We start from the raw sequence: 225,314 nt of genomic DNA on the forward strand, positions 1-225,314 counted from the left end.
CTGGAGATTCCCGGGTCCCCCTGCGGGCGCCCGAGAATGACGCGATTCACTGCCGGTCAGATTCCGCGGAACGTCCGCAGGATGGCCTCGTTGCCGGAAAGATCGGCCAGCACGGTCTCGCCGGCGATCGCCGTCTGCCCCTCGCCGACCAGCGGCACGACATGGGCAGGCAGATAGACGTCGACGCGCGAGCCGAAGCGGATGAGGCCGAAGCGCTCGCCGGTCGCCAGCACGTCGCCTTCCTTGACGAAGGGCACGATCCGCCGCGCGATCAATCCGGCGATCTGGACGACGGCGATGGTGCCGGCCTGCGTCTCGATCGCCAGCGCGTTGCGCTCGTTGTCATCGCTCGCCTTGTCGAGCTCGGCATTCAGGAAGAGGCCGGGCGTATAGGCCATCTTCAGGAGGCGGCCGGGCACGGGGCTGCGATTCACATGGCAGTCGAAGACGTTCATGAAGATCGAGACGCGGGTCATCGGCTCGGCCGGCAGGTCGAGTTCCGGCGGCGGCAGGGCCGTGGCGATCTGGCTGACGCGGCCGTCGGCCGGCGAAATCACCAGCCCTTCCCGCTGCGGCGTGATGCGGACGGGATCGCGGAAGAAATAGCAGATCCAGACGGTGATGATCGCGCCGATCCAGCCGAAGGGCGACCAGAGATTGGCGAGGATGATGGTCGCCACCAGCCCGATCGCGATGAAGACATAGCCCTCCTTGTGGATGGGCACGATCACCTTGCGGACGGAATCGACGAGGGACATGGAGAGTTCCGCTGTTCTTGGCGGCGCGAGGCACGCGGGAATGGGCTTGCCGCAGCGCTGGAAAGCCAGCGCGGGCGCTGCGCTGATTTAGGGCCTTCCCGCCGCGAGGGAAAGAGCGGAAGGCCGCGGCGCTCCGGCGCGGGCCCCTTCATCCCCGGAAAGACGAAATGCCGGGCGGCCCGGCATTCAATGCGCGGGGTGCCAGACCTGGTTGAAGCGCCGCGCCGCCTGCCAGGTCAGCCAGGCGAAGACGACGAGCAGGATGCCCTGCGCGATGGCGAAGGGCGGCTCGGAGCCGGTCGGAGCGAGCGCATGCAGCGCCGGCAGCTTGAGGAAGAGCTGAGCGACCAGGACGAACATCAGAAGATAGAAGGCGAGCACGGCCGTGATCGCATAGATCCGCCGCCACGCTCCTTCGAGCATCTTCGCGTAAAGCGCGACGCCCGCCACGACGATCAGCACCAGCGAGATCGCGCCGACGATATGCGACGGGAGGATGCCGCTGACCGGAAAGGCGAAGCCCGTCGCGCTCGTGGCAAAGGCGGTCGAGAGGAAGATTCCGGTCCAGCCGGGTTTGGTGTGGCCCTTCAACAACCCCGCCGTCACCGGGAAGCCGGCGACGATGGCGATCAGGCTCAACCAGGTATGAAAGCCAACCAGTGTCGTCGGATCGAACATGACAGCCCCCAAGCCGCTCGATGCTGCTTCCCGAGGCGCATCATGACCGAAACCGGCCCGCGACGCCACTCCGCGCCAATGTCATCGGGCCGATCGAAAGGCGAGCCTGCCGCGCCGGGCAGGCCCGAGCCGTCACTGCACCAGCGTGACCCTGACGCTCTCGCCTTCTTCCTGCGTCGCGCGTTGGAGGGTCGCCTTGGCCTCGTCGACCTCGCGCTGGCGGTTCCACATCGCAGCATAGACGCCGTCCGCCGCGAGCAGGTCGCGGTGATGGCCGCGCTCGACGATGACGCCCTTGTCGAGCACGATGATCTCGTCCGCATTGACCACCGTGGAGAGCCGGTGCGCGATGACCAGCGTGGTGCGCCCCTCGCTCACCCGGTCGAGCGCGTCCTGGATCTCCTTCTCGGTGAAGGAATCGAGCGCCGAGGTCGCCTCGTCGAGGACGAGCACCGGCGGCCCTTTCAGGATGGTGCGGGCGATGGCGACGCGCTGCTTCTCGCCGCCGGAGAGCTTGAGGCCGCGCTCGCCGACGGAGGTGGCGTACCCCTCCGGCAAGGTGCGGATGAAGCGATCGATCTGGGCGAGGCGGGCAGCGTCCTCGACCTCCTCCATCGTCGCCTCGGGGCGGCCGTAGCGGATGTTGTATTCGATGGTGTCGTTGAACAGCACCGTATCCTGCGGGACCATGCCGATGGCGGCACGCAGGCTCACCTGCTGGATATCGGCGATGGGCTGGCCGTCGATGAGGATACGACCCTTCTGCGGCTCGTAAAAACGGAAGAGCAGCCGCGAGATCGTCGACTTGCCGGCGCCGGACGGGCCGACGATGGCGACGGTGCGGCCGGGCGGAACCTTGAAGGAAATGCCGCGCAGGATCGGCCGTTCCGGCACATAGGCGAAATGCACGTTGTCGAAGACGACCTCGCCGGCCGGCACCTGCAACGGCAGCGCGCCCGGCTTGTCCTGGATTTCCGGATCGCGGCCGATGAGGGAGAACATCTCGGCGATGTCGAGCGTCGCCTGCTTGATCTCGCGATAGACGGTGCCCATGAAGTTCAGCGGCAGATAGAGCTGGATCAGCATGGAGTTGATCAGCACGAGATCGCCGACCGTGTTGGTGCCAGCCTGGAAGCCGCGCACTGCCATCAGCATCGACAGCGTCAGCCCGACGGCGAAGATCGTGGCCTGGCCGAAATTCAGCAAGGCGAGCGAGGTGTAGGACTTGATCGAGTTGCGCTCATAGCGCGCCATCGCCACGTCGTAGCGTGCGGTCTCACGCGCCTCGGCGCCGAAATACTTCACCGTCTCGTAGTTCAAGAGCGAGTCGATCGCCTTGGAATTGGCGTCGGTATCGGATTCGTTCATCGCCGAGCGGATGGCGATACGCCACTCGGTCGCCTTGATCGTGTAGGTCATGTAGGCGACGACCATCGTGACCAGCACCGCGACATAGCGCCAGTCGAACAGCGCGAGCAGCACGGCGATGATCAGCGCGACCTCGACGATGACCGGCACGAGCTGGTTGAGGCCGAGCCGGACCATCTCCTCGATGCCGTTGCGGCCCCGTTCCAGCACGCGCGTCAGCCCGCCCGTCTTGCGCTCGAGATGGAAGCGCAGCGAGAGATAATGCAGGTGCCCGAAGGTCTGGAGCGCCAGCGTGCGCACCGCATGCATGAAGACCGGGGCGAAGATCGCGTCGCGCATCTGCACGAAGGCCGAGGAGCCGACCCGCGCCAGACCGTAGAGCACCGTCAGCGCCAGCGGCGCGCCGACGAGCCAGGGCAGCCAGTTCTCGACGCTGGAATGGGTCTGGGCCAGCGCGTCGGTGATCCATTTGAAGCTGAAGGGCACGCCCATCAGGATCAGGCGCCCGATCAGCATCAGCCCGAAGGCCGCGACGACGCGCCCTCGCAGATCGGCCCTTTCCGCCGGCCAGAGATAGGGCCAGAGCGCACGGAAGGTGGCGATGAAGCCGGAGCCCGGCTTGATGACGACGGAACGAGCGAGGCTCGGCACCGGGGACGGCGCTGCGGGCACGGACATTTTCGAGCGATTCCAGTTTATGCGGCCCATATAGGCGCAATTCCGCGTCCATGCATGCAGCTTGTTGCAAGGGGGGCATTGCGCCTGGAGGCTGTTGCGAAACAGCAGAAGCGAGGCGCCCGCGTAAACTGGCGCCCCGGAGTTGCCTTGTTCTCGTCGAACGGAGAATGTCTCCTCGCGAAAGAGCGCTCAACGCTCTCAAATGGGGAGACATGACCATGGTATTCCGCAATCTTGCAGTGATCGGGCTGGGTTTAGGGGCTGCTCTCGGCCTCGCCCTGCCGGCCGCGGCGCAGGCCACGCGGCCTCATCCGCAGATCACCATCACCAATCAGCGCACAGTGTCCTTGAGCAATTTCGCGATCGCGACGGCGGGCGACCAGCCCCGGCTCGTGGCGAAGCTCGCCAAGCCGCTGGCGCCCGGCAAGAGCGTCGCGCTCAAGCTCAACAAGCCGCAGGGCTGCAGCTATACGGTGCAGGCGCAGTTCGACGACGAAGCCACGAGCGACGCCGACATGGATCTGTGCAAGGACCGCGTGATCCGTCTGACGGAGTGACCTCCCGGGGACCGTCATTCTCGGGCGAAGCGAAGTGCAGACCCGAGAATCTCCGGACGATGAGGTTCTAGAGCCTCCTCTCGTAAGAGATGCTCGGGTCAAGCCCGAGCATGACGGCGCAGGGCGTCACGCCGTCGCGCCGGCCCTGACCAGCTTGTAGGTGATCGAATCCACCAGCGCCTGGAACGAGGCGTCGATGATGTTCGCGCTGACGCCGACCGTGGTCCAGCGCTCGCCGGTTTCGTCGCCGGATTCGATCAGCACACGGGTGACGGCGTCCGTGCCGCCCTGGAAGACGCGGACCTTGTAATCCACCAGCCTGAGGCCGCCGATCAGCGACTGGTAGTGGCCGAGATCCTTGCGCAGCGCGAGATCGAGCGCGTTGACCGGTCCGAGCACGCTTTCGGCGACCGAGATCAGCACGTCGTCGCCGACCTTCACCTTGACGATCGCCTCGGAGAAGGTGACGAGCTCGCCCAGCGCGTTGTAGCGGCGCTCGACATTGGCCGTGAAGCGCTCGATCTCGAAATAGGCCGGGAGCTCGCCCAGAATGCGCTTGGCGAGCAGGAAGAAGGAGGCGTCGGCGCCCTCGAAGGCATAGCCCTGCGCCTCCTTGTCCTTGACCTCCTGCAGTACGCGGTTGAGCCGGGGATCGTCGCGGCCGAGCGTCAGGCCGATCCGTTCCAGCTCCGCCACGAGGTTCGATTTGCCACCCTGGTCGGAAATCAGCACCTTGCGGGTGTTGCCGACCGCCTCGGGCAGAACATGCTCATAGGTGCGCGGATCCTTCAGCACGGCGGAGGCGTGGATGCCGGCCTTGGTGGCGAAGGCCGAGGCGCCGACGAAGGGCGCGTGGCGGTTCGGCGCGCGGTTCAGCATCTCATCGAGGGCGCGGGAGACATGCGCGAGATCGGCGAGCTGGCTCTCGTCGACGCCGAGCGCGAAGCGCTCGCGATAGCGCTCCTTCAGCTTCAGCGCGCCGATCAGCGTGACGAGATTGGCATTGCCGCAGCGCTCGCCCAGCCCATTCAGCGTGCCCTGGATCTGGCGCACTCCGGCCTCGACCGCCGCCAGCGAATTGGCGACGGCACAGCCGCAATCGTCATGAGCATGGATGCCGAGATGGTCGCCCGGCACGACCTTGGCGACCTCGCGCACGATAGCCCCGATCTCGTCGGGCAGCGTGCCGCCATTGGTGTCGCAGAGCACGACCCAGCGGGCACCGGCCTCATAGGCCGCGCGCGCGCAGGCGAGCGCGTAATCGGGGTTGGCCTTGTAGCCGTCGAAGAAATGCTCGCAATCGAGCATCACCTCGCGGCCAGCGGCCCTCGCCGCCTCGACGCTCTCGCGGATACCGGCGAGGTTGTCCTCCAGCGAAATCTCGAGCGCGACATGGACATGGTAGTCCCAGGCCTTGGCGACGAAGACGATGGCGTCGGCCTTCGCCGCCAGCAGCGCGGCGATGCCGGGATCGTTGGCGGCCGAGCGCCCTGCCCGCTTGGTCATACCGAAGGCGGCGAATTTCGCCTGCTTCGTCGCCTTCTCCTCGAAGAAGGCGGTGTCGAGCGGGTTGGCGCCGGGATAGCCGCCCTCGACGTAATCGACGCCGAGCCGGTCGAGCAGGGCCGCGACGGCGCGCTTGTCGTCGAGCGAGAAGTCGACGCCGGTGGTCTGCGCGCCGTCGCGCAGCGTCGTGTCGAAGAGATGGATGCGGCAGCGTTCGGTGATCTGGCTCATCGCTCGCGCCTCAGCTTGAAGCGAACGACGCGCGGCACGACCATGGCCAGCATGACGAGCTTCATGGCGAGCGACAGCGAGCCGGCAGGACGGATCTTCGGGCTCATCGCTTCACCTCCCAGGTGGTCGTCGGCTCGCCGGTGGCGGGGTCCTTGCCGTCCTTGAGCGCGATGCCCATGGCGGCGAGCTCGTCGCGGATGCGATCGGATTCGGCGAAGTTTTTCGTGCGGCGGGCGTCGAGGCGAAGCTCGACGAGAGTTTCGACTTTTTCCACCGGCACCGCGTTGAGAACAGGCCTCTGAGAACGCCACTGCGGTAGCGAGTATTCAAACAGTCCTAGCAGCTTACCGTTGGCCAAGAACTGGCTTCCAGCGCGACCGTCACCGTCTCCCGCCTTCTTATAGAGCGACCTCATTTCCGTAAGAGCTTCGGACGTGTTCAGATCGTCCGAAAGCGCTTCGAGCATTGGTTTGCTCGTCAATGCGGGGCTGTAGTGAAATTGAGTGGCTAGCGCGTACCAGCGATCAAGTTCCTTCTCCGCCTCCTCCAGCGCCTTCACCGTCCAGTCGATCGGCTGGCGGTAATGCGTCTTCAGCATCGCGAGGCGCAGCACCTCGCCCGGCCATTTGCGGCCGCCGAAGGTTTCCGTCGCCAGCAGTTCGTTGATCGTGACGAAATTGCCGAGGGATTTCGACATCTTCTCGCCCTCGACCTGCAGGAAGCCGTTATGCATCCAGATATTGGCCATGCGCGGCGCACCCTCCCCGCCCCCGAAGGCGCAGCAGGACTGGGCGATCTCGTTCTCGTGGTGCGGGAAGACGAGGTCGATGCCGCCGCCATGGATGTCGAAGACGTTCTTCGCCGGATCGTCGCATGACAAGCCGCCACCGAAGGGCGCGAGCAGCTTCGCCATCGACATGGCCGAGCATTCGATGTGCCAGCCCGGGCGGCCGGGGCGGGTGATCCCCTCCGGCGCGCTGTTCGGCCAGAGCCAGCCGGGGTCGATACCCTCGCGGCTCGGCTTCCAGAGCACGAAATCCATCGGATCGCGCTTATAGGGCGCGACATCCACGCGCGCGCCGGCGACCATCTCGTCGAGCGAGCGGCGGGCGAGCGAGCCGTATTTCGGCGCCTTCGCCAGATGCGTCACCGCGGGGACGTGGAACAGCACATGCTCCTCGGCGACATAGGCGACGTCGCGCGCGATCAGCCGATGGATGATCGCCTGCATTTCCTCGATATGCTCGGTGGCGCGCGGCTCGCTCGTCGGGCGCAGATTGCCGAGCGCGTCGACATCATGATGGAACTGCGCCGTGGTGGTCGCGGTGACCTTCGCGATCGCCTCGTTCAGCGGCAAGCCGGGGAAGTCGCGCGCCGCACGGGCGTTGATCTTGTCGTCGACGTCGGTGAGGTTGCGGGCATAGGTGACGTGCTCGGGCCCATAGACGTGCCGCAGCAGCCGGTAGAGCACGTCGAAGACGATGACCGGGCGGGCATTGCCGATATGGGCGTAGTCGTAGACCGTCGGGCCGCAGACATACATGCGCACGTTCTGCGGATCGACCGGAGCGAAATCCTCCTTCGTCCGCGTCAGCGTGTTGTAGAACCTCAGGGTCGGCGACATCGGGGGCAAATCCTGGAACGAACGAAACGACAGAAGACAAGAAACAGCCTGGCCGCTGGCCGGGGCGCTTTTGTCTGTTCGTTTTCAGGACGAGGACGTGAGCAGCCGGCCAGCGAAAGCTAGCGGCAAATAATGCAAGGGCTGTTGATGGCGGCTCGCGTCATGGGAAAAGTGATTGCCTGTCCGCGCGCTTTCCGTCAAGAGGGCGCCCGACTTGCTGCGCCGCAACATCGCCGCCGCCATTCACGCAAATTTAACCGGCCGGAACCATCCTCCCGATTCTCGGGGTCTCCCGCCCGTCGCCCTCAGGAATCTCACCCCATGCGCCGCGCCGTGGCTTTCGTCGGACTGCTCGGGATCGCCGTCGCCGGCATCTCGCTCTCGATCATGCCGATGAGCCGCCCCGCCGCCGCCCCCAGCGAACAGCGCACCTTCCTGATTCCCGCCAGCGACGGCTACGGCGTTGCCGACTGCATCTCGACCCGGTCGGAATGCGGCAAGATCGTCGCCAATGCCTGGTGCGAATCGCAGGGCTTCGGCAAGGCCGTGGCCTTCGGCATCGCCGACCGTGCCGATTTCACCGGCACGGTGACCAAGCCGACCCCGGCGGCAGCCGCCGAGCAGCCGCTCAGCATCACCTGCGGCGAATAATCCCCTCGCCTACCGGATCCAGTCGCTGCATTTCGGCGCCTCGCCGGTATTGCCCCAGGGCATGATCGGCACGGTCGAGGTCGAATTCTGCGGCGAGCCGTCGATGAGCTTGTCCGAATAGACCAGATAGACCAGCACGTTGCGCTTGGCGTCGCAGCCGCGCACGATCTGCATCTTCTTCCAGATCAGCGAGCGGCGCTCGCGGAAGACGACATCGCCCTGCTCGGCCTTCTCCTTGAACTTGATCGGCCCGATCTGCCGGCAGGCCAGCGAAACCTCCGAGACCTCCTCGGCCACACCGAACATGCCCTTGACGCCGCCCTTCTCCGGCACGGTGTAGTGGCAGGCCACGCCCTCGACGAGCGGATCGTCGACGCCGTAGACGGCGAGCTTGTCGTCCGGCGTCAGCGCCTTCCAGACCGTCGATTTCTTGAAGATCAGGTCTTCCTGCGCCATGGCCGGCGCCACGAACGCCCCGGACAGAGCAACGGCCAACGCAGCCAGGATCCAACGACGAAGCAACATTCCCATTCTCCCGGCGCGTTTCGGTTCGGCGCCCGGCAGGATATGGGAAGCCCCGCGTCGGCGCACCAGAGTTCTGCAGCCGCCCCCACATCAAAGCAAAGGCGACCGATGCTACCCGAGCTGGAAAGCGAGAGATTGTTGCTGCGGCCGCGCCGGCTCGACGATCTCGATGCCATCGCCCGGATGAACGCCGATCCGCAGGTGATGCGCCATATCGCCTCGATCGACGACCCGGCGATGGGGCGGGATGCCGTCTCCGCGCGCAGCTTCACCCATGTCGCACGCGGCCTCGGCTATTGGTCGGTCTTCGCCAAGATCGATCCGGCAGATTTCACCGGCTATGTCGGGTTGATTCCCGATGGCGATGCCGTGGACGTCGCCCAGTTGAGCTATCGGTTCGACACGCGGCATTGGGGCAAGGGCTATGCCCGGGAAGCGGCCGCCTGCCTGCTGCGCCATGGTTTCGAGGCCCTCGCCCTGCCGGAGATCCTCATTACCACCCATCCGGAGAATGCGGCGTCGCTGCGGCTTGCAGCCCGGCTGGGTTTCGAGCCGGCACCGACCCGGGCCGAGCTCCTGATCGGCACGCCACCTGTGGTCGCGACCCGGCTGCGCCTCGGGCGTCCCGAGCGGCGTCAGGGCCCGGCCTCATAGCGTTTCAGCGCCTCGGTACGCCGGGCGATGACCTCCGCGCGGCAGGCCGGAAAATGCAGGACCTGCCCTTCCCGCCCGAAATCGCCATTGCCGTAGAACCTGCAGGATTTCTCCTTGAAGGCGTTCCAGGCGCGCTGCTCCTCGAGCAGGTCCTTCTTCGTGTTCGGCTCGCTCGCCCCGTAGAGCCGTTTCCAGGTCGCGTTGAGCTTGGCGTCCTCGCGCGCGACCCATTCGCCGCCGCAGGCGCCCCAGGCCGGATTGGTGCCATCCGAATCGTCGATGCAGCGCTTGTAGACCTCGTCGGCCGCTGCCGGGGATGCGAGAGCGGCGAGGACCGGCAGGAAGCGTAGCCAGCGCCGCATTGTCACGCCGCCAGCGGCTTGAAGACAAGATAGGCGGCAACCAGCGCGCCGATGATGCCGAGCGAGAAGAAGACCAGCTTCAGCCGCGTCATCCTGCTGGCGAAAGCGACATCGCCGGCCTCGACGCGGGGATATCTGTCGAGAAGACGGGCCACCGCCAGATTCTCGGCCACGTCACAGAGCCCGCCGAGGAGCCAGCCGCCGCCGCAGAGCGCCGCGACCCACCAGGGCTGCCCGCGCATCGCGAGCCCCGCGATCAGGATGGCTCCGACGATTGCGTAGACGAAGGCGAAGGCGACATCGGCGGGCAGCACCCGGTTGCGGTAGCGTGCTCGCGTCGTCTCGCCATAGAGCCCAAAGAGCTTCTCGACATCGGCGACATTGTAGCCGTTCCAGTCGCTCTCCAGCATGCGCGGCACGCCCTGACGGTTCGACCAGAAGCCGACGAGCCAGAACAGCACCACGACGAGAAGCGGCCCCCAGACGAAGAAGGCCAGCGGGATCGCTGTGGAATAGAGCGGCACGGGGTCGATCATGGCGTCTCGGCTCTCGCGGCGGGCGGTGTTTCGCGGCGCAGGTTATCCGGCGTCTTGCCCGCCAACAAGCTGGAGCTGCGGGCGGGCGTCAGAGCAGCTCTTCGGGTGGGGCGAGATCGAGGCGGCGCAATTCGACGCGGGTCTGCTGCGAATCGTAGCGCAGGAAATATTCGTCGAGCTGCGGCGGCGCGACGGCGGTGCCGGCCAGCATGGCATGAGCCTGGCCGCGATGATGGATCTGGTGCTGGAAGAGATGCGCCAGCAGATCGTCGACGCGCTCCTCGACCTGTCCGTGCTCGCCCCGGTCCGTCGTGACGGTGGTTGCGAGCATGTCGTCGCTCAAGCCGTCGCAGAAGGCGATCAGCCGCCGGTCTGCGGCGGCCTGGGCCGGGAGGAGCTGCGCCATGTCGAAGGGCCGGAAGCGCTCGAAGACCAGCCGGCCGAGGCCGCCGCGTTCGAGCGCGTCGATATAATAGAGATCGACCATCAGATTGTGGTTCAGCGTCTCGTGCAGCGAGGGAAAGAAGCTCGTCCGCTCCGCCTTGAAATCCGCATCGCTGAGTTGCGCGCAGGCCGTGATCAGCCGCCAGTTCGCCCAGGCGTTGTTATGGGCCATCTTGCGGCAATGGGCGGCGAGCGCCCCGCGCCGGCCGAAACCCGCCTCAGTCATGCGGCAGGACCTCCTGCTCGATGGCGCCGAAGATCGAATGGCCGTCGGCGTCCTTCATCTCGATGCGGACCGTATCGCCGAAACGCAGGAAGGACGTCTTCGGTTCGCCCTGGCGGAGCGTCTCGACCATGCGCTGCTCGGCGATGCAGGCATAGCCCACCCCGCCCTCGGCCACCGGCTTGCCCGGCCCGCCATCGGCATCGCGGTTCGAGACGGTGCCGGAGCCGATGATCGTGCCGGCCGAAAGCCGGCGCGTCGCCGCCGCATGGACGATCAGCGTACCGAAATCGAAGGTCATGTCGGTGCCGGCGTCCGGCCTGCCGAAGGGCGCGCCGTTGAGCTGGGCCAGGAGCGGACGATGCAGCTTACCGTCGCGCCAGGCCGAGCCGAGCGCGCCGGGCGTGACGGCGACCGGCGAGAAGGAGGTCGACGGCTTTGACTGAATGAATCCAAAGCCTTTCGCCAATTCGCTCGGAATCCGATTCCGCAGGCTCACGTCGTTTGCGAGCATGACGAGGCGGATGGCGGCGAGCGCCTGCTCGCGCGTCGCGCCCATCGGCACATCGCCCGTGATCACCGCGATCTCGGCCTCGAAGTCGATGCCGTCCTCCTCGCTGCGGGCGTGGATCGGCGCGCGCGGGGCGAGCGGCGCATCGCTCCCGCCCTGATACATCAGCGGGTCGGTCCAGAAATTGTCCGGCATGGCCGCGCCCCGCGCCTTCCGGGCGAGTTCGACGTGATTCACATAGGCCGAACCGTCGAGCCACTGGAAGGCGCGCGGCAGGGGCGCGGCGCAATCATGCTCGTGGAAACGGAAGGACGGCACCGAGCCGTGCTCCAGCCCCTCGGCGAGATCGGCGAGCCGGGGCGCGAAGCGCTCCCAATCGTCCAGCGCCGCCTGCAAGGTGGCGACGACCGGAAAGGCGTCGGTCGCACGCGTCAGGTCTGCGGAAACCACGACGAGGCGGCCTTCGCGGCCATGCGAGAGGGAGGCAAGCTTCATCTCTTTTCATTCCTTCCCGGACGCGCCAATAAAGACGCAACAAGCCTTGTGAACAGGCTCTGGGAGGAGACCATATGGAACGTCGCTCGTTTTTGAAAACGGGAGCGCTTGCCGCGGCTGCAACAGCCGTCGCCGCGCCCGCGATCGCGCAGTCCCAGCCTCAGGTGAAATGGCGGCTGACCTCGAGCTTCCCCAAATCGCTCGACACCATCTTCGGCACGGCGCAGCAATTCGCGAAATATGTCTCCGACGCTACCGACGGCCAATTCGAGATCCAGGTCTTCGCGCCGGGCGAGATCGTGCCCGGATTGCAGGCGCTCGACGCCGTCTCCTCCGGCACGGTCGAATGCGCGCATTCGCCGACCTACTACTACATCGGCAAGGACCCGACGCTGGGGCTCGGCACCGGCATCCCCTTCGGCCTCAACGCCCGCCAGCAGCATAGCTGGTGGTATTTCGGCGGCGGCGAGCAGATCGTGAACGGCGTGCTCGACCGCTTCAACGCCTATTCCATCCCCTGCGGCAACTCCGGCACCCAGATGGGCGGCTTCTTCCGCAACGAGCTCAAGGGCGTCGACGATCTCAAGGGGCTGAAATTCCGCATTGGCGGCATGGGCGGCGCCGTGCTGTCCAAGCTCGGCGTGGTGCCGACGCAGATCGCGCCGGGAGACGTCTATCCGGCGCTGGAGCGCGGCTCGATCGACGCGGCCGAGTTCGTCGGCCCCTATGACGACGAGAAGCTCGGCTTCATCCGCGTCGCCAAGTATTACTACTATCCCGGCTGGTGGGAGGGCGGCGCCATGCTGCATCTGATCATCGGCAAGGAGGCCTGGGCCAAGCTGCCGAAGCCCTATCAGGCCATCGTCCAGCACGCCTGCGAGGCGGCGAACAACTGGATGCTGGCGAAATACGACTATGTGAATCCGGGCGGCCTGCGCCGGCTCGTCGCGCAGGGCGCGCAGTTGCGGGCCTTCCCCCTGCCGGTCATGGAGGCAGCCCTGAAGGCGGCCGAGGAATACTACGCCGAAACCAGCGCCAAGAGCCCGGACTTCAAGAAGGGCTACGATTCGATGGTCGCCTTCCGCGGCGAGAACCTGCTCTGGTGGCAGATCGCGGAGCTCTCCTACGACTCGTTCATGAACCGGCTGAAGGCGCGCTGAGGCGCGCCGGCGCCATCCCCGCCCGTCGCCCGGAACGGATCAGCCGAAGCTGGTCCGCCTCGGCGGCCGGTGCTCCATCGCCTCGCGCAGATCGGCGCCGGCACGCCTGGGGCGGCGAGCGAGAAGGCGCTTAGCCAGTTTCGCCGCCTTGCGGCGCTGTTTGGCGATCTTGCGCGGGATCTCCTGCGCAAGCGCATCGACGCCATCCAGCGCTGGCCTTTCGGCGAGATGCGCACGGACCATGCCGAGGTCGATCGCATTGCCGAGCCGCGAGCGCAGGCGCTCCGCCGCCTTGGCCAGGCGTCCGAGCCGTGCCGGGTCGGCCGGCGCGAAGAAGCTGAGCTGATAGCTCAGATCGACGATCATGCTTCGCCACTCGTGCAGATGCTCCGCGTCCATCCGGCGCGGATCGCGGCGCGCCTGACGCCGTGCCAGCCGATAGCTGCGCCGGAAGGCCCGGACCAGAAAGTCGCCCGTCTCGTTCGACACGGACCAGCGCGCCATCTCGGCCGACAGGCGCCGGAGCTCGTCGCGGACGGCGTCTCCCTGCTCGGCCAGCAGCACCGCGGCTGCATCCTGTGCGTCGTCCTCGGAGGCATGGTCGGGACAGAGCGCACTGAGCACCTTGGCGACAACCGCCGTGTCACGGGCGATGCCGAAGCCGCGGCGCAAGCCGCCGACAGCCCCGCGGACCGCCTTCCCCTCCTCGGCCAGCTCGGCGGGAGCAAGCTTCAGCAACGCTCGCCACGCCTTCATCAGGCGGCGGAATTCATGAATCGTCCGTCCCGGATCCTCCTCCCGGCGATCGAGCACGGCCAGGGCACGGGCCGGAAACTCACGGCAGGAGCGCAGCCAGTGCCGGGCCCATCGCCGCGTCATCGACACCCTCGCATCCGGACCGGTTCTCGAGATGCTCGCCATGCTGACCTGTCTCGCGCGTTTCCCCAACGGCAACGTATCCGAGCGGCAGGCCGCAATTCTACCACGCCTCCGGCTCGGATCGCCGCGCGTTCGAGGCAGGAGCCGCGTTGCTCCTTCACCGGCGCGACCGACGCGGCCACCGCCACGCGACAGCATCGTCTTTCGACTGTATGGTTGTGGCCCTCTCCTGCTGATGGCAGCCGCACCGGCTCGCCGGCCTCTCCGGAACCAGCTACACAGCCGCCCATGTCAGAGAAAACCTCGCCCTCGCTCCAGGACCAGATGCTCCGGCTGGAGCGCTTCCTGCCCTATCGCCTGAATGTCGTCGGCACGCTGGGCGGCCGCGCGCTCGGCCGGATCTATGGCGAGCATTTCGGCATCGGCATCCCGGAATGGCGCGTGGTGGCGCAGCTCGGCGAGTTCGGCAAGCTGACCTCGCGCGACATCGGCGAGCTCGCCCAGATGCACAAGACCAAGGTCTCGCGCGCCGTCACCGAGCTGGAGAAGCGCGGCCTCGTCTCACGCGCCGAAAACCGGCAGGACCGGCGCGAATCCTTCGTGACCCTGACGCCGGCCGGCAAGCGGATCTACGACCAGATCGTGCCGCTGGCGCTCGGCTTCGAGGCGCGCTGGATCGAAGGCATCGCGCCGGAGGAAATCAAGGTGTTCGAGCGCGTGCTCTCGACCCTGACCGAGCGCGGCCGCCTGCTCGCCGGGAATTATCGCGAGGAAGACGGGTCGTAGGGGCATCCCGGACCCGTCACACATCGCGCCGTCATCCCGGACAAGCGGCGAAGCCGCGCAGATCCGGGATCCATGCCGGAACGCCTCCGGCAAGGGCTCAGGCATGGATCCCGGGTCTCCCTTCGGTCGCCCGGGATGACCAGCATAAAATCCAGGCCGAAAACCCTCAGAAATACCGCGCGAGATTGCGCTTGATCCGCTCCTGCGGGTTCTCGCCCGCCGGCGGATAGGCGAAAGCCTGGCCGGTGATCGTCTCATAGGCGCGGACATAGACCGCCGAGGTCTGGTCGATCAGCTCCTGCGGGATCGGCGGCAGCTCCTCCTTGTAGGGGTCGCAGCGCGCCACGACCCAGTTGCGCACGAAATCCTTGTCGAAGGATTCAGGCTTCCCGCCGCTGGCGAAGCGCTCGGGATAGCTTTCCGCAAACCAGTAGCGGCTCGAATCGGGCGTATGGATCTCGTCGGCGAGCAGGATGTTGCCGCCGGCGTCGGTGCCGAACTCGTATTTCGTGTCGGCCAGGATGAGGCCGCGCTCGCTCGCGAGCTTCTGGCCGCGGGCGAAGAGCGCGAGCGCATAGCCGGAGACGGTGTCCCATTGCTTCTGCGTCAGGAGGCCGCTCCCGACGATCTGGCCGGCCGAAAGCGGCTCGTCATGGCCGCCGTCGAAGGCCTTGCTGGTCGGGGTGATGATCGGCTCCGGCAGCGCCTCGTTGTCGCGCAAGCCGTCCGGCAGCGTCATGCCGTACATCTCGCGCCGGCCCTGCTTGTACATGGTCAGGATCGAGGTGCCGGTCGTGCCGGCGAGATAGCCGCGCACCACCATCTCGACCGGCAGGATGTCGAGGCGCCGGCCGACGACGACATTCGGGTCGGGATATTCGAGGACATGGTTCGGGCAGATGTCGGCGGTCTTCTCGAACCAGTAGCGCGCCGTCTGCGTCAGCACCTGCCCCTTCAGCGGGATCGAGGCGATGGCGCGGTCGAAGGCGGAGAGCCGGTCGGTCGAGATCAGGATACGGCGTCCATCCGGGAGATCGTAATTCTCGCGGACCTTGCCGCGATAATAGTTCGGCAGCTCCGGGATGACGGCTTCGTGAAGCGGCAGGAATTCGGACATGAGCGGCGCTGGCCTCGCGACGAAAGGAGCTGCCGACGCCGCAATCGCAGCGCCAGCCCCGCGCTTCTAGTCGAAGCGCGCGTTTTCCACCACCTGTCCGGCGCCCTTCGCCGCGGATTGCTGCGCGCGCCCGGATGTGGCATGCGAAAGCCGCGTCACCTCGGCCGACTCGGCGTCGGGAGACGCGGGGGCTCCATAGTTCCGTCGCGTTTGGCGGGTGTTGTTGGCAGGAGTTTGTGGCCCGACGGCCTGCTCCGACAGTGGATGACGTGACCCGACCTGCGATGATGCTGCGACTTTCCAGACGCTTCGGCATGGCCCTGCTGGCGCTGGCGGCTTTGAGCGGGACGGCAACCGCCCAGTCACCGTCCTGCGACGCATGGCGCGCCGAGCTCCAGAGCCTCCAGGGCCGCAGCGGCGGCGATCCGCGCGCGGCGCAGGCCGCCCAGCGCGTCGGAGCGCAGCTCGGCCAGTTGAGCGGCCAGTACCGCGCCATGGGGTGCGAGCGCGGCGGCGGCTTCCTGTTCTTCGGCGGCCAGGCTCCGCCGCAATGCGGCGGCATCCGCGCGCAGATGGGCCAGTTGCAGGCGCAGTACGAGGCGCTCCAGCAACGGGCGCAGGGCGGCGCGCTCGAGCAGCGGCGCGCCCAGCTCGCGGCCGCGATCAGCAACAATTGCGGCGCGCGCCCGCGCGGCTTCTTCGACACGATCTTCGGGCGCGACCCGGGTCCCGGCCCCGGCGGCGTCGACTCGACCATCCCCGAGCTCGACCCCGAGCAGCCGGTGATCGAGCCGGAAAAGCCGCGCCTCGGCGGCGCCCAGACCGTCTGCGTGCGCAGCTGCGACGGCTATTTCTTCCCGCTCGCCAACAATAACGGCAATGCCGACGAGATGTGCCAGGCGCTCTGCCCCGGCAGCGAGACCACGGCCTTCGGCATGAGCGCGGGCGGCGACATCCAGAACGCAGCCTCGCGCTCGACCGGCCAGCCCTATTCGTCCCTGCCGAACGCCGGCAAATACACCCGCTCCTTCGATGCGACCTGCACCTGCCGCGGCCAGGGCCAGAGCTGGTCGGAGGCGCTGAAGAACGCCGAATACCTGCTCGACAAGCGCAAGGGCGACGTCATCGTCACCGAGCAGCGCGCGGCCGAGCTCTCGCGGCCGAAGCCCGATCCCAAGCGGCGCGGCGCGCCCGAAGCGGTGAAGCCGACCCCGGCCTCGCTCCCGGATGCGCCGGACGAGAAGCCGATGCCGTCGGAGAACTCCCCGACCTCCGGCACCGAATCGGCCGGCGTCGGCCCCGACATCGTCGACGAGAAGACGCTCGACAAGCGCGACGGGCTGAAGAGCGAGTCGCGCAGCGTCACCGGCGAGCGCCGCACGGTGCGCATTGTGGCGCCGAACCTCGCGCCCAATCTGAGCCCGCAACTGGTCAAGCCCTGATCCACATAAGTTCCATGCGCGGACGACAAATCGCGCAGCCGGGTATCGTCATGCTCGGCGCTGGACGCATGGGCGAGACCGTCGCATAAAGGCCGGACCTTGCCGCCCCTTCGGGAGGCCGCCAGACCGCATTCCGGCCCGTATCCCCGCGGAGCCCTGCCTTCTGACGCTCCCACCAGCTTCAGAGGGCTTTCATGCCGGACGCCAGCGCGACACCACCGCATCACCCGCACCCGATCGAGCTCAGCGACGCCCGGCGCAGGATCAAGGCGATCTTCATCGGCTCCGTCGGCAATCTCGTCGAGTGGTATGATTTCTACGCCTATACCGCCTTCGCGCTGTATTTCGCGCCGCATTTCTTCCCCTCGACCGACCCGGTGGTGCAGCAGCTCAACGCCGCGACGCTCTTTGCGGCAGGCTTCATCGTGCGACCTGTCGGCGGCTGGCTGTTCGGTCATCTCGCGGACCGCTATGGCCGACGCCTGTCGCTGATGCTCTCGGTGGTGATGATGTGCTTCGGCTCGCTGATCATCGCCTTCACCCCGACCTATCAGACGATCGGCTTCGCCGCGCCTGCCCTGCTCGCCCTCGCCCGCATCATCGAGGGCCTCAGCCTCGGCGGCGAATACGGGGCGAGCGCGACCTATCTCACCGAGATCGCCGACCCCGAGCATCGCGGCTTCTATTCGAGCTTCCAGTATGTGACGCTGATCGGCGGCCAGCTCACCGCCATCCTGGTGCTGCTGCTGCTCCAGAATGTCTTCCTGACGCATGAGCAGCTCGTCGCCTGGGGCTGGCGCATCCCCTTCATCATCGGCGCCGTCCTCGCTGTCACCGCCATGTTCATGCGGCGGCATATGCAGGAGACCGAGGCCTTCGAAGCCGCCAAGGGCACGATGAAGCGCGAAAGCTCGCTGCGTGGCCTGTTGAAATATCCGCGCGAGGTCGCGATCGTGGTCGGCCTCACCGCCGGCGGCACCGCCGCCTTCTACACCTTCACCACCTATATGCAGACCTTCGTGAAGCAGACGGTCGGCCTCTCCGACATCGTCACCACCTATGTCATCGCCGGCTCTCTGATCTTCGCGGCGATCCTGCAGCCCGTCTATGGTGCGATCTCCGACCGGATCGGCCGCAAGCCGGTGCTGATGTTCTTCGGCATCGCCGGCACGCTGCTCACCGTGCCGATCTTGACCACGCTTTCCGGCACGAAATCCCCCTGGATCGCGTTCCTGCTGATCTGCGGCGCCTGGATCTTCACCGCCGGCTACACCTCGATCAACGCGGTGGTGAAGGCCGAGCTGTTCCCGACCTCGGTGCGCGCCACCGGCGTCGCCGTGCCCTATGCGCTGACCGTCTCGATCTTCGGCGGCACGGCGCCGGCCATCGCCCTGTTCTTCAAGCAGCAGGGCCACGAGCAGTGGTTCTACTACTATCTCGCCGGCATCATCTTCCTCTCGTTCCTGGTCTACGCGCTGATGCGCGACACCAAGCACGCCTCGGCGATGCACCGGCACGAGTGAGGGGGCGGCTCTCTGCCGTCATGGTCGGGCCTGACCCGATCATCTCGGAAACCAGCGCCTATCCTGAACGAGATTCTCGGGTCCGCTGACGCGGCCCGAGAATGACGGCGGTATATCAGGCGCTCTCGCCGGCCAGCCGCTTCAGCGCCTTCTCCCGCCCGACCAGCGGCAAGAGGGCTGCCAGTTCCGGCCCATGGTCAAGGCCGGTCAGCGCCTGGCGCAGCGGCATGAACAGCCCCTTGCCCTTCGCCCCCGTCGCTGCCGCGACGGCCTGGGTCCAGCTCTTCCAGCTCGTGCCGTCGAAAGGCTCCGGCGGCAGCAGCGCGGCCGCCTTCGCCGCGAATGCCGGATCGGCGATGACGGGCGTGATTGCCCCCGCCACGACCTGCCACCAGAGCTTCGCCTCGTCGAGTTTCGTCAGGTTGCCGCGCACGGCCAGCCAGAACGGCTCCCCGCCAGCGACGCCGATGGCCGCGAGCCGATCGGCGACCGCCGCGAAGGGCATCTGATGCAGCGTGCCGGCGCTCAGCGCCTCGAGCTCGTGCTCGTCGAACTTGGCCGGAGCGCGCGAGACATGGGCCAACTCGACGAGACCGGCGAGTTCGTCGAGGCTCGCAACGGGACGCACCGCGTCGGAGGTCCCGACCAGCACGGCCAGCGCCGCGACGGCCAGCGCCTCGACGCCGGAGTCGCGCAAGCCCCGCAGCGAGAGATGGCCGAGGCGCTTCGAAAGCCCCTCTCCGCTCGCCGTGGTCAGCAGGTTGTGGTGGCCGAAGACCGGCAAGCTCGCGCCCAGCGCCTCGAAGATCTGCGCCTGAACCGCCGTGTTGGTGACGTGGTCCTCACCGCGGATGACATGGCTCACGCCGGTCTCGATATCGTCGACGACGGAGGGCAGCGTGTAGAGATAGCTGCCGTCCTCGCGCACCAGAACCGGATCGGAGAGCGAGGCGCAGTCGACATGGGAGGGGCCGCGCACGAGGTCGTCCCAGGCCACCTCGCGCGCCCCCAGCAGGAAGCGCCAATGGGGCTTGCGCCCTTCCGCCTCGAAGGCCGCCTTCTGCTCCGCGGTGAGCTTCAGCGCGGCACGGTCGTAGATCGGCGGCAGGCCGCGGGCGAGCTGGCGCTTGCGGCGGCGGTCGAGCTCGTCGGGCGTCTCGTAGCAGGCATAGAGCCGCCCAGCGGCGCGCAGGCGCTCCGCCGCCGCGTCATAGATCGCCAGGCGCTGCGACTGCCAGATGACCTGATCGGGCACGATGCCGAGCCAGCCGAGATCCTCGGCGATGGCTTCGGCATATTCCGGTTTCGAGCGCGCGATGTCGGTGTCGTCGTAGCGCAGCAGGAAGCGGCCGTGATGGCGGCGGGCGAACAGCCAGTTGAACAGCGCCGGCCGGGCGTTTCCGATATGCAGATAGCCGGTGGGCGACGGCGCGAAGCGGACCAGAGACGTTGTCATGACGCGGCTTATGGCGCTTTTGGCCCCGGGCGACAATCGCTCGTCTGATAAGGCGCCTGCAACCTTAGGCTGTTAACCCGTTATTAGGGTTACCAAGGCATGAATCGCTCCCAGGCAGGGCAGAACGGAGCCAGACCGTACCGCTGCCGGGGAGATCAGGATGCGCCTCCGTTCCGTCACGCGCGTGGTCGGTTCCTTTGCACTTGCCGCGGGACTCGGCGCGCCGGCCTTCGCGGCCGATTATCCGGTGCTGCGCGGCTCGCAGATCGAGGACATGCCGCAGGCGCCGTCGCTCTCGGGCGGCTCCTATAATTGGTCAGGTTTCTATTTCGGTGGCTTCGGCGGCTTGTCTCAAACGCGTTTCCGCACCGACAAGGGCGTTCTGGACATCGCCAGAGGCGCATTCAACGGTGCTTCGGTCCTGAACGAACTCGACCCGGGCCAGCTCGTCCTGTCATCGGCCCGCACCGATCGTGGTTCGACCTTCGGCGCCTTCGTCGGTTATAATTTCGCATTCGGCGATGCGATCATCGGCTTCGAGGCGGAATATTCCCGCGTCGATCAGTCGACATCCGCCTCCACCCTGGAGGCGCGGCTCCTGAGTTCCGGTGCCATGGCCATCGCATCCGTCCAGGATGCCCGATTGAACGACTACTTCAATGCCCGCATTCGCCTGGGCTACGCCTATGGCATGTGGATGCCGTATTTCACCGCCGGCGCCGCGGTCGGGCGCTTCGATACCAACGTGGCCGTCGCCGCCGATTGGGCGAATAGCAGCGGAGCCAGCTACTATGGCTGGCCACGCGTGCTCGGCGGAGCGAAGAAGGATGTCTGGGGCTACGGCTACTCGGTCGGCGGCGGTCTCGAAGCCGCCTTGACTGAGAATCTCCTTGTCCGCGGCGAGTATCTGTTCAGCAGCTTCAATGACGTCGAAGGCGTGACGGTCAATGTCAACACCGCGCGCGTCGGTGCCGCCATCAAGTTCTGACGGCATCCTCCTGCCGCAACGAAAAAGGCCGGGACATCAGTCCCGGCCTTTTCCATTTCGTCTGACGGAGAAGCGGCCTATTCGGCCGCCTCGACCTCGGGACGCGCCCGCCCGGCCCGCTCGCGCTTGACCAGCTCGGCGACGAGGAAGGCCAATTCCAGCGCCTGCTCGGCATTGAGGCGGGGATCGCAGACCGTGTGGTAGCGGTCGTTGAGATCGGCGTCGGTCATGCCGCGCGCACCACCGGTGCATTCGGTGACGTTCTTGCCGGTCATCTCCAGATGCAGGCCGCCGGCATGGCTGCCCTCGGCCTGATGGACGGCGAAGAAGTTCTTCACCTCGGTCATGATCAGGTCGAAGGGCCGCGTCTTGTAGCCGCTCGCCGCCTTGACCGTGTTGCCGTGCATCGGGTCGCAGGACCAGACGACATTGCGCCCTTCCCGCTTGGTGGCGCGCACCAGCGCGGGCAGGTTGTCGAAGACCTTGTCGGCGCCGAAGCGGCCGATCAGCGTCAGCCGGCCCGGCTGGTTCTGCGGATCGAGCACTTCGATCAGCTTGAGCAGGCCGTCGACCGTGGTCGAGGGGCCGCATTTCAGCCCGATCGGGTTCTTGATGCCGCGGAAGAACTCGACATGGGCGTGGTCGAGCTGGCGCGTGCGGTCGCCGATCCAGACCATGTGGCCGGAGGTGTCGTACCACTCGCCGGTCGTCGAGTCGGTACGGGTCATCGCCTGCTCGTAGCCGAGCAGCAGCGCCTCGTGGCTGGTGTAGAAGTCGGTCGTGCGCATCTCCGGATGGGTCTCCGGGTCGATGCCGATGGCGCGCATGAAGTCGAGCGCCTCGGTGATGCGCTCGGCCACCTCCTGGTAGCGATGCGAGGACGGGCTGTCCTTGACGAAGCCGAGCATCCAGCGATGCGCGTTGTCGAGATTGGCGTAGCCGCCCGTCGCGAAGGCGCGGATCAGGTTCAGCGTCGCGGCCGACTGCCTGTAGGCCTCGAGCTGGCGGCGCGGATCGGGGATGCGCGCCTCTTCCGTGAAGGCAATGTCATTGACGATGTCGCCCTTGTAGCTGGGAAGCTCGACATCGCCGATCTTCTCGTTCGGCGCCGAGCGCGGCTTGGCGAACTGCCCGGCGATGCGCCCGACCTTCACCACCGGCGAGCCGCCGGCAAAGGTCAGCACCACCGCCATCTGCAGGAACAGCCGGAAGAAGTCGCGGATGTTGTCGGCCGAGTGCTCGGCGAAGCTCTCGGCGCAGTCACCGCCCTGAAGAAGGAAGGCCTCGCCGGCCGCGACCTTGCCCAACGCCCGTTTGAGCTTGCGCGCCTCGCCTGCAAAAACGAGCGGCGGAAAGCCGGCGAGCTGCTGCTCGACCGCCTTCAAGGCTGCCTGGTCCGGATAATCCGGAATCTGCTGGGCGGGCTTGGCCCTCCAGCTCTCTGGCGTCCACCGCTCGGACATGGGACTACGTGCTCCTGACTTTGGGATCGCGCATCGTTAACCTCTTGGTAGCGCGAAGGGGCGGCTATACACCCAAGCTCGCGGAATGGCCATCGTCTGGCGGCAGCCCCTGCAGCGGGCTGCCCGGCCCATCGTCACACGCGATCGAAAAGCCGATTCCCCGCAACGGGATAGCAACGCCGGTTGCCATGCTGATTCAGGCGCTTCACAGGCTGATTCAACCGTAGCCGCGGAAACTCGACTGACAGTGCTGTCCCAGAAACGCGCGTCATCCCGGACGGAGCGAAGCGGAGATCCGGGATCCATCGTCGAGCGCTGCGCCTTTCGATGGATCCCGGGACAGGCCCGGGATGACGACGTGGTTCCGCGAGACGATCGATAACCCTACCCCGCCCGCGGCGTGCGCATCGTCACCAGTTCCTCGGCGGCGCTGGGATGCAGCGCGACGGTGCGGTCGAAATCCGCCTTGGTCGCGCCCATCGTGACTGCGATGGCGGTTGCCTGGATGATCTCGCCGGCATCGTGGCCGAGGATGTGGACGCCCAGCATCTTGTCGGTCTTCGCGTCGACGACGAGCTTCATGTAGATGCGCTCGTGCCGGCCGGAGATCGTCGCCTTCATCGGGCGGAAATTGGATTCGAAGACGCGCAATTCGTAGCCGGCGGCGAGAGCCTGCTCCTCGCTGAGACCGACCGTGCCAACCTCAGGCGTGGTGAAGACGGCCGAGGCGATGATCCCGTGATCGACCGTCCAGGGCTTGTTGCCGAAAACCGTGTCGGCAAAGGCATGGCCCTCGCGGATCGCGACCGGGGTCAGGTTCACCCGGTTGGTGACGTCGCCGACCGCGTGGATCGACGGCACGCTGCTGGTCGAGGCGGCATCGACGACGACCTCGCCGAGCGGTCCGAGCTCGGCTCCGACCTTCTCCAGCCCGAGCCCCTTCGTGTTGGGACGGCGCCCGGTCGCGACCAGAACGACATCGGCCTCGATCGGCGCGCCCGTCGCGCAATGGGCGCGGCGGCTGCCGTCCGGCAGTTCCTCGATGCGCTCGACGGTGCAACCGAGCCGGAAGGTGATGCCGGCCTCCTTCAGCGCGTCGCGCAGGCGGGTGCGGATGTCCTCGTCGAAGCCGCGCAGGATGTTGTCGCCCCGGTGCAGGAGCGTCACCGCGACGCCGAGCCGGGCGAAGAGGCTGGCGAATTCGAGCGCGATATAGCCGCCGCCGACGACGAGCATGCGCTTCGGCAGCACCGGCAGGTGGAAGACCTCGTTGGAGGAGATGCCGAGCTCACCGCCGGGGATCGGCGGGTCGAAGGAGGGCCAGCCACCGGTCGCGACGAGGATGTGGCGGGCGCGGACGAGCTGCCCGCTCTTCTGCAGGCGGACCTCATGCGGTCCCTCGATGACGGCCCGCTCCTCGCGGATTTCGGCCTTCGCGCCCTCGAGCCCCTTGCGATAGAGCCCGGACAGACGCGTGACCTCGTTGGCCACGGCATCGCGCAGCGTCGGCCAGTCGAAGGACGGCTTTGCGGGAAGCGTCCAGCCGAAGCCGGCCGCGTCCTCAAAATCCTCGGTGAAGCGGCTGGCATAGACGAAGAGCTTCTTCGGCACGCAGCCGCGGATGACGCAGGTGCCGCCGATCCGGTCCTCCTCCGCGATCATCACGCGGGCGCCATGGCCCGCCGCGATGCGCGCCGCACGCGTGCCGCCGGAGCCGGCCCCGATGACGAAGAGATCGACGTCGTACTCAGCCATGGTCTTCTCCTTGTCGCGCGGCCGCGCCCGGACCGAACCAGAGGATCCCGGCTCCCAGAACGGCGATCCACCAGCCTTGCCAGGCACCGTGCCCGACGACCGAAATCGCAAAGGCAGCGGCGAAGAGCGCGAGGCGTGGCGCCATCTCCCGCGCCGGCAGCCGGCGCAATCGCGCCAGCAGAAGCAGGCCTGCCGCAAGCAGAATGCCCGCCCCGATCGCTCCGGTCTCGACCCATGCCTGCAGCGGCATGTCGTGAGGGTGCCCCACGCCCAGGAGCAGCCTATGCTCCGGCGCCACCTCGGCCGCCACCGGGTGCCGGTCCATGCTGGCCGAGGTGCCGAAGCCGGCGCCGGCGATCGGCCGTGCCCGCACCACCTCGCCGAAACTCTGCCAGATATCGATACGAGCCTGCCCGGTCATGACAGCGAAACGGTTCAGGATCACCGAGGGTAGCCAGTTATGGGCGGCAAGGCCGAGCACTGGCGCCATCGCCATGGTCAGGACGAGCCCGATCGCGGCGGCCGTTAGCATCAGGCGCGGCCAGTAGGCCGACGCGACCCAGCAGACGAGGCAGACCGCGACGCCGAGCCGCGCCGAAGCGCTCTCCGAGCGCAGCGCCAATGCGGCCACGGTCAGTCCGAGCAGGACTGCCAGGATCCGGTCGGAGCGGCGCGCGGCCGGCATATGCCAGAGACCATGGATCGTGGGCACGGCGAGCACCAGCGCCGTGATGGCGGGGCGATTGAAGACGAAGCTCATCAGCTTTCCGATGCCGAGCTCGGCCCGTTGCGACAGCCCGGAGGCGAGCTCGACCATGGCCAGCAGACTGGCGAGGATGATCGCGACGGCAAGCGCGCGCAGCCATGCGGGCTGCGGCCTGAACCGGCCCGAAGCCGCAATCGCGAGCGCGAAGACCGCCGGCAGCACAAGCTCCGCCCAGGCCCGCAAGGAGGCCGCCGGCCTGTGGCTCCACAGGATCGAGAGAAGGGCCCAGGCGAGGAAGGCGGCCAGCGCCAGCCCCAGCGGGGTCGCGAGCAGGCTCCGCAAGCGCGCGACGACTTCGCCCGCCCGGCCCGCCGCGACAGCAGCGGCGACGAAGGTCATGGCGCCGAGGCCGAGCATCAGCGGCGCGGAGCGATTGGCGAGCCACATCGCCAGCGGCATCAGCACCATCAGCACCGAGCCGGCCGCCACGAGACGGGTGGAGAGAAGCGAGGAAGTCGAGACGGCTTCCTGGCCGACTGGAAGGCGGGGCTGGCTCATGGGCTGCGATTACGCGATCGGGCCGATCTTCGCCAGAGGCGTGGTTGCAAGCCCCGCCTTTGCCTTCCGCTGACACGGCGCCTGCAACGAAAGACGTAGAACTTCGGAAAACCTGCCGGTTCGACCCGGAATCATATCATCCGATTATGTAATCAGGCGTAATTGACGCCCAGCGCGGCATGGTGCCACAGGGCAAAGGCAACCCTAAAAAACTCGCGGCAAAGCCGCACAGCGGAGGAAATCCATGCTGACATCGGTCCTCAAGCGCGGCGCCCTCGCGGCCGTGGCCCTCGCGGCGCTCTCGACGGCAGCCTTCGCCCAGGTGAGCGAGCTCAAGATCATGGCTCCGGCAGCTCCCGGCGGCGGCTGGGACGGCACCGCGCGCTCGATGCAGCAGGCGCTGACCGCGGCCGGCATCGTCAAGAGCGTGCAGGTCAACAACGTCACCGGCGCCGGCGGCACCATCGGCCTCTCCCAGCTCATCGGCGCGAAGGGCGACGGCCATCAGCTGATGGTCAACGGCTTCGTCATGGTCGGCGCGATCCTCCTCAACAAGTCGCCGGTCAATCTGACGCAGGTGACGCCGATCGCCCGCCTCACCGCCGAGGCTGAGGTCATCGTCGTGCCGACGGAGTCGCCGCTCAAGAGCGCCAAGGACCTGGCCGAGCGCCTGAAGGCCGACCCGGCCAAGGTGACCTGGGCCGGCGGCTCGGCCGGCGGCACCGACCACATCCTCGCCGCGCTGTTCGCGCAGGCGGTCGGAGCGGACGCCAAGAAGATCAACTACATCCCGTTCTCGGGCGGCGGCGAGGCCCTGGCGGCCATGCTCGGCGGGCGCGTCACCGCCGGCGTCTCCGGCTATGGCGAGTTCGAGGGCCAGATCAAAGCCGGCAAGCTGCGCGTGCTCGCGGTCTCGTCGGGCAAGCGCCTCGAAAACGCGCCGGACGCCCCGACCCTCAAGGAACAGGGCATCGAGCTCGAGCTGCTGAACTGGCGCTCCGTCGTCGCTCCTCCCGGCCTCTCGGCCGAGCAGACCAAGGCTCTGACCGACACGGTCGAGAAGATGGTCAAGTCGAAGGAGTGGCAGGAGATCCTCAAGGCCCGCGGCTGGGACGATTCCTTCCTGGCCGGCGCCGCCTTCGACAGCTTCCTGAAGGGCGAGATCGAGCGCGTCTCCAAGGTGATGACCGAAGTCGGGCTGGTGAAGTAAACCGACCGGCACCGTCGATATCTCGGGGGGCCGGGCAACCGGCCCCTTTCTCAACGCCAGAAGCGCCTCCAACTCTTCTCCCGTCGCCTTGTCGCCGCGCGAACCGGAGCCGCTTCGCCCCACAATGCGCGAAGGCGCCAGCCTCCATCAGGGGAACGCCATGACGAACGAGACCCGCACGCAAGGCGCCGACAAGCCGGCCCTGATCGTGGGCGTGCTGCTGCTGATCGTCGCCGCCCTGATCGGCTATGACGCCTCGCAGCAGACCATCACGTCGAATTACGGCGTCGGCCCCACCGCCATGCCCTATGTCGTGGCTGCCGGATTGACCATTCTCGGGCTGGCGCATTTCGTCGTCGCCTTCCGCGAAGGGCTGCCGAAGCCCGATGCTGCCGACGGTACGGCCCTGCTCTGGATCGCGGGCGGGCTCATCTTCCTGATCGCCTGCATCGGGCTCGGCGGCGGCTTCGTCATCGCCATCGCGGTCGTCTTCGCCTGCACGGCGCGCGGCATGGGGCGGCGGGCGCTTGCCGTCGATGCCGCGATCGGCTTCGTGCTCGGCCTCGCGATCTTCCTCGTCTTCGCCAAGGTCCTGACGCTGATTTTGCCGGCGGGACCGCTCGAACAACTCTTCCTCTGAGGCGGGCCGGATACGATGGAAACGCTGCTTTCGCTTCTCCACGGCTTCACGGTCGCGCTCGAACCCTCGAAGCTGCTGTTCTGCCTGATCGGCGTCTTTCTCGGCACCGCGGTCGGCGTGCTGCCCGGCATCGGCCCGGCCCTGACGGTCGCGCTCCTGCTGCCGGTCACCTTCAAGCTTGACCCCGCCGGCTCGCTCATCATGTTCGCCGGCATCTATTACGGCGGCATGTATGGCGGCTCGACCACCGCGATCCTGCTCAATGCGCCGGGCGAGAGCGCCTCGCTGGCCACCGCGCTCGAAGGCTCGAAGATGGCCAAGGCGGGGCGCGGCGGCCCGGCGCTGGCGACGTCCGCCATCGGCTCCTTCGTCGCCGGCCTGATCGCGACGATCGGCCTCGCCTTCCTGGCGCCGTGGCTGGTCGAGGTCGCGGTGAAATTCGGTCCCTGGGACTATTTCGCGCTGATGATCGTCGCCTTCGTCACGGTCTCGGCGACCTTCGGCGACTCGCCGCTGCGCGGGCTGACCAGCCTGTTCATCGGCATCGCGCTCGGCCTCATCGGCATCGACAAGCTGACCGGGCAGGCCCGCCTGACCTTCGGCGTGCCGGAGCTGCTCAATGGCGTCGAGGTGACCACGCTCGCCGTCGGCCTGTTTGCGGTGGGCGAGGCCTTCTACGTCGCCTCCAAGCGCTCCCACGCTCCGGAGGAGATCATCCCGATCAAGGGCTCGCTCTGGATGACCAAGCAGGACTGGAAGCGCTCCTGGGCGCCGTGGTTGCGAGGCACCGCCTTCGGCTTCCCGATCGGCGCCCTGCCCGCCGGCGGCGCGGAGGTCCCGACCTTCCTCAGCTATTCGACCGAGAAGCGGCTCTGCAAATATCCCGACGAGTTCGGCAAGGGCGCGATCGAGGGCGTCGCGGGGCCGGAAGCCGCCAACAACGCCTCCGCCGCCGGCACGCTGGTGCCGCTCTTGACGCTCGGCCTGCCGACCTCGGCGACGGCCGCGATCATGCTCGCCGGCTTCCAGCAATATGGACTCAATCCCGGCCCGCTGCTCTTCGCCGAAAAGCCGGACCTGGTCTGGGGCCTGATCGCCTCGCTGTTCATCGCCAACGTCATGCTGGTGATCCTGAACCTGCCCCTGATCGGGCTCTGGGTCAGGCTGCTGGCGATCCCGCAGCCCTGGCTCTATGCCGGCATCGTCGTCTTCGCGACGATGGGCACGCTCGCGGTCAACGGCTCGCCGGTCGAGCTCGCCATGCTCTTCATCTTCGGCTTCATCGGCTATCTGATGCGCCGCTACGACTATCCGGTTGCGCCGATGGTGGTCGGGCTCATCCTCGGGCCGATGGCGGAGCAGCAATTGCGACGCGCCCTGCAGATCAGCCTCGGCGACCCGATGATCCTGCTGGAGAACCCGATCTCGGCGACGCTGCTCGGCATCGCCGCGCTCGCCCTGATCGCACCCTTCGCGATGAAGGGGCTGAACCGGTTCAAGGCCTCGGAGGACTGACCAGGCCGAGCCTGAACAGGCTCTCCCCGGTCGCGACCAGCGCTTCCGCCGCCGGTCGCGGCTGCCAGCCGAGCATGGCGATCGCCTTGGCACTCGTCGCGGTCTTCTTCCGTCCGAGCTCGGGCGTCGCAGCCTGACGCGCCGTCGCGCTGAAGCGGGCGACGAGGCGCACCAGCCAGTTCGGCAGCACGACGGTCGAGACGCGGTCTGCGCGCTGGCCGAGCCCCGCCTTCAGCGCCTCCGCGATGGCCCGCATCGTCATGAAGTCGCCGGCCGTGGCCAGGAAGCGCTCGCCGGCGGCGGCAGGGTCGGTCATCGCGCGCAGATGCAGCTCGGCGACATCGCGCACATCGACCACGCCGAACATGAGCTGCGGCACCGCGCGGAGCTTGCCCTCGAGCATGGTCCGGATCAGCACGATCGAGGCCGAGAGATCCGGCCCGAGCAGCGGGCCGAAGATGCCGACCGGGTTGACGACGGCGAGTTCCAGCCCCTGCCCTTCGCCGTCGACGAAATCCCAGGCGGCCTTCTCGGCCAGCGTCTTCGATTTCGGATAGGCGGCGAGCCCCGGTGCGGCGGGATCGGTCCAGTCGCGCTCGTCATAGGGGCGGTCGAGCGGGCGCCCATAGCCGATCGCGGCGAAGGACGAGGTCAGGACCACGCGCTTGATACCGGCGCGATGCGCGGCGCGCAGCACGCGCAGGGTGCCCTCGCGGGCCGGCCGGATCAGCTCGTCCTCGTCGGGGGGCGCCGCCGTCAGAAGCGGCGAAGCGACATGCAGCACATGGGAGCAGCCCGCGACGGCCGCGTCCCAGCCCGCATCGGCCGTCAGATCGGCAATCGCGACCTGAAGCCGCCCGTCGAGCTCGGCCCCCGTAGCGGCCAGGGTGGCCCGCAGGCCGGCCTCGCGCGCCGGCGAGCGCAGGGTCGTGCGGACATCGTAGCCGGCCTTCAGCAGAGCGAGGATGCAATGGCCGGCGAGAAAGCCGGAGCCGCCTGTCACGAGAACGGTCTGGCGGGTCATGCCGAGGCTTTCCATCGCAGGGAGGAAGGGCGGTCAAACACGCTGCGCTTCGCAGTCATGCAGGGACATAAACCCTCCGCCATCGAAGAAAAAAGGCCGGCGGATAATCCACCGGCCTTTCCGAATTCCTTGCAGTGCGGAGCCGCACCGCACGGCCGCGTCAGAGCGTATGACCGCGCTTGCGCATCTCCTGCGAGAAGCGGTCGAACAGGTAGTTGCTGGTCTGGACGCTCCAGGGCTCGAGCTCCTTGAAAAGCGCCTGCATCGCCTCGGAGCGCAGGCTAGTGTAGCGCTTGCCGACATCCGAGGTGAAGAAAGCCGAAACCGCCTTGAGATCGGCCTCGGTCATCTTGCTGGCGAAGATCGCGGCGGCGGTCTTCGTCATCTCCTCGGCGCGCCTGTCGGCCTCCGGCTTCAGCTCGGCGACGACAGCTTTCATGTCGTTGGCCATTTCCGGCCGGGTCGAGACGAGCTGCTGTGCGCTGGCCTCGAACTCCTTGTAGATATTGTCGATGTTCTGCGTGACGCCGGTCAGGGTCATGACCTCGCGGGCCGCCTGCAGATGGCTCGGCGCCAATGAGGGCGCCTGGGCGAAGGCGGGAGCGGCGCAGATGAGCGCCAGGCCCAGAAGCGCGCTGGCGAGAGAGTGGCGGATCATACGTTCAAAACCCCTTCGTCGTTGAGGAGCCGACCGGAGCCCGGCTGCGCCTCCGGACCCGCGGCCCGATCTCGTTCGCGCGTTCCTTAGCGTGGATCGCGCCGGAATGGAATCACTCGATCCGGCCGAGCAGCTTCAGCCCCTCAGCGCCAGCCAGGATGGCCCCCGTCGCGAGGCCGATGAACAGGCCGTGCTCGACCACGCCCGGAACCGTGTTGAGAGCCTGAGCCAATAATTCCGGCTGATCGATGGCGCCGAGATGGGCGTCGAGGATGAAATGGCCGCCATCGGTCAGGAGCGTGCTTCCATCCGGGCGCAGGCGCAGCTTCAGTTCTCCGGCCGCGCCGGACGCCGCGATCGCGGTCGCGACCGCCCGCCGCGTCGCCTCCAGCCCGAAGGGCACGACCTCGATCGGCAGGGGAAAGCGGCCGAGCCGCGGCACGAGCTTGCCGTCATCGGCGATGACGATCATCCGCACTGAAGCCGCCGCGACGATCTTCTCGCGCAGCAGCGCCGCACCTCCACCCTTGATCAGGCGCAGTTGCGGATCGACCTCGTCGGCACCGTCGACCGTCAGGTCGAGTTCGGGCGTCTCGTCGAGGGTCGACATCGGGATGTTCAGGGAGAGGGCCTGGGCCTGCGTCGCCTCCGAGGTCGCGACGCAGATGACGTCGAGCCCCTCGGCCACGCGCCGGCCGAGCAGGTCGACGAAATGCTTGGCGGTCGAGCCCGTTCCGAGCCCCAGCCGCATGCCGGGCCGCACCAGGTCGAGCGCGCGGGCGGCGGCCTGCTTCTTCAGTTCGTCGGCGTTCATCGTCCTGCCCGGGCGTCGGTTTGAGCGAGTGGTTGATTTGAGAAGGTCAGACCCATCCGCAACGGATGACGGCGCCCTCCTGCCGCGCCGGAGCGCGAGAGTCCAGCCCTTTAAAGTCCAGCCTTGCGGCCCGCCACTGCGCTATTTCGCCTGGGGCGTGCACACCGTCTTGTCGTCGAAGACGTAGCAGATGCTCATCTCGCCGGTGCGCAGGTTGACGCGGAAGATGCCGCCCTCCTTCTCGTGCCGGGAGGGCATCAGCCCGTATTCGCCCGGCGTCTGCGGCCCCGCCCCTTCGCCGGCCGGGAAGCAGATGGTGATGCCGACACCGCCTTCCTTGAGCTGGAACTGGCAGGCGCCGACCTCCCCGGTCGCCCTCTCGATCCGGTAGACGCGGTTGAGATCATTCTGCGGCGCCGGCGCGAACTCGAAATTGCCGGCGAAAGCGGGGCCGGCGACGACAAGCGACAGGAAGGACCAGCGCAGGGCGCGCACGCAGCGCAGCGGCAGCTTCTCGACCATCTTCGACATCACAAGGTTCCCTGCCGCGCCGACCTGCGGCGAATCGAGCGCAGGATAGCATCTTGCCGGGCGGATTTGAGGTGGCGTCTGGCCGGGTTGCGCCCGACGCGCTTGCCAAGCCGGAGCGAAAAACCTTTAAGCGATCGCCATGCGGCCGGATCAATCGGCCTGAGGGAAAACGCGACCATGAGCCTCGCCCCCATCGTCGTCTTCGATCTCGACGGCACCCTGGCCGAGACGGCGCCCGACATCATGCGCACGCTCAACGTCATCCTCACGCAGGAGGGCCTGCCGGCCCTGCCCTACGAGCGGGCCCGCGAACTGGTCGGCGCCGGCGCCCGCGCGCTGATCGAGCGCGGCTTCAAGGTCTCGGGTCGCCCGCTCGACGCGGAGACGCTGGAGCGCCTCTTCCAGGACTTCCTGACGATCTACGCGCAGGACGTCGCCTCCAGCAGCCATCTCTTCGACGGCGTGCTCGGCGCGATGGACGCCTTGACCGGCGAGGGCTATGCGCTCGCCGTCTGCACCAACAAGCCGATCCTGCACACGCGGCTGATCCTCGACCATTTCGGCATCACCGACCGCTTCGCCTCGGTGGCCGGGCGCGACACCTTCCCCTTCTTCAAGCCCGATCCGCGCCATCTCACCCTGACGATCGAGGCGGCGAAGGGCGATCCGAAGCGCGCCGTGATGATCGGCGATTCGCGCACCGACATCGCAACCGCCCGCGCCGCCGGCATCCCGTCGATCTGCGTGCCCTTCGGCTATACCGACGTGCCGATCGAGACGCTGGAGCCGGATTTCATCATCCAGCATTTCGACGAGCTTCCCGCCGCCGTCGCGCGCGCCCTCGATCCGGTGGCGATCGCGTCCTGAGCGCAGAACCGTCCTTGACGGCACCGGGCGCGCCGACTAGGAGAGGCCCGTCCGGGCGATTAGCTCAGCGGTAGAGCACTCCCTTCACACGGGAGGGGTCACAGGTTCGATCCCTGTATCGCCCACCATTTCTTCCCGGATGTCCCCGCCTCGATTGCGTACTGCCCTGCAGGACGCCGCGCGGGCGCGCGTCATCGCGCTTGGCGAGAGGCTGGATGTCTCCGGAGCCGGCAGTCTGGATTGAACCGGGAACGCCCCCGGCTCCCTTGTTTTCCGCCTGTGCCGCACCACCTCGAATCAAGGATCGCGCCGCCGGGTTTTCAGCAATCTCGCGACGCCGCTCCGTTCGATCGGAGGCGCCGATGCCCGAGCAAGCCGAAGTCGGATTCCATGGGGAGCAGTCCACCCGGCGGGAGTTTCTGTTCCTGGCCACGGTCGCCTTCGGCGTCGTCGGCGCGACCGCGGCATCCTGGCCCATCATCACCTCGCTGGAACCCTCCGCCGATGTGAGGGCAGCGGGCGTGCCGGTTTCCATCGACCTTTCGCAGATCCAGCCGGGTCAGCAGATCTCGTTCTTCTGGCAAGGAAAGCCGATTTTCGTCCTGCGTCGGACCGAGCAGGCTCTCGCCGAGCTGAAGAATCCGGGCCTGCTCGCCCGGCTCGGCGACCCCGACTCCGCGGTCAACCAGCAGCCGGGCTATGCCAGGAACTGGTGCCGGTCGAGCAAGCCCGAATTCATGGTTCTGATCGCCATCTGCACGCATCTGGGCTGCATACCGCTCCCCAAGCCCGATCTGGGCGATCCCACCATGGAAGCTTCCTGGCCGGGAGGTTATTTCTGCCCTTGCCACGGCTCGAAATACGATCTGGCAGGCCGGGTGTTTCGGGGCGTTCCCGCACCGTACAACCTTCCGGTTCCACCCCATCACTACGCCACCGACACGACGCTCGTGGTCGGCGAGAATCCGGCCGGCGACGACTTCTCGCTGTCGTCGATCGAGCAGCTTTAGGGGCGCGTCTCAGCCACCCGCGTTTTCCCCGAACCGCTATCGCGAGACCCGGGCGGCACCGTCGGGCAGAGGCTGGCCGCCTTTCGCGAGACCTGCGAGCTCCTCCTCGACGCGCTGCGCGATCGGCAGACGGAAATGGAGCGCGTCCCAGTAATTCATATCCTGCGTCGTCACGGGGGAGATGTGGGCATAGTCCACCACGGTCGCGCCGTGACGCCGGGCCAGCCCCGCAATGGCGGTCTTGCAGGCGGCGTAACGCTGCCCCTCCGCGCTGTTCTCGCGCGGGAACGCCGCGACATGCGACGGCGGCAGGACCAGCATCAGGCGGGTCGATTTCGGGTAGGCCGAGATCGTCTCTTCCAGCCAGTCGAGAGCCGGGAAGCGCCAGCCGATGCTCTCCGAGATCGGAACCGGCATCCGCGGCAAGGGCGCCAGGTCGAGGGGCCGGCCGCCGTTGTTCTGATAGATATGGCTGCGGGCGCGGGCGAGATCGTAGCTTTCTTCCGGCGGGGTGAAGACCCCGTAGCCGTCGCCGCGCAGGCGCTCGGTCGCCAGGCCGAAGCGATAGGCGAGCAGCCGGCCGGCAATCTCGAGATTGGTCAGGTTCATCAGCTTGAGCCAGTCGAACCAGCGCACCTCGCGCGAGAACCAGGCTGGCACCGGCCTCGGCGTGCGCCATTTCGACGGATCGGTCGCGTCGGCCTCGCACCAGTTCGCGTCGAGCCCCCAGATCAGCCAGCGCGGCGCGGCGGTGTGCTGGCGGAAGAGGCGTGCGGCCTGCATCTGCTCCCAGGGCGTGGCGGCGTTCATGGCGAGATTGACGAAACGGGCGCCGAGATCGCGCGACAGCGCCTGCGGGTCGATCAGCCGCATGGTCGAGGTGCCGACGACCGCCGCGTCGAAGGCCCCCGAGCGCACGAGCTGCGGGTACATGTAGCGCTGGTTGATATCCATGATCGGCCGGGCCGCCTGCCCGGCATGAACGCGCATGCCGAACGGGTCGAGCACCGCGACGAAGGCGAGCAGCAACCCGGCGAAGGCGAGCGCCGCCAGCAGGAACCACCGCGACCAGACAATCCAGGCCTTCGCCATCTCGGGCTGTTGCTCCGTCATCCGACCGCCATTCCGGCCGCCGCGTTGCGCGCCTCTTCGCACAGGCAGGCCCTCCCGGACAATCCGCAAGCGATGTCGCGGGCTGGCTGCGACGCGCCGGACATGCGAGAGAAGCCGGCCATGCCTCGGGATCCTCGCCGCCGCCTGCTCCGCCCGACCGGTTGCATCGCCGCCCTGCTCGTCGCGGCGATGGCAGCACTCGCGCCCGCGCCGCCTTGCCCGAAGAGGTCGCCCTGCCCTCCTCCGGTATCGAGGATGCGCTCTGCCGGCTGATCGACGACGCGGCGCGGACGCATTCCGTGCCGAGCGCCTTCCTGACGCGGCTGATCTTCCAGGAATCGAGCTTCCGGCCCGGCGTCACCAGCCCGGCCGGCGCGCAGGGCGTGGCGCAGTTCATGCCGGGCACGGCGCGCGAACGCGGCCTCATCGATCCCTTCGACCCCGAGCAGGCTGTGCCGAAGGCGGCGCATTTCCTGGCGGAGCTGCGCGACCGCTTCGGCAATTGGGGGCTCGCCGCCGCAGCCTATAATGGCGGGCCAAACCGGATCGCGGGCTGGCTCGCGGCCCGCAAGGCCAAGCAGAGCCGCTTCCTGCCCTTCGAGACGGAGAACTACGTCGTCGCCGTCACCGGCGCCTCCGTCGAGGACTGGGCTGAGGATGCGGAGAACACCGCCAATGGCGACGGGCGCTCGCCGCCGCCGCTCCCAGCCACGCGCGACACGCAGACGGCCTGCGCTCCGACGTTGGTCGCGATCCGCCGCGCACGTCCGGCCCTGCCGATGATCGCGGAAGCGCCCTTCGCGCCCTGGGGCGTGCAGCTCGCCGGCAATTTCTCGAAATCGCGGGCGCTGGCTTCCTTCCAGCGGGCCGGAGCGCGCCACCGCAGCATCATCGGCGATCTGCAGCCCATGGTGATCGGCACGCGCCTGCGCAGCCGCGGGACGCGCGCCTTCTATCGGGTGCGGCTGCCGGCGCCGACGCGGGCCGCGGCGACCGCACTGTGCCGGCGCATCCAGGTCGATCGGGGCGCCTGCGTCGTGTTGAGGAGCTGAGTCGCGGCCTTCACCGGTGCGCGATGTTGCAGACGCGCAACGCGGCAAAGCAAAGCTCGTCCGCTCTCATCGATGTGATGGCGGCGCAATTGCACGGCCCAAATGAGTCTGACAGGACATTGAGGAGACGTTGACTTTTCCGTGTCAACTTCGTGCCCAGCGCCACCGACCGCCCGAGGTTCATCCGATGCTCCGCTCCACCCGTCTGGCCGTGCTTGCCGGCCTTGGCCTGCTCGCTCTGGGCACCGCTGCCCGAGCCGAAATCGACCCGCTGACGCGTCAGCCGCTGGTCACCTATGTCGATCCGGCGAAGGCCCAGGCCACCGCCATTCCGCGTGAAATCGTCAGCTACCCGACCAAGCAGCGGCCGGGCACGATCGTGGTCGATACCAACGAGCGCCGCCTCTATTACGTGCTGCCCGACGGCAAGGCCGTGCGCTACGGCGTCGGCGTCGGCCGCCCGGGCTTCGACTGGTCGGGCGCGCACGCCATCACACGCAAGGCCGAATGGCCTGGCTGGACGCCGCCGGCCTCCATGCTGAAGCGCCGCCCCGACCTGCCGCGCCACATGGCCGGCGGCCCGGACAACCCGCTCGGCGCCCGCGCCCTCTATCTCGGCTCGACGCTCTACCGCATCCACGGCTCGAACGAGCCGGAGACGATCGGCCAGGCCGTCTCCTCGGGCTGCATCCGCATGCTGAACGAGGACGTCATCGACCTCTACGAGCGTGCCAAGGTCGGCACCCGCGTCGTCGTGGCGCGCTGAGCCGCCGATCCGCGATCACGTGAAAAGGCCGGCGGCGACGCCGGCCTTTTTTATTTGCGCAGGCGCCGCCCTCATCCCGGCCAATGGCACACCTCCGGATGGCTGCCCCTCGGGGGATGAGGTGGCCCGAGAATAGGCGCGGTGTGTGAGGGCGAGGATAAGTTTGCGGCAAGGCCCGCTTTCGGCTCTTAGCGGTCTTTGCGCTTCCGGCCCGGCCCGGTTTTTCCGGGAACAGTTTTACCGTATTCCTCCCACCAGGCCGCCAGCGCGGCCATCGTCGGGCCGAGCGCCAGCGCCTTTTCCGTAATCGCGTACTCCACCCGTGGCGGCACCTCGGCGAAGACCGTGCGCGTGACGAGTCCGTCCGCCTCCAGCTCGCGCAACTGGGCCGTCAGCATGTGCTGCGTGATCCCCGCGATGGCCTTCCGCAACTCGCCGAAGCGATGCATCCGCTGATGAAGGAGCCACATGATCTCCAGCTTCCACTTCCCGGACAGCATCGCGAAGGCGCGCCGCATCTCGTCCTGCATCGTGGAGACGTCTCGGCCCATGGTTATCTTTTCCATACTAGGCGTTCGTAATTCATCCTACTTGCTGAATTTCATATAGCCATCCATTTTCGACCCATCGACAAGCGGCCGCCGCTTCCGACCGCTCCTCCTCACTCCATCAGAACGCGCCGCCGCGTGCGGCGATCGAGAACGCATGTCCGCACAATTCATCTACTGGGTCAGCACCGCGCTCCTCGCGGCGCTCTACCTCTCTTCCGCCACCCTCTACCTGATCAAGGGCGCCTGGGTCCGGGAGACCATCCTGGGTCTCGGATACCCCGCCTATCTCGTTCGGTTCATGATCGTCGTGAAGGTGCTCGCGCCGATCGCGATCCTTTCCCGGTTCAACGTCCCGCTCAGCGATCTCGCCTATGCCGGCATCCTGTTCCACCTGATCCTGTCCGGCCTCGCCCATATCGGCGTCGGAAAGCCGAAGGGCGCCGTGCCTGCGGTGGTGGGCCTCGCGCTGCTAGCAGGATCCTTCCTCACCCAGAACGCCGCCCGGGAGGCGCCCTCTCCCTACGGTGGCCCCATCATCGGCAGCCGGCAGTGACCACGATGCCGTTCCTCTCGGTCACGACGGTCTTCGCGGCGCTGTTCCTGCTCGCGCTGGTCGGTCTCTCGGTGCCGGTCTCCGTCCGGCGAGCCCGCATCGGGGTGCTCGTCGGCGAAGGCGACGACGTCCTGCTACGCCGCCTCATCCGCGCGCACGGCAACTTCGTCGAATATGCCCCCCTCGGCCTGATCGGGCTTGGGCTCGTCGAGGCGGCCGCTGCACCCCTATGGCTCGTTATCTCGATCGGCAGCGCGCTTCTCGTCGGGAGGATCGCGCATGCGATCGGGATGTGGCGCGACACCGCCGAGCTTCGAGGAATCGGCATCGCGCTGACGCATCTAAGCGTCTTGGTTCTGGCCGGGACGTTGACCGCAAAGATTGTGTCGGGATAGCTCTCGGTTGGCAAAAGCGCTGAGATACTTGCGTCCGCTTCCGACCCTAAGCAGACATCTCGGAAAGGCATCTTGCCGTCAGTCACGTGCCTCGTGCGGACATTGAGCCCACCCAGACCGGACGCTCTGCGCTCATGGGACAAATGATCGATCCTCGATCCTAAGCGACCTCTCCGAGCGCTTGGTGGGGTGCGGGCGCCACGGCTTCGGCCAAGCCTGTCACACTGTCAGAACCAGGGGACAATGGTCCGAGACTTCGGGCTCGGCGACCACGGTGAAGTCCGTCACCTCCACGTGACCGTTGACAAGCATATAATCAGCGAATTTTCCGGCTTTCGAATAGTGAGACGTGCGGGTGCTGCCGAACCCCCGTGCGGTGACGAGATCAGCCAAACCGATGCGGCCGAGGATCTCGAAGGTTTGGCTCCCAGGATCGACGTTGAAGTCTCCACAGACGACGACAGGATCGCCGGGTTCCGCGATCTGCTGAACGAGTTCCGCCAGCCGGTTGGCTTGCGCGATCCTTTCGGGAGTATCGCCCTTTCCTCCGAGGTCGCGTAAGCCATGCATGTGGACAACGCAGATGAACCGCGCCTTCTCGAAATCGAAAACCCGGACGACATGGGCGCTTCGGGACCTCGGGTGCTCGCCATAGCCATAAGGGGAGAAGGCTTTGTGGACGAAGCCTTGCACCTGTCCTGTGATCGGCAGCGTGCGGCGCACGAATGTTGCTAGGCCCCACTGTGACGGGATGGATGTCTCCCCATCCCAGAGCACCCCTTGCGCTGCCGGGCAGAAGATGGGCGTGTGGTCCGGGAGAGCCCGCGCAACATCGCGAAACATGTTCGCTCGTTGCGGGAGAATGTGGCTTCCGTCTCGATAGGTCAGCCACTCTTTCGTGGTCTCGGGGCTGTGCACCACCTCCTGCAGGCAGAGGATGTCGGGAGATGACGCCTCCAGATAAGCTATGAGCGGCACATGGAGCTTCCCGCCCCAGCCGTTTAGACACATGATCTTCATCTATCAGCCTTGAGCCTCGACTGTTCCATGCCGGAGGGATTGTAGCGGTGGCAATGGTTCGGGATCGATAGCCTCGCGGCAAGTTGGATCACCTCGCGGCAAAAGCCGACCTTGTCGCCTTGCCCGTAAGCGGACGCTGGCGGCGCTGGGGCGAGGCGTCCGCTCCCGACCCAACTCGGACGTTCCTGCGGGTTCTGTTCGGCTAGCTCAGAGCAGCTTCCGCAACTCGAAAGGAGCGATAGGTGGGAAGTAGATGCAGTCGAGAGCGTCGAAAATCACATCAAACACGCTGCTAGCTTCGCGGGCGAAGGCTAGCGCCGCGTCACGCCGATCATCCCTCACCCGCGTGCCTAGCGTGCAATGAGGTTTCCATGTCCCAGGCCGGTAATGCGGACGACATGAGGCGGGGTGGATGGCTGCGTGGATTGCCTCGTGGATGTCCCGCAAGACTGCACTGAAACGGGGCGACGCCCATAGAACCATCGGCGGCCCATCAAAGCTGCAAATGGCATCAAAGGTCAGCGTGACCGGGCGCAGGTTTTTGCTGGCTTGATCGAGCGCGTCTCGAACCTCGACCTCTCGCACCGTTTCATCATCGTAGATGGCCAGAGTGACGTGGGGCGGGTAGCCAAGGAGGGCCATTGAGGGATGGTCCTCGAACCGCTGAACATCATTCCACAGCGCGCGAACGCTGTCCGCGCTCGGATGATCGCTCCTAAGTGAAATAGCGAACCCCATTCTTCGGCTCCCGCGCCTAATTTCTCACCGATCAAAGATCCGCTCCCGACCCAGAACTGTCTCTCCTCACACCGCCTTCGCCGCCCCTAGCGCCGTCCCCCCCGCGACAGCCCCTTCTCGGCCAGAGCGGCCTCATACGCCTTCATCTTCTCCCCGGCCTGCTCGCCGAGCTCGCGCAGATAGTCCCAGGCATAGATGCCGGTGTCGTGCATGTCGTCGAAGCCGAGCCTGACGGCATAGTGCCCGACAGGCTCGACACGCAGGATCTCGACCTCGGCCTTGCCGGGAACGATGGTCTTCTGGCTGGGATGATGGCCCTGGACCTCTGCGGAGGGGCTCTCGACGCGCAGCAGCTCGGCCGGCAGCGCGAAGCTCGCGCCGTCGTCGAAGGTGACGTGGAGGGTGCGGCGGTCCTTGGCGAGGCGGATCTCGGTCGGCCAGGATGACATGATCGTGCAGTTCCTCATCGCCATGCGCGGCAGCCATGCGCTTGACCTTCAGCGCATCGATGCCAATGTCTCGCTATAGCAATGTGAAGAAGCGTCCGCATCCAGCGCGGAGCGGCGCCGCATCCGGAGTTGAGGCAGACGTGCTGCTCGACGACATGAAACCGCTGACGCGGTCGCCCCTGGTCGATCCGTTCGGCCGCACGATTTCCTATCTGCGCATCTCGGTGACGGATCGCTGCGATTTTCGCTGCGTCTATTGCATGGCCGAGAACATGCAGTTCCTGCCCCGCAAGGAATTGCTGACGCTCGAGGAGCTCGACCGGATCGCCACCGCCTTCGTCGCCCGCGGCACGCGCAAGCTCAGGCTCACCGGCGGCGAGCCGCTGGTGCGCCGCGACATCATGAGCCTGTTCCGCTCGCTCTCGCGCCATCTCACCTCGGGCGCGCTCGACGAATTGACGCTGACCACCAATGGCTCGCTGCTGCACAAATATGCCGACGAGCTTGCCGGCTACGGGGTGCGGCGCATCAACGTCTCGCTCGACACGCTCGACGCCGACAAGTTCCGCGAGATCACCCGGCGCGGCGATCTCAGCGTGGTGCTCGCCGGCATCGAGGCGGCGCGCAAGGCCGGCATGCGGGTCAAGATCAATGCGGTCGCGCTCAAGGGCGTCAATGACGACGAGATCGAAGAGCTGATGCTCTGGTCGCACGGCCTCGGCATGGACCTCACCCTGATCGAGGTGATGCCGATGGGCGAGATCGAGGCCGGGCGCATCGACCAGTACCTGCCGCTCTCGGTGGTGCGCGGGCGCCTGATGGACAAGTACTCCCTCGTCGACGATCCCTACCGTACCGGCGGGCCGGCGCGCTATGTCCGCGTCAAGGAGACCGGCGGGCTCGTCGGCTTCATCACGCCGCTGACCCATAATTTCTGCGAGAGCTGCAACCGCGTGCGCCTGACCTGCACCGGCACGCTCTATATGTGCCTGGGCCAGGAGGACGCCGCCGATCTGCGCGCCGCCGTGCGCGCGTCGAAGGACGATGTCCTGCTCTTCCGCACCATGGACGAAGCGATCGCGCGCAAGCCCAAGGGCCATGATTTCGTCATCGACCGCCGCCATGCGCGCCCCGCGGTCGGCCGCCATATGAGCGTGACCGGCGGCTGAGCAGGGCACGCCCCTGCCCTTCCCTTGACCGGCCGGGCGAATGCGGTAACCGTCGTGGCCATGGCGGGTCGGTTGCGTTCGATATTCAGGGCAATGATGGGGCGGCTGCGGGCGGCCGGAAGCGCGCTTTACGAAGCCGCATGCCAGACGCATGCCGCCCGGCTGGCGATCATGGCGGCGCGGCTGCGGCGCGAGACGCCACTCGTCGCCATCCTCATCGCCGCGATCCTGCTCTTCTGCCTCCATCTCGGCTGGGCGACCGGCCGCAGCGTCCATGCGGTGCTCTCGCCGGCATCCCCGACCGGAATCGGCGCCACGCTCGCCGGCCTCGTTGTCGGGCTCGCCGTGATCGAGCTTGCCGCCGCCTTCGCGATCACGCTGATGACCGCCGGGCTGCAGCTCGCCTACGACACCGGCCGGCATTGCATGCTCGCGCTCCTCGTCGTCGCCAGCGCCTTTGCCCTGCTCGGGCTGGGCTGGCGGCTCTGGGAAACGAGCCCCGCCGCCATCGTCGGCGCGATCCTGCCGGCGCTGGGGGCAGCCGGGCTCGTCGTGCTGACGCTCTGGTTCGAGCGCGCCTATCTGCGGCCGGCCTATCCCGGCTTCCGTGATTTCTGGGTGGATGTCGTCGATGCCCGCCATTTCCTGATGCGGTCCGCCCATGGCGAATGAGAACGGCAGCGGCGAGCCCCGTCGACGCGAGGCCATCGCGCCGATCACGGCGCATCACCTCGCGGAATCCGTGAAGGCCGGCCATCACGGCGCCAGCGACGCGGTCGAAAACCAGCCGCCGGCCCATGCGACGATGCTGTCGCAGACCGAGCAGACGCTGGTCGCGCGGGCCCGCGAGCATTTCAACACGATCCGGCAGGAGGCGGCAGCGAGCCTCAACGCGCTCCAGGCCGAGATCGCGAGCCGGCGCGAATTGTTCACCCAGCAGCGCTTCGAGGGCCGCGTGCGCAGCATCGAGGCTGCGATGCGCGCGATGCTGAACAAGCATGGCAGCGAGCTGGAGCAGCGCGTCTACGACGCGCTCAGGGCCAAGCGCGAATACGCCTTCTTCAACTACGAGAACAAGCGCCGCGCCGACCCCAAGCTCGACAAATGGCAGTTCATCCTGTTCTTCCTGGTCGTGCCGCTGGTGATCGAGAGCCTGCTCAACGGCAATTTCTTCGCCGAGGCCAGCGATTTCGGCCTGATCGGCGGCGCGGCGACGGCCGTGATCATCTCGGCGCTCAACATCGCGCTCGGCTTCTTCATGGGGGTGGGGCCGGCGCGCTACTGCCAGCATGTGAAGAGCTCGCATCTGTTCTGGGCGCTGCCGGCCTATGCCGGGATGATCGCGCTGATCGTGCTGTTCAACCTCGCCGTCGGCCATTATCGGGAGATGCTGATCGCCAATCCCGATGCGCGCTCCTTCCAGGTGATGCCGCGCATGCTGGAGAACCCCTTCGCGATCTACGACCTCAAATCGGTCGCGCTCGTCATCATCGGCTGCATCGTCGCCTTCGTCTCGGCGACCAAGGGGTATTCGGCCTTCGGCAGCTATCCCGGCCATGCCGCCGCCTACAAGCGCTGGCGCCAGCGCTGGAGCGCGGTCGAGGAAGAAAGGCGCCGGCTCGATGTCGAGTTGCTGCCGGAGATGGAGGCGCTCAGGACGCAGGTCGACGGCTTCCGCGAGGAATGCCGCGACGAGCTCGGCAAGCTGCAATCCTTCAAGGCCAGGGCCGAGAAGGCGCGCGACCTCCACATCTCCCGCCTCGGGCAGCTTCGCGCCGCCAAGGACGCGGCGATGATGCAGTATCGCGAGGCCAATCTGCGCGTTCGGACCGACCTGCCGCCGGCCTATTTCTCGCAATCGCTCAACCTTGCCGAGATCGACCAGCCCGGCGAATTGCCGGAATACACCGCCGCGCGCCGACAGATCGAGGATTTCGAGCGGCAGCTCGGATCGATGCCGGCCCTGATCGAGGCGACGCTGAAGGACCGGCTCGTGCTCCTGCGCGGCATCGACCTCGCCGGCGAGGTCGAGCAGGTCAAGCTGCGCGCGGCACAGGCCGGGCGCGAAGCCTTCGAGCGCGACGAGGCGGCGCAGAAGCAGGCGGCCGAGGAATTCGCCGCCATGCAGCGCTAGAGGCCGACGCATGAAGACTGAGAACTGGGCGATCGTCGCCTCCCTCCTCGCCGGCGTCGCCCTCGTCGGCTTCTTCGCCGCCCCCTCCCTGCTGCGCGGGCCGCCGCGCGACCAGGAGACACTCTGCCCCAAGACCGGCCCGGTCGGGCAGACGCTGATCCTCGTCGACAAGACCGACCCGTGGAGCGAGGTCCAGGCCGGACGCCTCAAGACGCTGGTCAAGCAGATCGGCGATGAATTGCCGGCCGACCGGATGCTCTCGATCTATGTCTTCAATGACGTCTTCGAGCCCGGCTTTCCGGCGCTGATCTCGCTCTGCAATCCCGGCAAGACCGCGAGCGAGCTGATCGGCAACCCGCGCCGCGAATACGTCAAATGGGTCGAGAAGTTCGGCCGTCCGCTCGACGACGCGCTGAAGGTGCTGACCACGCCGGCAAAGGGCAACCAGTCTCCGATCGTCGAGGCGATCGGCGATGTCGTGGCGCGGCGGGAGAACCGGGTCGAGACCGGCGACCGCAAGCTCGTGCTGGTCTCCGACATGCTGCAGAACTCGGGCCAATACACCGTCTTCGGCAATGGCGCCGGCGCGCGCGATCCCGAAAAGCTGCGGCAGCTCCTGGCGAAGGTCTGGCAGAGCTCGGGCGCCGCGAGCTGGGCGCTCAGCGTGCATCAGGTGCAGGGCCTCTACGAGCCCCAGCGCCTCGAACAGGCGGCCACGCTCTGGCAGCAGGCCTTCCGGAAGATGAACGTCGCCGTGAGCTGGGACCGGCTGTAGTCAGAGCCGGTAGGCCGTCCTGACCCCGCCCCAGTGGCGGCCGCGCACCCTGATGGGCGCGCCGATCTCGCTGAACGCTTCCAGCCCGCGGCCGAGATCCTGCAGCGAGCGCTGCACGAGGAAGGGGCGCACCGAACGGCCGAAACTGATGCCGACGCGGTCGTCATAGATGCGCCGGTTGCGGGCATAGGTCGCGTTCCAGCCCGGCTCGCCCCGGCGCGGCGGCAAGGAATGGGCGGCATTGTGGACCGGCACATAGCCGTTGCGGTCGCCGGCGACGGCGAAGGACAGGCGCGCATCGTCGGCGAGGATTTGCGCGAGAACCGGCGGCAGCACGGTTTCCAGCGCGGTCAGGCTCGGGCTCAGATACTGGCGCGGCTCGCTGTCCGCCACGGCGGTATAGCTGGCCTGGAACAGGTCGTCCTCGGTCAACAGGCCGCGATCCAGCGCGGTTTCCATCGCCGCGCCAACCTGCCGGGCAAAGTCCTGGGCGCGCTCGATCAGAGGCCGGTAGGAGCGCTCGATCTCCTCGATGGTCTGCGCCAGCGCGTCGTTGCCGGCGGCGGCCTCGGGCGCGAAGGCGATGTGGAGCCCGTTGTCGCTCACCCCCGTCATGCGGCACGGCAGCGGCGGCAGCCCCTCGATCGTGACGCTGCCGGATGCGCCCGACCAGTGACGCGCCTCCGGCGCATCGGCCAGCAAGGCCCCGCCCCGGCCGAGATCGATGACCTCCCCGGCGATGTCGACATCGCCGACCGAGAGCCAGGCGCGGCGCGCCGCCGGAAACCGGTCATGGCGGCGCCGATCGGCGAAGGCGGCGTGCCGCAGGGTCGGCTTGAACCGGCGCACCATGTTGCCGACGAGGCGGCCGCCGCGCTCGGTGGCGTGACGCACCCGCTCGCTATCCGCCACCGTCGCATGGGCGATGCGGTCGATCTCGTCGGCCTGCCTGGCCACGCCATCGACGAACAAGGCGGTCTCGCGCGCATTGCGGGAGAGCTCGGCGGTCGTCGTCGCCTGCTGCTGCGAGGCGTTGCCGATCAGCCCCACGATCGGGTTGACCTCACGGACGATCTGGAGCGCGTCGTTGACGATCTCGGTCGAGCCCTGCGCGGCCTGCGTCAGGCGGTCGACCCGCGTGCGGATATGCTCGACCGCCTGGCTGACCTCGACCGAGAGCGACTTCACCTCATGGGCGACGACGCCGAAGCCGCGCCCGGCCTCACCGGCACGCGCCGCCTCGATGGCCGCGTTCAATGCCAGCAGATTGGTCTGGCGCGCGATATCCGCGATCGAATCGACGATGCCGCGAATCTCCCCGGTCGCGACCGCCAGCCCGTCGAGCATGATCGTGGCCTCGCTGGCCCGCGACATGGCGGCGTCGAGCTTGCTGCGCACATTGGCGAGCGAGAGATCGACCTCCTCCGCCGCATCCGAAACCTGCTGGCTCGCAGCCGCGAGCGCCGAGGCGTTCTCATTGGCCGAAACCACCGCCAGGCGCATGCCGCCGGCGCTTGCAAGGATCGCCCGGGAATCGCGTTCGAAATCGGCCGAGAGCTGCCCGGCCTCGCCGAGCTCGCGGGTCAGCTTGCCCATCGCTGACAGGATCTCGCTCTCGATATCGTCGACGGCCGCCGAAACGGTTTCGCCATCCGGCACGAAGACTGGCTTTTCGACTTCAGCGGCAGGCGCGACGGGAAGCGCGTCGTATCCGGCGATTTTACCAGCGCCGAACCAGCGCCGAATCCTGCCCGTCATGAGCCCCCCGATCTCACCCTGCGTCATGGGCAAGCTTATTGCGGGCGTCCGTTAACAAAGGCTTCTCGAAATAGCGGAGCGGCTCTGCCGGCCGCGCCATGGACCGGGTCGGCAAGCCCCTGTATGGCTTGGCTTTCCACCTCCCGGTCGAGCCAGAGCCCATGAGCCAGCAAAGCTATGACGTCATTGTCGCCGGCGTCGGCGCCATGGGGTCGGCCGCCTGCTGGCATCTCGCCCGCCGCGGCCTCAAGGTGCTCGGGCTCGAACGCTTCGACCTCGGCCATGCCATGGGCTCCTCGCACGGGCTGAGCCGGATCATCCGCCTCGCCTATTTCGAGGGCTCGCACTATGTGCCGATCGTGCGCCGGGCGCATGAGCTCTGGCGCGAGACGGGGGAGCTGGCGGGGCTGAAGCTGCTGCACGTCACCGGCTCGCTCGATCTGGCGCCGGAAGGCGGCGGGCCGGTCGAATCCTCGCTGCAATCCTGCCTCGACCACGGCCTCAGCCATGAGGTGATCGACGCCGCCGAGGCGATGCGCCGCTTCCCCGGCTTCCAGCTGCCGGCCGGCCATCTCGGCCTGTGGCAGCCGGATGGCGGCTTCGTCGCCTCCGAAAAGGCGATCTACGCCCATGTCGGGCTGGCGCAGGCGCGTGGCGCCGAGATCCGCACCAACGAGCCGCTCATCGACTGGACACCGACGGCGCAGGGCGGCGTGGTGGTGCGCACGGAGCGCGGCACCTACAGCGCCGGGCGGCTCGTCATCACCTCGGGCGGCTGGATCGCGGATGCGGTGCCGGCGCTGACCCGGAACGTCGCCACGGTGAAGCAGGCGATCGGCTGGTTCAGCACGCACCGGCCGGAGCTGTTCCGGGAAGGCGCCTTCCCGGTCTTCATCCTGCATGTCGAGGAGGGCAGCTTCTACGGCTTCCCGCTCTACGAGCATCCCGGCTTCAAGCTCGGCGGGCCGCATTTCGGCCGCGAGCCGATGGACCCGCGCGATCAGGACCGGACACCGAGCGAGACGCAGGTCAGGCTCATCCGCGAATGCCTCGCACGCTATATCCCCGACGCTGCCGGCGAGCCGCTGACCCTGAAGGGCTGCGTCTACACCGTCTCGCCGGACGAGGACTTCATCATCGACACGGTGCCGGGCGTGCCGCAGGCCGTCTTCGCCTCAGCCTGCTCCGGCCACGGCTTCAAATTCGCCAGCGCCATCGGCGAGATCCTCGCCGATCTGTCGACGAGCGGCCATTCGCCCTTCGACCTCGCCCCCTTCTCGCTTTCCCGCTTCGACGCGTAAGCACATCCCGACAGGACAACGCCTTGGCCAGCGCAGCCGACAACCGCCGGGGCATCGCCTTCATGCTCGCGGCGGTGACGCTCTTCGTCTGTAACGACACGTTCATGAAGCTCGCGCGCGAGGTCTATCCGCCGGGACAGGCGCTGGCCTTGCGAGCCGCTTTCGCGCTGCTGATCGGCATCGCGCTGGTCTTCGCCGCCGGCGAAGGCGACCGCCTGACGATGGCGCTCAAGCCGCATGTGGTGCTGCGCGGCCTGCTGGAGGCCGGTGGCGCCCTGACCTTCAGCTGGTCGCTCGGGCTCCTGCCCCTCGCGACCATCACGACGATCAACATGGCGACTCCGCTGATCATCGTGGCACTGGCCGTGGCACTGCGGATCGAGGCCGTCGGCTGGCGACGCACGCTGGCGCTGCTCGTCGGCTTCGTCGGCGTTCTCATCGTCGTGCGGCCGGGGACCGATACCTTCAGCGCCGCGACCATCGTCGCCCTGATCAGCGTCCTGCTGACGGCTTGCCGTGACCTCACCACCCGCACGATCGGCGCGGAAGTGCCCTCGACCGTCGTGTCGCTGACCACGACGATCCTCGTCGGCCTTGTCGCCGCGGGCTACGGGCTGACGGAGATCTGGCAACCGCTCTGGCGCATCGAGCTCGTCTATCTGCTGCTGGCCGCGCTGCTGGTGACGCTGGGCACCTTCTGCATCATCTCGGCCTTCCGCCGCGCCGATGTCGGCGTGATCTCGCAGTATCGCTATGCGGCGGTCGTGCTGGCGGTCCTCAGCGGATATCTCGTCTGGGGCGATGTGCCGGACCTGATTGCCGTCCTCGGCATGGTCCTGATCGTGGCCAGCGGCCTCTACACCATGCATCGGCAGCGGGTGAAGCCGGATTCCAATCTCAAGATCGATCGCAAACAGGCGGTCGCGACCTCGGCGGATATGAAGACGGGTCCTTAGAGCAGGATGCGAAAAGTGGGAACCGGCTTTTCGCATGAATCCTTCTCTAACTCTTTGATAAGAGACGGATTCAGATTTCAGATGGAATCACCCTGTGTTTCCGTCTGAAATCATCCGGCTCTGAGGGCAGCCGCCACGGCTTTCCACTCAGCCCTCCAGCCGCGCGATCAGGCTGGAGGTGTCCCAGCGCCGGCCGCCGAGCTTCTGCACCTCGGCATAGAACTGGTCGACCAGCGCCGTGACCGGAAGCTGCGCGCCGTTGCGGCGGGCCTCGTCGAGCACGATGCCGAGATCCTTGCGCATCCAGTCGACGGCGAAGCCGAAGTCGAACTTGTTCTGGTTCATGGTCTTGCCGCGGTTCTCCATCTGCCAGGAGCCGGCGGCGCCCTTGGAGATCACCTCCAGCATCGTCTCGACATCCAGGCCCGCGCGCTTGGCGAAGTGGACGCCTTCCGACAGCGCCTGGACGAGGCCGGCGATGCAGATCTGGTTGACCATCTTGGTGAGCTGACCGGAACCGGCGGGGCCCATCAGCCGGCACATGCGGGCGAAGCTCGCGATGACCGGCTCGGCGCGGGCGTAAGCCTCGGGCTCGCCGCCGCACATCACCGTCAGCACGCCGTTCTCGGCACCGGCCTGGCCGCCGGAGACCGGGGCGTCGATGAAGGCGAAGCCGCCCTGCTTCGCGGCCTCGTCGAGCTCGCGCGCGACATTGGCCGAGGCGGTGGTGTGATCGACGAAGACTGCTCCCTTCTCCATGCCGGAGAAGGCGCCGTTCTCAGCCGTCGTCACCGAGCGCAAATCATCGTCATTGCCGACGCAGCAGAAGACGAACTCCTGGCCCTTCGCCGCATCGGCGGGGGTCGCGGCCGAAACACCGCCATGCTGGGCGACCCACGCTTGCGCCTTCGTCGGGTTGCGGTTGTAGACGGTGACCTCATGGCCCTTGGCCTTGAGATGGCCCGCCATGGGGTATCCCATCACGCCGAGACCGATGAACGCGACTTTGGCCATGAGCTGCTCCCGTTGTCCTTTTCCGAAGATCGTCACGCTTTAGCGCGCGGTTGCCGAGGCGGGAAGGCGGATGCGCGCCAGCCGCCCATGCGGCTTTTCCCGTTGCGGCCGGGCGGGTGGCAGCTTAGCTCAGGTTCCATGACCATTTCGAACGACGACGAACTGCAGGCGCTCAAGGAGATCGGCGCGATCGTGGCGCGTGCTCTCGCCGCCATGGGCAAGGCGCTCGAGCCCGGCATGACCACCGCGGAACTCGACGCGATCGGCCGCGATGTCCTCGAACGGCAAGGCGCCCGGCCCGCTCCGGAATTCGCCTATGGCTTCCCCGGCGCCACCTGCATCAGCGTCAACGAGGAGATCGCCCACGGCATTCCCGGCGAGCGGTGCATCCTGGCCGGCGATCTCGTCAATATCGACGTCTCGGCGGAAAAGGACGGCTTCTTCGCCGATACCGGCGCGTCCTTCGCCGTGCCGCCGGTCAGGCCCAAGCTGGAGCGCCTGTGCCGCGACGGCCGGCGCGCGCTCTGGGCGGGCATCGGGCAGGTCGGCGCGGGCAAGCCGCTCGCCGGCATCGGCCAGGCGGTGGGGCGCTTCGCCGAGAAGAACGGCTATACGCTGGTGCGCAACCTGGCGAGCCATGGCTGCGGCCGCTCCCTCCATGAGGAGCCGACGGAGATCGCGACCTGGCCCGACCGGCGCGAGCGCCGGACCATGACGAACGGGCTCGTCTTCACCGTCGAGCCATTCCTGTCGCTGGGCGCCGATTGGGCGGAACAGGGCGACGGCGATCGCTGGACGCTCTACAGCGAGCCCTGCGCGCCCACCGTCCAGTACGAGCACACCGTCGTCGCGACCCCGCGCGGCGCCGTCGTCCTGACGCTGCCGGGCTGAGGACGGCTAAAAGTTCTCAGCGCAGCGCCAGATGCCGGCTGAGCCTGAGCTCGATCCGATCCCAGACGCGCCGGATGATCTCGACCAGCGTCAGATAGATCAGCGCCGCATAGAGATAGATCGAGAGGTCGAAGGAGCGCGCGAAGGCCAGCCGCGTCGCGCCCATCAGGTCGAACAGCGTGACCAGCGAGGCGACGGCGCTGGACTTGATCATCACGATCAATTCGTTGCCGAGCGGGCGCAGAGCCAGGATCATCGCCTGCGGCAGGATGACGAGGCGCAAGGTCGCCCAGCGATGCAGGCCGAGCGAGGCGGCCCCCTCGAACTGACCGCGCGGAATGGACTGGATGGCGCCGCGCAGGATCTCCGCCTGATAGGCGGCCGTGTTCACCGTGAAGGTCAGGGCCGCGCAATAGAACGGATCGCGGAAGAACCACCACAGCCCGGTGTCCTGCCAGAAGAGGCGGAACTGGCCGAGGCCGTAATAGACCAGGAAGAGCTGGCAGAGCAGCGGCGTGCCGCGGAAAAAGGTGGTGTAGCCGTTGACTGCCGCCTGCGCCCAGCGCGGCCCATAAAGCCGGGCGATGGCGAGGCCGAGCGCCATCACGAAACCGATCAGCACGGAGATCACCACCAGCTCGACCGTGATCCAGAGCCCGGACGCCATGCGACAGCCGTAGTTCTGCAAAACCTCGCTGCCGACGAGCCAGCCGGGATATTCGCACCAGTTCATCGCGTCGCGCCCCCGAAGGCGGCGAAGCCGCGATTGGCGCGCCGCTCCATCCGGTCGACCACCCTGGCCGAGATCAGCGAGAAGAAGAGATAGATCAGGATCGCCGCGCCGAAGAACAGGAACGGCTCCTTGGTCACGACATTGGCGCGGGTGGTGATGAACATGATGTCCGGCAGGGTGATGACCGAGACGAGCGAGGTTTCCTTGAGCAGCACCATCCAGTTGTTGCCGAGCCCCGGCAGCGCGACTCGGATGAGCTGCGGCAGCACCACGAGGCGGAAGGCCTGCGCCTTGCTGAGGCCGAGCGCCGCGGCGGCTTCGCGCTGGCCCCTCTGGATCGAGTTCAAGGCGCCGACCCAGACCTCGCTGGAGAAGGCCGAGAGCACGACGCCCAGCGCGACCATGCCGGCGACGAAGGGCGGCATGCTGAACGAACCCGGCAGGCCCAGATACTGCCAGAGGTGCTGGAGCAGGAGCTGCACGCCGAAATAGATGATGTAGAGCGTCAACAGCTCGGGCACGCCCCGGAAGATCGTCGTGTAGAGCGTGGCCATGCCACGCAGCACGGCGTTGTCGGAGCGCTTGCCGAGAGCGACGAGGAGGCCCAGGGCAAGGCCGAAAGGCAGCGTCGCGAGCGCGATCGAGATGGTGATGCCGGCGCCCTGCAGAAGCGCCAGCCCCCAGCCGCCATCGCCGAAGCCGAGCAGGGCGAGTTTATCGAGCATGTGGATGCCGGGGCTGGAGAACAGCAAGCCCGCCGGCCCGACCGGGCCGGCGGAAACGATTCACGAGGATCGGCTCACTCGTATTTGAACCACTTATCCTCGAGCTTCTTGTGCGAGCCGTCGGCCATGGTCTCGGCAATCGCCTTGCTGATCATCTCCTTCAGGGCCACGTCGGATTTGCGCACCGCACCCGCGACACCGGGGCCATGGATGGCGTCGTCGCGCTTCACCTCGGCGATCTTGCGGCAGCAATCCTTGCCTTTGCCCTTGAGGAAATCGGCGAGCGCCAGCGCATCGGCGACGATGTAGTCGAGGCGGCCGTTGAGCAGGTCGAGATTGGCCTCTTCCTGCGTCGGATAGAGGCGGATGTCGGAATCCTTGTAGAATTTCTCGAGGAAGTTGGCGTGGATGGTCGAGCCCTGCGCGCCGACCGACTTGCCCTTGAGGGCGGCCGGCGAGACATCGTCCGACTTGATGGTCTTCGGGCCGATCATCCAGATCGGCGTCTTGCTGTAGACCGCCGTGAAATCGACCTGCTTCTTGCGCTCGTCGGTCGCGTTCATGCCGGCAAAGATGACGTCGTATTTATTGGCCTGCAGCGCGGGGATGATGCCGTCCCAGTCCTGCACCACCCAGGTGCATTTCACCTTCATCTTCTCGCAGAGCAGGTTGCCGTAGTCGATCTCGAAGCCCTCGAGCTCCTTCTTCGCATTCAGGTTGTTGTAGGGCGGGTAGGCGCCCTCCGTGCCGATGCGGATCTCCTTCCACTCCTTGGCCTGCGCCAGTGCGCCGGTGGCGCCCACGACGGTGAGCGCTGCCGCGGCGATGAAACGAACGAAACTCTTCATGGTGCCTCCCGCAGGTTGAACGGCCGGGTGTTCCCTCTTCCCGGCCGCACCTTGTGCCTACAGATTGGGCGAAGTCTCACCGCAGCCGCAAGTGGGCAGACGCAGCTTTTCCAGGCGGCCCCGCCGAAATTTATCGCAGGGTAAACCGCTGATCCGATTGGGCAAAAGGCGCGAGGCCCGCAGGCCTGCTGCGAAAGTCGATCTCAGCGCCGGCGCGACAGGCGGTCGTCGAGCAGCGAAACGCCCCAGATCGCGATGCCCCCGAGCGCGAGCGCGGCGCCGACCCAGCCGGTCGAGGTCCAGCCATAACCCGCGGCGATCGCCATGCCGCCGAGCCAAGGCCCGAGCGCGTTGGCCGTGTTGAAGGCGCTGTGGTTGAGGGCGGCGGCCAGCGTCTGCGCGTCCTCGGCCACATCCATCAATCGCGTCTGCAGCATCGCGCCGAGGCCGCCGCCGCTGCCGATCATGAAGACGACCAGCGAGACGGCCCAGATGTTGCCGGCGGCGAAGGGGAAGGCGGCGAGCCAGACCGCGCTCCAGAGCAGGAGCCCGCCGATCGAGGGCATCAATGCCCGGTCGGCAGCCCAGCCGGCGAAAAGCGTGCCGACGGTGAGGCCGACGCCGAAGACCGACAACACAACGGGAACGACGACGGGCGAGACCTGCGTCACCGCCATCAGGGTCGAGGCGACATAGGTGTAGACCGCGAAGAGGCCGCCGAAGCCGATGGCGCCGATGCCGAGCGTCAGCCAGACCTGCCGGCGCTTCAGCGCACCGAGCTCGCGCAAGGGGCTCGCGCCCGGCTGCACGCTGTCGCGCGGCGCATAGAGGGCGACCAGGAGCACGGTCAGCAGCGCCAGCACCGCGACGATGCCAAAGCCGGTCCGCCAGCCCAGCGCCTGCCCCATCCAGCTCGCGACCGGCACGCCAAGAATCGTCGCGATGGTGAGCCCCAGCATGACCCGCGCCACGGATTGCGCCCGGCGATTGGGCGCCGAGAGCGAGGCCGCGACCAGCGCCGCCACGCCGAAATAGGCGCCATGCGGCAGGCCGCTGAGGAACCGGAAGAACAGCATCCAGTGATAGCTCGGCGCGAGCGCGCTCAGGAGATTGCCGAGAGCGAAGAGGCCCATCAGCGCGATCAGCAGGGTGCGCCGCGGGATCCGCGCCGCCAGAACCGCGATCAGGGGCGCGCCGACGACCACGCCCAGCGCATAGATGCTGATGACATGCCCCGCGGTCGGCTCGTCGATGCCGAGCCCGGCCGCGAAATAGGGCAGCAGGCTCATCGAGGCGAATTCGGTCGTGCCGATGGCGAAACCGCCCATGGCGAGCGCGAACAGCACCAGCCCGGCCGGAGTGGCGGCCGTGACAGGCGCAGAAACATTCAGGCTGCGATCATTCGCGGCGAGAGACATAGCGAAGGCTTTCGGCAAAGGGAGAGCAGGCGCATGCTGCGCTGCAGCATCAGATAGCCATGTCTTGTGCGCCACAGCAACTGCCGAGATGGTCGAGAGCCATGACGGAGGCGCATATCGCCCGATGACCGCCCCCGATGCCTCGCCAGCCGCCCCGTCCGGGCTATAAGGCTCCATCGCCAACCCGACCGCGAGAGCCTCATGCTGCCCTGGACCGTGCTCGACACCGCCGCTCTTCCCGACGGCAGCGGCACCTTGCGGCTGAAGCAGCGCGGCAGCGAGTTCTCGATCATGCTCGGCAGCAACGAGCTGATGAACAGCCGCCTCAGCGGCTCGGAGGAGGCGCTGGCGCGGCTCGTCTGCGAGCGTCTCGCGCCGCGGCCCCGCCCGTCCCTGCTCATCGGCGGGCTCGGCATGGGCTTCACCCTGCGGGCGGCGCTCGCCGCCTTGCCGGGCGAGGCGACGGTCGAGGTCGCCGAGCTCATTCCCGCCGTCGCCGCCTGGGCGAAGGGGCCGATGGCGCCGGTCTTCGCGGGCTGTCTCGACGATTCGCGCGTCACGCTGACGGTCGAAGACGTCATGGCGGTGATCGCGGCGGGGACAGCGCGCTATGACGGCATCCTGCTCGATGTCGACAACGGCCCGGAGGGGCTGACCGTCGCCGCCAATGACCGCCTCTACGGCGCAACCGGTCTCGGCATCGCCAAGGCGTCCTTACGGCCGGGCGGCGTGCTCGCGGTCTGGTCGTCGGGACCGGACCACGGCTTCACCCGCCGGCTGCGCGCGGCCGGCTTCGCGACGGAGGAGGTCACGGTGCGGGCGAGCCGCACCGGGCGCGGCGCGCGCCATGTGATCTGGCTCGCGACGCGCCCGGCGTAGAAGCCTTCACTCCAGACGACAGAGCCCGTTGCAGGGCGCGCTGGTCGCCGTCGCGATGAAGGCGCTGACGGCCTTCTCGGCAGCCGGCTTCAGGGAAGGCCGGGCGGCCTGCAGCGCGGTGACCAAAGCCGTGCGGTCCGGCGGGGCGATGCCGGCCACAATGCCCGCCGCGTTATCGGCCAGGCTGCGCGCGATCAGGGTCTGGTTGGCCTCGCGCAGCGCCGGATTGCGCAGCGCCAGAGCGACGCCGGTGATGATCTCCTGCAGGCCGAGCCGCATCTGACGCAGCCCCTGGAAGCGGGCATCGGTCTTCTCGTCCTGCGACAGATTGGCACCGAAATTGTTGATCGCCTCCAGGGAGGCCGAGACCGCCTTCAGCAGGAAGGCATGCGAATGGGCGAGCTCGTCCTGATACTCGACCACGTTGCGGGCGGTATCCGGCGGCGTCTTGCCGGGAGCGGGCGAATACAGCGTGTAGGCCTGCAGGATCCGCGTCTGCTGCTGCACGATGTTGAGCAGAGCGGGGATGTCGGCCCCCGTATAGGGAGCCTTGCCGAGAATCGCGCTCTCGTTCCAGACATCCTCCAGCACCTTGCGGGCGACCGGATCAGAGAGCCGCGGCAGGCTCGTCTTGCCCGGCTCGACCCGCATCATGCTTTCGACGGCGGCCACGGACGCTTCGATATAGGCCGCACCATTGGCGGGCACTTCCGCACGGGCGGCGAAGCCGATCAGGCAAAGCCCGGCCACAGCGGAAAGCTGCGCCATCGAAGGTCGTTTCATCATGGTCTTCCTTTTCCAGCAGCGCGCGCTTCCGCGATCAGGCAGAGCTCGGTGAAGAGCACCTGCGCCGCGCACTGCGCCGTGTTGCTCGTGGCATCGTATTGCGGCGCGACCTCGACGACATCGGCCGCAACGATGTTTCGTCCCTTCAGCCCGCGCAGGATCGCCAGCGCCTCGCGCGGCGTCAGGCCGCCGACCTCCGGCGTGCCGGTGCCGGGCGCGAAGGCGGGGTCGAGCGAATCGACATCGAAGGAAACATAGGTCGGCCCGTCGCCGATGACGGCGAGCGCCCTGGCGATCACGGCCTCGATCCCGAGATCGTCGACCTCATTGGCGTGGATCACGGTCATGCCCGACTCGTAGGAGAACTCCCAGAGATATTCGGCGCCGCCGCGGATGCCGATCTGGATCACGCGCTCGGGATCGAGCACGCCGTCGAGCACCGCCTGCCGGAAGGGGCCGCCATGGTGGAATTTCGAGCCCTCATAGGGTCCCGACGTATCGCAATGGGCGTCGATATGGACCATGCCGACCGGGCGCTTGGCCCCCACGGCCTTCAGGATCGGATAGGTGATGGAATGGTCGCCGCCGACGGCAAGCGTGGAGACGCCGGCCTCGACGATGCTGCGGAAGGTCGCCTCGATGTCCTCGTGGCAGCTTTCCAGCGAATAGCGCGAGCGGAAGGGCACATCGCCGATATCCGCCACCTTGACCATGCCCAGCGGCGCCGTGCCCAGCACATGGTCCATCGGCCCGATGCGCTCGACGGCCCTGACCGCACGGGGCCCGAGCCGCGTGCCGGCCCGGTTGGTCACGCCCAGATCCATCGGCAGGCCGATAATCGCGACATCGAGGCCACCGAGATCCGGCTTGCCCAGCGCATCCGGCCGGTACGGGGCGCCGATGAAGGTCGCGACATCGGCGAAAGGCCATTTGCGCCGGTCGCCCTGGAACTGGTCGGCGGCAACCTTGGCAAAGCGCGGATCATGGATATCGCCGCCGCCTGCCCCGGCATAGCGAGCCCTGAGCCGCCCGAGCTTGTCCTGATCCATGAGACCCTCTCCCTTGCCGCCTGTCCGGTCCCGCCGCTCACCCGGCCGGGCGCTCGAGCATCGTGACCGTCGCGTCGTGATAGCAGGCCGAGCCGAAGGGCGTGTAGCCCAGTTTGGCGGCAACCCGCATCGATCCCAGATTTTCCGGCGCGATGATGCAGACGGTGCGCGACGCGCCGACGACGCGCCCGAACCAGTCATGGGACGCCAAGGCGGCCTCGGTCGCATAGCCCCTGCCCTGCGCCTCGCGCGTGAAGACCCAGCCCGCCTCGGGGAATGGGTCGAACCGCTCGCCGAGGCCGCGATGGGCCTGCATCAGCCCGGCCTCACCGACGAGACGGCCGCTCGCCTTCTCGACCACGGCGAAGAAGCCGTAGCCGAGCAAGGCCCAGTTGCCGGCGCTGCGCGTCAATCGCTGCCAGGCCTCCTCGCGCGACAGCGCCTTGCCGCCGATGAAGCGGACGACCTCGGGGTCCGAGCGCATGGCGTGAATGGGATCGAGATCCTCGCGAGAGGGCCGGCGCAGCAGCAATCGTTCCGTCTCGATCATCGCGCCCTTAAAGCAGCCGCGGCGCCCATGGCCAAGCCTTGAAAAACAGGGCCTCCCATGCCCTGTTCAGGCCGGACTTTAGCCGAAAGTCTCAGTCCCAACGGTTGAATCCCCTCGCGATTCATGCAGCGATTGCGTTAGAACCCCGGCGCATGTTCGGCATGTGTCGCCGTCGCGTCCACATAAGCTCGAAAAACCGAGTGCCTTCCGAGGAGATGTCCCCATGAAGCGTCGTCAGTTCATCCAGACCGCGGCAGCGGGTGCCGCGGCCACCGCCGTCGCCATGCCGGCGGTGGCGCAGTCCAATCCAGAGGTGAAGTGGCGTCTGGCCTCGTCCTTCCCGAAGTCGCTCGACACGATCTATGGCGGCGCCGAGGTCATGGCCAAGATGGTCTCCGACCTGACGGACGGAAAGTTCCAGATCCAGGTCTTCGCCGCGGGCGAGATCGTCCCGGCCCTGCAGGCGCTCGACGCGGTCAGCAACAACACCGTCGAGATGTGCCACACCGTCTCGTATTACTATGTCGGCAAGGATCCGACCTTCGCGATCGCCGCCTCGGTGCCGTTCGGCCTCAACGCCCGCCAGCAGAACGCCTGGCTGTTCCAGCATGGCGGCAACGAGCTGTTCAACGAGTTCTACAAGAAGTTCAACGCCTACGGCCTGCCCTGCGGCAACACCGGCGCGCAGATGGGCGGCTGGTTCCGCAAGGAGATCAAGACGACGGCCGACCTGCAGGGCCTGAAGATGCGCATCGGCGGCATCGCCGGCTCCGTGCTGCAGAAGCTCGGCGTCGTGCCGCAGCAGCTCGGCGGCGGCGACATCTACCCGGCGCTGGAAAAGGGCACGATCGACGGCGCCGAGTGGGTCGGCCCCTATGACGACGAGAAGCTCGGCTTCGCCAAGGTCGCACCCTACTACTACTATCCGGGCTTCTGGGAGGGCGGGCCGACCGTCCACGCCTTCGTTAACTTGGAGAAATGGAATTCGCTGCCGAAGACCTATCAGGCCGCGCTGACCGCCGCCTGCACCTATGCCAACACGCAGATGGCCGCGAAATACGACGTGGTGAACCCGCCGGCGCTGAAGCGCCTCGTGGCCGCCGGCACGCAGCTTCGCCCTTTCCCGCAGGACGTGATGGAAGCGAGCCTCAAGGCCTCGAACGAGCTCTATTCGGAAATCTCGGCCAAGAACCCGGACTTCAAGAAGGCGATCGAGGCGATGGCCGCCTTCCGCTCCGACCAGTATCTGTGGTGGCAGATCGCCGAACTCACCTTCGACGTCTTCCAGGTGCGCACCCGCGCCCGCTGAGCCTTCCGCTCGGGAGCCCTGCCCGCGACGTCAAAGCCCGGCTTCGGCCGGGCTTTTTCGTTTTTGTTCCACTTCTTCCCACAGGGCGGGCGTGCCGTTACGATGACCTGCCACAACTGCGCCTTGCGGCACCGTCATGATCGGTTGTCGCTTCGGGAATCAGCCATGCTCCGCTTCGCCACCTTCCTGCTTCTGGCTTCGCTGCCCGGCGCCGCCATGGCCCAGTCGATCGGCGAGGCCCTGCCCGGCCGGGCGCAGCCGCGCGAAGCCTTCAGCAAGGCCGCTCCCGCCCCTGCCAAGGGCGCCCGCCCCTGCCCCGAATATGGCGCGGGCTTCGTGCGGCTCGAAGGCTCGACCTTCTGCGTGCGTGTCGGCGGCGCGGTCAGGGCCGAATTCGGCAAGAGCTCGCGCAGCGGCTATGGCAGCCGCACCGACGGCATGGCCTATGTCGAAAGCCGCGGGCAGACCGCGCTCGGGCCGGTTCGCTCGGTGGTGAGCGTGCGTGGCAGCGTCGATCGCGGCCTCGATTCCGGCCCGTTCCGCTACTGAACGGCCGCCCCGGCGTCGGCTCAGGCGACCAGCCGCGCGACCTCCCGTTGCAGCACCGGCACCAATTCAGCCTCGAACCAAGGGTTCAGCCGCAGCCAGGCATTGTTGCGCCAAGACGGGTGCGGCAGCGGCACGACACGCGGATGCACGGGCCGCGCCAGCAGCTCGCGCCAGTCTGCCACCGTCGCGGTGAGGCCGCGCCCCTTCCCCTCAGCCAGATGCCAGTCCTGAGCATAGCGCCCGATGGCGAGGACGAGCTCGATCCGGGGCATCGCCGCGAAGACGCGCTCGCGCCAGGCCGGCGCGCATTCGCGCCGCGGCGGCAGGTCGCCGCCCTTGGCGTCCTGCCCCGGGAAGCAATGGCCCATCGGCACGACCGCGACCTTGGCGGAATCGTAGAAGACCGCCTCGTCGATGCCGAGCCAGCGCCGTAGCCGCACGCCGGACGCATCGGTGAAGGGCCGCCCGCTGGCATGGACGCGCGTGCCCGGCGCCTGCCCGGCGATGCACAGCCGCGCCGTCGCCGAGGCCTGAATGACCGGACGCGGCTGATGCGGCAGCGGCGGCAGATAACGCGGCGCATCGCGGCAGATCCGGCAGGCCCGCAACTCGTGCAGGACCTCGTCCAGCGTCTCCTGCGCGCTCATCGGCCGGGGTCGCTCCGCGTTTCTCCGATCGGCGAAGTGGCTCCGGCTCCTTGCTTCATCGCATCGTCTTCATGCGAACCCGCTTCGTTCGATAATATGCTGGCGAGCTTCCCACGGCCGGGCGCCCGCGAAATCAGCCCGTCGCAGACCCAGTTCTCCGATTTTTTGACGAAGCCATGCGGATCGCCGGGTTCGATCCGCGCCAGACCGTTGATGCGTCCGCTCGGGCGGTTGCGGATGACGTAAAGCGCGCCGCTGGTCTCGATGGTGAAGCAATAGGTGCGGCGCTTGTCGACCGGGCCGTAATAATAGCAGACCGCGTCCTCCGTCGTGGTCCAGCAGGCATCCGTGTTCGGCACATGGCGATTATGGCCCAGCGCGCGGCCATCCGCATGGTGATACTCGCTGAAGGGCAGGTTGCTGCCGGAATAAAGCCCCGTCACGGTATTGCCCTCGAAAGCCTGCCGGATCTGCGGGCCGGTGAGGCGCTCGGCCGCGCCGGCGCCGGCCGTGGCGGTGAGGGCCAGGACGAGGATCGCGCTCCGGACGGCCGATGCTGTCATCGCTGCGCCAGCCTCCGGCTCATCGGCGGGGCCGGTGCCCGCGAGATCAGACCGTCGCAATACCAGGGCTTGCCATTGTCGGTGTGGCCGCGCGGATTTCCGAGTTCGACCTTGGCGAGCGCATTGACCATGCCGTTGCCGCTGTTGCGCAGCACGTAGAGATCGCCGCTCATCTCGACGGTGAAGCAATGCACCGTGCGGTTCTCGGGCGGGCCGTAATAGTAGCAGACCTGATCGCGCTTGGTGATCCAGCAGGCGTCGGTGTTGGGCTGCCAGCCATTATGGCCGAGCGCGCGCCCGTCGGGCGCATGAAACTCGGTGAAGAAGCCGCCATTGGTGTAGCGGCCGGTGACGGTATTGCCCTCGAAGGCGCGCTGGATCTGCTCGCCCTTGAGGCGCTCGGCCGCATGGGCGGGCGTCAGCAGTCCCGACAGGACGGCCAGAACGAAGGCCAGATACCGCATCACGCCTTCCAGCTCGGGCGAGCCGAGATGTCGCCATGCCAGCGGCGGATATGGACGAAATCCTCCGGCAGTCGAATCCGGGAGGGCTTCATGAAGTCGATGGCGATGCCGGCGGTGATGTCGGCGACCGTCAGCTCGTCGCCGCAGACGAAGGGGTTGGCAGCGAGCTGCAGCTCGAGCACCAGGAGATGGTCGTCGATCTGCTCGCGGTTGATCTCGGCCCATTCCGGAACCTGCGCCTCGAGCTCGGCCATGGAGGGATGGCTGTGGCGGAAGACGGCAGAGACGCTGCTGAACAGGCCGAGCTCGATCCTGCGGTTCCACATCTCGATCAGCGCCTGCTGCTTGGCCTCCCGGCCGAACAGCGGCGGATGCGGGTGAAGGCCCTCGATATAGCGGCAGATCGCGATGGTCTCGGCCAGCGCCGTGCCGTCGTCGAGCTGGAGGACGGGCAGGCGCTGCGCCGGGTTGATCCGCCTGAACGCCTCGGTCCTGTGCTCCTTCTTGGCGATGTCGACCGGGATGAGTTCCGGCAGCGGCACGCCCTTCTCCGCGAAGAAGATGCGGACCCGTCGCGGGTTCGGGGCGCGGCCGCCATCATAGAGCTTCATCAGATCGTCTCCGTCTCCGGCCGCACCGGATCACGGCCCGTGCCGGACGGTCAACCGTATCATAGCGCTTCTTGACGCGAGGATGGCGCCTGCTTCCTCGGAAGCCGGGATATTCGAGCCCTCGTCCCGAGGAGCAGCCGAAGGCTGCGTCTCGAAGGATGCTCCAGGAGACGCCGGAACCATCTGGAGCATCCTTCGAGACGCCGCTACGCGGCTCCTCGGGATGAGGGCTCTTATGTCAAAACGGCCCCTCAGCGGGGATGGCTGCGCCGCCAGGCTTCCGGCCGCTCGAAGCGCAGGGCCCAGAGCCCGCGCCCGGCCGCGCGGGCCTGCGCTTCCTCGGCCTGATAGGCGCCGTAGGAAACCGCCTGCCCGTCGCGCACCATGGTGGCGTTGATGTCCTCGTCGCCCTGCCGGCAGCGAGCCAAGCCGCGGCCGTAACGGTCGCTCTTGCCGATCTCGCAGGTCGTCAGCCCCCGCGCCAGCAGGGCCTGCAACGCGCGCCGCGCCTCGCGCCCGCAGGCGACGCCGCGCCCGCCGGCATCCGTGCAGCTCTGGCGGTATTCCGGTGCGTCCAGCCCTTCGAGCCGCAATTCCTCGCCGAGCAGGCGGATCGAATCGCCGTCGATCGCCTGCGCCGGGCCGGAGAGCACCCGCGCCGGCCCGAGACGGTACTGGAGGATCGCCCCCGCCAGCGCGAGAAAGCCCAGAATTCCGAGCGCGACGACGAGATCGGTCAGGCGCCCGACGCGGCGCCAGCCGAAAGGACCAGAACGAGATCGACCGAATCCGAAACGCGCCATCAGGAAGAGCTTAACGATTTGGTGTCCATGATGGCGAGCCCGCTGCGCAACCCGCGCCGCGGAACGAGGATGCGTACCCTTTGCCATGGCGGAAGTGACGGCCGAACAGGTGCAGCGCGGGCGCGGGCCGGACCCTGCCGCCGTCGCGCGCCGCAAGCTGCTCACGAGGGAGGTCAAGACCGTCCGCGAGCGGCTGACCTCCTCGTCCGGCCTCGAGCGCGCCTTCGACAACGAGCTCCTGCGCAGCTTCGCGCAATACCGGGTTTCCGGCTCCGTCGGCACGATGGTGCTCACGCTCGGCATCGCGGCCGCGGCCTGCCTGTGGCTGCCCGTCTACCTCGCCGCGTCCTGGAGCGCTTTCGTGCTGGCCAGCGCGCTCGTCATCGTCGGGCTGTCGCGCCGCTATCTCACCAAACGCCCGGAGGACATCCGCCCGGCGCGCTGGCGCCGCTGGTTCGCGCTGGCGGAAGGCTTCCACGGCCTGTGTTGGGCGGCGCTTCTCGTGCTCTTCGCGCAGATCGACGCTCCCGGCGCGAAAATCTTCGTGACCACCGCCTTGCTGATCGTCAGCGCGCTGACGGTGATGCTCTCGGCCTCGATCCCGCTCGCGGTCTATGCGGGCTTAAGCCCGATCATCCTCGGCATCATGCTGTTCTTTTGGGACAAGCGCGACATCGACAGCATCACCATGGCGCTGATGGCGGCCTCGGCGCAGCTCTTCTTCATCTTCCTCGCCAACCGCCTCTATGCCAGCTCGGTCGAGACCATCGGCTTCCGGGCCGAGAAGGATGCGCTGTTCGCGGAGCTGGAGACCGCCAACGCCAATTCGGACGAGGCGCGGCGCAAGGCCGAGGAAGCGAACCTCGCCAAATCCCGCTTTCTCGCCACGATGAGCCATGAGCTGCGCACCCCGCTCAACGCCATCCTCGGCTTTTCCGAGGTGATGAAGAACGAGATCTTCGGCGCCCATGCCAATGCCGCCTACAGGGAGTATTCGGGCGACATCCACGGCTCGGGCCAGCATCTGCTCAACCTGATCAACGAGATCCTCGACCTTTCCCGCATCGAGGCCGGCAAATACGAGCTGAACGAGGAGGCGATCTCCCTCATCGGCATCGTCGAGGATTGCCGCCACATGCTGGCGCTGCGCGCCAAGGCCAAGGGCCAGATGATCCGCGAATTCGCCGAACCCGACCTGCCGCGCGTCTGGGCCGATGAGCGGGCCATCCGGCAGGTGGTGCTCAACATCCTGTCGAACGCGATCAAGTTCACCCCGCAGGGCGGCGAGATCACCATGAAGATCGGCTGGACGGCCACCGGCGGACAATATGTCACGATCACCGACACCGGGCCGGGCATCCCCGAGAACGAGATCCCGATCGTTATGCAGAGCTTCGGGCGGGGCTCGCTCGCCATCAAGACCGCCGAGCAGGGCTCAGGCCTGGGCCTGCCGATCGTCAAGGGGCTGGTCGATCTGCATGGCGGCGGCTTCCTCCTCAGGTCGAAGCCTCGCGGCGGCACCGAGGTCACCATCACCCTGCCGGCCGAGCGGGTGATGGACGCCCTGCCCGCCCTGCCCGAACCGAAGCCGAAACCGCGTGCGGCCTGAGCTCCGCCACCGGCCAAAGCTTCATCACAAAGCCATGATCGCCCGACAAGACCGCCATCCCTCCCGGCGCCTCCCATCTCCGCCTCAGCACTGGATCACTGGACCATGAACGGCAAAATCCGCGTCGCGGTGCTCTATGGCGGCAAGTCGGGAGAGCATGAGGTCTCGCTCAAATCCGGGGCCTCCGTGGTGCGCCATCTCGACCGGGATCGCTTCGAGCTGATCCCGGTCAGCATCGACAAGCAGGGCCGCTGGCAGCGGCAGGATCCCAAGCGCCTGGCCGAGTGGAATGCGGAGAGCCTGCCGATCCACGCGGATGCGCCGGAAATCCGCCTCGCCGCCGATGGAACCGGCGGGCTGCAGGTCGCGGCGCTCGACGGCACCGCGACGGATGGCGGCATCGACGTGGTGTTTCCGGTGATCCACGGCCCGCTCTGCGAGGACGGGGCCGTGCAGGGCCTGCTGGAGCTGTCCGGTGCCGCCTATGTCGGCTCGGGCGTGCTCGCCTCCGCCATCGGCATGCACAAGGACATCGCCAAGCGGCTCGCCGCGCTCGCGGGGCTGCCGGTCGCGCCTTATGTGACGGTGGCCAGGCGCGAGTTCCAGCGCGATCCGGCGGCGGTCGGCACGGCGGCGCAGGCGAAGCTGACGCTGCCGGTCTTCATCAAGCCCTGCAATATGGGCTCCAGCGTCGGCGTCCATAAGGTGAAGCGCTGGGAGGATCTCGACGCCGCCCTCGTCGACGCCTTCCGCTACGATACGCGCGTCCTGATCGAGCAGGGCATCGACGCCCGCGAGGTCGAGGTCGCGGTGCTCGACGGCGACCCGCCCTTCGTCAGCGTGGCGAGCGAACTCAACGCCCACCCCAAGCACGAGTTCTATTCCTACGAGGCCAAGTATATCGACCAGGACGGCGCGACCGTCGACCTGCCGGCGAAGCTCGAGCCCGCACAGATGGAGCGCGTCCGGGAACTGGCTAAGACGGCCTTCCTGGCGCTCGAATGCAGCGGGCTGGCGCGCGTCGACTTCTTCCTCGACCGGAAGAGCGGCGAATTCTACTTCAACGAGATCAACACCCTGCCCGGCTTCACCGCGATCAGCATGTATCCGAAGATGATGGAAGCCTCCGGCATGGCCTATCGCGACCTGATCACCCGGCTGATCGAGCTTGCGCTGGAGCGCCATGCCGAGCGCGCGGCGCTGAAGACGGATTACGATGCCTGATCCGGCGCCGGTCGGGCCTTGTCACGCAGCCTTTACGGCTGCCGGCTGATCGAAGATGGCGCGGCCAATGCGCCCGGCCTCATCGATGACATTGGAAGCATCGTCGGGCGCGTTCGGCAGCAGCAGCTCCGAACGGCGCACCGGCGCGCCGCAATAGCCGAAGATGCCGTGGTCGATCTGCGTTCTCATCGCGCCAAAATAGCCATGGCGGGCATAGGTCCGCAGGTCGGCGCCGCCAATGGCGACAAGATGGATCGACAGGTGGCCCAGCTTCTTCACCACGCGGCCGCCGGGCACCTCCTCGTAAGCCCAGCCATTGCTGAAGACGCGGTCGATCCAGCCTTTCAGCAAGCCGGGAAAAGACCACCAATAGACGGGATAGACCAGGACGAGCGCATCGGCCCGGTCCAGGCGCGCCTGCTCGGCCAGAACGGCGGCATCTGCAGGCGCCTGCCTGAGATGGGCTGTGATGTCGCTCTCTTTGAAGCGGGGGTCGAAACCCTCAGCCGAAAGATCGGCGATCTCGCTGGAATGGCCGGTCTCGCCAATCCCATTGGCAATCCGCCTGGCCACGGCATGCGCCAGCGATTGGGGCAAGGGATGAGAGACAACGATGAGGCTGTGCATGACCGATCTCCGAAAGCGATTGCGCATCCGCCATCGCGCTTATATACTTTTAGTAAGTTACCAATGGTATATTAAATGTCAACCTCCCTCCCACCTGCCCGCTCCGATGCGGGCCCCACCGCGATGCGGCAGCGGCTGACGCGCGACGAGCGCTACCGCCAATTGATCGACGTCGCCTGGCGCCTCGTGCGCCGAGACGGGACCGACGCGTTGAGCCTGGGCCGCCTGAGCGAAGAGGCCGGCGTGACCAAGCCTGTCGTCTACGATCATTTCGGCACGCGGGCGGGCCTCTTGGCGGCGCTTTACCGCGAATACGATCAACGCCAGACGGCGCTGATGGACGAGGCGCTCGCAAATAGCCCTCAGCTGCTCGACGCGCGCGCCGGCGTGATCGCCGCGTGCTACGTCGATTGCGTCCTCACTCAAGGGCGGGAGATTCCGGGCGTCACGGCTGCGCTTGCCGGTTCGCCGGAGCTCGACCAGCTCAAGCGCGGCTATAGCGCGATCTTCATCGGAAAGTGCCGAGCGGCGCTCCAGCCCTTCGCCGACATTCCGATCCCGGCCGCTGCGTTTTGGGGGGTGCTCGGAGCAGCCGAGGCACTCTCGGGCGCTGCCGCGGCCAACGAGATTTCGCGAGAGGAAGCGCAGGCGGAACTGCTCGACGTCATTCTGACGACCGTCAGACGACATAGGACAGCGGGGGCCATCGCCACACGAGGGTGACCGGCAAGGCAGCGAGCCCTGACGGTGCGCTTCCCCCCGCTTAACTCAGCCGGCGTCAGTCCTTGCGCGCCACCTGCGCCTGTTCGAAGGTCGCCATGCCCGAATGGATCGCGGCGGCGGCCTTGACGAGGCCCGCTGCCAGCGCGGCGCCCGAGCCCTCGCCGAGGCGCATGTCGAGCGCCAGCAGCGGCACCTTGCCGAGCCGGGCCAGCACCTCGGCATGGGCGCCCTCGGTCGAGAGATGCCCGGCCAGGCAATGGTCGATGGCCGAGGGCTCGATGGCGTGCAGGATCGCGGCCGCGGCGGTGACGACATAGCCATCGAGGATCACCGGGATGCGCTGCGAGCGCGCGGCGATGATGGCGCCACAGATCGCCGCGATCTCGCGCCCGCCGAGGCGGCGCAACACCTCGAGCGGGTCCTTGAGATGGGCGCGGTGCAGGGCCAGGCCCTTCTCCACCGCCGCGACCTTGCGCTTGAAACCCTCATCGTCGATGCCGGTGCCGCGCCCGCACCAGCGGGCCACGTCGCCACCATAGAGCGCGGCATAGATCGCCGCGGCCGAGGTGGTGTTGCCGATGCCCATCTCGCCAAGGCAGAGCAGATCGGCGCCACCGGCCAGCGCCTCCATGCCAAAAGCCATGGTCGCGACACAGGCGCGCTCGTCGAGCGCGTCGGTCTGGGTGAAGTCGCCGGTCGGCAGGTCGAGCGCGAGGTCGAAGACCTTGAAGCCGAGATCATAGGCTGCGCAGATCTGGTTGATCGCCGCGCCGCCGGCAGCGAAATTCTCCAGCATCTGGCGCGTCACCGCCTGCGGATAGGCCGAGACGCCCTGCGCCACCACGCCATGGTTGCCGGCGAAGACGCAGACCAGCGGGCGCCGCACCTCGGGCGGGGCCTTGCCCTGCCAGGCGGCGAGCCATTCGGCGATCTCCTCCATGCGGCCGAGGCTGCCGGCCGGCTTGGTGAGGTTGGCGTCGCGGGCGCGCACCGCATTCGCCGCCGCCATGTCGGGGCCGGGCATCGCGGCGATGAGCTCGCGGATATCGTCGAAGGGCAAACCGGAAGCGGACATGAGATCAGATCCATCACGCAAACGCCGCAGCAGCGCATCGGCGTGGCGGCAAGGTTGATGCTGCTGCTATAGGCTCGGCAGGTGGAAGACAATCGACGGGAGCGCGAAGCCGGCATGGCGGAAGCGGAAACCAGCGTGGAACCGATGCAGGACAGCCCGCCGATCTGGCCGGGCTGGCTTGCCGCGACCGCGATCTGCATCCGCTTCTATTCGCGCCTGCCCGTGCCCCGGCTGCCGGGCGAAGGCGATCTGCACGGCATTCCCGATTTCAGGCTGGTGCCACGCGCCCTGCCCTTCGCGGCGCTGGCGATCGCGCTGCCGGCGGCGCTCGTCACCCTGATCGGGGGGCTTGCGGGCCTCAGCGGGATGGTCGTCGCGGCGCTCGCCCTGACTGCGCTGGCGCTGAGCACCGGCGCCTTCCATGAGGACGGGCTCGCCGACAGCGCCGACGGGCTGTTCGGCGGGCATACGGTCGAGCGCCGGCTGGAGATCATGAAAGACAGCCGCATCGGCTCCTATGGCGCGATGGCGCTGGGGCTGTCGCTGCTGCTGCGCGCGAGCCTGATCGCGGGGATACTCGACCATGCCGGCGCCTGGGGCGCTGCGGCGGCGGTGCTCGTCGCAGCGCCGTGGTCACGCGCGGAAGGCCTGCTCCTGCTTGCGACCCAGCCTCCGGCGCGCAGCGGCGGCGCCTCGGCGGCGGTCGGCCAGCCCAGCCTCGCCACGGCGCGGATCGCGCTGGGCTTGAGCCTTATCGGGGCGACCGGAATCGCGCTTGCCGCACATCTCCCGCTGGCCGGATTGCTGGCCGGCTTCGCGCTGGCGCATGGGGCGGCAGCGGTGTTGGCCCGGCTGGCGCGCCGGCTGATCGGGGGGCAGACCGGCGATATCGTCGGCGCCGTCCAGCAGCTTGCCGAGATCGCGATCTATCTCGGGCTCGCGCTCGCGCTGGGATGGGCGGGGCGATGAGCACCGTCTCGACGCCCTGCATCAAGGTTTGCGTCATCGACCCGGCGAGCGGGCTCTGCGAGGGCTGCGGACGCACGCTCGACGAAATCGCGCAGTGGTCGGGCCTCAGCGAGGCCGAGCGACTGGCAATCATGGCGGAATTGCCGGAGCGGTCGAGTTTGCGGGAGAAGCCGCCGGGGCCGCCGCGTCATGCTCGGGCTTGACCCGAGCATCTCGGAAACCGGCACACTCTCGTCACGGTCTTCTCGGGTCTACGCTTCGCTGCGCCCGAGAATGACGGCTTCTACCTCTTCGCCACCGCCGCCAGCGCCTCACCGGTCAGGCGATAAAAGACCTTCTTCGTCTGCGCGACTGCGCCAAGGCTCTCATAGAAGCGCAGCAGGGCCGGATCGTCGGCGTCGGCGGTCCAGTCGAGGCGCCTGTGGCCGCGTTCCAGCGCCAATGCCGCGAGGGCCTGCATCAGCGCGCGGCCGAGCCCTTTGCCGCGGGCGGCATCGGCAACGTAGATCTCCTTCAGGAAGAAGCCCGATTTCAGCCCCGGCCCCGGATAGAGGTTGCAGGCCGAGGCGAAGCCCCGGACCGCCTCCCCCTTCACCGCGACGAGGATGTCCACGCCGGCCGGGAGAGCGGCAAGGTCGGCGCGAATCTCCGCCACCGGCGGGCACGGCACCCGGTAGTGCCCCTGCATCTCGACCATCAGCGCAGCCAGTGCCGGATGGTCGGCGGGTTGCAGCAGGCGGATCATCGGCTCGCTCATCCCCTCGCCTCGCGCCGCTTCAGTGGAGCAGGGACCAGATGAAGCGCCCGGCGACGACGAGCAGGAAGAGGCCGAAGGCCACCTCCAGCCGCCGCTTCGAGAGCCGGTGCGCCAGCCGGGCCCCGATCGGCGCCGTCCAGATCGAGGTCGGGATGAACAGGATCATGCCGAGCAGCGAGACGTAGCCGAGAGAGAACGGCGGCAGGATGTCCATCTTCGGCCAGCCGGCATAGATGAAGCCGAGCGCGCCGGGGATCGAGATCAGCACGCCGAGCCCCGATGAGGTCGCCACCGCCTGGTGGATCGGGCGGCCGTAGAAGGTCATGAACAGGCTGGAAAGCTGGCCGCCGCCGATGCCCATCAGCGAGGAGAGCACGCCGATGACGCCGCCATAGGCGACCATCAGCGGCTTGCCCGGCATCTCCTCGCCGAATTTCCAGCGATCCGCCGCGAAGAGCAGGCGGATGGCGGAGATCGTCGCGACGACGACGAAGACGATCTTGAAGAGATCGGCCGGCGCGTAGCGCGCGATATAGCTGCCGACGAGGACGCCAAGCACCACCGGCACGGCCCAGACCTTGAGGATCGAGAGATCGACCAGCCCCTTGGCGCGGTGAGCGTTGAAGGAGCGGATCGAGGTCGGGATGATGACGGCGAGCGAGGTGCCGACGCTGAGCGGCATCCGGACCTCCTCCGGCACGCCGATGACGCGGAAGACCTCGTAGAGCACCGGCACGATGACCGCGCCGCCGCCGACGCCGAAGACGCCGGCGAGCAACCCCGTCACGGCCCCCGCCAGCACGAGCGAGACGGCGAGGAAGACGAGATCGCCGATGGGAATGCCTGCGAGCATGGAGAAGGTTCCGGTGGGCCAGCCCTTCCCCTCTCGGCGATTTCGTCAGCCGGGGCAAGGGCTTCCGGACAGCCCTGTCATGTGCTGCCCGGTGTCCCTGGCCCAGGCGGCGCCCGGCTCAGGCGTCCAGCAAGGTGGTGAAACCACCATAGACCATGCGCTGGCCGTCGAATGGCATGGGCATGCCGTTCATCCGCGCATCCTGCCTGATCTTGCCCCAGGCCTCGTCGCGGGCGGCTTTGGTCGGCCATTCGACCCAGCCGAACACGACGGCCTCGCCGTCCTTCGCCTTCACTGCGCCCTTGAAATCCGTGACCTTGCCATCCGGCACATCGTCACCCCAGGCATCGACGACGCGGCGCGCGCCGTGATCCGTGAACAGCGCGGAGAGCCCCGCCGCATAGTCGCGGAAATCCGCCTTGCGTTCCTGCGGCACGGCGATCAGCACGCCATCGACATAACCCGCCGCGCCGCCTTCGCCGTCATCGACGAGCGCGTCGAAGCCGCCCATGATCATGCGCTTGCCGTCGAAAGGCATCGACTGCCCCATCGACGCCATGCGCGGATCGCTCATCATCTTCGCATTGGCCGCGTCGCGCGTCTTCCGGTCGGGATACTCGAACCAGGAGAAGACCACGACCTCGTCGGGCGTCGCCTTCACGGCGCCCTTGAAGTCGGTGACCTTGCCGTCCGGCACCTCGTCGCCCCAGGCCTCGACCATGCGGGTGACACCGAACTCCTTGAAGAGCGGCAGCGCCTCCTTCGCATGCTTGCGGTAGACATCCTTGTTGGCGGCGGGAACCGCGACCACGAAACCTTCGACATAAGCCATCGTGTAGTCTCCTCTTGAATCGCGCCGGCCCATCCGGCGCCACATAGGTTGATATCAACTCAACTTCAGTATCGGTGGCACATTTGCGCCCGCCTCAACCGCAGCGGGAACCGACCGCTCGAGACGGGTGCAGCGCGGCGCGCGACGGCTCGCGCGACACGATCCTGTGTTCCATCGTCTCCTCTCCTCCGCTGGCGCCGGTTCGGCATCGGCGGCGGCGCTCCTCGCTGGCGCCGGATACGGATGAGCGAGGCTCGCCTTGACCTCAGGCGAAGAAGGCCTCCAGCTTGACCATCGAGCCCGTCCAGCCATGGGTGTGGCCGCGGACAGCGGCATCATCGAACAGCTTCTCGTGCAGCAGTGTCAGGAGCGTGCCGTCGCCATCGGGCTTCAATGTAACCGTCACGCGCGAAACGCGTTCCGGCGTCGTCACCCAGGACCAGCTGAAGACGAGGCGCTCGTTCTCGACCACCTCGAGATAGCGGCCGGAGACCTCATGGCGCGCGCCATTATCCTCCAGCATGACGACCCGGTAGGCGCCGTCGACATGGGGATCGATCTCGGCCTCCTGCGCCACCACGTTTTCCGGCCCGAACCAGCGAACCAGCAATTCGGGATCGGTCCAGGCCTGGTAGACCTCCGCCAGGTTCGCATTCAGCCGGCGTTTCATGGTGAGGCTCGGTGTCACCGGCTGATGCATGCCTTCTCCCAGCCTCTCGTCAATCTCGCCCCTGGCGCCGCGCATCCAGCAGCGCGGCCAGAGCATCGAGCCGTTCAGTCCAGAACCTCTGATAGCGGGCGAGCCAGCTCATCGCTTCCTCCATCGGCCCGGCGTTGAGATGGCAGGACACGGTGCGCCCCGCCTTGGTCCGCGTCAGCAACCCGGCGTCGGACAGGACGTCGAGATGCTTCATCACCGCCGGCAGCGAGACCGGAAAGGGCTTCGCCAGCTCACTGACGGACAGCCCATCCTCCTGCTCCAGCCGCGCCAGCAAGGCCCGGCGCGTCGGGTCCGCCAGGGCAGAGAAGGTGCGGTCGAGCTGCGCATCCTGAAACTTAACCATTGAGTTAAGTGTAAGTCCATGACGAGGCCGCCGTCAAGATCCAGGCCGTTCGCATACGGCGCAGTGTGTGGGGAAAAGTGAAGTTTGCCGCAGTTTACGAAAGCGACCGCAATCTCACTGGTCACTGGTACGCACCCGGGATTTGTTCAACATAAAACTCCAGCGGGCCGACGAATGATCCGGAATGAGGCCGGCGGCTTATCTCAGGCGCAGAAAGTTTGGCACCTTGAAGCGCCAATGCGGCACCTAGAAGCAGATAGAATGGCACTGGGTCGCGAATGATCCGGTGCTTAATCGACCAGAATGGCCAGCGGATTCCTGCCGGCCGTTCTGATTCTGCACATCGAGATGAAGCGTCTGGGTCGTTCTGAACGCGACCTCATATCGCCCCCCCCAACGTGGCAGGTTGAGTCTCGGCATGTCGGCGGATCGTTACGAGTACACGCCTGCGATTGGCCCCTTCCCGACCTTCGGAAGGTCTGCTTCCGAGCGATCCAATTCAAACATCGAACTTCGGCGTCTGCTGCCTACAGCGACATCGTCCAAATGCCATATGCCAACATCTCCTGACACTGAGCTTTGCCAGTCGGCCTGGCGGTATGTGAGCCGGGTTGGCCGGGGGCAGGCGCGACGGCGAAGGACAGAGGGCTAATCCGCCCGCCTCGCTGCTGCCCGGCTTGCCTGACGCCCCTGGCACCGCGGCGGCATCGTTCGACCGCGGGGGTAGCCGGCCGATGAATGTCGCCGGCGAAACCGCGACACCGAAGTCAGGGAGTTCGGCAGGGAACTCGGAAGGGCCAAATTCCAAGTGGAGATCGGAGATCACAAGGAGACGCATACAGCCCTTTCGTTATCGATCTGGCCGGTCGATAGGCCAACGACAATGTCGTCTCGCTCAATCTATCCCGAGAGCTTATTTTGTCGGACCGGCCATGGCTGAACTCAACGCGAAGCTTTTCAAAACTATGATCGGGCTTGGCGCTTCCGACTCTGTCGGTTCCGAACGGCTTCGGCGAGCCCCCCGCGTCCGTCGGGAGGAATTGGTTATGTCCTCGAGAACGCAGCGAGCACTTGTGCAGCAAAGCGCGCCCTGTTAAACGTTTTTCTGCAAAACGTTTAACAGGACGCTATGGACGATCGACGGATCACGATCAGGGATGTCGCGGCACGCGCCGGCGTTTCGATTGCGACGGTCTCGAATGTGTTCAGCGGCAACAAGCCGGTGAACGCCGATCTGCGCGAGCGCGTGCTCAAGGCCGCGGACGAACTTGCCTATCAGGTCGATCGTGCCGCCTCGCAGCTCCGCTCCGGCCAGGCCAAGGTCGTCGGCGTGCTCGTGCCCGATCTCGACGACGTCTTCTTCACCTCGCTGGTGTCGCAGCTCGAGGTGATGGCGCAGGCGGATGGCTACGACATCCTCGTCGCCAGTTCGCGCGATGATATCGGTCTTGAACAATCGCGCCTGCGCACCTTGCTGGCATGGCGCCCCTCCGGCCTGATCGTGGTGCCCTGCTCGGATGCGATGCCGCGTGGCCTCGCGGGAGAGATCGGGCGGCTGCCGATGGTCTTCGCCGACCGTGTTCCGCCCGAGGGCTCGGCCGTCGACACAGTGGCGATCGACAACCGCGAAGCCGGCGAGATTGCCGCCCGTCATCTGCTCGGCCTCGGCCACCGCGACATCGTCATCGCCGCCTCAAGCCTTGCCATCTCCCCGATCCGCGAGCGCGTTCGCGGGGCTTGCGAGCTGATCCGCAGGGCGGCGGGCGTCGAGGCGACGGTGGTCGAGCTTGGCTCTGTCGCCGAGCGGGGAGCGGAGCTGTTCCGGCACTGGCTGGAGCGGCACGCGCGGCCGAGCGCCGTCATCGCACTGACCAATGTCACGACGCTGAGCGCCCTGTCGGCGCTCGCGCGGCTCAGGATCGACGTTCCCGACCCCGTCTCGGTGATCGGCTTCGACGACTACCCCTGGATGAGCGCCCGCAAGACTGGGCTGACCGCGATCCGCCAGCCGGTCGCGGAGATCGCTGCAGCAGCCTGGCAGCGCCTGCGTGCGCGCATGGCGGGCGATGAGGCGCTGCCGCAGACCATCGTGCTGCAGACCAGCCTGCAAGTCCGCGATTCCGTGCGCGACCTGTCGCCCGGCGCCGCCGGCGAAAGGGACGCTCTCGACGCCGCGCCACGAACGGAGGAAGCGGCCGCAGCGCCCAAAGCCATTCACTGACGGACGCATAGCGTCCGCAATCACCGGGCCGACAGAGCCCGGAACGAAAGAAGTCCGGAGGAACGCGTGCAATTGCAAAGAACGGCACGGATACTGCCGCTGCTGGCGCCGGTGCATCTGCTCATCCTGAGCGTGATCGTGCTGCCGTCGCTCTATGTCGTATGGCTGAGCCTCAACACGTCGAGCTTCGGCCAGGCGCCGAGCTTCGTCGGCCTGCAGAATTACTGGCGCGTCCTGACCGATCCCGCCTTCCTCAGCGCGCTCTGGAACACCGTCGTCCTCGTCGTCGTAGCCGTGCATCTGGAGCTGGCGGTCGGCCTCGGCATGGCCCTGCTCTTCGCCAGCGGCCTGCCCTTCCGGCGCTTCCTGCTTGTCGCGGTGCTCGCGCCCTATGCGGTCAGCGAGGTCACAGCCGTCGTGATGTGGCGCTTCCTGTTCGATCCCGATGCCGGGCCGATCACGCTCGCCCTGCACGCGCTTGGCCTGCCCTCGCTCGACTGGTCGTTCGAGCCCTCGCACGCGATGATCCTGATCGGCCTTCTGACGATCTGGCTGCACCTGCCCTTCACCTTCGTCATCGTCTATGCGGCGCGGCTCGCCATCCCGGCCGAGCTCTACGAAGCCGCCCGGATCGACGGCGCGACGCGCTGGCAGGCCTTCCGCCGCGTGACTCTGCCCCTGCTCGGCCCGGCCATGCTGATCGCGCTGCTCTTCCGCTACATCTTCGCCTTCCGCCTGTTCTCGGAGGCGTGGTTGCTGACCAAGGGCGGGCCGGCCCGCTCGACCGAGGTCGTGGCGGTCTACCTCTATCAGGAGGCCTTCAGCTTCAACGCGTTCGGCCCGGCCGCAGCAACCGCCTGGATTATGGTGCTGGCCTCGCTGCTGCTCGCCGGCGCCTATGTCTTCCTGCTCAGGCGCGGAGGTGTCGCCCATGCGCACTGAGCGGCTCCTGATTGGGCTGGGCAAGGCGCTCGCGGTCGTCGCGATCCTGTTCTGGTCGCTCTTCCCGATCCTGTTCATCGCCTTGTCGTCACTGAAGCCGGGGCAGGACATCTTCGCCGTGCCACCGAAATGGCTGTTCACCCCAACCTTCAAGCACTATGTCGAGCTCTGGCGCTCTTGGGGCGTGTTCTTCGAGGGGCTGCTCAACAGCCTGCTGATCACGGTCGGCGCGACGCTGCTCGCCATCATCGCCAGCGCCTGCGCCGGCTATGTCTATTCGCGCAATTCCGGCCGCTGGCTCGGCGCGAGCCTGCTCGGGCTCATCATCGTACGCCTGATCCCGCCGATCGTGGTGACGTTGCCGCTCTTCCCGATCGTGAACTGGCTGGGGCTCAGCGACACCCATCTCGTCCTGATCCTGCTCTACGCCACCTTCTTCGTCTCGCTGGGAACGGTGCTGATGCGCACCTTCATGGACCAGATCCCGCGCGAGCTGGACGAGGCGGCGTCGATAGACGGCGCCAGCCGCATGACCATTCTGCGCAAGGTCATTGCGCCGCTGGCGATGCCCGGCGTGCTCGCCGTCGCGGTCTTCGTGATCGTCTTCTCGTGGAACGAGTTCCTCTTCGCCTTCATCTTCACGGCGACGAAGGCGAAGACGGCCCCACTCGTGATCTCCGAGATGATCGGCTCCATCGACGGGGTCGACTGGGGGATTCTCTTCGCCGCCGCGACGGTGCAGCTCGTGCCCGTCCTCGTCTTCGTCGTCTTCATGAACCGCTACCTCGTGGCCGGCCTCACCGCCGGTTCGACGAAGGGATAGCCAACCAAAAAGAGGGAGGAAGAACATGTCGAACAAGCCTGAAACCAAGCTCACCCGCCGCGCCTTTGTTGCCGGCTCGGCCGGCGTCGCCGCCACGCTCGCAGTCGCTCCCGCGTTCGCCGCGGGCAAGACGCTGAACGTCCTCAGCCACAAGGTCCACCAGACTGTGCTCGGCAGCGGCGATGGCGACCTGATGGCCGGCTGGCGCAAGGCCAACGATGCCGAGATCGCCTTCACCACCTTCGACTCGAACCCGCTGCAGGACCGGCTCTTCCGCGAGGCCAGCCTGAAGGAGACCGAGTACGGCGTCGGTTATCTCATCGACAACCGGCCGACCTCCCAGATCGCCGCGCTGTTCGAACCGCTCGGCCCCTATCAGGACAAGGACGCGATCGAGGATTTCGGCGATATCGCGTCCGGCCTCGTGCAGGGCATGACCGTCGATGGCAAGCTGATCGGCATCCCCGTCCGCCATGCGACGCAAGGCCTGTTCTACAACGAGGCGTTGCTGGAGGAGGCCGGCATCTCCGCCCCGCCGGCGACACTGGAAGAGCTGATCGAGCAGGCGAAGAAGACCACCTTCACCTCCAAGGCCGGCACGCCGGTGACCGGGATGGTGCTGGCGAGCGATCTCGCCGTCTTTCCCGTGATGTTCGCCCGCGCCTATGGCGGCGATTTCATCGGCCCCGATCTCAAGCTGGTGCCGAACCGCGAAGCGCTGGAGCAGGGGCTAGGCGCTCTGCGCGGCATGTTCGAAAGCGGCAGCCTGCCGCGCAGCTACGCCACGACCAAGAACGACGACCAGGTCACCTGGCTGCAGCAGGGCCGCGCCGCCTTCACCGTGCTGCCCTTCGCGCGGGGCGCGCAGCTCAACAATGCCGAGCAGAGCAAATTCCCGGGCAAGATCAAGGCGGTCCCCTTCCCCGGCTCAAAGGCGATCCAGGGCAAGATGCCGATGGCCTCGGTCGTCGAGGCCTGGGCGATGTCGATCCCGAAGAACGCGAAGGACAAGGCGCTAGCCTGGAGCTTCATCAAAGAGGTCTCCAGCAAGCGCGTGACGCTCGGCATGGCGTTGAACGGCAACGGCCCGGTGCGGGTCTCGACCTATGCCGACGAGAAGCTGAAGGCCGGCAATGCGCTCGCCGCCGTGGAAGCCAAGGTGCTGGCGACGGCGCGCGGCGCCTTCCCGCCTTTCCCGGAGGCTGCCCGCGCCCAGGCGACTTTCCTCGAGGAGGTCCAGCTCGCCGTCCTCGGCCGCAAACCGGTCAAGGACGCCGTCTCCGCCATCATCGAACGCGTCAAGCCGATGATGCCGGCCTGATCACTCTTCGACCTGCGGGGCGCACTGTTCCGCAGGCTTTCGCACACTTCGTGACACCTTGAAGGAAACTCGCCATGTCGACCGCCGCGACCCGCTTCATCGAGGAGCCGGCCCGCTCCATCCCCGTCTCCGCCGAATATGACGTGCTCGTCGTCGGCGGCGGCCCATCAGGCCTCACCGCCGCACTCGCTGCCGCCGAGGACGGCCTGCGGGTCGGGCTGATCGAGAGCCGCAGCTTCGTGGGCGGCAACATGACGATCGGCCTGCCGGTGCTCGGTTTCCTCGGCCAGAAGGGCAACCAGATCATCGACGGCCTGCCGCAGAAATTTATCGAGCGCCTGCGCCGGGAACGCCAGGGCGCGAGCGAGCATCGCCCCTGCCCGCTCCACATGGGCATCACGCTGGTCGAGCCCGAGGCGGTGAAAACGGTGGCGCTGGAGATGCTGACGGAAGCCGGCGTCGACGTGCTGTTCTACACCTTCTTCGCCGGAGCGCTGGTAGAGAACGACACGATCCGCGGCGTCATCACCGAGAGCAAGAGCGGTCGCACCGCCATTCTGGCGAAGGTCGTGATCGATTGCAGCGGCGATGCCGACGTCGCCTATAGCGCCGGCGTGCCGACCGAGAAGGGCAATGCCGAGGGCGGCATGCAGCCGCCGACATTGATGTTCTGCCTCGCCGGGGTCGATACCGATGCCTTGAGACTTTCCATCGCCAATGCCCCGCCGGCCGCGCGAACCTATCTCACCGATTTCATCCCGGCCGAGTATTTCGGCCAGAACCACCAGTTCATCGTCGTCGGCATGCGCGAGCTCATGGCCAAGGCCAAGGCCGAGCGCGGCCTCCAGATCCCGAACGAGCGCACGATCATCATCACCGGCCTGAAGAAGGGCGAGGTCTGGATCAACATGACCCGCGTCAAGGGCACGGACGGCACCGATGCCCGCAGCCTGACCAAGGGCGAGATCGAGGGCCGCGCCCAGATCGACGACATCGTCACCTATCTCGTCAATTACGTGCCGGGCTTCGAGAAGGCCTATTTCACCAAGACCGCGCCCTTCCTCGGCATTCGCGAGACGCGCCGCATCCGCGGGCAATATGTGATGACCCAGGAGGACGTGCTCGCCTGCACGCATTTCGACGATGCCATCGCGGTGGCGAGTTACCCGATCGATATTCACCGCCCGTCAGACGATGGCTGCACGCTGATCTGGTGCGGCGACTGCTACGACATCCCGTATCGCTCGCTGGTGCCGCAGAAGATCGGCAACCTGCTCGTCGCCGGGCGCAGCATCTCCGCGACCCATGAGGCGATGGGCGCGATCCGCGTCATGGCGACCTGCATGGCGATGGGCGAGGCTGCCGGCCGAGCTGCCAAGATTTCGGTGCGCGGCAACCGCCCGCCGGCCGATATCGATGTGGGTGAACTGCGCCGCCAACAGCTCGATCACGGCGTCTATCTGCGCAATCCGGACGGCACCCGCGCCGGGCCGCCGAACCGCGCTGCGGCCTGATATGGCCGGGCATTTCATCGGCATCGATGTCGGCACCGGCAGCGCCCGGGCCGGCATCTTCGACAAGCAAGGGCGCATGCTCGCGACAGCGAAGCGCGACATTGCGCTCTATCGTGACGGGCCTGATATCGCCGAGCAGTCGAGCGCGGATATCTGGCAGGCGGTCTGCACCAGTGTGCGCGAAGCGATGGCGGAAGCCGGGCTCGCGCCGGACGACATCGCCGGCATCGGCTTCGACGCGACCTGTTCGCTGGTCGTGCTCGGGCCGGGCGGAAAACCGCTGCCGGTCGGCGCCCATGGCGATGCCGGCCGCGACATCATCGTCTGGATGGACCATCGCGCCATCGAGCAGGCCGAACGCATCAACGCGACGCGCCATCCGGTCCTCGCCTATGTCGGCGGCACGATCTCGCCGGAGATGGAAACGCCGAAACTGCTTTGGCTCAAGGAGAACCTGCCTGAGACCTATGATGCCGCCTGGCAGTTCTTCGACCTGCCGGATTTCCTGACATGGCGCGCAACCGGCTCGCTCGCGCGCTCGACCTGCACGGTCACCTGCAAATGGACCTATCTCGCACATGAGGGGCGCTGGGACCCGAGCTATTTCCGCGGGGTCGGGCTCGACGACCTCGCCGATGAGGGCCTCGCCCGGATCGGCACCGAAATCGTTCCGGGCGGCACGGCACTCGGCACCGGGCTCACCGAACAGGCCGCTGCCGAGCTCGGCCTGAAGCCCGGCACCGCCGTCGCCGCCGGACTGATCGATGCCCATGCCGGCGGTGTCGGCTCGGTCGGCGTACGCTCGCCGCACGGTTCGGCGCTGACCCGCATGGCCTATGTCTTCGGCACCTCGGCCTGCACCATGGCGAGCAGTGCCGAGCCGGTCTTTATCCCCGGCATCTGGGGCCCGTATTTCTCGGCGATGGCGCCAGGGCTCTGGCTCAGCGAGGGCGGGCAGTCGGGAGCCGGCGCGGCCATCGAGCAGCTCATCGGCTTCCACCCGGCAACGCCCGAGGCGCAACGTCTCGCCGAAGGCGAAGGGCTCTCCCTGCCCGACTGGCTCGCCGCTCAGGCGGTCCGGCATGCGGCCACGCCATCGAAAGCAGCCCTTCTCGCCGGCGAGATCATCGTCGTGCCCGACTTTCTCGGCAACCGTTCCCCCCATGCCGACCCGCAGGCGCGCGCCGTGATCGCCGGGCTCGGCATGGAACGCGACCTCGACGACCTCGTCGCGCTCTATATCGCCGGCCTGACAGGGATCGGCTACGGCCTGCGCCAGATCATCGAAGCGAGCCGGGTCAAGGGCGCCACGATCGAGGCGATCGTGCTCAGCGGCGGCGCGGGACGCCATCCCCTGATCCGGCAGTTGCTGGCCGATTGTTCCGAGTTGCCACTGCTGGCGCCTGACGATATCGACCCGGTCCTGCTCGGCTCCGCCATGCTCGCGGCCACAGCGGCGAAGACCTTCCCCAACCTTGGCGAGGCCATGACCCGGATGGCGCCGGGCGCCGCCGTCTTCGTCCCTGCCGGTGGCGAAATCGCTGATCTGCACGCTCGTCGCCTCGCCGCCTTCGAAACGCTGCAGGCGGCCGCCCGCACAGCCCGCGAGCTCATGCGGCCCGCGCGCCATCAAGCTCTGGAGACCTCGTCGTGACCCAAGACCTGACCGGAAAGACCGCCGCGATCACCGGCGCAGCCTCTGGGATCGGCCTCGCCTGCGCGAAAAGGCTTCTCGCGGCCGGCGCGCGCGTCGTGCTCGTCGATCGCGACGGCGAAGCCCTCGCGAAAGCCTGCGCGCCGCTCGGCGCCGACGCCATCCCGCTCGTCGTCGACTTGACCGCCCCCGCCTCCGTCACCGGCATGCTGCCGGCGATCCTCGACAAGGCAGGCCCGCTCGACATCTTCCATGCAAATGCCGGCTCCTATGTCGGCGGCCCGGTGAGCGAGGGCGATCCCGACGCCTGGGACCGCATGCTCAACCTCAACGTCAACGCCGTTTTCCGCAGCATCCATGCCGTGCTGCCACATATGATCGCGCGCAAGACCGGAGACATTCTCGTCACCAGTTCGGTGGCCGGCGTCGTTCCGGTGATATGGGAGCCGGTCTACACCGCCTCGAAACATGCGGTTCAGGCCTTCGTCCACACGCTTCGCCGCCAGGTCATCCCGCACGGCCTGCGGGTCGGCGCCGTGTTGCCCGGGCCTGTCGTAACGGCGCTGATCGCGGACTGGCCGCAGGAGAAACTCGATGCCGAGCGCGCCCGTGGCGGCCTGATCGAGGCCGAAGAGGTGGCGGAAGCCGTGCATTTCATGCTGACCCGGCCCCGCAATGTCACGATCCGCGACCTCGTGATCCTGCCGCAAAGCACCGATCTCTAGCCGGAAACGGTCTTCGGTCGCAGCAGGCGAACAAGCACTTAAAATACAATTGTGTCATCAAACATTCATTTGTATTGCCCGAGGCAAAGCCGCTGCCCGGCGCTCGCGCCGGGATGAGACGGTCGCCCGATGAAGTGGCGAATTCCGGAGGGGACATGCAGCGTATCGTGCAGATTTCCGACACGCATCTGAGCCCGACCAAGCGGCATTTCGCCGATAATTGGGCGCCGCTGACAGATTGGCTGGCGAGGCAGGCGCCGGACCTCGTCATCCATACCGGCGACGTCACCGTCGATGGCGCCGATATGGACGAGGACATGCGCCATTGCCGCACCCTGCTCGATACACTGGGCGTGCCCGTGCTCAGCACCCCCGGCAATCATGATGTCGGCGAGGCCTATCACCCGCATCAGCCGGTGAACGAGGCCCGCCTCGCGCGCTGGCGCCAGCATCTCGGCGACGACTTCTGGGTCCGCGATCTCGAGAACTGGCGGCTGATCGGCCTCAATTCGATGCTGTTCGGCAGCGACGAGGTCGAGGAGAAGCGCCAGCTCACCTGGCTCGATCAACAGATCGCCGAGGCGCAGGGCCGTCGGCTCGGCTGGTTCCTGCACCGCCCGCTCTTTATCGAGACGCCCGATGAGGGCGACATGGGTTACTGGAGCGTGCCGCCGCGGCCGCGCGCGCATCTGCTCGACCTCGTACGTCGTCACGAGATCGCCTTCGTCGCGAGCGGCCATCTGCATCGCGCGCATGACTTCACGGTCGCCGGCACACGCTACATCTGGGGGCCTTCCTCCGGCTTCGTCGTCGGCCCCGAATTGCAGCCGGGCATGGCCGGTACGACGACGCTCGGCGCCGTCTCCTACGGTTTCGACGGCCGGGATTTCACGGCCGAGATCCACGAAATCCCCGCGCTGAAGACACTCTGGATCGACGACGTGATCCACGAGGTCTATCCGCCGCGCGCCGCCTGAAACGCCTCCCCGGCCGCCAGCGGGTGCCGGGCCGAAACACGCCCAACGAAGAGCCCAGTGGGCCACAGAAAGGCGAACGCCATGGCCAAGGTCACACTGTCTTCGATCGTCAAATCCTTCGGGCCGACTAAGGTTCTCGGCGGCGTCGATCTCGATATCGCCGATGGCGAGTTCCTGACTCTGGTCGGCCCGTCCGGCTGCGGAAAATCGACGCTGATCCGGATCATTGCCGGCCTCGAGCACCAGGACGGCGGCAGCGTCGCGATCGGCGGCAGCGGCGTCGACCATCTGCGGCCGCATGAGCGGCGCGTCGCCATGGTCTTCCAGTCCTACGCGCTCTATCCGCATATGAGCGTCGGCGCGAACATCGCCCTGCCGCTGACGATGTCGCGGCTCAGGCTCTGGCAGCGCCTGCCGCTGCTGCGACAGCTCTCCGCCCAGCGCCGAACCGTGATGCGCGGCATCGAGGCCGATGTCGCGGCAGTGGCGACACAGCTCCAGCTTGACCATCTGCTCGCCCGCAAACCGGCCCAGCTTTCCGGCGGGCAGCGCCAGCGCGTCGCGCTCGGTCGCGCGATGGTGCGCAACCCCGACGTCTTCCTGATGGACGAGCCGCTCTCGAATCTCGACGCCAAGCTGCGCGTCCATATGCGCACGGAGCTGGCCGAACTGCACAAGCGCCTCGGCGCGACCTTCATCTATGTCACGCACGACCAGGTCGAGGCGATGACGATGTCCGACCGCGTCGCGATGATGGATTCAGGCTCCGTGCTGCAGCTCGGCACGCCCTCGCAGCTCTACGAGAAGCCGGCCTCGCTCAAGGTCGCGCAATTCATCGGCAGCCCGGCGATCAACCTGCTACCGGCGACGGTTACAAACGGCGGCCGCCTCGAACTCTTCGGCCGGCCCCTGGCGCTCGGCGTCCCGCTGGCGCAAGGACAGGCCGTAACGCTCGGCATCCGCTCCGAGGCCCTCTCGCTGGTCCAGGGCGAGCCCGGCAGCGGGCGCGCCTGGTTTTCGGCCCGACTGCGGCGCAAGGAGAATCTCGGCTCCGAATACATCCTGCATTTCGACCTCGCCGGGCGCGATGCAACCGGCGTGACGATGCGCGCGACGCCGACCGTAGCCGCCGGTGTCAACGAGACCGCCGAGGTCACGCTCTGCTTCGACGAGGCCGCAGCCCATGTTTTTGCCGCCGATGGCGAGCGCATCGAGCCACGCAGCCCCGGTGCTGCGACCGCCTCCGTCGTGCCACTGAGGGCCGGGGCATGACGCTCGCCCTCTCCGCCCCGGCCGGCCTTGCCCCCGCCGCGCGCCGCAGGCTCTGGATCGAGCGTGTCACCGGGCTCGGCTTCGCGCTACCGGCCTTCGTCCTGCTCCTGCTGACGATCCTGCTGCCGCTCGCTGTCCTGCTATGGCTCAGCCTGACGAACTACGAGTTCGGCGGCGTCGACATGGACTGGGTTGGCCTCGCCAATTTCCAGAAGGCGCTGGCCGATCCGATCATCCGGCGCTCGCTCGTCAACACGCTGCTTTATGTCGCCATCGTCGTGCCCGGCGGCGTGTTCGGCGCCTTGCTGATTGCCGTGCTGGTGCATCGGCGCAAGCGCACGCGCTCCTTCTACGAGGTGGTCTATTTCCTGCCGGTGACCTCGACCCTGATCGCCATGGCGACCGTCTGGCAGTTCCTGCTCCATCCGTCGCTCGGCCCGGTCAACGGCCTGCTGAAATGGCTCGGCATCGGCCCGATCGCCTTCCTCAGCGAACCCTCGACCGCACTGGCGACGCTCGCCGTGATCGGCATCTGGCAGCTCATCGGCTTCAACATGATCCTGTTCCTGGCCGGGCTGACCGCAATCCCGCGCGATCTCTACGAGGCCGCCGACATCGACGGCTGCTCCAGCGGGATCGACCGCTTCCTGACCATCACCTGGCCGCTGCTCGGGCCGACCACGATGTTCGTCCTGGTCACCACGATGATCACCGCCTTCAAGATCTTCGACACGGTGGCGGTGATGACGCGCGGCGGCCCGGTCGGGTCGACCGAGGTGCTGCTCTACAACATCTATCTCGAGGGCTTTCAGTATTTCCACACCGGCTATGCCGCGGCGCTGACCTTCATCTTCCTCGCCTTCATCCTCGTCTTCTCGGCCGTGCAGACCTTCGCCCTCGACAAGAAGGTGCATTACTGATGGCCGATCTCGCGCTTCCTGCTGTTCCGGTCACGCCCGCCCATTCGGTGCTGCGCCGGGCCCTCGTGCTAGCTCTGGTCCATGGCGTGCTGATCGCCGGCGCCATCTTCATGCTGGCGCCGTTCATCTGGATGCTGGTGACTTCGATCAAACCGCCGGCCGAAATCTTCAGCGCCGAGATCTCGCTCTGGCCGAAACAATTCTACGGGCTGCAGAATTACGGCCTCGCCATGGAGAAGGCGCCGCTGCTGCGCTTCGCGCTGAACGGCGTCATCCTCTGCGGCGGCATCCTGATCGTCCAGCTCCTGGTCGCGATACCCTGCGCCTATGCGCTGGCGAAGCTCGACTTTCCCGGCCGCAACACGCTCTTCGTGCTGGTCTTGCTCGGCCTGTGCATCCCGGTGCAGGTGCCGGCCATGCCGCTCTATATCGCGCTCGCACAGCTCGGCCTGCTCAACACCTATTTCTCGATGATGGTGCCGTTCTTCCTCTCGGTCTTCGCCATCTTCCTGTTCCGCCAGTTCTTCCGCAGCTTTCCCGACGACATCATCAACGCCGCCCGGCTCGACGGGATGAGCGAATTCGAGATCGTCTGGCGCATCGTCACGCCGAGCGCCTGGCCGGCCATCGCCGCCTTCTCGGTGTTCTCCGCCGTAGCGCACTGGAACGATCTCTACTGGCCATTGATCGTCATCTCCGACGCCAAGCTCGCGCCACCGCCGCTCGGGATGATGTTCTTCGCCGATGCCGAGACCGGATCGAATTACGGCGCACTGACGGCCGCCGCGACGATCCTGACCGCGCCGCTCGTCATCGCCTTCCTCGTCGCGAGGCGCCGGTTCATCGACGGCATCACCATGACCGGGGTGAAGTAGCCGGCCGCACGGCCGCGCCCCCCCAAAGTTCAGGCCTGAAGCAACTGCAACCCGACAGCTCCGCTGTCCATGCCAAGGAGATCACGCATGAAACCTCTCGGCAAAGGCCTTGCCGCGGCGGCATTGACCCTTCTCGCCTCGACAGCCGCGAAGGCAGAGCCAGTCACGCTCGACGTGCTCTACGCCTTCCCGGCTTTCGCCAAGTTCCACGAGCCGATCGCCGCGGAATTCATGAAGAAGCACCCGGACATCAAGATCAATTTCCGGGCGCCGGCTGCGAGCTACGACGAGGGCCACCAGGCGATGCTGCGCCAGTCCGTCACCAACCAATTGCCGGACGTCTACTATTCCGGCTTCCACCTGCTGACCGAGCTCACCGAAACCCTCGACAAGCGCAAACAGATCGTGGATCTCGGCCCGCTGCTGAAGGCCGAGCCGGAAGCCTGGCGCAAGGCCAATTATTCCGACGCGCTGCTCTCGCTCGGCCAGGTCAACGGCAAGCAGGTCGGCCTCGCCTTCAACGCCTCGACGCCGCTGATGTACTTCAACGCCGATCTGGTGAAGAAGGCCGGCGGCGACCCCGACAAGATGCCCGACAACTGGGCCGACACCGTCGCGCTCGCCAGGAAAATCCGCAGCGGCGACACCGCCGGCATGGCCTACAACATCCACGACTGGCCGGATGACTGGCTCTGGCGCGGCGTGATCCTGCAGGCCGGCCATTCCATGCTCTCGGCCGACGGCAAGAAAGTCGCCTTTGGCGGCGAGACCGGCGAGAAGACGCTGGCGCTGCTGCGCAGCTTCGTCACGGATGGCGGCATGCCGCTGATCGACTGGGACCAATCGCGTCAGCAGTTCATCGCCGGCAAGATCGGCATCTTCTTCGACACGCCTGCGCGCCTGCGCCAGGTCACCGACCTGATCGGTGACCGCTTCACGCTGAAGACCGCGCTCTTCCCGGTGGACGACAAGGCCAAGGGCAAGCTGCCGACCGGCGGCAATGCCGCCCTGATCACGGCCAAGGACGCCGCCAAGCAGAAGGCCGCCTGGGAGTTCATCAAGTTCGTCACCGGACCGGAAGCCCAGAAGATCGTCGTCGAGACCGCCGGCTACATGCCGACCAATCTGCGCGCCGGCGAAGATGGCTTCCTCGGCCCGTTCTACAAGGAGAACGCCAATTTCCGCACGATCAACGGCCAGGTCTCCCGCGCCGCGCCGTGGGAAGGCTATCCGGGCGGCAATTCGGTGCGCATCTGGCGCCAGCAGCGCGAGGTCGTCGCCGGCGTGATGCGCGGCGAGATTCAGCCCAAGGCCGGCATCGAGCGCATCGTCTCCGAGACCGAAGCCCTGATGAAGTAAGCGGCCGCGCTTCGGCGCCTGCCCATCGCCGCCCGGTCTTCACTCGACCGGGCGGTTCCCCTTTTCCAGACCGCCGGACGTCTCCCCGATGATCATCGCCCAGCTCAGCGACTTCCATGCCCGCCCGCACGGCAACCCCGCCTACGGCATCGTCGAGACCAATCCGGCGATCGAGCGGGCGGTCGACGAGATTCTGAAGCTGGAGCCGCGGCCCGATTGCGTGCTGGTCACCGGAGACCTCTCCGATTGCGGCCTGCCGGAGGAATACGGCATCGTCCGCGCGGCGCTGCGGCGCCTGCCGATGCCGATCTATGTCATCCCAGGCAACCATGACCGCCGCGACACCTTCGCCGCGGAATTGCGTCCCGATCACCCCTACCTGCCGCAGGCGGCCTTCCTGCATTATGTCATCGACGATTTTCCCGTCCGGCTGATCGGTCTCGACACCGTCGTCGCTGGCGAGGATGGCGGCGAGATCTGCGCCGTGCGCGAGGCCTGGCTCGCCGAGCAACTGGCGCAAGGACAGGGCAAGCCGACGGTGATCTTCATGCACCATCCGCCCTTCCCCGTCGGTGTCGACGGCATGGACATCATGCCCTGCAAGATCTCGTCGGGCTTCGCCGAATTGATCGCTGACCATCCCGAGATCGAACGCGTGCTCTGCGGCCATTATCACCGGCCGATCCAGCTGCGCTTCGCCGGCACCATCGGCTATGTCGTGCCCGGCACCGCCCATCAGGTTGCGCTCGACCTGAGACCGGGCACGGAGAACAGGTTTGTGATGGAGCCGCCTGCACTCGCCCTCCATGTCTGGAAGCCCGGCCTCGGGATGGTCAGCCATCTCCAGCCGATCGGCGACTATGGACCGCGCCGGGATTTCGTGCTCGATCCCGCCTATCCCGGAAAGCCGCAAACGGTGCCTGCCCAATGACCGAACCTCGCCTTCTCGCCCTGCTCGACCAGGCCGACGCCCTCGCCCGCCGGGCCGGCGAGGTTCTCGTGCAGATGCAGGGCGCCGAGCTCGGCGTCACCCGCAAGGAGCTGAACGACGTGGTCACGGCGGCCGATCTGGCCTCCGAACGCCTGGTCATCGACGGCCTGCGCGCCCTGACGCCCGAAGCGGCGATCCTCTCGGAAGAGGCCGGCTTCAGCGGCTCGGAAGCAGCGCCGCGCTGGATCATCGACCCGCTCGACGGCACGGTGAACTACGCCTCCGGCCTGCCCTGGTTCTCCGTCACCCTGGCCTATCAGGAAGGGGGCCGCACCGTGCTCGGCCTGACCCATGCACCGCTCGCCGGGCTCTCCGCGCGCTTCGCCGAAAGCGGCATCGCGACGGTCGACGGCAGGCCGGCGAGTGTCTCCGCCACGAAACGCCTCAGCGACGCCGTCGTCTCGATCTGCCTGACTTCCCATTACAGCACCGAGGACGCGAACCGGACGAGCGATGTGATCCGGCGCCTCGCCGGCCTGTGCCGGGGCGTGCGTGTCATCGTCTCCGGCGGACTGGAGATGTCGCTGGTCGCGGCCGGGCGGCTCGATGCCTTCATCGGGCTCAAGGCCGATATCGTCTCGCATGCCGCAGCGATGCCATTGGTGCGGGCGGCCGGAGGGAAGGTGACGACCGTCGACGGCGTAGACTCGCTTGACGAGGACCTGGAGAAGGTCGTCACCAACGGCCTGATCCACGAGGAACTGCTGCAGGCGATCCGCAGCCCCTGAGGCGTGGCCGTCAGGCCGGCGCCGCGCTCTGCAACACGGCGGCCGCCGCCTCCTCGTCCGTGATCAGCACCGAGGCCAGCTTCCCGCGCAGCGTGGCGGCGATGACCTCAGCTTTGTTGATCCCGCCGGAGGCGAGGATCACGGTCGGTATCCGGCGCAGGGCGTCGAGCGGGAGCGCGATGGCGCGGCGATTGATCGGATGCGCAATGTCCTGCCCGCTGCGATCGATGAACTGACCGAGCATGTCGCCGACTGCGCCCGCTTCCGCGAGTTCCGCAACGCGGACATCGCCCGGCAGCCCGTAGCGCACCAACAGCGAGCGCTCGCTCAGATCGCCCGCGCTGAGGATCGCGACATCGGTCGCTCTGATCCGGGCGAAGGCCGCCTCGAACACGTCCTGCGCCAGGATGGTGTCGCGCGATTGCGGGGCGCCGGCATAGATCGGCGCCGCCAGATAATGGCATTCGGCCTGCCAGAGCCGGGCGAAACGGCTGGCGATCTCGAAGGTGTTGATCTCGATGCCGTAGGTCAGCCCGCCCATCATCGAGGTCACCGCGAGTTCGCGATACTGCCCGGCGCGGATATGGCGGATGGTCTCCCTCAGCGTGCCGCCCCAGCCGACGCCGACAATACCGCTCGGCTTCTCCTCGACGATTCGCGAAACGAACTCGCCGGCAGCCTTCCCAATCTGCGCTGCGATCTGATCGGGATCGGCGGGGCTCGGCACCACGATCGCGTCCTTCAGGCCGAATTCCGCTATCAGCGCGCGCTCCAGCCGGACGCAGCTCTCCAGCCGGGAATTGATGGTAATGCTGACCAGCCCATTGCTGCGCGCCTCGACCAGGAGCCGATTGACGCGCAGGCGGGTCATCTTCAGCCGGTCCGCGATCTCCGCCTGGGTCAGTCCTTCCATGTAATAGAGCCAGGCGGCTCGAACTTGCGTCTGCGGTTCCTCCGGCATGGCGGTATCCTGATGCGATGGGAGCTGCCTGCGGCATGCGCGGCGGCGGTCGGCAGAGTCTTCCAGGCTGGCTTACATCGCTTTCGCACTCTGCCACAACGCAGGGAGCCCCGACGGTTTCATGCTTGACTCAAACCAATGTAAATCACAAAATACATTTGCATAAGATCCCTCGCAAAACGAGTGGCGACCGTCATGTCCCGTGCAGTCTTCCTCCACGCCGCAGGCGATGCGCGCCTCGCGCCGTTCAATCTCCGCGAGGGAGCGGCGGGCGAAACCCTGCTCGATGTCGCCGCCGTCGGGCTCTGCGGCAGCGATCTGCACTACTACAAGGATGGCGGCATCGGCTCGGCCGTGATCGCGACGCCCTTCGTCCCCGGCCATGAATTCAGCGGCTGGCTGACGGAGGATTTGCCGGATCTCGGCCTTGCGCGCGGAGCGCTGGTCGCCGTCGATCCCAACCAGGCCTGCGGGCAGTGCGAGCATTGCCGGAGCGGGCATCCCAATCTCTGCCCCGAGGTCGTCTTCATCGGGGCTCCCCCGCATGACGGGGCGATGACAGAGCGAATCTGGGTGCCGAAATCGCAGATCGTGCCGGTGCCCGAGACCTTCTCGCCGAGCGATGCGGTGATGCTTGAGCCGCTCGGCGTCGCGATCCATGCGGTCGATCTCGCCAAGCCGCGCCTGCTCGAACGCGTGGCGCTGATCGGCTGCGGCCCGATCGGCCTCCTGATCCTGCAAGTGCTCCGCACGGCCGGCGTCGGCGAGATTCTCGCCTGCGATCCGCAGCCACATCGCCGCGAGTTGGCGCTGAAGCTCGGCGCCAGCAAGGCCGGTGCTGATGTCACCGACATCGCCGAATGGACGAAGGGCGAGGGCCTGCCACTGGTGATCGAGGCGACGAACGCTCCCGAGGGTTTCCGCGACGCCATCCGCGCCGCCCGCATCGGCGGCCGTGTCGTGCTGGTCGGCATCCCCGACGGCGACAGCTACGTGATCCCGGCCGCGGAAGCCCGCAGGCGCGGGCTCAACATCAAGTTCTCGCGCCGGATGGGCCATGTCTATCCGCGCGCGATCGAATTGGTGGCGCTCGGCAAGGTCGATGTCGAGGCCGTGGTCAGCCATCGCTTCCCCCTCGCCGAGGGGCCGGCCGCCTTCCGCCGCCATGCCGCCAACGAAGCCGGCATGGTCAAAAGCATGATCTATCCCGGCCGTCTGCCCGATGAACACCGCTGAGCCGGCGCCACAGGCCGTGATGTGCACTTCACTAGCATCGATCTCGGGACGATCCGAGGCGGCATTGCTCAATGAGCTCGGCCCGCAGGTGGAGCGCCCGTCGCCGCTGCCCTTCCCCGCCCCATCTGTCGGGCGAGCAGGCCTCGCAACGGCACGCCGCTGAGGTCGGCCGCACGTTGAACTGATCGGGGCCGGGTTTGACAGGAGATCGGGCGAATGCTCTTCATGTGAGCATTCGTTCAAATTGACTGTTGCCCGATGCCCCAGACAATCTCGCCTTTCGACCTCGTCATCCTCGATTGCGACGGCGTGCTCGTCGATAGCGAGGTCATCAGTTGCCGGACCCTGGTCGATATTCTCTCGCCGTTCGATCCGAGCTATGATCTGGAGACGGTCATGCGCCGCTATCTCGGACGGCCGTCTTACGCAGTCATCCAGGATTACGAGAGAATGACCAGCCGCCCGGCCTCGGCCGACTTCATGCGGAACTGGCGGGCGCAGCTCTTCGCCGCCTTCAGCAGCGAACTCCAGCCTGTCGAGGGCGTCCGCAGCGCCGTCGAAGCCTTCGGTAGCGATTACTGTGTCGCCTCGTCCAGCGACGCGGAGCGTATCGAGATCTGCCTTCGAAAAACGGATATCTGGGATCTCTTCGAGGGGCGGATCTTCAGCACGACGCGCGTGCGGCACGGCAAGCCGGCCCCTGATCTGTTTCTGCTGGCGGCCAGCGAGCGCGGCGTGGCGCCCGAGCGCTGCCTGGTGATCGAGGACAGCGTCAGCGGCGTGATGGCCGCGAAAGCCGCGGGGATGACGGCGTATGGCCTCGCCGCCGGCAGCCATTTCGCGATACTGGACCAGCGACAGGCGCTTCTGGCGGCGGGAGCCGACCGCCTCTTCGAATCCTGGCAAGAGCTCGCACTTGCGCCGGTGGCACACTGAGGATTCGATGGCCGACAACGACAGCAACCGCCTCGAGGACGCCGCCCGCGCCGGTTGGCTCTACTACATCGCCGGCCGCACGCAGGACGACATCGCGCAGATCCTGAACATCTCGCGCCCGGCGGCGCAACGCCTCGTCTCGCTGTGCCGCAGCGAGGGGCTGATCAGCTTCCGGATGAACCATCCGATCAGCGCCTGCATGGACCTCGCCGCAAGGCTGCGCGACCGCTTCGAGCTCTTGCATTGCGACGTCGCCCCTTCCGATGGCTCGCCGGAAACGGGCGCGGCCGGCGTCGCCGCGCTCGGCGGCGTCCTCATCGAGCGCTGGCTGCGCTCGCGCAAATCGCTGGTCATGGCACTCGGCACCGGCCGCTCGATGCGAGCCAGCATCGAGCGCGTTCCCTCGATGTCCTGCCCCTTGCACCGGCTGGTTTCGCTGGTCGGCACCATCTCGCCGGACGGGTCGGCAAGCCCCTTCGACACGCTGGTCAAGCTCGCGGAAATCACCAAGGCGCAGCATTTCCCGATGCCGCTGCCACTTTATGTCTCGAGTCCCGAGGAGCGCGCCCAGCTCATCGAAATCGAGTCGATCCGGCGCATCCGCGCCATCGCCGGCGAGGCCGATCTCTGGGTCATGGGCATCAGCCAGATCGGCGAGGACGCCGTGCTCTACCGCGACGGATTCATGACCCGCGGCGAATTGCTCGAGATGGTCCGCCACGGCGCCGTCGGCGAGGTGACCGGCTGGGTCTTCGACGCCGAAGGCCGCTTTCTCGATCGCGGCACCAATCTGCGCGTGACCAGCGTGCCGCCGGAGCCGGGCAGCGCCCGCCTGCGCATCTGCATCGGCCAGGGCCCGGCCAAGGTCGCGCCGCTGCGCGCGGCGCTGAGCGGGACAATCGTCAACGGCCTCGTCACCGACGAAGACACCGCCCGCGCCCTTCTCGCAGACTGACTCCCCCTCATCGGACGGCCCCTTGCCCGCTCGCGGGCAAGGCCTCGCGCACGGCTGTCATCCGCCCGTCACCAACGGTTGACATAACGAGCCAGTGTGCGAGCATATGCTTCAATAAAGAGCATATGCTCACAAAAACGACGAGGGAGGCTTTAGATGCGATCTTTCTATGGTGCGTTGGCGGGTGCAGGCGCCCTGCTGTTGGCTGGGCTCGGCTCCGCGCAGGCAGCAACGGAAATCGAGTTCTGGCACGCAATGAGCGGCGCGCTCGGCGAGCGCGTCGACGAGCTGGTCAAGAAGTTCAACGACTCGCAGAAGGACTACGTCGTCAAGGCGATCGGCAAGGGCACCTATGACGAGGTCCTGAACGGCACGATCGCGGCCTATCGTGCCAAGCGCCAGCCCGAGATCGTGCAGTCGAACGAGCGTTCCTTCCTGACGATGGTCAATTCCGGCGCCATCCTCCCGACCAGCGAATTGATGGCGCAGCAGGGCCATCCCATCGATACCGCGAAATTCATCGCGCCGGTGGTCAGCTACTACGCGATCGACGGCAAGCTGCAGGCGATGCCGTTCAACTCCTCGACGCCGATCCTGTTCTACAACCGTGACCACTTCAAAGCCGCCGGCTTCGACAAGCCCGGCGCGACCTGGCAGGAGCTGGAGCCGCAGCTCGACGCGATCAAGGCCAAGGGTGTCTCGAAATGCGCGATGGTGCTTCCCGGCGACTATGAGTGGAGCTTCCTCGAGAACTACAGCGCCGTGAACGACATCCCTTATGCGACCAAGCGCAACGGCATGGACGGCCTCGACACCAGCTTCGTCTTCAACAAGGGCAAGCTCGTCGGCCAGGTCGAGCGGATGAAGCGCCTCGTCTCGTCCGGTGTGATGCAGCTTGCCGGCCAGGGCATCATCCCGATCCAGCTCTTCACCTCCGGCGAATGCTCGACCATCATCGCCTCGACCGCCTCGCATGCCGCCGTCGTCGCAGCCGCGAAGTTCGACTGGAGCGCGGCCGAATTGCCTTATGAACAGGGCGTCACCCCGAAGAACAGCGTCATCGGCGGCGCCGCGCTCTGGACCCTGAAGGGCCATACGCCGGAGAAGTATAAGGCGATCGCCGCCTTCTACGATTTCCTCGCCAGGACCGACACGCAGGTCTGGTGGCATCAGGCGACGGGCTATGTCCCGGTCACGACCGCCGCCTATGACGCTGCCAAGGCTGAGGGCTACTACCAGAAGAACCCGACGCGCGAGATCGCCGTGCTCCAGTTGATGCGTGGCACGCCGAGCGACAATTCCTTGGGCTTCCGCATCGGCAACAGCAACCAGATCAACGTCGCGATTATGGAAGAGGTCTCGGCCGCCTTCCTCGGCCGGAAGCCGGTGCAGCAGGCGCTCGACGATGCGGTGTCTCGCGGCAACGAGTCGCTGCGCCGCTACGAGCAGCTCAATGCTGGCAAGAAATAAGGCGGCCGGCCTTCCGGTGGCGGCTGGCGGGGGCAGTTTGCACCTCCGCTCGCCGCTGCGGCGCCTTCTCGTGAAGGGCGCCAGCGATGGGCAGACTGAAAGCGGGCTGAAGCGCGCGCATTTCCGCGAATGGCGCCTGCCCTTCTGGCTGCTGGCGCCGCAGCTCTTCATCCTGTTGCTGTTCTTCTTCATCCCCTCGATCAGGGCGCTGATCCAGGCCTTCCAGTTGACCGACCCTTTCGGCGCCACGACGCAATGGGTCGGCTTCCAGAATTTCGAGCGGCTGTTCCGCAGCGGCGTCTACTGGTCCTCGGCGCAGGTGACGCTGATCTTCACCCTCGCGCAGAACGTGCTGACCCTGTCGGTCGCGCTGCTGCTCGCCTTCGCCTCGAACCATATCCTGCGCGGGCGCGGCGCCTACCGCACCGTGCTGCTGCTGCCCTATGCCATCGCGCCGGCGATCGCCGGCATCATGCTCGCCTTCCTGTTCAATCCCCGTGTCGGCCCCGTCGCCCATATGCTGCAGGGGCTGGGTCTCGACTGGGACCCGAACCGCAACTCCTGGCATGCGCTGGCGCTGGTCGTGATGGCGGCTTCGTGGAAGCACATCTGCTACAACTACATCTTCCTCGTCGCAGCGCTGATGTCGGTGCCCCAGTCGATCCTCGAATCCGCCTATCTCGATGGTGCGGGGCCGATCCAGCGCTTTCTGCGCATCTCGCTGCCGATGATCGCGCCGACGCTGTTCTTCCTGATCGTCATCAACTTCGTCTACGGGCTGTTCGAGACCTTCGCCATCGTCGACGCGACCACGCGCGGCGGCCCGGCCGGCGCCACCTCGATCCTCGTCTACAAGGTTTACCAGGACGGGTTCGTCACGCTCGATCTCGGCTCGTCGGCAGCGCAATCCGTGGTGCTGATGGCGCTCGCGCTGTTCCTGACCTTCGCGCAGTTCCGCTTCGTGGAGCGCCGCGTGAACTACAGCGTCTAGGCCGGCGATGAACGAGCGCACCCCCGTCATCGATGCTCTCTGCCACCTGATCCTGCTGGTGGGCGCCGCGCTCGTCTGCCTGCCGATCTATTTCGTCTTCGTCACCGGCTCGCTCTCGCAGCAGGAGATCATGCGCGTGCCGATGTCCTGGCTGCCCGGCAGCCAGTTTCTGGCGAACATGCAGACGGTGCTGAGCAATGCCAATTTCGGCCGATTGCTGCTCAACTCCTTCATCATCGCCATCGGTATCACCGTGGGGAAGCTCGCGGTCTCGGTCATCGCGGCCTTCGCCGTCACCTATTTCCGCTTCCCCTTCCGGATGACGGCCTTCTGGCTGATCTTCATGTCGCTGATGCTGCCGATCGAGGTGCGCATCGTGCCGACCTATGAATCCGCGGCGAATGTCGCGCTGCCGCTCAATATCCTCGGCTCCTGGCTCGGCATCAAGGCGCTGGTCGATCTCGACTGGAACCTGGTCAACACCTATTCCGGCCTGATCCTGCCGCTGATTGCGTCTGCGACCGCGACCTTCCTGTTCCGCCAGTTCTTCCTCACCATCCCCGACGAGCTCTGCGAAGCCGCCCGCATCGACGGCGCCACGCCCTGGCAGTTCTTCCGACTGATCCTGCTGCCACTGTCGCGCTCGAACATCGTGGCGCTGGCGATCATCCTCTTCCTGATGGGCTGGAACCAGTATCTCTGGCCGCTGCTGCTCACCACCGAGCCGGCCATGGCCAATGCCGTGATCGGCCTGAAGAAGCTGATGCCGCAAGGCGACTCGCTGCCGACCTGGCATCTCCTGATGAATGCGGCCTTCCTGACGATGCTGCCGCCGACCCTCGTCATCCTCATCCTCCAACGCTGGTTCGTGAAGGGGCTGGTGGATAGCGGCAAATAAACCGCCCACGGGCAAGCAAGGCTTTTCGACATGCGGATCATCGGTCATCGCGGCGCGCGCAACATCTGGGCGGAGAACAGCCTGAGCGGCTTCCGCAATGTCTGCGCTCTCGGCGTCGACGCCGTCGAGCTCGACGTGCATCTCTCGGGCGACGGCGAGATCATGGTGATCCACGATCCGCTGCTCGACCGCACCACCGACCATAAGGGCCCGGTCGCGCATCTCTCGCGCGCCGCGCTCGCCAAGGTGACGCTGGACGATACGCTGGGCGAGACGATCCCGACCCTGCCGGAGGTGCTCGATGTCTTCGGCCCGACCGGGATCGAGCTCGAGATCGAGATGAAGATGGATGCCTATGGCAATCCCTCTCCCGGCCTGCTCGACAAGGTCATCGCGCTGGTTGAAAGCCGAAAGATGTCATCGCGCGTGGTGCTGACCTGCTTCGTTCCGGAGGTGATCGAGGAGATCCGAACCAAGGCGCCGCATATGCGCCGGCTCGCCTCGGTCGACCGCCGCTCCTGCGAGGCCTTCGGCGGCGTAGACCGCACCTTGCAGCGCTTCGTCGACCTCGGCTGCATCATTGCCGTCGAACAATCCCTGCTGCGGCTCTGTGTCGATCGCGCCGTCGGCATCGTCGGACGCGACAAGCTCGGCGCCTGGGTGCCCAACACGGTGCGCGAGCTCGATTTCTGGCTCGGCCAGCCGATCTCGCAGATCACCAGCGACCGCCCCGATCTCGCCCTGCAATTGCGCGCTGCAAGGAAGGGTTGAGCATGGCGGTGCGCCTGTCCCGCGCGACGCTCGGGCAGCTCCGCCCGGCGGTCGGTATCCCCGGCTACCGACCGGAAGAGCTGAGCCCGGGCATCGTCCATATCGGCGTCGGCAATTTCCACCGCGCGCATCAGGCAGCCTATCTCGACGAATTGTTCGAGCGTGGGCGCGACCGTGACTGGGCGGTGGTGGGCACCGGCGTGCGGGAGAGCGATGCCGCGATGGGCCGCGATCTTGCCGCGCAGGATTTCCTGACCACGGTGGTGACGCAAGAGGCCGAGCGCTCGCAGGCGCGCGTTACCGGCGCGATGATCGATTTCGTGCGGCCCGGCGACAGCGCCGCGATCATTGAGCGCCTCGTCGATCCCCGCACGCGGATCGTCTCGCTGACCGTCACCGAGGGCGGATATTACATCGATCCGGCGACGCAAGCCTTCGATCCCGGCCATCCCGATATCGTGGCCGATGCCGCCGATCGCCTCGCTTCTCCGAAGACCGCTTTCGGCCTGATCGCCGCCGGGCTGCTGAAACGCCGCGCGGCCGGCTTGCAGCCCTTCACCGTGATGTCCTGCGACAACCTGCCGGGCAACGGCCATGTAACGGCCGACGCCGTTACCGGTCTTGTCGATCTCATCGATCGCGTCGACACACTCTGGATTCGGGAAAACGTCGCCTTTCCCGACAGCATGGTCGACCGCATCACGCCCGCCACCTCGGAGCGCGAACGCCAGTCATTGCGCGACGATTTCGGCATCGCGGACAGCCGCCCGGTCTTCTGCGAGGGTTTCCGGCAATGGGTGCTGGAAGATCACTTCCCGGCCGGACGCCCGCGTCTTGAGGACGTCGGTGTCCAGTTCGTCGCCGATGTCGCGCCCTTCGAGCTGATTAAGATCCGCATCCTCAATGGCGGCCACGCGGCGATCGCCTATCCCGCGGGCCTGCTCGACATCCATTTCGTCCACGAGGCGATGCAGGACGCCCAGATCGCCCGCTTTCTCTCGGCCTTGCTCGACGACGAGGTCATTCCGGTCGTGCCGCCAGTCCCTGATACCGATCTGGCCGACTACAAACGGACCATCGAGCAGCGCTTCGCCAATCCCAAGATCGGCGACACGATCCGCCGGCTCTGCCTGGACGGCTCCAACCGCCAGCCGAAATTCATCCTGCCGACGCTGCGCGATGCCTTGCGCGCGGGCACACCCATCGACGGGCTTGCGCTCGTCAGCGCTCTCTGGTGCCGCTACTGCTATGGCGAAACCGAAAGCGGGCAAGCCATTGGGCCGAATGACCCGGAGTGGTCGCGGCTCAACCGGCAGGCGCAACAAGCCAGATCCGCACCGGAAACCTGGCTGCAGATGCGGGACATCTATGGAAATCTGCCGGACGACCGGCGCTTCCGGAAGGCGTTCTGCCGGGCGCTGCAGAGAATCTGGCAGGCGGGAACACGTGCGAGCATCGATGACTATCTTGCATCGCGCAGCCCCTGATGGCCGAAGTTCAGGCGCACGCTCCAACCTCCGGTCCGAAGTCTGCATTCCGATCGAATCCGGAAGGATAAGTGGTCTGCCCCGATTGAGTGGTCCGGCTTCAACCAATGCATGGTCGGCTTCACGGCCACGCTTGACGGCGGCACGATAGGAGCCGGCGCCGGTGGCTTGTCGCCGAGCGAGGAGTACGGGCGCCTGGTGTTGTAGTACTGGCGCCAGCTCTCGATGGCAGCCTTCACTTCGGCGAGGCTGTGGAAGATTTCGCCGTTCAGAAGCTCGTCATGCAGCTTCGCGTTGAAGCTCTCGCAATAGCCGTTCTCCCACGGCGAGCCCGTCTCGATGAAGGCCGTCTTCGCTCCGACGGCTGCGATCCAGTCCCGCACGCTTGGGCGACGAACTTCGGGCCGTTGTCTGAACGCCCATGTCCCGGCGCAGCGGCAGGGGCACGGCCTCGACATGGTCCTGCGTTTCGACGCCGAAGGGACCTTCAGCCAGCGTCTCGCAGACGATTTCGGGACCGCCCGTGCGCGCGAAAGCCGCCAGCGCCTGGCGCAGCCCTTCGGTGACGGCCTCGTTCGAGTTCGGATTGGTGACGAGGATGCGACTCATGGTCTTTCTCCCCGAAAGGCTGCACCCTCGGCGGCCGGGCGTCCGGTCGATGCAGCGCTCACGCCTCCGGCGGCGGCACTGCACCGGTCTGGCTGGTGATGATGCCGTAATGCTCGATGCGGCGATGGCGGGCGAAATCGAAGATGGTAGATTTGCCGAAGGCCGTCTCATCGAGATCGCAGGCGTGCACCAGCAATTCGTCTCCCTCGGTCTTGGCCTCGGCGACGATCTCGCCATTGGGGTCGACGATCAGCGAGCCGCCGATCATGTGATGTCCGTCCTCGTCGCCGGCCTTGGCCACCGCTACGACCCAGGTGGCGTTCTGATAGGCGCCGGCCTGAACGCTGAGGCGGTTGTGGAAGAGGCGCTTTTCAGGGCCTTCTGCCCCGCGCTGCGAGTTCACCGAGGGGGTATTGTAACCGATCAGCACCATCTCGACGCCCTGCAGGCCCATGACGCGGTAGGTTTCCGGCCAGCGTCGGTCGTTGCAGATCGCCATGCCGAGCACGCCGCCGAGCGTGCGCCAGACCGGGAAGCCCAGGTCGCCCGGCTCGAAATAGCGCTTCTCGAGATGCTGATGCGTGCGCTCAGGGTCGTATTCGGCGTGGCCGGGCAGATGGATCTTGCGGTATTTGCCGACGATGGCGCCGCTCTTGTCGGTGAGAATGCTGGTGTTGAAATGATGCCCGTCCGGCGTCTTCTCGGCATAGCCAAAGGAAATCGCGATGCCGTGTTCGCGCGCCCGGTCGAACAGGGCTTGCGTCGCTGGGCCGGGCATCGCGTCCTCGAACCAGATGTCGGCCTCGGCGCGGTCCTCATGATACCAGCGCGGGAAGAAGGTCGTCAGCGCCAACTCGGGATAGACGACCAGATCGGCACCCTTCTCCCTGGCTTCGTCGAGAAGCGCGACCATGCGGGCGATGACCGCCTCGCGGCTGTCAGCCTTCTGGATCGGGCCCATCTGGGCGGCGGCGACGGTGAGCATGCGCATGGCGCGTCCTTTCAGTGATGGCCGCTCAGCGGGCGGCGGCGTGTTCGAGGCGGCTGACGAGCCTCACCGCCGGCCAGAGCAGCGCGAAATAGATCAGCGCGGCCAGCACGATCGGCGAGGCGTTGAAGGTGAGAGAACGGGCCATGTCGGCCGAGTAGAGCATCTCCTGCAGCGAGACGACGCTGGCGAGCGAGGTGAGCTTCACCACCTCGACCGTGTTCGAGACGAGGTCCGGCAGCACGTTGCGCAGGCCCTGCGGCAGGATGACCCAAGTGAAAGCCTGGTCCGCCCTCAGGCCGGTCGAGCGTGCCGCCTCCCACTGCCCGGCGGGGACGCTCTCAATGCCCGCGCGGATGATTTCGCCGTAATAGGCGGCGTTGTTGAGGAAGAAGGCAATCACGACCGCCGTGAGCGGCGAGATGCGCAGGCCGAGAAAAGGCAGCCCCGAATAGACGAGGATCAGCACCACGAGCGGGGGCAAGGCACGCATCAGGTCGACGAGCAGCGTCACCGAAACCCGCAGGGCGCGAACCGTGGATCGGCTGGCCAACGCCACCAGCACGCCGCCGATGAGGCCCATCGGGATGACGATCAGGCAGATGAGCAGCGTGGTCTTCAAGCCCTGCACCACCAGCGGCAGGGCCTTGCCCATGATCTCGAGATTGAAGAACTGCTGGAGGAGCACGTCCATTACTGGCGCCTCCAGGCAAAGCGGCTCTCGATCAGCCGACCGAGGCCGATGATCGGGATGAAGAGCAGGAGATAGGCGAAGGCACCCACCAACAGCGGCGTCGCATTGCCCGAGAAGGAGACCGCCGTCGTCGCCTGGTTGATGATCTCCGGCACGCCGATCACCGTTCCCAGTGCGGTGTTCTTGGTGATGGCGATGGTGCGGTTGGTCAACGGCGCCACGGCGAGGCGCAGCGCCTGCGGCAGGACGACGTAGAGAAGTGTCTGGGTCTCGGTCAGCCCGGTCGAGCGGGCAGCCTCGTGCTGGCCGCGTTTCACTGCGATCAGCCCGGCCCAGACGATCTCCTCGGCAAAGGCGGCCAGCACCAGCGAGAGCACGAGCCAGAGCACTGCGAAGCTCGGCAATTCGATGCCGATATTGGGCAGGCCGAAGAAGATCAGCAGCACGAGCACGAGCGGGGGCACCGCGCGGAAGAGATCCACGAAGAGCATCAGCGGCCAGGCGAACCAGCGGCCGGCCCGCCAGCGCAGCACCGCGAGCGCCAGGCCGAGCAGCAGGCCGGTCACGACCACGAGCGCCGCGATCTCGATCGTCACCACCAGCCCACTCAGGATCGCCGGCCAGGTGGTGGCGATGAGCTTGGCGTTGAGGAAGCTGTCGAGGAAGCGATCCATGGCGCTACCGGGCAACCTCGGAGACGAAGGCGCGGGTGCGCTCCTGCCGTGGCGAACCGAAGATCTGCTCCGGCGGGCCCTGCTCGACGATGACGCCACCATCCATGAAGACGACGCGGTCGGCCGCCTCGCGAGCGAAACGCATCTCGTGGCTGACGACCAGCATCGTCATCCCGGCGGCGCGCATATCGCGCATCGCCTGCAGCACCGAGCCGACGAGTTCGGGGTCGAGCGCCGAGGTCGGCTCGTCGAACAGCATCAGCCCAGGCTCCAGCGCCGAGGCGCGGGCAATGGCGACACGCTGCTGCTGGCCGCCGGAGAGTTCGCCGGGGTAGGAAGCGGCCTTATGCGCCAGGCCGACGCCCTCCAGCGCGGCCATGCCGATGCGCTCCGCCTCGGCGCGGGGCTTCTTCAGAACCTTGCGCAGCGCCAGCGTGACGTTCCCCAGCGCGGTCATGTGCGGGTAGAGGTTGAAGGACTGGAAGACCATGCCCATGCGCCGGCGCAGCGCGTTGATGTCGATCCTGTCTGCCAGCACCTCCTGCCCGCCGAACCAGATCGAGCCGCCGCTGGCCTCTTCCAGCCGGTTGCAGCAACGCAACAGCGTGCTCTTGCCGGAGCCGGAAGGGCCGATGAGGAAGACGAGTTCGCCGGGCGAGACGGCAAGGTCGATGCCCTTCAGCACCTCGATCGTGCCGAAGCTCTTGTGCAGGCCGCGGATGTCGAGCAGCGGATGCGGCGGGCGCATGGTGCCGGTTCCGCCGGCCGACAGTTCGCTCGCCTCGCTCACTTGCAGGCGGGGGTATGCGCCGTGGCATCGTAGCCCGGCATGTCGGGCACGCCATAACCCGGGAACGGGGTGATGGCGGCGGAGCCGGCGGCCGGTTTGGTGCCGAACCATTTTTCATGAAGAGCGGCCATGGTGCCGTTCGCCTTCAGGCACTCGATCGCCTGATCGAGCTCGTTGCGCAGCGGCGCGGAATCCTTGCGCAGCGCGACGGCCCAGACCAGCCCGGTCGAATAGGTGTAGGAGAGCTGGATCTGCGGATTGCTCTTGGCGGCCCATTGGATGACGGTGTTGCCGGCCACATTGGCATAGGCACGGCCCGAAATCACCGCCTGGACGGCATCGGTCTGCGTGCCGAACGACTCGACCTTCCAGCCGATCTTCTCCTCCAGGCCGCGCGCCCAGCTGTCATAGGCCGAACCCTTGTTGACCGAGATCACCTTGCCCCTCAGCTCTTCGAGCGCGGTGATCGGCGGCGCGCCCTTCTTCGTGATGAACTGGAAGTCGGTATTGAGATAACCTTCGGTGAAAAGCAGGCTTTCGGCGCGCTCCTTGCTGACCGTCACCGGCGCGACGATGAAGTCGTAGGTGCCAGCCTGCAGGGCCGGGATCAGCCCGGAAAACTGGGCGGCATCGACCGTCACCGTCTTGCCGAGCTGCTTGCCGATAGCCTCGGCCAGATCGACGTTGAAGCCCTCGATGCCGCCGGAGAGCTTGGGCATGGCGTGGGGCGCGAACGTGCCATCGACGGCGGTCTTCAATGTCGTCTGCGCCATCGCGGCGGGGGCGAGCAGCAAGGTCAGGCCGATGGTGGCAATTCTGGCGAACATGGCGCGCTCCTGGGAACGGGAAACCGCAGGATAGTCAGCGCCGGAAAGCCGCCACAATATCAGATCTAGAAAAATCACTAGGCCCTCTATCAATCCAATTTATACTGCCTGCGATCTGCCCAGCGGAGCCGGCCGACATGCTGAATTTGCGGCAACTCGAGATCTTTCGGGAAGTCATTCGCTGCCAAACGACAGTGGCGGCGGCGCAGGGGCTGGCCTTGTCGCAGCCGGCGGTGAGCACCGCGGTCAAGCAGATGGAACGGCAGCTCGGCTTCCAGCTGTTCCAGCGGCAGGGCAACCGGCTGATCCCGACGCCGGAAGCTCTCGAGATGTATCGCGACAGCGATCCCATCTTCTCGATGGTCCAGTCCTTCTCGCGCAAGGTCGCAGCGCTGCGCGACACGCGCAGCGGCTCGCTGCGGCTTCTCGCGACGCCCCCGATCGCCAATGCGCTGGTGCCACGCGCTTTGGCGCGCTTCGCCAGCCGCCGGCCGGAGCTGCATGTCGATTTCGACGTGCGCCGTACCGATGGCGTCATCGAAGGGCTGGAGAGCGGCGCAGCCGATCTCGGGGTCTCGCTGGAGCCCTATGCGAGGCCGGGTTTGGAGGCGGAGCTGATCGGTGCCGGCCAGATGGTCTGCGCCATGACGCCCGACCATCCGCTAACCGCCAAGAGCGAGATTTCTCCTGCCATGCTCTCCGGCCACCGGATGATCGGCTTCGAGCCGGGCGCGCGGCTCGGGCTGCTGCTGCAGCGGGATTTCTTCGCCGGTGCGCGCCCGCCCTGCCCGATCGAGGTGCGCTACAGCAATACGGCCTGCCTGCTGGCCGAGGCCGGGCTCGGCGTGGCGCTGGTCGATTCCTTCACCGCGATCAGCGGCAGCCGCTACCGGCTGGAAGTGCGGCCCCTCAGACCGCGTGTCTCGGTCGAGGCCTATGCGCTCTATCAGAAGGCCCGCGCGCCCAAACGGCTCGTCCGAGCCTTCATCGACGAGCTGAAGAAGGCGGTTCGCCCCGCCTTTTTGGAGACCAGCGAAGATCGCTGAAGTCGCAGAAGCGCGCGTTGCTCGGCTGGCCCGTGAGAAGCGTCGGCTCCGGACGGCCCACGGTCGCGGCCGCCAGCCAGAGGCGATCCGCTTCTGACGCAGCACCGACCGAGCGCGAATGCCAGGAGCGGAAGCTCATCTGATGCCGCGAACCAGACATTGCGGCGGATGGCAGTACATGCTGGTGGCATCAGAACTTGACTGCGAGCCGGGCATTAAAGGCATGATCGGTCGCGCGCGACGCGAGTTGCCCGTCATAGGACAGCCCGATTTCGGCTTCCGGTGACAGATTCAGCGCGAGGCCGGTGCTGACGACCAACGCGTCGCGGGCGATCGGAGCGCCTGCGATCGAGAACGGCGCGCCGCCGGAGAAGGCCTGGAGCGACAATGGGGTGACGTCACCCGTTGCGTGCCGCCAGCCGAGCGTGCCGCTGATCCGCGCGACGCTGTTGCCGAGATCGAAGCTCATCTGAGCGCGCAGGCCGAGCGTGGCGAAGGCGACGGCCGTGGTCTGCACCCTGGCGGTAAGCGCTGCGACGCCGCCTGTCTCGGTGAAGCCGGCGCTACGGAGATTGACATAGGCGAGATTGACGAAAGGCTCGATGGTGGCCCGCCCGAGGTCGAAGCGATAGGCGATCTCACCGAAAGCCTGCAGGCTGCGGGCGCCGTAATCGGAGCGCAGCTCCTCGCCGAAGCCGGAGAATACGGCGCTGCGCCGGGTGTCCAGCTCATGCCAGGCATAGGTGACCCCGCCACTCAGCCGGAAGCGGTCGAGTTCAGCTCCGCCATAGAGGCCGATATGGTAATTGTCCGCCTCGCCGCGGGAGCGACGCCGAGCGATCTCGAAGGTCGAGCGCGAGTAGCCCGCCACGACGCCCAGCCGCGCCTCCGACGCCACCGGAACATCGAAACCGGCAAGCAGGCCACCGCTTGAGCGTGTGAGGGAGGCGGCGTTGCCGTCGCCGCGTGTCTGGCCCCAGGAGCCGAAGCCACGCGCCCACAAGGCAAAGCCCTCGCTTACCCCCGCCGCGACCGCCCCGTGGCTGGAAGCATAGGCCAGTGTCGCGATCCGCGGCGCGCCAATCCCGTCGAAGGCGGCACGAATCCGGTCCGACACCGCGTTGCGAACCTCCTGGCTGCCCTCGATCAGCACCGTCTTGGCCGACGCATGGATCTCGCCCGACAAGCTGTCATAGGAGCGCCGGGCCTCGCCCTCGTCGCGCAGTTGCGTGAAGCTCAGCCATAACGGGTTGGCATCACCCAGACTTTCCAATCCGAGAGCCGTCTGGGCCTGGTTGCGCGTTTGCGCGATCGCGGCGAACGGCAGGTCGTTACGCAGCAGGGTCAGCCTGACATTGTTGGTGTCGTATTCCAGCCTCGGATCGAGGAAGAGGAAGTTGGAACTGACATCGTCGAAGCGACCCTCGACGCCCTGACCGGCCGTCAGGATGGTGTAACGCTGGTTCGCCCAATAAGTGCCGTCCTCGCCGATATGGACCACCGAGCCGCCCGAGAGCCGCGCCTTGCCGCTGGCACGGATCAGGTCGCTCGACGAGCCACCCGGGCTGACCTCGACCGCATAGGTCGCGCCATGCTCGAAGCGGATGTCGCCGGAGACGGTGAGCGTGCCGATCGAATTGCCCGGGGCGATGGTCGCACCGGCATGGATCGTGGTCGGCCCGACGGTGCCGTTGCCTTGCAACCGACCGCCGGACAGGACATCGAGCCCGCCGCCGAGCGCGCCGTTGACGATGAGCGTGCCTGCGGACACCGTGGTCGAGCCGGAGAAGCCGGAGCTGTCGCCGGTCAAGGCAAGGGCTCCGCCGCCGGCCTTGGTGAAGCTGCCGGTGCCGGACAACACCCTCGCCAGGCTGGCATCGTTTCGCTGGTTGAAGACGACCGCGCCGTTATTGGCGATATCGCCGGAGATCGATGCGGCGTCGCCGATCAAGGTGCCGGCGGTAACAAGCGTGTTGCGATAAGAGTTCGTCCCGCTCAGCGTCAGGGTGCCCGCGCCGGCCTTGATCAGATCGCCATAACCGTAGACGCCGCCTGTCAGCGTCGCATCGTGGCCGTTGGTGTCGACCGTGCCATTGCCGATCAGCAGCATGGTGCGATCGGTATTGAACGAGGCACCGAACCGCAGCGCTCCACCCAGGAAAGTAACGGCCGTTCCGCCGGCGCCCAGATTGGCGTCGCGCGAGACCTGCAGGGTTCCGGCCTCGATCAATGTGCCGCCGGAATAGGAGTTCGTGCCGGTCAGGCTCGTCGTCCCGGAGCCGGACTGAAGGACGATGCCGGCGCCGGAGATGGCGCCACCGAAACTGTACAGGTTCGAGCGGTTGAAGCGCAGGACAGCGTCGTTTGAGACGTCGCCGGCGAGCTCGCCCGTCGTGCCGCCATCGCCGATCTGGAGCGTGCCGGCCGTGATCGTCGTGCCTCCGGCATGGTCAGCGCTGCCGGTCAAGGCCAGCGTTCCCCAACCCTCCTTGACCAGGTTGCCGCCACCACTGGTCGAGCCGTCGAGGACGAAACGCGTGCCGGCAGCGGTCTCGATCGTGCCGGTGCCGGCAAGCGTGACCGAGCGGCCGCTGGTGATGTCGGCCAGCGTCATCAGGCGGCCGCCGCCGTCGAAGGCGATGGCGGAAGCAGCACTGCCGAGATTGGCGTCGGCGACGATGGCGAGCGTGCCGTCGCGGATCACCGTGCCGCCGGAATAGCTGTTCGTGCCGGTCAGCAGCAATGCGCCGGGACCATCCTTCAGCAGGCGCCCCGCGCCGGTGATGGTTCCGGCATGGAGGCTGTCCTGCGCCTGATTGACGGTGAGGTCGGCGCCGCCCAGCGCGATCTCGCCGCCGGTGCTCGCCAGGAAGGCCATCGAGAGATCATGGCCGGCGAGGTCGAGCTTGCCGCCGGTCAGCATCCAATCGGTCATGGTCGGCAGGGCGCCAGCGCTGCCAGCCCTGATCGTGCCGGCAGTGAGCAGGGTGCCGCCCGCCCAGCTGTTGGTGCCGGTAAGGAGAAGCGTGCCGTCGCCCCATTTGATCAGGCCGCCGGCGCCGCCGACCGGGCCGGACAAAGTCAATGTGGTGCCGGCATCCGTCTCGATCGCGCCGGTGCCGCGCAGCGCGACGTTCCGGGTAGAGACGATGTCCGTCGTCGTGCGCAACGCGCCGCTGTCGAATGTCAGCCCGCCGCTGGCCGAGCCGAGATTGACGTCGGCCGAAACCTGCAACTTGCCACCCGATATGATCGTGCCGCCGCTGTAGCTGTTCGCGCCGTTTAGGATGAGCGTGCCGTCGCCGGTCTTCTCGAAACCGGCCGAGCCGGTGAGCGTTGCGTCGATCCGGGCCGTCTCGCCGTCGAGCACCCTGATTTCCGGCGTGGTGATGGTGATGCCGCCGCCGCTATAGCCATGCAGGTCGAGGCTGTCGCCGGTCAGCGTGTAGCTGCCGCCGGCAAATTGCAGCCCGACGGCGCCCAGCGCACCGTTGACGCTGTCGAGCGTGACGGTGCCCCCCGGACCCCGGAACACGCCATAGCCGCTGCCCCATTGCGTCGGCGTTACGCCGCCGAGGTCGAGCCAATTCTGATTGGTGGCAGTCCAGCTACCACTGGCGCCACCGGCCGATGTCGTGCCCCAGAGCTGCAGGATGTTGACGCCATTGGCGCCGACGAGCACGTCGACCTTGCCGCTTTGCGAGGTGTCGACGCTGTAATTGTAAGCGAACGGCCCGGTGTTGGGCACCGTCCCGACGGGGAGGCCACTACCGGACAGAGTTCCCGTATAGGTGAAGGCGCGGTGGTAGCCGAGCGCAGGCTGGGAGCTGCTGGCGAGATTCAACGTCCCGCCATTGAGGGCGAGGTTGCCGTTGACGCGCGTCGTCGCCGAGCCGGCGGCCGACGATCCGTAGCCATGCAGCCGGTAGTCGTAAGCGCTGCCGGAATTCAGCGTCAGCGTGCCATCGACGATGAGGCCGGCGGCATCCGAAGGCCGGAGGGTGCCCCCGCCATTGACGGTCACGTTGCCGTTGACCGTGAGCGCGTTCCAGCCGGAAGGCGCGAGCGTGCCGCCGTTGTTGACGGTCGTCGCGCCGATGCTACCACCGCCTTCGACCCGGCCTCCGCCATCAATGCTGACGGTGCCGCCGAGCCGTGCGCTGTCTGCCATCCGAAGCGTGCTGCCGGCGATTGTTGTCGGCCCTGAGAATCCCCCGCTATTGGCCGTGAGGATCGTCGTGCCGGCGCGGAAGTCGATCGCACCTGCGCCCGATACCGCTTTGGTGAATGTGTAGCCGCTGGAGGTGTGGTTGAAGACCAGACTGCCGGTGCCAGCACCGAATTGGATGTCGCTGTCGAGTGTCCCCGGTGCGGTCGCGGGTTGCCCGGCAGCCGCGCCGATATTGATGGTACCGACGCTGCCCAGGGTCTTGGCGACCTCGATGGTCCGGCCCCCGCCAGCGCCGGCTCGGCCGCCGTCGGCGACCGTAAGATCGGCGCGGCCGAAGTTCGCGACCGTGAACGTATCTGCCGTCAGGCTCGATGCGGCACCGGACACCAGAGCCGATGCCGTGCCGCCATCGCCGAGCACGAGACTGCCGGCTCCCAGATGCGAGCCGTTGCCGGTGATGCTGAACGTGCCATTCCCGCCGATTGCCGTTCCGGCCCTGATCGAGCCGGCGAGAACGGTGCCTCCGTCGGAGACTGTCAGGCCGCCCTGACCTTGATTGCCAACGACGAGCTGGCCGTCGGCGGTCCATTTCGCTCCAGCCCCCGTGACCGCGACGGCAGCGGTCGAACCCGCGCCGTTTGCGATCTGAGCATTCGTCGCGGTGAGCTGCGCTACTGCCGAGAAGGCGAGCGTTCCGGCATAGATCGCCATGTCGCCGCGAAAAGCCGTCGCAGCACCCGACAGGGTCCAGGTGCTCGCGCCGCCCTTGTTGAAATCCGAGAAGCCCAGATATTGCGAACCCAGTCCGCTGAGATCGAAGCTCGCATTCGCCGCGCCGCCGAGAATGAGCGTCGCATTGCTGCCGCCGACCACCTTGCCGACCAGATTATATCCCGCCTGCAGCTCGACCGAATTGCCGCTGCCGGTGAGGGCAATCGCCGCGCCTTGCGAGCCGGGAACAAAGCCCTGGCTGTCGCCGCCGCGCACCTCTCCGGCGATGATCAGGGATGTCCCGCCGCGCAGGACCTCGATGCCCGCGCCGCCATCTCCTCCGCGTCCGGCGGACGATTGGTCGCCGAGCCCGCCACGGCCCCCGGACAGTTGCGCGCCGTTTTGGATGGTGATGCTGGCCTGGCCGTCGACGAAAACTCCTGCGCCTCCGCCGCCTCCGAACCATGCACCGTCGACATCGCCACCGCCGCCGCCAGTCACGGTCCCGCCCACGGTGATGGTCGCAGGCCCGGCTACACGAATGCCGTCGCCTCCCCAGCCGGGCACAGCAAGATAGCCGGCCCTGCCACCCTTGCCGCCCAATGCATGGCTATCCGACGACAGCGAGATGATCGTGCTGCCGCCGCTTGTCGCGACGACCTCGATGCCGGCCCCGCCACGGCCGCCGTTTCCGTTTGTTCCGAAATTGCCGCGAGCGCCATCCGTCATGCCGCTATAGCCGTAGCTCGAGCCGCCATTGCCGCCGCCTCCGAGGCCGCCGCCGTCGCCGCCGTTGCCGCCCTGAGCGGTCGTCGCAAACAGGCTGATCTGTCGGCCGTAGAGCGAGAGCAGACCAGCACCGCCAGCACCGCCGTCTCCGCCCGAACCGCCGGGGCCGCCATCGCCCGGATACATGCGGATCGGCACACAGCCGCGGCCTCCCGGAAGGCAGGTTTGCGACACATAGGCCCCCGAGCCCGATCCTCCGTCGCCGCCGTCTCCGCCTCGGCCCCCATTGCCGCCCTGCAGAGTCGCATTCGTGGTCGTCACGACAAGGTTGGACGGCGCGACCCAATGAAACCCGACCGACGAAGGGCTGAAGACGAGCTCCTGCCCCGGCAAAGACAACCCCGCGGCACCGCCGCCGCCACCACCGCCGCCGCCTCCACCTGCGCCCCCATGTCCGATGAAGGGGTCTCTGTAGGAGTTGCCGCCGTTCGCCCCGGTTCCGCCATTGCCGCCATTGCCGCCGACCAGGTTGATCGTCTGGCTTGCCGTCAGCAATGCCCCGTAGAAATCGAGACCGACGGCTCCCCCGCCACCGCCGCCGCCACTACCGCCATCATGTCCCGGGGCGCCGGCAGCGCCATGCGAGGGCGAGCCTCCTGCCGAACCGGACTGCCCGACATGGCCGAGATATCCGGGTGGAATGGACGGGAGTACGGATGAATTGCCGCTGATGTCTCCGCCGGCGCCACCACCATGGCCGGCCACGCCGCTGCCGCCCTTGCCGCCTGTGGATCCGCCGCTCGGCCGGGCATTGGCACCGCCCCCTCCGCCGCCACCACCGCCGGAATATTCGCCACCGAGGCTACCTGCCTGTCCCGTGGTGGGGCGACTGATGCCGTGGGCACCGCCGGCTCCTCCCTTTCCGCTGACTTGCCCCCAGGCGGGCAGCGCCAGCACGAGTGGCGCGCAGGATGAAGCTGTTCCTGCCAAAGCGAGCCAGACGCGCAGCATCGCGGTCGAGCAGGCGAAGCGGCTCGATCCGCGGACGGGACGGGACGCGGCCATCGTCTACGGGCTCGCCGGGGCCAGCTCCGCCGCCAGATCGCGGACGGCGGTCCTCAGCCCCTCGAACATGGCGAAGTCGACCTTGCTTGCGACGACGAAGATGCCGAGCCTGCGATTGGGCGAGAGCACGACATAGCTCATGAAGCCGCCGATCCCGCCGCTCTTGCCGAGGAGGAGAGGCACCCTGTCCTTCGGCCGGCTGACGATCCAGCCAAGCCCCATCCCTTCGGAGTCCGTCGCCTCGACGCCGACCAGGCGGGAAAGCCCATCATGCGGTCGCCAGAGCGCATGTGCGAGCGTCCGTGCCGGCCGCCCGGCCGCATCGTCGGCAAGGTGCCAGCGCATCCACCTCACCATGTCGTCGGCCGTGGTGTAGATGCCGGCGCTGGCCTGCATCACCTCGCTCGCCTCCCAGTTCGGGTCGGGCTTTCCGAACGGGTCGAGCCCGGTCATCAGCCGAGGCTTCTGTGCCTCCGAGAGGCGCAAGGTCGTATCTGCCATCCCGAGCGGCTTGGTGATGCGCTCGCCGACCAGTTCCGCGAACGGCTTTCCGCCGGCCTTGCCAAGCGCCTCGCCGAGCAGGCCGAAGCCGAAATTCGAGTAGATTGCGGTCGTGCCCGGGCGATAGGCGGGCCGATGGCTCGACATCCAATCCCAGTAATAGGAGGCCTTGTAGGCCGCGAACGGGTTTTTCTCGTCAGGCGGCGTCGCCGGATCGGGCATCTCGCGCGGCAGGCCGGCCGAATGCGTTGCAAGGTCGAGCAGCGTGACCGGCCTGTCTTCGAAAGCCAGCGGCGTCTTCCCCGGCGGAGCATAGCCGGCAAGCGGCGCATCGAGCGCAACCTGTCCGGTGGCCGCCATGGCGGCGAGCACATCGGTCGCGAAAACCTTCGAGACCGAGCCGACGCGGACGATCGAACGGCCATCCGGCTCCTTGCCGCTGCCCGGGGCGATCTCGCCATATCCCGCAATGAAGCTATCCTCGCCGCGGACGACGGCGAGGATCAGGCCAGGGGCGCGCGCGTTGAGGAACATTCCGACGCCGGCCATCGACGCCGCATCGCGCAGCGCGAGATCTTCGGCTTCCGCCCGCTGCGCGCCCGCGGTCGATGCGATCGCAAACAGGGAGCAAAGCAAGAGCCGTGCGATTTTGCGCGCCGGCAAGGATCTCGGTTTCAGTTCGTCGAGGCGCGGGGGGCGGCGAAAAGGCATAGGCGGGGCGGGTCCATCGAACGATGTCCGCATTGAGATCGCCCGCCCGCCGGGCGGCAAGCACTGTTCGACGAACAGACATGCGGGTTCGACGAACGGCGCTCCGAGCCGAACTCATCGTGAGGAATCGGTTAAACGGCCGAAGATCGAGACCCCGCGAATCGACCGCGGTTCTCAAACGCCGAGGCGCTTTCGCAGCTCCTGCCGATATTGTCGTGAGACCGGCCAGCCCTCGGCCACGCGGTTGAGGCCAACGGTCCAGCGATCGCCGGCGCGTCGGTCGAGGCCGTTGACATGCTGCAGGTTGACGATCGCCGTGCGGTGAATGCGCAGGAACGAGGCAGACGGCAGCATTCCGGTCCAGAGCGCGAGAGGGCGTAGATCCAGCACGGCCGAACCATCGTGCAGCCAGACCTTCACATAATCACGCGCAGACCGGACGCCGAGGATGGTTTGCGGCTCGACCCCGATGACCTGCCCGGGTCGGCGCAGATAGATCAGCGGGACGAACGGTCTCGAGGCGCCGGCAACGGCCCGTCCGTCCTGGAAGGAACCATAGCGCGCCAGCGCGATCAGCTCGGCGCATTGGAAGAGCGCCTTGATATCGGCGGGCGGCCAGCGTCGGATCGCCGTGGTCGCATCGAATCCAATGCAGGCGCGCAGTCGTCCCTCGTAAAAAACCGGTACGCTGAGGACGCTCTTGTCGTTTTGCCTGAGCATCTCGACCTGGAGCGCGCGGGCCGGGCGTGGCAGGTCGGCGACGCGGTTGATCATCACCGCCTGGCCCTTCACCAGAAACTGGTGGAGCCAGGCGATCATCGTCACGGGCGTGTTCTGCAGATCCTCGACGAACGAGCGGATGCCTTGCCTGCTCCACTCATGCGTGTTCCGGAAACGGAGCAATTCGGCGTCATACTCGAACATCCAGGCCCGATCCGCGGCGGCGAGTTCGCCGATTTCGGCGAGCGCAGCGGTGATCGCAATGTCGATCGGCTCGCGAAACAGCCACCGGGCCACGTGGTAGGGCCAACTCGGCATCGTCCCTTCGCCACACGCCTCTGATGGATTGACTTCATAGACGGCATGGGCCGCGGGAGCCGGATACTCCATGCTGTAAAGGACCTCCTGCCGTCGACCACCAAGTCTACTCGCGGCCTACCCTACAGAAAATCAACTCTCTCCGGACTGCCGAACTGGCATAGTCTTATCCCCAGAAGAGGAAACTCAGCGATCCTTGAAGACGCGGGGCCGGAAATGAATATTTCCGCAGGGGGGAGCGGGGTTTCCTTCCCGACCGTCTCGCGGCAATCCAAACGGCCCAAAAGCAGACACTCCGAGCGTCCGCAACGGGCCAATTTCGGAAGCCGCTTCTCCCAGAAGCGAACAGAGGCTCAGCCAACGCAGTCGCCTGCCGACGGCACGCGCCCCAGTTGCGGAAGCAGCTTGCCTCAACTGCGGCACTTTCAACATAAACACGACCACAGTCGTACCAAACTATTTCAATGGGTTATGAAGCGCTTGGAAGGTCGGTGCGGCTAACTTCGCCTTTCCCCACAGTGTGCGACACGGAAATTCTGGCGGCTGGAGAGGGGAGTGTGCGGCACAGCCCTTTTGTGGCCTTAAACGCCGACCCAGTCGAACCGGCCGCCCTCATCGATCGCTTCGGTCCATACTTGGCCGTGTCCTGAGCTTGGACTCGGCCACAGCATCCGCCGTTCGAACCGTGGTGAAACCCAGGCGCCGCTCCTCGCCACACCGGTTATGTCGAAAATCGGCTCTTCAAGCCATTCAGCTTCGCTGAGACCTATCTTCCGTCATGGTCGCGGGGACGATGAGCGCGCACCCGACGCCTGAAAGCGCGCAGGCAAGGAAGCCGAGATCGAATCGGCCGGTCAGCGACAAGGCCATCGCGAACGCGGATGGCGCGACCACATAGCCGAGGAAGATGACCAGAGTAGCGGCGGCTGACGCTTCCCGAACGAGGCTTGGCGGGCAAGCCCGCGCAATTTCAGATAGCTGAACGCCATTCCAGCTCGACACCGTCACGCCGGCGATTGCCGCGAGGACGCAGTAGGTCTGGAAAGACCACTGTGGCGTCGCAAGCGCCAATGTCAGCGAGGTTGCGCCTGACGCCAACCCGATCACGCGCAACAGCAGTCGCGGGGTTCCAAGCCTGTCCGCGAGCCACCCAAGCAGAACGCGTCCAGCAACACTGGTCGCCTGCATCAAGGCGTAGAGCGCTCCGGCTGTCTCGAGGCTGTAGCCAAGTTGCGAAACCGCATACGTCATCAGATAAGCGAACCAGATCCCCTGCCCTACCGCCAGGCAGGCACCGGCTGCAGCCAATCGGAACAAACTCGAAGACGTCGTCAGGGTCCTGATCGGCGTGACCAGGTTGGCGATCGAGAGAATAACGCCGAGTCCGAACTTCAGGCCATGCTCTCGATCGCGATCAAGCCCGTCCCGCATCGGCTGGACGCTTGCGATGATGGCGAGCACGAACACTGCCGAAGCCAGGAGCGCGATGCGCCAGCCGTAGGCTGCGGCGAGCGGCGGCAACGCAAGCCCTGCCACCACTCCTCCGAGCGGCACCCCAGCCTGCTTGATCGAGAAGATCAGGCTGCGGCGGCCATGAGGCGCAGTGCGATGCAGAACGTCATTGCCTGCGGGCGAGGATGGTCCGTAGCCCACGCCGATCAGAAGCGCGGCTACACAGGCTGTCGTCGTCCAGCTCGGCAGAAAAAGCGCCAGCCCCAGGATTCCGATCAGAAGCCCGGCTTGGAGGGCTCGCACCGAACCGAGAGCTCGCATGTAAGGCGAGCCCAACGCCAGGAAAAGGATCGAGCCGAACGTGTTGAGACTAGCGAGGTAACCCACGACCGAATCCGACCACCCCCGCTCAGTGGCCAATATTGGAGCGATCGTCGGAGGAATCCGACTGAGAAAGGCCGTTGCCATCTGGACTGCGACCATGGTCGCGAGGGCAAGCTGCCATGAAGGAGCGGCTTCTGCCCTTGGGAGACCTGGTTTCACGCGCTCAACTCACGCCACCGCAGGCAAGCGACGCCATGGCCGTCCTGATCGTCAAGATGCGGGTCGATCTCCGCGCAGTCTGAGATCGCGTGCTGACAACGCGTCCTGAACCGACATCCGCTCGGAACATTGGATGGATCGGGTGGCTCGCCTTGCAGGGAGAAATTCTCGGTCACGCGAGGCCCGCCGATGCGTGGCGCAGCCGAGAGGAGAGCTTGTGTATAGGGATGGCGGGGAGCGGCAAAGACGTCAGCGGTCTTCCCGATCTCCACGATCCTGCCAAGGTACATGACGATGACGCGGTCGCAGATCGACTGCACGACAGCGAGATCGTGGCTGATGAAGAGATAGGTCAGATCGAATTCCGATTTGAGGTCTCGGAACAGCCGCAGCACGGTCGCCTGCACCGAAACGTCCAGTCCCGAGGTGGGTTCGTCGAAGATGACCAGTTCCGGCCCGAGAACGAGAATTCGAGCCAGACCGACCCGTCGCTGTTGGCCGCCGCTGATTTCATGCGGATAGAGATCGAGATGCTCGACGGGCAGTCCGACCGCCTTGACGATCTCCCTGACCTTCTCCTCCCGCTTTTCTCTCGACCAATCGGTGTGAATGATCAGTGGCTCGTGGAGCGAGCGGCGCAGCGTCCAGCGTGGGTCGAGGGAAGCGCCCGGATCCTGATAGACATATTGAAGGCGCGCACGGATTTTGGGAGCACGCTTCTGGCCCGGCGAGGCAATCCTTTCGCCCAGCATCCGGACTTCCCCCTCGCTCGGCTCGTGGATGCCCATGAGCGTCTTGCCAAGCGTGGACTTGCCGCAGCCGGATTCACCGACAATCCCCAGAATTTCGCCGGGCTCGACCGCGAAGGAGACATCGTCCAGCGCGCGCAGGCTGCCAACCTTCCGGTTCAGGAACCCTCGGACCGGGAAGTGCCGGGCCAGATTGTCGACTTCGAGAATGGGAGGATTACTGGTCTCAGACATGCGCAGCCTCCGCCTCGGCCGACCAGGGATGATGACACGCAACGGCGTGGCCATTGGGCTCTGCAATCAGCCCCGGCCTTGTTTCGTGGCAAACGTCCGTCGCGCGGGGGCAGCGGGGATTGAAGCGGCAACCGTTGGGGGCCTTGAGCGGGCTGGGAACCCCACCGGGAATTCCGACAGGGTCGCGCCCAGGCGCGGGCAGGCTATCGAGCAGCATCCGCGTATAAGGGTGGCGAGGGTGGCCGAAGAATTGCTCGCGCGGCGCAATTTCCGCGGTCTGCCCGGCATACATGACCACCACGCGGTCGCAGATTTCCCAGGCCGCGCCAAGATCATGGGTCGTGAACAAGACGGACACCCCGCGTTCGACCGCCAGCCGCCGCAGCAACCCCAGGATCTGCGCCTGGACCGTCACGTCCAGAGCGGTCGTAGGCTCGTCGGCGATGATCATTCGAGGTTGAGGAAGAAGCGCCATGGCGATCATCACCCGCTGGCGCTGGCCGCCCGATAGCTGGTGGGGATACTTATCCAGAATGGCCTTCGGCTGCGGCAACTGAACCGCATCGAGCATGGCAATGGCGCTTGCCTCGTCTGCCTTGCGCGAACGGCCAAAACTCCCTTTTCCGTCCCTGGGAGCTTTGAAGCGCATCAGGTCGTGGATCTGGGTGCCGATCCGAAACAGAGGGTTGAAGCTCGCAAAGGGGTCTTGCGGGACGAAGGTAACAACCCGGCCGCGTAGATGCTCGGCCGCCTTGCCGCCCGAGAGCATATCGACACCGTCCAGCCGGATGTACCCGCTGTTGATCTCTGTTTGGCCTTCGGGAAGCGTCCCCAGGATCGCACGGGCCAGCGTTGACTTGCCACAGCCGGACTCGCCGACCAGTCCGACGATTTCACCAGGCTTCACGCTGAGATCGATCCGATCGAGGACCTTGGCGAGCCCTTTTTCCGTTCGGAAGCCCAGAGACAGGGCCTGAATATCGAGGAGATTGCTCATGATCAGACGCTGCGCCGCGTACGCGGATCGAGGATGTCGCGCAGGCCGTCGCCAAAGAGATTGAAGCCCAGCACCGTCAGGAAGATAGCGATGCCCGGAGCGAGTGCGTACCACCACGCTTCGGGAAGGAATTCGCGGCTTTCCGCAATCATCCGCCCCCATTCAGGAGTTGGAGGCGGAGCGCCAAGCCCCAGGAAGCCCAGCGTTGCCGCGGTCAGAATCGTCGCGCCCATGCCAATCGACGTCCGAACGATGATGGGCGAAGCGATGTTCGGCAGGATGTGCAAGACGATGACGCGCCAAGGCGATGCACCGAGCGCGACGGCGGACTCCACGAAGACCTCGTTGCGCATGGATCGCGTCTCGGCATAGACCAGCCGCGCCCAGAAGGGCCAATAGGTCAAAGATAGCGCCAGAATGACGTTCTCGATCGATGGTCCGAGCGTCTGCGCGATCGCGATGGCCAGAACGATCTGAGGCACCGCCAGGAAGATCTCGGCAATCCGCATCAGCGCGTCGCTGACCCAATTCTGGTAGTAGCCGGCGATAAGACCGATCGGTACGCCGATGACGAGCGCCGAGCCGACGGCAATCCCCGCCAGCATCAGCGTGATCCGCGCGCCGAACAGTATCCGGCTGAAGATATCGCTGCCCATCCGGTCGGTGCCGAAAAGCGCGGTAGCCGAAGGCGGTTGAAGCCGGTTCGCGATGTGGAAATCGAAGACATCGTTCGGAAATGGAGCCAGCAGCGGCGCAAACATTGCAGCCAGCACAAGCAGGCCCAGCAAGCTCAACCCAATGAATGCCGCTTTATCTTTGGCGAAGCGTTTCAGGAGATCCATCAGGCCGCACCTCGCGGGTCGATCGCAGCCTGCAGCATGTCCACCAGCAGATTGATCAGGACGAAGAGTGCGCCCGTGCAGAGCGTAAAGCCCATCACGGCGTTGTAGTCGGACTGCAGGATCGAGCGCACGGCGTAGGCACCCAGGCCGGGCCAATCAAAGACCGTCTCGACGACGACCGCGCCGGCCAAGAGGATGCCAAAAATCAGTCCGAGCTGCGTGACGGTTGCGGTCAACGCCATGCGAAGCACGTATTTCCAGACGATCAGGCGGCGTGGCAGTCCCATCGCCGTCTGGTAGGCGACGGACGGCGAGTTGATCACGCCGATAACGCCGTTTCGGGTAAAGCGGACGACCGTGGCCGCCGCCGGCAAAGACAGGGTCAGTGTCGGCAAGACAATGTGCCTGAATGCGGAGCCGATCATCTCGCGATCGCCTTCGATCATTGCGTCCACCAGCATGAGCCCCGTCACCGGCTCAGGCGGAAATCCCTCGATGCGTCCCGAAAGCGGCAGCCATCCGAGTTTCATCGAGAAGAGGAACTGGAACTGCATCGCCAACCAGAAGGATGCCACCGCCAGGCCGGAAACCGTCACGACCCGAAGCACGTGGTCGATCCATGAATTCCGGTGCAGGCCGCAAAGCACGCCCAAGGGGATGCCGATGAGGCCTGCGATCAGAACGGCAAAGATCGTCAGTTCCAGCGTCGCGGGAAGACGCGATGCCAGATCGTCGACGATGGGCTGCTGGGTAAAGAGACTGGTTCCGAGATTGCCCTGCGCGATGTCGCGCAGGTAGTTCGCGAACTGAACCGGCAATGGCTTGTCAAACCCGAAGCGCTCCCGCACCTGCTGGACCTGCGCAGCGGAAGCGTTCTCCCCCGCGGCCAAGACCGCTGGGTCGACGGGGATCACCCGCGACAGCACGAATACGATCGCGAGCAGCCCCACGAGGGTTGGCACGAACCAGAGCAATCGGTTCGCCACCATTGACAGCCAGTTCATGGCAACGCCTCCGGTTGGAAGAAGTCAGGACCGCTCAGCGCTTGAGAGATGCCCAGCGAATGTCCTGGCCGTTGCTGACCGGGGAGAAGCGGATGCCCTCGACCTTGCTCGAATAGGGTCCGTACCAACGCGTGTTGTAAACGAAGATGCCGGCGGCATCGTCGTTCACCATCTGGGTCATTTCTTCGTAGAGCTTGCGCCGTTCGTCCTGGTCACTGGAGACAAGCGCACGGTCGAGCCGCTTATCGAATTCGGGATTGCTGTAGTACGAGAAGGTGCGCGTGCCGTGATAGCGCGTGCCATACAGCTCCCCGACCCAGTTATTGGGGTCGACATAGTAAGTGCTCTTCCATAGCGGCACGATATCGGCCTGGGTGTCGGCCTTGCGCATCCGGCTGGACACGACGGACCAGGGCGAAACCTCGACCACGACCTCGATGCCAATCTGGCGCAGGGTGCTCTGGAACAGCGTCGCCGCCTGCTCGGATTCGCTGAAGCCGGCAAGGGCGTTGATCGTGATCGGGCGCAGCGGCTCCGTCACCTTCTTCAGCTCCTCGCGGGCCTTTTCGAGATTGTAGCTGTAACCCTTGAGGCCGGCCGGCGTGCCCCAGATGTTGTTGGGATTGGGCCCCGGATTACGCGAGACCGAATCCTTCATGATGCTCTTGATGAAGCCATCGTAGTCGAATGCGTAGGCCAGCGCGCGGCGGAAGTTCGGATTGTTCATCGGCGGCTTGGTGCAGTTCAACGCCAGGATGAACACCCGCATCGATTCCTGCTCGATGATCTGAACGTTGCTCGACTGCCGGAGTCGCTGGATCTGATCGTAGGGAAGGTAGCCATCGGCGCCCTGGAAATCGCCGCGGATCAAGCCGAGCACGCGGGTGTTCGTCTCAAGGACGGTGCGGAATTCAAGGTCGTCGAAGGGCTGGCCGGTCCACCCCGCAAAATGTTCGGCGAAGCGGCGTGCGGTGAAGCCCACGGCCGGGTCATGCCGACGAAGAGCGTAGGATCCGGAGCCCGCCTCGTTGCGCGTGAGCCAGGCCTCGCCCCAGTCCCCGTCCTTCTCATTGGCCTTCACCAGCGCGCTGTTGACCACGAGGATGTCGGGCACGGTGGTCAGGAAAATCGCGGATGGGCCGTTCAGGTTGAAGACGACCGTGTGAGGATCGGGCGCTTGTGTCGATCCCGGCTTGATGCTGTCGAGGTACAGGCTGGCGGGGCCCTTCTTGAGGGCGAGGATGCGCTCGATCGAATAGACGACGTCGGCAGACGTCAGCGGTTTGCCATCGTGAAACTTGGCGTTCTGCCGCAGCTTGAACGTGTAGACCTTGCCGTCATCCGAGACGGTATGGCTCTCCGCCAACCATGGGATCATCTTGGGAGGATTGTCGACCCAGCGGTAGAGCCCGTCGTAGAGATTGAAGCGCGAAGCGGCCCGGGCGGTATCGAAAATGGTATGCGGATCGAGGTTATCGTACGGGCTGTTGTTCGCGTAGACGAACTTGCCCCCGGCCTGTGCCAGAGCTCCCTCGATCGAGAGCGATGCGAGGGCGACCGATCCTGCAACCGCTTTAAGCGCGTCTCTCCGTGTCGTCGTCATGCCGTCCCTCCATTGATGTCGTGTTTCAAGGGCTGCCGGTCACCGAGACGACCTGGCCTGTGATGAAATCCGCATAGTCGGAGGCGAGGAACATGACCGTGTAGGCGATGTCCTGCGGCGTCCCCGGCCGACGCCGCGCCGTGTTGGCAATCATGTTTTCCTGCCGCTCGGCCGAATATGACTGCCACTGCCGCTCATAGTCCGGGCTCGTGCGCTGGAACCCTGGGGCAACCGCGTTGACCGTGACCCCGAACGGCCCGAGCTCCTGCCCGAGCTGGCGCGCCAGCCCGATCTCGCCGGCCTTGGCGGAGGCATAAGCCTGAATCCCTGTCAGCGAGGTGCGCAGCCCGGCACCGCTAGCGATCAGAACGATCCGCCCCTTGCCGCGCGCCTTCATGCCGGTGCAAACCGCCTGGGAGGACAGGAAGGCGCCCGTCAAATTGACGTCGAGCACAGCGCGCCAATCGGCCTCCTCGACATCCTCAAGCGCCTTCGCGCTCTGCCCGAGCACTCCGCCGGCGACGTAGACAAGGACGTCGGGTGCGCGCCCGCTGATCCCTTCGGCCTCAGCGACCCATCGGTTGACCGCCGCCTTGTCGAGCAGATCGAGCTGCGTCGCATGCGCCGGCAGGCCGGCCATCTCCTCCTTGAGCCGATCTGCCGCGAAAACATTCGCGCCCCTCGCCGCAAATTCCTCGACGATGCCACGGCCGATGCCGCGGGCCGCTCCGGCCACCAGCACGGTCTGGTCGATGAACTCGATATTCATGCCGCGTCCTCCAGCTGACGAGGCACGATCTGCGGATACTGTTCCAGAACACGGGCATAGGCCCGCTCCAACGCCGCAAGCGGATCCTCCTTGGCGGCGGCATCGGCATTCACCGCCGCGAAGAGCTCATGCTTGACGAAGAAGCGCCACTCCACAGGAAGGGCAAACAAGTGCTGCGAAAGGCGGTCCCAAACGGCGTCCGACCAAATGCGCTCGAAGCTCAGCCTCTCGGGATCGAAGGTCATGCCTTCTATGCTTTCCCGCGGCGCCGATCGCAGAGCCTTGGTGGCAGCCTCATCGATGACACCATCCTTGATCACGACGCCATAGGCTCTGGCGCCGCTTTCGGTGACCTTGCCCCCGAGAACGTCCTGCAAGACCTCATGCTCGGGACGCTCGAAAGGGTCACCCCAGCCACCTGCGCCTGCCGCCGAAATCGTCAGAACGTCTCCGGGGCCGCAGCGAACCACGTCGGTGTTCCCCAGGTCTTCCGGGTTCGTGTTGCCATTGACGCGAAGGAAGCCGCAGGTCGAGCCTGGCAGTCCGCCCTCGAGGCCCCAGCAGGAAAAGCGAACACGGTCCCGGTTTCGGGCGGTCACGACCGAGTTCGGCGTGAACATCTGGAACGTCATCTGAGCCGCGAGGCCGCCACGGTAGCGACCCGGACCGCCGGAATCGGGCACAAGCTCATAGCTCCTGACGCGTATCGGCACCTCCGCCTCGGTGATCTCGACGGGCGTGTTCTTCAGGAAGGAATTCGAACCATCCTGCCCATCCTCGAACGAACTTCCGCCTCCCCCACCTGTGATCGGGTTGATCGAGGCCATGGCCAGCCGACCCGTACGACTGTCGGTAGTGCGCACGTTCAGAATACCGCCGCCGCCCGCCGGGCCGGCGGGCAGGCGATCGGGCATCGCGCGCGAGAAAGCTCCGATGACCATGCCTTGAATGCGTGCGCAGGTCAGGCTGCGCATGCCTGTGGCCGCCGGGTAGACCGGATTGACGACCGAGCCCACCGGCAGGATGCACTGAACCGGGCGCAGAAGCCCCATGTTGAGCGCAACCGTTCGATCGAGCGAATAGACGACGTAGTTGTAGCCCACGAGCGGCAGGATATGGCGCGGCAGACCGCCCGTCGGCATGTTCAGCGCCGATTGGAGCTGCGGGTCGCTGCCCGTGAAGTCGAAGATCGCTTCGTCACCCCGAACCTTGACCGACAGCTTCAACCGGCATGGAACGCCGCCGGGGCTATCCTCGTCGATGTAATCGCTGAACTCGTAATCGCCGTCCTGCATCGAGGCGAATAGCTGGCGGGCCTGCCTCTCGGCCAGATCGAGCACGCCATAGGTCGCAGCACAGACAGTCTCGACGCCGAAGCGGGCGATCGCATCGCGGACCTTGCGTTCACCGGTCTTCAGCGAGGCGATCTGGGCCTTCAGGTCGCCCCAGTTCTGATCGGGCATGCGGACGTTGCGCAACATGATGCGCAGCACGCTCTCGTTCATCACCCCGGCTTCGACGAGCTTCATGGGCGGAATTCGAATCCCCTCTTGCTGCACCTCCGTCAGCGCGCGGGACAGAGAAGCCGGCACCGCACCGCCCATATCGGTGTTGTGGATATGGCCCACGGCGAAGCAGACGAGCCGATCCTCATGGAACACCGGCATCCAGAGATGGACGTCGGGAGCATGGGTGCAGACGTAACCGGAATACGGGTCGTTGGTGATGCAGATGTCACCAGGCTTGTAGTCCGCGATGGCGTCGATCGCGCCCTTGTAGTCCAGGCCGATGAACCAGGTCGCGCCGAGGTCTTTCGGGCTGGCGAAGGTTTGCCCACAAGGCGTCGTCAGTCCGCTGGTAAAATCTTCCGTCTCCTTGACGAAGGCGGAATGCGCCGTCCGCAGAAGCGTGAATGCCATGCTCTCGGCCGCAGCCTCGAAATGGCTCTTCAGGATCTGCAGCGTGACAGGATCGAGCGCCATCAGATCGCACTCCGCTTCAGGATCAGATTGCCGAAGCCATCGACATGGCCCTCGAAACCGGGTGGGGCCCAGGTCGTCGTGTCGTCTTGCAAAATCACGGCCGGCCCAGCGAAGGACGAGCCCGGCGACATGTCGTTTCGCTCGAAGACACCGGCCTCGATCGTCGATCCTTGATGAACGACCGGAACCCGCTTCCTGGGCTGCACCTGCTGCAGCTTTAGCCCCTGCTCCGCGAACTCGGGCTTGGGCGTGATCCCTGCGATGACCACGCGGAGCGCAACGATCTGCACATCTGCCGCATCGTCGGAGTGATCGTAGATTTCGGCGTGACGCTTATGAAAAGCCGCGGCAATGGCGGCATGGTCGCCATCGACGATCCACGCCTCCTGCAGGGGCGTCTCGATCTCGTAGGATTGGCCACGGTAGCGCATATCGGCCGTGATCGAGAGCGTGGCCTCGCCGGCATAGCCCTGCCCTTCGAAGAGCCAGACGCGAGCTTCTTTTGCGAGCTCGTTTATCGCCTGGCGCAAGCCGTCGAACGATCGTGGTCCAACATCGAGAAAGACCACACGCACGAAATCCGAGCGCAGATCGGCAAGGAGGCCTCCAAGGGCGGCCAGCACCCCCGGAGTTTGAGGGATGATGACTGACTGCATACCCATGGCATCGGCCAGGAGGCAGCCGAGCATGGGACCAGCGCCACCGAACGCCAGAAGCGCATAGCCGCTCGGCTCCTCGCCGACCTGCGAGAACAGCCGGCTGGTTTCGCGGTACATGTTGGCGACCGCGAGCTGGATGATTGCTTCAGCCGCGCGTTCCGAAGAGCGGTCGAGGCCTCTGGCGATTGGCTCGAGCGCCGCAAGCGCTCGGGATCGGTCGACGTTGACGGCGCCATATCCGAGCTCGCCGGCGCCCAGGACGCCGATGGTCGCGAAGGCATCGGTGATCGTCGCGCGCTCGCCACCGCGCCCATAGCAGGCCGGCCCAGGAGTGGATCCCGCGCTTTCGGGCCCGACGCGTAAAACGCCCAAAGCATCGACGGAGGCAATCGAGCCTCCGCCGGCTCCGATCGAGGACACCGATACCGTCGGAAGATAGATCGGATACTCCCCGACGAGTTCGCCTGAGCGGAAGTCGGGCATCCCGTCCTTGAGGAGCGCGACGTCGGCGCTTGTGCCACCTATGTCGAGGCTCATGACTCTGGAGAAGCCGGCCAGCTTGGCTGTGAAGCCTGCACCGATCACACCGGCAGCCGTGCCGGACAGCAGCATCTCGATGCTGCGCACCTTGCCAGCCGCGGCGGTCATGACACCACCGTTCGACTTGGTGATCATCGGAGCGGGCACGACCCCCCGCTCGATCAGAGCATCCTCGAGGCGGCCGATGTAATGGGACACCCGAGGCTGCACCGAACCATGGATGCAGGCCGTGATGGTGCGCTCGTATTCCCGGACAATTGGCCAGATGTCGGCGGAGCAGAAAACCGGCAAGTCAGGACGCAGGCGTTCGATCTCGGCTTTGACCAGCCGTTCATGCGCCGGGTTCTTGTAGCTGTGCAGCAAGGCGATCACGATCGCCTCGGCCCCGCTTGCTTCCAGTCGACCCAGCGCGGTGGCGATCGCAGCCGGCTCCGGAACAACCTCCGCAACGCCATCCGCATTGATGCGCTCCGGCAGCGGAACCACGCGGTCTCTCGGCACCAAGGGAGCCGGTCGGCGCGAGAACAGATCATAAGGATCCGGGATCTTCAGGCGTGCGAGTTCCAGGACGTCGCGGAAGCCTTTGGTAACGACGAGTCCAAGCTTCGCGCCCTTGCCCTGAATGATGCTGTTCACGCCGACTGTGGAGCCATGGGTGAAGTAGCTGACCTGCGAAGGCGCGATGCCGAAGCGCTTTTCGATCTCATCCAGCCCCTGAAGGACCTCAGCCCCTGGAGCGTCCGGGCGCGACAAAACCTTGAGCGTCCGCAGATTCAGGGTCTCCTCGTCGAGCACGCTGAAATCGGTGAAGGTGCCGCCGATGTCGACGCCAATGCGATAGCCCATCGTCAGCTCCGGCTGGTGGTGGCTGACGGGATCGGAGCGCCAAGACCGGCTTCATCAGCGCAATAGCGGCAAATCTCCTCGTGCGTCGCGAACCAGACGGAGCCCTTTGCTTTCGCCGCCCTGATCACTTCGTCGAGAATGAAAATCCGCGAGCGATGCCCGATGATGTGCGGGTGCATCGTCAGCTGGAACAGCCCGCCTTCTTCCGCAGCGACGTCGAGCTCCCGCAGGAAGAGGTCGAGCACCATGGGCGGCCCGCTGTGAGGGCGCAGCCCCTTGAAGCGATCCATGCCGAAATAGACGGCGTCGTCCCGGATCCACTCCACCGGCAACTCCACGATCCCGGACGGCTGCCCCTCGTCGAGAAGCTCGTAGGGCTCGTCATCCGCCATCAATGAGGAATCGTAGAGCAACCCCATTTCGCGCACGATCTTCAGCGTCCACGGGCTGAAATCCCATGACGCGGTCCGCATGCCCTTCGGCTCCCGGCCAGTGAGCTTGGTCAAGGTGTCGCGGGCGCGCAGCGCCAGATCGCGTTCCGTATCGTAGTCGAGCACCGAGTTGAGCTCGTGAATCCAGCTATGGATCGCCACCTCATGTCCGGCATCCGCCACTGAACGGGCTTCCGGGTCATGCAAAAGCGCGGCGACGGCCGGCATGAAGAAGCTGGCCGGAACCGAGTGACGGGCAAGAGTAGCAAGGATACGCGGAATGCCGGAGCGATTGCCGTATTGCCCCTGACTCAGCTTCGAGTAAGAGCGCCCGCCCTCCCGGAGCTCGTTCGTCTCGTGATCGGAATCGAAGGACAGGGCGACGGCGAACTTGGCGCCATTCTTCCAAACGCCAGGCTTGAGCGACCGCCCTGCCCGGACATGGTTCACCACCTGCCGCCAGGTCTCCTCACTCCATGTCCAGGGCTTGGTGTCGGGAGGCAGCGTGACGTTCATCGGGTGCACTCAGCGATTGAACTGGAACCCATCCACCACGATGTCTTGGCCCGTGATGAAGCAGGGGTTCGAGGTTGCTAGGAAGGTGACGAGCTCTGCCACGTCATCGGGCTTGCCCATTCGCTTCAGCGCGATACCGGCATCGGCAATCGCGGGGCCGCGGGCTCTGGTCAGCGTGTTGCCGACTTCGGTCTCGATGATGCCGGGGCAGACGGCATTGATAAGGATCTCCGGGCCGAGCTCTTTGGCGAGAGCGCGGGTCATCCCGATGATCCCGGCCTTGGCAGCCGCATAAGCAAACCGGCTGACGGCGGCCGTCACACCACCAGAATGCGCATTCAGCGACGACATCGAGACGATGCGCCCAGCCCCCTGACGCTGCATGATCGGCGCGACAGCCTGGATATAGTTGAAGCAGCTCTTCAGATTGAGAGCGATCGTGTGGTCGAACTCGGCTTCAGTGATCTCGAAGATGCCCTTCGGCATCCCCTTGCCGGCATTGTTCACGAGGACGTCCACGCGGCCCCACTGCGCGACGACCTCCGAAACTATACGGCTCGCCTCTTCCTTGAAAATGACGTCCGACTGAAAAGCCAACGCACGACGACCGAGGGATCTTATCTCGTCAGCGGTGCGCTTTAGCTCGTCCGACAACAGATCAACAAGCACAACATCCAGTCCAGACCGCGCGAGAGACAGCGCGCAAGCGCGCCCGATACCTCGCGCACCGCCCGTGACAATCGCCACGGGCGCGGCGTTGCTCGAATTCATGGCTTACCCTCTTTCAAGAGTGTTGATTTCCTCTTGATTAAGGGAGAGCCTATCGCCGGCAAATTGGTTCGCCAAGAGAGATTCGGTTCACGTCCATGAACACCGAGGTCAAGTCTGCGGCGCGCGTATTGGACCTGCTGGAATATCTTGCAGGCTGCTCCGAACCCGTGAAGCTCAAGGAGATCGTCGCGGCTCTGGGTTTCCCGAAGAGCAGCGCTCATGCCCTGGCGCAGACCCTGGTCTCACGCGGCTACGCCATTCAGGACGCGACCGAGCGATACGTGCTTGTCCATGCCAGTCGCCATCAATCGGCCTCGCGCGCGCTCGAAGCCCGCCTTCTTTCTGCGGCGCACCCGATCATGGAACAGCTTCGTGACGAGACGGGCGAGACCGTGATGCTGGCGGTTTTAACCGCGAGAGGCGATTGCCGGCGCATAGCCAAATGCGTCAGCCGTCAGGCTGTACGCTACGACATCGAGCTCGACGGCCTCTCCGACTCGTACTGCTCGGCCACTGGCCGGGTCCTGCTGGCTCACTGGGATCCGGCTCTCACCGACGGATATTTTGCGCGGGCCAACCTCATCCCAAGGACACCCAAGACGGTTACCAACCCAGACGCGATCCGGGGAATGTTCGAGACGATCCGTGCGGAAGGCATCGCGGTTAGCGACGAAGAGCACGTCACCGGCTCGACGGGACTTGCCGCACCCATTTGGGGAAGAGAGGGCAAGGTGATAGCGGCGCTCAACCTTGGCGTTGTGACGCTGCGTTATCACTCCCGCGCGAGCGAGCTTGCGGATCTACTCAAGGATGGCGCCAATCGCATAAGCGCACGCCTTGGCCATAAAGGTTATCCGGATCAACCGGTGCTGCCACCGTTATGAAATGTCGAACGTATCGGAGCATGTGGGATTGCGCAGCTGGCGTCCGCTAAGCAGGATCCTGAGCACGCCCATCGCCGCTGTCATCCCCGCCCACAAAAACGATCTGGCAGAAACGCCCCGAGTGCTTGAGCGGCTCGCCCTTTCCGATCACCAAGGAGTGCCCCTATGAAAGCCTATCTGACCAAGTGGATTCCGCCTCGTGCAGATTTCCTCCAGACCATAACCGATGACGAGAAGGCGCTGTTTAAGCAGCATGGCGACTGGCAAACCAAGCTGCGCGAAACCCGTCAGATCGTGGCGCACGGCCCCGTCGTCGATCCCGCCGGCCCTTATGGCGTCGCGTTGTGGGAGATCGAGGATGACGCCGACATCGCCGCGCTGACCGCTGAGGATCCGATCGTAAAGGCCGGGGTCGGCCATTACGAGCATTATTCGATGATGCAGATGCGTTCGCGCGGCTGACGCGCCGGCGAACGACTGCAACGTAAAAGCTACGTCACCATGGCCGTCCGCCCTGATAACCCGGCATCGGCCCTGTGCACGCACGCCGTCTAGCCGCCCGTGGCCACGATCTCGTCCCTGTTGCCCGAGCGACGGATCGGCTGAACGCATTGGCCAGCGAGAAATGCCGACAGACTATAGCCTCAAATGCCGACATACCCTCTGGAATGTCGAAAATTAAAATCAACGATATCAAAATCTTACAAAGGCGCGCACCGACAAACTTCGCATTTCCCACAGCAGCGCTGCACAGGCGCAGGGACGGCGAGTTCACGGCCGCAGGACGATGGCGTCCCCGATCCGGCGCATCTCGAAATCGGAGATCAGGATCTCCAGTTCGACGTGCCAGCGGCCCGGCACCGGCAGGCTGAAGGCCTCGGTCCGCCAGATGCCGTCCGGGCCGAGCCGGGCGGGTCGTTCGATCGGCTCGATGCCGGCCGCGGGGTTGCTGAAGCTGAGGGTGAGCTCCCTGGCCAGGAGGGGTCCGAACTCACCGTCCATCAGCACGACCGTGACGATGACCGGCCCTGCCCGGCCGGGCGTGACCGTGACGTCCGCCATCGCCGGCAAGGTGTGGATATGGACCGAGGCCGGCTGCGCCCGCACCATCGCCATGGCGCGCGGCGGCGGCGTGAAGCGCCAGAGCGCCACGATACCGAGGATGGCGACCAGCACCGCAAGCTCGACGGCGATGACACGCCTCATGGCGCGCGCCGCCGGGATGTCGCCGGCCTCCACGCGCCGCGTCAGCGACCAGCGATTGAAACCCGCCAAGGCGAAGGCGACCGCGGCCAGGGCGAGCTTGGCGAGAAGGACTTGCCCATAGGCCGTCGCGAGAAGCGCCGCCGGCCTCTCGACCTGCACGCAGGCGAGAACCAGCCCGCTGAGCAGCAAGGCTGCGACGATCCAGGCGATGCGGCCGGAAAACCGGCCCAGCACGCTCCTGCCGTTCTCACCGCGCAGAGCCAAGGCGAGCGGCAGCAGCGCTCCGACCCAAAGCGCGATCGCGCTCGCGTGCAGGAAGACGGCGGGGCGCATGAGCCATTGCGGCTGGGCCGCGCTGGCATGGCCGCTGCTTGCGAGAGCAAGCCCGACCAGCGGGACAGATAAAAGGCCGGCGACAGCGGCGCGGACACGGTGCCTCGACACGCCGATGAGGGCGCACGCCAAGGCCATGGCCGCGATGAGGATCGTCCAGACATAGCTGGTGGCCGCTGCCGCCCGCCAGACCGCCGGCTGGAAGAACGCCCCGATCGACGCACCGAGCGCGTCGAGCCCCTGCGCGCCGAGCGCAACGGGCAGGCAGAACAGGCCGAGCCCCATCGTGGCGGTCGCGAAGCGGCCGGCCCCGCCGGCAAGCGGCCCGATCCAGGCCCGGCTCGCAGCCGCACCACACCCCAGGAACAGGCCGAGATAAAGCCCGAAGCGGCTGAGCCAGACCAGCGTGCGAACGCCGGAATCGGCCTGCTCGCCGAGATCCGGCGCGGCGCCGCTCGGGGCGCCGATCGAGAACACCACCGATCCTCCGACCGGATGCCCGTCCTCCGACACCACGCGCCAGCTCAGCACATGGGTGCCGCCCGGAAGCGCGGCAGGCGCCTCGATCACGACCGTCCTGTCCTTCAGCACGAAGCGCCCGAGGTTGCGGGCGGTGCCGTCCGGTCCGATCAGCCGCAGCGCCAGCGGCGAGACGGGCTCGCTGAAGACGAGTTCGATCTGCTTCGGAGCCGCCGCCAGCACGCTGCCGTCGGGCGGCGTCGCGTTGTTCAAGGCCGCATGCGCCAGCGCCCGGCCCGGCGCTCCGGCGCAGGCCAGCAGGAGGAGGATCGGCAGCAGGGATCGCAGGAGCCGGGTCATCATGGGCTTATCCTTGCGGCGGAGCGCCGGGCGCTCCGCCGCCGCTATCATTATTTGCCGGGGGTGAGCTTCACGCCGGGAGCCGGGAATTTGTAGTCGTCCGCCGACTTGCCGGCTTCGGGGATCTCGATCCAGCGCTCGACGGCCCCGCCCTCGCATTCCTGGACGACCGGCACGTAGAGCGTGGCATCGGCCTTCAGATCCTTGGCGAGATAGCCGCGCAGGACGAATTCGTCATAGAATTCGTCAGGTAGCTTGCCGCCGCTCCAGACCACTTCCTTGACGCCCTCCGAGGTCGGCGTGCCGTAGTAGTCATAGGGCTTCGCATAGCTGCCCTTGACCGTTTCCAGCGTCCAGCCGGCTTTCGGCATCGGCTTCACCGCGATGACGCCTTCCGGGATCTGGACGCGAACCTTCGTGGTCGCCGCACCCTTGCAGCCATGCGGAACACGCAGCACCGCCTTGTAGGTCGAGCCGACCGGGGCGGACTGGTTTTCCAGCGTGATATGAGCCAGCGCCGGCCCGGCGGCGAGCAGGCCCGCGACGGCGAGAAGATATTTCATGACATGTCTCCTTGATGGTTGAGGCCGCCCTGGCGGCCGGGTTGCGGCAGGCCCGCGGCCTGCCGGATTGGAAAAATCGGAAGCGACGGAGATTCGGGGGCAGCATCGCGCCAACCCTTCGACCGGGCCGCAGCCCGCCCCACGACATGTCGCGCCAAAGCGTGCGCGCCGGTCGCGAAGCAGCCCGCGAGGCGAAGCAGAGGGTGGGATGGGATGACGCCCGAATCCGCGCCGTCACGGCGTCGGGTCGGGCGGAAAGCGCGTCACGACGTCCGGCAGCAGGCTGACATCAGTCGTCGCGGACGCGGGAGAGCGCCGGACGGCGGCTCAGGCGCGGACGGGAGGAGCGCGCGGATTGCCGGGCGAATGATCGGCGAGGAAACCGACGGGCCGGTCGAGCCTGCGGATGAAGGCGACCTGATCGGCCGGCCGCTGCGTGAGGAGCGCGAATGCGGGCTGGACCGGATCGGCCCCGGCGAGCATCGGGCAGCCGGCCGTGCAACAGCTCATGCCGGCATGGGCTTGCGACTTGTCGTGATCGCCACCGGCCGGAGCGTCCCCGCTCGGCAAGCAATGGGTCAGGACAAGGGTACGATCGAGCGAGAGCGCATTGGCATAGGCGCCGGCCGCAAAACCGGCGAACAGTGCCTGGAGCACGAGCAGATAGGCCGCGAACAGCGCGACCCAGCTTCTGACCCGTGATCCATTGCGTCGGTTCAAGGTATCGACCTCCGCCCCCTCGATAGCACCGTCGCGCATGGCGTCAAACGGCCTTGCGGTCGCACCGCATCAGCCGAGCGCTTGGCTCGCGAGCGCCATGCGGCGCGGCCCGTGCGGATCGACCGGGGCATAGGGCGCCCGGCCCAACCCCATCGAGGTGACGCTGTCATAGATCTGCATGCCGCTGGCGACGATAAAATCGACGAAGGCCGTGTGGCTGGCAGGCGTGTCGACCCTCAGGAAGCTGCCGGCATGGAGTTCGACGAAGGGCTGGCAGACGGCGATCGCGTCCTCCTGGGCCGAGGCGATCACCGGGCCGATGACGCGCTCGCGCCCGAAGCGGCGACAGAGCGCGAAGGCGACGACCTCGTCGTTGCGGACGAGCACCTGCCCCTTCGAGACCGGCAGGATGCGCCGGAACACGGCGGACCGGTCGCACCCCGTCGCCGCCCGGTCGAGGCTCAGCAGGCGTTCACGGTCTTCGGCCCGCATGGCGCGAACCGTTCCTTCCACCCGGACCGAAGGCGGGCTGCCGACGACTTGCCCCTGGCATTGCAGGATCTTCTGCTCATGGCCGTAGCCCATGGAACGGTAGAGCCGCCGGGCCGCATGCGTGGCGGTGAGGCCGAAGGCCGAACCCGGGTTCAGCTCATGCGCCCGTTCCATCAGCCAGCGGCCGGCGCCGTGCTCCTGCAGGCGCGGCGAGGTGATCAGCATGCCGACCATGGTGAAGCCGGCGCCGTAGCGCTGCCACATCACCGTCCCGACCACGCGCCCGATCTCATCGACCGCCGCGATGCCCTGCCCGAGATCGAGCAGCACGCGCCAGTCGCTATCGCGATGCGGCCAGCCGACGGCGACCGAAAGCGCGTGAAGCTGCGCGACGTCGATCTCCCCGATGTCCCGCAGGGTGATCTTGAAGGCATCGAGATGCAGTTGGGCGATCGTCTCCAAAATCGCAGCCTCCGGCACTTGCACGACCGGGCCCTCGGGCACGACGGTCGAGCACCGATCGTTTCTAACGCAATCGCGCCACAGGAAGCACCGTTCTTTGCCCGCGATTCGGCATAGATGACCGCCCCGCAGCGCAGAACAGACGCGACCGCCGCGCCGACCGCCCTACCCTGCCGGAACCATAACCACTCCGGAGCAGCGCGTGACGCCGGAAGACATCCTGACGGAGCTGATCCGCTTTCCCTCGATCGTCGGGCGCCCCAACGCGGCCATCGCCGGCTGGATCGCGGACTATCTCGCCCGTTTCGGCGTCACGGCGCAGATCCTGCCGGGCCCGGAGGGCGACCGGGCCAATCTCTTCGCCACGATCGGCCCGCGCGACGTGCCGGGACTTATTCTTTCCGGCCATATGGACGTCGTGCCGGCGGAGGAACCGCAATGGAGTTCCGACCCGTTCCTGCTGCGGGCCGAGGGCGACAAGCTGTTCGGCCGCGGCACCAGCGACATGAAGGGCTTCCTCGCCGCCGCGCTCGCGATCGTGCCTGCGCTCGCCAGCATGAAGCTGGCACGGCCGGTCCATATCGCCTTTTCCTATGACGAGGAGGCGGGCTGCCGCGGCGTGCCGCATCTCATCGCGCGGCTGCCCTCGCTCTGCGCGCTGCCGGAGGCCGCGGTCATCGGCGAGCCAAGCGGGATGAAGGCGATCCTCGCCCATAAGGGCAAGGCAGCGGCACGCGTCGAGATTCACGGCCGCTCCGGCCATTCCTCACGCCCCGATCTCGGCCTCAACGCCATCCATGCGATGGGCGCCGTGATCGCGGCGGCCGAAAAGACCGCCTCCGATCTGCAGGCGGGGCCTCTCGATGCGGTGTTCGAGCCGCCCTACTCCACCCTGCAAATCGGCACGGTTCGCGGCGGCGAAGCGCTCAACATCATCCCGGATCGCTGCCGGATCGAGATCGAGGCGCGCGCCATCGCTGGCGTCTCGCCGGCGGCATTGCTCGAATCGGTGCGGGCGGCTCTCGCCGGCCTCGAGGCGCGTGGATTCGCCACCGACTGGCAAGAGATCGCCAGCTATCCGGCGCTGTCGCTCGCGGCGCAGGCGCCGATCGCCAGGATGCTGGCGGAGGTGACCGGCACCGAGCCTCTCCCGGCCGTCAGCTACGGCACGGAAGCCGGGCTCTATCAGGCGGCAGGCATCGACGCGATCATCTGCGGCCCCGGCGACATCGCCCGCGCCCACAGGCCCGACGAATACATCACGCGCGGCGAGCTCGCCGATTGCGCGCGGCTGCTCGAACGGCTTTGCACCGCATTCACACGGCCCGGCCGCTGACATCTCTTTCCCCGGAGACTGCCTTGACCTTCCTGTTCAACTCAACCGAGGAGCGTGCGCAGGTGTTCGCCGCGCGCTTCGCCGAGGCGCTGCCGGAGATCCGCTTCATCCGCAGCAACGAAGCCTATGATCCGGCCGAAATCCGCTATCTCATCACCTGGACCGCGCCCGACGATCTCGCCCGCTTCACCAATCTGGAGGTTCTCTTCTCCATTGGGGCCGGCATCGACCAGATGAAGACGGAAGGGCTGGCGCCCCATGTCCTGGTGGTGCGAATGGTCGAGGAAGGCATCACCAAGATGATGCAGGAATACGTCACGCTCGGTGTGCTCGCCCTGCATCGGCAATGGCCGCTCTATCTCGCCCAGCAAAAGCAGGCGCTCTGGCAGCCGCATGAACTCACCCCGGCAACCGCGCGCCGCGTCGGTGTGCTCGGCCTCGGCATGATGGGCACGGCCGTGATCGAACGCCTCAAGCCCTTCGGCTTCCCGATCTCGGGCTGGAGCCGCTCGCCGCGATCGATCGACGGCCTGCGGTGCTTCCATGGCGAGGACGGTCTCTCCGCCATGCTGGCCGAGACCGACATTCTGATCTGCCTGCTGCCGCTGACGCCGCAGACAACCGGCATCCTCGATGCCAAGCTGTTCGCGAAGCTCCCGGCCGGCGCCGGGCTCGTCCATGTCGGACGCGGCCAGCATCTCGACCATGAGGCCCTGCTTGACGCGCTCGACAGCGGCCGGCTCTCGGGCGCCGTGCTCGACGTCACCGAGCCCGAACCGCTGCCGGCCGGACATCGGTTCTGGAACCACCCCAAGGTGCTTCTGACGCCGCATATCGCCAGCAAGGTCGAGCCCGAGCCCGCGGCCAAGGCGGTGATCGAGAACATTCGCCGCCACCGCTCCGGCCTGCCGCCGCTCGGCCTCGTCGACCGCAGCCGCGGCTACTGACCCGTTTCCCTTTCCTCACCCAGCAAAAGGCAGACCCATGTCGCTCCTCGTCAAGCTCGACCTTGCCCCCACCAGCGAGCCCACCAAGCGCTCCAAATGTCCGCCGGATCGCCTGCTCGCGGGCGACCCCGACTACACGACCTGGGCGCAGGACGCGTCGCGGGACGGCACGGTGAACACCGGTGTCTGGGAGGCCACGCCCGGCACGAACCGCTCGATCAAGGGCGAGACCTTCGAATATTGCTACATCCTCGAAGGCGTGGTGGAGCTAACCGAGGAAGGCAAGGAGCCGCGCCTCTTCAAGGCCGGCGACAGCTTCGTGATGAAACCGGGCTATGTCGGCGTCTGGAAGACGATCGAGACCGTCCGGAAGATCTACGTCGTCGTCGGCTGACGCCGGATCGCCGCACGTCCCGAGCGGCACGAAGCGGCGATCCATCTCATGGGCCCGTCTCTTCGGGCCGTCTGTTGGGCCCGCTGCTCCAGCCGCCGAAGAATCGGCCGTCCCGGTCCGCGCAAACGGGATTTCCCGTCGCGCCAGGGCGGCGTCCCGGCGTCACCTGCGGGCGCAGAGGCGCTAGGCTTCGCCGCTGCCCCATTTTCGGAGACCGCCCTCGTGTCGCTGAGCTTCGACCCCGCCACCATCGACCTGCCGCGCGCCCATTTCATCGGCGGCGAGCGTATGCCCGCGACGGGCGGGATCGCGCTGCACCGCCCCTCGGACGGCGTGGCTTTCGCCGATTGCCCCGTTGCGGAGGCCGATCTGGTCGACCGCGCGGTCGAGGCCGCCAAGCGCGCGCTGAAGACCAGCGGCTGGGGCACGGTGCGCCCGCGCGAGCGCGTCAACGCGCTTCACCGCTGGGCCGATCTGATCGAGGCCGAAGCGGTGACGCTCGCCCGGATGGAGGCCGTGGCCTCGACCCGCCCGATCGCCGAGCTCTTGAAATTCGACATCCCGATCACCGTCGAGCAGATCCGCTTCTTCGCCGAATTCGCCGACAAGGAAGGCGGCGACCTCGTGCCGACCGCCGCCGACAGCGTCGGCCTGATCGCGACCGAGCCCTATGGCGTGGTCGGCGCGATCACCCCCTGGAACTTCCCGATCTCGATGGCCGCCTGGAAGCTCGGCCCTGCGCTCGCCGCCGGCAATGCCGTGGTGCTGAAGCCCTCCGAGATGACGCCCTTCGCGACGCTCTACCTGGCGGAGCTGTCGGTCCGTGCCGGACTGCCGGCCGGGCTGATCAACATCGTGCTCGGCGACGGGCGCACGACCGGCGCCGCCATCACCGGCCATCCCGGCATCGCCAAGGTCAGCTTCACCGGCTCGACCGGCGCGGGTGCCGCGATCATGGAGAACATCGCCCGCACCGGCATCAAGCCGATGACGCTGGAGCTCGGTGGCAAGAGCCCGCAGGTGGTCTTCGCCGATACCGATATCGCGCTCGCCGCCGGCGCCGTGGCGCGCGGCATTCTCGCCAATGGTGGGCAGGCCTGCGTCGCGGGCTCGCGCCTCGTCGTCGAGGAGAGCGTGGCCGAGGAGGTCGTCGGGCTGATCCTCAAGCAGATGGGCGAGATCAAGCCCGGCCCGACCTGGGACGAGGCCAGCGCCTATTCGCCGATCATCTCCGAGCGCCAGATCGGCCGCATGGCCGGCATCGTCGATGCCGCCGTCGCGCGCGGCGCCCGGTGCAGGACCGGCGGCTCGCGCCTCGACCGCGAGGGCTATTTCTACGCGCCCACCCTGCTCGAAGGGCTCGAGGCGAATTCGCCGGCCATCACCGAAGAGATCTTCGGCCCGGTGCTGACGGTGCAGACCTTCCGCGACGAGGAGGAGGCGATGGCGCTCGCCGACCATCCGACCTACGGGCTCTGCGCCGGGCTCTACACCCGCGACCTGTCGCGCGGCCTGCGGCTGAGCAACCGGCTGCAGGCCGGCACCGTCTGGGTCAATCGCTATGGCCGCTCGCGCGACCACATCCTGCCGACCGGCGGCTACAAGCAGTCCGGCCTCGGCAAGGATCTCGGCCGCGAGGCTTATCTCGCGAACCGCAAATCCAAGAGCGTCCTGATCGCCGTCTGAGGAGACCATCCCGTGAAATCATACAAGATCGCCCTGATCCCGGGCGACGGCATCGGCACCGCCGTGACCGAGGCGACCTGGGAGGTGCTCGGCAAGGCGGCACGCGGCGCCGGCTTTTCGCTGGACGGCACGAGCTTCCCCTGGTCCTGCGACTTCTACGAGAAGACCGGCGCGATGATGCCGGCCGACGGCATCGAGACGCTGCGCGGCTACGACGCGATCCTGCTCGGCGCTGTCGGCTGGCCGAAACGCGTGCCGGATTCGGTGTCGCTGCACGGGCTGCTGCTGCCGATCCGCAAGGCCTTCGTGCAATACGCCAATATCAGGCCGCACCGGCTGCTGCCGGGCGTCGAGGGGCCGTTGCGGGCGAGCGCCTTCGACATTCTCTGCATCCGCGAGAACACCGAGGGCGAGTATTCCGGCGCGGGCGGGCGGGTCCATAACGGCACGGCCGACGAGGTCGCGGTCGAGACCGCGATCTTCACCCGCAAGGGCGTCGAGCGCATCCTGCGCTTCGGCTTCGAACAGGCGCGCAGGCGGCGCGGCAAGCTCGCCTCCGTGACCAAGTCGAACGCGCAGAAATACTCGATGGTGTTCTGGGACGAGATCACCGCCCTGGTCGCGGCCGAATACCCCGATGTCGAGGTCGCGAACTACCATATCGACGCCATGGCGGCGCGGATGGTAATGGCGCCCGAGAGCCTCGACGTGGTCGTCGCCTCCAATCTCTTCGGCGACATCCTGACCGATCTCGGAGCCGCCATTCAGGGCGGGCTCGGCTATGCGGCCTCGGCCAACATCAATCCGGAGCGCAATGCGCCCTCGATGTTCGAGCCGGTGCATGGCTCCGCGCCGGACATCGCCCATCTCGGCATCGCCAACCCGATCGCGGCGATCTGGTCGGGCGCGATGATGCTGGAGCATCTCGGCGAGCCGGCTGCGGCCGCAGCCGTGATCAGCGCCATCGAAGCCGCCACCGCTCGCGGCATCGGCACGAAGCCGGGCGAGCACAAGACGAACGAGATCACCAGCGCCGTCCTCGCGGCGCTGGGCTGACAGGAGAGCACGACATGACCATCGAAGGCCTTCGCGATCCCGGCCTCGTGCGGGAAGCCTGCCTGGTCGGCGGCCAGTGGAACGGCGCGGCTTCGGGCCGCACGCTCGACGTCGTCGACCCCGCGACGCAAGCCGTGCTCGGCACAGTGCCGGATGCCGGCACCGCCGAAACCCGCGCCGCCATCGATGCCGCCGCGGCGGCCTTCGAAAGCTGGCGGGCCAAAACCCCGGCCGAGCGCGCCGCGCTGCTGGAGGCCTGGCATGCGCTGATGCTCGAGCATATCGAGGACCTCGCGCTGATCCTCACCTCCGAGCAGGGCAAGCCGCTGGCCGAATCGCGCGGCGAGATCCGCTACGGCGCCTCCTTCGTGAAATGGTTCGCGGAAGAAGCCCGCCGGATCTACGGCTCGACGATTCCCGCACCGACCGCCGACCGCCGCATCCTCGTTTTGAAGCAGCCGGTCGGCGTCTGCGGCATCGTCACGCCCTGGAACTTCCCGAACGCGATGATCACCCGCAAGGTCGCGCCGGCTCTCGCCGCCGGCTGCACCGTGGTGATCAAGCCCTCGGAGCTGACGCCCTATTCGGCCCTGGCGCTCGGCGTGCTGGCCGAGCGGGCCGGCATTCCGGCCGGCGTAATCAACATCGTCACCGGCATGCCGACCGAGATCGGCGCCGAGCTCACCGGCAATCTCGCCGTCCGCAAGATCTCCTTCACCGGCTCGACACGCGTGGGCGCGCTGCTGATGAAGCAGGCCTCCGACAGCATCAAGCGGCTCAGCCTCGAACTGGGCGGGAACGCGCCCTTCATCGTCTTCGACGACGCCGATCTCGACATCGCCATCGACGGCGTTCTGGCCTCCAAGTTCCGCAATGGCGGCCAGACCTGCGTCTGCGCCAACCGCATCCTGGTTCAGGACGGTATCTACGACCGCTTCGCCGAGAAGCTGTCGGCCCGCGTCAATGCGATGAAGGTCGGCCCCGGCACCGAGGCCGGCGTCGATATCGGCCCGATGATCAACGCCGCCGCGCTGGAGAAGATCGAGCGCCATGTCGAGGACGCGCTGTCGAAGGGCGCCAGGCGCCTCGCCAGCTCGGCCGCCATGCCCAATGGCAAGCAATACGCCACGCCGACCGTGCTGGGCGAAGCGACGACCGAGATGCTGCTGGCGAGCGAGGAGACCTTCGGGCCGGTCGCCCCGCTCTTCCGCTTCCGCAGCGAGGAGGAGGCGCTCGCCATCGCCAACGGCACGCCCTTCGGGCTCGCGGCCTATTTCTTCACGCAGGACATCCGGCGCTCATGGCGCGTCGGCGAGGCGCTGGAGTTCGGCATGGTCGGTCTCAACACCGGCGCGATTTCGATGGAGGTCGCCCCCTTCGGCGGCGTCAAGCAGTCGGGCCTAGGCCGCGAGGGCTCGCAGCTCGGCATTGAGGAATATCTCGAGGTCAAGGCCTTCCATATCGGCGGGCTTTGACGGGCAGCAAGGCAAGCCACAGCAATTCCACGCCCAATTCAACCAGGTCAGCTTCGCAACGTTGACAAAACAAGGGGAACTACCGTGAAAACCATAACTTCCGCACTATTGGCGCTCACCTTGTCGGTGGCCATCGCGCCGGCCGAGGCCCAGACCACGACGCTCGCCACGGTGAAGAGCCGCGGCGACCTGATCTGCGGCGTCAGCCCCGGTCTCGCCGGCTTCGGAATTCCCGATGCGAAGGGCGAATGGGCCGGCCTCGACGTCGATCTGTGCCGCGCGATCTCGGCCGCGATCTTCAACGATCCGAAGAAGGTCAAGTTCACGCCGCTCTCCTCGAAGGACCGCTTCACCGCCCTCCAGAGCGGCGAGGTCGACGTGCTCTCGCGCACCTCGACCTGGACGATGTCGCGCGACACCACGCTCGGCCTGACCTTCGCCGGCGTGAACTATTACGATGGGCAGGCCTTCCTGGTGCAGAAGAAGCTCGGCATCGACACCGCCCGCAAGCTCGACGGCGCCTCGATCTGCCTGCAGCAGGGCACGACGACCGAACTCAACGTCGCCGACTATTTCCGCAAGAACAAGATCAAGTACGAGCCCGTCACCTTCGACAAGGGCGACGAGGCGATCAAGGCCTTCGAATCCGGCCGCTGCGATGCGTTGACCGACGATTCCTCCGCCCTTTACGCGCTGAAGCTGAAGCTGGTGAATCCGGCGGAAGCCGTCGTGCTGCCCGAGCTGATCTCGAAGGAGCCGCTCGGCCCGGTCGTCCGCAGCAGCGACCTGCAATGGTTCAACCTGGTGAAGTGGACGCTCGATGCCATGCTGAACGCCGAGGAGCTCGGCGTCACCAAGGCCAATGTCGACGAGATGCTGAAGTCGGACAATCCCGAGATCCGCCGCCTGCTCGGCGCCGAGGGCAAGTTCGGCGAAGGCATCGGCCTGACCAACGACTGGGCCTACCGCATCGTCAAGCTCGTCGGGAACTACGGCGAATCCTTCGAGCGCAGCGTCGGCCAGGGCTCGGAGCTCAAGATCGCCCGCGGCAAGAACGCGCTCTGGACCGAGGGCGGCCTGCAATACGCCCCACCGGTCCGCTGAAGGACGCCGGCGGCATTTTGAGATCCCGCGAAGCTTGCGACGCCGGATGAGCCATTGCCGCAACGACGAACATGGGCACGCGCCGGAACCTGTTCCGGCGCGTGCCCATCCGCGTTCCACCATGCCTGCGACGATCGATCAAATGCCGAGACCAAAGAGCTGGCATCGGCCGACGCCCCGCGATTGATCGCGAGGTCGTCCTGGGCCCGCAGGCCTCCGCGCTCACTGAATGCGATCGAGCATCTTGTAGTAGTAGCCGACCAGCGGCAGGAACCAAGGCTTGCCGAAATGGCCCGGCACCGCCGGCCAGGACAGCCCCTTCAGCGGGTTGCGATCGGGCCGGCCGAGGATCGCATCGGCCATGATCATGCCGAGATGCGTCGACATCTGCGCCCCGTGGCCGGAATAGCCCATCGCATACCAGACGCCGTCCTCGTAGCCAGCGCGGGGATAGCGGTCCTTGGTCATGTCGACGAGGCCGCCCCAGCAATAGTCGATCTCGACATCCCCGAGCTGCGGGAAGATGCTGGCGAGGCTCGCGCGCAGAATGGCGCCGCTCTTGGCGTCGGAGGTCTGGTCCGATGTCGCGGCGAAGCGCGCCCGCCCGCCGAAGATCAGCCGGTTGTCCGGCGCCAGGCGGAAATAGTTGCCGATATTGAGCGAGGTCACCGCGGTGCGATTGCCCGGCATGGTCATGGCGACCTCGGCTGCGCTCAAGGGCCGCGTCGCGATCAGGAACGAGCCGACGGCGACGATGCGCCGGCGGAACCAGGAGAAGGGACCGGCCGTATAGGCCCCGGTCGCCACCAGCACCTCCTTTGCCGAGACGCTGCCGCGCGGCGTCTCCAGCACATGCCGGCCGCCCTCCTGCCGTCGCTCCGTCACGGGCGCATGTTCATGGATGACGGCGCCGTGCCGTACCGCCGCCGTGGCGAGGCCGGCGACGAAGCGGCCCATATGCATCATCGCGCTCTTCTTGGAGAGCATCGCGCCATGGAAGGCGTCGGAACCGATCTCGCCCTTGAGGTCGGCCCGGCTCAACATCGCGGTATCGGGATCGGCCTCGCGATGCAGCACCTCGAAATTCCGCGCGATCCCGGCGACATGCTCGGGCTTGGAGGCGAGCTTGAGCTTGCCGGCGCGCCGGAAGGCGCAGTCGATGCCCTCCTCCGCAACGATGCGCTCGATCGTGTCGACGGAATCGTCGAAGGCGCGATAGAGGGCGACCGCGCGCTCGGTGCCCAGCGCCGATTTAGCGGCGATGAAGCTGTGGGCGAGGCCGTTGTTGAGATGACCGCCATTGCGGCCCGAGGCGCCATAGCCGACGCTGTGCGCCTCCAGCACCACGACCTTCGCGCCGGCCATCGCGAGCTGGCGCGCAGCGGCGAGCCCGGTGAAGCCGCCGCCGATCACGGCGACGTCATAGCTGCCTTCGACCGGCCCCTCGGCGGCGCCGGTGAAGGGCGCCGCCGTGTCGTGCCAATAGGATTTGAACTGCATCGGTCCCGCGCCTTCAGAGGCCGAAGACGCCCGGCAGCCCGCCGATGTCCTTGATCTCGACATAGCCGTAATAGGGGTTCGCCGGCTCGTGGCCGCGATTGACCCAGACCTTGTTCTTGATGCCGAGGTCATGCGCGGTCATCAGGTCGTAGCGGAACGAGGAGGAGACGTGGCAGACGTCCTCCGGGCCGCAACCCAGCATGTCGAACATGTATTCGAAGCCCTTCATACGCGGCTTGTAGGATCGGGCCTGCTCGGCCGTGTAGACGGCATGGAAGGGTGCGCCGAGCCGGGCGACATTATGCGGAATCTGGTCATTCTGCGCGTTGGACAGGATGACGAGCGGGATTTCCTTCGCCACCTTGGCGAGGCCTGCCGGCACGTCCGGATGCGGGCCCCAGGTCGGCACCTGCTCGTAGATCCAGCGCGCATCCTCGGGGCGGAAGGCGACCGCATTGCGTCGGCAGGTCCGCTCCAGCGCGTTATAGACGACCTCTTCATAGGGCTTCCAGTCGCCCAGGACCTCGTCGAGCCGGTAAGCCGAGAAATCCGTGATGAAGGTCCGCATCGCCGGCTCGTCCAGCTTTTCGCCGTAGAGCGCGCGCGCGGCCTTATCCATCGCGAAATAGATCAGCGTGCCGTGGCAGTCGAAGGTGACGAATTTGGGCCTGAAGGCGGTCATCTGCGGAAATCCCCTGTGGCGAAACGGTTGCGTCCGTCAGCGAGGATCATAGCCGGGGCCGGAACGGCGCGAGCACCGCATTGCCTGCGGCAGGAAGCACAAACTGCCGTCCGTCCATGAGACCATGGCAGAGAGTTCCGCCTGCATCATCTTGCCGGCCGACGTCGCTTCCCGATTGCCGGCGCTTCGCCACCCGTCGTGGCATTCCATGCGGTCGGCGCGCATTCCCACGGCCGAAGATATCGTGCCGGGCCGTTCCTCGGGAGCAACTGCGCCGGCGCACCGCCTATCCATGATGCAACGGGTACGAAGCGAAGCATCATGGACCAGAAAACGATTGATCTCGTCGCCTTCGACGAACGCCATCTCGACGGCGCCGTTCTGCTCTCGCGCGAGGCGGGCTGGCCCCATCGGCGCGAGGACTGGGCGATGCTCCTGGCCCTCAGCCACGGCTTCGTCGCGCTCCAGGGCGATGCCGTGGTCGGCACCGCGATGCTGACACCGTTCGGGGACGATGACGCGACCGTCAACACGGTGATCGTGGCAGCCGACATGCGCGGGCGGGGCCTCGGCCGGAAGCTCATGGATGCCGTCCTGCAAGCCTGCGGCGCGCGGGAGTGCCGCCTCACCGCGACCGCGGACGGCCTGCCTCTCTATGAGAAGCTGGGGTTCAACGCGACCCACGAGATCCGGCAGCACCAGGGCATCCCCACGCCGCTGCCGGCCGATGCGGCGAACGATGCCATCGAGCTGGATTGGGCCGGTCCGGAGGATTTCCCCGCTATCGCTGCGCTCGATCTCGAGGCGCTGGGAATGGAGCGCCGCCCTCTGCTCAGGCTCCTGACCGAGGCCGGGCGAATGGTGGTCCTGCGCGAAGCCGGCCGGATCGTCGGCTATGCCGCGCTGCGCCCGTTCGGCCGCGGCGAGGTGATCGGCCCGGTCGTCGCGAAGACCCTGGAACAGGCGCAGAGCCTCATGAGCTTCCTGATCGCCAGCCGACCGGGCGCCTTCCTGCGCGTCGATACCGCCGAGTGGCGGGAGCTTTCGCCATGGCTTTCCGCGCGGGGCCTCGTGGGCGTCGGCGGCGGCATCGTCATGGACCGCAACGCGACTGGCCGGCAGCCGTCCGGACCCGCCAAACCCTTCGCCCTGGCCAGCCAGGCGCTCGGATAAACTGGAGAACCGCCATGTTGAGCAATTCGCTGATCGAGCTCGATCGTGACCACTGGATCCACCCTGTCGCGTCCTATCGCGGCCATGAGAAGGCGGGCGTGCGGGTCCTGCGCTCCGCGAAGGGCGCGACGATCACCGACGCCGAAGGCCGTCAGCTCATCGACGGCTTCGCCGGGCTGTGGTGCGTCAATGCCGGCTACGGGCAGGAGAGCATCGTCGAGGCCGCGGCGAACCAGATGCGCGAGCTCGCCTATGCCACGGGATATTTCGGCCTGGGCTCCGAACCGGCGATCAGGCTCGCGGCCGAGCTCGCCGAGCGTGCGCCGGGCGACCTCAACCGCGTCTACTTCACGCTCGGCGGCTCGGACGCGGTCGACAGCACGGTGCGCTTCATCCGCTACTACCAGCAGGCGCGCGGCAAGCCGCAGAAGGACCAGTTCATCTCGATCGAGCAGGGCTATCACGGCTCCTCGACCGTCGGCGCCGGCCTCACCGCCCTGCCCGCCTTCCATGCCGGCTTCGGCGTGCCCTATGACTGGCAGCACAAAATTCCGTCGCACTATACCTACCGCAATCCCGTCGGCTCCGATCCGGCCGCCGTCATCGCCGCCTCGCTCGCGGCGCTGAAGGCCAAGGTCGACGAAGTCGGGGGAGCCGAACGCGTCGCCGCCTTCTATTGCGAGCCGATCCAGGGCTCGGGCGGCGTCCTCGTGCCGCCGCCGGGTTGGGTCAAGGCGATGCGCGACCTCTGCGCCGAGCTCGACATCCTGTTCGTCGCCGACGAGGTCATCACCGGCTTCGGCCGCACCGGCCCGCTCTTCGCCTGCGAGGACGAGGGCATCGTCCCGGACCTGATGACGACCGCCAAGGGGCTCACCTCCGGCTATGTGCCGATGGGCGCGGTGCTGATGTCGCAGAAGGTCTATGACGTGATCGCCGACGGCTCCGGCGCCGCGGCGGTCGGCCATGGCTATACCTATTCGGCCCATCCGGTCAGTGCGGCGGTGGGGCTCGAAGTGCTGCGGCTCTATGAAAACGGCCTGCTGGAGAACGGCCGCAAGGCCGGCGCGCGGCTGATGGCGGGGCTGGAGAGCCTGAGCGACCATCCACTCGTCGGCGAGGTCCGCGGCCGCGGCATGCTGGCGGCCGTCGAGCTGGTGACCGACAAGGCGAAGAAGACGCCGCTGCCGGCCGCCTCGGCGCCGGCCCAGCGCGTCTTCGACCGCGCCTGGAACAACGGCCTCGTCATCCGGGCCTTCGGCAACGGCGTGCTGGGCTATGCGCCGCCGCTGTGCTGCACCGAGGCCGAGATCGACGCCATCGTGGAGCGGACCCGCAAGACCCTCGACGAGACGCTGGCCGACCCGGATGTGCGTGCCGCGATGGCGTGAACGCCGGCCTCCAGGGCATCGGGGAGGATGGGATCCATCCTCTCTTTTGCCCCAAGGGAAGCCGATATTCCGCAGCAGCGGCGAATTCGGAATTTTGTGCCGTCCGGTTTTCGACATTCGGTGAATCCGGCGAGCCGTCCGTGGGAGACTGGGTCGAGGCCGACGCAGATGCGGCCGGGGAACAGGGCACGACCGCCGCGGAAGCCCGCAAGGCGGACTGAAACGATGCGGCGGCGCCGAAGCATCGGCGCCTGCGCGGCAAGCGACGCGGAGAGACGATGACGAAGAGCTTTGGCGATTTCCGCTACATGACGTTCGATGTCGTGGGCACGTTGATCGATTTCGAGGGCGGTCTCGTCGATACGCTGGCGGCCATCGCCCGCGAGGCCGGCGTCGCCTTCGACGGGGAACAGGCGCTGAACCTCTACCGCTCCGCCCGCTACATGCCGGATGTGCAGCATTTTCCGGACGATCTCGTCCGCGTCTACGGCGTGATCGCGCCGAAGCTCGGCCTGCCGGCCGGTGAGAGCCATGGCCGGCGCCTGCGCGATGCCGTGAAGGACTGGCGGCCCTTCCCCGACAGCGCCGCCGCGCTCGCCCGGCTGGCGAAACGCTACAAGCTCATCGCCATGACGAACGCCCAGCGCTGGGCCTTCGAGCATTTCGCCCGCGCGCTCGGCAATCCGTTCTACGCCGGCTTCACCGTCGATGACACCGGCACGGAAAAGCCCGATCCGCGCTTCTTCGAGCAGGTCTTCGCCTTCGTCGAGACGGATGGCGGCTCGCGCGACCAGATCCTGCACGTCGCGCAGAGCCAGTATCACGACATCGGCATCTCGCGCCGGCTCGGCCTGACCAATTGCTGGATCCAGCGCCGCCACGCCCAGCCCGGCTATGGCGGCACGATCGAGCCCGAGAACTTCACCGAGCCCGACTTCCATTTCACCTCGATGGCCGGGCTCGCCGACGCCGTCGAGTCCAGCCCGGCCGCCTGAAGACGCCGGGATCGAAGAAAAGCCGGCACCAAAACGCCGGCACCAACCGAAACAGGGGAATGACGATGACCGACAAGATCACGCCCAACTGGACGAGCGCCGACGACGTCTTCGTCGAGAACGCGATCCGCCGCGGCGCCAGCCGCCGCGATCTCCTGCAGATGCTGATGGCCGGCGGCCTTGCCGCTTCCGCCGGCAGCCTCGTACTGGCGCGCGCCACCTCCGCGCTCGCGGCGACGCCCGTCAAGGGCGGCAACCTGAAGGCCGCCGGCTGGTCCTCCTCGACCGCCGATACGCTCGACCCGGCCAAGGCCTCGCTCTCGACGGACTATGTCCGCTGCTGCGCCTTCTACAACCGCCTGACCTTCCTGGACGGGGACGGCAAGCTGCAGATGGAGCTCGCCGAGAAATTCGAGACCAAGGACGCCAAGGTCTGGACCGTCACGCTCAAGAAGGGCGTCACCTTCCATGACGGCAAGCCGCTGACCTCCGCCGACGTCATCTATTCGCTGAAGCGCCATCTCGACCCGGCCGTCGGCTCGAAATCGGCCGCGCTGGCCAAGCAGATGACCGGCTTCACGGCCGTCGACCCGCTCACCGTCGAGATCACGCTCGCGGCGCCCAATGGCGACCTGCCGACCATCCTGTCGACGCACCATTTCATGATCATCGCCGACGGCACGACGAACTTCGCCAAGGCGAACGGCACCGGCGCCTTCGTCTGCGAGAACTTCGAGCCCGGCGTGCGCTCGATCGCGGTCAGGAACAAGAACTACTTCAAGTCGGGCGGCGCGAACCTCGACTCCTTCGAGTTCTTCGCGATCACCGACGACACCGCGCGCGTCAATGCGCTGCTCTCGGGCGACATCCACCTCGCCGCGGCGATCAATCCGCGCTCGATGCGCCTGGTCGAGAGCCAGCCGAATGTCGTGCTGTCGAAGACCACGACCGGCAACTACACGAACCTCAACATGCGGCTGGACATGGCGCCTGGCGACAAGGCGGGTTTCGTCGAAGGCATGAAGTATCTGCTCAACCGCGAGCAGATCCAGAAGTCGGCGCTTCGCGGCCTCGCCGAGATCGCCAATGACCAGCCTGTTCCGCCGATGAACGTCTATCACAACAAGGACTTGAAGCCGAAGGCGTTCGATCCCGAGCGGGCCAAGTCCCTCTTCCAGAAGGCCGGCGTCCTCGGCCAGTCGATCCCGATCGTCGCCTCGGATGCCGCCGGCTCCTCGGTCGACATGGCCGTGCTCGTCCAGCAGGCCGGCAACGCGATCGGCATGAAGTTCGACATCCAGCGCGTTCCCTCGGACGGCTACTGGTCGAATTACTGGCTGAAGGCCCCGGTCCATTTCGGCAACATCAATCCGCGGCCGACGCCGGACATCCTGTTCTCGCTGCTCTACGCCTCCACGGCGCCGTGGAACGAGAGCCAGTACAAGTCCGAGAAGTTCGACAGGATGCTGCTCGAGGCCCGCGGCTCGCTCGACGAAGCCAAGCGCAAGCAGATCTACGGCGAGATGCAGGTGATGGTCGCCGACGAGGCCGGCACCGCGATCCCGGTCTACATCTCGAATGTCGACGCGATCTCGAACAAGCTGAAGGGCCTGCTCGCGAACCCGCTCGGCGGCATGATGGGCTACGCCTTCGCCGAGTATGTCTGGCTCGAAGGCTAAAGCCCCGCTTCTCCCGCGGGCCGGGCGCGTGCGTCCGGCCCGCATTTCGTGTCACACTCCGCTCGGAGGTGTCAGCTGCGGGAGCGTCGATGAACCTTCACCTGTTGTCCCTGCTGGGCGGACGGCTGCTCGTCGCGCTGCTGACGCTGCTGATCGTCTCCTTCGTGGTGTTCTGCGCCACGCAGATCCTGCCCGGCGACGTGGCCGAGGTGCTGCTCGGCCAGGCAGCGACGCCTGAGGCCGTCGCGGGCTTGCGCGCGGCGATGCACCTGAACGACCCGGCGATCCTGCGCTTCTTCCGCTGGCTCGGCGGCATGCTGACGGGCGATCTCGGCATCTCCTACGCCAATAACCGGCCGATCGCGGAGCTCGTCGCCGGGCGCCTGGGCAACTCGCTGCAGCTCGCGGCGGCGACCGCGCTGTTTTCGGTGCCGATCGCGCTCGCGCTCGGCATCACCTCCGCCATGCTGCGCGGCTCGCTTTACGACCGCTCGGTCACGATGGCGACGATCACGGTGATCTCGGTGCCGGAATTCATGATCGCCACCGCCGGCGTGCTGATCTTCGCGGTCTGGCTGAAATGGCTGCCGGCCCTGTCCTTCGCGCGGGATGTCCACTCCTTCGGCGAGATGCTGCGCATCTATGCGATGCCCGTCTTCACGCTGAGCTTCGTGATCTCGGCCCAGATGATCCGCATGTCCCGCGCCGCCGTCGTCGAGGCGCTCAACACGCCCTATGTCGAGATGGCGCAGCTCAAGGGCGCCTCTCGCCCGCGGGTCGTGCTGCGTCATGCGCTGCCCAACGCGCTCGGCCCCATCGTCAACGCCGTCGCGCTCTCGCTCTCCTACCTGCTCGGCGGCGTCATTATCGTCGAGACGATCTTCAACTATCCCGGCATCGCCAAGCTGATGGTCGACGCGGTGGCGACGCGGGACCTGCCGCTCATCCAGAGCTGCGCGATGATCTTCTGCGTCGTCTACCTGCTCCTGATCACGACGGCGGACGTCATCGCCATCCTGTCGAACCCGAAGTTGCGCTGACCATGGCCATCGACGCAGCCAACACGACAACCGCCAGCCAGCGCCGCGCCGGGTATCGGTTCAACCTCACCGGCTGGATCAGCCTGATCGTCATCCTCGCCTGGGCGCTGATCGCGATCCTGGCGCCCTATGTCACGCCCCACGGCATCAGCGACATCGTCGACACCGACTATTTCGGCCCGATGAGCCTGCAGTTTCCGCTCGGCACCGACTATCTCGGGCGCGACATGCTCTCGCGCATCCTGTTCGGCGCGCGCTACACGGTCGGCATATCGCTGGCGGCCACGCTGATCGCCTGCAGCATCGGCGTCACGCTCGGCATGGCGGCGGCCGTGACCGGCGGCTGGTTCGATACGGTGCTGAGCCGCTTCATCGATGCGTTGAGCTCGATCCCCAGCAAGCTGTTCGCTCTCGTTGCCGTTGCCGGCGTCGGCTCCTCGATCCCCGTGCTGATGCTGATCCTCGGCATCATCTACACGCCCGGCTCTTATCGCTTCGCCAGGGCGCTGGCGGTCAACGTCAACACCGCGGACTTCGTCACGGTGGCGCGCCTTCGCGGCGAGAAGCTGAGCTACCTGATCCGCGCGGAAATCCTGCCGAACATCATCGGCCCGGTGCTGGCCGATGTCGGCCTGCGTTTCGTCTTCATCGTGCTGCTCCTGTCGGGCCTGTCCTTCCTCGGGCTCGGCGTGCAGCCGCCGGAGGCCGATTGGGGTTCGCTGGTGCGCGAGAATATCGGCGGGCTGCCCTTCGGCGCGCCGGCCGTGATGGCGCCCTCCTTCGCCATCGCCAGCCTGACGATCGCGGTGAACATGCTGATCGACAACCTGCCGCGCAAGATCCGCGACCGGAGCGCCTGATGAGCCATCTCGTCGAAATCCGCGGGCTCAAGGTCGAGGCCACCACCGATGCCGGCCGGCGCGTCGAGATCATCAAGGGCGTCGATTTCGACATCGCCGCAGGCGAGATCGTCGCCCTGATCGGCGAGAGCGGCTCGGGCAAGACCACGATCGCGCTGACCCTGCTCGGCTATGCCCGGACCGGCTGCCGCATCACCGGCGGCAGCGTCTCCATCGCCGGCCGTGACATGGCGCTCCTCTCCGAGGCCGAGCGGGCGAAGGTCCGCGGAGTCGATGTCGCCTATGTGCCGCAGAGCGCGGCCGCCGCCTTCAACCCGGCGCAGCGCATCATGGATCAGGTGATCGAGATCACCCGCATCCACCGGCTGATGCCGCGCCCCGCTGCCGAAGCCAAGGCGGTGGATCTGTTCCGCGCGCTCTCCCTGCCCTCGCCCGAGACGATCGGCTCGCGCTATCCACACCAGGTCTCGGGCGGCCAGTTGCAGCGCCTCTCGGCCGCGATGGCGCTGATCGGCGATCCGAAGGTCGTGATCTTCGACGAGCCGACGACCGCGCTCGACGTCACCACCCAGATCGAGGTGCTGCGCGCCTTCAAATCCGTGATGCGCCAGAGCCGGATGGCCGGCGTCTACGTCTCGCACGACCTCGCCGTCGTCGCCCAGATCGCCGACCGCATCGTCGTGCTGAAGGGCGGCCAGATCCAGGAGATCGGCACGACCGAACAGATCCTGTCCGCGCCGAAGCATCCCTATACGCGCGAATTGCTGGCGGCCTTCTCGCCCGTCGCCCGCGTCGCAGCGCAGGCGGCCGCCACGGCAAGCCCGCCGCCGCAGCCGGTCCTCGAGCTCGACGCCATCAGTGCGGGCTACGGTCGATTGCAGCCGAACGGCAAGCCGCTGATGCTCGCGGTCGACGCCGTCAGCTTCAAGCTGGAACGGGGCCGCAATCTCGGCGTCATCGGCGAGTCCGGCTGCGGCAAGTCGACCCTCGCCCGGACCATCGCCGGCATCCTGCCGCCCTCCTCCGGCCATATCCGCTTCGACGGACGGCCGATGGCCCCGCTGGCGCGCGACCGCACGCCGGAAGAGCTGCGCAAGCTCCAGATCGTATTCCAGTCGGCCGACACCGCGCTCAACCCGGCGCAATCGATCGAGGACATCCTCGGCCGGCCGCTTGCCTTCTATCACGGCCTGCGTGGGCCGGCCCGCGACGCGCGCATCGACCGCCTGCTCGATCTCGTGCACCTGCCGCGCGCCCTGAAGCACCGGCTGCCGGGCGAGCTCTCCGGCGGGCAGAAGCAGCGCGTCAACCTGGCGCGCGCGCTCGCGGCCGACCCCGAGCTCGTGCTCTGCGACGAAATCACCTCGGCGCTCGATACGGTCGTCGCCGCGGCGATCATCGAGCTGCTGAAAGAGCTGCAGCGCGAGCTCGGCCTGTCCTATCTCTTCATCAGCCATGACCTGACGACGGTGCAGGCGATCTGCGACGAGGTCGCGGTGATGTATCGCGGCGTAAAGGTCGAGCAGTTGCCGGCCGACCAGGTCGGCAAGGCCGGCGGTCACCCCTATGCGCGGCTGCTGATGTCCTCGGTGCCCAAGCTCGACCCATCCTGGCTCGACACGCTCGAGCGCGATCCGGAGCTCGTCGCCGCCTTCTCGAAGCGCTGAGCTCGCCTCAGCTCGTCGCCGTGACCGGAAACAGGCTCGTCAGCGGCATGTGCGGCTTGACGATGGGCGACTTCAGCACGACGAAGCTGAAATACTTGTCGATGCCGATATCGAGGTCGATCAGCCGCTCCATCAGCGTCTGGTACTCGATGATGCCGCTGGTCACGAATTTCACGAGATAATCGTAGCCGCCCGAGACGAGGTGGCATTCGATGACCTGGTCGAGCTTCTCGATGGCCGCCAGGAACCGCGCGAAATCGACCTGGCGGTGGTTCTTCAGCGTCACCTCGGTGAAGACCGTCAGCGTCTGGCCGAGCTTGCCGATATTGATCCGGGCGGAATAGCCGGTGATGTAGCCTTCCTGCTGCAGCTTCTTGACGCGCATCAGACAGGGGCTCGGCGAGAGATTCACCAGCTCCGCCAGCTCGACATTGGTGATCCGGCCGTTCTTCTGCAGCTCGTAGAGGATCTTGATGTCGATCTGATCGAGCTTCATGGGGGCCTCGTCCGCTGGCGCCGTCGCAGGATGGGTCATGGGCAGCCCGGCTCCGCCCGATCATGACGGAAGCCGGCGCTCCCGGCAATCGCACGGCAGATGCTGCCGCGCGCGAAGCCCTTGTTACCTGGACTTCGCGAAAGAAGAACGCGGAATCCGCCGGTCCGGACGGAAGGAAATGCCGCGGAACGGCGATATGCGGTGCGCGCGCCCTGTCCCGACGGGCTAGGCTTCGTCTTCGTCAAGGAGACCGTGATGCCGGCGCCGCTTTTCGAGATCGAGACCAGCCCGACCCTGCCCGAGAGCGCGGATGTCGTCGTGATCGGCGGCGGCATCGTCGGAGTCTGCACCGGCTATTATCTCGCCCGCCGCGGCATCAAGGTCGCGCTCGTCGAAAAGGGGCGCGTCGGCGCCGAACAGTCGAGCCGCAACTGGGGCTGGTGCCGGCAGCAGAATCGCGATGCGCGCGAATTGCCGATGGCGACGGAGAGCCTCACGTTGTGGGACCGCTTCGCCGCCGAGATCGGCGAGGATCTCGGCTTCCGCCGCTGCGGCCTGCTCTATCTCAGCGACGACGAGGCCCAGATCGCCGGATGGGCGAAATGGCGCGACTTCGCGATCGGCCAGGGCGTCACCACCCACATGCTTTCCAGCGACGAGGCCTCCGCCCGAGGCGCCGCCACCGGCAAAAGCTGGAAGGGCGGCGTCTTCTCGCCGAGCGACGGCACCGCCGACCCCTCGCGCGCCGCGCCGGTGATCGCGCGCGGCATCGTCAAGGCAGGCGGCACGGTGCACCAGTTCTGCGCGGCGCGCGGGATCGAGACGAGCGGCGGGCGCGTCTCGGGCGTCGTCACCGAAAAGGGCACGATCCGCACGAGCACGGTCGTCCATGCCGGCGGCGCCTGGGCTTCCTCCTTCCTCAACCAGCTCGGAATCCGTTTCCCGCAATCATCGGTGCGGTCGTCGATCCTGTCGGTGATGCCAGGGGTGTCCGGCATTCCGGACGCCCTTCACACGACCGAGGTCTCGGTGACGCGCCGCGGCGATGGCGGCTACGCGCTCGCGATCAGCGGCGGCGCCCGCATCGATCCGACGCCGCAGCAACTGCGCTTCGCACGCCAGTTCGTGCCGATGTTCCTGCGGCGCTGGCGCAACCTCGCCATCGGCGGCCTGCAAGGCTGGCGCGCCGGCCACGAGACCTTGGCGCGCTGGCGGCTCGACGCGCCGACGCCGATGGAGGAGAACCGCATCCTCGACCCGACGCCCGATCGCAAGCAGATCGCCGAGACCCATGCGCGGGCGCTCAAGCTGCTGCCGGCCCTGAAGGGTGTGCCGGTGCAGGCGCGCTGGGCGGGCTATATCGACTCCACGCCGGACGGCGTGCCGGCGATTGGCGAACTCACCGGCCTGCCCGGCTTCATCCTCGCCGCCGGGTTCAGCGGCCACGGCTTCGGCATCGGACCGGGTGCCGGGCACCTGATCGCCGACATCGCCAGCGGCGCGAAGCCGATCGTCGATCCGGCATCCTATCGGCCGGACCGGCTGGATGGCTCCGCCTTCGGCAAGGTCGCCGAGTTCTGAGCCCCGGCGGGTGCTGGCTTGCGAGCACATAAGTCGATCTTATGGGGTCGGCATGAATTCGTCTTGTCGCTTCCGGCGGACGGTACGGATGCTGCATGAACCGGTTCGGGAGACCGGGTGGATTCCAAGAAGGGGAAATGGGGAATGATCGGATTGAGAACGGTTCTGGCGGCTCTCGCCATGGTGGCGGCCGGGGCCAGCGTTCAGGCGCAGACGGTCTACAAGGTCGGCTCGACGCCGACGGGCACGCCCTTCACCTTCCTCGACGCGAAGACCAACACCATCCAGGGGATGATGGTCGACGTGATCGAGGAGATCGGCAAGGACCAGGGCTTCAAGGTCGAGATCCAGCCGATGCAGTTCTCCGCGCTGATCGCGGCGCTGACCTCGGGCAAGATCGATATCATCTCGGCCGCCATGTACGGCTCGCCCGAGCGGGCGAAGGTCGTCGACTTCAGCAAGGACGTCTACGCCTATGGCGAGGGGCTCGTCGTATCGACCAAGGACGAGAAGGACTATGCCGGCTTCGATGACATGAAAGGCAAGAAGGTCGGGGCCCAGATCGGCACCCGCTACATCGATGCCCTGAAGGCCGCCGGCACGGCTGCGGAAGTCAATGCCTATGACAGCCTCCCCGACATCCTGCGCGACGTCTCGAACGGGCGCCTCGACGCCGGCATCGGCGACTACCCGATCCTGGCCTACAACCTCGCCCAGGGGCGCTTCCCGCAATTGCGGCTGGTGAAGTCGTACAAGCCGTCCGTGCCCGGGCCGATCAACATCGCCGTGAAGCAGGGCAATGCCGAATTGCTGGGCAAGATCGACGCCGGCCTCGCCGCCATCAAGAAGGATGGGCGCTTCGACACGATCCTGAAGAAGTGGGGCCTCTGAGCGTTCCACGGATCGCATCATGAGCCACTTCCTCAGCCAGGTACCGACGTTCCTGCCGATCCTGATGCAGGGCGTCTACCTGACCATCCTGGTCACGCTTGGTGCCTTCGTGCTCGCGACGGCGCTCGGCCTGCTCTGGGCCTTCATGCGGGTGAGCGGCATCGCGCCGCTCGCCTGGACGGCGCGCACGATCATCGTCGTGGTGCGCGGCATCCCCGGCCTGGTGACGCTGTTCTACATCTATTTCGTGCTGCCCGATCTCGGCCTCTCGCTGACCGCGTTGCAAGCCGCGATCATCGGCCTCGGTATCGCCTATTCGCCCTATATGGCGGAGGTGTTCCGGGCTGGGATCGAGGCGATCGACCGCGGGCAGACGGAAGCTGCGCTCTCGATCGGCATGGGCTGGGGCCTGATGATGCGGCGCGTCGTCCTGCCCCAGGCGATCCGCGTGGCGCTGCCGCCCTATGGCAGCACCATGGTGATGCTGCTCAAGGATTCCTCGCTCGCCTCGACGATCACGGTCGCGGAGCTCTCGCTGCAGGGCAAGCTGCTGGCGTCCTCCACCTTCGAGAACACGGCGATCTTCACCTTGGTGGCGCTGATCTATCTCGCCATGAGCCTGCCATTGACGGCGTTCAACGCCTGGCTCGAACGGCGTCTGGGGGCTGGCCGATGAGCATCGTCGCGCTGCACAATGTGCGCAAATCCTTCGGGCCGCTCGAGGTGATCCACGACGTCTCCTTCTCGGTCGAGAAGGGCGAAGTGGTCTGCATCATCGGGCCGTCCGGCTCCGGCAAGTCGACGCTGCTGCGCTGCATCAACGGGCTCGAGACCTATCAGGGCGGCGAGATCGTCGTGCATGGCGAGCGGGTCGATACCAAGGCGCGCAGCATCCGGCAGGTGCGGACGCGGGTCGCCATGGTGTTCCAGCGCTTCAACCTGTTCCCGCACCGGACGGCGCTGGAGAATGTCGCGGAAGGGCCGATCTTCGTGAAGAAGGAGCCGCGCGAGCAGGCGCTCGCCCAGGCCCGACAGCTCCTCGAAAGGGTCGGGCTCGGCGCCAAGATCGACGCCTACCCCGCCCAGCTCTCCGGCGGCCAGCAGCAGCGCGTCGCCATCGCCCGCGCGCTCGGCATGCGGCCGGATGCGATCCTGTTCGACGAACCGACCTCCGCGCTCGACCCCGAGCTCGTCGGCGAGGTGCTCGCGGTGATGCGCTCGCTCGCCGACGAGGGCATGACGATGATCGTCGTCACCCACGAAATGGGGTTCGCCCGTGAGGTCGCCGACCGCGTGCTCTTTCTCGATGGCGGCGTGCTGGTCGAGCAAGGGCCGCCGAGCGAAGTGCTCAGCCGGCCCCAGAACCCGCGCACGCAGGACTTCCTGCGGCGCATCCTGCAAGCATGAGGATCGCGGCATGGCACAGGTGACCGGGCCGTTCTTCGCCGAGGGCGCCGTCGACACGCCCTATTGGTGGGATGCGGCCGAGCCCAAGGCCGCCCCCTCCACCGCGCTGCCGGCCAGCAGCGAGGTCGTGATCGTCGGGGCAGGCTTCACCGGCCTCAATGCGGCGCTGACGCTGGCGAAAGCCGGCAAGCAGGTGACGGTGCTCGACGCGGAAGCGCCGGGCTGGGGTGCCTCATCCCGCAACGGCGGCATGCTGGGGCCGGGATGGGCGACCTTCGACACGGCCATGGCCTATGGGCCGGAAAAGGCACGCGCCATCGTCGAAGAGAGCTTTCTCGCGCTCCAGCACGTCAAGGACGTGGTGGAGCGCGAGGCCATCGCCTGCGACCTCGCAGTGGTGGGCTATTTCCGCGGGGCGATGACGCCGCGCCTCTACGACGCCATGGGCCGCCAACTCGACCGCATCCGCAAGGTCATGCCCTGCGACGCCTATCTGGTGCCGCGGGCCGAGCAGCATGGCGAGATCGGCACCGATCTCTACCATGGCGGCCTTGCCATTCCAGGCTATGCCGGGCTCCATCCCGCCCGCTATGTCGCAGGCCTCGCCGAGGCGGCGCACCGCGCCGGAGCCCAGCTCTTCGGCGGCGCGCGCGTCATGGCGATCGCGCCGGACGCCGGCGGCTTCACCGTCTCCATCGGCCGGCAGCGGATCGCGGCGAAGCAGCTCCTCGTCGCCACCAACGGCTATACGGGCTCGCTCCTGCCCTTCCTGCAGCGGCGGATCATCCCGATCCGCAGCGCGCTCATCGCCACGGCGCCGCTGCCGCCAGAGGTCATGGACAGGCTGATGCCGAAGCGGCGCATGCTGGCGGGCAGCCAGCGCGTCGTGACCTATTACAGGCCCTCGCCGGACGGCACGCGCGTGCTCTTCGGCGGCCGCGTGCTCAAGGTCAACGGCGAGAACGTGGCGCGGGCCAATGCGGGCCATCTGCGCAAGCAGATGCTGCAGGTCTTCCCGGAGCTGGAACGGACGCCCCTCACCCATTACTGGCATGGCCAGACCGGCTTCACCTTCGACAAGCTGCCGCATCTGGGGCAGCAGGACGGCATCTTCTACGCCTGTGGCTACAACGGCACCGGCATCGCGCGGGCAAGCTGGTTCGGCCACAGGATCGCTGAGCGCATGCTCGGCAGCGTGGAAAAGCCCAGCGCCTATGAGGACCTGCCGTTCAGGAGCCGCCCGCTCTATTACGGCAAGCCCTGGTTCCTGCCGCTCGCCGTCCAGTTCTACGAGATGCTGGATCGCTGGGAACAGCGTTAAAGCATCGGACTGGACATCGGCGCTCGCGGCGGCGATGTCTGCGCCATCGCCGATGCTGGAACCACCGATGCGGGCCCGCCAACTCGAAGTCTTCTGCACGCTGATGCGCAGCGGCACCGTCACCGGCGCGGCGGCGATGCTCAACATCTCGCAGCCGGCGCTGAGCCAGATCCTGCTCCACACCGAAGACCAGCTCGGCTTCAAGCTGTTCGACCGCGTGCGCGGCCGGCTGGTGCCGACGCAGGAGGCCGAGGAGCTCTACGCCCAGGCCGAGCACATCTTCGGGGAGCTCGATGCGCTGCGGCGGCGCACCGTCGACATGCGGCACGGGCGCACCGGGCTCGTCAGGCTGGCGGCATCCGCCCCGCCCTCGATGTCGATCGTGCCGCGCGCGCTGCTCGCCTTCCGGGAAGCGCATCCCGACATCGTCGTGCGCTCGCTCATCGCGTCGCAGGCGAGCATCATCGACATGCTGCGCAGCGGCGAGGTCTCGCTCGGCATCACCATGAACAACCTGCCGCATCAGGGAATCGTCACGGAGACGGTCGGCCATGCCGATCTGGTCTGCGTGCTGCCCGCGCAGCATCGGCTCGCGGCGCTGGACCGGATCGGCTTCGCGGATATCCAGGCAGAGACCCTGATCTCCTACCGCGCCGACACCTTGCCGGGGCGCCTGCTCGCGGTTGCGGCCGAAACGGAGGGGCTTGCCTATGCTCCCGCGATCGAGATCGACCTGTCCATCACGGCGCTGCCCTTCGTGCGCGACGGCCTCGGCCTCGCCGTCGTCGACGGGCTGCTGCCATGGGAGCAGTTCAACGGCATCGTCGCCCGGCCGTTCTCGCCGCGGATCGAGGTGCCGATCGCGATCGTGACCAGCAAGGACCGGCCGCTCTCCGCCAGCCATGAATGGATGCGCGACTGCCTCAGAGCCGCCGGCCGCGACTTCAGCCGGGCGGCGCTTGCGGGCGAGTGAGCTCGCGCAGACGCCTCAACCGTCGGCGTCCTCCAGCAACGCACCGATCCGCGCGGGCCTGACCGGAGCCTGGGCCCGCAGCCAGCCGGCTTCGCGAGCAGAGCCAAGGCCTGCGCGGGCAGCCACGATCTCGGCGGCGGCCAGCTCGCAATAGCGGCCCTGGCAGCGCCCCATGCCGACACGCCCGAGCGATTTGGCGCGGTTGACCTCGCCGCCGCCGAAATCGACGGTCTCGCGCAGCTCTCCTGCCGTCACGCCCTCGCAGCGGCAGATCACGGTCTCGTCCGGAAGCGCGCCCGCTTCTGGCCAGGGGAAGGCCTCGGCGATGCCGCCCGCAAAGCGGGTGAAACGACGCAAACGGCGCCTGTCGGCGGCGATGTCGGGCGCCGACAGGCCGAGATCCTGCAGGCAGGCAGCGGCGGCGAGGCGCCCCGCGACCTCGGCCGCATCGGCACCGAGAATGCGCAAGCCGTCCCCGGCGAGATAGACGCCCGCGCTGGCCCGCCCCATCTCGTCGGCTTTCGGCAGCCATTGGCGCCAGCTCTCATCATAGGCGAAATCGCACCCGGCGAGATCGGCGAGCCGCGTCTCGGACCGCAGATGCCAGCCGAGGCCGACCGCGTCGCAGTCCGTGTGACGCTCCTGCCCGGCCGCGTCGCGCCAACAGATGGCGACGGGTCCGCGTTCATCGGCCTCGATCCGGTCGAGCCGGACCCCGGCATGGTAGCGACCGGCGAGGCGCGCCCGCATCGCGAGCCCGCGCAGGGCGAAAACCGGCCGCGCCGCGAGACCACCGAGACCGGCAAGCTGCCGGCGCGTCGACGAGGTGTCGAGCACCGCCGCGACCTCGCCGCCGGCCTTCAGCAACTGCACCGCGAGCAAGGTGAGCAGCGGGCCCGAACCCGCCAGCACGATCCGGCGGCCGAGCGCCGCGCCTTGCGCCTTCAGCGCGATCTGCATCGCGCCGAGGCCGTAGACGCCGGGGTTCTCCCAGCCCGGCACCGGCATGATCCGGTCCATCGCGCCGGTCGCGAGGATCAGGCGATCATAGGCGACCCAATGGCTGCCGGCCGGCCCGAGCACGAGCAGGCGCCCTTCCGCGATGGCGGCGACGGAGCTGCGTGCGTGATGGACGAGCCGGCCTGCCGCGAGCGTTCCGTCGAAGGCGGCATGCAGCGCCACCGCCTTCGACGCTTCCGAACCGTAGAGGGTCTCGGGCGGGCGCGTGAAACCGGGTGGCGGCCGGCGATAGATCTGGCCGCCGGCGCGCTCGGCCTCGTCGATCACGATCGGCGTGAGCCCGGCCGCGACGAGCGTCTGCGCGGCGCGGATGCCAGCCGGACCGGCGCCGACGACGACCACGCGCGGCGTTCCGCCGCTGCTCACGGCCAGTCTCCCGGAGCGTCGGTCAGCAGCCGCATGCCCTCAGTGAGCGGCGTCGAGCAGGCGCGGATACGCGGCCCCTCCTCCTGCCAGACCCAGCAATCCTGGCAAGCGCCCATCAGGCAGAAGCCGGCGCGGGTTTCCACCCCGAATTCGGAACGGCGCAGCGCCGGCGCCACGGAAAGGATGGCGCTGAGCACCGTGTCGCCGGCAAGTGCTTGCCGTTCCGCGCCGTCGAGGACGAAGCGCATCGGCGCGCGATTCGTCTCGGCAAGCCGGACGAGGCGCCCGGCCGGATGGCCCGCCGCGCTCACTCGGCCGCCTCGGGCAAGGCAGCACCGCCCTCGGGCATTTCGGGGAAGCGCAGGCGCGCCTCCCTGAAAGCCTGCGCCACGCCCTGCGCGCCCACCTTGCCCTTCATCCGGCGGAAGATCTCCGTCTTGGCGAAGAAGCGCCAGTGGATCGGCAGGCCGGCAAGCAGCGCGGTGAGCCGGTCATAGGCTTCCGGCGTCCATTGCGCCTCGTAGCCCTCGCGCTCGGGGCCGAAATGGAAATGGCCCTCGACCGGCGGGCGTGATGCGCGGCGCGCCTGCGTCGCCGCCTCGTCGACCTCGCCTGCGCGGATGACGACGCCATAGTCGCGCTCCGCCGCCTCGGCCGAGACGTAGCCGCGCGCCACATCCATCGCGACGCGCCAGGGCTCACGGTCGAAAGGATGGCCGCGGCCGCCGCCGCCGGCGGAGCGGATTTCGAGCACATCGCCCGGCTGGAGCACAGCGGTGTCGATATTGCCGAGCCGTCGCTCCTCCGGCTGGCCGGGGTTGACGACCATGTCCGACAGGCCCGCCGCGCGACCGCCGAGCACACCCCAGGGGCGGAAGAAGCTGCGGTCCCGGTTGCGGGCGGTGATGCGGCTATCCGGCGCGAAGACGCGGAAGGCCATCTCGGTGGCGAGCCCGCCGCGCCAGCGCCCGGCGCCGCCGCTATCCCTGGCCAGCCCGTATCTGACGAACTCGACCGGGGTCTCCGTCTCGGTGATCTCGATCGGCGTGTTCCTGAGATAGGCGGCGTCGGCCCCCGAGCCGTTGGTGCCGTCGCGATGCGGCATGCCGCCGCCGCCGCCGACCACCGGGTTGACCGCGGCGATGACGGTGCGGCTGGTGCGCTCGTCGGTGGTCATCACGTTGACGATGCAGTTGTTGCCAGCAGGTGCTGCCGGCAAACGCTCCGGCACCGCTTGCGAGAACGCCCCGAAGATCACCGAGCGTAGCCGCGCGCAGGTGAGCGAGCGCATGCCGACCGCGGCGGGGAAGACCGGGTTGAGCACGGACCCTTCCGGCGCGATGCAGGTGAAGGGGCGTGTCAGGCCGGTATTGAGCAGGATCTTCGGGTTCAGCGTGTAGAGGACGTAATAGACCCCGACCAGCAGCATCGTATGCCGGGGGTTGCCCCCGGAGGGCACGTTGAGCGACGAGGCGAGCTGCGGATCGGAGCCGGTGAAATCGAGCACCGCCTCGCCGCCGCGGATCGTCAGTTTGAGCTTGAGGCGGCAGGGATTGGCCTCGACCGAATCCTCGTCGGCATAATCGGCGAACTCCCAGGTCCCGTCCGGCATGGCCCGCAGCACTTCGCGCGCCTGCGCCTCGGCATGGTCGAGCAGCGCATCGACGCCCTCGAGGAAGGCCTGTCGGCCGAACTTCTCGATCATCGCCAGCACCTTGCGCTCGCCGGTGTTGAGCGCGCCGACCAGGGCCTTGATGTCGCCGATGTTCAGGTCCGGCTTGCGGACGTTCGTCGTCATGATCCGCAGGATCTGCTCGTCGAAGACGCCTTCGTTGACGAGCTTCATCGGCGGGAAGCGGATGCCCTCCTGATGGATCTCGGTCAGGGCGCGCGACAGCGAGGCCGGCACCGCGCCGCCCATATCGGTGTTGTGGATATGGCCGCCCGTCCAGGCGACGATCTCGCCCTCGTGAAAGACCGGCTTCCAGAGATGGGTATCGGGCGCGTGGGTGGCGACGAAGCAGGAATAGGGGTCGTTGGTGAAGGCCACGTCGCCGGGCTTGTAGTTGTCGACCATCTCGATCGCGGGCGCCCAGGAGAGGCCGGGATACCAGGTCGCGCCCAGCTCCATCGGCACGGAGAAGGTGTCGCCGCGCCGGCTGATCAGCATCACCGTGAAGTCCTCCGTCTCCTTGACGAAGGCGGAATGCGCCGTGCGGTGCAGCGTATGCGCCATATTCTCCGCCGCGGCGCGGGCGTGGTTGGCGAGGACCTGCAGCTTCATCCGGTCGAACATCGGCGTCACTCCGCGAAGGTCAGGTGCAGGTTGAGATGGCGGTCGATCCGGGCGCGGGCGCCGAGGGGGATCGCGACGGTGGTGTCCTCCTGCGCCACCACGGCCGGGCCGGCGAAGCGGCTGCCGGGCTTCAGCTCGGCGCGGCTGTAGAGGCCGACCGCGCGGCGGGCACCGCCGGTATGGACCGCGATCTCGCGTTCGGGCTCTGCTTGTTCATCGACCTCATCCCATTCGGGGAAGGTCAGCGCCGGGCCGGCGCCGATGGCCGAGAGGCGCAGATTGACGATCTCGACGCGGCCCTGCGCATCGTCGAAATCGTAGATGCGCGCATGCGTCAGGTGGAATTCCCGCGCGATCGCTTCGGCGTCGCCGCTCTCCAGCCAGGCGGGCTGCAGCGGAACCTCGATCTCGTAGCTCTGGCCGACATAGCGCATATCGGCCGAGAGCCTGAGATCGGCCGGTCCGGCATGGCCCTGGGCGGCGAGCCAGGCGCGCCCGTCCTGCACCATCGCCGCGAAGGCCCGGTGAAGCTCCGGCAGCACACCCGGCGACAATTCGGCGAAGAGCGTACGCACGAAATCGCCGCGCAGATCGGCGACGAGGCCGCCCAATGCCGAGACGACGCCGGGGCGGCGCGGTGCGATCAGCCGGGTCATGCCGAGTTCGCGGGCGAGGAAGGCGCCGAGCATCGGGCCGCCCCCGCCGAAGGGCATCAGCGTGAAATCCTTGAGATCGACGCCGGCCCGCGACGAGAGCTTCTCGACCTCGACGAACATCTCGGAGACGGCGATGTCGAGGATGGCCTGCGCCGCCTCCTCCACCGAGCGGCCGAGCGCCTCGGCGAGGCGCCCGACGGCAGCGCAAGCGAGGCCGGTATCCATGCTGAGCTGGCCATAGGCCATCTCGCTATGGCCGAGCCAGCCGCAGACCACCATCGCGTCCGTCACCGTCGCCTGGTGGCCGCCGCGGCCGTAGCAGGCGGGCCCCGGCGTGGAGCCAGCCGATTCCGGGCCGACGCGCAGCACGCCCTGCCCGTCGACCGAGGCGATGGAGCCACCGCCGATGCCGATCGAGCTGACCGAGACGGAGGGGATATAGAGCGGGAACTCGCCGATCATCTCGCCGGTACCGTATTGCGCCTCGCCGTCGATGATCAGGGCGAAATCGGCGGAGGTTCCGCCGATGTCGAGGGTCAGCACACGCTTCTCGCCAGCCTGCCGCGCGAACCAGGCCGCGCCGATCACGCCCGAGGCCGTGCCCGACAGCAGCATGGAGACGCAGGCGCGCTTGCCCTCGGCGGCGTTCATCACGCCGCCATTGGACTTGGTGAGCAGGCAGCGCGCGGGCACGCCGCGCCCCTCCAGCCGCGCTTCCAGCGCCGAGAGATAGCCGGCGATGCGCGGATGGACATAGGCGTTGAGGATCGCCGTCGTCGTGCGCTCATATTCGCGGATGACCGGCCAGACCTCGGCCGAGGTGAAGACGAAGAGCTCGGGCGCGAGCCGCGCGATCTCGGCTTTCACCGCCTCCTCCTGGGTGCCGTCGCGCCAGGCATGCAGAAAGGCGACGACGATGCCGACGGCGCCGCGCGCCTTGGCCGAAGCCACCGCGGCGGCAACCGCAGCAAGATCGGGCTTGACCGTCTCGCGGCCGTCCGAGCGCATCCGGGCGGGGATGCCGAAGACGCGGTCGCGGGTAATGAGTTGCTCGGGGCGGGAGCAGAACAGGGAATAGACTTCGGGCATGCGCAGCCGGGCGAGCTCGATAACGTCCTCGAAGCCGGCATTGGTGAAGAGCGCGAGCGGCGCGCCCTTGCGCTGGATGACCGTGTTGACGCCGACCGTGGTGCCGTGGACGAAGCGCGTCACGGCGGTGGCGTCGAGCCCCTCGCGCTCGGCCAGCAGCGTGAGGCCCGTCATCAGCTCCGCGCCCGGATCGTCCGGTGTCGTCAGCACCTTGAGCGAGGCGACGCGGCCGCTGCGCGCTTCCAGAGCGCAGAAATCGATGAAGGTGCCGCCGATATCGACACCGATCTTCCAATCCGCGCCGTCGCCCATATCCGTGCCGAGCGCTGCCCCGCCTGCCATGTCCATGCCTCTCCTGTGCCGACCCGGAAGCTGGCATGGGCGACGCTGTCCCGTCCAAGAGACAAGCCGGGCAGACGCATAAGCCGGACTTATGCCCTCGACGGCTGCCGCCTTGCACCATGTCCATAGGCGGCGCTTATGGCCTTCGCGCCAACGCGTCTTTGACTGGAGTTCCGGCGGGCAGCAGCTTCGGCGGATGGACGACCTGCCGCCTCGGCGCGGCGAGAGGCGGATATGGACGTGATCGTGCTCGGCGGCGGCCTGATGGGGACCGCCTCCGCCTATTTCCTGGCCCGGCGGGGCTTGCGCGTGACGCTGCTCGAGCGCGGCCGGGTGGGGACGGGAGCGACCGTCGCCTCCTTCGGCAATATCCGCCGCACCGGCCGCCATCTCACGCAACTGCCGCTGGCGCATCGTTCCCGCGCGCTCTGGGGCGAGGCGGCGCGCCTGCTCGGGCGCGACGTCGAGTTCCGCGCCACCGGCCATCTGCGCCTGATCTTCGAGGAGGACGCGCTGGCGGATATGCGCGCCTATGCCGAAGCCGCGCGTCCCTGGGGGCTGGAACTGGAAGAGCTCGGCGCCAACGAGATCCGGGCGCGTTTTCCCGGTCTCGGGCCGGGCGCGATCGCGGCCTCGTTCTCCCCGCAGGACGGGTCCGGCAATCCGCGGCTGATCGCGCCCGCCTTCGCCGATGCGGCGCGGCGGCTCGGCGCCAGCATCGTCGAGGATTGCGCGGTCACCGACCTCGAGGCGACGGCGGCGGGCTTCCGCGTCACCACCGCCAAAGGCGTGTTCGAGGCGGATCGCCTGCTCAACACGGCCGGCGCCTGGGGCGCAGCCATCGCCGCCCGTTTCGGCGAGCCCGTGCCGCTGACGCCGCGCGGCCCGCAGATGGGTGTGACGGAACCCCTGCCCCACCGCGTCCTGCCCGTGGTCGGCATCTGGAGCCGCCAGCATGGAGCGGACGGCTATTTTCGACAGGTCGAGCGCGGCAACATCGTCTTCGGCGGCGCGGCGGAGCGCGTCGCGGTCGATCTCGAGCCCGGCCACGCCAAGGCCGACCCGGCACGCCTGCCGGCCCAGTTGCGTACGCTCGTGCGTCTGCTGCCGGCGCTGGCGAATGTCGCGGTGATCCGCACCTGGTCGGGCTGCGAGGGCTATCTCGCCGATATGCTGCCGGTGATGGGCCCCTCCGCCACCACGCCGGGCCTGTTCCACGCCTTCGGCTTCAGCGGGCACGGCTTCCAGCTCGGCCCCGGCGTCGGCGACACCATGGCCGAGCTGATCGCGACGGGCACGACCGAGATCCCGCTGCACGATTTCCGCATCGAGCGCTTCGCGGCGGCTTCCGGGACAGCGGCGCAGAGCTGAACGCTGCGCTCTTCGGCACCGCACGCCGGGCGATCCACCGCGACGCCCCGGTGGATGCGGGCCTCCTAATCGCCTGAGCGACTATCGCACCGGTGATGGCCGCCTCAGGCCGCACGGTTCAACCGGCAATCAGAAAATCTCCGGGATCGATGCGGCAAACGGAACTCGCGAACCCGAACAGCGCACGGCTTCCCGCCGCCGCCATCTCGCGGTTGATTTTCGCTTCTGGTCATCGTACTGGTCTTACCAGAAAATAAGAACGGTGATGTCAGGGATGGATGCTCAAGGTACCGACAGCGCGTCGGGGTTCGAGCGCGTCTTCGCCTATCTGCGGGAGCAGCTGCTCGACGGCACGCTGAAGCAGGGCGAACGGCTCATGGCCGAACGCGAACTGGCCGCGCAGCTCGGCGTCAGCCGGCCGATCGTGCGCGAAGCACTGCGCGCCCTGCACATGCTCGGCATCGTCGAGATCCGCGAACGTGTCGGCACCATCGTGAAGCGGCCGGACGCCTCGATGCTGAAGGACTTCTTCACGCTCGCGCTCGCCCAGCAGGCCGACCTCATCGACGACGTGATGGAGGCGCGCATCGCCATCGAGTGCCAGGCCGTGCGCCTGGCCTGCGAGCGCGCGACCATCGCCGATTTCGAGCGGCTGCAACGCGCGCTCGTCCGCATCGGCGAGACCATCGACGATGCGGATGCTGGCGGCGACGCCGACTTCGAGTTTCACCGAGCCATCGTGCTGGCGTCGCGTTCGCCGACGCTCGCAGTGCTGCATGAATCCATGTCGACGCTGCTGGCGCGCTCGCATCGCAGCCGCCGCGAGCTCGTCCAGCGGTTCGGCTCGATGAAGACCTACCTGATCGACGACCACAAGCGCGTCTTCGACACCATCGTCGGGCGCGATCCCGACCGCGCCGAGGTGACCCTGCGCCGCCATTTCGCGATCGGCGACGAATACCGCCGCCGCGCGGCGACCGGCGAGGGCGACAGGTCGGAGACGCGGAGCGCCTAGCGAAACCAAGGCGCCGATTTCATCAAAACAATGCCGAAAGAGCAGGTTATGGGACGGAACGAAACGGGCAGCGTCGGCTTCATCGGCCTCGGCACGATGGGGCGCGAGATGGCGCGCAATCTCATCAAGGCGGGGCATCGGGTCACCGTCTACGATGTCCTCGACGAGGCGGTAGCCGTGCTGGCGGCCGAGGGCGCGAAGCCGGCTGCGAGCCCGGCCGAGGCTGCGGCGGATGCCGATATCGCCATCACCATGCTGCCGGATACGCCACAGGTCGAGGATGTCATCCATGGCGAGGACGGCCTGCTGGCCGCGCCGCCGCGCGGGCGCCTGATCGTCGACATGAGCACGATCTCGCCCGTGGCCGTCCGCCGGATGCATGCCGATCTCAAGGCGGCGGGCACCGATTTCATCGACGCACCGGTCTCCGGCGGCCCGATCGGCGCGAAGAACGCGACGCTGACGATCATGGCGGGCGGCGAGGCGGCGGCCTTCGCCAGGGCCGAGCCGTTCTTCCGTGGCATGGGCACGACCATCACCCATGTCGGCGCGCCGGGCGCCGGCCAGGCGGTCAAGCTCTGCAACCAGCTGATCTGCGGCATCAATATCCAGGCGGTCTGCGAGGCGATCGCGCTCGGCCGCGCCTGCGGCGTCGATCTGGAGCAGATGCGCTCCGTGCTGCTCGGCGGCTCGGCGGCGTCCTGGATGCTCGACAAGCTTGGCCCCGCGATGATCGCGGGCGATGCCGGGGCGGGTTTCCGCATCGACCTGATGCTGAAGGATCTGCGCCTCGTGCAGGAACAGGCGCAGGCGCTTTCGGTGCCACTGCCGGGCACCGCGCTCGTCACCAGCCAGTACATCGAGGCGCGCGCCCATGGCGAAGGCGGGAACGGCAACCAGGCGCTGTTTCGCGTCTATGACCGCATGACGAACCGGGCCTGACGGCGGCGATGGGGCTCCATCTCGACTTCTCCGTCGTGCTCGAACGCTGGCCGCTCTTCCTCGACGGCGCGGCGATGACGCTGAAGCTCGCCTTCATCGCGATCCTGACCGGCGGCGCGATCGGCACCTTCTGTGCCATCGGCCGCGGCAGCAGCAACCGCTTCATCGCCGGGCTCTGCGCCGCTTACGTCGAGACGATCCGCAACACGCCGCTGCTCGTCCAGATCTTCCTGGTCTATTTCGGGCTGGCCAGCATCGGCTTCAAATTCTCGGCCTTCTCCGTCGCGGCTGCCGCGCTCGCCATCAATGTCGGCGCCTATACCGCCGAGATCATGCGGGCGGGCTTCGAGGCGATCCCGCCCGGCCAGATCGAGGCGGCGGAGGGGCTCGCCCTCTCGCGCGTCCAGATCTACTGGCACGTCATCCTGCTGCCGGCGATCGAGAAGGTCTATCCGTCGCTGACCAGCCAGTTCGTGCTGCTGATGCTGGCGTCCTCGGTCACCTCGCAGATCTCGGCGGAAGAGCTGACGGCCGTCGCGAACTACGTCCAGTCCGACACCTATCGCGCCTTCGAAACCTATATCCTCGTCGCGCTCGCCTATATCGCGCTCTCGCTCGTCCTGCGCGCCGCCTTCTGGGCGTTGGGGCAGGCGCTCTTCCCGCGCCGCCGGCGCCTCGGCACGCCGCTCTAGGGGAGCGATCACCATGGGCGGCTCCCTCAACGCGAACCACCTCCTCTTCCTCGGCCAGGGCGCGCTCTGGACGATCGGACTCTCCGCGATCGCGCTGATCGGCGGCGGGCTCGTCGGCTTCCTGATCGCGCTCGCCAGGGTCTCGCCGAGCAAGGCCGTGCGGCTCGTCAGCGGCGCCTATGTCCAGCTCGTCCAGGGCACGCCGCTGCTGGTGATCATGTTCCTCGGCTATTTCGGCCTCTCCGCGCTCGGCTTCGCGATCACGCCGCTCTGGGCCGCCGGAGCCTCGCTGACGATCTATGTCGGCGCCTATTTCGGCGAGATCTGGCGCGGCTGCATCCAGGCCGTGCCGCGCCCGCAATGGGAGGCGGCCGAAGGGCTGGCGCTCAGCCGCACCCAGCGCATGCTCAAGGTCATCCTGCCCCAGGCCATGCGGATCGCCACGCCGCCGACCGTGGGCTTCATGGTGCAGATCATCAAGAACACGTCGCTCGCCTCGGTCGTTGGCTTCGTCGAGCTCGCCCGTTCCGGCCAGATCATCAACAACTCTCTGTTCGAGCCCTTCCTGATCTACGCGATCATCGCCCTGATCTACTTCGCGCTCTGCTTCCCGATCTCGCTCCTCAGCCGGCGTCTCGAACGCCGCATGGGCGTCGGCCGCGCGAAGCTGATGCCGGCCTGACGAGATTTGAAAGCCATGAGCCAGGAACGCCCCCAGGAACACCTCACCGTCGAACGCCCCATCGTGGTGCTCGACAAGGTCCATAAGAGCTTCGGCCCGCTCAAGGTGCTGGACGGAGTCAGCTTCACCGTCGAACGCGGCGAGGTGCTGGTGCTGATCGGCCGCTCGGGCTCCGGCAAGAGCACGGCGCTGCGCTGCATCGACCGCTTCGAGAAGATCGATTCAGGTGAAATCCGCGTCTGCGACCACCGCGTCGACGCCGCCGATATCGATCTCAGGGCGCTCAGGCAGGATGTCGGCATCGTCTTCCAGAGCTACAACCTGTTCCCGCATCTCACCATCGAGCAGAACATCACGCTGGCGCCGGTCTCGGTGAAGCGGATGAGGAAAGCCGAAGCACGCGAGCTCGCCAAGGCGATGCTGGCCAGGGTCGGCCTCTCCGAGAAGCTCGACGCCTATCCCGAGCAGCTCTCCGGCGGCCAGCAGCAGCGCGCGGCGATCGCCCGTTCGCTCGCGATGCAGCCCAAGGTGATGCTGTTCGACGAAGTCACCTCCGCGCTCGATCCGGAGCTGACCGGCGAGGTTCTCAAGGTCATCGAACAGCTCGCCGCGGACGGCATGACCATGGTGATGGTCACCCATGAGATGGGGTTCGCGCGAGGCATCGCCGATCAGGCGGTGTTCATGCATGCGGGCAGGGTCCACGAGGCCGGAAGTGCCTCGATCCTGTCGGCTCCGGCCACGCCGGAACTCGCCCAGTTCGTCGGAACCGGGCTCTAACGACCAAAAAGAAGGGAAGGAACCAAGGATGAAACGCTCTCTCACGCTTGCCCTGCTGGCGACGACGGCCCTGGCCTGCGCCGGCCAGGCCGCCCGCGCCGACCTGCTCGACGACATCATGAAGGCCGGGAAGATCCGCATCGCGACCGATCTCGCGATCCCGCCATCGGGCATGATCGACGGAGCCATGAAGCCGACCGGCTCGGATGTCGAGACCGCCGAGCTTCTCGCCAAGGATTGGGGCCTTCAGCTCGAATTCGTTCAGACCACGGGCGCGACCCGCATCCCCAACGTCCAGACCAACAAGGCCGACATCATCATCTCGACACTGTCGGTCACGCCCGAGCGCGCCAAGGTCATCGACTTCTCAAAACCCTATGCCGCGCTGCAATCGGTGGTGGGCTGCCTGAAATCGGTCGAGGCGAAGAGCTGGGACGATCTGAAAGGCAAGACGATCGCGGTCTCGCGCGGCACCACGCAGGACACGACGCTGACCAACATGAAGGAGCGCGACCTCAAGCTCGCCCGCTACGAGGACGATGCGACGATGGTCACGGCGGCCGTCTCCGGCCAGGCCGATTGCGTCGCGAGCTCGGCGACGATCGTCTCGCAGATCGGCGTCAAGGCGCCGGCGCGGCCCTTCGAGCCCAAGGTCTCGATCACCAATTTCGACCTCGCCATCGGTGTGAAGAAGGGCGAGCCGAAGCTGATCGAGAGGCTCGACGCCTGGGTCGAGCAGAACCTCAAGAACGGCAAGCTCAACGCGATCTACAGGAAGTTCCACGGCACCGACCTGCCCGCGAACATGCGCGGCTGATCCCTACCGAGCCGGCGCTCGCCATGGGCGCCGGCCTTTCGCTCCAACCACCACAGGATATCCCATGCGCCTCGTCATCGGCTCCGACCATGCCGGCTGGTCCCTCAAGCAGCACGTCATCGACCACATCACATCGCTGGGCCACGAGGTCGTCGATGTCGGCTCCCACGACGACCAGCCGGTCGATTTCCCCGACATCGCCCGCGAGGTCGCCCGCAAGGTCACGTCCGGCGAGGCCGAGCGCGGCATCATGGTCTGCGGCACCGGCGTCGGCGCCTCGATCGCCGCCAACAAGATGAAGGGCATCCGGGCGGCCGTCTGCCACGACATCCATTCCGCCCATCAGAGCGTCGAGCATGACGACGTCAACGTGATGTGCATCGGCGCCAAGATCGTCGGCCCCTGGCTCGCCAGCGACCTGATCTCGTCCTATCTCGCCGCCGAATTCTCGACCGACGCGGATTTCCGCCGCCGCGTCGAGAAGCTCCACCAGATGGATGCCGAAGGCTGAGACCGGATCCGGGAGCGAAACGATCCCGGTTTCCGGCTCCACGGACAGCGATCTGACGGCGCGGGCCGCCGGCATCGGCGCCTCTTTTCTTGCGGCCGGCCCGCCCGCTCCGGATCCGGCCGGATCGCTCCGGGCCGAGCCCGATCGACCCGAAAAAGCCGCCGGGCTGCCACGTTTCATTCAAATACCGTTCAGCCTGATGGGCACAGCCTCGTTTACGGCGATCTTTCGCGGGAGGCTCCCATGTCACTATGGCGCATCGTTTGCGGCCTGTTTTGCGCAGCCGCTCTGCTGGGCGGCCCGCCCGCGCACGCGCAGTCGTCGGAAAAGCGAATCGCGCTGGTCATCGGCAACGGCGCCTATCCGGACGGCGCGCTGGCGACGCCGGCCAACGATGCCGGCCTGATCGCGCAGACGCTGCAGGCCGCCGGCTTCGATGTGGTCGGGGCGCGCGACCTCGACACCGCGACCCTGCGCTCCTCCCTGCGCGAGTTCCTCGACAAGGCAGCGGCATCGGGCCCCGATACCGTCGCCTTCGTCTACTATGCCGGCCACGGGCTTCAGTTCGAGGGCGAGAACTATCTCGTTCCCGTCGATGCCCGCATCGCACGCGACGCCGACGTGCCGCTCGCCGCCATCCGCCTGACCGATCTCGTCAGGCCGCTGGCGACGCTGCCGCTGAAGGCGCGGATCGTCGTGCTCGATGCCGCGCGCGCCAATCCGTTCGCCCGCTCGGGCCAGCCGCTGGCGGGGGGCCTCGCGCTGATGCAGCCCGATCCCGGCTCGCTGATCGCCTTCAATGCCGCCCCCGGCACGATCGCACCCGAAGGCAAGGACTACAGCGCCTACGCCACGGCGCTGTCGGAGATGATCAAGCAGGGCGGCCTGCCGCTCGACGATCTGTTCGAGCGCGTGCGCCTGCGCACCAGCGAACTGACGGGCGGCGCCGAGGTGCCCTGGCAGGCCTCGAAGGTGCAGGTGCCTTTCCTGTTCTTCGAGCGCACCAACGCCGCGCCGCCGGACCAGAACCGCTTCGTCGAGCTTCGCGACAAGCCGATCCGGGGTTTCGACGCGCGCGACGCCTATCTTGCCGCGCTGACCCGCGACACCATGCGCGGCTATCAGGACTTCCTGGCCGCCTATCCGGGCGATCCGCTGGCGAAGCGCGTGCGCGCCATCCTGGCCGCCCGGCGCGAGGCCATCGTCTGGCGCGAAAGCGCCGTCGCCGACACCCCGGAGGCCTACTGGTCCTATCTCGGGCGTTATCCGCGCGGCCCCCATGCCGGCGACGCGCGTCGTCGGCTGGCCCATTTCGCCGTCGCCTACGAGCCTCCGGCGTCGTTTGCCGCCCTCTCCTACGACGTGCCCCCGCCCCCGCCCGACGAGATCGTCTATGTCGAGCGGCCGGTGGTCTATTTCGCCGATCCGGTCTACGAGCTGCCGCCCCCGCCACCGGTGCCGGTCGTCTTCCTGCCGCCGCGGCCCGTCTTCTATGTCGATCTGGCGCCCCCGCCGCCGCCCGTCGCCGAGTTCGTGCTGCCGATCCCCATCTATCATCCGGTGCCGCTCTGGGTGGAACGCCCGTCCTATGTCGTCCCGCCGCCGGTCAATGTCGTCAACGTCAACATCCATAACACCGTGGTGGTGAACCCGGCCTCGCAGAGCGTGGTGGTGACGAGCCCGCAGGGCCAGTCCCTGCCTCCCCTACCGCCTACGGTGACGGGCGGCGCCTCGGCAGCGGCGCCGCCAGCAGGGGGACCGGCGCCGGCTCCCGCCTCGGGCCTCCAGCAAATGATCCAGGCGCATCCGGTCGCTTCCGCCGCGATCGCGGCAACCGCCGCCGCGCTGCCGGCCGCCGCCCTGTTGCGCGCCCGGCAACAGCAGGCGCAGCCTCCGCACGCCGCGGCGCCGGCCGCGACGGGGCCCCAGCCCGGAGCGCCGCAGGGCTCGCCCGCCACCATCGGCCAGCCACGTCCCGGCCAGCCACCCGCTGGCGGCCCCGCGCCTTCGGCCGCGGCTCCCGCCGGTGCAAAGCCTTTGCCGGCGCCGGGTGCCTTGCCCGCCGCTCCCGGCAACACGGCCCCGGCGCAGCATCTCGCCACACCGCCGCAGACGCCTCAGACGGGTCGCCCCGGCGCGCCGCCGGTTGCGACGGCCCCGCAGACCGCGCCCTCGCAGGCTCCGGCCGGCGCGAAGCCTCTGCCGGCGCCGGGTGCCTTGCCCGCCGCTCCCGGCAATACGGCCCCGGCGCAGCATCTCGCCACACCGCCGCAGACACCTCAAACGGGTCGCCCGGGCACGCCGCCGGTTGCCACGGCTCCGGCCGGTGCAAAGCCCCTGCCCGCGCCGGCCGCCCTGCCCGCCGCTCCCGGCAACACGGCCCCGGCGCAGCATCTCGCCGCACCGCCGCAGACGCCTCAGACGGGTCGCCCGGGCACGCCGCCGCTTGCGACAGCCCCACGGACCGCGCCCCAGCCTGCCCAAATTCCGCAGACGAATGCGGCCGACGCGGCGCAGCGTGCGGCGGCGCAGCAGGCCGAGCGCCAACGCGCCCAGCAGGCCGCCACCGTCCAAGCGCAGCAACAGCGCGCGGCGCAAGCTGCCCAGCAGAGGGCGATGCAAGCGCAGCAGCAACAGCGTGCCGCACAGGCGCAGCAACAGCAGCGGGCCATGCAAGCCCAGCAGCAGGCTCAGCAAAGAGCCGCCGCGCAGGCCTCGCAGCTTCAGCAGCAGCGCGCGGCGCAAGCGGCTCAGCAAAGGGCGATGCAAGCTCAGCAGCAACAGCAACAGCGTGCTGCGCAGGCCGCCCAGCAGCGGGCCGCGCAAATGCAGCAGCGAGCTGCGATGCAGGCCCAGCAACGCGCCCAGATGATGGCCCGGCCGCGGGCACCGCAGCCTGCCCATGGTCCGCAGCCCCAGCACCGGCCGCCCTGCGAGCCCGGCAAGCCGCAATGCCGGTGAGGGGTACGCCGGGTCCCGAAATCGATGCGCGGCGGCCCTCGCCGCGCAGAATCCGAGGGAACCATCAAATCTTGGTGCTCCCGACACGGAATGTCGGAAGCATCATCCGCGATACGGATCACTCCGGATAAAGCATCAAAGCAGCCATTCGGGATTTCCCATCGATATCAAGGGACAAGCCGGTCGAACAGGAGAGCCCCCGCGCCGCTCGCGCCGGCAGGACGGTTGGCACGGAACCTGCCCTACGCGCTGCAACCCGTGACGTGCGAGGTGCGGCGCCCTTGCTTCGGCGAGCGACGCTCCTTGCCCCGTATCGGCCACGAAACCGTATCGAGTCAGACGAGCGCATTTTCAAGCGAGGCGGACACCGGTTCGCGTGAAGAAAATGCGAGAAAACAAAGAGGTAGAGCAATTCGGCGGCGCTTGAAAACGCGGAATTCCTCTAGCCCCCAGCATCATGGGCAGTCGCAGGTTCGGGAATGAACATACTCAAGGTCGTGCAAGAGATCGTGGCTGGACAGATCAGCCGCGATCCCGCGGAGATCACTGAAAAGACCAGCCTCGAAGAGGCCGGATACGATTCTCTCGACGTGCTCGAAACGATCTTCGCAATCGAAGAGCGCTTCAAGATCCGCGTCCCCTTCGATGCCAACGACCCCAGGGTCAAGGAGCTGAGGACGGTCGGAGACATCGCCCGCATCGTCGAGTCGGCCCTGGGCGAGAAAGCGCCGGCGTGACACGGAGACGCGTTGCGATCACCGGCCTCGGCGCGATTTCGCCGGCCGGGCCGACCATGCCAAGGACCTGGGAACGCATCGTGGCCGGGGACAGCGCCATCGGGCCGCTGGTGCTGCCGCAGATGGACGAGCTTCCCTGCCCGATCGCCGCCCAGATCCATGACTTCGACCCCGACGCCCATTTCACCGCGAAGCGGCTGGGGTCACTCGACCGGATGTCCCAGTTCGCCGTCGTGGCGGCGCGCGAAGCGGTCACCGATGCGGGGCTGGAGCCGGACGACGCGGCGCTCGCCCAGGCGGATGTCGTCGTCGGTGTCAGCGTCGGCGGCATGACCACGCTGGACGACAGCTTCCAGCGCCTTTACCGCGAGCAGCGGCGCTCGGTTCACCCGCTCACGATTCCGAAGCTGATGGCCAACGCGCCGGCGAGCCAGATCTCGATGGATCTCGGCCTGCACGGCAACACCTTCGCCGTGGCGAGCGCCTGCGCATCGGGAACGCACGCCATCGGCCTGGCCTACCGCGCCGTCCTCCATGGCGATTGCGACATCGCGATCACGGGCGGCTCGGAAGCCTCGATCACGCCCGGCACGATGACCGGCTGGAGCGCGCTGCGCATTCTCTCACGCGACACCTGCCGGCCGTTCTCGCGCAACCGCAGCGGGCTGGTGCTCGGCGAAGGCAGCGCCATCCTCGTCCTCGAGGAATGGGAGCATGCCGTCGCCCGCAAGGCACGCATCTATGCCGAGCTGGTCGGCTTCGGCGCCAATGCCGATGCCGGCGACCTGACCTCCCCCGACCAAGCGGGGGCCGAAGGGGCGATGCGGCGCGCCCTGGCGAGCGCCGGGCTCGATCCGACGGCTATCGACTACATCAACGCGCATGGCACCGGCACGCTGATCAACGACGTCGTCGAGAGCCGGGCCATTCGCGCGGTCTTTCCGAACGGGAAGCTGCCCCCGGTCTCCTCGATCAAGGGCGTTCTCGGCCATTGCCTGGGCGCGGCCGGGGCGTTCGAGGCGCTGGCCACGGCGCTCGCGCTGCACCACCAGATCGTTCCCCCGACGGCCAATTGCTCGGAGCCCGACGCGGAGTGCGGGCTCGACGTCGTCCCGGAGGGCGCGCGGCAGGCGGTGCTGCGCCATGCGCTGTCGAATTCCTTCGCCTTCGGCGGCCTCAACGCGGTGCTGGCGTTCGGCCGCGGCGCGTGAACGCCCAAGCGGCGGCAGGCTAATCCTTGACCGGTCCGCACCAGCCGGCGAGGTAGCTGGCTTCCTGGCCTTTGGCCAGTTTCAGCGCCTTCTTGAGCGCCTTCTCGAAATCCGCATCGACGAGCTCGCGCCCGATGCGTCTGCGCAGAAAATCCGCCCAGAGGAACTCGGAGTAAGGGGTGACGTCCTTGGCGAAGCCCCCGAGGCGGCGCAATTCGCCGGCCAGGGAGCGATAGGGATCGTCCTCGAGCTTCTCGATGCGCTTCGGCATCAATTCGATGCTACGGCGGCGGCCTTCGCTGTCATAGGGGTGAGCCCAGTTCCGGTGCTCGCAGACGACCCAGAAGGCCGCCGTCGAGAGCCATGAGACATCGGCGATGACGCTGACGAAAACCTGCTTCTGACCCTCGTCGTGCAGGGCCCGGACGAGATGATGGTGATCGATGATGTAGAGGCGCGCCTTGGGCCCCTTGATCGCCGGGACCATGTGGCTGCCGAGGAACCCCTCGGCGCGGCCGCCCTCCCGCTCCCGCCAGCTCTGGCGCTTGGCCTCGACCTCCCGGAGGCCCACCGTCATCTGCGTGGGGCGAAGATCGGCGATCGGAACGGAATGGAGGACGGGTTCCCGCAGTGACATGACCTTGCTCCAAAGCCGCCGCGGCAACATTCTCGACGGATATGCTGCAATGTCGAGAGCCAAGCCGGCCCGCCAGCCGCACTGGCACGATTCCTGATAGGGCGACGCCGGATCACTCGATGGGAACGACTGAAAGGCATGGTGCCCACTCTGCGCATCCTCATCGTCGACGCGAACCAGGTCAGGGCCGCCATCATCGAGGAAGGCCTGCGGGAAGCGGGCTACCAGCACCTGATCCGCATCGCTGCGACCACGGGGCTGGTCGCCGCCATCGAGGCCCATGATCCCGACGTCGTGGTGATCGACCTCGAGGATCCCAGCCGCGACGCGCTGGCCGACATGTTCCTCGTCAGCCGGCATATCCGCCGGCCGATCACCATGTTCGTCGACCAGTCGGATTCCGCCTCGATCGAGGCCGCGGTCGAGGCCGGCGTCTCCGCCTATATCGTCGACGGGCTGAAGAAGGAGCGGATGCAGCCGATCCTGCAGACCTGCATCAGCCGCTTCAATGCCTTCCGCCGGCTGCGCGAGGAGCTCGACGAGGCCCGCTCGCAGCTGGAGGACCGCAAGACGATCGACCGCGCCAAGGCCATCGTCATGCGGCTGAAGGGCCTCTCCGAGGAAGAGGCCTACGCGCTGATGCGCCGCACCGCGATGAACGAGAAGCGCAAGCTCGTCGATATCGCCCGCTCCCTCATCACCGCCGCGGAGATGCTCAAATGACGACGCTGCACCTGCGTGTCGGCTTCATGCCGCTGGTCGATTGCGCGCTGGTCGTGCTGGCGAAGGACGAGGGCTTCGCCGAGGCCGAAGGGCTCAATCTCGAACTGGTGCGGGAGGTCTCCTGGTCGAATCTGCGCGACAAGCTGAATGTGCGCTTGTTCGACGCCGCCCATATGCTCGGCCCCGCGGCAATCGCCGCGACGCTGGGGATCGGCGGGGTGAAGGCCCCGATGGCGGTGCCGATGGCGCTCAATCGCGACGGCGCCGCGATCACGGTCTCGGTTCGGCGCTTCGAGGAATTGTCGCGCCTGGCCGAGGGCGATATGGCCGATACGGCCGTCTCGGCCCGCGCCCTCGCGGCCATGGTCGCGCGCCGCAAGGCCGCCGGGCTGCCGCCTTTGACGCTGGCCGCCGTCTTCGGCTTCTCGATGCATATCTACCTGCTTTGCGAATGGCTGGAGAAGGGCGGGCTCAGGCTCGGCGAGGATATCCGCTTCGAGGTCGTCCCGCCGCCCCAGACCGTCGAGGCCCTCGCCAGCGGACGGATCGACGGCTTCTGCGCCGGCGCGCCCTGGAATTCGGCGGCCGTGGCGGCCGGCGTCGGCGCGATGGTGCATGCCAGCGTCGACCTGCGGCGCGACTGCCACGACAAGGTCCTGGCCTGGCGCGCCGACGACGTGCACAGGCGCCCGGCCGCCGTTGCGAAGCTCGGCGCTGCGATCCTCAAGGCCAGCGCCTGGGCCTGCCGGCCCGAGAATTTCACCCGCATGGCGCATCACCTCTCGGCCCCGGACCGGCTCGCGCTGCCCGCCCCGCTGATCGAGCGCATCCTGCATGGCGAGCTGATCCAGGGCGCCGAACGGCCGCCCAGGCTGATCGAGCGCTTCATCCGCTTCGACCAGGAGGCGCTGCGGCCCGAGCCTGATGATGCCGATTGGGTCCTGGCCGGGATGGAGCGCGCCGGCCAGATCGTCGCGACGCCGCAGATGCGGGAGATCGCCGCCGGCGTCTTCCTCCCCGCCTCTTTTGAAGGCATTCTTTCCACAAGCAAAGTTTCGCCTAAAAAATAGGCTCTTGCGCTTCCATTGTGCGACGCAACAAGGCAATTGCGCCGCCGTCCGCATCTCCCCGAATTCGCAAACTGTTGCAATTCAAAGCCGGCCCCATGGCGGAACGGTTGGCACGATCCTTGATACGTCTGCCGTGACGCGGCCAACGCTGCCCGCGCCACCCCCGATCCGGAAGACACAGCAACGTCGCTGTCGAAATGCGCCTGGCAAGGCGTCTTTCGCGCGGCGTTTTTCGCGTTCGGGGCCAGCTCCAGGGCAAGCGGTTTTCAGCAACCGAGAGGCGATCGATGACGCAGAGCTCCAAGACCAGGATCGGGATGACCGCATTGGCGCCGGCAGGTGCCAGCCGTCGCCGCTTTCTGCAACTGTCCGGCACGGCCGCGCTGCTGGCGGCGGCGAAGACCGCCCTGCCGTCGGGCGCCTTCGCGCAAGGGACTGGGCCCGAAGTCAAGGGCACGCGCCTCGGCTACATCGCCCTGACCGACGCCTCGCCGCTGATCATCGCGAAGGAGAAGGGCCTCTTCGCCAAATACGGCCTGCCCGACATGGACATCGCCAAGCAGGCCTCCTGGGGTGCGACGCGCGACAACATGGCGCTTGGCTTCAAGGCGAACGGCATCGATGGGGCGCACATCCTCTCGCCCAAGCCGTATCTCTACACCACCGGCAAGGTCATGCAGAACAGCCAGCCGCTGCCGATGTACACGCTGATGCGGCTGAACGAGGACTGCCAGGGCCTGTCGGTCTCCAACGAATACAAGGAACTGCCGGTCGGAACCGATTCCTCCGCGCTGAAGGAGGCCTTCGCCAAGAAGCGCGCGGCCGGCAAGGAGGTGAAGGTCGCCATGACCTTCCCTGGCGGCACGCACGACCTGTGGATCCGCTATTGGCTCGCCGCCGGCGGCATCGACCCCGACAATGACCTCGCGACCATCGTCGTGCCGCCGGCCCAGATGGTGGCGAACATGAAGGTCGGCACCATGGACTGCTTCTGCGTCGGCGAGCCGTGGAACGAGCAGCTCGTCAACCAGGACATCGGCTTTACCGCCGCCACCACCGGCGAGATCTGGTTCAAGCATCCCGAGAAGGCGCTGGGCATGCGCGCCGACTTCGTCGACGCCAATCCCAAGGCCACGCAGGCCATCATGCTAGCCACGATGGAAGCCCAGATTTGGTGCGAGAAGATGGAGAACAAGCAGGAGATGGCCGAGATCATCGGCCGTCGCCAATGGTTCAACGTGCCGGTGCCGGACATCATCGGCCGCATCAAGGGCGACATCAATTACGGCCGCGGCAAGGTCGCCAAGGGCACAAACCTGCTGATGAAGTTCTGGGGCGAAGGCGGCTCGGTCTCCTATCCCTGGAAGAGCCTCGATACCTGGTTCGTCACCGAGAACATCCGCTGGGGCAAGTTCGAGGCGAACACTGACATCAAGACGCTGGTCAACAAGGTCAATCGCTCCGATCTCTGGCTGGAGGCCGCCAAGACGCTCGGCGTCGCAGGCGCCCCGACCTCGGATTCGCGTGGCGTCGAGACCTTCTTCGACGGCATGAAGTTCGATCCTGCGGCGCCGATGGACTACCTCAAGGCGCTGAAGATCAAGCGGATCGCCTGACGCATGGCCGAGCCGCTGATCATCGTCGGCAATGGCATGGCCGCGACGCGGCTGGTTGACGAGCTCAGCCAGCACGCGCTCGGGCGCTATTCCATCGCGGTGATCGGGGACGAGCCGCGCCTCGCCTATAACCGCGTCCTGCTCTCGCCGCTGCTGGCGGGCGAGATCGGCGAGCCAGAGATCGAGCTCAAGCCGGCCCCCTGGTGGCGGGCGCGCGGCATCTCGACCTTCTACGGCCGGCCGGCCCAGACCATCGACCGCGCCGCGCGGAGGGTGACCCTCAGTGACGGGCTGACGCTGCCCTATGGCAAGCTCGTGCTCGCGACCGGCTCGACGCCGCTCAGGCCGCCCTTCCCCGGCAGCGATCTCGCCGGCGTCGCGACCTTCCGCGACACCGCCGATGTCGGCGCGATGCGGGCCTATGCCCAGCGCGGCGCCCGGATCGTGGTCATCGGCGGCGGCTTGCTGGGACTGGAAGCCGCCTATGGCCTTTCCCGAGCGGGCGGTGCGGTGACGCTGCTGCATCTGGTCGACCGCCTGATGGAACGCCAGCTCGACCATGAAGGCGCAGGATTGCTTGCGGCAGCGATGGCCGCGCGCGGCATCGATGTGCGACTGGGAGCAGAGACGAAAGGTTTCGTGGGCCGCGACCATGTCGAGGCTGTCATGCTGACCGACGGCATCGAGATTCCCGCCGATCTCGTGGTCATCGCCATCGGCGTGCGCCCGAATACCGGCCTCGCGCGGGCTGCTGGCTTGAGCGTCGGGCGCGGCATCCTGGTCGATGACGGGCTCGCCACCGACGATCCCGCCATCTTCGCCATCGGCGAATGCGCCGAGCATCGCGGCCTCGCCTATGGGCTGGTCGAGCCGGCCTATGAACAGGCGCGCGTGCTGGCCGCCCGGCTCGCCGGGCGGGAGGGCGCCTATCAGGGCTCGCTGCTCGCGACCAATCTCAAGGTCTCTGGCGTCGGCGTCTTCTCTGCCGGCGAGTTCGAGGCCGGTGACGGCGCCGAGACCGTCGTGCTGCGCGATCCCAGCGCCGGCATCTATCGCAAATTCGTGCTGCGCGACGGGCGCCTCGCCGGCTGCGTGCTCGTCGGCGACACGCAAGGCGCGCTGTTCTATCTCGGGCTGATCCGCTCGGGCCAGGACATCAGCGCGATCCGCGCCGACCTGCCTTTCGGCGAGAGCTACTGCGTCAGGGAAGCCGCCTGATGCGCCATGACGCCCCCCTCGCCCCGGCTGCGACGCGCACGACCTGTCCCTATTGCGGGGTCGGCTGCGGCGTGCTGGCGACGCCGGACGGGATCGGCGGGGCCGCGATCGCGGGCGATGCGGATCATCCGGCCAATCGGGGGCGACTCTGCTCCAAGGGCTCGGCGCTCGGCGAGACGCTGGGACTGGGCAGCCGGGTGCTCCATCCGCTGAAGCGCAACGCCGCCGGGAGCTATGACAGGATCGGCTGGGGCGAGGCGCTCGACGCCGTCGCCAACGGGCTGCGGAGCATCGCCGCAGCGCAGGGGCCCGAGGCGATCGCCTTCTACCTCTCCGGCCAGCTCCTGACCGAGGATTATTACGTCGCCAACAAGCTGATGAAGGGCTTCATCGGCTCGCCCCATGTCGACACCAATTCGCGGCTGTGCATGTCCTCGACCGTCGCGGCGCAGCGTCGGGTCTTCGGCTCGGACACGGTGCCCGGCGCCTATGAGGATTTCGACGGGGCCGACCTGATCGTCCTCGTCGGCTCGAACACGGCTTGGTGTCACCCGGTCCTGTTCCGGCGGATGCAGGACAATCGTCAAGGGCGCGGCGCGCGCCTCGTCGTACTCGATCCGCGCGTCACCGCGACGGCGGAGGACGCCGACATGGTGCTGGCGCTGAGGCCCGGTTCCGACGCAGCACTCTTCGCGGGGCTGCTTGTCCATCTCGCCGGGCGCGGCCTCGTCGACCGCAGCTATGTCGCGCGCCATGTCGCCGGCTTTGAGGAGACACTCGCCAATGCGTGCGAGATCGCCCCCGACATCGCCGCGGTTTCCGCCACCACCGACCTGCCCACCGAGCAGATTGCGGCCTTCTACGAGCTTTGGGCCAGCACACCGCATGTCGTGACGGCCTGGAGCCAGGGCGTCAACCAATCGGCGCAAGGCACGGACAAGGTCTCCGCAATCCTGAACTGTCATCTCGCGACGGGGCGGATCGGACGGCCCGGCTGCGGTCCCTTCTCGCTCACCGGTCAGCCGAATGCGATGGGCGGACGCGAGGTCGGCGGGCTCGCCAACATGCTGGCCGCCCATATGGGTTACGCTCCCGAGGACATCGACCGCGTGCGCCGCTTCTGGCAGGCGCCGAACATCGCCCGCCGCGAGGGGCTGAAGGCCGTCCAGATGCTGGACGCGGTCGCTGAGCGCCGAATCCGGGCGATGTGGGTGATGGCGACGAACCCCGCCGCCTCTCTCCCGGAGGCCGACAAGGTTCGCGCCGCGCTCGCCGGCCTCGACCTCTTCGTCGTCTCCGAGAACGTGCTCTCGAACGATACGGTCGCGGCGAAACCGCACTACATCCTGCCGGCCGCCGCCTGGGGCGAGAAGGACGGCACCGTCACCAATTCCGAGCGGCGGATCTCGCGCCAGCGCGCCTTCCTGCCGCTGCCGGGCGAGGTGAAGCCGGATTGGTGGATCGTCTGCGAGGTGGCGAAGCGTCTCGGCTTCGGCGCCGCCTTCACTTACACCGGCGCGCACGACATCTATGCCGAGCACGCGGCGCTGTCGGCCTTCGAGAACGATGGCAGGCGCGATTTCGACATCGGCGCCCATGCCCGCCTCGACAAGGCCGCCTATGACAGGCTGCGGCCGGTGCAGTGGCCGGTACCGGAGCGGCAGCGCGAGGGCACCGCGCGGCTCTTCGCCGATGGCGGCTTTTTCGGCCCCGAGCGCCGCGCGCAGATGCGCCCGCTCGCCGCGCCGAAGCTCGCCTCGGACACCGACGGCACCTTCCCGCTGCTGCTCAACACGGGCCGCGTCCGCGACCACTGGCACACGATGACGCGGACCGGGCTCAGCCCCCGGCTCAGCGCCCATATCGCCGAGCCTTCGGTTTCCGCGAATCCGGCCGACATCGCGCGTTTCGGGCTGATCGAGGGCGGCTTCGCACGGCTCGCCAGCGCCCATGGCAGCGCTGTACTCAAGGTCTCGGCCGATGAGGGCGTGGCCCAGGGCTCGCTGTTCGCGCCGATCCACTGGTCCGGAGAAACCGCCTCCGACGCGCGCATCGGAGCGCTGGCGCAGCCGCTCTGCGACCCCTTTTCCGGCCAGCCCGAAATGAAGGCGACGCCGGTTTCGATCGCGCCGGTCGCCTATCGCTTCGAGGGCTTCGTCCTGTCGCGCGAGCCCTTCGCGCTGCCTGCAGAAAGCTGGTGGGCACGGCTCGCGGTGCAGGGCGGCGAAGGCCGGCTCTTCGCCACCGACTCGGCCATCGATGCCTTGGCGGCGCTGATGCGCGAACGCTTCGGCGGTCATGAGATGACCGAGCTGATCGACCGCGACGGCGGCAGCTATCGCTGCGCCGTGCTCCGCGAAGGCCGGCTCGCGGCCGCCCTCTTCCTCGCACCGGCGGGCCGCGCCCCGCTCTGGGATACGGTCAAGGCCGTCTTTGCCGATCCCGCCGCGACCGTGGAGAGCCGGCTCGCCCTGCTGTCCGGACGCAGCCCCGACGGGAGCGATCCCGGTCCGACCGTCTGCGCCTGCTTCGGCGTGGGCCTGAACGCCATCCGCGCCGCCTTCGAGGCCGGCGCGACGACGGCCAAGGAGATCGGCCTGCAACTCAAGGCGGGCACCAATTGCGGCTCCTGCCTTCCCGAAATCCGTCGCATCGGGGCGCGGCCACGCGCCAGCGAGGCGGCATGACGCATGCGACGCAAGAGCTCGGTCAGAGGAGAGACTGGAACATGGGTCAGCCTGTCTTGAAGGACACGATCGCGGGCGCGACAGTCGTCACCCTTCCCGGCAAGCCGCCGGAGGTCGTGTCGCTGCCGGCCGCGACGTCGAAGCCGCTGGGGGCGAAGCTCGCGGGCTGGGCGAAGGCAGCGATGGTCAATCTGCTGCCGCCGCTGATCACGGTGGCGCTGATCCTGCTGTTCTGGCAGCTCGCCGCGCATGGACCGCAATCCTCCCTGCCGACGCCCACCAAGATCTGGGAAGAGGCGAAGGACCTGATCGTCGAACCGTTCTACTGGGCGGGCTCGCAGGATATCGGGCTGGGCTGGCGCATCCTGGTCTCGCTGCAGCGCGTCGCCATCGGCTTCAGCCTGGCGGCCGTGGTCGGCGTGCTGCTCGGCGCGCTGGTCGGCCAGTCGATCTGGGCGATGCGCGGGCTCGACCCGGTCTTCCAGGTGCTGCGCACGGTGCCGCCGCTCGCCTGGCTGCCGCTCTCGCTCGCCGCCTTCCGCGACAGCCAGCCCTCGGCGATCTTCGTGATCTTCATCACCGCGATCTGGCCGATCATCATCAACACGGCCGTCGGCATCCGCAATATTCCGCAGGATTATCGCAATGTCGCGAAGGTGCTGCGGCTGAACCAGATCGAGTTCTTCTTCAAGATCATGGTGCCTTCGGCCGCGCCCTACATCTTCACCGGCCTGAGGATCGGCGTCGGTCTGTCCTGGCTCGCCATTGTCGCCGCCGAAATGCTGACCGGCGGCGTCGGCATCGGCTTCTTTATCTGGGATGCGTGGAACTCCTCCCGCCTCTCCGACATCATCGTGGCGCTGGTCTATATCGGCGTGGTCGGCTTCTTGCTGGACCGCCTCGTCGCCCTTCTCGGCCATGTCGTCACCCGCGGCACCGCGACCCATTGAGGGCTTGAACGATGAGCTATCTCAAGATCGACCACGTCGACAAAAGCTTCCAGCGCGGCGCCGCCACGACGGAGGTGCTCAAGGACATCAGCCTCGTCATCGACAAGGGCGAGTTCGTCTCGATCATCGGCCATTCCGGCTGCGGCAAGTCGACCCTGCTCAACATCGTCGCGGGGCTGACGCCGGCGACGAGCGGCGGCATCCTGCTCGAGGGCAAGGAGGTCAATGCGCCCGGCCCGGACCGGGCCGTGGTCTTTCAGAACCATTCGCTGCTGCCCTGGCTCACCGTCTACGACAATGTCGCGCTCGCCGTGAACAAGGTCTTCGGCAGCTCCAAGAGCAGGGCCGAGCGGCATGGCTGGATCATGCACAATCTCGACCTCGTCCAGATGGCCCATGCCAAGGACAAGCGGCCGGCCGAGATCTCCGGCGGCATGAAGCAGCGCGTCGGCATCGCGCGGGGGCTCGCCATGGAGCCGAAGATCCTGCTGCTCGACGAGCCCTTCGGCGCGCTCGACGCGCTGACGCGGGCGCATCTGCAGGATTCGGTGATGCAGATCCATGCCGCGCTCGGCAACACCATGATCATGATCACCCACGACGTCGACGAGGCCGTGCTGCTCTCCGACCGGATCGTGATGATGTCGAACGGCCCCTCCGCCCGCATCGGCGAAGTGCTCGACGTGCGGCTTGCCCGCCCGCGCAAGCGGCTGGAGCTGGTCTCTGACCGCACCTACATCGGCGCGCGCGAGGCGGTGCTGAAATTCCTCTACGAACGCCACCGCTTCGTCGAGGCGGCGTGACGACGCCGGCCATGAGCGACGATTTCACACCCGATCAGAAGCGCTATCTCGAAGGCTTCACCAGCGGCATGCAATCGGCCCGGGCCGCGCGCGGGCTCGCGCCGCTCGGCGGAGCAGGTGGCGGAACGCCTCCCGCCGGGCCCGACCGAGAACATCTGGAAGCGCAGGAGCGCGCGGTCGCCGCCGGCGGCAAGCTCGTTCCGCAGGAGAAGTGGAAACAGGCCGAGCACCCTTTCGACGCCTATGCCCGCTTCAAGGCACAGGCCGCCACCGGCGCATTTCCCAAGCCCGAGGATGATTTCCGCTGGCGCTATCACGGCCTATTCTATGTGGCGCCGGCGCAGAACAGCTATATGTGCCGGCTGCGCATTCCCAACGGCATCCTGAACGCCTGGCAGTTCGAGGGCGTGGCCGATCTCGCCGAGCGCTGCGGCGGGGGATACAGCCATGTCACCACGCGGGCCAATCTCCAGATCCGCGAGATTTCGGCCGAGAATGCGCCGTCGCTGCTGGAAGGGCTCGCCGATCTCGGCCTGACCGCCAAGGGCTCGGGCGCCGACAACATCCGCAACGTCACGGGCTCGGCGACGGCCGGCATCGACCCGCTCGAACTCCTCGACACGCGCCCGCATGCCCGCGCCTGGCACCACCACATCCTCAACGACCGCTCGCTCTACGGCCTGCCGCGCAAGTTCAACGTCGCCTTCGACGGCGCCGGCTCGATCGCGACGCTGGAGGACACCAACGATATCGGCTTCCAGGCCATCGACGTGCTGGAAGGCGCCTCCTGCGACGGGCAGCCGGTCGAGCCGGGCATCTGGTACCGCCTTGCGCTCGGCGGCATCACCGGCCACAAGGATCTCGCCCGCGACACCGGCGTGATCGTTGCGCCTTCCGACGCGATTGCCGTGGCGGATGCCATCGTGCGCGTCTTCATCGCCCATGGCGACCGGACGGACCGCAACAAGGCCCGGCTCAAATATGTGCTCGATGCCTGGGGCTTCGAGCGGTTCCTCGCCGCCGTCGAGGAGAAGCTGGGGCGCCGGCTGCTCCGGCTCGACGGCGCCTTCGTCGCGCCGCGCCCCGTCTATGACCGCCTCGCCCATATCGGCGTGCATGCGCAGGCTCAGGCCGGCCTGAACTGGATCGGCGTCGCCTTGCCGGTGGGCAAGCTCACCGTGCCGCAGATGCGCGTCATCGCGGCGATCGCGCGCCAATGCGGCGACGGCGATATCCGCCTCACCGTCTGGCAGAACCTCCTGATCTCCGGCGTGCCCGACGCGAAGATCGAGGACGCGCTCGCGAATTTGCAAGCCGCCGGCCTCTCGGCCGAGACCTCCATCCTGCGCGCCGGGCTGATCGCCTGCACGGGCGCGACCGGCTGCAAATTCGCCGGCGCGCACACCAAGGAGGACGCGCTCGCCATCGCCGCCCATTGCGAGCCGCGCATCGCGCTCGACCAGGCGGTCAACATCCATCTGACCGGCTGCCACAACTCCTGCGCCCAGCACTATATCGGCGATATCGGCCTGATCGGGCAGAAGGTGCCGGTCGGTGACGAGGGCGACACCGTCCCCGGCTACAATATCCTCGTCGGCGGCGGCTATGGCGTGGAAGGCGGCATCGGCCGTGAATTGCTGACGCATGTGAAGGCCGAGGAGGCCCCTGCCCTCGTCGAAGCGATCCTGCGGAGCTGGCAGTCGCACCGCGCGGCGCCCGACGAAAGCTTCGTCGCCTTCGCGCGGCGCCACGAGATCGCGGCACTGAGGGCGCTGGTCACCGAGGCGGGAGAAGCGGCATGACCGTGCAGACGCCGACTCCGCTCGCGCAGATCGTCCCCGAGAGCGCGCCCTTCAGCGAGGAGCAGCGCTCCTGGCTCAACGGCTTCTTCGCCGGGCTGCTCTCGCTCGACAATGCCGGCGTCACCGCCCTGTCCCCGGCGCAGAACGCCGCGATGATGGAGCAGGCCGAGGATGACGGAGCGCCCTGGCACGACCCGTCCATGCCGATGACGGAGCGCCTGCAGCTCGCCGAGGGCAAGCCCCTGCCCCGCCGGCTCTATGCTGCGATGGCCCAGCAGGATTGCGGGCAATGCGGCTATGTCTGCGAGACCTATTCCGCCGCCATCGCTTCCGGCGCGGAAGGAAGGCTCAATCTCTGCGCGCCAGGTGGCAAGGAGACGCTGCGGCAGGTCAAGGCGCTGATGGAGGAGCCCGGCGGCTCGGCCCCGGCCGCCCCCACCGAGACTGCACCGGCAGCGGAATTGGGGCCGAAAGGTCGCTGCCGCGAGAACCCGGCGCTCGCGACCTTTCTCTCGCGCCGCAAGCTCAATGGCGCGGGCTCCGAGAAGGAAACCTGGCATGTCGAGTTCGACCTCTCCGAGAGCGGGCTCGACTATATGGTCGGCGATGCCTTCGGCATCGTCGCGCGGAACGATCCCCGCCTCGTCGATGCGGTGGTCGCGCTTCTGGGCGCGCGGCCGGACGCAGAGATCGGCGGCAAGCCCCTGCGCGACAGGCTCATGGAAGATTGCGCGCTCGGACCGGCGCCTGATGCGCTGTTCCAGCTCATCTCCTATGTCACCGGCGGGGAAGCCCGCGCCAAGGCGAGGCGCCTCGCCGCCGGGGAGGATCCCGACGGCGATATCGACCGGCTCGACGTGCTCGGCACGCTGCACAAATTCTCGCAGGCGCGGCTCTCGGCGGAGGCCTTCGTCGAGGCGCTCGATCCGCTGCAGCCGCGGCTCTATTCGATCTCCTCCTCGCACAACGCCACGCCGGGCCGCATCACGCTGACCGTCGATACCGTGCGCTACAAGATCGGCACGCGCCCGCGCTGGGGCGTGGCCTCGACCTTCCTCGCCGAGCGCGTCGAGCCCGGCGACAAGGTGCCGGTCTATGTCCAGCGCGCCCATGGCTTCGGGCTGCCCGCCGATCCGGCGACGCCAATCATCATGTGCGGTCCGGGCACGGGCGTCGCGCCCTTCCGCGCCTTCCTGCACGACCGGCAGGCGACCAAGGCACCGGGCCGCAACTGGCTGTTCTTCGGCCATCAGCGGCGTGCCTGCGACTTCTTCTACGAAGACGAATTGCAGGCGATGAAGGATGCCGGCTTCCTCACCAACCTGACGCTCGCCTGGTCGCGCGATGCGGGCGAGAAGGTCTATGTCCAGGACCGCATGCGCGAGCGTGGCGGCGAACTCTGGGCCTGGCTCGAACAGGGCGCGCATTTCTACGTCTGCGGCGACGCCAAGCGCATGGCCAAGGATGTCGAGCGCGCTCTGGTCGATGTCGTCGCGGAGCATGGCGGGCGCTCCAGCGAGGAGGCGATCGCCTATGTCGCATCCTTGCGGAAGGCCGGGCGCTATCAGGCCGACGTCTATTAGGGCATGCCGATTTTGCGCCGAACCACGCCGTCATCCCGGGCCTGACCCGGGATCCATGCCTGACCCTTTTCGATCAAGGCTCCGGCATGGATCCCGTGCTTCCGCGACAACGCAGCAAGCTCTACGGATGTCCCGCGATCAGGCCTTCAGATGGAAGGTCACCAGCACGGTGATCTCGGCACCCTTCGGCACCGTCGCGGCGATGCGCAGGAAGTTGCCGAAATGGGCGAGCCGCTGGAAGGTCACGGCGTCCTTCGCCGCCGGCAGGTCGAACTCCGAGCCCTCGGGACACCAGTGCATGCCGTCCGCCGAGATTTCGACCCTGGCCTTGGGCAATGGGCCGACCGGGGCCTTGAGCGCCCGGACGAAGACGATGGCCTCCTTCGCCCAGCCGGCCTCGTAGGGCTCGGTCGCACTCGCCCCCGTCCAGCTTTCGTTGCGGGCGACGATCGCCGTGAGGTTTTCGGGCAGCATCAGAAATCCCCCGACAGGCAGACGGAGTCGAGATAGGCGAAGGCGCGCTTGTCGGTGTCCGTCTCGGCGAAGAAGGCGAGGTTCAGCATGCACCACAGGTTCTTCATCGCCGGGATGCGGATGCAGTCGAACCCGTCCATGGCGAAGACGCGGTCGTTGACCTGAAAGCGCGTCGCCTGCATCGCCGCGAGGTCGAAATCGAAGCGCAGATAATGCCAGTTCACCTTGGTCGGGATCTCGTTGTAGCAGAGCCGCTGCTCGCCGCCCGGCAGATCCTCCCAGTCCTCGGGAGCGAGATGGTAATGCGTGATCGTCTTGCCGGCGGTGCCGATCGGCTTGATCGGCGTGGTCTTTCGTTTGAACTGCCATTTCTGGATGTGCTGGCCGTCCTGCGCGTTGAGGAAGCGCAGATGCGGCATGACGCGATCTCCCGGCCCTGAGGTGTCGCCGATCTGGAGATCGTAGAGAAAGCCGAAGGAGCGGATATCGGTCTCCGACAGGGCGAGCTCCGTCGCCTCCGGCTTGAAGGTAAAATAGGCCTCGAGCCGGATCGGCCCGGCCTTGCGGAAGGTCAGGCGCTTGATCGCGACATTCTGCGCGCCCTTTTTCGGGCGCGTCGCGATCTTCAGCGCGTAGGAGCCGTCGACGCCGCCATGCGAGCCGAAATCCCAGTTCGGCAGGGTCGAGAGCATGGCGTGGCTGTGCTGGGCATAGCCCGGCAGCATCGCGTCGAGCGTGTCCTCGTAATTGCCGACGAGTTGGGTCCAGCCGCACATGCCGCGGTCGAAATCGTCGAGGCAGATGATCCGCGGCAGCGGATCGAAGCGGCTTAAGCTTGGGTCGCTCTCGCGCAAGGCGCGTCTGAGATCGTCGAGCCGGGAATCTGACGGGGTCATGGCGATCAGCCTTTCACCGCGCCGGCGGTGAGGCCGGCGACGAGGTGTTTCTGCATGAGGATGACGAAGGCGAGCACCGGCACGAGCTGCACGGTGGACGCAGCGAAGAGCACGCCCCATTCGACGCCCTCGACGGCGCCGATCATCTCGGAGATCACCAGCGGCGCGGTCTTGGCCTTGGTGGTGGTGAAGATGAAGGCGAAGAGGAACTCGTTCCAGGCATAGACGATGACGAAGACCGAGACCGCCAGCATGCCCTGCGCCGCCATCGGCAGGATCACGCGCATGATGATCTGGAACTGCGAGGCGCCGTCCATCATCGCGGCCTCGTCCAGCTCGCGCGGGATCTGGTCGATGAAGGTGCGCATCACCACCGTGCCCAGCGAGACGAAGAAGGTGGCGTAGAGCACGATCAGCACGACATGCGTGTCGTTGAGGCCGAGCCAGTTCACCACCGGGAAGAGCGGCAGCGTGATCACGATCGGCGGGATCAGGCGGATGAAGATCAGGAAGAAGGCCGAGGCCTGCAATCCGCGCGAGGCGAAGCGCGAATAGGCGAAGCCGGCGAGCAGCGAGACGCCGACCGCGAGCACGGTCGCGCCGACCGTGACGAGGAAGCTGTTCCAAAGACCGAAGAAGAAATCGCCCCAGCGGCTCCACAGCGCCTGGTAGTTCGCCAGCGTCGGGACGAAGGAAAAGGCGCCCGTTGGCGAGAAGATGTCGCGGTCGGCCTTGAAGGACGACATCGCGATCAGGCCGATCGGCACGAGCGACCAGGCGACGACCGCCAGCACGCCCAAAAATTTCAGGAAATGGCGAAGCAGCTTAGGCACGCGCGAACATCTCCCGGTAGAGCCGGCGCAGATAGAACAGCGCGAGCAGGAGCGAGGCGAGCACGAGCAACCAGCCGGTGGCCGCGGCCGGGCCGAAGGCGTTGTAGCGGAAGGCCTCGAGATAGAGATAGACCGCCATCACCTCGGTCGAGCGTGCGGGTCCGCCGCCGGTCATCAGCCAGACCTCGGAAAACAGGCGGAAGGCGAAGATGTAGCGGAACAGCGCCGCGATCAGCAGCGCCGGCATCAAGAGCGGCAGCGTCACGCGGCGAAAGCTGGTCCAGGCCGAGGCGCCGTCAATGGACGCCGCCTCGTAGAGGTCGCTGGGGATCGAAAGCCGTGCGGCATAGAGGATGATGAATGAGAACGGCAGGTGCAGCCAGATCGAGAGCAGGCTGACCATGGCGAGGCCGTGGCTCGGATTCACCGCCCATTCGATCGGCGGCAGCCCGATGGTGGCGAGCAACCGGCTCATCATCCCGACATCGGGCTCGAACAGGTAGCGCCACATCACCACCGCCGAGACTTCGCTGACGGCATAGGGCGCGAGCACGATGGCGAGCAGGAGCGCGCGAAACGGCACGCCCGAGGCGAAGAACAGCGCCATGCCGAGCCCGATCAGCAACTCCACATGCACGACGATCGCGACAACGATGACGGTGTTGAGCAGCGCCTTCCAGAAATACGGATCGGCCAGCACCTTGGCGTAGTTGGCGAGGCCGACGAATGTCGCCTGCTGGCCGAAGGAGGACTGGTTGAGGCTCAGCCAGAAGACGTAGATCGCCGGCAGGAAGATGATGCCGCCGATCATGAGCTGGACCGGCGTGACCAGCGCGATGGCGGAAAGGGGCGTGCGGCTGGTCATCAAGCGATCCTGAAGCGCTTCAGCACCTCGCGGTCGATCTCGACGCCGAGGCCCGGCCCCTGCGGAATGGCGAGCTTGCCGTCGACCAGTTGCGAGCCCTCGCCGACGAGCGGTCGCGTGAAGGCATCGCGCAGTGGGTTCTCGTAGACCATGCATTCGAAGGTGCGGAAGGTTTCCGCCGCCGCCGCCAATTGCAGGCTCGCGGCAACGCAGATCGCGCCTGACCAGCCGACATGCGGCGCATAGGCCGTATTGAAGGTCGCCGCGAGCTCGGCGATGCGCCAGGTCTCGGTGATGCCGCCCGAGCGCGTCACGTCCGGCTGGATCAGCCCGAGCGAGCGGTCCTGCAACGAGATCAGCGCCTCAGACGCGACATAGTCACTCTCGCCGGCCGCCAGGCGGATCGGCAGGTGCTGCGCCAGACGGCGATAGCCTTCGCGGTCATGCGGAGCGATCGGCTCCTCGAAGAAGCCGTAGCCGAGATCGGCGAGCGCCCGCCCGACGATCATCGCGTCGTCGACGTCATAGGCCCAGTTGGCGTCGACATAGAGGGCGATGTCGTCGCCGGCGAGCCTACGGATCAGTTTCGCGCGGGCGATGGCGTCCCTGAGCGGATGGCCGAGCTTGACCTTGATCTCGCGGAAGCCGGCTTTCAGAACGGCCGCCACCTCGGCCTCGACCGTCGCATCGTCGAGCCAGTTGATCGAGGAGGCATAGGCCGCGACCTCCTTACGCCCCATGCCGCCGAGCAATCGGTGAATCGGCTCGCCCGCCTGCTTTCCGGCGATGTCCCAGAGCGCGATGTCGATCGCGGCGATCGCCTCGACGATCTGGCCGCCGGGCCGGCCGGACAGTGCCGCGCGCATCGCCTTCCAGAGCGCGCGCCGGTCGGCGGCGTCGCGTCCGATCAGGCGCGGAACCAGCGCCTCCTCGATGAAGCGCGCATAGCCCGCGGCGCCGCGCCGGCAGAGCCCCTCCCCGAAGCCGACCGTGCCGTCCTCGGTTTCGACCTCGACGACGACGATCTCGATCGCCGGGTAGTCACCCTGCGATGTCCGCTGGACCTTGGGCAGGGTCGCCCGCAGCGGATGCACGGCGATCTTCGATATCCGGCTGGCCGGCATGGGCTCGCGTCCTCCCTGAAGGACATCATCTTATCTGATAGGTTGAACAGTTGCCAAGGAATGCGGCATCTGTCAATGATCGCCGCCGGAGGAATTTGATGAGCGACACCGCCCGTTCCGTGCTGGATGAGGACGACCTTTTCGCCGGAGGCGATGTCGTGCCGATGCGTCTCGGCGATGCCGTGATCCAGCGCATCACCCAGGCCATCCATGACGGGCGGCTCAAGCCGGGCGATTTCCTGCCCTCGGAAGCGCGCATCGCCGCCTCCTTTGGTGTCAGCAAGCCGATCGCCCGCGAGGCCATCCGCCAGCTCGCGGCGATGGGCGTCGTCCATATCCAGCAGGGCAAGCCGACGCGAGTGCAGGCGCTCGATGCCGCCCCGCTCGACCGCTTCTACCGCTTCGCCGTGCGCGGCCGCGCCAATGGCCTGACCGAGGCGGTAGAACTGCGCCGCATCCTGGAGCCGCCGATCGCCGCGCACAGTGCCGAGCGCCGCACGGCCGAGGATATCGAGAAGCTCGACCTCATTCTCGCCCGGATGGAAGATGCGCTTGGCAACGTGCCGCGCTGGATCGAGGCCGATCTCGATTTCCATGAGGCCGTCGCCGCCTCCTCGGGCAACCGCCTGCTGGATTTCCAGATCCGGGGCCTGCGGCCGGTGATCCGTGAGGTGATGGAGATATTCAATTCGCGCGAGGCGCGTGGCCCCGCCGACTGGCAGCGCACCTTCGAGCGGCATGTCCGCGTCGTCGACGCGATCCGGGCCGGCGATCCGGTTGCGGCCTTTGCCGCCATGAACAAGCATTTCGAAGCGGCCGAAGCCGCCATCGCGGAACTCGCGAACCACAGGGAGGATCACCATGAGCCAGAGGGCGACGCTCGACCGTAGGCAGTTCGGGGCCGGCATCCTGGGTTTGAGCTTCGCCGGGCTCGGCGGCGCGGCTCGGGCGCAGAGCAATCCGTTCAACGTCTTCACCCATCGCGTCATGCAGACGGTCGCGACCGGCGCGCAGGGCGGCGACATCACCAAGGACTGGGCGCAGAAGAACGGCGTCACCGTCCAGTGGACGACCTTCGACACCGGCCCGCTGCAGGAGCGGCTGTTTCGCGAGGCGAGCCTAGGCGAGAGCTCGGTCGACGTCGGCTTCGTGGTCAATACCCAGGTCGTGCCGCGCGCCGCGACTTTGTTCGAGCCGCTCGACGACTACCTCAGGAAGGACCCGGTCGAGGACCCCGCCGACATCTTTCCCGGCCTGATGCAGGGCATGAAAGTCGGCGGAAAGCAGCTCGCCATCCCCTTCCGCCACGCCTCCTCCGGCCTGCACTACAATGAGGAGATCCTGGCCGAGAAAGGCTTCTCCAAGCCTCCCGCAACGATCGAGGAGATGATCGAGATCGCCAAGGCCTGCAGCTATCGCCGCAGCGACGGCACCCAAGTCGTGGGCTTGTGCACGCCGGGCGTGACCTATCCCAACGTGATCGACCTCGCCCGCGCCTGGGATGGCGACTTCATCACGCCCGATTTCAAATGCGTCGCGGACCAGCCGCCGATGCTGAATGCGATCCGCACCTTGCGCGAGCTTTTCCAGATCAACGCCTTCCCGCGCAGCTTCGCGACGCTCTCGCCCGAGGACGTCAATGTCTGGATGCAGCAGGGCCGCGCCGCGATGAGCCTGCAGAGCATGGGCCGCAACCGCATCTACAACGACCCGCAGAAGTCCAAATTCCCCGGCAAGATCAAGACGATCGCCGTACCGGCCTCGAAGACGCTCGCCGGCAAATACGATGCCGCTCCGGCCAAGGTCGAGTTCTGGGGGATGGTCATTCCGAAGAACGCGAAGCGCAAGGACCTCGCCTGGAGCTTCATCAAGGCGATGACCTCGAAGGAGGCGACATTGAAAGCCGCGCTCAACGGCAACGGCCCGGTGCGCGCCTCGACCTATGCCGACCAGAGCTTCGCCGGGACCGTGCCCTATGCCGCCGAGGAGCTGAAGGTCTTGAAGGTCGCACGCGTGCCCCTGCCGGCCTTCGACGAGGCTGCCCGCGCCGGCGACTTCTTCAAGGAGGAGGCGGAGGCCGCCGTGCTCGGCATGAAGACGCCCGAGGAGGCGATGGCCTCGCTGGTCAAGCGCGTGCAGCCGCTGCTGCCGGCCTGATCGATCGACAAAAGCGGCGCGACGACAGCGTCGAAACAACACCTCGGAGGACCATCGATGACGCTCCGCATTTCACGCCGCCGGTTCGGCGCCCTCGCCGGTGCGACCGCTACGGCGGCGCTTCTTCCCAAAGGCGCCCTCGCCCAGGCCAAGACGCTGACCGCGCTCGGCCACCGCGTCCACCAGACGGCCGCGACCACCGGCCCCGGCGGCGATGCCACCGAGGGCTTTCGCAAGGCGAATGGCGCCGAGGTCAATTGGGTGACCTTCGGCGATGTCAATGCCGTGCATGAGCGGCTGCTGCGCGAGGCTTCGCTGTCGGAGACCTCGATCGATGTCGCCTATCTCGTCAATGGCCGGGCGGTTCCGCGCAATCTGCAGCTCTTCGAGCCTCTCGACGCGCTGATGAAGCAGGCGCAAATCGAGGCCTTCGACGATGTCGCGCCCGGCCTGATCGCGCCGCTCAAGGTCGGCGATGCCTTGCACGGCATCCCCGTCCGCCATGCGACCAACGCGCTGATCTACAACGAGGCCCTGCTGGAAGAGCGCGGCGTCACCAAGCTGCCGACGACCTTCGAGGAGCTGACGGAACTCGCTCGCAAGCTCACCTTCAAGCGCGAGGACGGCACGCAGGTCTACGGCCTCGCCTTCACCGCCGTCTTCGCCTCGAATTTCCTGACGCTCGCCCGCTGCCTCGGCGGCGACTACATGACGACCGACGGCAAGATCGTCGCGGCCGAGCCGCCGATGGTGAAGACGCTCACGCTCCTCGCCGATTTCTACAAGGCCGGCGTGCTGCCGCGGAACTTCGCGACGGTGAACAACGAGGAGATCACCACCTGGATGCAGCAGGGCCGGGCCGCGATGACGATCAACCCCTTCGCCCGGCTCGTCACCTATAACGACCCGTCCAAGGGCAAATATGGCGGGCGCTTCAAATCGCTGCTGCCGCCGATGGCGGCCGATCTCGCCGGCAAGGTCGCCTTCGCGCCGACGGTCGAATTCTGGTCGCTGATGATCCCGAAGAACGCCAAGCAGAAGCCATTGAGCTGGGAGTTCATCCGCACCCTGTCTTCCAAGGCCGGCACGACGGCGATGGCGCTCAACGGCAACGGCCCCGTCCGCATCTCGACCTATGCCGACGACAAGCTGAAGGCGGCGATGCCCTATGCCGCCGACGAGGCCGCCGCGCTCAAGGCCTCGCGCATCCATCTGCCGGCCTTCGACGAGCAGGCGCGCGCGCACGACATCTTCATCGAGGAAACGCAGGCTGCCGTGCTCGGTCGCAAGCCCGCACAGCAGGCGATGGACGACGCGACCGCGCGCGTGAAGCCGCTGCTCGGCTGATGGCGGGGCCGCTTTCGGGGCGCGTCGCGCTGGTCACCGGCGCGGCGCGGGGGATCGGGCTGGCCATCGCGACCGCTCTTGCGGGCGCGGGCGCCTTCCTCGTCATCCATGACCGCGACGAGGAGGCCGAAGCGGTTGCGCGCCGGCTCGGTGGCGAGGGTGGTCGGGCAACGCCGCTCATCGCCGATCTGGCAAAGCCCGGCGCCGTCGACGGCATGGCCGCCGCGCTCGCGCGGCTGGCGCTGGCACCCGACATCCTCGTCCTCTGCGCCTCGGCCGAGATTCGCCAGACGCTCGATACCTTGAGCGACGAGGCGCTCGCCGTGCAGAGCGAGGTCAATCTGCATGCGACGGCACGGCTCCTGAAGACCTTCCTGCCCGGCATGCAGGCCCGCGGCTTCGGCCGCGTCATCGCGATCGGCTCCGTGCAGGAGGCGCGCGCCAATGCCGACTGCCTCTACTACGCCGCCACCAAGGCCGCGCAGACGAGCATGATCCTCACCCTCGCCCGCACCACGCAGGCACAGGACATCACCTTCAACACCATCCAGCCCGGCGCCGTGCGCACCGACCGCAACCGCGCGATCCTCGCGCAGCCGGGCCGGGAAGAGCTGGCTCTCGCGCGTATCCCGCTGGGCCGGATCGGCAATCCCGAGGACTGCGCGGGCATCGCGCTGCTGCTCTGCTCACCGGAGGGCGCCTATATCAACGGCGCCGAGATCCCGGTGGATGGCGGCATGCGACTCTGACGGTTGACGTCGCGCCTGCCGCAGGCGGAGAATTCGCGGGTGGCCGGCGATCGCCTTGCCTGAGTGCGAAGGATCGGGGAACCCGCCGCGCGAAAAGGCCCTGTTTCCCTGAGCATCGCCGTTCGGAACCGCCTGCCCGGCAGCAGGGAGCAGGCCTCGCCATAGGCTCCGGGATTTGCTGCAACAGCCTACAAAATTTGATGGCGCTTCCAAACTTTGCAGGTCCCCCACGCTGTCCCAAACTTAAAAACTTATATATGACAACGATGTAAGGTTTGGCACACCGCTTGCGCTATGCGCACGGTTCCGGAGCGCATACGCATGCAGTGGCAGGCCATCATTGATTTCGACGGCACGATCTCGCGCCGTGATACGACCGACAGTGTCCTTCAGCGCTTCGCCGCGCCGGGCTGGGAAGAGATCGAGGCAGAGTGGACCGCGGGCCATATCGGCTCGCGGGAGTGCATGGCACGGCAGGTCGCCCTGCTGCGCGTCTCCCCCGACGTGTTCGACACCTTCGTCGAAAGCCTCGAGATCGACTGGGCCTTCGCCGCTTTCGTCCATCTCTGCCAGCATCACGGCATCCCCGTCACCGTCGTTTCCGACGGGCTGGACCGGACGATCCGCCGGATCATGCGCAAGGCCGGTCTCGGCGACCTGACGATCATCGCCAACCATCTGGAATCGATCGGCGGCGATCGCTGGCGGCTGGATTCGCCGCATGCCGACCCGTCCGGCGGCTGCGCGAGCGGCACCTGCAAATGCCGGGTCGCGAGCAATCTCAGCCGGCCCCTGACCCTGCTCGTCGGGGATGGGCGCTCGGATTTCTGCGTGGCGGCCCAGGCCGACATGGTCTTCGCCAAGAACAGCCTGGTTTCGCATTGCCGCGAGAACGGCATCGCCCACAGGCCCTTTACCGTCTTCTCCGAGGCCATCAGCCTGCTGGAGGGCGTCCTCGCCGACACTGTCGTGCCCGAGGAACATACAGAACTCAAGGACAAGATCGATGGATGACGGATTCCCCCGGCTCGCCACCGCCGATGCGGTGCAAGCGGCATCGCGCGCCAGCCTCGCGGCGGAAGAAGCGCGCCTGCTCGCGCTCGAGGCGGAGTACTGCTCGCATGGCGACACCGTCCACTACACGCAGTTCCCCAAGATCTTCTCGGGCTGCGAGGGTTCCTTCATGCTCGATGCGGCGGGCAACCGCTTCCTCGACCTGCAGATGTGGTATTCGGCGGTCAATTTCGGCTACGCCAATCCGCGCCTCAACAATGCGCTGAAGCGCCAGATCGACACGCTGCCGCAGGTCGCGAGCCAGTATCTCCACCGCGAGAAGATCGAGCTCGCGGCGATGATCGCCAAGGACGCGGAAGCCAAGTTCGGCGCCAAGGGCCGGGTTCACTTCAATGTCGGCGGCGCGCAGGCGGTCGAGGATTCGCTCAAGCTCGTGCGCAACGCCTCCAACGGCAAGAGCCTGATGTTCGCCTTCGAGGGCGGCTATCACGGCCGCACGCTCGGCGCCTCCGCCATCACCTCGTCCTACCGTTATCGCCGCCGCTTCGGCCATTTCGGCGAGCGCGCCCACTTCATCCCCTTCCCCTATCATTTCCGGGGCCCGAAGGGCATGAGCAAGGAGGAGTATGGCGAGCACTGCGTGCAGCAGTTCGCGCGACTCTTCGAGAGCGAGTACAATGGCGTATGGGACCCCAAGGTCGGCCAGGCCGAATACGCCGCCTTCTATGTCGAGCCGCTGCAGGGCACGGGCGGTTACGTCATCCCGCCGCCGAACTTCTTCACCGGTCTGAAGAAGGTGCTCGACGACCACGGCATCCTGATGGTCGTCGACGAGATCCAGATGGGCTTCTACCGGACCGGCAAACTCTGGTCGATCGAGCATTTCGGCGTGACGCCGGACGTGATCGTCTTCGGCAAGGCCGTGACCAACGGGCTGAACCCGCTTTCGGGCGTCTGGGCCAAGGAAGCGCTGATCAACCCGACCATCTTCCCGCCCGGCTCGACCCACTCCACCTTCAACGCCAACCCGCTCGGCACCGCCGTGGCGCTCGAGGCGATGAAGATGATGGAGGAGGAAGACTACGAGACCATGGTCATGGCCAAGGGCGCGTATTTCCTCGACGGCCTCAAGGACCTTCAGAAGCGCCACAAGATCGTCGGCGAGGTCGACGGCCTCGGCATGGCGCTGCGCATCGAGATCTGCGAGCCGCACGACAGCTACACGCCCTCCAAGCGCCTGGTCGACCTGATGTGCGACGAGGGCATGAAGGCCGATCTCGAGATCGCGGGGAAGCGCTACGGCCTCGTCCTCGATATCGGCGGCTACTACAAGAACGTGATCACGCTCGCGCCCGCACTGACCATGAGCTACGCCGAGATCGATCTGGCGATTGCGCTGCTCGATCAGCTCTTCACCCGCGTCGCAACGGCCTGAACGCCGCAGAGGCCACCTTGCGATTGCGCGTGATCGATCTCGACGCAGGCGTGGCGGCTCAGGAGCCGCTGCGCCGGCGCATCGATGCGGGGGCCGCAACCCGCATCGATGCTGCCGACCTTGCCTGCCGCCTGCGGATCGTGGCGAGCCGGGAAGCGCTGCAAAGCCTCGCTTCCCGGCTCGCACCCGATGCCGGCAGCGGGCGGGAGATCACGGTGACCTTTTATGGGTCCGGGGACTTTCACCACTTGACCGCCAGCCTCGTCTCTGGCGTCGAGGAGGACGTGACCATCGTCCATTTCGATAACCATCCCGACTGGGTGCGTTTCCCCGCCACGGTCAATTGCGGCGCCTGGGTCAACCGGGCGCTGGAGCTGCCGCATGTGCGCAAGGTCGTGACGATCGGCCCCTGCAGCGACGACCTCGTCCGGCCCGAGCTGCAATTCGCCAATCTTGCCGCCGTCCGCGACGGGCGCATCGCGCTCTATCCCTGGCGCCACCAGCCCTCGCGCGTCTGGGGACGCTACGGGCGGACGGCATGCTATCGGCAGGAAGGCGGCCATCTCCACTGGCGCAATCTCGCCGAGGAGGATTGGTCGGACTTCCTCGACGAGCTCGTCGAGGCGATCCCGACCCGCGCCATCTGGCTGACCATCGACAAGGATGTGCTCGGCCCCGAAGACGCCTTCACCAACTGGGACCAGGGCGAGATGCCGCTGACGCATCTGCTGCGCGCGGTCCAGCGCCTGGCCTCCGCGCGCGCGATCCGCGGCATCGATGTCTGCGGCGACTGGTCCAAGCCGCGCTTCACCGATCCGTTCCGCGCGACGCTCGCCTATTTCGATCACCCCAAAGGCCTGAAGCCGGAGCCCGGGACACTCGCCCGCAATGCGCGCGTCAATGCGGCCCTGATCGACTGCTTCGAGACGGTGCTGTCATGACGCCTTGGATCATCTTCTGGTTCGTGCTCTCGGTGGCCTGCGACGTCGCGGGCCAGCTCTGCTTCAAGATCGGCGCCGACAGGCTGCCGCAAGGCGCCGATTTCCGGACCACCGCCGTGGCGGCGCTTCGCTGCGGCTGGGTCACCGCCGGCCTTGCCACCTATGTCGCCGAGTTCTTCATCTGGCTGCGCATCCTGGCGGAGGTGCCGCTTTCGATCGCCTTCCCGATCGCCAGCGCCAACTTCCTCGCCATCGCGCTCGCCAGCGCCGTGCTTCTCGGCGAGCGTGTCGGCCGCCGGCAATGGCTCGGCGCCTTCCTCATCACCTGCGGCGTCATCGTCGTCGCCCAAACCGCCTGAGACCGCGCCCGTGACCATTCAGGACCATAGCCTGCGCTACGCCGGCAACCGAACCGGGTTCCTGCTCATCCACGGGCTGGGCGGAACCCCCGTCGAGCTCAGGCTGGTGGCGCGGGCGATCCATCGCTCGGGCTACACCGTGAATTGCCCGCAGCTCGCCGGCCATTGCGGCACGGAGGCCGACCTGCTCGCCACGAGCTGGCGCGACTGGGTGGCGAGCGTGCTCGCCGAACTCGACCGCATGAAAGAATCCTGCGACCGCATCATCGTCGGCGGGCTCTCGATGGGCGCGGTGATGGCGATGCATATCGCGGCCGAGCGCCCCGCGGACGTCGCCGGCCTCGCGCTCTATGCGCCGACGCTCTGGTATGACGGCTGGTCGATCCCGCGCTATGCCTTCCTGCTCAAATGGCTGATCAACACGCCAATGGGTCGGCGCTACAGCTTCGCTGAACGCGAGCCCTACGGCATCAAGGATCCGCGAACCCGCCAGGTGATCATGGGCGCAATGAGCAGCGGCGACAGCACGCAGGCGGGGCTGCTGACGACCCCTTCCCGCGCCTTGCAGCAGATGTGGCAGCTCATCGCGCTGACGCGCCGCCAGATGCCCTCGATCCGCTGCCCGGCCCTGCTCGTCCATCCCCGCGAGGACGACATCGCGAGCCTCTCCAACGCCTTCCATATCCAGCGCCGCCTCGGCGGCCTCGTCGATGCGGTCGTCCTCGACGACAGCTACCATCTCGTCACCATCGACCAGCAGCGCGACATCGTCGTGGAGCGCTCGGTCGCACTCGCGGCCCGGCTCGAAGCCGCCCATGAGGCCGAAAACAAGACGGTGCTCCTGCGCGCCGTCGCGGCCCCATGACCGGCCTGACCGGCCAGATCGCAGGCAGCATCGCAGAGGTCGAGAGCGCGGCCTGGGACGCCTGCCTGCCGCATGAGGCCGAGTGCCATGCCTATTATGCCGCCTGCGAGACGGCCGCGGCGGTCTCGGCCGTCGGCATCCGCAGCCTTGCCGTCACCGTCTCGGATGCGCAGGGTGTCGTCGCGGTCGCGCCGTTCTTCCGCCTCGACTACCGTCTGGACACGCCGCTCCAGGGCCCGCTGCGCGCGCTCGGCGAGGCCGTCTTCCGCCGCCTGCCCGGGCTGATGACGCTGCGGGTGCTCTGCGTCGGCTCGCCCTATGCCGAACGCTGCCATGTCGGCTTCGCCCCTCGCCTCGACGATGCAGCCCGCCAGCAGGCCTGCGGCGTCATGGTCGAGACGCTCGCCGCCAGCGCCGCGACCGAGCGCGCGCATATCGTGGCCTGGAAGGATCTCGCCCCCGCTGAGGACGCCCTGCTCGGCCCTCTTCTCGGCGTGCAGGGCTTCGCGGAGCTCGGCAGCCTGCCGATCGCGGTGCTCGACCTGCCCTTCGCCGACGAGGCCGGCTACCTCGCCTCGCTCTCGGGGTCGACGCGCAAGGACATCCGCCGCAAGCTCGCCAAGGCGGATCAGGTCCGCATCGAGTTCCGCGGCGATATCGCCGGCCTCGAAGCCGAGATCGACGCGCTCTACGAATCGACCCGGCAACAGAGCGGCCTCGACTATGGCGACCTCGAAGTGCTGCCGCCCGGCTATTTCAGCGGCCTGTCGCAGGCGCTCGGCGCGCGGGTCGTCTTCGCGCTCTACTGGATCGGTGCGGAACTCGCCGCCTTCAACCTGCTGCTGGTCGAGGCCGACCGCGTGATCGACAAGTTCCTGGGCATGCGCTACCCGCTCGGCCGCGAGCACAATCTCTACGCCGTGAGCTGGATGGCGAATGTGCGCTTCTGCCTGGAGCGGCGCATCAAGCTGCTGCAGAGCGGGCAGACGGCCTATGCCGCGAAGCTGCGCTTCGGCAGCCGGCTGGTGCCGTCCACCATCCGCTTCCGGCATCGCGCCGCGCCGCTGCAATGGGCCATGCGCAAGCTCAGCCCGCATCTTTCCTTCGCGCGCTTCGACCCCGATCTCGCGGCCATGGCCAGAAGGAGCGCCGCATGAGCGCCGTCGCCCCGACCCTACAGCCGTCCCGCTGGCGCCAGATCGCGATCTGGACGGCCTTCATCGTGCTCGATACCGGCACGCAGCTCGCCTTCAAATGGGGCGCGGACGGACTCGGCGACATGGATTTCGGCCTCGCCATGATCGCGAAGGCGATCTCCCTGCCGGGTGTCTGGCTCGCCTGCATAGGCTATATCGGCACCTTCGTCGTCTGGATGGCGATCCTGCGCGACATGCCGCTGAGCCGCGCCTTCCCGATGACCGGCCTCGCTTATGTCACGGTTCCGCTGTTCGCTTGGCTCGCGTTCGGCGAGCGCATCGACCTCACCCGCAGCATCGGCATCGCGCTGATCCTGGCCGGCGTGGTCGCCCTCGGAGAGAAGAATGACGATGCCGATTCCTAAGCTGTCACATGCTCTGCTGATTGCCGCGGCACTGATGTCGCTGCCAGCCCGGGCCGACAGCACCGGCGAGGTCATCGGACGTTGGCGCGACTCGGATGGCGTGTCGGAGATCGCGATCAGCCGCTGCGGCCCGGCCCTATGCGGCAAGATCGTCTGGCTGAAGCAGCCTCACGTCGACCGCTTTAATCCCGATCCGAAGCTGCGCGAGCGCCCGCTGCTCGGGCTGCAGGTCCTCAGCGACTTCAAGCCGGACGCGTCCGGCGTCCTGACCGGGACCGGCTACAATCCGGAAGACGGCAAGAGCTATCGCACGACCCTTTCGCCGAAAGGGCCGGATACCTTGGAGATCCGCGGCTGCGTGCTCGGCGGCCTCGTCTGCGACGACGATCTCTGGACGCGGCAGCGATGAAGCGGCGGTTCCGCCACACGCAGCGGGACCGTCTGCCGTCGGGGTCGCCGGGCGTCCGACAGGGCGCTGAAACGGCGACCTGTCTGTTTGTTTTCGCGTTCGATTTTTCCGGGAAGCGGATTCAATCCTTCGGTCCGGCGCGGTAGGGAGGCGAAGCCGTGCGCTTCCGCATGACGACCTTGCGACTGCGGCTCGTGATCGGGTTCATGCTGGTCAGCGTGCCGGCGATGCTGGCGTCCGCCTATGTCGCCGCCTGGCTCCTTTCCAGCGCCTTCGAGGACAATGTCGAGCAGTGGCTGGGGGAGACGTCGCGCTTCTTCAGGCTCGAGGTCGAGGAAGCCTCGCAGGAGGCGCAGCGCGTTGCGGCGGTGATCGGCCAGCGCATCGAGAGCAATGCCGACATCGATGTCCGCTCGTCATCGACCTTCGACGCGGAATCGGCCCTGCTGAACTCGGTCGGCTACGATGTGATCGCCGTCTATGACGACCAGCGGACGATCCGTTACACCTCGCAGCCCTTTCAGCCCATCACGCCCCTTCCGACGGACGAGAAGCAGGGCATTTTCAAGATGACGGCGAATGGCCAGCGCCGGATCATGGCAGGCGCCGTCCAGACGATCTCCGTGAAAGGGCAGACGCTGCACGTGCTGGTCGGCTCCTGGCTCGACGAAGCCTATCTCGGCAGCATCAAGGTGGTGACGTCCCTGAACGTCCGGCTCTTCGCCGATTTCGGGCCCCGGCTCGAACCCGTGCTGGAAACCCATCCCGACAGCGTCAGCCCGGTCCCCCAGGAGATCAGGCGCCAGCTCGCAACCGGGCAGGAGGCGGTGTTCGATCCCTCGGCCGATGGCGGCACCTACCGGGCGGTCTATATCGGCTTCCAGGGGATCGACGGCGAATTGGCGGCGGTGGCTTTCGTCGGCCTGCGCAGCGAGGCGGGGCTGTTCGAGCAGCTCGGGCGCGAAAGCCTCTTTCTCGGCATCTTCCTGTTCGGGAGCCTCCTTTCCGTCGCCGTCGGCATCGTGATGTCGGACATCCTGGTGCGTCCGCTGCGCGCGCTCACCCGCGGCGTGCGGGCCATCGCCGCGGGCGATTATCGCCAGCGCGTATCGGAGACGGGAGGGCGCGAACTCGTCCAGCTCGCGGCCGGCTTCAACAGCATGGCCGAACAGCTCGGCGCGCTGCGCGACCTCGAAACCGAGCTCCGGCGCCGGGACCGGCTGTCGGTGCTGGGTCAGGCGGCCATGGTCATCGCGCATGAGGTCCGCAACCCGCTCGGCATCATCAAGACCTCGACCGAGGTCGTCCGCAACCGCGCGAAGCTCGCCGGCTCCGAGGACAAGATGCTCGGCTACGTCATCGACGAGGTCCGCCGGATCGAAACGCTGGTGCGCGACTTTCTCGAATTCGCGCATCCCAAGCCGCCGATGACGAGCGAATTGCGGATGCGGTCGATCATCGATCGCGTCGCCGCGATTGCCGGGCCGGAGCTGGCGCGGCACAAGATTTCCGTCGCGGTCACCGACGAGAGCGGCGATGCCACGGTCCGCGGCGACCCCGACCAGTTGCATCAGGCCTGTCTCAACCTCGTGCTCAACGCCATCGACGCCATGCCGAACGGAGGCACGATCCATGCGGACGTCACCGCCCAGGGCGACACCGTCTCGCTGACGATCCGCGACGAGGGCGCGGGCGTGCCGGCGGAGATGCGCGACGAGATCTTCAACCCATTCTTCACGACAAAGACGAAAGGTACCGGGCTTGGCCTTGCCAAGGTCCAGACTGTCGCCGAAGCCCATGGCGGCCAGGCCACCTGCGCGAGCGAGCCAGGCCGGGGCGCCGCCTTCAGCATCACCTTGCCGCGCTGGCGATCAAAGGAAGCGCCATGAGCCACGCTGTTCTGATTGTCGACGACGAGGCGCGGCTCGCCGACGTGCTCGCGGCAGCCCTCGAAGACCTCGGCTATCGCACGACCGCGGTGGACAACGCCCGCGCCGCGCTGCAGGAGCTGGAACAGGCCCGCTTCGATCTGGTCCTGACCGATCTGCGGCTCCCCGTGATGGACGGACGCGAGCTGCTGCAGGAGGTTCGCAAGCACTGGCCCGAGATCCCCGTCGTGATCATCACCGCCTTCGCGACCGTGCGCGACGCCGTCGATCTCGTGAAGGAAGGCGCCTTCGACTACATCGCCAAGCCCTTCGAGATGGACGAGGTCGCCGCCACCGTCCGGCGGGCGCTGCGGCTGTCCGACGTCGTGCGCGACAACGATCGTTTGCGCAGCGAGCTGGAGGGACGCTACAGCTTCGAGACGCTGATCGGCTCGAGCGCACCCTTCCGGCGGGTGATCGAGCAGGTCACCGAGGTCTGCGAGACGCGGGCGACGGTGATGCTGAGCGGCGAGAGCGGCACCGGCAAGGAGGTCGTCGCCCGCGCGATCCATTTCAACAGTCCCCGGCGCAACAAGCCCTTCGTCGCCGTGAACTGCGCGGCGATCCCCGAGACGCTGCTGGAGAGCGAGCTTTTCGGCCATGTGAAAGGCGCCTTCACGGGCGCGCTGTCCAACCGCATCGGCCGCTTCGCCGCGGCGGATGGCGGCACCCTCTTCCTCGACGAGATCGGCGACATGCCGGTGGCCGTGCAGGCGAAGCTGCTGCGCGCCGTCCAGGAGCGCAGCTTCGAGCCCATCGGCGCCAACCGGAGCCAGACGGTCGATGTCCGCCTCATCGCCGCCACGCACAAGGACATGCGCCAAGCCGTCGCGGAAGGCCGCTTCCGCGAAGATCTGTTCTACCGGCTCAACGTTTTTCCCATCGCCCTGCCCGCCCTGCGCGATCGCCGGGAGGATATTCCGACGCTCGCCACGCATTTTCTCGGCCAGTTGAGCGAAGCCATGGGAAAGCGAGTCATCGGCTTCACGCCCGCCGCGATTTCGGCTATGTCCGACCATGAGTGGCCCGGCAACATTCGGGAACTGCATAACTGCGTGGAGCGTGCCATCATCGTCGCGAAGTCACCCACGATCGATGTTCACGACCTGCCGCGCGACCTCTTTGAATCGTCGCCACGCCGTGGCGATTCTGGCAGCATCCCCGGCGATCTTGATGCCGAGCTCGAACGCATCGAGCGTGACTTCATCCTCGCTGCTCTGCGCCGCACCGGCGGCGTGCAGGTCCAGGCCGCGCGGCTGCTCGGCGTTGCGGAACGCAGCCTGTGGCACCGCATCAAGAAACTCGGAATCAAACTCAGCCGGAGCGCCAGCGAATGACGCGGACAACCTGCGTATCCAAGGGCCGCGGCAAGCGAGTGCCTCTTGTCCAAAGCCGCGGAGCATGGCTCTCGCTGCTCGCGCTGTCCTGCGGCCTTTCCGCCGCCCGGGCCGCCGACACGACGCCGGCCCTGACCGACCCGACCCCCGCCAAGGGCTGGATCATCACGATCGGCGGCTCGCTGCAATACGAGCCCGATTTCGAGGGCTCGAAATGGCGCCGCTTCTCGCCCATGCCGTCGCTGAGCTGGCGCCGTGTCGGGGAGGCCGAAGGCTTCAGCGCGCCCGATGACGGACTCGACTTCGCCCTGTACGACACCGACCGGCTCAAGGTCGGCGTGGTCGGCGACTACAAGTCAGGCCGCTATTCCGGCGCGGACCGGAAACTTTTCGGCCTGCGCGACGTGCCCTGGACGATCGAGGCCGGCGTCTTTGCCGAATTCTGGCCCGTCCTGGATCGCTTCCGCTTGCGCGCCGAGGTGAAGCAGGGCTTTCACGGCCATCACGGCGTCGTCGCGGATCTCTCCGCCGACTGGGTCGAGCGCTTCGGCAGCTTCACCTTCTCGGCGGGCCCGCGTTTCAGCATGGGCAGTAAGAGCTACATGACGCGCAATTTCGGGATCACGCCCGGAGAAGCGGCGCTGAGCGGCATCTACAGGCCCTATCGCCCGGACTCCGGCGCGAAATCGGCGGGCTTGGCCACGGCCGTCACCTATGACTGGTCCGAAAACTGGGCGACGACGGTCTACGCGCGCTACGACCGGCTCCTGGACGAGGCGGCGGGCTCCCCTCTCGTGCGGGTCAATGGCAGCCGGGACCAGTTCACCTTCGGCACGACGCTGAGCTATTCGTTCCAGGTCGGCGGTTAACCGGATCCTGATCGAGCGGGCCTGCCGCCCAAGCGGGCGCCATATCGATCAGGCCGCAGCAGCCGTCTCGTGGCGCGAGACATGCGCGGTGGCGGCACGCAGATCGGCGAGCCCGGCGCCGGCTGCGACGCAATGCTCGGCGAGATGGCGGCGGAAGAGGCGTGCGCCCGGACGGCCGGGGAACAGCCCGACGAGATGGCGCGTAAAGGCATGCAGCCGCCCGCCTCGCTCCAGATGCGCGGCGAGATGGGGCTCCAGCGCTTCCAGCATCGCGAAGGCGTCGGCGACCGGCGATGCCTGCCCGAACAGCAGCGGATCGACCTGGAGCAGGATTTCCGGGTTCTGATAGGCCTCGCGGCCGACCATGACGCCGTCGAGCCTCTCCAGATGCGGCAACCACTCGGCCGGCGCCTTGATGCCGCCATTGATCGCCACCGGCAGATCGGGATTGGCGGCCTTGAGGCGGTAGGCGCGCTCATAATCGAGCGGCGGAATCTCGCGGTTCTCCTTGGGCGAGAGGCCCTGCAGCCAGGCTTTTCGGGCATGGACGATCAGCGCATCGACGCCCGCCGCGCGGACCGCTGCGGTCAGGGCATCGAGCGCGATTTCCGGATCCTGATCGTCGACGCCGATGCGGCATTTCACCGTGACGGGGATCGCGACCGCTGCCTTCATCGCCGCGACGCAATCGCCGACCAGCGCCGGCTCGCGCATCAGGCAGGCGCCGAAAGCGCCGCCCTGGACGCGATCGGACGGGCAGCCGCAGTTCAGGTTGATCTCGCCATAGCCGAATTCGGCGCCGATCCGCGCCGCCTCGGCCAGAAGCTTCGGGTCGTTGCCGCCGAGCTGGAGCGCGACGGGGTGCTCCATCGCGTCGAAGCCGATCAGGCGCTCGCGGTTGCCGTGGATCACCGCCTGCGCCGTCACCATCTCGGTGTAGAGCAGCGCATGGCGCGACATCAGGCGATGGATCGTCCGGCAGTGGCGATCTGTCCAATCCATCATCGGTGCGATGGAGAAGCGAAAGGGCGAGAACTGAGGCATGTTTCCGTGAGATGGGTGGCGCGCGCGTCATCGCAAGCGGTCGGCGCTCATACCTCATTTGCCGCGACGGCGCGAGATGCCGGCCAGGCCGCTGCGGATCAAAAACCCGGCCGCCGCGTTGGCCCGTCAGGAGGTCCGCTCATGAATTTCAGGCAAGTCGGCGAGCAAGGCGGCACGCGCCGTTTCGTGGTGATCCTGGACGCTGGCGAGGAGGCATTCGAGACGCTGACCCGCTTCGCCGACCAGCAGGGCCTAAGCGGAGCATCGGTCAGCGCCATCGGCGCCTTCCAGAAGGCTGTCGTCGGCTGGTTCGACCTGCCCGCCAAGACCTATCGCGAGATTCCGGTCGATGAGCAGAGCGAGGTGCTGAGCCTTCTCGGCGACATCGCCCGCGACGAGAACGACGAACCGAGCCTCCATCTGCACGCCGTGCTGGGCCTGCGCGACGGCTCGACCCGGGGTGGTCACTTCCTGCGAGGGACCGTGAGGCCGACGCTGGAAGTGACGATCACCGAGGCACCTGCGGAGCTGTGCCGCCGCAAGCGCCCGGAACTCGGCATCGCGCTGATCGATCTCGGCTAGCGCGCCGCCCTCACCTCTTGGCGCGGGCGACGATCTGGGTCGGGTTGACGAAGCGCAGCGCGATGATGAGCCAGATCAGCGTCGTGACCATGTAGATCACCGCCATGGCGTCGATCGACTGCACCGCGCGAACGCCGGAGGCGAAGACCGCGTAGTAGAGCGCGACGACGAGCGTCTGGCTGGTCGGACCGGCCGTGAGGAAGGTCAGCTCGAACATGGCGAGCGTGCGCACCAGCACCAGCAGCAGCGCCGCCAGGATGCCGGGCGTTAGCAGCGGCAGCAGCACGTGCACGAAGAGCTTGAAGGTGTTGGCGCCGAAGACACGCGCCGCCTGCTCGATCTTGGTGTCGATCTGCTCGATGAAGGGGATCATCACCAGGATGACGAAAGGCACGGTCGGCACAAGGTTCGCCAGCACCACGCCCGACATCTGGCCGGCGAAGCCGGTCTGGTAGAGCACCGTCGCCAGCGGGATGCCGAAGGTGATCGGCGGCACCAGGAGCGGCAGCAGGAAGAGCAGCATGACGAGCTTCTTGCCCGGGAAGTCCCGCCGCGCCAGCGCATAGGCCGCCGGCACGCCGATCAGCCCCGAGATCACCACCACCAGGAAGACGATCTGGAAGGTGACGAACAGCACGTCATGGAGCTGGAATTCCGACCAGGCGGCCGCATACCAGCGCGTCGTCCAGTCGGCCGGCAGCCAGGTTCCGAGCCAGCGCGTGGCGAAGGAGGAGGTCACCACCGTCGCGATCATGCCGAACAGGTTGATGATGAAGAAGCCGATCAGCGCCCAGTTCGCGGCCGCCCAGAGCTTCGTCGAGATACGGGTGTCCTTGATCATCGGCTCAGCCCTTTCCGCCGCCGGCCGGGCCGCGATAGAGCAGGCCGCGCGCCGCCAGCACCGCGACGACGATGGCGAGCTGAACCGCCGCCATGATCATCGCCACTGCCGAGGCCATGGAGTAGTCGTATTCCTCGAAGGCCGCCTGATAGGCCGCGATCGAGATGACGCGGGTCGGGCCGGCCGGCGCGCCGAGCAGCACCGCCGAGGGGAAGACCGAGAAGGCCTGCACGAAGCTCAGGCAGAAGGTGATCGCCAGACCGGGCAGCAGCAGCGGGAAGAGGATGTGCTTGAAGCGCTCCCAGGGCCCCGCGCCCAGCGTCGCGCCGGCATTTTCCAGCGCCGGGTCGATGCCCGACAGGTAGGACAGCGTCAGCAGGAAGGTGAAGGGGAAGCCGGTGATGACCAGCGAGAGCATCACGCCCCAGTAGTTGTGCAGCAGCTTCACCGGCGTCGAGATGAGGCCGAGCGTCATCAAGGTCCGGTTGAACCAGCCTTGCGGGCCGAGATAGTTCAAAAGGCCCTCGGCGACGAGCACCGTCCCCAGCGTGATCGGGATCACCAGGATCGTGGTGAGCAGGCGCTGGTTCTGCATCAGCCGGACGCGGAAGGCGATCGGGATGGCGAGCCCCAGCGTCGCGACCGTCACCGGCAAAGCGAGCCAGAGGGTCGTCGCGATCGTGCCGTAGAGGAAGGAATCGGAGAAGAAGCGCTGGTAATTCGACAGCGCTCCGCCCGCCTTCGGCTCGAAGGAGAGGATGAGCCCGTAAAGGAACGGGTAGATGAACAGCGCCAGCAGGAACAGGATCGCCGGCACGACGAGCAGCGTCAGCCCGTCGAGCCCGCGCGCCGCCAGCCGCTGCTTCAGCGGGATGGAGGTGGCTTCCGCGCTCACGCCGCCTCTCCATAGACGAGGACGCGGTCGGCGTCGGCGGCGAGCGTGACCGCCTCGCCGGGCGACAGCTTGTCATGGGCGAGGAAGGACAGGTCCGTGCCATCCGCCATACGAGCGAAGCCGACGAATTCGCGGCCGCGGAACTCGGTCGAGACCACCTGCGCCTTGAGGCCGGGCTGACCGGCCGCCACAGGATGGAGATCCTCAGGGCGGATGGCGAGCCAGGCAGCGCCGCCGGCAGAGACCGCGTTGCGGGTGCGGCCGGAGAGTTGCGCCTCGCTAACCGCGACCGTGGCGTGGCCCTCGGTCACCGTGGCGACCGTGCCCTTGACCTTGTTGCGGAAGCCCATGAACTCGGCGACGTCGAGATGGTCAGGGCGCGAGAACAGATCCTCGGGCGTGCCGACCTGGCGGACCACGCCGTCGCGCAGCACGACGATGCGGTCGGCGAGCGAGAGCGCCTCCTCCTGGTCGTGGGTGACGTAGATCGTGGTCGCGCCGAGCGTATTGTGGATGCGGCGGATCTCGGCGCGCATCTCGAGGCGCAGCTTGGCGTCGAGATTGGAGAGCGGCTCGTCCATCAGCACGAGCGGCGGCTCGACGACGATGGCGCGGGCGATGGCGACGCGCTGCTGCTGGCCGCCGGAGAGCTGGCCGGGCAGCTTCGCGGTCTGGCCCTGCAGGCGCACCAGCGCGACCGCCTCGGCGACGCGCTTGTCGATCTCGGCCTTGGCCACGCCGCGCATCTTGAGGCCGAAGCCGATGTTCTTCGCCACCGTCATATGCGGGAACAGCGCATAGTTCTGGAAGACCATGCCGAAGCCGCGCTCTTCCGGCCGCAACGGGTCGATGCGCTTGTCGTCGAGCCAGATGCCGCCACCGGTCGCCGGCAGCAGCCCGGCGATCAGGTTCAGCGTGGTCGACTTGCCGCAGCCCGAAGGCCCGAGCAGGGCGATGAACTCGCCCTTGCCGATGGTCAGCGAGACGTCCTTGAGCGCGTTATGCGTGCCGAAGTCACGGCTCAGGCGATCGAGCTTGAGCTCGCGGAAGGAGGCTGCGTTGATCGTCATGGCTTCCGGGTCTTGATAACGGTGTCGTTGCGGGGCCGCCCTCGCCGCGAGAGCAGGCCCCCATGTGGAAGCGGCAGGCCCGGCCCTCGGCCGCGCCTGCCGGCCAGTCCGTGGCCTACTTCTTCTTGGCGCCGCCGACCTGCTCGTCCCAGATCCGGAAGGCGATGACCATCTTGTCGGGATTGAGCGGGGTTTCCATCGGGTTGTCGGCGATCAGCTTGTCGTATTCGGGCCGGCCGTATTCCTTGATCGCCTTCTGGCTCGATTCCGGCGCCATCGAGAGCGGCACGTCCTTCACCGCCGGACCCGGATAGAAATAGCCTTCGTCATAGGTATAGGCCTGCTGCTCCGGCGTGAGCATGTGACGGACCAGATCGAGCAGCACGGCGAGCTTCTCGTCGGAGACGCCCTTCGGGATCATCATGTACTGGGCGTCGGTCACCCAGTGGAAGCCCTTCAGCGTCTGGACCTTGGCTTCCTTGGGCACGATGCCGAGGACGCGCGGGTTGATGTCCCAGCCCGTGGTGCTGACGATGATGTCGCGCGTGCCGTCGCCGAGCTCCTTCATCGTCTGGCCGGTGCCGCCGGGGTAGTACTCGATGTTCTCGCCCAGCTCCTTGAGATAGGCCCAGGTCTTGTCCCAGCCCTTCTCGGGATCCTTCGGATCCTTGTCGCCGAGGATGTAGGGCAGGCCCATGAGCCAGGTGCGGCCGGGGCCGGAATTGGCCGGGCGTCCGTAGAAGAAGCGGTTCTTGTTCTGCTTGGTCCAGGCCAGCAATTCCTCGGCCGTGGTCGGCGGGGTCTTGACCCGGTCGGGCATGTATTCGAGCAGCGGCCCGGACGGGTAGTAGACCATCGCCATGCCCTGCCCCTGCCCGAGATTGTGCATCGCGAGAGCGGGCGCGAGGTAGATGTCCTCGGGCTTCGGCAGCTCGCCCGCGAAGCGTGGCAGCAATTCGACCCACAGCTTCTGCTCGATGCCGGCCGACAGCACGTCCAGGCCACCGATGACCATGTCGATGTCGACGCGGCCGGCGCTCTGCTGAGCCTTGATCTTCGACGGCAACTCGGGAGCCGGAGCCTTGGTGAAGACCATGCGCGAAGCGAGCTTGGGCTTCATCTTGGGGAAGTTTTCCATCGGCGTCTGGACCAGCGCCAGGGCGCCGCCGACATCGATGACACTGATCGTGACCGGCGATGCCGGCAGCTTGAGCTGCTGCGCAAAGGCGCCGGGCGTCTGGGCGGCAAGGCCGAGACCGGCGACACCGCCGATGAAATGACGCCTGTTGATGCTGTCGTAAGCCATGGTTTCTCCTCCAGATGCGGATTTCCGCTTCTTTTGACGGATGCTTTTTGTGATGTTCCGGCCGCCGCCCACCGGAACCCGTTGTTCAATCCGCCGACTGTGCGATTGACGCAGCGCCGGATTACTCGGTATCCTAGTATACTAGTCGATAAGAGCTTGGCAATGGCCCACCCAGCAACGCGGCACAGCACAGATCAAATCTACAGCGTGCTGCGCACCGACGTCATCAGCGGCGTGCTGAAGCCGCGCGAGGCGATGTCCGAGGCGCGCATGGCGCTGCGCTTCGGGGTCAGCCGCACGCCGGTGCGCGAGGCGTTCAAGCGGCTGGTCGACGAGGGCTTCCTGGTGGCGGTGCCGCAGGTCGGCACCTTCGTCGCGCCGATCGACCTCGCAGCCGTCCATGACAGCCAGTTCGTGCGCGAGACGCTGGAATGCCGCACCGTCGTGCTCGCCGCCGAGCGCATCGGCGATGCCGACCGCCGCCGGCTCGAAGAACAGATCGAGGAGCAGGCGGAAGCCGTGCGGCGGCAGGATCGGCCAGAGATTTTCCGCCTCGACGAGGTGTTCCACGCCGAAATATCGCGCATCGCCGGCCACAGCGCGGTCTGGAGCATGATCGAGGGCGTGAAGGCGCAGATGGACCGGGTGCGCTGCCTCTCGCTGGAAACGCCCTCCTGGTCGAGCGTGATCCTGCAGGAGCACCGGATCATCGCCGCGCATATCATCAAGCACGACGCCGCAGGCGCCGAGGCGGCGATGCGGGCGCATCTGCGCACCGTCTTCGCCACGATCGACGCGATCGCGAAGGACCATGCCGACGCCTTCGACGATTCCAGGCTTGTCCACGAGGCGAGCTGAGACGCGGCGCCCACCACCCGACGACACCATACCTCCCAAAGGATATTAGACCATGGAACAATGCTGGCGCTGGTTCGGCCCGGACGACGTCGTGACTCTGGCGCAGGCCAGGCAGGCCGGGGCGACAGGCATCGTCAACTCGCTGCACCAGATCCCCTATGGCGTGGTCTGGAGCGTCGAGGAGATCGAGAAGCGCCAGGCGATCGTTCGCGGCGACAGGAGCCTCGGCCTCGAATGGAAGGTGGTCGAGAGCCTACCGATCCATGAAAGCGTCAAGATCGGCGAGGGCGACCTCGAAACCGTCTTCGAGAACTACCGCCAGTCGATGCGCAACCTCGCCGCCTGCGGGCTTCAGGTGATCTGCTACAACTTCATGCCGGTGCTGGACTGGACGCGCACGCAGCTCGCCGAGCCGCTGCCCGGCGGCGGCACGGCGCTGCGCTTCAATCTGCACGAATATGTCGCGCTCGATCACTTCATGCTGAAGCGCAAGGGCGCCGACGAGGGCCATTCCGCCGAGGTGATGGACAAGGCCAGGGCCTGGTTCGAGCGCTCGACGGAAGCGGATCGCGACCGGCTGCTCTCCAGCGTGATGGCGGGACTGCCCGGCGCCTTCGACCGCTACGACCTACCCGGCCTCGCCCGCATCCTCGAGCGCTATGCCGGCATGACGCATGACAAGCTCAGGGCCAATCTCAAGCGCTTCCTGGAGGCGATCATCCCGACCGCCGAGGAGGTCGGCATCCGCATGTGCATCCATCCGGACGACCCGCCGCGCCCGCTCTTCGGCCTGCCGCGCATCTGCTCGGACGAGGACGACATCGCCTGGATCCTCGGTACGGTCGATTCCCCGGCGAACGGGCTGACGCTCTGCTCCGGCTCGCTCGGCGCCAATCCGAAGAACGACGTGCCGGCGATCGCGCGCCGCTTCGCCGACAAGGTCTGGTTCGCGCATCTGCGCAACGTCGCGAAGGATCCGGACGGGTCCTTCATGGAGGCCGAGCATCTCGGCGGCGACACCGACATGGTCGCGCTGGTCGATGCGCTGATGGCCGAGGAGAAGCGCCGCAAGGCCGCCGGCCTGCCGCATTGGCGCATCCCGATGCGCCCCGACCACGGCCACGAGCTGCTCGACGATGTCGGCAAGGGCAGCTTCCCCGGCTATCCGGCCGTGGGGCGGCTGCGTGGATTGGCGGAACTGCGCGGCGTGATGACCGCGCTGGCGCAGGTCAAGGGCTACGACGCCTGAGCCGGGACCGGCCGCCGCAGCCAGAGACAACAAAAAGGGCGGGCCTCGTGCCCGCCCTTTCCTTTTTTGGGATGACCTTGTTTCAGCCGGCGAGGAAGGCGATTCCGGCGACGGCCATCGCCCCACCGGCAAAGCGGGCCAGGCGCGGCGCATAGCGCGCGATCTGTGCGGCGAGAACCAGCCCGACGCCATGCAGCGCCGCGGTCGCCACAACGAAGCCGGCGGCATAGCTCAGCCCGCTCGCATCCTCCGGCAGTTCCGCGCCATGGGCATGGCCATGGAAGATCGCGAATGCAGCGCAGATCGCGACACCGGCCGCCAGCGGCGGCGTCAGGTTGAAGGCGATGGCGAGGCCGAGCGCCACGACCGAGACGCCGATCCCGATCTCGACGCCGGGCAAGGCTGCGCCCGTCATGCCCCAGATGCCGGCGAGAACCATGGTGACGACGAAAGCGGCGGGATAGGCGAAACGCGCCTTGCCGCCGACCAGCCCGGCCCAGAGGCCGACCGCGACCATGGCGGTGAGATGGTCCAGCCCGAACAGCGGATGGGTCAGCCCCGCCGTGAAGCCATGCACGGAGCCGACGCCGGTATGGGCCATGGCGCTACCAGCAAAGAGCGTCGCCGCCGCAGCAAGCACCAGCCGCTCGATCATCTTCGTGTTCATCCGCCTCTCCTCACGCCGCCGAAGCCGGCTTCAGGCCGCCGGCCATCTCGATGAAATCGATCACCGCGTCGACGCCCTCGCCGGCACGGGTATTGGTGAAGACGAAGGGGCGTTTGCCCCGCATCGTCCGGGAATCGCGCTCCATGACGCCGAGATCGGCGCCGACATGCGGCGCGAGATCGGTCTTGTTGATGACGAGCAGGTCGGAGCGGGTGATGCCGGGCCCACCCTTGCGCGGGATCTTCTCGCCGGCGGCGACGTCGATGACGTAGATCGTCAGATCCGCCAGTTCGGGCGAGAAGGTCGCGGCGAGGTTATCGCCACCGGATTCGATCAGGATCAGATCGAGCGCCGGGAACTTGCCGCGCATCTCGGCGACCGCCGCGAGGTTGATCGAGCAATCCTCGCGGATCGCGGTATGCGGGCAGCCGCCGGTCTCGACGCCCATGATCCGCTCCTCGGGCAGCGCGCCGGCGACCGTCAGCAGCCGCGCATCCTCCTTGGTATAGATGTCATTGGTGATGGCGCAGAGGTCGTAGGCGCCGCGCATGCGCTTGCACAGCACCTCCATCAGCGCCGTCTTGCCGGAGCCGACCGGGCCGCCGATGCCGACGCGCAAAGGGCCATGGGGGGAGCGGGTCATGAGCGGAAAAGCCTCGAATACTGGGTTTCGTGACGCAAGCTGGCGATGTCGGAGCGCAGCGCGCAGCCGCCGAGATCGTCGAGCGTCGCGCGCTCGGCCCCGGCCGCCGCCTCATGCAAGGCCGGGACCAAGGCGGCAGTGACCCTCTGCCCATCGGTCTGACCGACGATGCCCAGCCGCACCGACGCCGAGACGAGATTGGCGACGAAGGCGAGGCTGTAGGCCTCGAGGCAAGGAGCCAGAGGCAGGGCGTGACCGGCGCTGGCGACCGCCACGGCGACCGGATAGGCGACATCGCCATCCCAGGTCTCGCCGAGCCGGCCGATGGCTTCGCAAGGCCAGGACGCCTTCACCGCCGCGACGAAGGCATTGCCCTGCGTCACCGTTTCCAGCCTTCGCTCGGCGGAGTTGGCGAGCGCGAGCGCGAGCTCCGCGACCTCGCGCAACGCTCCCGTGTCCTTCTCCTGCGCGGCGTGAAAAGCGGCCGCGAAGAGAATCAGGTCGTTATGCAGCGAGCCGTGACGGACCAGCGCGTCGAGCCAGTCGCGCAGGGTTTCCGCGTCGTGCAGGTCGCCGGCCTCGAAGGCCCATTCCAGCCCGTGCGAATAGGCGAAGGCGCCGACCGGGAAGGACGGCGACAGCCAGACCATCAGGGGCAGATGGGCCGACATGCCCTGCCGGCTCAGCGGTCGTGCGAATGGCCCTTATGGCCATGCTCGGCGCCGTGGCGGTGGCCGTGGTCGTGATGCTCATGATCGTGATGGTCGTGGCCGCAGCCGCAGGCATCGCCATGGGCGTGATGGTGCTCATGGCCGTGGGCATGCTTGTGATCATGCGCGTGTTCTTTGCCATGCGCATGTTCCTGGCCATGCGCGTGCTCATGGCCATGCTTGTGGTCGTGGCCATGGCCATGATGATGGTGATCGTGACCGTGGTGATCATGCCCGCAGCCGCAGGCGTCATCATGGGCGTGATCGTGGCCGTGAGCATGGTCGTGGTCGTAGGCGCCGCGCTCGGGCTGGAAGGGGCGTTCCACCGTCGTCATCGCACAGCCCTGCCCGCGCACCATCTCGGCCAGGACGTGGTCGTTCTCGATGTAGATCGCGTCGGCGGTGATCTCGGCCGGGGTATGGCGGTTGCCGATATGCCAGGCGACGCGCATCAGCCGCAGCGGGTTCTCGGCGCGGATCTCCAGCAGGCTCTGCGGTGCGGCCTTGATCTGGACAAGGCTCCCGTCCTCCAGCTTCACGGCGTCGCCATCAGCCAGCACCGTGGCCTTGTCGAGATCGAGCAGGACATCGAGCCCGCCATCGGCCTTGAGGGCAAGGCGGCGGCGATTGCGGTCGTCATGGTCGAGGGTGAGCGTGTCGACGACGCGCTCGGCCCGGACGGCGGCCTTGCGAACGACGGAGGTGGCGCGAAGCATGTCTGATGATCCCTATGGGAAGCCGAAGCTCCCGAAGCCCTTGCCAAATTAGTAGCACGAACGCGTGTTCGTGCTACCAGGCTTTCAGGATCATCGCGGCGTTATCGCGGCAAGGTCTTGATCTCGGCGTCGAACTTCTTGAGCAGGCGCGAGCGCTCGGCCGGTGAGCCCCAGCGCGGCGTGTCGTAGTCGATCAGCTTGATCTCCGAGAACTTCGGTGCATCCGGCGAGAGCAGCGCATTCCTGTTCGAGGGGATCGAGTTGATCTTCAGCCTCGCATTGATGTTCTGGGCATCGGGCGACAGCGTGAAATCGACGAATTTGCGTGCGGCCTCCGGGTTCTTGCCGCCCTTGACGACCGAGACCGAGCCGGTCTCGTAGCCGGTGCCCTCGCAGGGTGCCACGGTCTCGATCGGCGCGCCCTGCAGCTTCTGCGTCAGCATGTCGTGGATGAAGGCGATGCCGACCGCCGTCTCGCCGAGCGCGGTCGCCTTCACCGGCGCGATGCCGGATTTGGTGTACTGGCTGATGTTCTTGTGCAGGCTCTTGAGGAACTCGAAGCCCTTCTCCTCGCCGAGGCGCTGCACCGTCGTCGCCAGGAAGACATAGGCCGTGCCCGAAGAGCTGGGATCGGCGATCTGCACCTCGTCGCGGAACGCCGCATCGAGCAGATCCGCCCAGCATTTGGGCGCAGCGATGCCGCGCTTCTTGAGAATATCGCTGTTGTAGCCGATGCCGAGCGCGCCGAGATAAATCGCATTGGTGCGGAATTTCGACTGCTCGGCATGGCGCTGCGCCCAATCATGCAGTTCCGGCAGCTTGGGCGATTTGTATTCGTCGAGCAGTCCCTCCTCGGCCGCTTGCAGATGCGGCTCGCCCGGCCCACCCCACCAGACATCGCCGCGAGGGTTGTTGGCTTCGGCCTTGACCTGGGCATAAACCTCGCCGGTGCTCTTTCTGATCATCGCGACCTTGATGCCGGTCGCCTTCTCGAACATTGCCGCGCCCTCGCGGCATTGTTCCTCCAGGATCGAGCAATAGACCGTGACCTGTCCCTGCGCAAAGGCAGGCCGTTGAGGCGAGACCACGACGGCAGCAGCGAGCGCCAGCGCGCTCAAGGTCGTGAAGTGGAAACGCGTCATCCTGTCCTCCCGAGGCAAATTCTTTTGCCGACGAAAAGACTGGCATGGTCGAACCAAGTCAAGAGCAGGCACTGGCGGCAACCATGCCGCGCGTCATGCTCGGGCTTGCCCCGCGCATCTTTCGCCAAAGGAGGCTCCCGCGGCCTGACGGTCCGGAGATTCTCGGATCTGCGCTTCGCTTCGCCCGAGAATGACGGCCTTATTTATCAGAACAGGAAGTAGCGCTGCGCCAGCGGCAGTTCCTTCGCGGGCTCGCAGACCAGCAATTCGCCATCCGCGACCACCGCATAGGTTTCCGGATCGATCTGGATGTCCGGCGTGGCGTCGTTGTGGATCATGCTCTTCTTGGAGATGCCGCCACGGGTGTTCTCGACCGCGACCATCTCCTTGTCCGTGCCGAGCCTGTTCCGCAGCCCGTTGGCGATGGCCGCCTGCGAGACGAAGAGCAGCGAGGTCGAGGTCACGGCCTTGCCGAAGGCGCCGAACATCGGCTGGTAATGCACCGGTTGGGGCGTTGGGATCGAGGCGTTGGGGTCCCCCATCGGAGCGGCCGCGATCATGCCGCCCTTGATGATGAGATCGGGCTTGGTGGCGAAGAAGGCCGGCGACCAGATGACGAGGTCGGCGAGCTTGCCCACCTCGATCGACCCGATATGTCTGGATATGCCATGGGCGATGGCGGGGTTGATCGTGTATTTCGCGACATAGCGCTTGGCGCGGAAATTGTCGGCGCCGGTCCCGGCGTCCTCCGCCAGCGCCCCGCGCTGGACCTTCATCTTGTGCGCGGTCTGCCAGGTGCGGGTGATGACCTCGCCGACGCGGCCCATGGCCTGCGAATCCGAAGACATCATCGAGAGCGCGCCGAGATCGTGCAGGATGTCCTCGGCCGCGATGGTCTCCTTGCGAATGCGGCTCTCGGCGAAGGCGAGATCCTCGGGGATCGAGGGCGACAGGTGATGGCAGACCATCAGCATGTCGAGATGCTCGTCGAGCGTATTGACCGTGAAGGGCCGCGTCGGATTGGTCGAGGAAGGCAGGACGTTGGGCAGCCCCGCCACCTTCATGATGTCGGGTGCATGGCCGCCGCCCGCCCCTTCCGTGTGGAAGGCGTGGATGGTGCGACCCTTGAAGGCCTTGATGGTGTCCTCGACGAAGCCGGATTCGTTCAGCGTGTCGGTGTGGATCATCACCTGCACGTCATAGTCGTCGGCGACGGAAAGGCAGTTGTCGATCGCGGCGGGCGTCGTGCCCCAGTCCTCGTGCAGCTTCATGGCGCAGGCGCCGGCCTCGATCATCTCGACCAGCGCGCCGGGCAGCGCCGCGTTGCCCTTGCCGGCGAAGGCGAGGTTCATCGGGAAGGCGTCGGCGGCCTTGATCATCTGGCCGAGATGCCAGGGGCCGGGGGTGCAGGTCGTCGCCAGCGTGCCATGGGCCGGGCCAGTGCCGCCGCCCAGCATGGTGGTGAGCCCGCTCATCAGCGCGTGCTCGATCTGCTGCGGGCAGATGTAGTGGATATGGCTGTCGAAGCCGCCGGCCGTGACGATCTTGCCCTCGCCCGCGATGACCTCGGTGCCGGGGCCGACGATGATCGTCTCGCTCGGATCGAAATTGCCGAAGCCGGCCTGGATATCGGGGTTTCCGGCCTTGCCGATCGCGACGATGCGCCCGCCGACAATGCCGATATCGGCCTTCACGATGCCCCAATGGTCGAGGATCAGCGCGTTGGTGATGACGGTGTCGACCGCGCCATCGGCGTTCCTGACCTGCGACTGGCCCATGCCGTCGCGGATGACCTTGCCGCCGCCGAACTTCACCTCCTCGCCATAGGTGGTGAAATCCTTCTCGACCTCGATCCACAGATCGGTGTCGCCGAGGCGCACCTTGTCGCCGGTGGTGGGGCCGAACATCGCGGCATAGGCGTTGCGCGGGAATGTGAAGGGCATGGGCTTAGCCTCGGGATCGGACAGAACCGTCGATGACGGGCGATGCAAGATTCGCCGCAACGGCCGGCATCGAAGACCGGCCGCCGGGCCTGAGACTCAGTTCTTGTGGGAAAAATCGGCCTCGGGGGGCGGCTCGGTCGCTTCCGCCTCGAGGGTCGGCTCGGCCGGCTTCGCCTTGGTCTTGGCCTTCGGCTTCTTGCGCGCCTTCTTGACCACGACCTTCGACCGCGCGGGCCGGGCCTGCTGGTCCTGCAGCATCTCGAGCTGGACCTGCTGGATCTCGGCGAGGCGCTGCCACTGCCGCGTGATCAGATGGTCCATTTTCTCGTGCAAATGGCGGATTTCGAGCTCGGCCTTGAGGTTGACCTGATAGTCGTTGGCCGAACGCAGGCGGTCCTTCGCCTCCTGCCGCTTCTGGCTCATCATGATGATCGGCGCCTGGATCGCGGCAATGCAGGACAGCACGAGGTTCAGGAGGATGAAGGGATAGCTGTCGAAGGCCCTGTTTTCGCCGAGCAGGACGTTCAGGGCCATCCAGCCGAACAGCACCACGCCGAAGCTGATGAGGAAGGCCCAGGAGCCGCCGAAGCTCGCCAAAGCGTCCGAGAACTTCTCGCCCAGCGTGCGATGCTCCTCGAAATCGTCCTCGACGTTCTCGGCGATGGTTTCCTGCCGGGCGATGCTTTCGGCAACCTCTCGGTCGAGGTCTGAATATTCGCCGTGCTCCTCGCGCAGGATCTCCTCGACATAGCGCGTGCGGTAGCGCGCCAGCTCCTTCAGGCTGATCAGCGCATGGTCTGACAGATCGGGGAAATCGGCGCGGATATGCTCGACCAGCGCCGGGCGCAGCGTGCCGATCTCGACCAGATTCTTGCGGGCCGTCTCCTGCCCGCTGATCGCGCAGATTCCGCGCTTCTTGCCGATCTGGGCCGCCGTCGGCGCCATATCCGCGAATGGCGGCGACACCGGCGGAATATCGAGCCCCGACATATCGTGCTTGTGGTCCGGCTGATCGCTCACAGTTTTCCCATCACATCCTGGCGGAAACCATAGACCTCGCGCTTGCCGGCAAGCGCCACCAGCCTGACCTCGCGGGTCTGGCCAGGTTCGAAGCGCACCGCCGTGCCGGCGGGAATGTCGAGCCGGAAGCCCCGCGCCCTGTCGCGCTCGAAAGCGAGCGCCGGATTGGCCTCGAAGAAATGGTAGTGCGAGCCGATCTGGATCGGCCGGTCGCCCGTGTTCGCGACCGTCAGCGTCAGGCTCTCGCGGCCCTCGTTCATGACGAGGTCGCCAGGCAGCGTCACGACCTCGCCGGGCTTCAGCCGGCCGGCCGAACCGCGGACCGGCTCATGCACCGTGACGAGCTTGGTGCCGTCGGGAAAGGTCGCCTCGATCTGCACGTCGTGGATCAATTCGGCGATGCCGTCCATGACCTGATCGGCCGTGATCACATGCGCGCCGGCCTCCATCAGCTCGGCGACGGATCTGCCGTCGCGCGCACCCTCGACGACGAAGTCGGTGATGAGTGCGACGGCTTCGGGATAGTTCAACTTGACGCCGCGCTCGAGTCGTCGCCGTGCGACCATGGCCGCCATGGCAACGAGCAACTTGTCCTTTTCGCGCGGCGTCAGATTCATGATTTTACCTTCTCGTCTCCAGCGGCTTCATCGTCCTCCGAATCGTCCTCGGAGTCTTCCTCTTCGTCCTCATCGGCTTCGTCCTCGTCATCTTCGTGGTCGAGGTCGAGATATTCGTAACCGAAGACGATCTCGCCGGTCTGGGGGTCGAAGACGCTGACGGAGGAATCCTCGAAAGCCTCGATCAGCATCTCGGCATCGTGCGGCCCGTCGACGTCGAAGCGGCGCAGCGCATCCTCGCCCTCGGCCCTGATGACGAGCTCGATCGACCAGCTCCGGCCGGCGGTGTCGTAGATGCACTTCAAACCCTGGATCGGCAGCATGCGGCTCTCCTTAGGTTGACCAGGTGCGCGGCAGCGCACGACCGGTCAGATGCCCGAGCAGCGTGACGAGCACACGACGCAAGGGCGCGGCCTCGGGAGAGACGAGGCGGATGACGAGAAGCTCGGAGACGATGCCGGCCCCGCCCTCGACATCGGCAGCCTCCGACAGGCAGGCGCGCGCCGCCTCCAGAAGCGCCGCGAGACCGGGGCCAGCGACGAGCAGCGTGGCGGCGGCGCGGGCGCCGGCGCCGATGGCCGGGCGCGCCAGCAACTGCGCCATCGGGCCCTCCAGCCGCATATCCTCGGCGAAGACGAGGCGCCCGCCGCGCCGCACCCGCCAGCGATCCCGCAAGGCGCCGCGCTCGACCGTCTCGCCCATGGCGCTGCGGCCGAAGAAGACGGATTCGCAAGCGACCAGCCGGGCGTCGGCGGCGAGTTCGATCGACAGGCTGCGGCTGAGGCGGGCGCCGGAGAACAGGATGCTCTCCTGCGGGATCCAGGCGAGGCTCGCGCCCTCCCCGACCGACAGCATTGTCTCGATGCGGGTTTCCGCGCCCTGGCTACGATAGATTTTCTCGGCGGCTTGCGTGGCGATGACGGCGTCGCCGCCGGCCTCGAGCACGGCCTCGACCCGCATGCGGTCGCCGCCGGCCATGCCGCCGCCGGTATTGATCAGCACCGCCTCGCAAGCGTCGTCGAAGGTGTCGGGAAAACGGGCCCGATAGCCGCCGGATTCAGCCAAAGCGAGCCTTTGCGTACGGGTTCCGGTTCGGCCGAAGCGCAGCCGCACCCCGCCATCCGCACGGACATAGGCCGGCAGTGTCAGATCGACAGCGGCAGGAACGGACGGTGCGAACATCGGGACTCCAGCAACGCAGCCGCCTATCTTCCGCCTGCCTTATTGTTGGGCAAGTCCTCCACCAATCCCGTTCGCCTCAATTTCAGGCAGGGATTGAGCACGGATTGGGCATCAACTTTCCCCGGCCAGGAAGCGCTCCACCTCGTCCCGGCTCGGCGCGCCATCGCGGCCACCGAAGCGGGTGCATTTGATGGCAGCCGCGGCCGATGCGAAACGGATCGCGGCCACCTCGTCGCGGCCTTCCGCCAGCGCCAGCGCGAAGGCGCCATGCCAGACATCGCCAGCCCCCAGCGTATCGACGGTCTCGACCGCGAAGGCCGGGCTGCGGCGGATTTCGCCGTCCCAGTGGAGCACGCCCTCCTTGCCGAGCGTTACCGCGAGCCAGCTCGGCGCGCCCTGCGCCATCCTGGCGAGGCCGAGACGAGGGTCCTCCTCACCCGATATCTCGCGCAAGGCCTGCTGGCTGAAGGCGACATGGCTCGCCGTCGCGACGAGATCGGGGTGGGGCGGCCTGCGGTCGCCGTCGAGGACGCCCGGCACGCCGGCCTGGCGCGCCAGCTTCAGGGCCGCGAGAGCCCCCTCTCCCCAGCGCGTATCGGCAAGCACCGCGCCAGCGCCCTCCGGAAGGCTGCGCGGCAGCCAGCCGGCATCCTCCGGCATCGCCGGATCGGAATGGGAGATCACCATGCGCTCGCCCTGCGCATCGATCAGGATGGCCGAAACCGGCGAGGTCAGGCCGGCGACACGGCGCGCGAAAGCGGTGTCGACGCCCTCGGCGTTCAGGTCGGCGACGATGCGGTCGCCGGTGAAATCATCGGCGAGGCGCGTCGCCAGCCAGCAGGCCCCGCCGAGGCGCGCGATGGCGACCGAGGCATTGCCGGCGCAGCCGCCACCGACCACGGCGAGACCGCGCGAGCGGTATTTCTCGCCCCGCGTCGGCATGGTCTCGACGCTGTAGACATAGTCGAGCGTCGCGATGCCCAGGCAGAAGACGCCGGCGCGCGCGGGTTCAGGAGCCAAAGCGCTGACCTTCGATATCGGTGTGGATGAAGTCGTCGCCCTTGTAGGCAAGCTTGAGGCTCGCCGCGCGAGCCGAAGCGTAGGCGAAGCAGTCACCCATGTTCAGACGCGCGGGATGGCCCGTCGAATGATGATAAAGGCCAGCACAATGATGTGCGATCCGGCCGACCTCCGCATCGATCGCGGCAACACGGACGTTCGCATCCTCCATG

Annotated in this window: 215 protein-coding genes, 1 tRNA gene and 1 pseudogene (1 of these 217 only partly in view); 116 read left to right on the forward strand and 101 right to left on the reverse strand. The window is 67.0% G+C overall.

The window, feature by feature from the left end; all coding sequences use genetic code 11:
* Positions 1-56: 56 nt before the first annotated feature.
* The 3 genes from GGC47_RS00780 to GGC47_RS00790 form a co-directional block, all read right to left on the reverse strand.
* Positions 57-758 (reverse strand): phosphatidylserine decarboxylase, encoded by a 702-nt coding sequence (locus GGC47_RS00780; protein WP_133561684.1) that lies wholly within the window; start codon positions 756-758, stop codon positions 57-59.
* A gap of 186 nt (positions 759-944) precedes the next feature.
* Complete coding sequence (locus GGC47_RS00785; protein ID WP_038361833.1) at positions 945-1,436, reverse strand: hypothetical protein; 492 nt, start codon at positions 1,434-1,436, stop codon at positions 945-947.
* A 132-nt stretch (positions 1,437-1,568) separates the two neighbouring features.
* A complete protein-coding gene (locus GGC47_RS00790; RefSeq protein WP_142020432.1) occupies positions 1,569-3,482 on the reverse strand; it encodes an ABCB family ABC transporter ATP-binding protein/permease in 1,914 nt (637 codons plus the stop codon).
* Positions 3,483-3,700: 218 nt separating this feature from the next.
* Between GGC47_RS00790 and GGC47_RS00795 the strand changes: the two genes are divergently transcribed.
* A complete protein-coding gene (locus GGC47_RS00795; protein ID WP_142020431.1) occupies positions 3,701-4,039 on the forward strand; it encodes a hypothetical protein in 339 nt (112 codons plus the stop codon).
* A gap of 126 nt (positions 4,040-4,165) precedes the next feature.
* On the opposite strand, the gene cimA is transcribed toward GGC47_RS00795, so the two are convergent.
* Both cimA and cysS read right to left on the reverse strand, forming a co-directional pair.
* Positions 4,166-5,776, reverse strand: coding sequence for a citramalate synthase (gene cimA, locus GGC47_RS00800; protein WP_142020430.1), 1,611 nt, complete (start codon positions 5,774-5,776; stop codon positions 4,166-4,168).
* A gap of 103 nt (positions 5,777-5,879) precedes the next feature.
* Complete coding sequence (cysS, locus tag GGC47_RS00805; RefSeq protein ID WP_142020429.1) at positions 5,880-7,409, reverse strand: cysteine--tRNA ligase; 1,530 nt, start codon at positions 7,407-7,409, stop codon at positions 5,880-5,882.
* A 312-nt stretch (positions 7,410-7,721) separates the two neighbouring features.
* Between cysS and GGC47_RS00810 the strand changes: the two genes are divergently transcribed.
* On the forward strand, positions 7,722-8,051 hold the full coding sequence (locus tag GGC47_RS00810; protein WP_142020428.1) for a hypothetical protein: 330 nt from the start codon (positions 7,722-7,724) through the stop codon (positions 8,049-8,051).
* A gap of 9 nt (positions 8,052-8,060) precedes the next feature.
* Here the strand turns inward: GGC47_RS00810 and GGC47_RS00815 are convergent, their stop codons facing one another.
* A complete protein-coding gene (locus GGC47_RS00815) occupies positions 8,061-8,576 on the reverse strand; it encodes a CreA family protein (protein ID WP_248312398.1) in 516 nt (171 codons plus the stop codon).
* Between the two features lie 108 nt (positions 8,577-8,684).
* Between GGC47_RS00815 and GGC47_RS00820 the strand changes: the two genes are divergently transcribed.
* Positions 8,685-9,230 (forward strand): GNAT family N-acetyltransferase, encoded by a 546-nt coding sequence (locus tag GGC47_RS00820; protein WP_429066493.1) that lies wholly within the window; start codon positions 8,685-8,687, stop codon positions 9,228-9,230.
* On the opposite strand, the gene GGC47_RS00825 is transcribed toward GGC47_RS00820, so the two are convergent.
* The 4 genes from GGC47_RS00825 to GGC47_RS00840 all read right to left on the reverse strand — a co-directional run bounded on the left by GGC47_RS00825 (position 9,212) and on the right by GGC47_RS00840 (position 11,801).
* The gene (locus GGC47_RS00825) at positions 9,212-9,592 is read right to left on the reverse strand and encodes a lysozyme inhibitor LprI family protein (protein ID WP_429066496.1); all 381 of its coding nucleotides are present in this window, start codon (positions 9,590-9,592) and stop codon (positions 9,212-9,214) included. The genes GGC47_RS00820 and GGC47_RS00825 overlap by 19 nt on opposite strands.
* A 2-nt stretch (positions 9,593-9,594) precedes the next feature.
* The gene (locus GGC47_RS00830; RefSeq protein WP_038361813.1) at positions 9,595-10,128 is read right to left on the reverse strand and encodes a hypothetical protein; all 534 of its coding nucleotides are present in this window, start codon (positions 10,126-10,128) and stop codon (positions 9,595-9,597) included.
* 88 nt (positions 10,129-10,216) lie between these two features.
* The gene (locus tag GGC47_RS00835) at positions 10,217-10,798 is read right to left on the reverse strand and encodes a DinB family protein (protein ID WP_112764088.1); all 582 of its coding nucleotides are present in this window, start codon (positions 10,796-10,798) and stop codon (positions 10,217-10,219) included.
* Positions 10,791-11,801, reverse strand: a complete 1,011-nt coding sequence (locus GGC47_RS00840) for a fumarylacetoacetate hydrolase family protein (RefSeq protein ID WP_429066499.1) — start codon at positions 11,799-11,801, stop codon at positions 10,791-10,793. The genes GGC47_RS00835 and GGC47_RS00840 overlap by 8 nt, the downstream gene beginning before the upstream one ends.
* 74 nt (positions 11,802-11,875) lie before the next feature.
* Here GGC47_RS00840 and GGC47_RS00845 point away from each other — a divergent pair, with 74 nt between their 5' ends.
* The gene (locus GGC47_RS00845) at positions 11,876-12,961 is read left to right on the forward strand and encodes a TRAP transporter substrate-binding protein (RefSeq protein WP_429066502.1); all 1,086 of its coding nucleotides are present in this window, start codon (positions 11,876-11,878) and stop codon (positions 12,959-12,961) included.
* A gap of 39 nt (positions 12,962-13,000) precedes the next feature.
* Here GGC47_RS00845 and GGC47_RS00850 read toward each other — a convergent pair whose 3' ends face one another.
* Entirely contained in the window at positions 13,001-13,840 is an 840-nt protein-coding gene (locus GGC47_RS00850) for a CHAD domain-containing protein (RefSeq protein WP_429066504.1), read from the reverse strand.
* 288 nt (positions 13,841-14,128) lie between these two features.
* Between GGC47_RS00850 and GGC47_RS00855 the strand changes: the two genes are divergently transcribed.
* The gene (locus GGC47_RS00855; protein WP_038361803.1) at positions 14,129-14,626 is read left to right on the forward strand and encodes a MarR family winged helix-turn-helix transcriptional regulator; all 498 of its coding nucleotides are present in this window, start codon (positions 14,129-14,131) and stop codon (positions 14,624-14,626) included.
* A 166-nt stretch (positions 14,627-14,792) separates the two neighbouring features.
* On the opposite strand, the gene GGC47_RS00860 is transcribed toward GGC47_RS00855, so the two are convergent.
* Positions 14,793-15,743 (reverse strand): phosphoribosylaminoimidazolesuccinocarboxamide synthase, encoded by a 951-nt coding sequence (locus GGC47_RS00860; RefSeq protein ID WP_142020420.1) that lies wholly within the window; start codon positions 15,741-15,743, stop codon positions 14,793-14,795.
* Positions 15,744-16,012: 269 nt separating this feature from the next.
* Between GGC47_RS00860 and GGC47_RS00865 the strand changes: the two genes are divergently transcribed.
* Positions 16,013-17,185, forward strand: a complete 1,173-nt coding sequence (locus GGC47_RS00865; protein WP_185747794.1) for a DUF2865 domain-containing protein — start codon at positions 16,013-16,015, stop codon at positions 17,183-17,185.
* A gap of 194 nt (positions 17,186-17,379) precedes the next feature.
* The gene (locus tag GGC47_RS00870; protein ID WP_142020418.1) at positions 17,380-18,708 is read left to right on the forward strand and encodes an MFS transporter; all 1,329 of its coding nucleotides are present in this window, start codon (positions 17,380-17,382) and stop codon (positions 18,706-18,708) included.
* 115 nt (positions 18,709-18,823) lie between these two features.
* On the opposite strand, the gene gltX is transcribed toward GGC47_RS00870, so the two are convergent.
* On the reverse strand, positions 18,824-20,164 hold the full coding sequence (gltX, locus tag GGC47_RS00875; protein WP_429066508.1) for a glutamate--tRNA ligase: 1,341 nt from the start codon (positions 20,162-20,164) through the stop codon (positions 18,824-18,826).
* Between the two features lie 160 nt (positions 20,165-20,324).
* Between gltX and GGC47_RS00880 the strand changes: the two genes are divergently transcribed.
* Positions 20,325-21,152, forward strand: coding sequence for an outer membrane protein (locus GGC47_RS00880; RefSeq protein ID WP_112764081.1), 828 nt, complete (start codon positions 20,325-20,327; stop codon positions 21,150-21,152).
* A gap of 77 nt (positions 21,153-21,229) precedes the next feature.
* Here the strand turns inward: GGC47_RS00880 and GGC47_RS00885 are convergent, their stop codons facing one another.
* The 3 genes from GGC47_RS00885 to GGC47_RS00895 all read right to left on the reverse strand — a co-directional run bounded on the left by GGC47_RS00885 (position 21,230) and on the right by GGC47_RS00895 (position 25,634).
* A complete protein-coding gene (locus GGC47_RS00885; protein ID WP_038361792.1) occupies positions 21,230-22,615 on the reverse strand; it encodes a class II 3-deoxy-7-phosphoheptulonate synthase in 1,386 nt (461 codons plus the stop codon).
* 384 nt (positions 22,616-22,999) lie between these two features.
* Positions 23,000-24,370: a glutathione-disulfide reductase gene (gene gor, locus GGC47_RS00890; RefSeq protein ID WP_429066512.1), complete on the reverse strand. Its 1,371-nt coding sequence runs from the start codon at positions 24,368-24,370 to the stop codon at positions 23,000-23,002.
* Positions 24,363-25,634 carry an O-antigen ligase family protein gene (locus tag GGC47_RS00895; protein ID WP_429066514.1) on the reverse strand — a complete coding sequence of 424 codons (1,272 nt, stop codon included), beginning with the start codon at positions 25,632-25,634 and terminating at the stop codon, positions 24,363-24,365. The genes gor and GGC47_RS00895 overlap by 8 nt, the downstream gene beginning before the upstream one ends.
* 244 nt (positions 25,635-25,878) lie before the next feature.
* On the opposite strand from GGC47_RS00895, the gene GGC47_RS00900 reads away from it, so the two are divergent.
* From GGC47_RS00900 to GGC47_RS00910, 3 genes are all read left to right on the forward strand, one after another.
* A complete protein-coding gene (locus tag GGC47_RS00900) occupies positions 25,879-26,844 on the forward strand; it encodes a Bug family tripartite tricarboxylate transporter substrate binding protein (protein ID WP_038361787.1) in 966 nt (321 codons plus the stop codon).
* Between the two features lie 160 nt (positions 26,845-27,004).
* Positions 27,005-27,484: a tripartite tricarboxylate transporter TctB family protein gene (locus GGC47_RS00905; RefSeq protein ID WP_038362557.1), complete on the forward strand. Its 480-nt coding sequence runs from the start codon at positions 27,005-27,007 to the stop codon at positions 27,482-27,484.
* Positions 27,485-27,499: 15 nt separating this feature from the next.
* Positions 27,500-28,999 carry a tripartite tricarboxylate transporter permease gene (locus GGC47_RS00910; protein WP_112764076.1) on the forward strand — a complete coding sequence of 500 codons (1,500 nt, stop codon included), beginning with the start codon at positions 27,500-27,502 and terminating at the stop codon, positions 28,997-28,999.
* Here GGC47_RS00910 and GGC47_RS00915 read toward each other — a convergent pair.
* From GGC47_RS00915 to GGC47_RS00930, 4 genes are all read right to left on the reverse strand, one after another.
* Positions 28,980-30,023, reverse strand: coding sequence for an SDR family oxidoreductase (locus GGC47_RS00915; RefSeq protein WP_429066519.1), 1,044 nt, complete (start codon positions 30,021-30,023; stop codon positions 28,980-28,982). The genes GGC47_RS00910 and GGC47_RS00915 overlap by 20 nt on opposite strands.
* A 160-nt stretch (positions 30,024-30,183) precedes the next feature.
* Positions 30,184-30,681: a DUF2059 domain-containing protein gene (locus GGC47_RS00920; RefSeq protein WP_142020412.1), complete on the reverse strand. Its 498-nt coding sequence runs from the start codon at positions 30,679-30,681 to the stop codon at positions 30,184-30,186.
* Between the two features lie 112 nt (positions 30,682-30,793).
* Positions 30,794-31,495 carry a ribose-5-phosphate isomerase RpiA gene (gene rpiA / locus GGC47_RS00925; protein WP_142020411.1) on the reverse strand — a complete coding sequence of 234 codons (702 nt, stop codon included), beginning with the start codon at positions 31,493-31,495 and terminating at the stop codon, positions 30,794-30,796.
* 141 nt (positions 31,496-31,636) lie between these two features.
* The gene (locus GGC47_RS00930) at positions 31,637-32,017 is read right to left on the reverse strand and encodes a hypothetical protein (RefSeq protein WP_113253320.1); all 381 of its coding nucleotides are present in this window, start codon (positions 32,015-32,017) and stop codon (positions 31,637-31,639) included.
* Between the two features lie 186 nt (positions 32,018-32,203).
* Between GGC47_RS00930 and gph the strand changes: the two genes are divergently transcribed.
* The 3 genes from gph (at position 32,204) to petA (ending at position 33,903) form a co-directional block, all read left to right on the forward strand.
* Complete coding sequence (gene gph / locus GGC47_RS00935) at positions 32,204-32,893, forward strand: phosphoglycolate phosphatase (RefSeq protein WP_142020410.1); 690 nt, start codon at positions 32,204-32,206, stop codon at positions 32,891-32,893.
* Positions 32,894-32,946: 53 nt separating this feature from the next.
* Positions 32,947-33,021, forward strand: a tRNA-Val gene (locus GGC47_RS00940).
* Positions 33,022-33,255: 234 nt separating this feature from the next.
* Positions 33,256-33,903 carry a ubiquinol-cytochrome c reductase iron-sulfur subunit gene (gene petA, locus GGC47_RS00945; RefSeq protein WP_142020409.1) on the forward strand — a complete coding sequence of 216 codons (648 nt, stop codon included), beginning with the start codon at positions 33,256-33,258 and terminating at the stop codon, positions 33,901-33,903.
* 36 nt (positions 33,904-33,939) lie between these two features.
* Here the strand turns inward: petA and GGC47_RS00950 are convergent, their stop codons facing one another.
* Positions 33,940-35,016 (reverse strand): hypothetical protein, encoded by a 1,077-nt coding sequence (locus tag GGC47_RS00950; protein ID WP_429066525.1) that lies wholly within the window; start codon positions 35,014-35,016, stop codon positions 33,940-33,942.
* 215 nt (positions 35,017-35,231) lie between these two features.
* Here GGC47_RS00950 and GGC47_RS00955 point away from each other — a divergent pair, with 215 nt between their 5' ends.
* Positions 35,232-36,068 carry a lytic transglycosylase domain-containing protein gene (locus GGC47_RS00955; RefSeq protein WP_429066528.1) on the forward strand — a complete coding sequence of 279 codons (837 nt, stop codon included), beginning with the start codon at positions 35,232-35,234 and terminating at the stop codon, positions 36,066-36,068.
* A gap of 187 nt (positions 36,069-36,255) precedes the next feature.
* On the forward strand, positions 36,256-36,834 hold the full coding sequence (locus GGC47_RS00960; protein WP_038361766.1) for a L,D-transpeptidase: 579 nt from the start codon (positions 36,256-36,258) through the stop codon (positions 36,832-36,834).
* Between the two features lie 188 nt (positions 36,835-37,022).
* On the opposite strand, the gene GGC47_RS00965 is transcribed toward GGC47_RS00960, so the two are convergent.
* Positions 37,023-37,400, reverse strand: a complete 378-nt coding sequence (locus tag GGC47_RS00965) for a winged helix-turn-helix transcriptional regulator (protein ID WP_142020407.1) — start codon at positions 37,398-37,400, stop codon at positions 37,023-37,025.
* A 139-nt stretch (positions 37,401-37,539) separates the two neighbouring features.
* Between GGC47_RS00965 and GGC47_RS00970 the strand changes: the two genes are divergently transcribed.
* Together GGC47_RS00970 and GGC47_RS00975 are read left to right on the forward strand one after the other, a co-directional pair.
* The gene (locus GGC47_RS00970; RefSeq protein WP_142020406.1) at positions 37,540-37,938 is read left to right on the forward strand and encodes a DoxX family protein; all 399 of its coding nucleotides are present in this window, start codon (positions 37,540-37,542) and stop codon (positions 37,936-37,938) included.
* Between the two features lie 5 nt (positions 37,939-37,943).
* Positions 37,944-38,333, forward strand: a complete 390-nt coding sequence (locus tag GGC47_RS00975; RefSeq protein WP_142020564.1) for an MAPEG family protein — start codon at positions 37,944-37,946, stop codon at positions 38,331-38,333.
* 219 nt (positions 38,334-38,552) lie between these two features.
* On the opposite strand, the gene GGC47_RS00980 is transcribed toward GGC47_RS00975, so the two are convergent.
* The 3 genes from GGC47_RS00980 to GGC47_RS00990 all read right to left on the reverse strand — a co-directional run bounded on the left by GGC47_RS00980 (position 38,553) and on the right by GGC47_RS00990 (position 40,543).
* A complete protein-coding gene (locus tag GGC47_RS00980; protein WP_142020405.1) occupies positions 38,553-39,353 on the reverse strand; it encodes an endonuclease/exonuclease/phosphatase family protein in 801 nt (266 codons plus the stop codon).
* Between the two features lie 207 nt (positions 39,354-39,560).
* Positions 39,561-40,091: a 2'-5' RNA ligase family protein gene (locus GGC47_RS00985; RefSeq protein WP_142020404.1), complete on the reverse strand. Its 531-nt coding sequence runs from the start codon at positions 40,089-40,091 to the stop codon at positions 39,561-39,563.
* Between the two features lie 86 nt (positions 40,092-40,177).
* Positions 40,178-40,543 (reverse strand): gamma-butyrobetaine hydroxylase family protein, encoded by a 366-nt coding sequence (locus tag GGC47_RS00990; protein WP_142020563.1) that lies wholly within the window; start codon positions 40,541-40,543, stop codon positions 40,178-40,180.
* Positions 40,544-40,695: 152 nt separating this feature from the next.
* Between GGC47_RS00990 and moaA the strand changes: the two genes are divergently transcribed.
* The 4 genes from moaA (at position 40,696) to GGC47_RS01010 (ending at position 44,618) form a co-directional block, all read left to right on the forward strand.
* Positions 40,696-41,709, forward strand: coding sequence for a GTP 3',8-cyclase MoaA (gene moaA, locus GGC47_RS00995; protein ID WP_142020562.1), 1,014 nt, complete (start codon positions 40,696-40,698; stop codon positions 41,707-41,709).
* Between the two features lie 93 nt (positions 41,710-41,802).
* Complete coding sequence (locus GGC47_RS01000; protein ID WP_142020403.1) at positions 41,803-42,381, forward strand: hypothetical protein; 579 nt, start codon at positions 41,803-41,805, stop codon at positions 42,379-42,381.
* On the forward strand, positions 42,371-43,843 hold the full coding sequence (locus GGC47_RS01005) for a hypothetical protein (protein ID WP_142020402.1): 1,473 nt from the start codon (positions 42,371-42,373) through the stop codon (positions 43,841-43,843). The genes GGC47_RS01000 and GGC47_RS01005 overlap by 11 nt, the downstream gene beginning before the upstream one ends.
* Before the next feature lie 10 nt (positions 43,844-43,853).
* On the forward strand, positions 43,854-44,618 hold the full coding sequence (locus GGC47_RS01010; protein WP_142020401.1) for a hypothetical protein: 765 nt from the start codon (positions 43,854-43,856) through the stop codon (positions 44,616-44,618).
* Here GGC47_RS01010 and GGC47_RS01015 read toward each other — a convergent pair whose 3' ends face one another.
* On the reverse strand, positions 44,619-46,376 hold the full coding sequence (locus GGC47_RS01015; RefSeq protein WP_162720153.1) for a methyl-accepting chemotaxis protein: 1,758 nt from the start codon (positions 46,374-46,376) through the stop codon (positions 44,619-44,621).
* 161 nt (positions 46,377-46,537) lie between these two features.
* Between GGC47_RS01015 and solA the strand changes: the two genes are divergently transcribed.
* Both solA and GGC47_RS01025 read left to right on the forward strand, forming a co-directional pair.
* A complete protein-coding gene (gene solA / locus GGC47_RS01020) occupies positions 46,538-47,677 on the forward strand; it encodes an N-methyl-L-tryptophan oxidase (protein WP_142020400.1) in 1,140 nt (379 codons plus the stop codon).
* A gap of 23 nt (positions 47,678-47,700) precedes the next feature.
* Entirely contained in the window at positions 47,701-48,633 is a 933-nt protein-coding gene (locus tag GGC47_RS01025; protein ID WP_051987756.1) for a DMT family transporter, read from the forward strand.
* A gap of 147 nt (positions 48,634-48,780) precedes the next feature.
* Here the strand turns inward: GGC47_RS01025 and GGC47_RS01030 are convergent, their stop codons facing one another.
* Complete coding sequence (locus tag GGC47_RS01030; protein ID WP_038361750.1) at positions 48,781-49,647, reverse strand: NAD(P)-dependent oxidoreductase; 867 nt, start codon at positions 49,645-49,647, stop codon at positions 48,781-48,783.
* A 138-nt stretch (positions 49,648-49,785) separates the two neighbouring features.
* Here GGC47_RS01030 and map point away from each other — a divergent pair, with 138 nt between their 5' ends.
* Positions 49,786-50,538 (forward strand): type I methionyl aminopeptidase, encoded by a 753-nt coding sequence (map, locus tag GGC47_RS01035; RefSeq protein ID WP_142020398.1) that lies wholly within the window; start codon positions 49,786-49,788, stop codon positions 50,536-50,538.
* Between the two features lie 16 nt (positions 50,539-50,554).
* On the opposite strand, the gene GGC47_RS01040 is transcribed toward map, so the two are convergent.
* The 4 genes from GGC47_RS01040 to GGC47_RS01055 all read right to left on the reverse strand — a co-directional run bounded on the left by GGC47_RS01040 (position 50,555) and on the right by GGC47_RS01055 (position 54,262).
* Positions 50,555-51,271, reverse strand: a complete 717-nt coding sequence (locus GGC47_RS01040) for an ABC transporter permease (RefSeq protein ID WP_038361746.1) — start codon at positions 51,269-51,271, stop codon at positions 50,555-50,557.
* Positions 51,268-51,996, reverse strand: a complete 729-nt coding sequence (locus GGC47_RS01045; RefSeq protein WP_113253316.1) for an ABC transporter permease — start codon at positions 51,994-51,996, stop codon at positions 51,268-51,270. Before GGC47_RS01045 ends, GGC47_RS01040 begins: the two co-directional genes overlap by 4 nt.
* A gap of 74 nt (positions 51,997-52,070) precedes the next feature.
* Positions 52,071-52,844, reverse strand: a complete 774-nt coding sequence (locus GGC47_RS01050; protein WP_429066540.1) for a transporter substrate-binding domain-containing protein — start codon at positions 52,842-52,844, stop codon at positions 52,071-52,073.
* A gap of 203 nt (positions 52,845-53,047) precedes the next feature.
* Positions 53,048-54,262 (reverse strand): MFS transporter, encoded by a 1,215-nt coding sequence (locus tag GGC47_RS01055; RefSeq protein ID WP_038361739.1) that lies wholly within the window; start codon positions 54,260-54,262, stop codon positions 53,048-53,050.
* 201 nt (positions 54,263-54,463) lie between these two features.
* On the opposite strand from GGC47_RS01055, the gene GGC47_RS01060 reads away from it, so the two are divergent.
* Positions 54,464-55,141: a spermidine synthase gene (locus GGC47_RS01060; RefSeq protein WP_429066544.1), complete on the forward strand. Its 678-nt coding sequence runs from the start codon at positions 54,464-54,466 to the stop codon at positions 55,139-55,141.
* A 6-nt stretch (positions 55,142-55,147) separates the two neighbouring features.
* Here the strand turns inward: GGC47_RS01060 and GGC47_RS01065 are convergent, their stop codons facing one another.
* From GGC47_RS01065 to GGC47_RS01075, 3 genes are read right to left on the reverse strand one after another with little or no spacing between them, the layout of a single operon-like run.
* Positions 55,148-55,924, reverse strand: coding sequence for a hypothetical protein (locus tag GGC47_RS01065; protein ID WP_162737834.1), 777 nt, complete (start codon positions 55,922-55,924; stop codon positions 55,148-55,150).
* Entirely contained in the window at positions 55,924-56,976 is a 1,053-nt protein-coding gene (gene speB / locus GGC47_RS01070) for an agmatinase (protein WP_112764060.1), read from the reverse strand. The genes GGC47_RS01065 and speB overlap by 1 nt, the downstream gene beginning before the upstream one ends.
* Positions 56,977-57,013: 37 nt before the next feature.
* Entirely contained in the window at positions 57,014-57,526 is a 513-nt protein-coding gene (locus GGC47_RS01075; protein WP_038361732.1) for a GNAT family N-acetyltransferase, read from the reverse strand.
* Positions 57,527-57,749: 223 nt separating this feature from the next.
* Between GGC47_RS01075 and GGC47_RS01080 the strand changes: the two genes are divergently transcribed.
* Positions 57,750-58,835, forward strand: coding sequence for a TRAP transporter substrate-binding protein (locus GGC47_RS01080; protein WP_038361730.1), 1,086 nt, complete (start codon positions 57,750-57,752; stop codon positions 58,833-58,835).
* Between the two features lie 165 nt (positions 58,836-59,000).
* The gene (locus tag GGC47_RS01085; RefSeq protein ID WP_185747793.1) at positions 59,001-59,384 is read left to right on the forward strand and encodes a porin; all 384 of its coding nucleotides are present in this window, start codon (positions 59,001-59,003) and stop codon (positions 59,382-59,384) included.
* A gap of 20 nt (positions 59,385-59,404) precedes the next feature.
* On the opposite strand, the gene GGC47_RS01090 is transcribed toward GGC47_RS01085, so the two are convergent.
* The 5 genes from GGC47_RS01090 to GGC47_RS01110 form a co-directional block, all read right to left on the reverse strand.
* Positions 59,405-60,031: a uracil-DNA glycosylase family protein gene (locus GGC47_RS01090; RefSeq protein WP_142020393.1), complete on the reverse strand. Its 627-nt coding sequence runs from the start codon at positions 60,029-60,031 to the stop codon at positions 59,405-59,407.
* Positions 60,028-60,594, reverse strand: a complete 567-nt coding sequence (locus GGC47_RS01095; RefSeq protein ID WP_142020392.1) for a hypothetical protein — start codon at positions 60,592-60,594, stop codon at positions 60,028-60,030. The genes GGC47_RS01090 and GGC47_RS01095 overlap by 4 nt, the downstream gene beginning before the upstream one ends.
* Entirely contained in the window at positions 60,591-61,058 is a 468-nt protein-coding gene (locus GGC47_RS01100) for a hypothetical protein (protein WP_142020391.1), read from the reverse strand. Before GGC47_RS01100 ends, GGC47_RS01095 begins: the two co-directional genes overlap by 4 nt.
* Entirely contained in the window at positions 61,058-61,669 is a 612-nt protein-coding gene (locus GGC47_RS01105; protein ID WP_038361721.1) for a glutathione S-transferase family protein, read from the reverse strand. The genes GGC47_RS01100 and GGC47_RS01105 overlap by 1 nt, the downstream gene beginning before the upstream one ends.
* A 251-nt stretch (positions 61,670-61,920) precedes the next feature.
* Positions 61,921-62,472: a thermonuclease family protein gene (locus tag GGC47_RS01110; protein WP_429066552.1), complete on the reverse strand. Its 552-nt coding sequence runs from the start codon at positions 62,470-62,472 to the stop codon at positions 61,921-61,923.
* Between the two features lie 85 nt (positions 62,473-62,557).
* Between GGC47_RS01110 and GGC47_RS01115 the strand changes: the two genes are divergently transcribed.
* Both GGC47_RS01115 and GGC47_RS01120 read left to right on the forward strand, forming a co-directional pair.
* A complete protein-coding gene (locus tag GGC47_RS01115) occupies positions 62,558-64,081 on the forward strand; it encodes a sensor histidine kinase (RefSeq protein ID WP_142020390.1) in 1,524 nt (507 codons plus the stop codon).
* A 105-nt stretch (positions 64,082-64,186) separates the two neighbouring features.
* The gene (locus GGC47_RS01120) at positions 64,187-65,305 is read left to right on the forward strand and encodes a D-alanine--D-alanine ligase family protein (protein ID WP_142020389.1); all 1,119 of its coding nucleotides are present in this window, start codon (positions 64,187-64,189) and stop codon (positions 65,303-65,305) included.
* Between the two features lie 21 nt (positions 65,306-65,326).
* Here GGC47_RS01120 and GGC47_RS01125 read toward each other — a convergent pair whose 3' ends face one another.
* The gene (locus GGC47_RS01125) at positions 65,327-65,932 is read right to left on the reverse strand and encodes an NAD(P)H-dependent oxidoreductase (protein ID WP_142020388.1); all 606 of its coding nucleotides are present in this window, start codon (positions 65,930-65,932) and stop codon (positions 65,327-65,329) included.
* Between the two features lie 123 nt (positions 65,933-66,055).
* Here GGC47_RS01125 and GGC47_RS01130 point away from each other — a divergent pair, with 123 nt between their 5' ends.
* The gene (locus GGC47_RS01130; protein ID WP_197062724.1) at positions 66,056-66,655 is read left to right on the forward strand and encodes a TetR/AcrR family transcriptional regulator; all 600 of its coding nucleotides are present in this window, start codon (positions 66,056-66,058) and stop codon (positions 66,653-66,655) included.
* Positions 66,656-66,710: 55 nt separating this feature from the next.
* Here GGC47_RS01130 and cobT read toward each other — a convergent pair whose 3' ends face one another.
* On the reverse strand, positions 66,711-67,730 hold the full coding sequence (gene cobT, locus GGC47_RS01135; RefSeq protein ID WP_038361709.1) for a nicotinate-nucleotide--dimethylbenzimidazole phosphoribosyltransferase: 1,020 nt from the start codon (positions 67,728-67,730) through the stop codon (positions 66,711-66,713).
* Between the two features lie 114 nt (positions 67,731-67,844).
* Here cobT and GGC47_RS01140 point away from each other — a divergent pair, with 114 nt between their 5' ends.
* Positions 67,845-68,699 (forward strand): adenosylcobinamide-GDP ribazoletransferase, encoded by an 855-nt coding sequence (locus GGC47_RS01140; protein ID WP_370953996.1) that lies wholly within the window; start codon positions 67,845-67,847, stop codon positions 68,697-68,699.
* Positions 68,696-68,902 carry a DUF1289 domain-containing protein gene (locus GGC47_RS01145; protein WP_142020386.1) on the forward strand — a complete coding sequence of 69 codons (207 nt, stop codon included), beginning with the start codon at positions 68,696-68,698 and terminating at the stop codon, positions 68,900-68,902. The genes GGC47_RS01140 and GGC47_RS01145 overlap by 4 nt, the downstream gene beginning before the upstream one ends.
* A gap of 80 nt (positions 68,903-68,982) precedes the next feature.
* On the opposite strand, the gene GGC47_RS01150 is transcribed toward GGC47_RS01145, so the two are convergent.
* From GGC47_RS01150 to GGC47_RS01170, 5 genes are all read right to left on the reverse strand, one after another.
* A complete protein-coding gene (locus GGC47_RS01150) occupies positions 68,983-69,456 on the reverse strand; it encodes a GNAT family N-acetyltransferase (protein ID WP_142020385.1) in 474 nt (157 codons plus the stop codon).
* Positions 69,457-69,475: 19 nt separating this feature from the next.
* Positions 69,476-70,309: a sulfite exporter TauE/SafE family protein gene (locus GGC47_RS01155; RefSeq protein ID WP_113253186.1), complete on the reverse strand. Its 834-nt coding sequence runs from the start codon at positions 70,307-70,309 to the stop codon at positions 69,476-69,478.
* Between the two features lie 118 nt (positions 70,310-70,427).
* Positions 70,428-71,141, reverse strand: a complete 714-nt coding sequence (locus GGC47_RS01160) for a DUF1428 domain-containing protein (RefSeq protein WP_142020384.1) — start codon at positions 71,139-71,141, stop codon at positions 70,428-70,430.
* Between the two features lie 265 nt (positions 71,142-71,406).
* The gene (locus GGC47_RS01165; RefSeq protein ID WP_429066557.1) at positions 71,407-71,811 is read right to left on the reverse strand and encodes an SRPBCC family protein; all 405 of its coding nucleotides are present in this window, start codon (positions 71,809-71,811) and stop codon (positions 71,407-71,409) included.
* A 49-nt stretch (positions 71,812-71,860) separates the two neighbouring features.
* Positions 71,861-72,205 carry an ArsR/SmtB family transcription factor gene (locus GGC47_RS01170; RefSeq protein WP_112765132.1) on the reverse strand — a complete coding sequence of 115 codons (345 nt, stop codon included), beginning with the start codon at positions 72,203-72,205 and terminating at the stop codon, positions 71,861-71,863.
* Between the two features lie 1,129 nt (positions 72,206-73,334).
* Here GGC47_RS01170 and GGC47_RS01175 point away from each other — a divergent pair.
* The 14 genes from GGC47_RS01175 to GGC47_RS01240 all read left to right on the forward strand — a co-directional run bounded on the left by GGC47_RS01175 (position 73,335) and on the right by GGC47_RS01240 (position 88,527).
* Complete coding sequence (locus GGC47_RS01175; RefSeq protein WP_142020382.1) at positions 73,335-74,426, forward strand: LacI family DNA-binding transcriptional regulator; 1,092 nt, start codon at positions 73,335-73,337, stop codon at positions 74,424-74,426.
* Between the two features lie 66 nt (positions 74,427-74,492).
* Positions 74,493-75,368: a carbohydrate ABC transporter permease gene (locus GGC47_RS01180; protein WP_142020381.1), complete on the forward strand. Its 876-nt coding sequence runs from the start codon at positions 74,493-74,495 to the stop codon at positions 75,366-75,368.
* Positions 75,358-76,191, forward strand: coding sequence for a carbohydrate ABC transporter permease (locus tag GGC47_RS01185; protein WP_142020380.1), 834 nt, complete (start codon positions 75,358-75,360; stop codon positions 76,189-76,191). Before GGC47_RS01180 ends, GGC47_RS01185 begins: the two co-directional genes overlap by 11 nt.
* Before the next feature lie 25 nt (positions 76,192-76,216).
* Positions 76,217-77,512 (forward strand): ABC transporter substrate-binding protein, encoded by a 1,296-nt coding sequence (locus GGC47_RS01190; RefSeq protein ID WP_142020379.1) that lies wholly within the window; start codon positions 76,217-76,219, stop codon positions 77,510-77,512.
* 74 nt (positions 77,513-77,586) lie between these two features.
* Positions 77,587-79,026, forward strand: a complete 1,440-nt coding sequence (locus GGC47_RS01195; RefSeq protein ID WP_113253179.1) for an FAD-dependent oxidoreductase — start codon at positions 77,587-77,589, stop codon at positions 79,024-79,026.
* Between the two features lies 1 nt (position 79,027).
* The gene (locus GGC47_RS01200) at positions 79,028-80,680 is read left to right on the forward strand and encodes an FGGY-family carbohydrate kinase (RefSeq protein ID WP_429066564.1); all 1,653 of its coding nucleotides are present in this window, start codon (positions 79,028-79,030) and stop codon (positions 80,678-80,680) included.
* Positions 80,677-81,405 carry an SDR family oxidoreductase gene (locus GGC47_RS01205; protein WP_112765138.1) on the forward strand — a complete coding sequence of 243 codons (729 nt, stop codon included), beginning with the start codon at positions 80,677-80,679 and terminating at the stop codon, positions 81,403-81,405. The genes GGC47_RS01200 and GGC47_RS01205 overlap by 4 nt, the downstream gene beginning before the upstream one ends.
* A gap of 155 nt (positions 81,406-81,560) precedes the next feature.
* Entirely contained in the window at positions 81,561-82,382 is an 822-nt protein-coding gene (locus GGC47_RS01210) for a metallophosphoesterase family protein (protein ID WP_429066567.1), read from the forward strand.
* Positions 82,383-82,463: 81 nt separating this feature from the next.
* Positions 82,464-83,654: an ABC transporter ATP-binding protein gene (locus GGC47_RS01215; protein WP_429066570.1), complete on the forward strand. Its 1,191-nt coding sequence runs from the start codon at positions 82,464-82,466 to the stop codon at positions 83,652-83,654.
* Entirely contained in the window at positions 83,651-84,574 is a 924-nt protein-coding gene (locus tag GGC47_RS01220; protein ID WP_429066573.1) for a carbohydrate ABC transporter permease, read from the forward strand. The genes GGC47_RS01215 and GGC47_RS01220 overlap by 4 nt, the downstream gene beginning before the upstream one ends.
* Positions 84,574-85,449 carry a carbohydrate ABC transporter permease gene (locus GGC47_RS01225; RefSeq protein WP_113253174.1) on the forward strand — a complete coding sequence of 292 codons (876 nt, stop codon included), beginning with the start codon at positions 84,574-84,576 and terminating at the stop codon, positions 85,447-85,449. Before GGC47_RS01220 ends, GGC47_RS01225 begins: the two co-directional genes overlap by 1 nt.
* An 87-nt stretch (positions 85,450-85,536) precedes the next feature.
* Entirely contained in the window at positions 85,537-86,808 is a 1,272-nt protein-coding gene (locus GGC47_RS01230) for an ABC transporter substrate-binding protein (RefSeq protein WP_370953985.1), read from the forward strand.
* An 88-nt stretch (positions 86,809-86,896) separates the two neighbouring features.
* Complete coding sequence (locus tag GGC47_RS01235; protein WP_142020370.1) at positions 86,897-87,739, forward strand: phosphodiesterase; 843 nt, start codon at positions 86,897-86,899, stop codon at positions 87,737-87,739.
* Positions 87,736-88,527 (forward strand): inositol monophosphatase family protein, encoded by a 792-nt coding sequence (locus GGC47_RS01240; RefSeq protein ID WP_113253171.1) that lies wholly within the window; start codon positions 87,736-87,738, stop codon positions 88,525-88,527. Before GGC47_RS01235 ends, GGC47_RS01240 begins: the two co-directional genes overlap by 4 nt.
* A 10-nt stretch (positions 88,528-88,537) precedes the next feature.
* On the opposite strand, the gene GGC47_RS01245 is transcribed toward GGC47_RS01240, so the two are convergent.
* On the reverse strand, positions 88,538-89,488 hold the full coding sequence (locus tag GGC47_RS01245) for a sugar-binding transcriptional regulator (RefSeq protein ID WP_142020369.1): 951 nt from the start codon (positions 89,486-89,488) through the stop codon (positions 88,538-88,540).
* A 195-nt stretch (positions 89,489-89,683) separates the two neighbouring features.
* On the opposite strand from GGC47_RS01245, the gene GGC47_RS01250 reads away from it, so the two are divergent.
* The 8 genes from GGC47_RS01250 (at position 89,684) to GGC47_RS01285 (ending at position 98,232) form a co-directional block, all read left to right on the forward strand.
* Positions 89,684-90,724 carry a zinc-dependent alcohol dehydrogenase gene (locus GGC47_RS01250; protein WP_112765147.1) on the forward strand — a complete coding sequence of 347 codons (1,041 nt, stop codon included), beginning with the start codon at positions 89,684-89,686 and terminating at the stop codon, positions 90,722-90,724.
* Positions 90,725-90,982: 258 nt separating this feature from the next.
* Positions 90,983-91,660: an HAD family hydrolase gene (locus GGC47_RS01255; protein ID WP_142020368.1), complete on the forward strand. Its 678-nt coding sequence runs from the start codon at positions 90,983-90,985 to the stop codon at positions 91,658-91,660.
* 7 nt (positions 91,661-91,667) lie between these two features.
* Positions 91,668-92,615 carry a sugar-binding transcriptional regulator gene (locus GGC47_RS01260; protein ID WP_133561802.1) on the forward strand — a complete coding sequence of 316 codons (948 nt, stop codon included), beginning with the start codon at positions 91,668-91,670 and terminating at the stop codon, positions 92,613-92,615.
* A gap of 156 nt (positions 92,616-92,771) precedes the next feature.
* Positions 92,772-94,085: an extracellular solute-binding protein gene (locus GGC47_RS01265; RefSeq protein ID WP_113253167.1), complete on the forward strand. Its 1,314-nt coding sequence runs from the start codon at positions 92,772-92,774 to the stop codon at positions 94,083-94,085.
* Positions 94,069-95,076: an ABC transporter permease subunit gene (locus tag GGC47_RS01270; RefSeq protein ID WP_142020367.1), complete on the forward strand. Its 1,008-nt coding sequence runs from the start codon at positions 94,069-94,071 to the stop codon at positions 95,074-95,076. Before GGC47_RS01265 ends, GGC47_RS01270 begins: the two co-directional genes overlap by 17 nt.
* A 7-nt stretch (positions 95,077-95,083) precedes the next feature.
* The gene (locus GGC47_RS01275) at positions 95,084-95,974 is read left to right on the forward strand and encodes an ABC transporter permease subunit (RefSeq protein ID WP_113253165.1); all 891 of its coding nucleotides are present in this window, start codon (positions 95,084-95,086) and stop codon (positions 95,972-95,974) included.
* A gap of 30 nt (positions 95,975-96,004) precedes the next feature.
* Positions 96,005-96,745: a glycerophosphodiester phosphodiesterase family protein gene (locus GGC47_RS01280; protein WP_142020366.1), complete on the forward strand. Its 741-nt coding sequence runs from the start codon at positions 96,005-96,007 to the stop codon at positions 96,743-96,745.
* Between the two features lie 2 nt (positions 96,746-96,747).
* The gene (locus tag GGC47_RS01285; protein WP_142020365.1) at positions 96,748-98,232 is read left to right on the forward strand and encodes a mannitol dehydrogenase family protein; all 1,485 of its coding nucleotides are present in this window, start codon (positions 96,748-96,750) and stop codon (positions 98,230-98,232) included.
* Positions 98,233-98,339: 107 nt separating this feature from the next.
* On the opposite strand, the pseudogene GGC47_RS01290 reads toward GGC47_RS01285, so the two are convergent.
* The 6 genes and pseudogenes from GGC47_RS01290 to GGC47_RS01315 form a co-directional block, all read right to left on the reverse strand.
* Positions 98,340-98,662 (reverse strand): annotated as a pseudogene (locus tag GGC47_RS01290) (integrase core domain-containing protein); the annotation flags it as partial.
* A 237-nt stretch (positions 98,663-98,899) separates the two neighbouring features.
* The gene (locus GGC47_RS01295; protein WP_142020364.1) at positions 98,900-99,832 is read right to left on the reverse strand and encodes an N-carbamoyl-D-amino-acid hydrolase; all 933 of its coding nucleotides are present in this window, start codon (positions 99,830-99,832) and stop codon (positions 98,900-98,902) included.
* Positions 99,833-99,857: 25 nt separating this feature from the next.
* Positions 99,858-100,523: an amino acid ABC transporter permease gene (locus GGC47_RS01300; RefSeq protein ID WP_113253162.1), complete on the reverse strand. Its 666-nt coding sequence runs from the start codon at positions 100,521-100,523 to the stop codon at positions 99,858-99,860.
* Positions 100,523-101,197 carry an amino acid ABC transporter permease gene (locus GGC47_RS01305; RefSeq protein WP_142020363.1) on the reverse strand — a complete coding sequence of 225 codons (675 nt, stop codon included), beginning with the start codon at positions 101,195-101,197 and terminating at the stop codon, positions 100,523-100,525. The genes GGC47_RS01300 and GGC47_RS01305 overlap by 1 nt, the downstream gene beginning before the upstream one ends.
* A 4-nt stretch (positions 101,198-101,201) precedes the next feature.
* Complete coding sequence (locus GGC47_RS01310) at positions 101,202-101,945, reverse strand: amino acid ABC transporter ATP-binding protein (protein ID WP_142020362.1); 744 nt, start codon at positions 101,943-101,945, stop codon at positions 101,202-101,204.
* 38 nt (positions 101,946-101,983) lie between these two features.
* Complete coding sequence (locus GGC47_RS01315; protein WP_133561820.1) at positions 101,984-102,814, reverse strand: transporter substrate-binding domain-containing protein; 831 nt, start codon at positions 102,812-102,814, stop codon at positions 101,984-101,986.
* Positions 102,815-102,951: 137 nt separating this feature from the next.
* Here GGC47_RS01315 and GGC47_RS01320 point away from each other — a divergent pair, with 137 nt between their 5' ends.
* Positions 102,952-103,860 (forward strand): LysR family transcriptional regulator, encoded by a 909-nt coding sequence (locus GGC47_RS01320; protein ID WP_248312404.1) that lies wholly within the window; start codon positions 102,952-102,954, stop codon positions 103,858-103,860.
* Positions 103,861-104,050: 190 nt separating this feature from the next.
* On the opposite strand, the gene GGC47_RS01325 is transcribed toward GGC47_RS01320, so the two are convergent.
* From GGC47_RS01325 to GGC47_RS01390, 14 genes are all read right to left on the reverse strand, one after another.
* Complete coding sequence (locus GGC47_RS01325; RefSeq protein ID WP_185747792.1) at positions 104,051-110,536, reverse strand: autotransporter domain-containing protein; 6,486 nt, start codon at positions 110,534-110,536, stop codon at positions 104,051-104,053.
* A gap of 3 nt (positions 110,537-110,539) precedes the next feature.
* The gene (gene ampH / locus GGC47_RS01330) at positions 110,540-111,700 is read right to left on the reverse strand and encodes a D-alanyl-D-alanine-carboxypeptidase/endopeptidase AmpH (RefSeq protein ID WP_429066585.1); all 1,161 of its coding nucleotides are present in this window, start codon (positions 111,698-111,700) and stop codon (positions 110,540-110,542) included.
* A 222-nt stretch (positions 111,701-111,922) separates the two neighbouring features.
* Entirely contained in the window at positions 111,923-112,786 is an 864-nt protein-coding gene (locus GGC47_RS01335; protein ID WP_142020360.1) for a LytTR family transcriptional regulator DNA-binding domain-containing protein, read from the reverse strand.
* Between the two features lie 750 nt (positions 112,787-113,536).
* A complete protein-coding gene (locus GGC47_RS01340) occupies positions 113,537-114,721 on the reverse strand; it encodes an MFS transporter (protein ID WP_113252218.1) in 1,185 nt (394 codons plus the stop codon).
* A gap of 56 nt (positions 114,722-114,777) precedes the next feature.
* Positions 114,778-115,764: an ABC transporter ATP-binding protein gene (locus GGC47_RS01345; protein WP_112763512.1), complete on the reverse strand. Its 987-nt coding sequence runs from the start codon at positions 115,762-115,764 to the stop codon at positions 114,778-114,780.
* Entirely contained in the window at positions 115,757-116,761 is a 1,005-nt protein-coding gene (locus GGC47_RS01350; RefSeq protein WP_429066590.1) for an ABC transporter ATP-binding protein, read from the reverse strand. The genes GGC47_RS01345 and GGC47_RS01350 overlap by 8 nt, the downstream gene beginning before the upstream one ends.
* Before the next feature lie 2 nt (positions 116,762-116,763).
* A complete protein-coding gene (locus GGC47_RS01355) occupies positions 116,764-117,603 on the reverse strand; it encodes an ABC transporter permease (RefSeq protein ID WP_113252216.1) in 840 nt (279 codons plus the stop codon).
* On the reverse strand, positions 117,603-118,607 hold the full coding sequence (locus tag GGC47_RS01360; protein ID WP_370953980.1) for an ABC transporter permease: 1,005 nt from the start codon (positions 118,605-118,607) through the stop codon (positions 117,603-117,605). Before GGC47_RS01360 ends, GGC47_RS01355 begins: the two co-directional genes overlap by 1 nt.
* Before the next feature lie 34 nt (positions 118,608-118,641).
* A complete protein-coding gene (locus GGC47_RS01365) occupies positions 118,642-120,210 on the reverse strand; it encodes an ABC transporter substrate-binding protein (protein WP_133561828.1) in 1,569 nt (522 codons plus the stop codon).
* Between the two features lie 25 nt (positions 120,211-120,235).
* Entirely contained in the window at positions 120,236-120,979 is a 744-nt protein-coding gene (locus GGC47_RS01370) for an SDR family NAD(P)-dependent oxidoreductase (protein ID WP_112763510.1), read from the reverse strand.
* Positions 120,976-122,961: a hydantoinase B/oxoprolinase family protein gene (locus GGC47_RS01375; protein WP_429066594.1), complete on the reverse strand. Its 1,986-nt coding sequence runs from the start codon at positions 122,959-122,961 to the stop codon at positions 120,976-120,978. Before GGC47_RS01375 ends, GGC47_RS01370 begins: the two co-directional genes overlap by 4 nt.
* Positions 122,961-125,006: a hydantoinase/oxoprolinase family protein gene (locus tag GGC47_RS01380; RefSeq protein WP_429066596.1), complete on the reverse strand. Its 2,046-nt coding sequence runs from the start codon at positions 125,004-125,006 to the stop codon at positions 122,961-122,963. Before GGC47_RS01380 ends, GGC47_RS01375 begins: the two co-directional genes overlap by 1 nt.
* Positions 125,007-125,008: 2 nt before the next feature.
* Complete coding sequence (locus tag GGC47_RS01385) at positions 125,009-125,953, reverse strand: polysaccharide deacetylase family protein (protein WP_429066599.1); 945 nt, start codon at positions 125,951-125,953, stop codon at positions 125,009-125,011.
* A gap of 9 nt (positions 125,954-125,962) precedes the next feature.
* A complete protein-coding gene (locus GGC47_RS01390; protein WP_429066601.1) occupies positions 125,963-126,724 on the reverse strand; it encodes an SDR family NAD(P)-dependent oxidoreductase in 762 nt (253 codons plus the stop codon).
* A gap of 95 nt (positions 126,725-126,819) precedes the next feature.
* On the opposite strand from GGC47_RS01390, the gene GGC47_RS01395 reads away from it, so the two are divergent.
* On the forward strand, positions 126,820-127,608 hold the full coding sequence (locus tag GGC47_RS01395) for an IclR family transcriptional regulator (protein ID WP_429066604.1): 789 nt from the start codon (positions 126,820-126,822) through the stop codon (positions 127,606-127,608).
* 165 nt (positions 127,609-127,773) lie between these two features.
* Entirely contained in the window at positions 127,774-128,070 is a 297-nt protein-coding gene (locus GGC47_RS01400; protein ID WP_038361656.1) for a YciI family protein, read from the forward strand.
* Positions 128,071-128,379: 309 nt separating this feature from the next.
* On the opposite strand, the gene GGC47_RS01405 is transcribed toward GGC47_RS01400, so the two are convergent.
* The 4 genes from GGC47_RS01405 to GGC47_RS01420 form a co-directional block, all read right to left on the reverse strand.
* A complete protein-coding gene (locus GGC47_RS01405) occupies positions 128,380-129,969 on the reverse strand; it encodes a copper resistance CopC/CopD family protein (RefSeq protein ID WP_429066607.1) in 1,590 nt (529 codons plus the stop codon).
* Between the two features lie 47 nt (positions 129,970-130,016).
* Positions 130,017-130,529: a YcnI family copper-binding membrane protein gene (locus GGC47_RS01410; RefSeq protein ID WP_142020354.1), complete on the reverse strand. Its 513-nt coding sequence runs from the start codon at positions 130,527-130,529 to the stop codon at positions 130,017-130,019.
* A gap of 327 nt (positions 130,530-130,856) precedes the next feature.
* Positions 130,857-131,249, reverse strand: a complete 393-nt coding sequence (locus GGC47_RS01415; protein ID WP_142020353.1) for a hypothetical protein — start codon at positions 131,247-131,249, stop codon at positions 130,857-130,859.
* 69 nt (positions 131,250-131,318) lie between these two features.
* Positions 131,319-132,203 (reverse strand): GNAT family N-acetyltransferase, encoded by an 885-nt coding sequence (locus GGC47_RS01420; protein ID WP_142020352.1) that lies wholly within the window; start codon positions 132,201-132,203, stop codon positions 131,319-131,321.
* Between the two features lie 202 nt (positions 132,204-132,405).
* Between GGC47_RS01420 and argE the strand changes: the two genes are divergently transcribed.
* The 7 genes from argE to GGC47_RS01455 all read left to right on the forward strand — a co-directional run bounded on the left by argE (position 132,406) and on the right by GGC47_RS01455 (position 140,201).
* The gene (gene argE / locus GGC47_RS01425; RefSeq protein WP_142020351.1) at positions 132,406-133,539 is read left to right on the forward strand and encodes an acetylornithine deacetylase; all 1,134 of its coding nucleotides are present in this window, start codon (positions 132,406-132,408) and stop codon (positions 133,537-133,539) included.
* Positions 133,540-133,562: 23 nt separating this feature from the next.
* Positions 133,563-134,486: a 2-hydroxyacid dehydrogenase gene (locus tag GGC47_RS01430; protein WP_113252204.1), complete on the forward strand. Its 924-nt coding sequence runs from the start codon at positions 133,563-133,565 to the stop codon at positions 134,484-134,486.
* Between the two features lie 37 nt (positions 134,487-134,523).
* Positions 134,524-134,880 (forward strand): cupin domain-containing protein, encoded by a 357-nt coding sequence (locus GGC47_RS01435; RefSeq protein ID WP_113252203.1) that lies wholly within the window; start codon positions 134,524-134,526, stop codon positions 134,878-134,880.
* A 222-nt stretch (positions 134,881-135,102) separates the two neighbouring features.
* The gene (locus GGC47_RS01440; protein ID WP_429066613.1) at positions 135,103-136,566 is read left to right on the forward strand and encodes an aldehyde dehydrogenase family protein; all 1,464 of its coding nucleotides are present in this window, start codon (positions 135,103-135,105) and stop codon (positions 136,564-136,566) included.
* Between the two features lie 12 nt (positions 136,567-136,578).
* Entirely contained in the window at positions 136,579-137,622 is a 1,044-nt protein-coding gene (locus tag GGC47_RS01445) for a tartrate dehydrogenase (protein WP_429066616.1), read from the forward strand.
* Positions 137,623-137,642: 20 nt separating this feature from the next.
* Positions 137,643-139,097 (forward strand): NAD-dependent succinate-semialdehyde dehydrogenase, encoded by a 1,455-nt coding sequence (locus GGC47_RS01450; protein ID WP_429067080.1) that lies wholly within the window; start codon positions 137,643-137,645, stop codon positions 139,095-139,097.
* An 84-nt stretch (positions 139,098-139,181) separates the two neighbouring features.
* A complete protein-coding gene (locus GGC47_RS01455; protein ID WP_113252199.1) occupies positions 139,182-140,201 on the forward strand; it encodes an amino acid ABC transporter substrate-binding protein in 1,020 nt (339 codons plus the stop codon).
* Positions 140,202-140,423: 222 nt separating this feature from the next.
* On the opposite strand, the gene GGC47_RS01460 is transcribed toward GGC47_RS01455, so the two are convergent.
* A complete protein-coding gene (locus GGC47_RS01460) occupies positions 140,424-141,701 on the reverse strand; it encodes an NAD(P)/FAD-dependent oxidoreductase (protein ID WP_429066620.1) in 1,278 nt (425 codons plus the stop codon).
* 13 nt (positions 141,702-141,714) lie between these two features.
* Positions 141,715-142,383 carry a haloacid dehalogenase type II gene (locus GGC47_RS01465; protein WP_113252197.1) on the reverse strand — a complete coding sequence of 223 codons (669 nt, stop codon included), beginning with the start codon at positions 142,381-142,383 and terminating at the stop codon, positions 141,715-141,717.
* Between the two features lie 321 nt (positions 142,384-142,704).
* Between GGC47_RS01465 and GGC47_RS01470 the strand changes: the two genes are divergently transcribed.
* The 7 genes from GGC47_RS01470 (at position 142,705) to GGC47_RS01500 (ending at position 151,188) form a co-directional block, all read left to right on the forward strand.
* Positions 142,705-143,556 (forward strand): GNAT family N-acetyltransferase, encoded by an 852-nt coding sequence (locus tag GGC47_RS01470; RefSeq protein WP_142020347.1) that lies wholly within the window; start codon positions 142,705-142,707, stop codon positions 143,554-143,556.
* Between the two features lie 14 nt (positions 143,557-143,570).
* Complete coding sequence (locus GGC47_RS01475) at positions 143,571-144,947, forward strand: aspartate aminotransferase family protein (RefSeq protein ID WP_142020346.1); 1,377 nt, start codon at positions 143,571-143,573, stop codon at positions 144,945-144,947.
* A gap of 278 nt (positions 144,948-145,225) precedes the next feature.
* The gene (locus GGC47_RS01480) at positions 145,226-145,942 is read left to right on the forward strand and encodes an HAD-IA family hydrolase (RefSeq protein ID WP_142020345.1); all 717 of its coding nucleotides are present in this window, start codon (positions 145,226-145,228) and stop codon (positions 145,940-145,942) included.
* Between the two features lie 65 nt (positions 145,943-146,007).
* On the forward strand, positions 146,008-147,621 hold the full coding sequence (locus GGC47_RS01485; protein ID WP_038362526.1) for an ABC transporter substrate-binding protein: 1,614 nt from the start codon (positions 146,008-146,010) through the stop codon (positions 147,619-147,621).
* A gap of 89 nt (positions 147,622-147,710) precedes the next feature.
* Positions 147,711-148,661 (forward strand): ABC transporter permease, encoded by a 951-nt coding sequence (locus GGC47_RS01490; protein WP_133561862.1) that lies wholly within the window; start codon positions 147,711-147,713, stop codon positions 148,659-148,661.
* 2 nt (positions 148,662-148,663) lie between these two features.
* Positions 148,664-149,521 (forward strand): ABC transporter permease, encoded by an 858-nt coding sequence (locus GGC47_RS01495; protein WP_142020344.1) that lies wholly within the window; start codon positions 148,664-148,666, stop codon positions 149,519-149,521.
* Positions 149,521-151,188 (forward strand): ABC transporter ATP-binding protein, encoded by a 1,668-nt coding sequence (locus GGC47_RS01500; protein WP_142020343.1) that lies wholly within the window; start codon positions 149,521-149,523, stop codon positions 151,186-151,188. Before GGC47_RS01495 ends, GGC47_RS01500 begins: the two co-directional genes overlap by 1 nt.
* 7 nt (positions 151,189-151,195) lie before the next feature.
* On the opposite strand, the gene GGC47_RS01505 is transcribed toward GGC47_RS01500, so the two are convergent.
* Positions 151,196-151,684, reverse strand: a complete 489-nt coding sequence (locus GGC47_RS01505) for an Lrp/AsnC family transcriptional regulator (protein ID WP_038361612.1) — start codon at positions 151,682-151,684, stop codon at positions 151,196-151,198.
* 255 nt (positions 151,685-151,939) lie between these two features.
* Between GGC47_RS01505 and GGC47_RS01510 the strand changes: the two genes are divergently transcribed.
* From GGC47_RS01510 to GGC47_RS01535, 6 genes are all read left to right on the forward strand, one after another.
* Positions 151,940-153,265, forward strand: a complete 1,326-nt coding sequence (locus GGC47_RS01510; RefSeq protein WP_142020557.1) for an NAD(P)/FAD-dependent oxidoreductase — start codon at positions 151,940-151,942, stop codon at positions 153,263-153,265.
* A 144-nt stretch (positions 153,266-153,409) separates the two neighbouring features.
* Positions 153,410-154,156, forward strand: coding sequence for an ABC transporter substrate-binding protein (locus GGC47_RS01515; RefSeq protein WP_142020342.1), 747 nt, complete (start codon positions 153,410-153,412; stop codon positions 154,154-154,156).
* 19 nt (positions 154,157-154,175) lie between these two features.
* Positions 154,176-154,832 (forward strand): amino acid ABC transporter permease, encoded by a 657-nt coding sequence (locus GGC47_RS01520; RefSeq protein WP_038361606.1) that lies wholly within the window; start codon positions 154,176-154,178, stop codon positions 154,830-154,832.
* On the forward strand, positions 154,829-155,563 hold the full coding sequence (locus tag GGC47_RS01525; protein ID WP_210323456.1) for an amino acid ABC transporter ATP-binding protein: 735 nt from the start codon (positions 154,829-154,831) through the stop codon (positions 155,561-155,563). The genes GGC47_RS01520 and GGC47_RS01525 overlap by 4 nt, the downstream gene beginning before the upstream one ends.
* A gap of 10 nt (positions 155,564-155,573) precedes the next feature.
* Positions 155,574-156,884, forward strand: coding sequence for an NAD(P)/FAD-dependent oxidoreductase (locus GGC47_RS01530; RefSeq protein WP_142020341.1), 1,311 nt, complete (start codon positions 155,574-155,576; stop codon positions 156,882-156,884).
* A gap of 67 nt (positions 156,885-156,951) precedes the next feature.
* On the forward strand, positions 156,952-157,857 hold the full coding sequence (locus tag GGC47_RS01535) for a LysR family transcriptional regulator (RefSeq protein ID WP_038361601.1): 906 nt from the start codon (positions 156,952-156,954) through the stop codon (positions 157,855-157,857).
* Between the two features lie 15 nt (positions 157,858-157,872).
* On the opposite strand, the gene GGC47_RS01540 is transcribed toward GGC47_RS01535, so the two are convergent.
* Genes GGC47_RS01540 through GGC47_RS01555 form a run of 4 tightly spaced genes read right to left on the reverse strand, consistent with a single transcriptional unit; the run spans position 157,873 to position 163,626 of the window.
* Positions 157,873-159,243, reverse strand: coding sequence for an FAD/NAD(P)-dependent oxidoreductase (locus GGC47_RS01540; RefSeq protein ID WP_142020340.1), 1,371 nt, complete (start codon positions 159,241-159,243; stop codon positions 157,873-157,875).
* Entirely contained in the window at positions 159,240-159,491 is a 252-nt protein-coding gene (locus GGC47_RS01545; RefSeq protein WP_112763546.1) for a (2Fe-2S)-binding protein, read from the reverse strand. Before GGC47_RS01545 ends, GGC47_RS01540 begins: the two co-directional genes overlap by 4 nt.
* A 59-nt stretch (positions 159,492-159,550) precedes the next feature.
* On the reverse strand, positions 159,551-161,539 hold the full coding sequence (locus GGC47_RS01550; RefSeq protein WP_142020339.1) for a hydantoinase B/oxoprolinase family protein: 1,989 nt from the start codon (positions 161,537-161,539) through the stop codon (positions 159,551-159,553).
* 5 nt (positions 161,540-161,544) lie between these two features.
* Entirely contained in the window at positions 161,545-163,626 is a 2,082-nt protein-coding gene (locus GGC47_RS01555) for a hydantoinase/oxoprolinase family protein (RefSeq protein ID WP_429066631.1), read from the reverse strand.
* Positions 163,627-163,860: 234 nt separating this feature from the next.
* On the opposite strand from GGC47_RS01555, the gene GGC47_RS01560 reads away from it, so the two are divergent.
* From GGC47_RS01560 to GGC47_RS01610, 11 genes are all read left to right on the forward strand, one after another.
* The gene (locus GGC47_RS01560) at positions 163,861-164,997 is read left to right on the forward strand and encodes an NAD(P)/FAD-dependent oxidoreductase (RefSeq protein WP_142020338.1); all 1,137 of its coding nucleotides are present in this window, start codon (positions 163,861-163,863) and stop codon (positions 164,995-164,997) included.
* 274 nt (positions 164,998-165,271) lie between these two features.
* Positions 165,272-166,012, forward strand: coding sequence for a FadR/GntR family transcriptional regulator (locus tag GGC47_RS01565; protein ID WP_142020337.1), 741 nt, complete (start codon positions 165,272-165,274; stop codon positions 166,010-166,012).
* Between the two features lie 48 nt (positions 166,013-166,060).
* Entirely contained in the window at positions 166,061-166,954 is an 894-nt protein-coding gene (locus GGC47_RS01570) for an NAD(P)-dependent oxidoreductase (protein ID WP_142020336.1), read from the forward strand.
* 8 nt (positions 166,955-166,962) lie between these two features.
* On the forward strand, positions 166,963-167,646 hold the full coding sequence (locus GGC47_RS01575; RefSeq protein WP_113252184.1) for an amino acid ABC transporter permease: 684 nt from the start codon (positions 166,963-166,965) through the stop codon (positions 167,644-167,646).
* Positions 167,647-167,659: 13 nt separating this feature from the next.
* The gene (locus GGC47_RS01580; protein WP_142020335.1) at positions 167,660-168,328 is read left to right on the forward strand and encodes an amino acid ABC transporter permease; all 669 of its coding nucleotides are present in this window, start codon (positions 167,660-167,662) and stop codon (positions 168,326-168,328) included.
* A gap of 15 nt (positions 168,329-168,343) precedes the next feature.
* Positions 168,344-169,108 carry an amino acid ABC transporter ATP-binding protein gene (locus GGC47_RS01585; RefSeq protein WP_142020334.1) on the forward strand — a complete coding sequence of 255 codons (765 nt, stop codon included), beginning with the start codon at positions 168,344-168,346 and terminating at the stop codon, positions 169,106-169,108.
* Positions 169,109-169,136: 28 nt separating this feature from the next.
* Positions 169,137-169,925 (forward strand): transporter substrate-binding domain-containing protein, encoded by a 789-nt coding sequence (locus GGC47_RS01590; protein ID WP_142020333.1) that lies wholly within the window; start codon positions 169,137-169,139, stop codon positions 169,923-169,925.
* A gap of 64 nt (positions 169,926-169,989) precedes the next feature.
* Entirely contained in the window at positions 169,990-170,436 is a 447-nt protein-coding gene (gene rpiB, locus GGC47_RS01595) for a ribose 5-phosphate isomerase B (protein WP_113252181.1), read from the forward strand.
* 243 nt (positions 170,437-170,679) lie between these two features.
* The gene (locus GGC47_RS01600; RefSeq protein WP_142020332.1) at positions 170,680-173,397 is read left to right on the forward strand and encodes a caspase family protein; all 2,718 of its coding nucleotides are present in this window, start codon (positions 170,680-170,682) and stop codon (positions 173,395-173,397) included.
* Positions 173,398-173,876: 479 nt separating this feature from the next.
* Positions 173,877-174,134, forward strand: a complete 258-nt coding sequence (locus GGC47_RS01605; RefSeq protein WP_112763476.1) for an acyl carrier protein — start codon at positions 173,877-173,879, stop codon at positions 174,132-174,134.
* On the forward strand, positions 174,131-175,345 hold the full coding sequence (locus GGC47_RS01610) for a beta-ketoacyl-[acyl-carrier-protein] synthase family protein (protein ID WP_142020331.1): 1,215 nt from the start codon (positions 174,131-174,133) through the stop codon (positions 175,343-175,345). Before GGC47_RS01605 ends, GGC47_RS01610 begins: the two co-directional genes overlap by 4 nt.
* 19 nt (positions 175,346-175,364) lie before the next feature.
* On the opposite strand, the gene GGC47_RS01615 is transcribed toward GGC47_RS01610, so the two are convergent.
* Positions 175,365-175,982: a ParB-like protein gene (locus GGC47_RS01615; protein WP_142020330.1), complete on the reverse strand. Its 618-nt coding sequence runs from the start codon at positions 175,980-175,982 to the stop codon at positions 175,365-175,367.
* A gap of 138 nt (positions 175,983-176,120) precedes the next feature.
* On the opposite strand from GGC47_RS01615, the gene GGC47_RS01620 reads away from it, so the two are divergent.
* From GGC47_RS01620 to GGC47_RS01660, 9 genes are all read left to right on the forward strand, one after another.
* Positions 176,121-176,705, forward strand: coding sequence for an ANTAR domain-containing response regulator (locus tag GGC47_RS01620; RefSeq protein ID WP_038361565.1), 585 nt, complete (start codon positions 176,121-176,123; stop codon positions 176,703-176,705).
* Positions 176,702-177,775, forward strand: a complete 1,074-nt coding sequence (locus GGC47_RS01625; RefSeq protein WP_142020329.1) for a CmpA/NrtA family ABC transporter substrate-binding protein — start codon at positions 176,702-176,704, stop codon at positions 177,773-177,775. The genes GGC47_RS01620 and GGC47_RS01625 overlap by 4 nt, the downstream gene beginning before the upstream one ends.
* A 287-nt stretch (positions 177,776-178,062) precedes the next feature.
* Positions 178,063-179,391: a CmpA/NrtA family ABC transporter substrate-binding protein gene (locus GGC47_RS01630; protein ID WP_370953942.1), complete on the forward strand. Its 1,329-nt coding sequence runs from the start codon at positions 178,063-178,065 to the stop codon at positions 179,389-179,391.
* Between the two features lie 3 nt (positions 179,392-179,394).
* The gene (locus GGC47_RS01635) at positions 179,395-180,609 is read left to right on the forward strand and encodes an NAD(P)/FAD-dependent oxidoreductase (RefSeq protein ID WP_142020328.1); all 1,215 of its coding nucleotides are present in this window, start codon (positions 179,395-179,397) and stop codon (positions 180,607-180,609) included.
* Complete coding sequence (locus GGC47_RS01640) at positions 180,609-183,296, forward strand: nitrate reductase (RefSeq protein ID WP_142020327.1); 2,688 nt, start codon at positions 180,609-180,611, stop codon at positions 183,294-183,296. Before GGC47_RS01635 ends, GGC47_RS01640 begins: the two co-directional genes overlap by 1 nt.
* A 41-nt stretch (positions 183,297-183,337) precedes the next feature.
* Positions 183,338-184,246 carry a nitrate ABC transporter permease gene (gene ntrB, locus GGC47_RS01645; protein WP_142020326.1) on the forward strand — a complete coding sequence of 303 codons (909 nt, stop codon included), beginning with the start codon at positions 183,338-183,340 and terminating at the stop codon, positions 184,244-184,246.
* An 11-nt stretch (positions 184,247-184,257) separates the two neighbouring features.
* The gene (locus GGC47_RS01650; RefSeq protein WP_038361557.1) at positions 184,258-185,049 is read left to right on the forward strand and encodes an ABC transporter ATP-binding protein; all 792 of its coding nucleotides are present in this window, start codon (positions 184,258-184,260) and stop codon (positions 185,047-185,049) included.
* 11 nt (positions 185,050-185,060) lie between these two features.
* On the forward strand, positions 185,061-186,851 hold the full coding sequence (locus GGC47_RS01655; RefSeq protein ID WP_142020325.1) for a NirA family protein: 1,791 nt from the start codon (positions 185,061-185,063) through the stop codon (positions 186,849-186,851).
* A complete protein-coding gene (locus tag GGC47_RS01660) occupies positions 186,848-188,434 on the forward strand; it encodes a sulfite reductase subunit alpha (protein WP_142020324.1) in 1,587 nt (528 codons plus the stop codon). Before GGC47_RS01655 ends, GGC47_RS01660 begins: the two co-directional genes overlap by 4 nt.
* A 138-nt stretch (positions 188,435-188,572) precedes the next feature.
* Here the strand turns inward: GGC47_RS01660 and GGC47_RS01665 are convergent, their stop codons facing one another.
* Genes GGC47_RS01665 through GGC47_RS01685 form a run of 5 tightly spaced genes read right to left on the reverse strand, consistent with a single transcriptional unit; the run spans position 188,573 to position 192,626 of the window.
* Complete coding sequence (locus GGC47_RS01665; RefSeq protein WP_142020323.1) at positions 188,573-188,908, reverse strand: hypothetical protein; 336 nt, start codon at positions 188,906-188,908, stop codon at positions 188,573-188,575.
* Positions 188,908-189,804: a DUF6772 family protein gene (locus GGC47_RS01670; protein ID WP_142020322.1), complete on the reverse strand. Its 897-nt coding sequence runs from the start codon at positions 189,802-189,804 to the stop codon at positions 188,908-188,910. The genes GGC47_RS01665 and GGC47_RS01670 overlap by 1 nt, the downstream gene beginning before the upstream one ends.
* A 5-nt stretch (positions 189,805-189,809) precedes the next feature.
* Entirely contained in the window at positions 189,810-190,637 is an 828-nt protein-coding gene (locus GGC47_RS01675; RefSeq protein WP_429066647.1) for a carbohydrate ABC transporter permease, read from the reverse strand.
* A complete protein-coding gene (locus tag GGC47_RS01680) occupies positions 190,630-191,502 on the reverse strand; it encodes a carbohydrate ABC transporter permease (protein WP_112763465.1) in 873 nt (290 codons plus the stop codon). The genes GGC47_RS01675 and GGC47_RS01680 overlap by 8 nt, the downstream gene beginning before the upstream one ends.
* Positions 191,502-192,626: a mandelate racemase/muconate lactonizing enzyme family protein gene (locus tag GGC47_RS01685; protein WP_142020321.1), complete on the reverse strand. Its 1,125-nt coding sequence runs from the start codon at positions 192,624-192,626 to the stop codon at positions 191,502-191,504. Before GGC47_RS01685 ends, GGC47_RS01680 begins: the two co-directional genes overlap by 1 nt.
* Positions 192,627-192,724: 98 nt before the next feature.
* Here GGC47_RS01685 and GGC47_RS01690 point away from each other — a divergent pair, with 98 nt between their 5' ends.
* The 15 genes from GGC47_RS01690 to GGC47_RS01760 all read left to right on the forward strand — a co-directional run bounded on the left by GGC47_RS01690 (position 192,725) and on the right by GGC47_RS01760 (position 207,597).
* Entirely contained in the window at positions 192,725-193,516 is a 792-nt protein-coding gene (locus tag GGC47_RS01690) for a FadR/GntR family transcriptional regulator (protein WP_142020320.1), read from the forward strand.
* Complete coding sequence (locus GGC47_RS01695) at positions 193,488-194,783, forward strand: ABC transporter substrate-binding protein (protein WP_429066651.1); 1,296 nt, start codon at positions 193,488-193,490, stop codon at positions 194,781-194,783. The genes GGC47_RS01690 and GGC47_RS01695 overlap by 29 nt, the downstream gene beginning before the upstream one ends.
* 57 nt (positions 194,784-194,840) lie before the next feature.
* Complete coding sequence (locus tag GGC47_RS01700) at positions 194,841-196,130, forward strand: ABC transporter substrate-binding protein (RefSeq protein ID WP_142020318.1); 1,290 nt, start codon at positions 194,841-194,843, stop codon at positions 196,128-196,130.
* The gene (locus GGC47_RS01705) at positions 196,130-196,879 is read left to right on the forward strand and encodes an SDR family NAD(P)-dependent oxidoreductase (RefSeq protein ID WP_142020317.1); all 750 of its coding nucleotides are present in this window, start codon (positions 196,130-196,132) and stop codon (positions 196,877-196,879) included. The genes GGC47_RS01700 and GGC47_RS01705 overlap by 1 nt, the downstream gene beginning before the upstream one ends.
* A gap of 321 nt (positions 196,880-197,200) precedes the next feature.
* Entirely contained in the window at positions 197,201-197,893 is a 693-nt protein-coding gene (locus GGC47_RS01710) for an MtnX-like HAD-IB family phosphatase (protein WP_185747790.1), read from the forward strand.
* Positions 197,886-199,328, forward strand: a complete 1,443-nt coding sequence (locus tag GGC47_RS01715; RefSeq protein ID WP_113252164.1) for an aspartate aminotransferase family protein — start codon at positions 197,886-197,888, stop codon at positions 199,326-199,328. Before GGC47_RS01710 ends, GGC47_RS01715 begins: the two co-directional genes overlap by 8 nt.
* 29 nt (positions 199,329-199,357) lie before the next feature.
* A complete protein-coding gene (locus GGC47_RS01720; protein ID WP_185747789.1) occupies positions 199,358-200,269 on the forward strand; it encodes an arginase family protein in 912 nt (303 codons plus the stop codon).
* On the forward strand, positions 200,266-200,628 hold the full coding sequence (locus GGC47_RS01725) for an EamA family transporter (RefSeq protein WP_038361524.1): 363 nt from the start codon (positions 200,266-200,268) through the stop codon (positions 200,626-200,628). The genes GGC47_RS01720 and GGC47_RS01725 overlap by 4 nt, the downstream gene beginning before the upstream one ends.
* Before the next feature lie 10 nt (positions 200,629-200,638).
* Positions 200,639-201,493 (forward strand): alpha/beta hydrolase, encoded by an 855-nt coding sequence (locus GGC47_RS01730; RefSeq protein ID WP_197062719.1) that lies wholly within the window; start codon positions 200,639-200,641, stop codon positions 201,491-201,493.
* On the forward strand, positions 201,490-202,650 hold the full coding sequence (locus tag GGC47_RS01735) for a GNAT family N-acetyltransferase (protein WP_142020315.1): 1,161 nt from the start codon (positions 201,490-201,492) through the stop codon (positions 202,648-202,650). Before GGC47_RS01730 ends, GGC47_RS01735 begins: the two co-directional genes overlap by 4 nt.
* Positions 202,647-203,054: an EamA family transporter gene (locus GGC47_RS01740; protein ID WP_051987741.1), complete on the forward strand. Its 408-nt coding sequence runs from the start codon at positions 202,647-202,649 to the stop codon at positions 203,052-203,054. Before GGC47_RS01735 ends, GGC47_RS01740 begins: the two co-directional genes overlap by 4 nt.
* On the forward strand, positions 203,035-203,463 hold the full coding sequence (locus GGC47_RS01745; RefSeq protein WP_112763456.1) for a DUF2147 domain-containing protein: 429 nt from the start codon (positions 203,035-203,037) through the stop codon (positions 203,461-203,463). The genes GGC47_RS01740 and GGC47_RS01745 overlap by 20 nt, the downstream gene beginning before the upstream one ends.
* 158 nt (positions 203,464-203,621) lie before the next feature.
* The gene (locus GGC47_RS01750) at positions 203,622-205,352 is read left to right on the forward strand and encodes a sensor histidine kinase (RefSeq protein WP_038361520.1); all 1,731 of its coding nucleotides are present in this window, start codon (positions 203,622-203,624) and stop codon (positions 205,350-205,352) included.
* Positions 205,349-206,728 carry a sigma-54-dependent transcriptional regulator gene (locus GGC47_RS01755; RefSeq protein WP_112763454.1) on the forward strand — a complete coding sequence of 460 codons (1,380 nt, stop codon included), beginning with the start codon at positions 205,349-205,351 and terminating at the stop codon, positions 206,726-206,728. The genes GGC47_RS01750 and GGC47_RS01755 overlap by 4 nt, the downstream gene beginning before the upstream one ends.
* Entirely contained in the window at positions 206,725-207,597 is an 873-nt protein-coding gene (locus tag GGC47_RS01760) for a MipA/OmpV family protein (RefSeq protein WP_142020314.1), read from the forward strand. The genes GGC47_RS01755 and GGC47_RS01760 overlap by 4 nt, the downstream gene beginning before the upstream one ends.
* 48 nt (positions 207,598-207,645) lie before the next feature.
* Here the strand turns inward: GGC47_RS01760 and dusA are convergent, their stop codons facing one another.
* Positions 207,646-208,641 (reverse strand): tRNA dihydrouridine(20/20a) synthase DusA, encoded by a 996-nt coding sequence (dusA, locus tag GGC47_RS01765; RefSeq protein ID WP_429066659.1) that lies wholly within the window; start codon positions 208,639-208,641, stop codon positions 207,646-207,648.
* A gap of 141 nt (positions 208,642-208,782) precedes the next feature.
* Between dusA and GGC47_RS01770 the strand changes: the two genes are divergently transcribed.
* Positions 208,783-209,223, forward strand: a complete 441-nt coding sequence (locus GGC47_RS01770; protein ID WP_038361516.1) for a PPC domain-containing DNA-binding protein — start codon at positions 208,783-208,785, stop codon at positions 209,221-209,223.
* Between the two features lie 10 nt (positions 209,224-209,233).
* On the opposite strand, the gene GGC47_RS01775 is transcribed toward GGC47_RS01770, so the two are convergent.
* The 4 genes from GGC47_RS01775 to GGC47_RS01790 form a co-directional block, all read right to left on the reverse strand.
* Positions 209,234-210,064, reverse strand: coding sequence for an ABC transporter permease (locus GGC47_RS01775; RefSeq protein ID WP_038361514.1), 831 nt, complete (start codon positions 210,062-210,064; stop codon positions 209,234-209,236).
* Positions 210,065-210,068: 4 nt separating this feature from the next.
* Positions 210,069-210,959, reverse strand: coding sequence for an ABC transporter permease (locus GGC47_RS01780; RefSeq protein WP_038361512.1), 891 nt, complete (start codon positions 210,957-210,959; stop codon positions 210,069-210,071).
* Positions 210,956-212,023, reverse strand: a complete 1,068-nt coding sequence (locus tag GGC47_RS01785; RefSeq protein WP_191123314.1) for an ABC transporter ATP-binding protein — start codon at positions 212,021-212,023, stop codon at positions 210,956-210,958. The genes GGC47_RS01780 and GGC47_RS01785 overlap by 4 nt, the downstream gene beginning before the upstream one ends.
* Positions 212,024-212,144: 121 nt before the next feature.
* Entirely contained in the window at positions 212,145-213,335 is a 1,191-nt protein-coding gene (locus tag GGC47_RS01790) for an extracellular solute-binding protein (RefSeq protein ID WP_113252158.1), read from the reverse strand.
* Between the two features lie 162 nt (positions 213,336-213,497).
* On the opposite strand from GGC47_RS01790, the gene GGC47_RS01795 reads away from it, so the two are divergent.
* A complete protein-coding gene (locus GGC47_RS01795) occupies positions 213,498-214,193 on the forward strand; it encodes a GntR family transcriptional regulator (RefSeq protein ID WP_038361506.1) in 696 nt (231 codons plus the stop codon).
* 52 nt (positions 214,194-214,245) lie between these two features.
* Positions 214,246-215,442 carry a mannonate dehydratase gene (gene uxuA / locus GGC47_RS01800; protein WP_142020310.1) on the forward strand — a complete coding sequence of 399 codons (1,197 nt, stop codon included), beginning with the start codon at positions 214,246-214,248 and terminating at the stop codon, positions 215,440-215,442.
* Positions 215,443-215,524: 82 nt separating this feature from the next.
* On the opposite strand, the gene GGC47_RS01805 is transcribed toward uxuA, so the two are convergent.
* From GGC47_RS01805 to GGC47_RS01860, 12 genes are all read right to left on the reverse strand, one after another.
* Positions 215,525-216,109 (reverse strand): HupE/UreJ family protein, encoded by a 585-nt coding sequence (locus GGC47_RS01805; RefSeq protein WP_370953929.1) that lies wholly within the window; start codon positions 216,107-216,109, stop codon positions 215,525-215,527.
* Positions 216,110-216,119: 10 nt separating this feature from the next.
* Positions 216,120-216,752, reverse strand: a complete 633-nt coding sequence (ureG, locus tag GGC47_RS01810) for an urease accessory protein UreG (protein WP_038361500.1) — start codon at positions 216,750-216,752, stop codon at positions 216,120-216,122.
* Entirely contained in the window at positions 216,749-217,423 is a 675-nt protein-coding gene (locus GGC47_RS01815) for an urease accessory protein UreF (RefSeq protein WP_142020309.1), read from the reverse strand. Before GGC47_RS01815 ends, ureG begins: the two co-directional genes overlap by 4 nt.
* A gap of 11 nt (positions 217,424-217,434) precedes the next feature.
* Positions 217,435-218,178, reverse strand: coding sequence for an urease accessory protein UreE (locus GGC47_RS01820; protein WP_142020308.1), 744 nt, complete (start codon positions 218,176-218,178; stop codon positions 217,435-217,437).
* Positions 218,179-218,279: 101 nt separating this feature from the next.
* The gene (locus GGC47_RS01825; protein WP_142020307.1) at positions 218,280-219,320 is read right to left on the reverse strand and encodes an ABC transporter substrate-binding protein; all 1,041 of its coding nucleotides are present in this window, start codon (positions 219,318-219,320) and stop codon (positions 218,280-218,282) included.
* A gap of 206 nt (positions 219,321-219,526) precedes the next feature.
* Positions 219,527-221,263 carry an urease subunit alpha gene (gene ureC / locus GGC47_RS01830; protein WP_142020306.1) on the reverse strand — a complete coding sequence of 579 codons (1,737 nt, stop codon included), beginning with the start codon at positions 221,261-221,263 and terminating at the stop codon, positions 219,527-219,529.
* 96 nt (positions 221,264-221,359) lie between these two features.
* On the reverse strand, positions 221,360-222,283 hold the full coding sequence (locus tag GGC47_RS01835) for a DUF1003 domain-containing protein (protein WP_370953927.1): 924 nt from the start codon (positions 222,281-222,283) through the stop codon (positions 221,360-221,362).
* Positions 222,280-222,900: an urease subunit gamma gene (locus GGC47_RS01840; RefSeq protein ID WP_142020305.1), complete on the reverse strand. Its 621-nt coding sequence runs from the start codon at positions 222,898-222,900 to the stop codon at positions 222,280-222,282. Before GGC47_RS01840 ends, GGC47_RS01835 begins: the two co-directional genes overlap by 4 nt.
* Positions 222,897-223,223 (reverse strand): hypothetical protein, encoded by a 327-nt coding sequence (locus GGC47_RS01845; RefSeq protein WP_142020304.1) that lies wholly within the window; start codon positions 223,221-223,223, stop codon positions 222,897-222,899. The genes GGC47_RS01840 and GGC47_RS01845 overlap by 4 nt, the downstream gene beginning before the upstream one ends.
* 10 nt (positions 223,224-223,233) lie before the next feature.
* Positions 223,234-224,082 carry an urease accessory protein UreD gene (locus tag GGC47_RS01850; protein ID WP_142020303.1) on the reverse strand — a complete coding sequence of 283 codons (849 nt, stop codon included), beginning with the start codon at positions 224,080-224,082 and terminating at the stop codon, positions 223,234-223,236.
* A gap of 111 nt (positions 224,083-224,193) precedes the next feature.
* The gene (locus GGC47_RS01855; RefSeq protein ID WP_429066670.1) at positions 224,194-225,102 is read right to left on the reverse strand and encodes a PfkB family carbohydrate kinase; all 909 of its coding nucleotides are present in this window, start codon (positions 225,100-225,102) and stop codon (positions 224,194-224,196) included.
* A protein-coding gene (locus GGC47_RS01860) for a type II toxin-antitoxin system VapC family toxin (RefSeq protein ID WP_142020301.1) crosses the window boundary here: on the reverse strand, positions 225,092-225,314 show its 3' portion. The gene runs 188 nt beyond the window's last position; 223 of the gene's 411 nt are visible here — the last part of the coding sequence; its start codon lies off the right edge, out of view; it ends in the stop codon at positions 225,092-225,094. The genes GGC47_RS01855 and GGC47_RS01860 overlap by 11 nt, the downstream gene beginning before the upstream one ends.

The sequence above is a fragment of the Allobosea sp. OAE752 genome (assembly GCF_050433265.1).
Classification (GTDB): Bacteria; Pseudomonadota; Alphaproteobacteria; order Rhizobiales; family Beijerinckiaceae; genus Allobosea; species Allobosea spartocytisi.

Coding starts and splice junctions, on each gene's coding strand:
- GGC47_RS01580 (WP_142020335.1), top strand. CDS start 167,660: ATGGGCGGCTCCCTCAACGCGAACCACCTCCTCTTCCTCGGCCAGGGC.
- cimA (WP_142020430.1), bottom strand. CDS start 5,776: ATGAGCCAGATCACCGAACGCTGCCGCATCCATCTCTTCGACACGACG.
- GGC47_RS00895 (WP_429066514.1), bottom strand. CDS start 25,634: ATGAGCCAGCCCCGCCTTCCAGTCGGCCAGGAAGCCGTCTCGACTTCC.
- GGC47_RS01360 (WP_370953980.1), bottom strand. CDS start 118,607: ATGAACTGGCTGTCAATGGTGGCGAACCGATTGCTCTGGTTCGTGCCA.
- rpiB (WP_113252181.1), top strand. CDS start 169,990: ATGCGCCTCGTCATCGGCTCCGACCATGCCGGCTGGTCCCTCAAGCAG.
- GGC47_RS01640 (WP_142020327.1), top strand. CDS start 180,609: ATGCGCCATGACGCCCCCCTCGCCCCGGCTGCGACGCGCACGACCTGT.
- GGC47_RS01700 (WP_142020318.1), top strand. CDS start 194,841: ATGACGCTCCGCATTTCACGCCGCCGGTTCGGCGCCCTCGCCGGTGCG.
- GGC47_RS01075 (WP_038361732.1), bottom strand. CDS start 57,526: ATGATCGAGACGGAACGATTGCTGCTGCGCCGGCCCTCTCGCGAGGAT.
- GGC47_RS01465 (WP_113252197.1), bottom strand. CDS start 142,383: ATGACCGCCTTCAGGCCCAAATTCGTCACCTTCGACTGCCACGGCACG.
- GGC47_RS01840 (WP_142020305.1), bottom strand. CDS start 222,900: ATGAATCTGACGCCGCGCGAAAAGGACAAGTTGCTCGTTGCCATGGCG.
- GGC47_RS01825 (WP_142020307.1), bottom strand. CDS start 219,320: ATGACGCGTTTCCACTTCACGACCTTGAGCGCGCTGGCGCTCGCTGCT.
- GGC47_RS01760 (WP_142020314.1), top strand. CDS start 206,725: ATGACGCGGACAACCTGCGTATCCAAGGGCCGCGGCAAGCGAGTGCCT.
- GGC47_RS01500 (WP_142020343.1), top strand. CDS start 149,521: ATGAGCCATCTCGTCGAAATCCGCGGGCTCAAGGTCGAGGCCACCACC.
- GGC47_RS01065 (WP_162737834.1), bottom strand. CDS start 55,924: ATGAAACGACCTTCGATGGCGCAGCTTTCCGCTGTGGCCGGGCTTTGC.
- GGC47_RS01745 (WP_112763456.1), top strand. CDS start 203,035: ATGACGATGCCGATTCCTAAGCTGTCACATGCTCTGCTGATTGCCGCG.
- GGC47_RS01280 (WP_142020366.1), top strand. CDS start 96,005: ATGCGGATCATCGGTCATCGCGGCGCGCGCAACATCTGGGCGGAGAAC.
- GGC47_RS01315 (WP_133561820.1), bottom strand. CDS start 102,814: ATGTTCGCCAGAATTGCCACCATCGGCCTGACCTTGCTGCTCGCCCCC.
- ureG (WP_038361500.1), bottom strand. CDS start 216,752: ATGACCCGCTCCCCCCATGGCCCTTTGCGCGTCGGCATCGGCGGCCCG.
- GGC47_RS00850 (WP_429066504.1), bottom strand. CDS start 13,840: ATGACGCGGCGATGGGCCCGGCACTGGCTGCGCTCCTGCCGTGAGTTT.
- GGC47_RS01275 (WP_113253165.1), top strand. CDS start 95,084: ATGAACGAGCGCACCCCCGTCATCGATGCTCTCTGCCACCTGATCCTG.
- GGC47_RS01620 (WP_038361565.1), top strand. CDS start 176,121: ATGGTGCCCACTCTGCGCATCCTCATCGTCGACGCGAACCAGGTCAGG.
- GGC47_RS01140 (WP_370953996.1), top strand. CDS start 67,845: ATGGCGGAAGCGGAAACCAGCGTGGAACCGATGCAGGACAGCCCGCCG.
- GGC47_RS01405 (WP_429066607.1), bottom strand. CDS start 129,969: ATGATGACCCGGCTCCTGCGATCCCTGCTGCCGATCCTCCTCCTGCTG.
- GGC47_RS01850 (WP_142020303.1), bottom strand. CDS start 224,082: ATGTTCGCACCGTCCGTTCCTGCCGCTGTCGATCTGACACTGCCGGCC.
- GGC47_RS00780 (WP_133561684.1), bottom strand. CDS start 758: ATGTCCCTCGTCGATTCCGTCCGCAAGGTGATCGTGCCCATCCACAAG.
- GGC47_RS01695 (WP_429066651.1), top strand. CDS start 193,488: ATGAGCCAGAGGGCGACGCTCGACCGTAGGCAGTTCGGGGCCGGCATC.
- GGC47_RS01000 (WP_142020403.1), top strand. CDS start 41,803: ATGATGGGGCGGCTGCGGGCGGCCGGAAGCGCGCTTTACGAAGCCGCA.
- GGC47_RS01705 (WP_142020317.1), top strand. CDS start 196,130: ATGGCGGGGCCGCTTTCGGGGCGCGTCGCGCTGGTCACCGGCGCGGCG.
- GGC47_RS00860 (WP_142020420.1), bottom strand. CDS start 15,743: ATGTCCGAATTCCTGCCGCTTCACGAAGCCGTCATCCCGGAGCTGCCG.
- GGC47_RS01545 (WP_112763546.1), bottom strand. CDS start 159,491: ATGCGCTTCGTCCTCGACGGCGCGGAACGGCAAGCACTTGCCGGCGAC.
- GGC47_RS01270 (WP_142020367.1), top strand. CDS start 94,069: ATGCTGGCAAGAAATAAGGCGGCCGGCCTTCCGGTGGCGGCTGGCGGG.
- GGC47_RS00810 (WP_142020428.1), top strand. CDS start 7,722: ATGCGCCGCGCCGTGGCTTTCGTCGGACTGCTCGGGATCGCCGTCGCC.
- GGC47_RS00825 (WP_429066496.1), bottom strand. CDS start 9,592: ATGCGGCGCTGGCTACGCTTCCTGCCGGTCCTCGCCGCTCTCGCATCC.
- GGC47_RS01105 (WP_038361721.1), bottom strand. CDS start 61,669: ATGAAGCTCTATGATGGCGGCCGCGCCCCGAACCCGCGACGGGTCCGC.
- gor (WP_429066512.1), bottom strand. CDS start 24,370: ATGGCTGAGTACGACGTCGATCTCTTCGTCATCGGGGCCGGCTCCGGC.
- GGC47_RS00830 (WP_038361813.1), bottom strand. CDS start 10,128: ATGATCGACCCCGTGCCGCTCTATTCCACAGCGATCCCGCTGGCCTTC.
- gph (WP_142020410.1), top strand. CDS start 32,204: ATGAGCCTCGCCCCCATCGTCGTCTTCGATCTCGACGGCACCCTGGCC.
- GGC47_RS01570 (WP_142020336.1), top strand. CDS start 166,061: ATGGGACGGAACGAAACGGGCAGCGTCGGCTTCATCGGCCTCGGCACG.
- GGC47_RS01130 (WP_197062724.1), top strand. CDS start 66,056: ATGCGGCAGCGGCTGACGCGCGACGAGCGCTACCGCCAATTGATCGAC.
- GGC47_RS01685 (WP_142020321.1), bottom strand. CDS start 192,626: ATGCCGGCCAGCCGGATATCGAAGATCGCCGTGCATCCGCTGCGGGCG.
- GGC47_RS01170 (WP_112765132.1), bottom strand. CDS start 72,205: ATGGTTAAGTTTCAGGATGCGCAGCTCGACCGCACCTTCTCTGCCCTG.
- GGC47_RS01090 (WP_142020393.1), bottom strand. CDS start 60,031: ATGAGCGCGCAGGAGACGCTGGACGAGGTCCTGCACGAGTTGCGGGCC.
- GGC47_RS01235 (WP_142020370.1), top strand. CDS start 86,897: ATGATCATCGCCCAGCTCAGCGACTTCCATGCCCGCCCGCACGGCAAC.
- GGC47_RS01490 (WP_133561862.1), top strand. CDS start 147,711: ATGAACCTTCACCTGTTGTCCCTGCTGGGCGGACGGCTGCTCGTCGCG.
- GGC47_RS01480 (WP_142020345.1), top strand. CDS start 145,226: ATGACGAAGAGCTTTGGCGATTTCCGCTACATGACGTTCGATGTCGTG.
- GGC47_RS01735 (WP_142020315.1), top strand. CDS start 201,490: ATGACCGGCCTGACCGGCCAGATCGCAGGCAGCATCGCAGAGGTCGAG.
- GGC47_RS01240 (WP_113253171.1), top strand. CDS start 87,736: ATGACCGAACCTCGCCTTCTCGCCCTGCTCGACCAGGCCGACGCCCTC.
- GGC47_RS01010 (WP_142020401.1), top strand. CDS start 43,854: ATGAAGACTGAGAACTGGGCGATCGTCGCCTCCCTCCTCGCCGGCGTC.
- GGC47_RS01395 (WP_429066604.1), top strand. CDS start 126,820: ATGAACACCGAGGTCAAGTCTGCGGCGCGCGTATTGGACCTGCTGGAA.
- uxuA (WP_142020310.1), top strand. CDS start 214,246: ATGGAACAATGCTGGCGCTGGTTCGGCCCGGACGACGTCGTGACTCTG.
- GGC47_RS00910 (WP_112764076.1), top strand. CDS start 27,500: ATGGAAACGCTGCTTTCGCTTCTCCACGGCTTCACGGTCGCGCTCGAA.
- GGC47_RS01030 (WP_038361750.1), bottom strand. CDS start 49,647: ATGGCCAAAGTCGCGTTCATCGGTCTCGGCGTGATGGGATACCCCATG.
- GGC47_RS01165 (WP_429066557.1), bottom strand. CDS start 71,811: ATGAAACGCCGGCTGAATGCGAACCTGGCGGAGGTCTACCAGGCCTGG.
- GGC47_RS01350 (WP_429066590.1), bottom strand. CDS start 116,761: ATGAGCAATCTCCTCGATATTCAGGCCCTGTCTCTGGGCTTCCGAACG.
- GGC47_RS01775 (WP_038361514.1), bottom strand. CDS start 210,064: ATGATCAAGGACACCCGTATCTCGACGAAGCTCTGGGCGGCCGCGAAC.
- GGC47_RS01060 (WP_429066544.1), top strand. CDS start 54,464: ATGCTGCCCTGGACCGTGCTCGACACCGCCGCTCTTCCCGACGGCAGC.
- GGC47_RS01535 (WP_038361601.1), top strand. CDS start 156,952: ATGCGGGCCCGCCAACTCGAAGTCTTCTGCACGCTGATGCGCAGCGGC.
- GGC47_RS01725 (WP_038361524.1), top strand. CDS start 200,266: ATGACGCCTTGGATCATCTTCTGGTTCGTGCTCTCGGTGGCCTGCGAC.
- GGC47_RS01625 (WP_142020329.1), top strand. CDS start 176,702: ATGACGACGCTGCACCTGCGTGTCGGCTTCATGCCGCTGGTCGATTGC.
- GGC47_RS01660 (WP_142020324.1), top strand. CDS start 186,848: ATGACCGTGCAGACGCCGACTCCGCTCGCGCAGATCGTCCCCGAGAGC.
- GGC47_RS00815 (WP_248312398.1), bottom strand. CDS start 8,576: ATGTTGCTTCGTCGTTGGATCCTGGCTGCGTTGGCCGTTGCTCTGTCC.
- GGC47_RS01095 (WP_142020392.1), bottom strand. CDS start 60,594: ATGACAGCATCGGCCGTCCGGAGCGCGATCCTCGTCCTGGCCCTCACC.
- GGC47_RS01230 (WP_370953985.1), top strand. CDS start 85,537: ATGAAACCTCTCGGCAAAGGCCTTGCCGCGGCGGCATTGACCCTTCTC.
- GGC47_RS01215 (WP_429066570.1), top strand. CDS start 82,464: ATGGCCAAGGTCACACTGTCTTCGATCGTCAAATCCTTCGGGCCGACT.
- GGC47_RS01325 (WP_185747792.1), bottom strand. CDS start 110,536: ATGGCCGCGTCCCGTCCCGTCCGCGGATCGAGCCGCTTCGCCTGCTCG.
- GGC47_RS01460 (WP_429066620.1), bottom strand. CDS start 141,701: ATGCAGTTCAAATCCTATTGGCACGACACGGCGGCGCCCTTCACCGGC.
- GGC47_RS01390 (WP_429066601.1), bottom strand. CDS start 126,724: ATGAATTCGAGCAACGCCGCGCCCGTGGCGATTGTCACGGGCGGTGCG.
- GGC47_RS01740 (WP_051987741.1), top strand. CDS start 202,647: ATGAGCGCCGTCGCCCCGACCCTACAGCCGTCCCGCTGGCGCCAGATC.
- GGC47_RS01260 (WP_133561802.1), top strand. CDS start 91,668: ATGGCCGACAACGACAGCAACCGCCTCGAGGACGCCGCCCGCGCCGGT.
- GGC47_RS01365 (WP_133561828.1), bottom strand. CDS start 120,210: ATGACGACGACACGGAGAGACGCGCTTAAAGCGGTTGCAGGATCGGTC.
- ntrB (WP_142020326.1), top strand. CDS start 183,338: ATGGGTCAGCCTGTCTTGAAGGACACGATCGCGGGCGCGACAGTCGTC.
- GGC47_RS01320 (WP_248312404.1), top strand. CDS start 102,952: ATGCTGAATTTGCGGCAACTCGAGATCTTTCGGGAAGTCATTCGCTGC.
- GGC47_RS01555 (WP_429066631.1), bottom strand. CDS start 163,626: ATGGCAGGCGGGGCAGCGCTCGGCACGGATATGGGCGACGGCGCGGAT.
- GGC47_RS00975 (WP_142020564.1), top strand. CDS start 37,944: ATGCCGTTCCTCTCGGTCACGACGGTCTTCGCGGCGCTGTTCCTGCTC.
- GGC47_RS00905 (WP_038362557.1), top strand. CDS start 27,005: ATGACGAACGAGACCCGCACGCAAGGCGCCGACAAGCCGGCCCTGATC.
- GGC47_RS01370 (WP_112763510.1), bottom strand. CDS start 120,979: ATGAATATCGAGTTCATCGACCAGACCGTGCTGGTGGCCGGAGCGGCC.
- GGC47_RS01515 (WP_142020342.1), top strand. CDS start 153,410: ATGATCGGATTGAGAACGGTTCTGGCGGCTCTCGCCATGGTGGCGGCC.
- GGC47_RS01655 (WP_142020325.1), top strand. CDS start 185,061: ATGAGCGACGATTTCACACCCGATCAGAAGCGCTATCTCGAAGGCTTC.
- GGC47_RS00835 (WP_112764088.1), bottom strand. CDS start 10,798: ATGACTGAGGCGGGTTTCGGCCGGCGCGGGGCGCTCGCCGCCCATTGC.
- GGC47_RS01400 (WP_038361656.1), top strand. CDS start 127,774: ATGAAAGCCTATCTGACCAAGTGGATTCCGCCTCGTGCAGATTTCCTC.
- GGC47_RS01520 (WP_038361606.1), top strand. CDS start 154,176: ATGAGCCACTTCCTCAGCCAGGTACCGACGTTCCTGCCGATCCTGATG.
- GGC47_RS01110 (WP_429066552.1), bottom strand. CDS start 62,472: ATGGCGCGTTTCGGATTCGGTCGATCTCGTTCTGGTCCTTTCGGCTGG.
- speB (WP_112764060.1), bottom strand. CDS start 56,976: ATGGATCAGGACAAGCTCGGGCGGCTCAGGGCTCGCTATGCCGGGGCA.
- GGC47_RS01295 (WP_142020364.1), bottom strand. CDS start 99,832: ATGCGCATGCTCACCGTCGCCGCCGCCCAGATGGGCCCGATCCAGAAG.
- GGC47_RS01605 (WP_112763476.1), top strand. CDS start 173,877: ATGAACATACTCAAGGTCGTGCAAGAGATCGTGGCTGGACAGATCAGC.
- GGC47_RS01345 (WP_112763512.1), bottom strand. CDS start 115,764: ATGTCTGAGACCAGTAATCCTCCCATTCTCGAAGTCGACAATCTGGCC.
- GGC47_RS01255 (WP_142020368.1), top strand. CDS start 90,983: ATGCCCCAGACAATCTCGCCTTTCGACCTCGTCATCCTCGATTGCGAC.
- gltX (WP_429066508.1), bottom strand. CDS start 20,164: ATGACAACGTCTCTGGTCCGCTTCGCGCCGTCGCCCACCGGCTATCTG.
- dusA (WP_429066659.1), bottom strand. CDS start 208,641: ATGCCTCAGTTCTCGCCCTTTCGCTTCTCCATCGCACCGATGATGGAT.
- GGC47_RS01250 (WP_112765147.1), top strand. CDS start 89,684: ATGTCCCGTGCAGTCTTCCTCCACGCCGCAGGCGATGCGCGCCTCGCG.
- GGC47_RS01710 (WP_185747790.1), top strand. CDS start 197,201: ATGCAGTGGCAGGCCATCATTGATTTCGACGGCACGATCTCGCGCCGT.
- GGC47_RS01080 (WP_038361730.1), top strand. CDS start 57,750: ATGAAGCGTCGTCAGTTCATCCAGACCGCGGCAGCGGGTGCCGCGGCC.
- GGC47_RS01115 (WP_142020390.1), top strand. CDS start 62,558: ATGGCGGAAGTGACGGCCGAACAGGTGCAGCGCGGGCGCGGGCCGGAC.
- GGC47_RS01050 (WP_429066540.1), bottom strand. CDS start 52,844: ATGAAGAGTTTCGTTCGTTTCATCGCCGCGGCAGCGCTCACCGTCGTG.
- GGC47_RS01475 (WP_142020346.1), top strand. CDS start 143,571: ATGTTGAGCAATTCGCTGATCGAGCTCGATCGTGACCACTGGATCCAC.
- GGC47_RS01195 (WP_113253179.1), top strand. CDS start 77,587: ATGTCGACCGCCGCGACCCGCTTCATCGAGGAGCCGGCCCGCTCCATC.
- GGC47_RS01305 (WP_142020363.1), bottom strand. CDS start 101,197: ATGGATCGCTTCCTCGACAGCTTCCTCAACGCCAAGCTCATCGCCACC.
- GGC47_RS01680 (WP_112763465.1), bottom strand. CDS start 191,502: ATGACCAGCCGCACGCCCCTTTCCGCCATCGCGCTGGTCACGCCGGTC.
- GGC47_RS00950 (WP_429066525.1), bottom strand. CDS start 35,016: ATGACGGAGCAACAGCCCGAGATGGCGAAGGCCTGGATTGTCTGGTCG.
- GGC47_RS01340 (WP_113252218.1), bottom strand. CDS start 114,721: ATGGTCGCAGTCCAGATGGCAACGGCCTTTCTCAGTCGGATTCCTCCG.
- GGC47_RS01820 (WP_142020308.1), bottom strand. CDS start 218,178: ATGCTTCGCGCCACCTCCGTCGTTCGCAAGGCCGCCGTCCGGGCCGAG.
- GGC47_RS01410 (WP_142020354.1), bottom strand. CDS start 130,529: ATGAAATATCTTCTCGCCGTCGCGGGCCTGCTCGCCGCCGGGCCGGCG.
- GGC47_RS00970 (WP_142020406.1), top strand. CDS start 37,540: ATGTCCGCACAATTCATCTACTGGGTCAGCACCGCGCTCCTCGCGGCG.
- GGC47_RS01190 (WP_142020379.1), top strand. CDS start 76,217: ATGTCGAACAAGCCTGAAACCAAGCTCACCCGCCGCGCCTTTGTTGCC.
- GGC47_RS00790 (WP_142020432.1), bottom strand. CDS start 3,482: ATGTCCGTGCCCGCAGCGCCGTCCCCGGTGCCGAGCCTCGCTCGTTCC.
- GGC47_RS01175 (WP_142020382.1), top strand. CDS start 73,335: ATGGACGATCGACGGATCACGATCAGGGATGTCGCGGCACGCGCCGGC.
- GGC47_RS00915 (WP_429066519.1), bottom strand. CDS start 30,023: ATGACCCGCCAGACCGTTCTCGTGACAGGCGGCTCCGGCTTTCTCGCC.
- GGC47_RS00885 (WP_038361792.1), bottom strand. CDS start 22,615: ATGTCCGAGCGGTGGACGCCAGAGAGCTGGAGGGCCAAGCCCGCCCAG.
- GGC47_RS00855 (WP_038361803.1), top strand. CDS start 14,129: ATGTCAGAGAAAACCTCGCCCTCGCTCCAGGACCAGATGCTCCGGCTG.
- GGC47_RS01310 (WP_142020362.1), bottom strand. CDS start 101,945: ATGCGCCCGCCGCATCCGCTGCTCGACATCCGCGGCCTGCACAAGAGC.
- GGC47_RS00870 (WP_142020418.1), top strand. CDS start 17,380: ATGCCGGACGCCAGCGCGACACCACCGCATCACCCGCACCCGATCGAG.
- GGC47_RS01040 (WP_038361746.1), bottom strand. CDS start 51,271: ATGAACTGGTGCGAATATCCCGGCTGGCTCGTCGGCAGCGAGGTTTTG.
- GGC47_RS01815 (WP_142020309.1), bottom strand. CDS start 217,423: ATGTCGGCCCATCTGCCCCTGATGGTCTGGCTGTCGCCGTCCTTCCCG.
- GGC47_RS00930 (WP_113253320.1), bottom strand. CDS start 32,017: ATGGTCGAGAAGCTGCCGCTGCGCTGCGTGCGCGCCCTGCGCTGGTCC.
- GGC47_RS01185 (WP_142020380.1), top strand. CDS start 75,358: ATGCGCACTGAGCGGCTCCTGATTGGGCTGGGCAAGGCGCTCGCGGTC.
- GGC47_RS01805 (WP_370953929.1), bottom strand. CDS start 216,109: ATGAACACGAAGATGATCGAGCGGCTGGTGCTTGCTGCGGCGGCGACG.
- GGC47_RS01335 (WP_142020360.1), bottom strand. CDS start 112,786: ATGCCGAGTTGGCCCTACCACGTGGCCCGGTGGCTGTTTCGCGAGCCG.
- GGC47_RS01505 (WP_038361612.1), bottom strand. CDS start 151,684: ATGAAGCTCGATCAGATCGACATCAAGATCCTCTACGAGCTGCAGAAG.
- GGC47_RS01155 (WP_113253186.1), bottom strand. CDS start 70,309: ATGCTCGCAGGCATTCCCATCGGCGATCTCGTCTTCCTCGCCGTCTCG.
- GGC47_RS01525 (WP_210323456.1), top strand. CDS start 154,829: ATGAGCATCGTCGCGCTGCACAATGTGCGCAAATCCTTCGGGCCGCTC.
- GGC47_RS01630 (WP_370953942.1), top strand. CDS start 178,063: ATGACGCAGAGCTCCAAGACCAGGATCGGGATGACCGCATTGGCGCCG.
- GGC47_RS00820 (WP_429066493.1), top strand. CDS start 8,685: ATGCTACCCGAGCTGGAAAGCGAGAGATTGTTGCTGCGGCCGCGCCGG.
- GGC47_RS01265 (WP_113253167.1), top strand. CDS start 92,772: ATGCGATCTTTCTATGGTGCGTTGGCGGGTGCAGGCGCCCTGCTGTTG.
- GGC47_RS00880 (WP_112764081.1), top strand. CDS start 20,325: ATGCGCCTCCGTTCCGTCACGCGCGTGGTCGGTTCCTTTGCACTTGCC.
- GGC47_RS00900 (WP_038361787.1), top strand. CDS start 25,879: ATGCTGACATCGGTCCTCAAGCGCGGCGCCCTCGCGGCCGTGGCCCTC.
- GGC47_RS01220 (WP_429066573.1), top strand. CDS start 83,651: ATGACGCTCGCCCTCTCCGCCCCGGCCGGCCTTGCCCCCGCCGCGCGC.
- GGC47_RS01585 (WP_142020334.1), top strand. CDS start 168,344: ATGAGCCAGGAACGCCCCCAGGAACACCTCACCGTCGAACGCCCCATC.
- solA (WP_142020400.1), top strand. CDS start 46,538: ATGAGCCAGCAAAGCTATGACGTCATTGTCGCCGGCGTCGGCGCCATG.
- GGC47_RS01795 (WP_038361506.1), top strand. CDS start 213,498: ATGGCCCACCCAGCAACGCGGCACAGCACAGATCAAATCTACAGCGTG.
- GGC47_RS01790 (WP_113252158.1), bottom strand. CDS start 213,335: ATGGCTTACGACAGCATCAACAGGCGTCATTTCATCGGCGGTGTCGCC.
- GGC47_RS01560 (WP_142020338.1), top strand. CDS start 163,861: ATGGACGTGATCGTGCTCGGCGGCGGCCTGATGGGGACCGCCTCCGCC.
- GGC47_RS01210 (WP_429066567.1), top strand. CDS start 81,561: ATGCAGCGTATCGTGCAGATTTCCGACACGCATCTGAGCCCGACCAAG.
- GGC47_RS01085 (WP_185747793.1), top strand. CDS start 59,001: ATGCTCCGCTTCGCCACCTTCCTGCTTCTGGCTTCGCTGCCCGGCGCC.
- GGC47_RS01550 (WP_142020339.1), bottom strand. CDS start 161,539: ATGTTCGACCGGATGAAGCTGCAGGTCCTCGCCAACCACGCCCGCGCC.
- GGC47_RS01015 (WP_162720153.1), bottom strand. CDS start 46,376: ATGACGGGCAGGATTCGGCGCTGGTTCGGCGCTGGTAAAATCGCCGGA.
- GGC47_RS01590 (WP_142020333.1), top strand. CDS start 169,137: ATGAAACGCTCTCTCACGCTTGCCCTGCTGGCGACGACGGCCCTGGCC.
- GGC47_RS01670 (WP_142020322.1), bottom strand. CDS start 189,804: ATGACCCCGTCAGATTCCCGGCTCGACGATCTCAGACGCGCCTTGCGC.
- GGC47_RS01845 (WP_142020304.1), bottom strand. CDS start 223,223: ATGCTGCCGATCCAGGGTTTGAAGTGCATCTACGACACCGCCGGCCGG.
- GGC47_RS01665 (WP_142020323.1), bottom strand. CDS start 188,908: ATGCTGCCCGAAAACCTCACGGCGATCGTCGCCCGCAACGAAAGCTGG.
- GGC47_RS00920 (WP_142020412.1), bottom strand. CDS start 30,681: ATGATCCGCCACTCTCTCGCCAGCGCGCTTCTGGGCCTGGCGCTCATC.
- GGC47_RS01635 (WP_142020328.1), top strand. CDS start 179,395: ATGGCCGAGCCGCTGATCATCGTCGGCAATGGCATGGCCGCGACGCGG.
- cobT (WP_038361709.1), bottom strand. CDS start 67,730: ATGTCCGCTTCCGGTTTGCCCTTCGACGATATCCGCGAGCTCATCGCC.
- petA (WP_142020409.1), top strand. CDS start 33,256: ATGCCCGAGCAAGCCGAAGTCGGATTCCATGGGGAGCAGTCCACCCGG.
- GGC47_RS01485 (WP_038362526.1), top strand. CDS start 146,008: ATGACCGACAAGATCACGCCCAACTGGACGAGCGCCGACGACGTCTTC.
- GGC47_RS00845 (WP_429066502.1), top strand. CDS start 11,876: ATGGAACGTCGCTCGTTTTTGAAAACGGGAGCGCTTGCCGCGGCTGCA.
- GGC47_RS01145 (WP_142020386.1), top strand. CDS start 68,696: ATGAGCACCGTCTCGACGCCCTGCATCAAGGTTTGCGTCATCGACCCG.
- GGC47_RS01510 (WP_142020557.1), top strand. CDS start 151,940: ATGCCGGCGCCGCTTTTCGAGATCGAGACCAGCCCGACCCTGCCCGAG.
- GGC47_RS01245 (WP_142020369.1), bottom strand. CDS start 89,488: ATGCCGGAGGAACCGCAGACGCAAGTTCGAGCCGCCTGGCTCTATTAC.
- GGC47_RS00985 (WP_142020404.1), bottom strand. CDS start 40,091: ATGGGGTTCGCTATTTCACTTAGGAGCGATCATCCGAGCGCGGACAGC.
- GGC47_RS01285 (WP_142020365.1), top strand. CDS start 96,748: ATGGCGGTGCGCCTGTCCCGCGCGACGCTCGGGCAGCTCCGCCCGGCG.
- GGC47_RS01125 (WP_142020388.1), bottom strand. CDS start 65,932: ATGCACAGCCTCATCGTTGTCTCTCATCCCTTGCCCCAATCGCTGGCG.
- GGC47_RS01380 (WP_429066596.1), bottom strand. CDS start 125,006: ATGGGCTATCGCATTGGCGTCGACATCGGCGGCACCTTCACCGATTTC.
- GGC47_RS01160 (WP_142020384.1), bottom strand. CDS start 71,141: ATGGCTTATGTCGAAGGTTTCGTGGTCGCGGTTCCCGCCGCCAACAAG.
- GGC47_RS01690 (WP_142020320.1), top strand. CDS start 192,725: ATGAGCGACACCGCCCGTTCCGTGCTGGATGAGGACGACCTTTTCGCC.
- GGC47_RS00795 (WP_142020431.1), top strand. CDS start 3,701: ATGGTATTCCGCAATCTTGCAGTGATCGGGCTGGGTTTAGGGGCTGCT.
- GGC47_RS01435 (WP_113252203.1), top strand. CDS start 134,524: ATGTCGCTCCTCGTCAAGCTCGACCTTGCCCCCACCAGCGAGCCCACC.
- GGC47_RS01755 (WP_112763454.1), top strand. CDS start 205,349: ATGAGCCACGCTGTTCTGATTGTCGACGACGAGGCGCGGCTCGCCGAC.
- GGC47_RS01470 (WP_142020347.1), top strand. CDS start 142,705: ATGGACCAGAAAACGATTGATCTCGTCGCCTTCGACGAACGCCATCTC.
- GGC47_RS00980 (WP_142020405.1), bottom strand. CDS start 39,353: ATGAAGATCATGTGTCTAAACGGCTGGGGCGGGAAGCTCCATGTGCCG.
- GGC47_RS01600 (WP_142020332.1), top strand. CDS start 170,680: ATGTCACTATGGCGCATCGTTTGCGGCCTGTTTTGCGCAGCCGCTCTG.
- GGC47_RS01495 (WP_142020344.1), top strand. CDS start 148,664: ATGGCCATCGACGCAGCCAACACGACAACCGCCAGCCAGCGCCGCGCC.
- ureC (WP_142020306.1), bottom strand. CDS start 221,263: ATGCCCTTCACATTCCCGCGCAACGCCTATGCCGCGATGTTCGGCCCC.
- GGC47_RS01300 (WP_113253162.1), bottom strand. CDS start 100,523: ATGGACGTGCTCCTCCAGCAGTTCTTCAATCTCGAGATCATGGGCAAG.
- GGC47_RS01355 (WP_113252216.1), bottom strand. CDS start 117,603: ATGGATCTCCTGAAACGCTTCGCCAAAGATAAAGCGGCATTCATTGGG.
- GGC47_RS01650 (WP_038361557.1), top strand. CDS start 184,258: ATGAGCTATCTCAAGATCGACCACGTCGACAAAAGCTTCCAGCGCGGC.
- map (WP_142020398.1), top strand. CDS start 49,786: ATGACCATTTCGAACGACGACGAACTGCAGGCGCTCAAGGAGATCGGC.
- GGC47_RS00785 (WP_038361833.1), bottom strand. CDS start 1,436: ATGTTCGATCCGACGACACTGGTTGGCTTTCATACCTGGTTGAGCCTG.
- GGC47_RS01375 (WP_429066594.1), bottom strand. CDS start 122,961: ATGGCGCTCGATCCTGTCACGCTGCAGATCCTGAAGAGCCATTTCGAG.
- GGC47_RS01770 (WP_038361516.1), top strand. CDS start 208,783: ATGAATTTCAGGCAAGTCGGCGAGCAAGGCGGCACGCGCCGTTTCGTG.
- GGC47_RS01565 (WP_142020337.1), top strand. CDS start 165,272: ATGGATGCTCAAGGTACCGACAGCGCGTCGGGGTTCGAGCGCGTCTTC.
- GGC47_RS00840 (WP_429066499.1), bottom strand. CDS start 11,801: ATGAAGCTTGCCTCCCTCTCGCATGGCCGCGAAGGCCGCCTCGTCGTG.
- GGC47_RS01225 (WP_113253174.1), top strand. CDS start 84,574: ATGGCCGATCTCGCGCTTCCTGCTGTTCCGGTCACGCCCGCCCATTCG.
- GGC47_RS01120 (WP_142020389.1), top strand. CDS start 64,187: ATGAACGGCAAAATCCGCGTCGCGGTGCTCTATGGCGGCAAGTCGGGA.
- GGC47_RS01005 (WP_142020402.1), top strand. CDS start 42,371: ATGGCGAATGAGAACGGCAGCGGCGAGCCCCGTCGACGCGAGGCCATC.
- GGC47_RS01055 (WP_038361739.1), bottom strand. CDS start 54,262: ATGTCTCTCGCCGCGAATGATCGCAGCCTGAATGTTTCTGCGCCTGTC.
- GGC47_RS01200 (WP_429066564.1), top strand. CDS start 79,028: ATGGCCGGGCATTTCATCGGCATCGATGTCGGCACCGGCAGCGCCCGG.
- GGC47_RS01530 (WP_142020341.1), top strand. CDS start 155,574: ATGGCACAGGTGACCGGGCCGTTCTTCGCCGAGGGCGCCGTCGACACG.
- moaA (WP_142020562.1), top strand. CDS start 40,696: ATGAAACCGCTGACGCGGTCGCCCCTGGTCGATCCGTTCGGCCGCACG.
- GGC47_RS01575 (WP_113252184.1), top strand. CDS start 166,963: ATGGGGCTCCATCTCGACTTCTCCGTCGTGCTCGAACGCTGGCCGCTC.
- GGC47_RS01615 (WP_142020330.1), bottom strand. CDS start 175,982: ATGTCACTGCGGGAACCCGTCCTCCATTCCGTTCCGATCGCCGATCTT.
- GGC47_RS00965 (WP_142020407.1), bottom strand. CDS start 37,400: ATGGAAAAGATAACCATGGGCCGAGACGTCTCCACGATGCAGGACGAG.
- GGC47_RS01100 (WP_142020391.1), bottom strand. CDS start 61,058: ATGCGGTATCTGGCCTTCGTTCTGGCCGTCCTGTCGGGACTGCTGACG.
- GGC47_RS01385 (WP_429066599.1), bottom strand. CDS start 125,953: ATGAACGTCACGCTGCCTCCCGACACCAAGCCCTGGACATGGAGTGAG.
- GGC47_RS00960 (WP_038361766.1), top strand. CDS start 36,256: ATGCTCCGCTCCACCCGTCTGGCCGTGCTTGCCGGCCTTGGCCTGCTC.
- GGC47_RS01150 (WP_142020385.1), bottom strand. CDS start 69,456: ATGAGCGAGCCGATGATCCGCCTGCTGCAACCCGCCGACCATCCGGCA.
- rpiA (WP_142020411.1), bottom strand. CDS start 31,495: ATGAACGCCGACGAACTGAAGAAGCAGGCCGCCGCCCGCGCGCTCGAC.
- GGC47_RS01045 (WP_113253316.1), bottom strand. CDS start 51,996: ATGCTCGATAAACTCGCCCTGCTCGGCTTCGGCGATGGCGGCTGGGGG.
- GGC47_RS01715 (WP_113252164.1), top strand. CDS start 197,886: ATGGATGACGGATTCCCCCGGCTCGCCACCGCCGATGCGGTGCAAGCG.